221 protein-coding genes, 3 tRNA genes and 1 pseudogene (2 of these 225 running past the window's edge) are annotated in these 230,686 nt (G+C 41.2%); 134 read left to right on the top strand and 91 right to left on the bottom strand.

Annotated features, from left to right (window positions below; all coding sequences use genetic code 11):
* The 18 genes from VS868_RS05095 to tsaB all read left to right on the top strand — a co-directional run.
* A protein-coding gene (locus VS868_RS05095) for an energy transducer TonB (protein ID WP_266068407.1) crosses the window boundary here: on the top strand, positions 1–387 show its 3' portion. It extends 339 nt beyond the left edge of the window; 387 of the gene's 726 nt are visible here — the last part of the coding sequence; its start codon lies beyond the left edge, outside the window; the stop codon is at positions 385–387.
* A 207-nt stretch (positions 388–594) separates the two neighbouring features.
* On the top strand, positions 595–1,311 hold the full coding sequence (locus VS868_RS05090) for an energy transducer TonB (RefSeq protein WP_345599405.1): 717 nt from the start codon (positions 595–597) through the stop codon (positions 1,309–1,311).
* A gap of 128 nt (positions 1,312–1,439) precedes the next feature.
* The gene (locus VS868_RS05085; RefSeq protein ID WP_345599404.1) at positions 1,440–3,551 is read left to right on the top strand and encodes a gliding motility protein RemB; all 2,112 of its coding nucleotides are present in this window, start codon (positions 1,440–1,442) and stop codon (positions 3,549–3,551) included.
* Between the two features lie 115 nt (positions 3,552–3,666).
* Complete coding sequence (gene cyoE, locus VS868_RS05080; protein ID WP_345599403.1) at positions 3,667–4,569, top strand: heme o synthase; 903 nt, start codon at positions 3,667–3,669, stop codon at positions 4,567–4,569.
* Positions 4,560–5,141 (top strand): cytochrome c oxidase subunit 3, encoded by a 582-nt coding sequence (locus VS868_RS05075; RefSeq protein ID WP_266068414.1) that lies wholly within the window; start codon positions 4,560–4,562, stop codon positions 5,139–5,141. The genes cyoE and VS868_RS05075 overlap by 10 nt, the downstream gene beginning before the upstream one ends.
* 46 nt (positions 5,142–5,187) lie before the next feature.
* A complete protein-coding gene (locus VS868_RS05070) occupies positions 5,188–6,168 on the top strand; it encodes a cytochrome c oxidase subunit 3 (RefSeq protein ID WP_345599402.1) in 981 nt (326 codons plus the stop codon).
* Between the two features lie 18 nt (positions 6,169–6,186).
* Positions 6,187–6,549 (top strand): cytochrome C oxidase subunit IV family protein, encoded by a 363-nt coding sequence (locus VS868_RS05065; RefSeq protein WP_345599401.1) that lies wholly within the window; start codon positions 6,187–6,189, stop codon positions 6,547–6,549.
* Between the two features lie 75 nt (positions 6,550–6,624).
* The gene (locus VS868_RS05060; protein ID WP_266068417.1) at positions 6,625–7,278 is read left to right on the top strand and encodes a hypothetical protein; all 654 of its coding nucleotides are present in this window, start codon (positions 6,625–6,627) and stop codon (positions 7,276–7,278) included.
* Positions 7,278–8,015, top strand: a complete 738-nt coding sequence (locus tag VS868_RS05055; RefSeq protein WP_345599400.1) for an SCO family protein — start codon at positions 7,278–7,280, stop codon at positions 8,013–8,015. Before VS868_RS05060 ends, VS868_RS05055 begins: the two co-directional genes overlap by 1 nt.
* The gene (locus VS868_RS05050) at positions 8,005–8,538 is read left to right on the top strand and encodes a DUF420 domain-containing protein (protein ID WP_345599398.1); all 534 of its coding nucleotides are present in this window, start codon (positions 8,005–8,007) and stop codon (positions 8,536–8,538) included. The genes VS868_RS05055 and VS868_RS05050 overlap by 11 nt, the downstream gene beginning before the upstream one ends.
* Positions 8,539–8,542: 4 nt before the next feature.
* Positions 8,543–8,770, top strand: a complete 228-nt coding sequence (locus VS868_RS05045) for a hypothetical protein (RefSeq protein WP_266068420.1) — start codon at positions 8,543–8,545, stop codon at positions 8,768–8,770.
* Positions 8,771–8,884: 114 nt separating this feature from the next.
* Positions 8,885–9,586 carry an ABC transporter ATP-binding protein gene (locus VS868_RS05040; RefSeq protein WP_266068421.1) on the top strand — a complete coding sequence of 234 codons (702 nt, stop codon included), beginning with the start codon at positions 8,885–8,887 and terminating at the stop codon, positions 9,584–9,586.
* The gene (locus VS868_RS05035) at positions 9,579–10,823 is read left to right on the top strand and encodes an ABC transporter permease (protein WP_345599397.1); all 1,245 of its coding nucleotides are present in this window, start codon (positions 9,579–9,581) and stop codon (positions 10,821–10,823) included. Before VS868_RS05040 ends, VS868_RS05035 begins: the two co-directional genes overlap by 8 nt.
* Positions 10,824–10,825: 2 nt before the next feature.
* The gene (locus VS868_RS05030; RefSeq protein WP_345599396.1) at positions 10,826–12,088 is read left to right on the top strand and encodes an ABC transporter permease; all 1,263 of its coding nucleotides are present in this window, start codon (positions 10,826–10,828) and stop codon (positions 12,086–12,088) included.
* A gap of 22 nt (positions 12,089–12,110) precedes the next feature.
* Positions 12,111–13,232, top strand: coding sequence for an efflux RND transporter periplasmic adaptor subunit (locus VS868_RS05025; RefSeq protein ID WP_345599395.1), 1,122 nt, complete (start codon positions 12,111–12,113; stop codon positions 13,230–13,232).
* Between the two features lie 59 nt (positions 13,233–13,291).
* Complete coding sequence (locus tag VS868_RS05020) at positions 13,292–14,728, top strand: TolC family protein (protein ID WP_266068427.1); 1,437 nt, start codon at positions 13,292–13,294, stop codon at positions 14,726–14,728.
* A 3-nt stretch (positions 14,729–14,731) separates the two neighbouring features.
* The gene (locus VS868_RS05015) at positions 14,732–15,991 is read left to right on the top strand and encodes an efflux RND transporter periplasmic adaptor subunit (protein WP_345599393.1); all 1,260 of its coding nucleotides are present in this window, start codon (positions 14,732–14,734) and stop codon (positions 15,989–15,991) included.
* 17 nt (positions 15,992–16,008) lie between these two features.
* Positions 16,009–16,665 (top strand): tRNA (adenosine(37)-N6)-threonylcarbamoyltransferase complex dimerization subunit type 1 TsaB, encoded by a 657-nt coding sequence (tsaB, locus tag VS868_RS05010; protein WP_345599392.1) that lies wholly within the window; start codon positions 16,009–16,011, stop codon positions 16,663–16,665.
* A 93-nt stretch (positions 16,666–16,758) separates the two neighbouring features.
* Here the strand turns inward: tsaB and VS868_RS05005 are convergent, their stop codons facing one another.
* Complete coding sequence (locus VS868_RS05005; RefSeq protein ID WP_345599391.1) at positions 16,759–17,607, bottom strand: mechanosensitive ion channel domain-containing protein; 849 nt, start codon at positions 17,605–17,607, stop codon at positions 16,759–16,761.
* Positions 17,608–17,862: 255 nt separating this feature from the next.
* A complete protein-coding gene (locus VS868_RS05000) occupies positions 17,863–18,066 on the bottom strand; it encodes a dodecin family protein (protein WP_266068431.1) in 204 nt (67 codons plus the stop codon).
* Positions 18,067–18,246: 180 nt separating this feature from the next.
* Here VS868_RS05000 and VS868_RS04995 point away from each other — a divergent pair, with 180 nt between their 5' ends.
* Positions 18,247–20,541, top strand: a complete 2,295-nt coding sequence (locus VS868_RS04995; protein WP_345599390.1) for an inorganic phosphate transporter — start codon at positions 18,247–18,249, stop codon at positions 20,539–20,541.
* Between the two features lie 75 nt (positions 20,542–20,616).
* Here the strand turns inward: VS868_RS04995 and VS868_RS04990 are convergent, their stop codons facing one another.
* The 9 genes from VS868_RS04990 to VS868_RS04950 all read right to left on the bottom strand — a co-directional run bounded on the left by VS868_RS04990 (position 20,617) and on the right by VS868_RS04950 (position 29,581).
* Positions 20,617–21,525, bottom strand: a complete 909-nt coding sequence (locus VS868_RS04990) for a NifU family protein (protein WP_345599389.1) — start codon at positions 21,523–21,525, stop codon at positions 20,617–20,619.
* A gap of 71 nt (positions 21,526–21,596) precedes the next feature.
* A complete protein-coding gene (murI, locus tag VS868_RS04985; protein WP_345599388.1) occupies positions 21,597–22,385 on the bottom strand; it encodes a glutamate racemase in 789 nt (262 codons plus the stop codon).
* 63 nt (positions 22,386–22,448) lie between these two features.
* Complete coding sequence (locus tag VS868_RS04980) at positions 22,449–22,958, bottom strand: OmpH family outer membrane protein (RefSeq protein WP_265164746.1); 510 nt, start codon at positions 22,956–22,958, stop codon at positions 22,449–22,451.
* A gap of 54 nt (positions 22,959–23,012) precedes the next feature.
* Positions 23,013–23,816, bottom strand: coding sequence for an OmpH family outer membrane protein (locus VS868_RS04975; protein ID WP_345599387.1), 804 nt, complete (start codon positions 23,814–23,816; stop codon positions 23,013–23,015).
* Positions 23,817–23,849: 33 nt separating this feature from the next.
* Positions 23,850–26,552, bottom strand: a complete 2,703-nt coding sequence (bamA, locus tag VS868_RS04970) for an outer membrane protein assembly factor BamA (protein ID WP_345599819.1) — start codon at positions 26,550–26,552, stop codon at positions 23,850–23,852.
* Positions 26,476–27,216 (bottom strand): isoprenyl transferase, encoded by a 741-nt coding sequence (locus tag VS868_RS04965; protein WP_266068436.1) that lies wholly within the window; start codon positions 27,214–27,216, stop codon positions 26,476–26,478. Before VS868_RS04965 ends, bamA begins: the two co-directional genes overlap by 77 nt.
* 1 nt (position 27,217) lies before the next feature.
* On the bottom strand, positions 27,218–27,934 hold the full coding sequence (locus VS868_RS04960; RefSeq protein WP_345599386.1) for a DUF6089 family protein: 717 nt from the start codon (positions 27,932–27,934) through the stop codon (positions 27,218–27,220).
* Between the two features lie 103 nt (positions 27,935–28,037).
* A complete protein-coding gene (locus VS868_RS04955) occupies positions 28,038–28,922 on the bottom strand; it encodes an NAD kinase (RefSeq protein WP_266068438.1) in 885 nt (294 codons plus the stop codon).
* 2 nt (positions 28,923–28,924) lie between these two features.
* Positions 28,925–29,581, bottom strand: coding sequence for a CBS domain-containing protein (locus VS868_RS04950; RefSeq protein WP_266068439.1), 657 nt, complete (start codon positions 29,579–29,581; stop codon positions 28,925–28,927).
* A gap of 88 nt (positions 29,582–29,669) precedes the next feature.
* On the opposite strand from VS868_RS04950, the gene VS868_RS04945 reads away from it, so the two are divergent.
* From VS868_RS04945 to VS868_RS04900, 10 genes are all read left to right on the top strand, one after another.
* Positions 29,670–30,386 (top strand): pyridoxine 5'-phosphate synthase, encoded by a 717-nt coding sequence (locus tag VS868_RS04945; protein WP_345599385.1) that lies wholly within the window; start codon positions 29,670–29,672, stop codon positions 30,384–30,386.
* Positions 30,386–31,153: an alpha/beta fold hydrolase gene (locus VS868_RS04940; RefSeq protein WP_266068441.1), complete on the top strand. Its 768-nt coding sequence runs from the start codon at positions 30,386–30,388 to the stop codon at positions 31,151–31,153. The genes VS868_RS04945 and VS868_RS04940 overlap by 1 nt, the downstream gene beginning before the upstream one ends.
* Before the next feature lie 105 nt (positions 31,154–31,258).
* Positions 31,259–32,518, top strand: coding sequence for an outer membrane protein transport protein (locus VS868_RS04935; protein WP_345599384.1), 1,260 nt, complete (start codon positions 31,259–31,261; stop codon positions 32,516–32,518).
* A gap of 15 nt (positions 32,519–32,533) precedes the next feature.
* Complete coding sequence (locus VS868_RS04930) at positions 32,534–34,087, top strand: SGNH/GDSL hydrolase family protein (RefSeq protein WP_266068444.1); 1,554 nt, start codon at positions 32,534–32,536, stop codon at positions 34,085–34,087.
* 90 nt (positions 34,088–34,177) lie between these two features.
* On the top strand, positions 34,178–34,519 hold the full coding sequence (locus tag VS868_RS04925; protein WP_266068445.1) for a phage holin family protein: 342 nt from the start codon (positions 34,178–34,180) through the stop codon (positions 34,517–34,519).
* A gap of 85 nt (positions 34,520–34,604) precedes the next feature.
* On the top strand, positions 34,605–35,918 hold the full coding sequence (gene tig / locus VS868_RS04920; RefSeq protein WP_345599383.1) for a trigger factor: 1,314 nt from the start codon (positions 34,605–34,607) through the stop codon (positions 35,916–35,918).
* Between the two features lie 126 nt (positions 35,919–36,044).
* Complete coding sequence (gene clpP, locus VS868_RS04915) at positions 36,045–36,722, top strand: ATP-dependent Clp endopeptidase proteolytic subunit ClpP (RefSeq protein WP_345599382.1); 678 nt, start codon at positions 36,045–36,047, stop codon at positions 36,720–36,722.
* Positions 36,723–36,770: 48 nt separating this feature from the next.
* Positions 36,771–38,003: an ATP-dependent Clp protease ATP-binding subunit ClpX gene (gene clpX, locus VS868_RS04910; RefSeq protein WP_266068448.1), complete on the top strand. Its 1,233-nt coding sequence runs from the start codon at positions 36,771–36,773 to the stop codon at positions 38,001–38,003.
* A gap of 161 nt (positions 38,004–38,164) precedes the next feature.
* Positions 38,165–38,605, top strand: a complete 441-nt coding sequence (locus tag VS868_RS04905) for a VOC family protein (RefSeq protein ID WP_345599381.1) — start codon at positions 38,165–38,167, stop codon at positions 38,603–38,605.
* A gap of 143 nt (positions 38,606–38,748) precedes the next feature.
* The gene (locus VS868_RS04900; RefSeq protein WP_345599380.1) at positions 38,749–38,958 is read left to right on the top strand and encodes a hypothetical protein; all 210 of its coding nucleotides are present in this window, start codon (positions 38,749–38,751) and stop codon (positions 38,956–38,958) included.
* Between the two features lie 172 nt (positions 38,959–39,130).
* On the opposite strand, the gene groL is transcribed toward VS868_RS04900, so the two are convergent.
* The 7 genes from groL to miaB all read right to left on the bottom strand — a co-directional run bounded on the left by groL (position 39,131) and on the right by miaB (position 45,853).
* A complete protein-coding gene (gene groL, locus VS868_RS04895; protein WP_345599379.1) occupies positions 39,131–40,768 on the bottom strand; it encodes a chaperonin GroEL in 1,638 nt (545 codons plus the stop codon).
* A gap of 106 nt (positions 40,769–40,874) precedes the next feature.
* Positions 40,875–41,150, bottom strand: a complete 276-nt coding sequence (locus VS868_RS04890) for a co-chaperone GroES (RefSeq protein ID WP_029038864.1) — start codon at positions 41,148–41,150, stop codon at positions 40,875–40,877.
* A gap of 143 nt (positions 41,151–41,293) precedes the next feature.
* Positions 41,294–41,632 carry a preprotein translocase subunit SecG gene (gene secG, locus VS868_RS04885; protein ID WP_266068454.1) on the bottom strand — a complete coding sequence of 113 codons (339 nt, stop codon included), beginning with the start codon at positions 41,630–41,632 and terminating at the stop codon, positions 41,294–41,296.
* A gap of 5 nt (positions 41,633–41,637) precedes the next feature.
* Entirely contained in the window at positions 41,638–42,486 is an 849-nt protein-coding gene (locus tag VS868_RS04880; protein WP_345599378.1) for a hypothetical protein, read from the bottom strand.
* Positions 42,486–42,992: an LptE family protein gene (locus VS868_RS04875; RefSeq protein WP_345599377.1), complete on the bottom strand. Its 507-nt coding sequence runs from the start codon at positions 42,990–42,992 to the stop codon at positions 42,486–42,488. Before VS868_RS04875 ends, VS868_RS04880 begins: the two co-directional genes overlap by 1 nt.
* Before the next feature lie 29 nt (positions 42,993–43,021).
* On the bottom strand, positions 43,022–44,278 hold the full coding sequence (locus tag VS868_RS04870; protein ID WP_345599376.1) for a sigma-54 dependent transcriptional regulator: 1,257 nt from the start codon (positions 44,276–44,278) through the stop codon (positions 43,022–43,024).
* 129 nt (positions 44,279–44,407) lie between these two features.
* Entirely contained in the window at positions 44,408–45,853 is a 1,446-nt protein-coding gene (gene miaB, locus VS868_RS04865) for a tRNA (N6-isopentenyl adenosine(37)-C2)-methylthiotransferase MiaB (RefSeq protein ID WP_345599375.1), read from the bottom strand.
* Between the two features lie 176 nt (positions 45,854–46,029).
* On the opposite strand from miaB, the gene topA reads away from it, so the two are divergent.
* From topA to VS868_RS04830, 7 genes are all read left to right on the top strand, one after another.
* Positions 46,030–48,573, top strand: coding sequence for a type I DNA topoisomerase (gene topA, locus VS868_RS04860; RefSeq protein ID WP_345599374.1), 2,544 nt, complete (start codon positions 46,030–46,032; stop codon positions 48,571–48,573).
* A gap of 3 nt (positions 48,574–48,576) precedes the next feature.
* Complete coding sequence (locus VS868_RS04855) at positions 48,577–49,728, top strand: formimidoylglutamase (protein ID WP_345599373.1); 1,152 nt, start codon at positions 48,577–48,579, stop codon at positions 49,726–49,728.
* Between the two features lie 112 nt (positions 49,729–49,840).
* Entirely contained in the window at positions 49,841–51,196 is a 1,356-nt protein-coding gene (gene gldK / locus VS868_RS04850; RefSeq protein ID WP_266068461.1) for a gliding motility lipoprotein GldK, read from the top strand.
* Between the two features lie 53 nt (positions 51,197–51,249).
* Positions 51,250–51,894 carry a gliding motility protein GldL gene (gene gldL / locus VS868_RS04845; protein ID WP_345599372.1) on the top strand — a complete coding sequence of 215 codons (645 nt, stop codon included), beginning with the start codon at positions 51,250–51,252 and terminating at the stop codon, positions 51,892–51,894.
* A 52-nt stretch (positions 51,895–51,946) separates the two neighbouring features.
* Complete coding sequence (gene gldM, locus VS868_RS04840; protein WP_345599371.1) at positions 51,947–53,491, top strand: gliding motility protein GldM; 1,545 nt, start codon at positions 51,947–51,949, stop codon at positions 53,489–53,491.
* An 11-nt stretch (positions 53,492–53,502) separates the two neighbouring features.
* A complete protein-coding gene (gldN, locus tag VS868_RS04835) occupies positions 53,503–54,396 on the top strand; it encodes a gliding motility protein GldN (RefSeq protein WP_266068465.1) in 894 nt (297 codons plus the stop codon).
* A gap of 73 nt (positions 54,397–54,469) precedes the next feature.
* A complete protein-coding gene (locus VS868_RS04830; RefSeq protein ID WP_345599370.1) occupies positions 54,470–55,528 on the top strand; it encodes an FAD-binding oxidoreductase in 1,059 nt (352 codons plus the stop codon).
* Here the strand turns inward: VS868_RS04830 and VS868_RS04825 are convergent.
* Positions 55,525–55,911, bottom strand: a complete 387-nt coding sequence (locus VS868_RS04825; protein ID WP_345599369.1) for a DUF983 domain-containing protein — start codon at positions 55,909–55,911, stop codon at positions 55,525–55,527. The genes VS868_RS04830 and VS868_RS04825 overlap by 4 nt on opposite strands.
* A 219-nt stretch (positions 55,912–56,130) precedes the next feature.
* Between VS868_RS04825 and VS868_RS04820 the strand changes: the two genes are divergently transcribed.
* The 9 genes and pseudogenes from VS868_RS04820 to VS868_RS04780 all read left to right on the top strand — a co-directional run.
* Positions 56,131–58,041 (top strand): ATP-binding cassette domain-containing protein, encoded by a 1,911-nt coding sequence (locus VS868_RS04820; protein WP_266068468.1) that lies wholly within the window; start codon positions 56,131–56,133, stop codon positions 58,039–58,041.
* A gap of 2 nt (positions 58,042–58,043) precedes the next feature.
* Positions 58,044–58,226 carry a CPXCG motif-containing cysteine-rich protein gene (locus VS868_RS04815; protein ID WP_266068469.1) on the top strand — a complete coding sequence of 61 codons (183 nt, stop codon included), beginning with the start codon at positions 58,044–58,046 and terminating at the stop codon, positions 58,224–58,226.
* Positions 58,227–58,307: 81 nt separating this feature from the next.
* On the top strand, positions 58,308–58,661 hold the full coding sequence (locus tag VS868_RS04810) for an STAS/SEC14 domain-containing protein (RefSeq protein ID WP_345599368.1): 354 nt from the start codon (positions 58,308–58,310) through the stop codon (positions 58,659–58,661).
* A 57-nt stretch (positions 58,662–58,718) separates the two neighbouring features.
* Positions 58,719–58,791, top strand: a tRNA-Met gene (locus VS868_RS04805).
* A 1,085-nt stretch (positions 58,792–59,876) separates the two neighbouring features.
* Positions 59,877–60,233: a single-stranded DNA-binding protein gene (gene ssb / locus VS868_RS04800; RefSeq protein ID WP_189602817.1), complete on the top strand. Its 357-nt coding sequence runs from the start codon at positions 59,877–59,879 to the stop codon at positions 60,231–60,233.
* A 73-nt stretch (positions 60,234–60,306) separates the two neighbouring features.
* A complete protein-coding gene (locus tag VS868_RS04795; protein WP_168025956.1) occupies positions 60,307–60,756 on the top strand; it encodes a JAB domain-containing protein in 450 nt (149 codons plus the stop codon).
* Between the two features lie 11 nt (positions 60,757–60,767).
* Complete coding sequence (locus tag VS868_RS04790; protein ID WP_189602825.1) at positions 60,768–60,965, top strand: hypothetical protein; 198 nt, start codon at positions 60,768–60,770, stop codon at positions 60,963–60,965.
* A 430-nt stretch (positions 60,966–61,395) separates the two neighbouring features.
* The gene (locus VS868_RS04785; RefSeq protein WP_345599367.1) at positions 61,396–61,776 is read left to right on the top strand and encodes a BfmA/BtgA family mobilization protein; all 381 of its coding nucleotides are present in this window, start codon (positions 61,396–61,398) and stop codon (positions 61,774–61,776) included.
* Between the two features lie 11 nt (positions 61,777–61,787).
* A pseudogene (locus tag VS868_RS04780) lies at positions 61,788–62,183 on the top strand (DUF5712 family protein); the annotation flags it as partial.
* 574 nt (positions 62,184–62,757) lie between these two features.
* Here the strand turns inward: VS868_RS04780 and VS868_RS04775 are convergent.
* From VS868_RS04775 to VS868_RS04750, 6 genes are all read right to left on the bottom strand, one after another.
* A complete protein-coding gene (locus tag VS868_RS04775) occupies positions 62,758–63,246 on the bottom strand; it encodes an asparaginase domain-containing protein (protein WP_189602848.1) in 489 nt (162 codons plus the stop codon).
* Between the two features lie 411 nt (positions 63,247–63,657).
* On the bottom strand, positions 63,658–64,290 hold the full coding sequence (locus VS868_RS04770; protein WP_189602849.1) for a cation transporter: 633 nt from the start codon (positions 64,288–64,290) through the stop codon (positions 63,658–63,660).
* 10 nt (positions 64,291–64,300) lie between these two features.
* Positions 64,301–66,304: a heavy metal translocating P-type ATPase gene (locus VS868_RS04765; RefSeq protein ID WP_189602850.1), complete on the bottom strand. Its 2,004-nt coding sequence runs from the start codon at positions 66,302–66,304 to the stop codon at positions 64,301–64,303.
* Positions 66,305–66,468: 164 nt separating this feature from the next.
* Positions 66,469–66,885: a transcriptional repressor gene (locus tag VS868_RS04760; protein ID WP_189602851.1), complete on the bottom strand. Its 417-nt coding sequence runs from the start codon at positions 66,883–66,885 to the stop codon at positions 66,469–66,471.
* Positions 66,886–66,888: 3 nt separating this feature from the next.
* Positions 66,889–68,091 carry an efflux RND transporter periplasmic adaptor subunit gene (locus tag VS868_RS04755; RefSeq protein ID WP_345599366.1) on the bottom strand — a complete coding sequence of 401 codons (1,203 nt, stop codon included), beginning with the start codon at positions 68,089–68,091 and terminating at the stop codon, positions 66,889–66,891.
* 29 nt (positions 68,092–68,120) lie between these two features.
* Complete coding sequence (locus tag VS868_RS04750; RefSeq protein ID WP_345599365.1) at positions 68,121–72,599, bottom strand: CusA/CzcA family heavy metal efflux RND transporter; 4,479 nt, start codon at positions 72,597–72,599, stop codon at positions 68,121–68,123.
* A gap of 980 nt (positions 72,600–73,579) precedes the next feature.
* Between VS868_RS04750 and VS868_RS04745 the strand changes: the two genes are divergently transcribed.
* The 45 genes from VS868_RS04745 to VS868_RS04525 all read left to right on the top strand — a co-directional run bounded on the left by VS868_RS04745 (position 73,580) and on the right by VS868_RS04525 (position 114,393).
* On the top strand, positions 73,580–73,948 hold the full coding sequence (locus VS868_RS04745; protein WP_189602855.1) for a metalloregulator ArsR/SmtB family transcription factor: 369 nt from the start codon (positions 73,580–73,582) through the stop codon (positions 73,946–73,948).
* The gene (gene merTP / locus VS868_RS04740; protein WP_189602856.1) at positions 73,945–74,544 is read left to right on the top strand and encodes a mercuric transport protein MerTP; all 600 of its coding nucleotides are present in this window, start codon (positions 73,945–73,947) and stop codon (positions 74,542–74,544) included. Before VS868_RS04745 ends, merTP begins: the two co-directional genes overlap by 4 nt.
* On the top strand, positions 74,541–75,887 hold the full coding sequence (locus VS868_RS04735; RefSeq protein ID WP_345599364.1) for an NAD(P)/FAD-dependent oxidoreductase: 1,347 nt from the start codon (positions 74,541–74,543) through the stop codon (positions 75,885–75,887). Before merTP ends, VS868_RS04735 begins: the two co-directional genes overlap by 4 nt.
* Positions 75,888–75,895: 8 nt before the next feature.
* On the top strand, positions 75,896–76,102 hold the full coding sequence (locus VS868_RS04730; protein ID WP_345599363.1) for a GDCCVxC domain-containing (seleno)protein: 207 nt from the start codon (positions 75,896–75,898) through the stop codon (positions 76,100–76,102).
* 63 nt (positions 76,103–76,165) lie between these two features.
* Positions 76,166–76,534 carry a metal-sensitive transcriptional regulator gene (locus VS868_RS04725; RefSeq protein ID WP_345599362.1) on the top strand — a complete coding sequence of 123 codons (369 nt, stop codon included), beginning with the start codon at positions 76,166–76,168 and terminating at the stop codon, positions 76,532–76,534.
* A 279-nt stretch (positions 76,535–76,813) separates the two neighbouring features.
* Positions 76,814–77,083 carry a thioredoxin family protein gene (locus VS868_RS04720; RefSeq protein WP_345599361.1) on the top strand — a complete coding sequence of 90 codons (270 nt, stop codon included), beginning with the start codon at positions 76,814–76,816 and terminating at the stop codon, positions 77,081–77,083.
* Positions 77,084–77,854: 771 nt separating this feature from the next.
* A complete protein-coding gene (locus tag VS868_RS04715; RefSeq protein WP_345599359.1) occupies positions 77,855–78,103 on the top strand; it encodes a heavy metal-associated domain-containing protein in 249 nt (82 codons plus the stop codon).
* Between the two features lie 22 nt (positions 78,104–78,125).
* Positions 78,126–78,530, top strand: a complete 405-nt coding sequence (locus VS868_RS04710) for a hypothetical protein (protein WP_345599358.1) — start codon at positions 78,126–78,128, stop codon at positions 78,528–78,530.
* A gap of 11 nt (positions 78,531–78,541) precedes the next feature.
* Complete coding sequence (locus tag VS868_RS04705) at positions 78,542–79,279, top strand: hypothetical protein (RefSeq protein ID WP_345599357.1); 738 nt, start codon at positions 78,542–78,544, stop codon at positions 79,277–79,279.
* A gap of 142 nt (positions 79,280–79,421) precedes the next feature.
* Complete coding sequence (locus VS868_RS04700; RefSeq protein WP_345599356.1) at positions 79,422–79,907, top strand: heavy metal-associated domain-containing protein; 486 nt, start codon at positions 79,422–79,424, stop codon at positions 79,905–79,907.
* Positions 79,908–80,178: 271 nt separating this feature from the next.
* Positions 80,179–80,592 carry a hypothetical protein gene (locus VS868_RS04695; protein WP_345599355.1) on the top strand — a complete coding sequence of 138 codons (414 nt, stop codon included), beginning with the start codon at positions 80,179–80,181 and terminating at the stop codon, positions 80,590–80,592.
* A 166-nt stretch (positions 80,593–80,758) separates the two neighbouring features.
* Positions 80,759–83,131, top strand: coding sequence for a multicopper oxidase domain-containing protein (locus tag VS868_RS04690; protein ID WP_345599354.1), 2,373 nt, complete (start codon positions 80,759–80,761; stop codon positions 83,129–83,131).
* A 44-nt stretch (positions 83,132–83,175) separates the two neighbouring features.
* Positions 83,176–83,796 (top strand): DUF3347 domain-containing protein, encoded by a 621-nt coding sequence (locus VS868_RS04685; protein WP_345599353.1) that lies wholly within the window; start codon positions 83,176–83,178, stop codon positions 83,794–83,796.
* A 3-nt stretch (positions 83,797–83,799) separates the two neighbouring features.
* Positions 83,800–84,255, top strand: a complete 456-nt coding sequence (locus VS868_RS04680; RefSeq protein WP_345599352.1) for a heme-binding domain-containing protein — start codon at positions 83,800–83,802, stop codon at positions 84,253–84,255.
* 198 nt (positions 84,256–84,453) lie between these two features.
* Complete coding sequence (locus VS868_RS04675; RefSeq protein WP_345599351.1) at positions 84,454–85,239, top strand: DUF6503 family protein; 786 nt, start codon at positions 84,454–84,456, stop codon at positions 85,237–85,239.
* Positions 85,240–85,257: 18 nt separating this feature from the next.
* Complete coding sequence (locus VS868_RS04670) at positions 85,258–85,848, top strand: DUF2911 domain-containing protein (RefSeq protein WP_189602862.1); 591 nt, start codon at positions 85,258–85,260, stop codon at positions 85,846–85,848.
* Positions 85,849–85,882: 34 nt separating this feature from the next.
* The gene (locus VS868_RS04665; RefSeq protein ID WP_229793615.1) at positions 85,883–86,494 is read left to right on the top strand and encodes an AraC family transcriptional regulator; all 612 of its coding nucleotides are present in this window, start codon (positions 85,883–85,885) and stop codon (positions 86,492–86,494) included.
* 477 nt (positions 86,495–86,971) lie between these two features.
* Complete coding sequence (locus VS868_RS04660; RefSeq protein ID WP_189602863.1) at positions 86,972–87,367, top strand: hypothetical protein; 396 nt, start codon at positions 86,972–86,974, stop codon at positions 87,365–87,367.
* Between the two features lie 105 nt (positions 87,368–87,472).
* Positions 87,473–91,309 carry an efflux RND transporter permease subunit gene (locus tag VS868_RS04655; RefSeq protein ID WP_345599350.1) on the top strand — a complete coding sequence of 1,279 codons (3,837 nt, stop codon included), beginning with the start codon at positions 87,473–87,475 and terminating at the stop codon, positions 91,307–91,309.
* Positions 91,309–92,601 carry a TolC family protein gene (locus VS868_RS04650; RefSeq protein ID WP_345599349.1) on the top strand — a complete coding sequence of 431 codons (1,293 nt, stop codon included), beginning with the start codon at positions 91,309–91,311 and terminating at the stop codon, positions 92,599–92,601. Before VS868_RS04655 ends, VS868_RS04650 begins: the two co-directional genes overlap by 1 nt.
* Positions 92,594–94,417, top strand: coding sequence for an efflux RND transporter periplasmic adaptor subunit (locus tag VS868_RS04645; protein ID WP_345599348.1), 1,824 nt, complete (start codon positions 92,594–92,596; stop codon positions 94,415–94,417). Before VS868_RS04650 ends, VS868_RS04645 begins: the two co-directional genes overlap by 8 nt.
* A gap of 50 nt (positions 94,418–94,467) precedes the next feature.
* Positions 94,468–95,007 (top strand): DUF3347 domain-containing protein, encoded by a 540-nt coding sequence (locus tag VS868_RS04640; protein WP_265164196.1) that lies wholly within the window; start codon positions 94,468–94,470, stop codon positions 95,005–95,007.
* 83 nt (positions 95,008–95,090) lie between these two features.
* Positions 95,091–95,537 carry a hypothetical protein gene (locus VS868_RS04635; RefSeq protein WP_345599347.1) on the top strand — a complete coding sequence of 149 codons (447 nt, stop codon included), beginning with the start codon at positions 95,091–95,093 and terminating at the stop codon, positions 95,535–95,537.
* Positions 95,538–95,973: 436 nt separating this feature from the next.
* Positions 95,974–96,294 carry a YHS domain-containing protein gene (locus tag VS868_RS04630; protein ID WP_265164194.1) on the top strand — a complete coding sequence of 107 codons (321 nt, stop codon included), beginning with the start codon at positions 95,974–95,976 and terminating at the stop codon, positions 96,292–96,294.
* A gap of 146 nt (positions 96,295–96,440) precedes the next feature.
* Complete coding sequence (locus tag VS868_RS04625; protein ID WP_345599346.1) at positions 96,441–96,782, top strand: hypothetical protein; 342 nt, start codon at positions 96,441–96,443, stop codon at positions 96,780–96,782.
* A gap of 326 nt (positions 96,783–97,108) precedes the next feature.
* The gene (locus VS868_RS04620; RefSeq protein WP_189602871.1) at positions 97,109–97,345 is read left to right on the top strand and encodes a hypothetical protein; all 237 of its coding nucleotides are present in this window, start codon (positions 97,109–97,111) and stop codon (positions 97,343–97,345) included.
* A 4-nt stretch (positions 97,346–97,349) separates the two neighbouring features.
* Positions 97,350–97,562 carry an SHOCT domain-containing protein gene (locus tag VS868_RS04615; RefSeq protein ID WP_189602872.1) on the top strand — a complete coding sequence of 71 codons (213 nt, stop codon included), beginning with the start codon at positions 97,350–97,352 and terminating at the stop codon, positions 97,560–97,562.
* A 17-nt stretch (positions 97,563–97,579) separates the two neighbouring features.
* Positions 97,580–97,852, top strand: a complete 273-nt coding sequence (locus VS868_RS04610) for a DUF5676 family membrane protein (protein ID WP_345599345.1) — start codon at positions 97,580–97,582, stop codon at positions 97,850–97,852.
* Between the two features lie 165 nt (positions 97,853–98,017).
* Positions 98,018–99,028 carry a type II glyceraldehyde-3-phosphate dehydrogenase gene (locus tag VS868_RS04605; protein WP_189602874.1) on the top strand — a complete coding sequence of 337 codons (1,011 nt, stop codon included), beginning with the start codon at positions 98,018–98,020 and terminating at the stop codon, positions 99,026–99,028.
* Between the two features lie 27 nt (positions 99,029–99,055).
* Positions 99,056–99,391 (top strand): P-II family nitrogen regulator, encoded by a 336-nt coding sequence (locus VS868_RS04600; protein WP_189602875.1) that lies wholly within the window; start codon positions 99,056–99,058, stop codon positions 99,389–99,391.
* A 16-nt stretch (positions 99,392–99,407) separates the two neighbouring features.
* Entirely contained in the window at positions 99,408–100,238 is an 831-nt protein-coding gene (locus VS868_RS04595) for a universal stress protein (protein ID WP_189602876.1), read from the top strand.
* A 2-nt stretch (positions 100,239–100,240) separates the two neighbouring features.
* Positions 100,241–101,080 carry an ATP cone domain-containing protein gene (locus VS868_RS04590; protein WP_189602877.1) on the top strand — a complete coding sequence of 280 codons (840 nt, stop codon included), beginning with the start codon at positions 100,241–100,243 and terminating at the stop codon, positions 101,078–101,080.
* Between the two features lie 14 nt (positions 101,081–101,094).
* Positions 101,095–102,471 (top strand): MBL fold metallo-hydrolase, encoded by a 1,377-nt coding sequence (locus VS868_RS04585; protein WP_189602878.1) that lies wholly within the window; start codon positions 101,095–101,097, stop codon positions 102,469–102,471.
* Between the two features lie 21 nt (positions 102,472–102,492).
* Entirely contained in the window at positions 102,493–103,995 is a 1,503-nt protein-coding gene (locus VS868_RS04580) for a thymidine phosphorylase family protein (protein WP_345599344.1), read from the top strand.
* Positions 103,996–104,002: 7 nt separating this feature from the next.
* Entirely contained in the window at positions 104,003–104,896 is an 894-nt protein-coding gene (locus tag VS868_RS04575) for a ribose-phosphate pyrophosphokinase (protein ID WP_189602880.1), read from the top strand.
* Positions 104,893–105,537: a hypothetical protein gene (locus VS868_RS04570; protein ID WP_189602881.1), complete on the top strand. Its 645-nt coding sequence runs from the start codon at positions 104,893–104,895 to the stop codon at positions 105,535–105,537. Before VS868_RS04575 ends, VS868_RS04570 begins: the two co-directional genes overlap by 4 nt.
* A gap of 6 nt (positions 105,538–105,543) precedes the next feature.
* On the top strand, positions 105,544–105,849 hold the full coding sequence (locus VS868_RS04565; protein ID WP_345599343.1) for a phosphoribosylpyrophosphate synthetase: 306 nt from the start codon (positions 105,544–105,546) through the stop codon (positions 105,847–105,849).
* Between the two features lie 146 nt (positions 105,850–105,995).
* Positions 105,996–108,005, top strand: a complete 2,010-nt coding sequence (locus VS868_RS04560) for a copper-translocating P-type ATPase (protein WP_229793646.1) — start codon at positions 105,996–105,998, stop codon at positions 108,003–108,005.
* A 197-nt stretch (positions 108,006–108,202) separates the two neighbouring features.
* The gene (locus VS868_RS04555) at positions 108,203–108,754 is read left to right on the top strand and encodes a PRC-barrel domain-containing protein (protein WP_189602884.1); all 552 of its coding nucleotides are present in this window, start codon (positions 108,203–108,205) and stop codon (positions 108,752–108,754) included.
* Positions 108,755–108,866: 112 nt separating this feature from the next.
* The gene (locus tag VS868_RS04550) at positions 108,867–110,189 is read left to right on the top strand and encodes an APC family permease (RefSeq protein WP_189602885.1); all 1,323 of its coding nucleotides are present in this window, start codon (positions 108,867–108,869) and stop codon (positions 110,187–110,189) included.
* 60 nt (positions 110,190–110,249) lie between these two features.
* Positions 110,250–110,492, top strand: a complete 243-nt coding sequence (locus tag VS868_RS04545) for a heavy metal-associated domain-containing protein (RefSeq protein ID WP_189602886.1) — start codon at positions 110,250–110,252, stop codon at positions 110,490–110,492.
* Complete coding sequence (locus VS868_RS04540; protein WP_189602887.1) at positions 110,489–110,737, top strand: heavy metal-associated domain-containing protein; 249 nt, start codon at positions 110,489–110,491, stop codon at positions 110,735–110,737. The genes VS868_RS04545 and VS868_RS04540 overlap by 4 nt, the downstream gene beginning before the upstream one ends.
* Before the next feature lie 150 nt (positions 110,738–110,887).
* Positions 110,888–110,989 (top strand): heavy metal-binding domain-containing protein, encoded by a 102-nt coding sequence (locus tag VS868_RS04535; protein ID WP_265164187.1) that lies wholly within the window; start codon positions 110,888–110,890, stop codon positions 110,987–110,989.
* Positions 110,990–111,734: 745 nt separating this feature from the next.
* Positions 111,735–112,712, top strand: a complete 978-nt coding sequence (locus VS868_RS04530; protein ID WP_345599342.1) for an ion channel — start codon at positions 111,735–111,737, stop codon at positions 112,710–112,712.
* Positions 112,713–113,079: 367 nt separating this feature from the next.
* On the top strand, positions 113,080–114,393 hold the full coding sequence (locus VS868_RS04525; protein ID WP_265164186.1) for a PQQ-dependent sugar dehydrogenase: 1,314 nt from the start codon (positions 113,080–113,082) through the stop codon (positions 114,391–114,393).
* Between the two features lie 29 nt (positions 114,394–114,422).
* On the opposite strand, the gene VS868_RS04520 is transcribed toward VS868_RS04525, so the two are convergent.
* The 10 genes from VS868_RS04520 to VS868_RS04475 all read right to left on the bottom strand — a co-directional run bounded on the left by VS868_RS04520 (position 114,423) and on the right by VS868_RS04475 (position 123,630).
* Positions 114,423–115,793: a nucleotide pyrophosphatase/phosphodiesterase family protein gene (locus tag VS868_RS04520; protein WP_345599341.1), complete on the bottom strand. Its 1,371-nt coding sequence runs from the start codon at positions 115,791–115,793 to the stop codon at positions 114,423–114,425.
* A gap of 3 nt (positions 115,794–115,796) precedes the next feature.
* A complete protein-coding gene (gene eboE / locus VS868_RS04515; protein WP_311499737.1) occupies positions 115,797–117,002 on the bottom strand; it encodes a metabolite traffic protein EboE in 1,206 nt (401 codons plus the stop codon).
* Complete coding sequence (locus VS868_RS04510) at positions 116,999–118,186, bottom strand: 3-dehydroquinate synthase (protein ID WP_311499736.1); 1,188 nt, start codon at positions 118,184–118,186, stop codon at positions 116,999–117,001. The genes eboE and VS868_RS04510 overlap by 4 nt, the downstream gene beginning before the upstream one ends.
* Before the next feature lie 9 nt (positions 118,187–118,195).
* On the bottom strand, positions 118,196–119,071 hold the full coding sequence (eboC, locus tag VS868_RS04505) for a UbiA-like protein EboC (RefSeq protein WP_311499735.1): 876 nt from the start codon (positions 119,069–119,071) through the stop codon (positions 118,196–118,198).
* A gap of 5 nt (positions 119,072–119,076) precedes the next feature.
* Positions 119,077–119,988: a TatD family hydrolase gene (locus VS868_RS04500; protein WP_265164181.1), complete on the bottom strand. Its 912-nt coding sequence runs from the start codon at positions 119,986–119,988 to the stop codon at positions 119,077–119,079.
* Between the two features lie 10 nt (positions 119,989–119,998).
* A complete protein-coding gene (locus tag VS868_RS04495; RefSeq protein WP_265164180.1) occupies positions 119,999–120,838 on the bottom strand; it encodes an EboA domain-containing protein in 840 nt (279 codons plus the stop codon).
* Between the two features lie 91 nt (positions 120,839–120,929).
* Positions 120,930–121,322: a transmembrane 220 family protein gene (locus tag VS868_RS04490; protein ID WP_265164179.1), complete on the bottom strand. Its 393-nt coding sequence runs from the start codon at positions 121,320–121,322 to the stop codon at positions 120,930–120,932.
* A gap of 110 nt (positions 121,323–121,432) precedes the next feature.
* Positions 121,433–121,948: a DUF305 domain-containing protein gene (locus VS868_RS04485; RefSeq protein WP_345599340.1), complete on the bottom strand. Its 516-nt coding sequence runs from the start codon at positions 121,946–121,948 to the stop codon at positions 121,433–121,435.
* Between the two features lie 464 nt (positions 121,949–122,412).
* Positions 122,413–122,544, bottom strand: a complete 132-nt coding sequence (locus tag VS868_RS04480) for a hypothetical protein (protein ID WP_311499732.1) — start codon at positions 122,542–122,544, stop codon at positions 122,413–122,415.
* Positions 122,545–123,453: 909 nt separating this feature from the next.
* Positions 123,454–123,630, bottom strand: coding sequence for a single-stranded DNA-binding protein (locus VS868_RS04475; protein WP_345599339.1), 177 nt, complete (start codon positions 123,628–123,630; stop codon positions 123,454–123,456).
* A 752-nt stretch (positions 123,631–124,382) separates the two neighbouring features.
* Here VS868_RS04475 and VS868_RS04470 point away from each other — a divergent pair.
* The 5 genes from VS868_RS04470 to VS868_RS04450 all read left to right on the top strand — a co-directional run bounded on the left by VS868_RS04470 (position 124,383) and on the right by VS868_RS04450 (position 128,383).
* Complete coding sequence (locus VS868_RS04470; RefSeq protein ID WP_345599338.1) at positions 124,383–124,733, top strand: nuclear transport factor 2 family protein; 351 nt, start codon at positions 124,383–124,385, stop codon at positions 124,731–124,733.
* 208 nt (positions 124,734–124,941) lie between these two features.
* On the top strand, positions 124,942–125,775 hold the full coding sequence (locus VS868_RS04465) for an SDR family NAD(P)-dependent oxidoreductase (RefSeq protein ID WP_345599337.1): 834 nt from the start codon (positions 124,942–124,944) through the stop codon (positions 125,773–125,775).
* Between the two features lie 8 nt (positions 125,776–125,783).
* A complete protein-coding gene (locus VS868_RS04460) occupies positions 125,784–126,695 on the top strand; it encodes a helix-turn-helix transcriptional regulator (protein ID WP_345599336.1) in 912 nt (303 codons plus the stop codon).
* Positions 126,696–126,952: 257 nt separating this feature from the next.
* Entirely contained in the window at positions 126,953–127,534 is a 582-nt protein-coding gene (locus VS868_RS04455) for a TetR/AcrR family transcriptional regulator (RefSeq protein WP_345599335.1), read from the top strand.
* A 54-nt stretch (positions 127,535–127,588) separates the two neighbouring features.
* The gene (locus VS868_RS04450) at positions 127,589–128,383 is read left to right on the top strand and encodes an SDR family oxidoreductase (RefSeq protein WP_345599334.1); all 795 of its coding nucleotides are present in this window, start codon (positions 127,589–127,591) and stop codon (positions 128,381–128,383) included.
* A gap of 333 nt (positions 128,384–128,716) precedes the next feature.
* On the opposite strand, the gene VS868_RS04445 is transcribed toward VS868_RS04450, so the two are convergent.
* Together VS868_RS04445 and VS868_RS04440 are read right to left on the bottom strand one after the other, a co-directional pair.
* A complete protein-coding gene (locus VS868_RS04445; protein WP_345599333.1) occupies positions 128,717–129,814 on the bottom strand; it encodes a hypothetical protein in 1,098 nt (365 codons plus the stop codon).
* Position 129,815: 1 nt separating this feature from the next.
* Entirely contained in the window at positions 129,816–130,601 is a 786-nt protein-coding gene (locus VS868_RS04440) for a sigma-70 family RNA polymerase sigma factor (RefSeq protein ID WP_345599332.1), read from the bottom strand.
* 374 nt (positions 130,602–130,975) lie between these two features.
* Here VS868_RS04440 and VS868_RS04435 point away from each other — a divergent pair, with 374 nt between their 5' ends.
* Together VS868_RS04435 and VS868_RS04430 are read left to right on the top strand one after the other, a co-directional pair.
* Positions 130,976–131,266 carry a hypothetical protein gene (locus tag VS868_RS04435; protein ID WP_345599331.1) on the top strand — a complete coding sequence of 97 codons (291 nt, stop codon included), beginning with the start codon at positions 130,976–130,978 and terminating at the stop codon, positions 131,264–131,266.
* A 438-nt stretch (positions 131,267–131,704) separates the two neighbouring features.
* Positions 131,705–134,113 (top strand): ATP-binding protein, encoded by a 2,409-nt coding sequence (locus tag VS868_RS04430; protein WP_345599330.1) that lies wholly within the window; start codon positions 131,705–131,707, stop codon positions 134,111–134,113.
* A 56-nt stretch (positions 134,114–134,169) separates the two neighbouring features.
* Here the strand turns inward: VS868_RS04430 and istB are convergent, their stop codons facing one another.
* The 6 genes from istB to VS868_RS04400 form a co-directional block, all read right to left on the bottom strand.
* Positions 134,170–134,907, bottom strand: coding sequence for an IS21-like element helper ATPase IstB (gene istB, locus VS868_RS04425; protein ID WP_345597689.1), 738 nt, complete (start codon positions 134,905–134,907; stop codon positions 134,170–134,172).
* A 19-nt stretch (positions 134,908–134,926) separates the two neighbouring features.
* Positions 134,927–135,829, bottom strand: coding sequence for a hypothetical protein (locus tag VS868_RS04420; RefSeq protein ID WP_345598544.1), 903 nt, complete (start codon positions 135,827–135,829; stop codon positions 134,927–134,929).
* 123 nt (positions 135,830–135,952) lie between these two features.
* Positions 135,953–136,480 carry a sigma factor-like helix-turn-helix DNA-binding protein gene (locus tag VS868_RS04415; protein WP_345598545.1) on the bottom strand — a complete coding sequence of 176 codons (528 nt, stop codon included), beginning with the start codon at positions 136,478–136,480 and terminating at the stop codon, positions 135,953–135,955.
* Positions 136,481–137,249: 769 nt separating this feature from the next.
* Positions 137,250–138,581 carry a tyrosine-type recombinase/integrase gene (locus VS868_RS04410; protein ID WP_345599329.1) on the bottom strand — a complete coding sequence of 444 codons (1,332 nt, stop codon included), beginning with the start codon at positions 138,579–138,581 and terminating at the stop codon, positions 137,250–137,252.
* A 336-nt stretch (positions 138,582–138,917) separates the two neighbouring features.
* Positions 138,918–139,991, bottom strand: coding sequence for a hypothetical protein (locus VS868_RS04405; protein ID WP_345599328.1), 1,074 nt, complete (start codon positions 139,989–139,991; stop codon positions 138,918–138,920).
* Between the two features lie 39 nt (positions 139,992–140,030).
* Positions 140,031–140,555, bottom strand: a complete 525-nt coding sequence (locus tag VS868_RS04400; RefSeq protein WP_345599327.1) for a hypothetical protein — start codon at positions 140,553–140,555, stop codon at positions 140,031–140,033.
* Between the two features lie 166 nt (positions 140,556–140,721).
* On the opposite strand from VS868_RS04400, the gene VS868_RS04395 reads away from it, so the two are divergent.
* A protein-coding gene (locus tag VS868_RS04395) for an IS3 family transposase (RefSeq protein ID WP_345598845.1) occupies positions 140,722–141,854 on the top strand; the annotation gives its coding sequence in 2 pieces (ribosomal slippage) (positions 140,722–140,983 and positions 140,983–141,854; 1,134 coding nt in all).
* Positions 141,855–141,861: 7 nt separating this feature from the next.
* Here the strand turns inward: VS868_RS04395 and VS868_RS04390 are convergent.
* The 3 genes from VS868_RS04390 to VS868_RS04380 form a co-directional block, all read right to left on the bottom strand.
* A complete protein-coding gene (locus VS868_RS04390) occupies positions 141,862–142,350 on the bottom strand; it encodes a hypothetical protein (protein ID WP_345599326.1) in 489 nt (162 codons plus the stop codon).
* A gap of 331 nt (positions 142,351–142,681) precedes the next feature.
* Positions 142,682–143,602 carry a transposase gene (locus VS868_RS04385; protein ID WP_345599806.1) on the bottom strand — a complete coding sequence of 307 codons (921 nt, stop codon included), beginning with the start codon at positions 143,600–143,602 and terminating at the stop codon, positions 142,682–142,684.
* 52 nt (positions 143,603–143,654) lie between these two features.
* Positions 143,655–144,011: a transposase gene (locus VS868_RS04380; protein ID WP_345599107.1), complete on the bottom strand. Its 357-nt coding sequence runs from the start codon at positions 144,009–144,011 to the stop codon at positions 143,655–143,657.
* A 59-nt stretch (positions 144,012–144,070) separates the two neighbouring features.
* Between VS868_RS04380 and VS868_RS04375 the strand changes: the two genes are divergently transcribed.
* Complete coding sequence (locus tag VS868_RS04375) at positions 144,071–144,346, top strand: hypothetical protein (protein ID WP_345599325.1); 276 nt, start codon at positions 144,071–144,073, stop codon at positions 144,344–144,346.
* Positions 144,347–144,531: 185 nt separating this feature from the next.
* On the opposite strand, the gene VS868_RS04370 is transcribed toward VS868_RS04375, so the two are convergent.
* A complete protein-coding gene (locus tag VS868_RS04370; protein ID WP_266068484.1) occupies positions 144,532–145,197 on the bottom strand; it encodes a hypothetical protein in 666 nt (221 codons plus the stop codon).
* Positions 145,198–145,462: 265 nt separating this feature from the next.
* On the opposite strand from VS868_RS04370, the gene VS868_RS04365 reads away from it, so the two are divergent.
* On the top strand, positions 145,463–145,588 hold the full coding sequence (locus VS868_RS04365) for a hypothetical protein (protein ID WP_266068485.1): 126 nt from the start codon (positions 145,463–145,465) through the stop codon (positions 145,586–145,588).
* Between the two features lie 6 nt (positions 145,589–145,594).
* Here VS868_RS04365 and VS868_RS04360 read toward each other — a convergent pair whose 3' ends face one another.
* Positions 145,595–146,119: a gamma carbonic anhydrase family protein gene (locus tag VS868_RS04360; protein ID WP_345599324.1), complete on the bottom strand. Its 525-nt coding sequence runs from the start codon at positions 146,117–146,119 to the stop codon at positions 145,595–145,597.
* A 136-nt stretch (positions 146,120–146,255) separates the two neighbouring features.
* Here VS868_RS04360 and VS868_RS04355 point away from each other — a divergent pair, with 136 nt between their 5' ends.
* Positions 146,256–146,882, top strand: coding sequence for a DUF4403 family protein (locus VS868_RS04355; RefSeq protein ID WP_345599323.1), 627 nt, complete (start codon positions 146,256–146,258; stop codon positions 146,880–146,882).
* Between the two features lie 88 nt (positions 146,883–146,970).
* On the opposite strand, the gene VS868_RS04350 is transcribed toward VS868_RS04355, so the two are convergent.
* Positions 146,971–147,465 (bottom strand): hypothetical protein, encoded by a 495-nt coding sequence (locus VS868_RS04350; RefSeq protein ID WP_266068488.1) that lies wholly within the window; start codon positions 147,463–147,465, stop codon positions 146,971–146,973.
* Positions 147,466–147,660: 195 nt separating this feature from the next.
* Between VS868_RS04350 and era the strand changes: the two genes are divergently transcribed.
* The 3 genes from era (at position 147,661) to VS868_RS04335 (ending at position 152,872) form a co-directional block, all read left to right on the top strand.
* Positions 147,661–148,551 (top strand): GTPase Era, encoded by an 891-nt coding sequence (gene era / locus VS868_RS04345; protein ID WP_266068489.1) that lies wholly within the window; start codon positions 147,661–147,663, stop codon positions 148,549–148,551.
* Positions 148,552–148,710: 159 nt separating this feature from the next.
* Positions 148,711–150,015 carry a ribosome biogenesis GTPase Der gene (gene der / locus VS868_RS04340; RefSeq protein WP_345599322.1) on the top strand — a complete coding sequence of 435 codons (1,305 nt, stop codon included), beginning with the start codon at positions 148,711–148,713 and terminating at the stop codon, positions 150,013–150,015.
* 88 nt (positions 150,016–150,103) lie between these two features.
* Positions 150,104–152,872 (top strand): outer membrane beta-barrel protein, encoded by a 2,769-nt coding sequence (locus VS868_RS04335; protein WP_345599321.1) that lies wholly within the window; start codon positions 150,104–150,106, stop codon positions 152,870–152,872.
* 520 nt (positions 152,873–153,392) lie between these two features.
* On the opposite strand, the gene VS868_RS04330 is transcribed toward VS868_RS04335, so the two are convergent.
* The 5 genes from VS868_RS04330 to VS868_RS04310 are packed head-to-tail and all read right to left on the bottom strand — an operon-like array spanning position 153,393 to position 156,540.
* Positions 153,393–154,187, bottom strand: a complete 795-nt coding sequence (locus VS868_RS04330) for a TPM domain-containing protein (protein ID WP_345599320.1) — start codon at positions 154,185–154,187, stop codon at positions 153,393–153,395.
* Positions 154,187–154,621, bottom strand: a complete 435-nt coding sequence (locus tag VS868_RS04325; RefSeq protein WP_266070442.1) for a TPM domain-containing protein — start codon at positions 154,619–154,621, stop codon at positions 154,187–154,189. Before VS868_RS04325 ends, VS868_RS04330 begins: the two co-directional genes overlap by 1 nt.
* Positions 154,622–154,632: 11 nt before the next feature.
* Positions 154,633–155,229, bottom strand: a complete 597-nt coding sequence (locus VS868_RS04320; RefSeq protein ID WP_266070443.1) for a LemA family protein — start codon at positions 155,227–155,229, stop codon at positions 154,633–154,635.
* 1 nt (position 155,230) lies between these two features.
* Complete coding sequence (locus VS868_RS04315; protein WP_345599319.1) at positions 155,231–155,563, bottom strand: MerR family transcriptional regulator; 333 nt, start codon at positions 155,561–155,563, stop codon at positions 155,231–155,233.
* Positions 155,563–156,540: a M23 family metallopeptidase gene (locus tag VS868_RS04310; protein ID WP_345599318.1), complete on the bottom strand. Its 978-nt coding sequence runs from the start codon at positions 156,538–156,540 to the stop codon at positions 155,563–155,565. Before VS868_RS04310 ends, VS868_RS04315 begins: the two co-directional genes overlap by 1 nt.
* Before the next feature lie 125 nt (positions 156,541–156,665).
* Here VS868_RS04310 and alaS point away from each other — a divergent pair, with 125 nt between their 5' ends.
* The 3 genes from alaS (at position 156,666) to VS868_RS04295 (ending at position 161,057) form a co-directional block, all read left to right on the top strand.
* On the top strand, positions 156,666–159,278 hold the full coding sequence (gene alaS, locus VS868_RS04305; protein ID WP_345599317.1) for an alanine--tRNA ligase: 2,613 nt from the start codon (positions 156,666–156,668) through the stop codon (positions 159,276–159,278).
* A gap of 168 nt (positions 159,279–159,446) precedes the next feature.
* Positions 159,447–160,385, top strand: coding sequence for a GSCFA domain-containing protein (locus VS868_RS04300; RefSeq protein WP_345599316.1), 939 nt, complete (start codon positions 159,447–159,449; stop codon positions 160,383–160,385).
* A 57-nt stretch (positions 160,386–160,442) separates the two neighbouring features.
* Positions 160,443–161,057: a DUF4230 domain-containing protein gene (locus VS868_RS04295; RefSeq protein ID WP_266070449.1), complete on the top strand. Its 615-nt coding sequence runs from the start codon at positions 160,443–160,445 to the stop codon at positions 161,055–161,057.
* Here VS868_RS04295 and VS868_RS04290 read toward each other — a convergent pair whose 3' ends face one another.
* The 4 genes from VS868_RS04290 to VS868_RS04275 form a co-directional block, all read right to left on the bottom strand.
* The gene (locus VS868_RS04290; protein ID WP_266070450.1) at positions 161,058–162,815 is read right to left on the bottom strand and encodes an aromatic amino acid hydroxylase; all 1,758 of its coding nucleotides are present in this window, start codon (positions 162,813–162,815) and stop codon (positions 161,058–161,060) included. It lies immediately after the preceding gene.
* 149 nt (positions 162,816–162,964) lie between these two features.
* Positions 162,965–163,501 carry a DUF4136 domain-containing protein gene (locus VS868_RS04285; RefSeq protein ID WP_345599315.1) on the bottom strand — a complete coding sequence of 179 codons (537 nt, stop codon included), beginning with the start codon at positions 163,499–163,501 and terminating at the stop codon, positions 162,965–162,967.
* An 18-nt stretch (positions 163,502–163,519) separates the two neighbouring features.
* Positions 163,520–165,580, bottom strand: a complete 2,061-nt coding sequence (locus VS868_RS04280) for a urocanate hydratase (protein ID WP_345599314.1) — start codon at positions 165,578–165,580, stop codon at positions 163,520–163,522.
* Positions 165,581–165,586: 6 nt separating this feature from the next.
* Positions 165,587–165,760: a DUF5522 domain-containing protein gene (locus VS868_RS04275; RefSeq protein ID WP_265164674.1), complete on the bottom strand. Its 174-nt coding sequence runs from the start codon at positions 165,758–165,760 to the stop codon at positions 165,587–165,589.
* Between the two features lie 33 nt (positions 165,761–165,793).
* Here VS868_RS04275 and VS868_RS04270 point away from each other — a divergent pair, with 33 nt between their 5' ends.
* Positions 165,794–166,120 (top strand): hypothetical protein, encoded by a 327-nt coding sequence (locus VS868_RS04270; protein ID WP_266070454.1) that lies wholly within the window; start codon positions 165,794–165,796, stop codon positions 166,118–166,120.
* A gap of 15 nt (positions 166,121–166,135) precedes the next feature.
* Here VS868_RS04270 and VS868_RS04265 read toward each other — a convergent pair whose 3' ends face one another.
* A complete protein-coding gene (locus VS868_RS04265) occupies positions 166,136–167,503 on the bottom strand; it encodes an FAD-containing oxidoreductase (RefSeq protein ID WP_345599313.1) in 1,368 nt (455 codons plus the stop codon).
* A 120-nt stretch (positions 167,504–167,623) separates the two neighbouring features.
* On the opposite strand from VS868_RS04265, the gene VS868_RS04260 reads away from it, so the two are divergent.
* From VS868_RS04260 to hemL, 3 genes are read left to right on the top strand one after another with little or no spacing between them, the layout of a single operon-like run.
* Positions 167,624–168,580: a pyridoxal-phosphate dependent enzyme gene (locus VS868_RS04260; RefSeq protein WP_345599312.1), complete on the top strand. Its 957-nt coding sequence runs from the start codon at positions 167,624–167,626 to the stop codon at positions 168,578–168,580.
* Positions 168,561–169,370, top strand: coding sequence for a glucosaminidase domain-containing protein (locus VS868_RS04255; RefSeq protein WP_345599311.1), 810 nt, complete (start codon positions 168,561–168,563; stop codon positions 169,368–169,370). The genes VS868_RS04260 and VS868_RS04255 overlap by 20 nt, the downstream gene beginning before the upstream one ends.
* 9 nt (positions 169,371–169,379) lie before the next feature.
* The gene (hemL, locus tag VS868_RS04250; RefSeq protein WP_266070458.1) at positions 169,380–170,669 is read left to right on the top strand and encodes a glutamate-1-semialdehyde 2,1-aminomutase; all 1,290 of its coding nucleotides are present in this window, start codon (positions 169,380–169,382) and stop codon (positions 170,667–170,669) included.
* Positions 170,670–170,785: 116 nt separating this feature from the next.
* On the opposite strand, the gene VS868_RS04245 is transcribed toward hemL, so the two are convergent.
* Positions 170,786–172,303 (bottom strand): GH3 auxin-responsive promoter family protein, encoded by a 1,518-nt coding sequence (locus VS868_RS04245; protein WP_345599310.1) that lies wholly within the window; start codon positions 172,301–172,303, stop codon positions 170,786–170,788.
* Between the two features lie 107 nt (positions 172,304–172,410).
* On the opposite strand from VS868_RS04245, the gene VS868_RS04240 reads away from it, so the two are divergent.
* Positions 172,411–173,205, top strand: a complete 795-nt coding sequence (locus tag VS868_RS04240) for a DUF2797 domain-containing protein (RefSeq protein ID WP_345599309.1) — start codon at positions 172,411–172,413, stop codon at positions 173,203–173,205.
* Between the two features lie 130 nt (positions 173,206–173,335).
* Here the strand turns inward: VS868_RS04240 and VS868_RS04235 are convergent, their stop codons facing one another.
* Complete coding sequence (locus VS868_RS04235; protein ID WP_345599308.1) at positions 173,336–175,993, bottom strand: AsmA-like C-terminal region-containing protein; 2,658 nt, start codon at positions 175,991–175,993, stop codon at positions 173,336–173,338.
* 173 nt (positions 175,994–176,166) lie between these two features.
* On the opposite strand from VS868_RS04235, the gene folK reads away from it, so the two are divergent.
* Positions 176,167–177,288 carry a 2-amino-4-hydroxy-6-hydroxymethyldihydropteridine diphosphokinase gene (gene folK / locus VS868_RS04230; RefSeq protein WP_266070462.1) on the top strand — a complete coding sequence of 374 codons (1,122 nt, stop codon included), beginning with the start codon at positions 176,167–176,169 and terminating at the stop codon, positions 177,286–177,288.
* Positions 177,289–177,792: 504 nt separating this feature from the next.
* Here the strand turns inward: folK and VS868_RS04225 are convergent.
* Positions 177,793–178,335, bottom strand: a complete 543-nt coding sequence (locus VS868_RS04225) for an RNA methyltransferase (protein ID WP_266070463.1) — start codon at positions 178,333–178,335, stop codon at positions 177,793–177,795.
* A gap of 183 nt (positions 178,336–178,518) precedes the next feature.
* Between VS868_RS04225 and mutS the strand changes: the two genes are divergently transcribed.
* The 4 genes from mutS (at position 178,519) to VS868_RS04205 (ending at position 183,159) form a co-directional block, all read left to right on the top strand.
* On the top strand, positions 178,519–181,140 hold the full coding sequence (mutS, locus tag VS868_RS04220; RefSeq protein ID WP_345599307.1) for a DNA mismatch repair protein MutS: 2,622 nt from the start codon (positions 178,519–178,521) through the stop codon (positions 181,138–181,140).
* Between the two features lie 106 nt (positions 181,141–181,246).
* Positions 181,247–181,319 (top strand) — tRNA-Gly (locus VS868_RS04215).
* 308 nt (positions 181,320–181,627) lie between these two features.
* Positions 181,628–181,713, top strand: a tRNA-Leu gene (locus tag VS868_RS04210).
* 222 nt (positions 181,714–181,935) lie between these two features.
* Positions 181,936–183,159: a hypothetical protein gene (locus VS868_RS04205; RefSeq protein ID WP_345599306.1), complete on the top strand. Its 1,224-nt coding sequence runs from the start codon at positions 181,936–181,938 to the stop codon at positions 183,157–183,159.
* A 226-nt stretch (positions 183,160–183,385) separates the two neighbouring features.
* Here VS868_RS04205 and VS868_RS04200 read toward each other — a convergent pair whose 3' ends face one another.
* On the bottom strand, positions 183,386–184,612 hold the full coding sequence (locus VS868_RS04200; RefSeq protein ID WP_345599305.1) for a multidrug effflux MFS transporter: 1,227 nt from the start codon (positions 184,610–184,612) through the stop codon (positions 183,386–183,388).
* A gap of 193 nt (positions 184,613–184,805) precedes the next feature.
* Between VS868_RS04200 and VS868_RS04195 the strand changes: the two genes are divergently transcribed.
* Positions 184,806–185,471, top strand: coding sequence for a class I SAM-dependent methyltransferase (locus VS868_RS04195; RefSeq protein ID WP_345599304.1), 666 nt, complete (start codon positions 184,806–184,808; stop codon positions 185,469–185,471).
* 65 nt (positions 185,472–185,536) lie between these two features.
* Here VS868_RS04195 and VS868_RS04190 read toward each other — a convergent pair whose 3' ends face one another.
* Positions 185,537–185,872: a metalloregulator ArsR/SmtB family transcription factor gene (locus VS868_RS04190; RefSeq protein WP_345599303.1), complete on the bottom strand. Its 336-nt coding sequence runs from the start codon at positions 185,870–185,872 to the stop codon at positions 185,537–185,539.
* A gap of 310 nt (positions 185,873–186,182) precedes the next feature.
* Here VS868_RS04190 and VS868_RS04185 point away from each other — a divergent pair, with 310 nt between their 5' ends.
* Together VS868_RS04185 and VS868_RS04180 are read left to right on the top strand one after the other, a co-directional pair.
* A complete protein-coding gene (locus tag VS868_RS04185; RefSeq protein WP_345599302.1) occupies positions 186,183–188,819 on the top strand; it encodes a PAS domain S-box protein in 2,637 nt (878 codons plus the stop codon).
* On the top strand, positions 188,812–189,189 hold the full coding sequence (locus VS868_RS04180) for a response regulator transcription factor (RefSeq protein ID WP_345599301.1): 378 nt from the start codon (positions 188,812–188,814) through the stop codon (positions 189,187–189,189). The genes VS868_RS04185 and VS868_RS04180 overlap by 8 nt, the downstream gene beginning before the upstream one ends.
* 450 nt (positions 189,190–189,639) lie before the next feature.
* On the opposite strand, the gene VS868_RS04175 is transcribed toward VS868_RS04180, so the two are convergent.
* The 3 genes from VS868_RS04175 to VS868_RS04165 all read right to left on the bottom strand — a co-directional run bounded on the left by VS868_RS04175 (position 189,640) and on the right by VS868_RS04165 (position 191,661).
* Positions 189,640–189,894 (bottom strand): hypothetical protein, encoded by a 255-nt coding sequence (locus VS868_RS04175; protein ID WP_266070471.1) that lies wholly within the window; start codon positions 189,892–189,894, stop codon positions 189,640–189,642.
* A 186-nt stretch (positions 189,895–190,080) separates the two neighbouring features.
* The gene (locus VS868_RS04170; RefSeq protein ID WP_266070472.1) at positions 190,081–190,320 is read right to left on the bottom strand and encodes a hypothetical protein; all 240 of its coding nucleotides are present in this window, start codon (positions 190,318–190,320) and stop codon (positions 190,081–190,083) included.
* A gap of 96 nt (positions 190,321–190,416) precedes the next feature.
* The gene (locus tag VS868_RS04165; RefSeq protein ID WP_345599300.1) at positions 190,417–191,661 is read right to left on the bottom strand and encodes a glycosyltransferase N-terminal domain-containing protein; all 1,245 of its coding nucleotides are present in this window, start codon (positions 191,659–191,661) and stop codon (positions 190,417–190,419) included.
* An 84-nt stretch (positions 191,662–191,745) separates the two neighbouring features.
* Between VS868_RS04165 and VS868_RS04160 the strand changes: the two genes are divergently transcribed.
* Complete coding sequence (locus tag VS868_RS04160; protein ID WP_266070474.1) at positions 191,746–192,879, top strand: DegT/DnrJ/EryC1/StrS family aminotransferase; 1,134 nt, start codon at positions 191,746–191,748, stop codon at positions 192,877–192,879.
* 175 nt (positions 192,880–193,054) lie between these two features.
* On the opposite strand, the gene fabD is transcribed toward VS868_RS04160, so the two are convergent.
* The 5 genes from fabD to VS868_RS04135 all read right to left on the bottom strand — a co-directional run bounded on the left by fabD (position 193,055) and on the right by VS868_RS04135 (position 196,401).
* Positions 193,055–193,936, bottom strand: coding sequence for an ACP S-malonyltransferase (gene fabD, locus VS868_RS04155; protein ID WP_266070475.1), 882 nt, complete (start codon positions 193,934–193,936; stop codon positions 193,055–193,057).
* Positions 193,937–194,021: 85 nt separating this feature from the next.
* Positions 194,022–194,522: a pyridoxamine 5'-phosphate oxidase family protein gene (locus tag VS868_RS04150; protein WP_266070476.1), complete on the bottom strand. Its 501-nt coding sequence runs from the start codon at positions 194,520–194,522 to the stop codon at positions 194,022–194,024.
* 91 nt (positions 194,523–194,613) lie between these two features.
* The gene (locus tag VS868_RS04145; RefSeq protein ID WP_345599299.1) at positions 194,614–195,510 is read right to left on the bottom strand and encodes a fructosamine kinase family protein; all 897 of its coding nucleotides are present in this window, start codon (positions 195,508–195,510) and stop codon (positions 194,614–194,616) included.
* Positions 195,458–195,949 (bottom strand): dihydrofolate reductase, encoded by a 492-nt coding sequence (locus VS868_RS04140; protein WP_266070478.1) that lies wholly within the window; start codon positions 195,947–195,949, stop codon positions 195,458–195,460. Before VS868_RS04140 ends, VS868_RS04145 begins: the two co-directional genes overlap by 53 nt.
* 2 nt (positions 195,950–195,951) lie before the next feature.
* Entirely contained in the window at positions 195,952–196,401 is a 450-nt protein-coding gene (locus VS868_RS04135; protein ID WP_266070479.1) for a 2TM domain-containing protein, read from the bottom strand.
* 64 nt (positions 196,402–196,465) lie between these two features.
* Here VS868_RS04135 and VS868_RS04130 point away from each other — a divergent pair, with 64 nt between their 5' ends.
* Positions 196,466–197,536: an aminotransferase class V-fold PLP-dependent enzyme gene (locus tag VS868_RS04130; protein ID WP_266070480.1), complete on the top strand. Its 1,071-nt coding sequence runs from the start codon at positions 196,466–196,468 to the stop codon at positions 197,534–197,536.
* Positions 197,537–197,661: 125 nt separating this feature from the next.
* On the opposite strand, the gene asnA is transcribed toward VS868_RS04130, so the two are convergent.
* From asnA to VS868_RS04080, 10 genes are all read right to left on the bottom strand, one after another.
* Positions 197,662–198,681, bottom strand: coding sequence for an aspartate--ammonia ligase (gene asnA, locus VS868_RS04125; protein ID WP_345599298.1), 1,020 nt, complete (start codon positions 198,679–198,681; stop codon positions 197,662–197,664).
* 330 nt (positions 198,682–199,011) lie between these two features.
* Positions 199,012–199,293 (bottom strand): DUF427 domain-containing protein, encoded by a 282-nt coding sequence (locus tag VS868_RS04120; protein WP_266070483.1) that lies wholly within the window; start codon positions 199,291–199,293, stop codon positions 199,012–199,014.
* On the bottom strand, positions 199,293–200,264 hold the full coding sequence (egtD, locus tag VS868_RS04115) for an L-histidine N(alpha)-methyltransferase (RefSeq protein WP_345599297.1): 972 nt from the start codon (positions 200,262–200,264) through the stop codon (positions 199,293–199,295). Before egtD ends, VS868_RS04120 begins: the two co-directional genes overlap by 1 nt.
* 121 nt (positions 200,265–200,385) lie before the next feature.
* Positions 200,386–200,799 (bottom strand): energy transducer TonB, encoded by a 414-nt coding sequence (locus VS868_RS04110; protein ID WP_266070485.1) that lies wholly within the window; start codon positions 200,797–200,799, stop codon positions 200,386–200,388.
* Between the two features lie 16 nt (positions 200,800–200,815).
* A complete protein-coding gene (locus VS868_RS04105; protein WP_345599296.1) occupies positions 200,816–201,190 on the bottom strand; it encodes an energy transducer TonB in 375 nt (124 codons plus the stop codon).
* 31 nt (positions 201,191–201,221) lie between these two features.
* The gene (locus tag VS868_RS04100; RefSeq protein WP_266070487.1) at positions 201,222–202,046 is read right to left on the bottom strand and encodes a thymidylate synthase; all 825 of its coding nucleotides are present in this window, start codon (positions 202,044–202,046) and stop codon (positions 201,222–201,224) included.
* A 234-nt stretch (positions 202,047–202,280) separates the two neighbouring features.
* Entirely contained in the window at positions 202,281–203,993 is a 1,713-nt protein-coding gene (locus tag VS868_RS04095; RefSeq protein WP_345599295.1) for a nucleoside transporter C-terminal domain-containing protein, read from the bottom strand.
* Positions 203,994–204,005: 12 nt separating this feature from the next.
* Entirely contained in the window at positions 204,006–204,626 is a 621-nt protein-coding gene (locus tag VS868_RS04090) for a bifunctional nuclease family protein (RefSeq protein WP_266070489.1), read from the bottom strand.
* Positions 204,627–204,710: 84 nt separating this feature from the next.
* Positions 204,711–205,679 (bottom strand): electron transfer flavoprotein subunit alpha/FixB family protein, encoded by a 969-nt coding sequence (locus tag VS868_RS04085; RefSeq protein WP_266070490.1) that lies wholly within the window; start codon positions 205,677–205,679, stop codon positions 204,711–204,713.
* A gap of 87 nt (positions 205,680–205,766) precedes the next feature.
* On the bottom strand, positions 205,767–206,513 hold the full coding sequence (locus VS868_RS04080) for an electron transfer flavoprotein subunit beta/FixA family protein (RefSeq protein ID WP_266070491.1): 747 nt from the start codon (positions 206,511–206,513) through the stop codon (positions 205,767–205,769).
* 165 nt (positions 206,514–206,678) lie between these two features.
* Here VS868_RS04080 and VS868_RS04075 point away from each other — a divergent pair, with 165 nt between their 5' ends.
* The 4 genes from VS868_RS04075 to VS868_RS04060 all read left to right on the top strand — a co-directional run bounded on the left by VS868_RS04075 (position 206,679) and on the right by VS868_RS04060 (position 212,402).
* Positions 206,679–207,659: a pyruvate dehydrogenase complex E1 component subunit beta gene (locus tag VS868_RS04075; RefSeq protein ID WP_266070492.1), complete on the top strand. Its 981-nt coding sequence runs from the start codon at positions 206,679–206,681 to the stop codon at positions 207,657–207,659.
* Between the two features lie 342 nt (positions 207,660–208,001).
* A complete protein-coding gene (locus tag VS868_RS04070) occupies positions 208,002–208,517 on the top strand; it encodes an inorganic diphosphatase (RefSeq protein WP_266070493.1) in 516 nt (171 codons plus the stop codon).
* A 370-nt stretch (positions 208,518–208,887) separates the two neighbouring features.
* Positions 208,888–211,257: a sodium-translocating pyrophosphatase gene (locus tag VS868_RS04065; protein WP_266070495.1), complete on the top strand. Its 2,370-nt coding sequence runs from the start codon at positions 208,888–208,890 to the stop codon at positions 211,255–211,257.
* Between the two features lie 113 nt (positions 211,258–211,370).
* Positions 211,371–212,402 (top strand): phosphatase domain-containing protein, encoded by a 1,032-nt coding sequence (locus VS868_RS04060; RefSeq protein ID WP_345599294.1) that lies wholly within the window; start codon positions 211,371–211,373, stop codon positions 212,400–212,402.
* A gap of 152 nt (positions 212,403–212,554) precedes the next feature.
* Here VS868_RS04060 and VS868_RS04055 read toward each other — a convergent pair whose 3' ends face one another.
* The 5 genes from VS868_RS04055 to VS868_RS04035 form a co-directional block, all read right to left on the bottom strand.
* Complete coding sequence (locus VS868_RS04055; RefSeq protein ID WP_266070497.1) at positions 212,555–213,172, bottom strand: deoxynucleoside kinase; 618 nt, start codon at positions 213,170–213,172, stop codon at positions 212,555–212,557.
* 215 nt (positions 213,173–213,387) lie between these two features.
* Positions 213,388–213,753 carry a DUF6122 family protein gene (locus VS868_RS04050; protein ID WP_345599292.1) on the bottom strand — a complete coding sequence of 122 codons (366 nt, stop codon included), beginning with the start codon at positions 213,751–213,753 and terminating at the stop codon, positions 213,388–213,390.
* A 947-nt stretch (positions 213,754–214,700) separates the two neighbouring features.
* Entirely contained in the window at positions 214,701–215,015 is a 315-nt protein-coding gene (locus tag VS868_RS04045) for a hypothetical protein (protein ID WP_266070499.1), read from the bottom strand.
* Between the two features lie 58 nt (positions 215,016–215,073).
* Positions 215,074–215,427: a hypothetical protein gene (locus tag VS868_RS04040; protein ID WP_345599290.1), complete on the bottom strand. Its 354-nt coding sequence runs from the start codon at positions 215,425–215,427 to the stop codon at positions 215,074–215,076.
* A 98-nt stretch (positions 215,428–215,525) separates the two neighbouring features.
* Complete coding sequence (locus tag VS868_RS04035) at positions 215,526–216,035, bottom strand: outer membrane beta-barrel protein (RefSeq protein WP_266070501.1); 510 nt, start codon at positions 216,033–216,035, stop codon at positions 215,526–215,528.
* Positions 216,036–216,345: 310 nt separating this feature from the next.
* On the opposite strand from VS868_RS04035, the gene VS868_RS04030 reads away from it, so the two are divergent.
* Both VS868_RS04030 and VS868_RS04025 read left to right on the top strand, forming a co-directional pair.
* Positions 216,346–217,110, top strand: coding sequence for a LytTR family DNA-binding domain-containing protein (locus tag VS868_RS04030; protein ID WP_345599289.1), 765 nt, complete (start codon positions 216,346–216,348; stop codon positions 217,108–217,110).
* Positions 217,088–219,211 carry a tetratricopeptide repeat protein gene (locus VS868_RS04025; RefSeq protein WP_345599288.1) on the top strand — a complete coding sequence of 708 codons (2,124 nt, stop codon included), beginning with the start codon at positions 217,088–217,090 and terminating at the stop codon, positions 219,209–219,211. The genes VS868_RS04030 and VS868_RS04025 overlap by 23 nt, the downstream gene beginning before the upstream one ends.
* Before the next feature lie 758 nt (positions 219,212–219,969).
* Here VS868_RS04025 and VS868_RS04020 read toward each other — a convergent pair.
* A complete protein-coding gene (locus tag VS868_RS04020) occupies positions 219,970–223,251 on the bottom strand; it encodes an amidohydrolase family protein (protein WP_345599287.1) in 3,282 nt (1,093 codons plus the stop codon).
* 404 nt (positions 223,252–223,655) lie between these two features.
* Here VS868_RS04020 and VS868_RS04015 point away from each other — a divergent pair, with 404 nt between their 5' ends.
* The 4 genes from VS868_RS04015 (at position 223,656) to VS868_RS04000 (ending at position 226,982) form a co-directional block, all read left to right on the top strand.
* The gene (locus tag VS868_RS04015) at positions 223,656–223,934 is read left to right on the top strand and encodes a hypothetical protein (RefSeq protein WP_345599286.1); all 279 of its coding nucleotides are present in this window, start codon (positions 223,656–223,658) and stop codon (positions 223,932–223,934) included.
* Positions 223,891–224,193 (top strand): hypothetical protein, encoded by a 303-nt coding sequence (locus tag VS868_RS04010; RefSeq protein ID WP_345599285.1) that lies wholly within the window; start codon positions 223,891–223,893, stop codon positions 224,191–224,193. Before VS868_RS04015 ends, VS868_RS04010 begins: the two co-directional genes overlap by 44 nt.
* A gap of 154 nt (positions 224,194–224,347) precedes the next feature.
* Positions 224,348–226,795, top strand: coding sequence for a zinc-dependent metalloprotease (locus tag VS868_RS04005; RefSeq protein ID WP_345599284.1), 2,448 nt, complete (start codon positions 224,348–224,350; stop codon positions 226,793–226,795).
* Complete coding sequence (locus VS868_RS04000) at positions 226,788–226,982, top strand: hypothetical protein (protein WP_266070507.1); 195 nt, start codon at positions 226,788–226,790, stop codon at positions 226,980–226,982. Before VS868_RS04005 ends, VS868_RS04000 begins: the two co-directional genes overlap by 8 nt.
* A 134-nt stretch (positions 226,983–227,116) precedes the next feature.
* On the opposite strand, the gene VS868_RS03995 is transcribed toward VS868_RS04000, so the two are convergent.
* The 3 genes from VS868_RS03995 to VS868_RS03985 all read right to left on the bottom strand — a co-directional run bounded on the left by VS868_RS03995 (position 227,117) and on the right by VS868_RS03985 (position 230,051).
* A complete protein-coding gene (locus VS868_RS03995) occupies positions 227,117–227,563 on the bottom strand; it encodes a universal stress protein (protein ID WP_266070508.1) in 447 nt (148 codons plus the stop codon).
* A 126-nt stretch (positions 227,564–227,689) separates the two neighbouring features.
* On the bottom strand, positions 227,690–228,610 hold the full coding sequence (locus VS868_RS03990; protein WP_345599283.1) for a glyoxylate/hydroxypyruvate reductase A: 921 nt from the start codon (positions 228,608–228,610) through the stop codon (positions 227,690–227,692).
* A gap of 76 nt (positions 228,611–228,686) precedes the next feature.
* A complete protein-coding gene (locus VS868_RS03985) occupies positions 228,687–230,051 on the bottom strand; it encodes an acyl-CoA dehydrogenase family protein (protein WP_345599282.1) in 1,365 nt (454 codons plus the stop codon).
* A 130-nt stretch (positions 230,052–230,181) separates the two neighbouring features.
* On the opposite strand from VS868_RS03985, the gene VS868_RS03980 reads away from it, so the two are divergent.
* Positions 230,182–230,562 carry a PH domain-containing protein gene (locus VS868_RS03980; RefSeq protein WP_266070511.1) on the top strand — a complete coding sequence of 127 codons (381 nt, stop codon included), beginning with the start codon at positions 230,182–230,184 and terminating at the stop codon, positions 230,560–230,562.
* Between the two features lie 120 nt (positions 230,563–230,682).
* Positions 230,683–230,686: the beginning of an SDR family oxidoreductase gene (locus VS868_RS03975; RefSeq protein WP_345599281.1), read on the top strand. The gene runs 893 nt beyond the window's last position; the window shows 4 of its 897 coding nt (coding positions 1–4); the start codon lies at positions 230,683–230,685; its stop codon lies off the right edge, out of view.

Genomic DNA, 230,686 nt, shown 5'->3' with positions numbered 1-230,686 from the left:
GTTGTTGAAGAAGAGGAAGAAATTGGGGACGTTCCGTTTGCAGTTATTGAAGATGTACCGGTTTTTCCTGGATGTGAGAATGAAAAGAACAACGAGGCTCGTAAAAACTGTATGAGTGAAAAGATCAATGATTTCGTAAACCGTAGATTTGATACAGGTTTGGGAAGTGATCTTGGTCTTTCAGGAATTAACAGGATTTACGTTCAGTTCAGGATTGAGAAGAACGGTGCTGTAACTGTGTTAGGGGCACGTGCTCCACACCCACGCCTACAGCAGGAAGCTGAAAGAGTAGTGAATATGCTACCTAAGATGCAACCTGGTAAACAACGTGGTCAACCGGTTGGGGTACTATACTCTCTGCCTATTACCTTTAGAGTACAGGACTAATTTAGTCTCACAATATTTAAAAATCCCGCAGCTACTGCGGGATTTTTTTTGCTTAAGACTTTTGTTGTATGGATGAAAGAAGCCTGATTTTCAACAGGCTGCTGCTCTTCGGTCTAATTATTGAGGTAGCGTTATAGATGTAGTTAAAAAAATGTTTTTAATGACTGCTTTTGATCTAAGAATTCACTAATCTATAAATATATCATTATGAAAAACAAGAAAAGTGCAAAAGCAGATCTTTCAAAAAGAAGCATCTTATTTTTTCAGCTCGGGCTGGTTCTGGCCCTGTTCCTGGCGTGGCAACTCATAGAATGGCAGGTTTCTTCGGCACCGGTATCGCAGCAAGATCTCGTTGTGGCCTATGCGTTTGAAGAAGAGCCTGTGCCGGTGACGCAGGTAGAAGACGTAAAACCACCCGAACTTCCGAAGGAAATAACCGAAGAGGTGGAGATCATCAAAGATGATGTTGAAAAGGAGGAAACCCTGATAGCACCTACAGAAACTCCCGAAAAGATCCTGAAAGTGGCCGAAGTGGAGTATGTTGATGAAGAAGAAAAAATAGAAGAATATAATATTCACGCAGTAGAGGAGGTGCCTGTATTCCCCGGATGTGAAAACCTCAAAAATAACGATGCCCGCAAACAATGCTTTGGTGAGCAGGTGAACCGGCTGGTGGGTCGCACCTTTGATAAGGCTTTGGGGGAGAAACTGGGGCTTAGTGGGCTGCACCGCATCTATGTGAGCTTTAAAGTGCAAAAAGACGGCACGGTGAAAGCTATTGGGGCACGAGGGCCTCACCCAAAACTCGAAGAAGAAGCTATACGGGTCATTAATGCTTTTCCTGAGTTAATTCCGGGGAAGCAGGGTGGTCAACCGGTGGGTGTAATTTATTCATTGCCCATTGTGTTTAGGATTCAGGAATAAAAGAGTGTCAAAAATGGCATTTTTGATCCCGCAGTTAGCTGCGGGATTTTTTTTGCGTGCAGGAAAAACCATCAGATACTTAAAAAAATGTATCTTTCCCCTGTAATCCATTCAGCTTTGTGCAGGATATGACTAGATTTTACCCGCTCCTCATCTTTTTCCTTCCGCTTTTTGTTTTTCCCCAGACCTTTAAAGGGGATCCGGAGAGATTTCCGCAGTTTTCGGAATGCAGGGAGGTAGCTTTTGATAAACAGGAACTGTGTTTTAATACTGCCCTAAAAAGGAAGATTAAAGAGGAATTTTTATTGCCCGCTGTTGTTGCTGAAGACAACTATCAGGGTGAAATGGTGGTACTTTTTGAAGTTACCAGTGACGGAAATTTTCAGGTTAACTACATCAATGCCGCCTACCCCGAACTAAAGGCGGAGTTAAACCGCATTTTTGAGACCCTTCCGAAGATCTCTCCTGCCACATATAACAGCCGGCCCATTGATATGCAGTTTCGCATGCCAATAAATATTCCTTTAGAAGCCGGAGCACCTTCCGCAGTTATTGGGGAAGAGAATGTGAGCGTTGTAAAAGCAGAGGTGCCGGAACCGCAGGAAGAAATTGATATTACCACAGAGTACGAGCAGATAAAGCCACTGGATTTTACTCATCCAAGATTAGATAGTGATATTAATATCCCACTCTCGCACGAGTTTTACAGTCGGTTTGAAGATGAGGTGAACATGGTGGGAACTAATTTCCATTCGGCTTCCAAACCTTTTTTGTTTTCCGAAGTAAAAGATTACTACGATTTTGAAGAAGAACTGCTGGGGCTTCAAAAACCTGTCACCTCCTGGGTGGGAAGAAAGGTGTGGAATGAGCATCTATTTAAATTTCAGGGAGAAGGGTATTGGTTTACGGTAGATTTTGGGCTTGATGTGCAGGTGGGGAAAGACCTTGATAGTGAGTTTGACGTAACCTACAACAACACACGGGCAGCCATCTTCCAGGGTGGTTTGGGTAAGAATTTAAATTTTTACTCAGTGGTTTACGAGAACCAGGGAAGGTTTGCCGATTATTTTAACCGTTACGCCGAATCAATAAGACCCGGGAACGAAGGTGCTGCTATTATTCCCGGCCGTGGTATTGCCAAACCTTTTATGGGGCAGGGATATGACTATCCTGTCGCCGAAGGCTATCTTTCTTTTAGCCCCGGGAAATTTTTCAATTTACAATTTGGTCATGGGAAGAATTTTATTGGTGACGGGTACAGATCTTTGCTGTTGAGCGATAATGCTTCTCCATATCCATTTTTTAAGTTGAATACCACTTTCTGGAAAATAAAATACACCAACACCTGGATGTCTTTGCGAGATGTTCGCCCAGAAGTGACGGGTGAAGATTCCTACCGTACCAAGTTTATGGCTAACCACTATTTGAGCTACAATGTCACAAAACGGCTTAATATTGGCTTTTTTGAATCGGTAATGTGGGAGAATGACAATAACCGCGGTTTTGATCTTAATTATCTCAATCCTATAATTTTTTACAGGGCGATCGAATTTTCTACCGGGGCGCAGGCGGGTAATGCTATAATTGGCCTAACCGGAAAATATAAGTGGAACAACAATTTTCTTACTTATGGGCAGTGGCTTATTGATGAATTTTCTTCTACTGATGTTTTTGGAGGCGAGGGCAGTTGGAAAAATAAACACGGCTTCCAGGTAGGAGCAAAATATTTTAATGCATTCAATATTCAGGATCTTCACTTGCAGCTTGAATACAATCAGGTGCGGCCTTATACCTATTCGCACAATACCATCACGCTTAATTATGGCCATGCAAATCAATCTATGGCGCATTTGTGGGGGGCGAATTTCAGGGAATTGGTTGCTATAGCCCGCTACAAAACCGGCAGGTACTATGGTCATGTAAAAGCCATCTATGGAGAACGCGGTTTTGATTTTCTTGAGAATGGTGCTTATTACGGCGGAAATATCTATCGAACCGAAGAAGACCGGCCTTTTGAAACAGGTGTGGAAATTGGGCAGGGCAATACCACCCAGTCATTTTTTTCGCAAGCTGAAGTAGGATATATTGTTAATCCGGTGACTAACCTGAAGTTCTTCGGAAGTTTTATTTACCGGAATTTTGATCCTGAAATAAACACCGTAAATCATTTTAAGAATACCACCTACTGGTTCAATATTGGGTTGCGCACCGATATTTTCAACTGGTATTACGATATGTAGCCCCTATAAGATATTGATTATCAATCTTTGATTTTTTCTTCAGTTTTAAATTTAACGCTGTCGTGTTCTTGGTAAAAACCAATTAAGAAGTATCTTTGCGCCAAAATTGCCATTTTTGGAAAACACCCAAGTACATAGTCCGTCTGTCTCCCTGGTAAGCGATCTTAAGGAAATTACCAAAATGAGGCTGGCTATAAGCGTAGTATTTTCTTCGGTTGCCGGATATTTCTTAGGAGCAGAATCTATTGATTTTCTTACAGTGATCATGCTTGCAATTGGGGGATATTGCCTGGTTGGAGCGTCAAACGCTTATAACCAGATCCTTGAAAAAGATCTTGATCTTTTAATGAAGAGAACGCGCAACAGGCCTGTACCTTCGGGGAGGATGTCAATAAACACTGCGTTTGTTATTGCCAGTACTCTTACGGTGCTGGGGCTCATCATACTTTACCTCATTAATCCGCGTACGGCCATGTTTGGGGCAATAAGTATACTTCTGTATGTTAGTGTTTATACGCCTTTAAAAACCAAGACCCCACTTTCTGTCTTTATAGGAGCTTTTCCTGGTGCTATCCCTTTTATGTTGGGATGGGTGGCAGCTACGGGAGATTTTGGTATTGAGCCGGGAACCTTGTTCATGATTCAGTTCTTCTGGCAATTTCCGCATTTTTGGGCCCTGGGCTGGTGGTTGTATGACGATTATGCAAAAGGCGGGTTCTTTATGTTGCCTACCGGAAAAAGAGATAAAGGAACTGCAGTGCAAATTGTGCTTTATACGCTGTGGACTTTGATCGTTTCCCTGATTCCGGCCACAGGAATGACAGGGGCCCTCTATATCACGCCGCTTTCTGCTGCTCTTGTGTTTCTTCTTGGTTTGGGGATGTTATATTATGCAGTGCAGCTCTACAGGAAAAGAGATGAAAAATCGGCAAAGAAACTTATGCTTGCAAGTGTGTCTTACATTACCTTGCTGCAAATAATATATGTATTAGATAAATTAATTCGAGTATGGATTTAACACAGGGAACCAGTCAGCACAAGCAGGGCAGGGCAAAAAAGATGATGCTTTGGTTCGGGATTATAAGTATGGCCATGATGTTTGCAGGCCTTACCAGTGCCTATGTTGTAAGTAAAAACCGGCCCGACTGGCTTGCTGATCTTCAGTTGCCGGCTACTTTTATCTGGAGCACGCTGGTTATATTTTTGAGCAGCGTCACTTTTCACATTGCTGAAAAAGCGGTAAAACAGAACAAACACAGTCTTGCAACCATGGGGCTTCTTGGTACACTGGTACTTAGCTTAATTTTTATCGGCCTTCAATTCCAGAGCTTTAACGAGTTGCTGGAATCTGGATATTTCTTTACAGGAAGTGCCAGTAGTGTTACCACTTCTTTCCTTTATTTGATCGTTGGGTCTCATTTAGTGCACCTTTTTGGAGGAATAATTGTACTTTTAGTAATAATTTATAACCATTTTAAACAGAAGTACCATGCAGGGCAAACACTTGGCTTAGAACTTGGTGCTACCTTTTGGCACTTTGTTGATGCCCTTTGGATTTACCTGTTTTTATTTTTATATTTCTTTAGATAAATAAAAAACCTATTTTTGCCCATACTTTAAAAATCAAACTCTTTCTATGGAAGCGACTGTTACCAGAACAGGTACCGAAGGAAAAACATGGGGCGGTGGGAATCAACCTTTGAAAGTGAGCTATGGTAAAATGATGATGTGGTTCTTCATCTTATCAGATGCGCTTACTTTTTCCGGTTTTCTTGCCTCTTACGGTTTTGCGAGATACAAATTTTCTAACAGCTGGCCGATTGCCGATGAGGTTTTTAACCACTTTCCGTTTTTGCATGGCGTAGATGCGCCCATGTATTACGTGGCCTTAATGACCTTTATCCTTATTTTTTCTTCTGTAACTATGGTTTTGGCGGTAGATGCCGGCCATAACATGAAAAGAGGTAAGGTGACTATATACATGTTGTTGACCATTATTGGAGGTATCATCTTCCTTGGGTCACAGGCATGGGAGTGGAAGAACTTTATTCAGGGTACCTATGGTGCTATTGAAACCAGGGGTGGTAATGTGCTGCAGGTTATAAATAATGCTGGGCATCGCGTTGCACTGGATGAGTTTGTGGTTGCTGCACCAAAAGAAAGGATTCAGCATGAGCGAACAAATGGCCTTTGGTTTACAGATGAGCCAACTTTGGCACGTTTCACAATGGATGATGTGCTTGCAGGATTTGAAGCTAATCCAAACCTTCTTATAAGAACACAGGAGTTGACCGAGACAGGAGAGAAAGTGATCTTGACAAGACAGGCATCACTGGCAAAACTTGAGAGCGAAGGGATAGGAGTTATTGAGGGGGCAAACCTTCAAAAAAATGAATATGGAAATCCCCTTTTTGGAGACTTCTTCTTTTTCATCACCGGGTTCCACGGGTTTCACGTATTGACCGGGGTTTTGATTAATATCATCATCTTCTTCAATGTGCTTATTGGTACTTATGAGCGAAGAGGACATTATGAAATGGTAGAAAAAGTCGGACTGTACTGGCACTTTGTAGACCTTGTATGGGTATTTGTATTTACTTTCTTCTATTTGGTATAATCTGGAATAAGAATTAAAATGGCACACGATACTACACACGCACACGAATCGAACTCTAAAAGGATCTGGACGGTATTTATAATCCTTTCGATCATTACTCTTGTAGAAGTTATTTTGGGGATCATCAAACCAGATTTTCTGATGCATACCTATTTTGTTAGCTTAAAGCTAATCAACTGGATATTCATTGTTCTTACAATATGGAAGGCTTATTATATTACCTGGGCCTTTATGCATATGGAAGGCGAGACCAAAGGCCTAAGACGTTCTGTGGTATGGACTGCAGGTTTTCTTATTGTTTACCTTGTTTTTATTCTTCTTACTGAAGGAGATTATGTTCACGAGGTACTGCAGCGGGGGCAGGTGGCCTGGGATTTCTAAAAGTTAAAACATAAAGGAAAGGCGGTTTTAAAACCGCCTTTTTTTATTTTTGTGCACATCTTCCGGAAAGATAATATGAAAAAATTCTTTGTCATTTTTGTGCTTTTTGCACTTCCCCTTGGGGCTTACCTGTTCTTCGCTTCAGGAGTCAATAACTTTGCCCGTTTGCCCGTCCTTACCCAGGAAATTTATCAGCTCGAATCCTTTAGAAGCCTTGAAGGTGATGAAGAGGAAGTGAGCTTTGATAACAAGATCACTATTCTTGGTTTTCCCGGGGTTGAGCCCATAGATTATATGAACAACGCCTATCACCTGGCCGAAAAGATCTATGATCCTTATGCCGAATTTAATGACTTTCAGTTTGTTTCGGTAGTTCCTGAAGGAAGTGAGGCGCAGGTAGAAGAGCTCAAACAAAAAATCTCAAAAGTTATAGATCTCAAAAAGTGGAAATTTGTGACTGCTTCTTCCGAAGAGATCAACGCCCTGTTTGATAGTTTAAATACCAACCTTGAACTAAATGGCGACCTCTCTACACCAAATGTCTTTATTATTGATAAAGAAGGAAAATTACGTGGCAGGGATAAAGATGATGATGGTAGTGAGCTTTTTGGCTACGATACCGGCTCCATCTATGTTCTCAACAATAAAATGACCGACGATGTAAAGGTTATTTTGGCTGAATATCGCCTAGAGCTTAAAAAGTACAATAAAGAGAATACTGAAGATTAATGAAAAATTACTCATACATAGGGCTATTCCTGGTAATCGTTATTTTTGGGATCATTGTGGTTCCCGAAATAATTGACAGGGTGAACGAAGAGGAAACAGTTTCTTCAAACAGGTCTGACGGTCGGGAAGAACGGGCTGCTGCCAACGTTGATCTTGATTATATTATGGTGAATGAAGAAAGGAAGAGAGTCCCACCTTTCGAATTCATAGATCAACATGGAGATACCATTACCAATAAAGATTATGAAGGTAAGGTTTATATCGCTGAATTTTTCTTTTCTACCTGCCCCACTATTTGTCCTATTATGAAAGACAATCTGGTAGAGGTACAGGATGTGTTTGCTTCTAATGAAGATTTTGGGATTGCTTCTTTTAGTATAGACACCCGCCATGATACGCCCCAGGTTCTCAAAGAATATGCGGCAAATAACAATATCACCCATCCAAACTGGCATTTAATGACAGGAGAGCAGGAAGATATTTATGGTCTTGCTAATTCCGGATTTAATATTTATGCCGGTGAAGATGAAAATGCAGCAGGTGGTTTTGCGCATTCAGGTTATTTTGCCCTGGTAGATCGTGAGGGTTATATAAGGTCCCGAAAAGACTCTTTTGGAAACCCAATTATTTATTACAGGGGTTCTGTGCCCCGCAATGCAGTTGTGGAGCCGGGAGAAGAAGAGCCTCAAATTGATATACTTATTGCCGACGCTAAAAGACTTATTGATGATAAATAGAAGTACAGATAAAGTAATGGTGCCTACCATAGTGGTGGTTTCCATCTTAGTGCCGGTTGCGGTACTCATCTTGATGTATTTGCCAGAGCGGTATGATGTTTTGGGCGGAAGCTTTAAGAACTTCCCACTCTTTCACGCCGTGCTTAATTTCTTCACTGCTTTGTTTCTTATAACAGGTTATTACGCCATGAAAAAGAAGGAACTGATATGGCACAGAAATCTTATGATCTCTGCCTTTTTTCTTTCGGCTGTGTTTTTAGTGAGTTACGTGATTTCGAAAATAAGTAATGAACCCGTGCCTTATGGAGGGGAAGGAATACTTAAATATATTTATTTCTTTATTCTTATCACGCACATCCTGCTTTCGGCAATTATTGTCCCTCTTGTTCTGTTCACAATGTACCGCGGCCTTACAGGAGAGGTAGAAAAACATCGTAAGATTGCCCGTTACACCTATCCAATATGGCTTTATGTTGCGGTGACAGGGGTACTGGTGTATTTATTCATGGCTCCTTATTACTAAAGTTATGAAAGTTAGAATTTTTATTACTGCTGTTTTTATTCTTTTCCTTTCGGTTGACGTTGAGGCGCAGTGTGCTATGTGCCGTGCAGTACTTGAAACCGAACAGGGCCAATCTACTGCTGAAGGGATTAACGACGGGATTGTATATCTCATGATCTTTCCTTATTTGTTAATGGCTGGAGTGGCCTACTTCATTTGGAAGTCCAGGAGAAAAAAGCATGTAGAAGAATAATTTCTTCCCTCTTAAAAATGGCATTTTCTTAAATCTTTTTTCAGAAAATGTAACATTTACTGTTTTTACCAGTCTAATGGGTGCGCCTTCATAGTAATTTGAATTACACCCGGTATGATTGAAATCAAAGATTTGCACAAATCCTATAAAACAGGAAGCAATTCCCTGCACGTACTTAAGGGGATAAATTTTAATGTTGCTGAAGGAGAGCTGGTGTCTATTATGGGCTCTTCTGGCTCGGGCAAATCTACCCTGCTCAACATTCTTGGAATGCTTGATGAGGCCGATAGCGGTACTTACAAGCTTGATGGGGTTCCAATTAAAAATCTTAATGAAAAAATTGCAGCCCGGTACCGTAATAAATTTCTCGGCTTTATTTTTCAGTCTTTTAACCTTATCAATTATAAAACTGCATTAGATAATGTGGCCCTGCCTCTATATTACCAGGGCATGAAACGCAAAGAGCGAATAGAGAAGGCAATGGCTTATCTCGATAAAGTAGGGCTTACCCCCTGGGCACAACATCTTCCGAATGAATTATCGGGAGGACAAAAACAACGAGTCGCAATAGCCAGGGCACTGGCAAGTGATCCAAAAGTGTTACTGGCCGATGAGCCTACCGGTGCGCTTGATACCAAAACCTCTTATGAGGTGATGGATCTTATTCAGAAGATCAATGAAGAGGGGCGTACTATTCTCATTGTTACCCACGAACATGATATCGCCGAAATGACAAAACGAATCGTCAACCTTAAAGACGGTTTGATCATAGATGATAAAAAAATAGATCAGGTAAAAGCACTGCAGCATGTTTGATCTTGAACGTTGGGAAGAAATATTTGATACAATTCGCAAGAACAAACTGCGAACTTTTCTCACAGGCCTCTCGGTAGCCTCGGGTATTTTTATCCTCGTTATATTATTAGGTTTGGGAGAGGGAATGAAAAATGGTATTTCTTCTGAATTTGAACGGGATGCCTCCAATATCCTGTATATATGGACGGGTACTACTTCTGTGGAGTATAAAGGGCTTAATCCCGGGCGCAATATTCGGCTGAAGAATACAGATTTTCAAACCACGGCCCAGAAGTATGAGAATGAACTGGAATTCAAATCTTCTGTGTACAGGATTTGGAATGGGGTGGTGACCTACAAGAAAGAATCGGGTTCTTATAGAGTTGAAGGAGTGCTGCCCGACTACCAGTTTCTTGAGAAGAGCAGTATGACCAAAGGGCGTTACATCAATTATTCAGATCACGACAATTATGAAAAGGTGGTGGTGATTGGAAACAGGGTGAGTAATGACCTTTTTAAAGAGGTAGATCCTATTGGCAGATACCTCGAGATTTCAGGCATAAATTTTAAAGTAATAGGAGTGTTCACAGATCCAGGGGGAGAGCGTGAAGAGAGTCGGGTATATGTGCCTTTGTCTACGGGCCAACGTGTCTTCAACGGGCAAAATTACATTAACAACATGGCCTTTACCCTCGAACAAGAGGATAATTTTGAAGCAGCTCTTGCTGCCTCCAACAAATTTACTTCAGAATTAGAACAATTTCTTAAAGAGCAGCACAGTATAGCTCCCGAAGATAACCGGGCCGTGATTATTAATAATTCACTTGAAAACATGAAACGGTTCTATGACCTTATTAACATGATCAAGTTTTTCTTCTGGGGTGTGGGTATTTGTACCATTATCGCAGGTATTGTGGGGGTAAGTAATATCATGCTCATTATTGTAAAAGAACGCACCCGTGAAATAGGTGTAAGAAAGGCTTTGGGAGCAGAACCACTTTCTATAGTCGGAATGATCTTGCATGAATCTATTTTTGTAACTGCCATTGCAGGGCTGGTAGGGCTTATTGGAAGTTTAGCATTGCTCGAACTGGTTGGGCCGCTTATAGAGACAAACTTTATATCGAACCCGTCGGTAGATTTTGGAATTGCACTTACTACAGTGGTTATTCTTATAGTTGCCGGAGCATTGGCCGGCTTTTTCCCTGCTTACAGGGCAGCGAAAATTAAACCTATTGTAGCATTAAGAGATGAGTAAGCATGTTTAGTAGAGATAATTGGGATGAGATACTGGAAGCTTTAAGTGCTAACTGGTTTAGAACCGTACTTACCGCTTTTGGGGTATTGTGGGGAATTTTTATTCTCGTTATACTGCTTGCTGCCGGTAAAGGTTTGGAGAATGGCGTGAAGCAGGGGTTTGGAGGGATGGCAACCAATTCTATGTTCATGTGGACTCAGGTAACTTCAAAGCCTTATAAAGGCCTGCCTAAAGGAAGAAGATATAACTTCAAGATAGATGATGTAGCTGCCATTAAACGGGAAGTGCCAAATATGAGATTTGTTTCTCCCCGTAACCAGCTCGGTGGCTTTGGTGGGGGAAACAACGTGACCAGGGGATTAAACACCGGAGCATTTAATGTTTACGGAGATTATCCTGAAATTATTCAGCAGGAACCTATGGATATTACTTCAGGCAGGTTCATTAATTATTCCGATATCAATGATAAGCGGAAAGTGGCGGTGATAGGAGAGGGAGTGCGCACTACCCTGTATGAACCGGGAGAAGAGGTACTCGGATCATACATCAAGGTTAGTGGGGTGAACTTTATGGTGATTGGCACCTATAAGAAGAAAGGCAATAATGGTAATGCCGAAGAGAATCAAAAACAGATCTACGTTCCTTTTACTGCTTTTTCTCAGGCCTTCAACATGGGGAACAATGTAGGTTGGATGGCCATTACCGCGCAAGACGGGTCATCTATTACCAATCTTAAAGGTGATGTGATAGAGGTGATCAAGACCAGGCACTCTATACATCCCGAAGATGACAGGGCAGTAGGGAATTTTGACCTTTTTGAAGAGTTTAATAAGATCAACGGATTGTTTGTCGCTTTAAAAGGGGTTGCGTATTTCGTCGGAATCCTGGTGCTGCTTTCGGGGATTATCGGGATAAGTAATATCATGCTTATTGTAGTTAAAGAACGAACAAACGAAATTGGTGTAAGGCGGGCACTGGGTGCAACCCCCTGGGCAATAAGAGGGCAAATTCTCATGGAATCCATTTTTCTAACCATTATCTCAGGTATGGCAGGAATTGTATTGGCAACAGGGGTAATAGCACTGGTAAACAAAGCTTTAAGTGGTGTGGATACTTCAGAAATGATGTTCCTCAATCCCAGTGTAAACCTTGGCGTAGTGATAACAGCTCTCGCTATATTAATAATTTCAGGTCTACTGGCCGGTTTGATCCCTGCGCAAAACGCTATCAAGATCAAACCCGTAGATGCTTTAAGAACAGAATAGATTAAAAATAAATAGAAACAGAATGAAAAGAATTGTAACGATCCTGGTCCTGGTGGTAATCGCAGTAGCATTTACCGGAGCGCTATATTACCTGTATGCCAAAAATCAGGAAGACCCAACTGTTTATGAGACCGAACAGGCTTCAGAAAAAACTATTGTGAAAAAGACAGTGGCTACAGGGAATATTGTACCAAAAGAAGAGGTTTTGATTAAACCCAATATTTCAGGGATTATTGAAGAAATCTTTATTGAAGCCGGTGATCGTATCCAGGCCGGTGATCAAATTGCGAAAATACGTGTGATCCCTAATGTTTCATCTCTGCAGAATGCTAAAGATGCAGTGCAAACGGCAAAGATCAACTTTGATAATGAAAAAAGGAATTTTGAACGTCAGGAATCACTTTTTGAAAAGGGAGTAATTTCGGCTAATGAATTTGATGATGCCCAGGTAGCGTTTAGAAGGGCAGAGCAGAATTATAAATCTGCACAACAAAACTATGAGATTGTGCGTACGGGAACAACAAGCGGTTTGGGAACTGCTGCAAATACTTTGATTCGTTCTACAGTAGAAGGAATGGTGTTAGACGTTCCTGTGAAAGTGGGGAACCAGGTGATTGAAAGTAATAATTTCAATGACGGTACTACTATAGCTGTACTTGCCGATGTGAATAAAATGATCTTTGAAGGAAAGGTTGATGAGAGTGAAGTTGGGAAAATAAAAGAAGATCTGCCGCTTGAAGTAACTGTTGGTGCTATTGAAGATAAAACCTTCAAAGCAGTTCTCGACTATATTGCACCAAAAGGAGTGGAAGAAAACGGGGCTATCCAGTTTGATATCGAAGGAACCCTTGATAAAGCCGATACTACTTTTATTAGAGCTGGCTTAAGTGCAAATGCTTCCATTATCCTGGCGAAAGCCGAAAACGTGCTGGCTTTAAGGGAGGCGTTGATACAATTTGATCCTAAAACACAAGAGCCCTTTGTTGAAGTAGCTACCGGAGACCAGCAATTTGAACGCAGGGATGTGGAGTTGGGAGTGAGTGACGGCATCTTTGTAGAAATTAAAGACGGCATTACCGCAAAGGACAAAATTAAAGTTTGGAACCAGCTAAAACCGGTTAATCCTACTGCACAAGTGCAATAGATTGTTTGCTGCTGTAACAAAAACGGTTCTTACAAGACTTACATTTTACAACTACAATTATGAAAAGATTTTTATTGACTGCAGTTTTCCTTTCTTCTTCCTTTTTTGGTTTTTCACAACAAAAGGAATGGACACTTCAGGAATGTATAGAGTACGCACTTGAGAATAATATAAGCGTTAAACAGTCTCAGCTTGATGTCGATCTGGCCGATATTCAGATTTCTGATGCCTTCGGAAATTTTCTGCCTTCAGTTAATGGGTCGGCTTCCAATTCCTGGAATACAGGTCTTACCCAAAACGTAACAACCGGAATTCTTCAGACGCAAACTACCCGAAACTTTTCCGCAGGAGTAACAGCGGGATTGACCTTGTTTGACGGTCTTAGGAATTTTAAGCAGTACCAGTACGCTAAAATGGCAAAACTGGCCAGTGAATATTCCCTGGAGCAAATGAAAGATGATATTGCTTTGTTTGTGGCCAATGCTTACTTACAGGTGCTTTTCAACAAAGAAAATCTAAAAGTGATCCAGTCTCAGCACCAAATTACCCTTGAGCAGCTTGAGAGAGCTGAAGCACTGGTAGAGGCAGGTTCTTTACCACGGGGGGACTTACTTGAGATTAAAGCAACTTCTGCCAGTGAGGTACAGCGAATGATTGTTGCAGAAAACCAAATAGAAATCTCCTTGATCGCTCTCGCCCAAACCCTGCTTATAAAAGATTACGAGAACTTTGATATCGCCGAAAGGGATTATGATGTCTTTGGAAATGAGATACTGGATGTTCCGGTGTCTGAAGTCATTGAAGCTGCCGAAGAAGAGCGTTATGAAGTAAAAGTGGCCGAGATGAACACCGAACTCGCAAAAAAAGAGGTTGAAATAGCTCGTGGGGCCTACTGGCCTACGCTAAATGCTTTTTTTAACTATAATACCCGTGAGTCGGGTGCCGGGAGGTTTGTTTCTGCAGGTCTCGATCCCGATGAGCCCTATCGTCAAATAGGTTTTGTAGAGAGTACTGAAGAAATTGTTGTGGCGCCAAACATGGTGAGTGAATTAGGAAACCCGCTCCCATTTTTTGAACAGCTACAGTTGAATGATGGAATCTCTTATGGGGTACAGCTCAATGTGCCGTTATTTAACGGGTTTTCTACCCGTAACCAGGTCAAAAGAAGTGAAGTGAACGTGCTGAGGGCTGAATACCAGATGGAGCAGACTAAACTCGACCTGGAAGCAAACGTTTACCAGGCCTATACCGATGCCCGTGGTGCTTTAAAAGCTTACGAAGCTGCACTGGTGGCCCGGGAGGCACAGCAGCTGGCTTACGAGTATGCTACAGAACGCTACAATGTTGGGATGACCAACGCTTTTGACTTTAGTCAGGCAAAATTCAATCTTGAAAATGCCGAAAGCGAAGTAGTAAGGACCAAATACGATTATATTTTTAAATTAAAAGTGCTGGAACTATATTTTGGAGTGCCCATCACAGACCTTAAATTCTAAATAATGAAGAAGAAGACTATTTATATTATTGTTGGAATTGCCGTAGTTGTAATTGTTCTGCTCGTAGTAGGTAAAAAAGCAGGTTGGTTTGGCAAGTCGGGAAATTTCAAAGAAGTTGAGGTTACCGAGGTGCAGAGGTTTGATGTTATTGAAAAAGTTTCGGCCACAGGTAAGATCCAGCCCGAGGTTGAGGTCAAACTTTCTTCGGAAGTTTCAGGAGAGATCATTGAACTTCCGGTAGTAGAAGGGCAGCAGGTAGAAAAAGGAGATTTGCTGGTGCGGGTAAATCCTGAAATATACCAGTCTAACCTTGAACGAGTGCGCGCCGGACTTCAAAATGTAAGATCAAGCCTGTCACAGGCAGAAGCTTCTTTAAAAGAAGCGGAATCTAATTACCAGCGAAATCAAAGTCTGTTTGAGAAAGGAATAATCTCCAAAGCAGAATGGGACAGGATTGTTTCGGCTTATGAAGGTGCGCAGGCCAACAGGCAGGCTGCTTTTTACAGTGTGCGTAGTGCTGAAGCCAGCGTGAACGAGGCTGTTGAAAACCTGGGGCGAACCAATATTTATGCCCCTATGAGCGGAACTATTTCTTCTCTTGATGCTGAGTTGGGGGAAAGAGTTGTAGGTACTCAGCAAATGGCTGGGACCGAAATATTGAGAGTGGCCGATCTTAGCGACATGGAAGTGGAAGTAGATGTGAATGAGAACGACATTGTAAAAGTCTCTATTGGTGACTCTACTATAGTTGAGGTAGATGCATATCTCAAACAGGAATTTAAAGGCGTGGTGACTGAAATTTCAAATTCGGCCAATGCTACAGCAACTGCCGACCAGGTAACGAACTTTAAGGTAAAGGTGCGGATTGTAAAAGAATCCTATGACCACCTGCTTGAAGGAAAACCCGGGAATTTCTCCCCTTTTAGACCCGGAATGACCGCCACGGTAGATATTATAACCAATAGACGTGATGATGTTATTGCAGTGCCAATAAGTGCAGTAGTTGTAAAAGCCGATACCAGTGCAGGCAGCCGCAACAACAGTGAAGAAAAGGCTTTAGAAGAGCTTTTTGAAACAGTGTATGTTAAAGAAGGTGATGAGGCAAAGGTGCGTGTTGTAGAAACAGGGATACAGGATGATTCCAGGATCGAGATCAAAGAAGGTCTTGAAACCGGGGAAATGGTTATTACAGGACCTTATAACACCGTGACCAAAATTCTTAAACCTGGAGATAAGGTAGAAGTGAAGGGAGAAAAAGAATAATTTCTTACCTTTCGGCCGTGATTCTGTGTATTGAAACAGCTACCACAAATTGTTCGGTAGCGCTGGAAAATAAAGGGAAGTTGCTGGCTTTGAAAGAAGATTACAGCAATAATTATTCGCATGCCGAAAGGTTACACCTTTTTATCGAAGAGATTCTTCGGGAAAATGAGGTAGACGCGCGCGATCTGGATGCCATTGCCGTAAGTAAAGGTCCGGGTTCCTATACGGGCCTTAGAATTGGAGTTTCGGCCGCTAAAGGGCTCTGCTTTGCCCTGGAGCTGCCGTTGATCTCTATTCCTACCCTAAGGTCCTTGGCTTTGCAGGTAAAACAGGAAAAAGACGGCTTCATTATTCCCCTTTTAGACGCCCGAAGAATGGAAGTCTATACCGCCGGGTTTACCGCCGATTACCGAAAAGTTTTTGACACCCGCGCACAGATCCTTGCTCCCGATTCTTTTTCGAAGTACCTGGAGAATGCTGCTGTTACTTTTATAGGAAGTGGAGTCGAAAAATTCAGCAAGATTTGTGAACATCCCAATGCTACTTTTATTAAAGGTAAATTACCATCAGCTTCAAAGATGGTATCACTTGCTTCAGAAAAATTTCAGAAACAAAAGTTTGAAGATGTAGCTTACTTTGAGCCGTACTATCTCAAAGACTTCATGGCAGGATAGGTTCAAAATTTACTGTTGAAGGTTTATGGTTTGTAGTTTAAAGAAAAAAAATTCTAAACTACAAACCATAAACTTAAGGACCGCAAGTCTCTCCTATAAACTACTCTGCTCTTCCTTACTGTGGTTGAAAAAATGCACATCGCGCTGTGGGAATGGTATGGAGATTCCTGCCGCTTCAAGTCGTGTTTTTGCCTCTTCAATAGTATACCAGTGACGGTCCCAAAAAACGTCATTTTTGGCCCAGAACCTCACCGAAAGATTTACAGCACTGTCGGCTAGCTCGGTCACTACTACTGCCGGGGCAGGATCTTCAAGAATGTCTTCCTGTTCTTTAAGTAAGTCCATGAGAACATCTTTGGCCAGTTTTATGTTGCTGTCGTAGGAGATGCCTATAGTAATAGCGTCCCTTCTTTTATCTTCGGCCGAATAATTGATAATGTTCTCATTGGAAAGTTCCCCATTGGGAATAATAGCCAGTTGATTGCCAAAGGTGTTGAGCTTTGTGTAGAACATGGAAATATCCTTCACACTTCCAGAAATGCCGTTGACTTCAATCCAGTCGCCCAATCTGAAGGGTTTTAACAACAGTATCAAAACTCCGCCTGCGAAATTGGAAAGTGATCCCTGCAGTGCAAGACCTATAGCCAAACCTGCGGCCCCTAAAATGGCAATAAATGAGGTGGTTTCTATGCCCAGCATACCTACCACACTTATTAATAAAAGAACCAGCAGTATACCATTGGCAAGGTTGAGCAGGAATTTTACAAGTGCAGGATCGTGATTGCTTTTCTGAAAAATTCTTTTTAGGTAGCGAATAACTATTTTTATAAGCCACCATCCAATAACGAGCCAGAGTAAGGCACCGAGTAAATCGGGTAAAAAAGCAATAAATTTTTCAAGGTATTCTTTTGATATGCTCTTAAGATTGGTAATTTCTTCCATTTAAAAAACTATTTGCTGCAAAGGTGAAAGAATCAGCCATTTTATTGCGTATAGGGAATGTTAAAATACTGCAAAGAAAATCGCTCCAGGTCATCTTAAACAAAGAAGCTGCCTTAAAAGCCTTTTTTGTCTACCTATTCATTTAGGTTCTATGACTTCTGAAAAAAATCAGAGGTATAAGATTCTGAAATAACTTCAGAATGACATTTTTAGCTTTTAAGACAGCTTCAGTTAACTAATTAAACCAGACCTTTCTTAGGCCTCTACTTCAAAAGTGATCTTCACGATCACCCGGTAGTCTGTAATACTATCACCTTTAACATTGGCGTTTTGTTCTTTTACGTAAACAGATTTTATATTCTTTACAGATTTTGATGCAGTTTTAACTGCATTTTTTACAGCTTCTTCCCAACTCTTTTCAGAGTTTGCCATAATTTCAATTACTTTCATTACCGCCATAATTTTTTCTTTTTTGGTTAATAATTTATTTTAAACTGCTGATTATTAATATACAAAAACTTCATGGAGCTTTTAGTAAGGAATTGTTAAACCTTGTGACGTTTGGTATTAAGCAGAAGCGAATAAGGCCTTTATTTAAATTATCCCTATTTTGCAGTAGCTAAACCTGCTTTTTTTAGAATGGAAGATATTTATATCGTAATGCTGGTCGCCTTATTTGCCCTTGCAGTGACCGATCTGGTTGTTGGAGTGAGTAACGATGCAATTAACTTCTTAAGTTCGGCTATTGGGTCACGGGCATTTCCCATGAAAACCATTCTTATCGTGGCAAGTGTGGGCGTTGGAGTGGGGGCTATTTTTTCAAGCGGAATAATGGAGGTAGCGCGTAAGGGTATCTTCATGCCCGGGCAGTTCTACTTCGAAGAGATCATGATCATTTTTATGGCAGTAATGATCACCGATGTGCTACTGCTCGATTTTTTCAATTCCCTTGGGTTACCTACCTCCACTACTGTATCTATAGTATTTGAACTTTTGGGTGCTGCAGTAAGTGTGGCAGTGATCAAGATCTATAACAGTTCCGGAAATTACGGCGAGATTTTCAGCTACATAAATACCTCTAAAGCGACCGAGATTATCATGGGCATACTTATGGCGGTGGTCATTGCTTTTCTCATAGGGGCTATAGTGCAATATTTTTCGCGCTTAATTTTTTCTTTTCAATTCGAAAGAAAAATCAAGTACGCAGGTGCCATTTTTGGAGGGGTATCGCTTACTGCTATCCTCTACTTCATTTTACTGAAGGGTTTAAAATCTGTGACGTTTATTTCACAGGATTTACTGAACTATCTTGACAATAACACGCTGGTTATTCTGGGAGCAGGGCTGGTGATCTTCACTTTGATATCACAGCTTTTAATGAGTTTGTTCAAAACTCATATTTTAAAGTTTATCATCCTTATTGGAACCTTTTCTCTTGCCCTGGCTTTTGCCGGGAATGATCTGGTGAATTTTATAGGTGTGCCCATTGCAGCCTGGCAGTCTTTTGAATTGTGGCAGGCCGCGTATGCTGCCTCAGGCACTTTGCCGTCGCAGTTTTTAATGAGTGATTTACAGGGGGAGGTCTCAACCCCTGCTTTTCTCTTGCTCGGGGCAGGAGGTGTGATGGTTATTACTCTATGGTTTTCCCGCAAAGCCCGTAATGTTGTTGAAACAGGAGTTAACCTCTCCCGGCAGGGCGAAGTGACCGAAAGATTTGATCCTAATTTTCTTTCCCGCGCAATTGTTCGGTATTCAGTATTACTCGGCAATGCGATTGGAGCTATAACCCCAAAAGCCGTAAGTCAAAAAATTGATGAAAAATTTCAGAAACCCGGTGCCTTTACACGTGATTCTGAAGAAACACCGGCATTTGACCTGGTACGTGCCTCGGTAAATCTTGTGGTTGCGAGTATTTTGATCTCCATAGGAACGAGTCTTAAACTGCCACTTTCCACTACCTATGTGACCTTCATGGTAGCTATGGGGACTTCGCTGGCCGACCGGGCCTGGGATAGGGAAAGTGCTGTATATCGCGTAGCCGGCGTAGTGAATGTTGTTGGTGGCTGGTTTGTAACCGCATTAGTGGCTTTCTCGGCTGCCGCTATTTTTGCCGCTATTATTTACTTTGGAGGGATTATAGCCATTACCATTCTTATTATTCTGGCCATCTTCAGTATTGCCCGCAGCTTTGTGCTTCACTCCCGAAAGGAGAAGGAGAAAAAGCGGAAAAAACCTTTCAGAAGAAATGATATCAGCACCATTAATGATATTGTGGTAGAGAGCTCTAAAAACATTTCCAGTATTGTGTGTGGTGTAAATCAAATGTTCTCAAAGACGGTCAAGAACCTTGGTTACTACGATAAGAGCAAGCTTAAAAAGAATAAAAAGTCTATTAAGAAACTGGAATCCGAAATTGACGAACTCAAACGGAATGTTTTCTATTTTATCAAAAGTATTGAGGAAACTTCTCTTGATTCAAACCGCTTTTATATCCTTATTCTAGATTATCTGCAGGATATCGTGCAGTCTATTGGCTACATCACCAGGAACAGTTACAACCATGTAAATAATAACCACAAGAATCTCAAGTTTAATCAAATTCGCGATCTCAAAAGGGTAGACGACAAGATGCAGGCTTTATTTGACGAGATTGAAGACATTTTTGCACATCGTGATTTTGCGCGTATTGATGTGGTGCTGGCAGGTAAACAGGCTTTGCTTAGCGATGTTGGAGAACTTATCGAGAAACAGATCAAAAGGATAAGGACTACCGAAAGCAGCCCGAGAAATTCTGAACTTTACTTCGGATTATTGCTTGAAACACGTGACCTCATTACTTCAACAATGAACTTGCTGGAGCTTTACCGCGAATTCAATATTGCTGTGGAAGCGACCATGTTCTCCACCGGTCTGCCACAAAAAGAACAGGACTAAAAAACACCATTTTTGAGTGTCCTTTAGTCCTGTTGATATATAATGTAGGAAGTTGTGCTTCCTGATATTTTCTAATTATCCATTAATGGCTTCCACACGATCTACCCTGCCCTGTAGCATGTCTTTGAGCATTGTCTCAATACCGTTCTTAAGTGTCATTGTAGAAGAGGGGCAACCGCTACAGGCTCCCTGAAGGATCACTTTTACAAGTTTCTGCTGTTCGTCGTAACTATCAAATAAAATATTGCCGCCGTCACTGGCTACCGCCGGCTTGATGTACTCATCCAGAATAGCAACAATTTCTTTTGAAGTATCATCGAGTTCAACCTTTCTTATAGGGGCTTTTCCTTCAGATTTAACTGCAGAAGGTTGTTCGCTGTCTTCGATCAATACTTCCTTGCCCTGTTCCAGGTACTCTCTCATGTATTCCCTGAGTTCCTGTGTGATCTCTTCCCATTCAGCAATATCATATTTCATGATGGAGAGGTAGTTCTCATCAATAAAAACTTCTTTAACGAAAGGAAAGTGGAATAAAGCCTTTGCTAAAGGAGCATTTTTGGCCTCGTCTATGTTTTTGAACTCCACACTCTGAAGCACCAGTTTCTTATTTGAAACAAACTTCATAACCGTAGGGTTAGGAGTGCTTTCGGCGTATATAGTGACGGGTACTTTTTTAATTTCCTCTTGTGGAGGGGTTACTGCAGTCCCGCCATTGTTGAGGTAGGTTTCAATTTGTTCAGAGATTTCCTGTTGCACATCTTTCCAGTGTACAATGTTGTACTTTTCAATAGCTACAAAATTTTGAGCTATGTATACCTTTTTTACGAAAGGAAGATGGAATAGCTGCTGGGCTAAAGGAGAGCGCCCGGCCTCTTCAATATTATTGAATTCAAAGCTCTCATGTTTGGTCAAAAATACATTTGCCTCAAACTTGACTATTGTTGGCCTGGTGGTAGGCTGAATATCTATGGTGATGTTTTTCATGTCGAAATTTTTGCAAAATTACAATTTTCTGCCCGTTTTACATCGCTTATTTAGAACGATTCAATGTGCTTTTAAAAATCAAGGTAATTGACTTTGAAAGAATTTAAAGGCGCGGGAATAATTTCAGCTAGAATTTTAGGGTCTCCATTGGTGAAAAATTCCGGAATTTGCTGTTGTTCGCTAGTGAGCAGATCAAGGCTTTGAAGAACAACCCGGGTTTGTTTGGCAACGGCCATCCCCGAATCTATGATCTGCACGTGCGGAGGGAGTATTTTTTTGAGGGTGGGAATTAAATAAGGGTAATGGCTACAGCCCAGCACCAAATAATCTATGCCGGCTTGTATCATGGGTTCGAGGAGCTCTGTAAGCATATCATGAACCACACGGGCATCTTTTTGTCCCTGTTCTATTTTTTCTACCAGGCCTTTTCCCACCACTTCAACAATCTTGTTGTCTTTTGAATAAAGATCTGATGCCCTGGCAAAAAGGTTGCTGGAGAGGGTGCCTTTTGTGGCGAGGATACCAATGCACTTGGCGCGGGTTTGCAAGGCAGCTGGCTTTATTGCGGGTTCAATCCCAATGAACGGAATGTTATATGATGTTCTTAAATGGGTGATGGCATTTGTGGTAGCCGTGTTACAGGCCACTACAATTATTTTCGCTCCCATTTCGAGCAGCTTTTCGGTATTCTTAATGCTTAGCCTTACAATTTCTTCAGAAGATTTTTCTCCGTAAGGAGCATTAAAACTGTCGGCTAAATAAATGGTGTGTTCCAGGGGGAGCAGGTGATGGATCTCTTTCCAGATGGAGGTGCCGCCCACACCCGAATCAAATATACCTATTGGTTTGTCTTTGCTCATTCCTGTAAAAATAAAAACTGCGCATCAATGATGCGCAGTTTTTAGAAAATATTTTGGCGGAAATTAAATCCCAAGTTCTTTCTTAACATCAGGCATTAGATCATAACCATCAGCCATAAGAAGACCTGTTCCGGTAGTAGAGTCTAATACATAATCATATCCTTTAGCGCGGGCTACTTTTTGAATTGTAGTACGTGCTTTTTCAAATACAGGCTTAAGAAGCTCTACTTCTTTTTGACGAAGATCCTGCTCGGCAGTTTGACGGTACTCACCAATAGATCTTTGTGTTTGTTGAAGTTCTAAAGCTCTTTTTTGGTTTTCTTCATCTGTCTTTGTTTGAGCTTCAGATTCATATCTTTTCATTGTGCCTTGGGCTTCAGTAACCATCTCTTTAATTTGAGTATCGTAAGTTTTCTGAAGTTTTTCCAATTGGTTCATTGCAGCTTTATAACCTGGCATCTGTTCAATCAATTCTTGTGAAGCGATATGCGCCACTTTTGATTGTGCGTTTGCAAAAGAAGTTGCTCCAAAGATTAAAGCTACAGCTATTAGAAGGGTCTTGAATTGTTTCATGTTTAAAATTGATTATTTAATTGTTGAATTATTTGTTGTACTATTATTGGCTTACTAGTTGTTCCTGATTTCTTCTCTCGCTTTTGCTATAGAATCTTTTTTCCTTTGACGTTCTTTGAGAATGGTCTCCCTGCGTCTTTCGGCTTCTTCCTTTTTGGCATTGCGAATAGAATCTCTTTCTTGTCGTCTCTTTTCAAGAAGGGCTTCTCTTTCCTGCTTTCTCTCCTGTTGCAATTGCTCTCTTTCTGAAAGTACTGCGTCTTCTTCAACAGTCTTTGCCTCCTGTCTTATCAGTTCTCTTTTCTCCTGTCGTGTTTCCAGTTCTTTCCTGTTAGAGGCCCTGGTAATACTTCTTAATACCTGGTCACTCACATCAAGCCGGTCTGCAGCAAAAAGAGTAACTACATCTGCCGATTTATCAAAGATAAGATCATAATTCCGGTTCTTGGCAATTTCCTGTACTGCTACAAAAACCTGGTCCTGTACCGGCTTTACCAGTTGGAGTTTTTGAGTAATAAAATCTCCATTGGGGCCAAATCTCTTTTGTTGATAATCCAGAATTTTTTTCTCTTCAAACTTTATCTCGTCTTCACGGTCTTTGATCAACTCATTGGTCAAAAGTGGCCTTTCATTAGCGAGATCCTGTTTCATCTTGTCAACCCTTTGCAACTCGGTCTCGATCTCGGTCTTCCACTGCTGTACTTTCTTTTCAAGTTGGGCAGAGGCTTCCTGGTATTCGGGAACGTTTTGAAGGATGTATTCCATATCTACATAACCAATTCTCACTGTTTGCTGTGCCTGCACAACAAAACCCGAAACGAGTAAAAAAGTTAGTGTTATAAGAATGGATTTTTTCATAATCAAGGGGTATATAGAAAATACCGTGCCAAATTAAAACTGCTGTCCAATTATAAAGTGGGTCTCCCAACCGTTAGCCTGGGTCTCTCCCGGAAGTGGGTCAAAGCCATATCCAAAGTCTATTCCTAACAATCCGAAGGCCGGCATGAATATCCTGATCCCTGCACCTGCCGAACGATTGATCTGGAAAGGGTTGTAATCTTTGAAATCATCAAAAGATGCTCCGGCTTCCAGGAAGGTAAGCCCATAAATGGACGCTGTTGGTTTTAATGTAATTGGGTATCTTAATTCAAGGGAATATTTGTTGTAAATAGTTGCCCCGTCATTATCTGTAGCGCTGCTCATTACGCCGCGGTCAACCGGGATGAGAGACTGGTTAGGATATCCTCTAAGTGCAATGGCTTCACGGCCATCCATACTATAGGTGCCCATTCCATCTCCACCAAGGTAGAACCTTTCAAAAGGTGGAATACCACGGTCATTATTGTAAGCTCCAAGGAAACCGTATTCGGCGTGGGTTCTTAAAACTAATTTTTCATAGATGTTGGTATACCATGTACCGTTGAATTTGATCTTGTAAAATTCTAACCATTTATATTTCTCCTGGTCAATTTTTCCCTGATCTGGTACAGGATCTTCCCCGTCTCTTAGTGGTCTTCCCTGTCTGTTTATAAGGACTCCGTTTTCATTTTGAAGCTGATATTCTTTTTGATCTCCAAGATTTGCATAATCAATGTCGTTAAACAAAGAATAAGGAGGAGTAAGCTTGGCTATAATTTCAAATTTTGAGCCTCCCATAGGGAAAATAGGGTTGCTGAAGGTGTTGTCTCTTGTAAGGCCAAGGGTGAGGGAGAAGTTATTGGAATAACCATCTCCAAAAGTAAAGAGCCCTGTGTTGTAGTTGCTCAGGTTGTAGTGTTGAAAAGCAACTGCAGTAGAAAGAACAAAAAAGTCATCGGGTACAGTTAGCCTTCTTGCAAGACCTAAAGTGATCCCTGAAATAGAGAACTTTCTGTCTTTATCGGCTTCACGGTTTCTGTAGTCGTAAAAATACTGTTCAGTGTGCTGCAGGGAAGTAGAAAGCCTTACGGGTTTCTTTCCGCCCCACCATGGTTCAGAGAAAGAAAGGCTGTAGGTTTGATAATATGTACTGGCCTGTGCACGTAGAGAAAGTGTTTGTCCATCTCCCATAGGTAATGGTTTGTAGGCATCTTTATCAAAAAGTCCGCTTAGGGAAAAGTTGTTGAAAGAGAGCCCAAGGGTTCCTACAAAGCCTCCGCCACCATATCCTCCCTGTAGTTCTATCTGGCTGGCTCCTGCTTCCACAACAGAATACTCAAGGTCTACAGTTCCGCTGTTCTGGTCTACCTCTTTAAAATCGGGGGTAAGATTTTCAGCATCAAAGAATCCTAGCTGTCCAAGTTCCCGCACTGTTCTTACAACAGCTTCTTTGCTGTACTTGTAGCCGGGTTTGGTTCGCATCTCTCTATAGATTACGTGATCTTTTGTCTTATCATTTCCAATTACGGTAATTTCATCAAAGTAGGCGACTTTACTTTCTCTAATTCTTATCTCAAAATCTATAGTGTCGTTGTAAACTCTAACTTCTACCGGGTTAATATTTGAGAACAGGTACCCGTTATTTTGATACAGGTTGGTAAGGTCGTTTGCGTCAGGTTTTGTGTTATCGGCAATCTGCTTTTCAAGAAGAACACCGTTGTATACATCTCCCTTGCTTATTCCAAGCCTTCTTCGCAATTCCTGATCACTGTAAACTGAATTCCCAACAAATTCAATATCACCAAAGTAGTAACGGTTTCCTTCTTCAAGGTTAATGTTTAGTGTAACGTCGTTCTCATCTACGTGAATTAAACTATCAGAAACAATTCGCGCATCGCGGTAACCTCTTTCTTTATAGATGCTCAATATTTTCTGCTTGTCGGCTTCATATTCTTCCGGAATAAATTTTGAGCGTTTCCAGAACCTAAGGAATTTTTGCTCCTTGGTTTTCTTCATAGCGCGTTTAAGGCGGGCATCAGAAAAAGCTTCATTTCCGGAAATTTCTATGTCTTCAATTTTTACTCTTTCTCCCTTGTCAACATTAACAACCAGGTTTACGGTATTGCGGTTAAGTGTGTCTTCTACGGGAACTGTGTTCATAACTACTTTTGTATTGAGGAATCCTTCCTCTTTAAAAGTGTTTTGAATGTAGTTCTTGGTGGTGGTCAAAAGGTTTTCTGTAACCTTGGTGCCTTTATTAAGCTTATTTTCTTTTATAAACTCTTCCTGTTTCTTTTTCTTAATACCCTGAATCCTCACATTGGCAAGGGCAGGTACTTCCTGGATTTCCAGTTCAAGGTCGGCAACGTTGCCGTCAATATTGGTCACATAGATATTAACATCGCTGAAGGATCCAACATCCCATAATTTTTTAAGGACTTTACTAATACGGTCTCCGGGAATAAATATCTTTTCACCTTTTTTGAGTCCGGTATATGCAATAATGGTCTGTTCGTTAAAGGATACATTCCCTGTAACTTCTATCTCACCTATTGTGTACTCCTGGCCGTTTGCAAGTGGCAGATCCTGTGCTGCTGAAGTAAAATTAAATAAGAGGCCAAGGGCCAAAAGTGCTAATGTAGATTTTGTTTTTAAGGCACTAACTAAGTTGCTCACTTGTTTTTCCAAATCTTCGTTCTCTATTTTGATAATTATAAATGGCTTCAAACAGGTCATCTCTCCTGTAATCTGGCCAAAGTATTTCTGAAAAATATAATTCGGCATAAGCGATTTGCCACAAAAGGAAATTGCTTATGCGTTGTTCTCCGCTTGTTCTTATTACCAGATCAACATCTGGAAGGTTGCGGGTGTAAAGATGCTTATTTATAACCGATTCATCAATATCTTTAGAGAAAATCTCGCCTGCAGATACTTTTTCGGAAATTTCTTTCACCATAGAGGTAAGCTCTTCCCGCGAACCATAACTAAGGGCCAGCGTGAGGATCATTTTCTTGTTACCTGATGTTTTTTCAATGACCTCCTGTAGCTCTCTATGGGCTTTAGTGGGTAAATTGTCAAGGCAGCCTATGGCGTTGAGGGAGATGTCGTTGTCCTGAAGTGTCTTAATCTCTTTCTTAAGAGAGGAGACCAGCAGCTTCATAAGCGTATCTACTTCAATTTTTGGCCTGTTCCAGTTTTCAGTAGAAAAAGCATACAGGGTGAGGTTTTTTACGCCAATTTCGGCACAGCCTTCCACTACTTCCCTAACGGCCTTGGTACCTTTTTCATGACCCTTAACACGCATTAACCCCTGCTTTTTTGCCCACCTGCCGTTGCCATCCATAATAATGGCAATGTGTTGGGGTAATTTTGAAGGATCAATATTTTCTTTAAAGTTCATATTAATATTTGTTGAAGCAACCCGACCCTCTTCCGAAATTAAATGTGAAGTAGATGCCCGTAAACACATACCAGTCGGTGGTGTTTCGGTTTCCAAAATCGTACAGCCGATAATCGCTTTCTACTTCAGATGGTTGGCTGCCGTCCAGGTTATCGGTGAATGTGTAGCGGGCGCCTATTTCTATTCCCGCAGAAAGAAAATTGGTAAGCGTTTGTTTGTACCCCATCACAATAGGCAGGGAGAACTCCCAGTTATTTCCTGCTTCCTGCAGCTCATTTAGTGCCGGGTTTGTATATGCTTCGTTCTTTAGCATAAAATGTTTGGCAAAATAGTAGCTAATGCCGGTGTAAAGATAAGGAGTTGATTGGTATGTATTAGAATGCAGGTCCCAATTCCAGAAAGTAAATTCAATTCCCAACGAGGCTTCGGCAATATTATTGAAAAAAGAATAGCCTCTGTCATTTCGGCGGCCTTCATTAGACAGGGCGTCATCGGCTTCGAGCTGGGCATAAAGTAAAGAAAACCTAAAAGAGTGCCGGTCGCTGCGGTTCCATTTTACAAGCCCTCCAAAAACCGGGGCATTAGGATTGATATAGGTAGTATTACCCACGTCCCCAATATAATTTGCGCCTCCTATAAAAGGGCCCACTTCAAAATTTTGGGAATATGTTTGGATGCCGAAAAGCCCAATCAAAACCATTACAATAAGATACCTCATAGGTCTTCAAAAGTCTGCAAATATAACAATATTGTTTGCCCCACAAATAACAGGTATGGGTTTGTGCCTTAGCAATAACAGTTTAAAGTAGGTTTTATTGTTTTTAATTACGCTTATCTTCTCCCCAAAGTAGTTTTTTTCGAAGGGTTTTTAAGAAGGTGTCACTGGTAAATTCGACTATCTTGATCTTAAAGGGGGCTTTTTTTATGGTAACTGTAGTGTTGTTTTTTAAGGTGGCTAATCTTGAATCCATTGAGACCAGGTAATCATCGGCCCGTCCCGAAACTCTCAGGGTTATCCTGGTATTGTCTTTTATCACCAGGGGGCGGGCATTTAGGTTATGTGGGGCAATAGGGGTGATCACCAGCGCTTTTGTGGCTGGGGTAATCACCGGGCCGCCACAACTCAGGGAGTAGCCGGTAGAGCCGGTAGGAGTAGAAACTATCAATCCGTCGGCCCAGTAGGCAGTAAGGGGTTCATCATCAAGCCAGGTATCTATCGTGATCATAGATGTACTGTTCTTCCGGCTAACGGCTATTTCGTTGAGCGCAAAATTATTCCCCCGCAGTTCTTCCACTTCAGGATCGGTGATGATGCAAAGCAGGGAGCGTTGCGAAATTTTATATTCCTCTTTAATTAGTCTGGAGATGGTTGTACGAATTTCTTCTTTGTGAACAGTAGCCAGGAATCCAAGCCTTCCGGTGTTAATGCCCATAATGGGAATATCAAGATCCCGTACAAAATTGATAGATTGAAGTATCGTGCCGTCTCCACCCACACTTATAAAAATATCGTACGAATTATCCAGCGCTTTAAAGGTTTTAAAATGCTGAAAATTCTTCTTTATCTCATTGTTTTCATCAATAAGCCTCAGGAAGTTTTCTTCTATTGCAACTTCAATATTTTCAGAATCAAGTACATTGAGAAGTTCTTCAATGTAAATGCCCGAATTAGCGTGATAAAATTGTCCATATATTGCAGCCTTCATCTCTAGATATTTAGATATTTATCCAGATAACGCGAACGGTCCTGCAGGTTAGAAGAAAAAGAATCTTCGGGATGTTGAGAAATTACCTCATAGCCATATCTTCTAAAGGTTTGAAAAATGGCATTTAAAGGAACGCTTCCGGTTTTAAGCGTAATTTGAGTACGGTCATTTTCTGTGCCCGAAACAAATGCTCCTAACACATGGGTACCATTTGATTCTACAATTTGACATATTTCACTAAAGGAGTAGTCTTTAATACCTTTTTCAACCACTATAATGCTGCCGGGATTGTTCAGAAAAGGAGATTCTGTGAATAAATTCATGATGTCCTGAAGTTCGAGATATCCTAAAAACTGGTTGTTCTCATCTAAAACAGGCATTAAGTTGGCGTCATTTTTTGAAAAATTGTGCAACACATCTATCCAGTTGTCTGTATCTCTAACAAAAAATCCTTCCAGGGCATATTGAACTTCTTCAACTGGTTGCTGTGGTTCAAAGATCCTGGCGTCGGCTACGGGAATGCTGCCCATATAGATATCTCCCTGCAATACGGGTAAATGAGAGTAGGCGGATACATCAAAAATTTTCAGCACCTCAGATATTGGGGTGTGAAACTGCGGAATTTTAATTTCATTAAGAATATATGGCTGAATGTTCATTACCCGGGGCTTTTTCTGCAAATTAATCAAAATAAAGTATTTCTTTGCTTATTCAACTTTGTATTTTTGTTGAAAACAGGTGCCAAAAATGACAAAATTAAGCGTTAATATAAATAAGATTGCAACTCTTCGAAACAGTCGGGGAGGAGATGTTCCTAACCTTGTACAGGTGGCAAAAGATGTCCAGCGGTTTGGAGGACAGGGAATCACCGTACATCCACGGCCCGATGAGCGCCATATAAGATACCAGGACGTGTTTGATCTTAAGCCGGTGGTTTCTACGGAATTTAATATCGAAGGAAATCCCGTTCAGAAGTTTATGGATCTTGTGCTAAAAGTGAAGCCCGAGCAGGTTACCCTTGTTCCAGATGCCGAAGAAGCCATAACTTCAAATGCCGGCTGGGATACCATAAAACATCGCGAATATTTAAAGGAGATCATTTCAGAACTTAAAAGTAACGGCATTCGCACGTCCATTTTTGTAGACCCCGACCCAGAGATGGTGAAAGGCGCTGTAGAAACCGGTACCGATCGCATTGAACTTTACACTGAAGAATATGCAAGGCAGTTCGCTAAAGGCAATAAAGACGGGGTAAAGCCTTATAAATTGTGTGCCGAAACGGCCATAGATCTCGGCCTGGGGATAAATGCAGGGCATGATCTTTCTCTGAGTAATGTTGAATACTTTCAGAAGAATGTTCCGGGGCTGCTGGAGGTGTCTATAGGTCACGCTTTGATAGCCGAATCTCTGTACCAGGGAATGGAGTATGTTATTAATCAATATTTAAGTTTGTTAAGAAGCTAATGAAACTACATTCTACAATTCTGGGAGAGGGGCAACCCATATTGATCCTTCACGGATTTTTGGGCATGAGCGATAACTGGAAGACCCTTGGGAATGAATTTTCGGAGGCAGGTTTCCAGGTTCATCTCATTGATCAAAGAAACCACGGTCGTAGCCCCCACAGTGAGGTTTTTAATTATACCGAACTGGCTAAAGACGTCAAAGAATACATTGAAAACTACAGCCTCAAAAATGTCATTTTAATAGGACATTCTATGGGGGGGAAATCGGCCATGACAGCTGCGGCGCTTTTTCCGCACCTCATTGATAAGTTGGTGGTGGTAGACATAGCGCCAAAATATTATGCGCCTCACCATCAGCAAATCCTGGAGGGGTTAAAAGCTGTAGACGATGCCACACTCAACTCACGGGGAGATGCAGATGAGGTGCTTGCCAAACACGTGCCTGAAAAGGCCGTAAGAATGTTTTTGCTGAAAAACCTGTACTGGAAGCAAAAAGAAAGACTTGGCTTAAGGCTTAATCTGGAGGTGCTTACAAAAGAAATTGAAGAGCTGGGGCAAAGCCTGCCCAACGATTATACTTTTACAAAACCCACCCTGTTTATTAAAGGGGAGAGATCAAATTATATTACTTCAGAAGACGAGGGGCTCATAAAAAAGCATTTTCCCAATGCTACGCTCTCGGTAATTTCACGCGCAGGACACTGGGTGCACGCTGAGAATAAGAAAGAATTTTATGAGCAGGTCATGAAATTTCTCTCAATTTAGAAGCTAATTTATTATGCACGCGTAATAAATTGAGGTTTTTCTTGCCTTATATGCAATTTATGCTATTTTTGAGCATTGATCCTTTATTAATCTACACACATTATTATGAGAAAAGTATTATTGTCAATGGTATTTGCGCTTGCAGGTGCTATAACTTATGCCGGAGGTTACCGTGTTGGGGTGCAGGGGCAGCGAGCGCTGGCCATGGGACACACGGGAGTTGCCGTTGTTAACAGTGCCGAGTTGGGATTCTTTAACCCTGCGGGACTGGTTTATCTTGAAAACCGACTAACTGTTTCTGCAGGGGTGAGTGCGGTTTTTTCTGAAGTTGCATGGCAAAACGAAGACACAGGAGAGAGTGCGCGTACCGATAACCCTGCCGGAACACCGTTTTACTTCAATGCTTCTTATAAACTGAATGAAAATCTTGCGGTGGGCCTAAGTGTATACACTCCTTATGGAAGTACCGTGAAATGGGAAGATGACTGGGCAGGTTCTCACCTGGTGAACAATATTGAGCTGCAGGCAATTTACATCCAGCCGCTTATTTCTTATAAAGTTGCCGATTTCTTAAGTGTTGGGGGAGGTCCAATCTTTGTTACCGGTTCAGTGAACTTTAACCGAAACCTGAGTAGAACTCTTACCGATATTGATGGTAACAGGTCAAATGTAACCATTGATGCTTCAGGAGTTAACGAATGGGGATGGTCTGCCAGTGCTCTTTTCACAGCAACCGAAGATTTCAGAATAGGAATCAATTACCGTTCAGAAATCATTATGAATGCTGAAGACGGGGATGCCGATTTTGAAAATATTCCCAATACTCCTTTAGCACCTTTTAGCGATACTACTTTTGATGCGCAGTTGCCATTGCCAGCAGAGCTTACAGTAGGGCTGTCTTATCAACTTAACGAAAAATGGTTACTTGCTTTCGATTATAACAGGACTTTCTGGAGTGTTTATGAAGCTCTGGATATCGAATTTGCAAATCCTGCCCTTGGGGTATCAGAGAATCCACGTGCTTATGAAGATTCAAACACATGGAGATTTGGAGCGCAGTACGAAGCTACAGATAAGTTGACCCTGCGTGCAGGTTATTACTTTGATGAATCTCCAGTTCAGGAAGGTTATTTTGCTCCCGAAACTCCCCGTAATGATTCCATGGGTTTTACAGCAGGTCTTTCACTTGATGTTACTTCAAGACTGGCTATAGATGCATCTTTCGCTTATATAAGATTTGATGAAGTTGATGCGGTCTATAATCCAAACCCACAAGATTTCCCCGATTATGAGGGTGTCCCATTTGGAGGTACTTATAAATCTGTAGCCTTTATTCCAGGGATTGGAGTAACTTATAAAATGTAATAAAAGAATTAGAATATGAGAAATTATATAAAATACATCGGAATCCTGGCGCTGGGAATGGTTGCATGTGAACCTGAATTTGATAATCCCGTAGACGAGCAGGATGCGTATAGTAATGGAGAAGCCGATTTCTCCAACTACGTGGCTTTAGGAAACTCGCTAACTGCCGGATATGCAGATAACGCACTCTATATCACCGGGCAGCAGAATTCTTATCCAAACATCCTGGCACAGCAGTTCGCTAAAGTGCAGGAAACCCAGGAATTCAGAATTCCTTACATGGCCGATAATGCAGGTGGTTTACTGGCAGGAGACCAGCAAATTACCAGTAACAGGCTTGTGCTTGAGACTCTTTTTAATGAAGAGGGGGAGCCTGTACAAACCCCTAAAGTTTATACCGGAATGGCGCCTACCACGAATGTTTTAAACAAATTAACAGGGCCTTTCAATAATATGGGAGTTCCCGGAGCCAGAAGTTACCATTTATTGGCACCTGGGTATGGGAATCCTGCCGGGCTAATGGCCGATCCTGCAACTGCAAATCCATACTTTGTGCGTTTTGCTTCTTCTCCTGAAGCTTCTGTTCTTGAAGATGCTGTGGCTCAACAGCCTACTTTCTTCAGCTTATGGATTGGGAATAATGATGTGTTAGGATACGCAACCACAGGGGGTTTAAATGAAGCGAGTATAACAGACCCGGCGATGTTCACCGGGGCATATACGCAACTTGTAAATGGATTAGTTCAATCTGGAGCAGAAGAAGGGGTTTTAATCAATATCCCCGATGTAACCGATGTGCCGTTTTTTACCACTATTCCTAATAATGCTTTAGTGCTTAGTGCTGAACAGGCTGCCAATCTTACCGGGTTTTTCCAGGCTGTGGCCGGGATTTTCACCCAGGTTCTAATGCAACAGCAAGTGCCGCAGGAGCAGGCAGCGCAAATCGCTTCTCAATATGCACTTACTTTTAGTGAGGGGCCAAATAGATTCGTTATTGATGTTCCCGAAACTCAGACTAATCCTCTTGGGTTTAGACAAATGACTGAAGAAGAATTGTTGCTTTTCACTATAGATCGTACTGCCATTCCAACTCAGGGATATGGTTCTGCAGCGGTAGGTCCAGAAGTGATGCAGGTTTTAGGTATACTTCAGCAGGGAGGTCAGCCAACACCAGAGCAGGCTCAGTTGGTTTTGGAGGCTGTAAATGGTATTGATGATAAAGATGCTCTTGATATTCAGGAAATCCAGAACATTAGAAATGCCACAGCTAAGTATAACGAAACTATTCTAGCTCTTGCCCAGGCAAATGGGTTGGCTCATGTAGATGCTGCCGCTTTGCTTAACAAGGTAGCAACTACGGGAATTTCTTTTGATGAAGGCACTGTGACATCAACCTTTGGTAGTGGTGGTGCTTTCTCTCTTGATGGGATCCACCTTACGCCCCGTGGATACGCTTTAGTAGCCAACAAAATTATTGAAGAGATCAACAAAACCTATAATTCTGAAGTTCCCACCGTGAATATTGGAAACTACGGAACCGTAACTCCGAGTAATGATGTGGGTAATTAATTCCCACCTTCTTTAAAAATGTATTAAAACGTCGGGCTGGTCCCGGCGTTTTTCGTTCAAAGTAGTATCTTAGTGTTAAATTCAAAACCTATGACCTTTCTTTTAAGAATCCTCCTCACCGCTGTAGTAGTGGTGTTTCTTGCAAATTTTCTTCCGGGTGTAACAGTTACAGGATACGTGACGGCTATAGTTGTGGCCCTGGTCCTGGCGCTGCTTAATTTTATAGTGAAACCCGTCCTGGTGCTTCTCACACTTCCTGTTACCCTGCTTACCTTTGGCCTTTTTCTTATAGTGATCAATGCCATTATCATCCTTTTGGTAGATGCTTTTGTAAGCGGATTCCAGGTGAGCGGATTTTGGATTGCAGTGCTCTTTAGTATCTTGCTGTCAATTATTCAATCAATCTTTTTCTCAATTGCCGAAAGGAAATAAAGCCTTCTGAATTTCAGCTTTTTGAAACTTTGCTTGCTCTTAAAAAAGTTGTACTTTTGCAAACCAATTTTTATAAGCGCTTATAATGAATATAACGAGAGAGAACATTGACGAACTTAATGCAGTCCTCAAGGTTGATATAGCCAAAGAAGACTATAGCGGCAAAGTTGAAAAAGTCCTGAAAGACTACCGTAAAAATGCAAATATTCCTGGCTTCCGTAAAGGGCATGTGCCTATGGGGATGGTGAAGAAGCAATACGGGAAGGCAGTTTTGGTAGATGAGGTAAACAAGCTGCTTCAGGATGCCCTTAACAAATATCTTACTGAAGAAAAACTGGATGTTCTTGGAAATCCGCTTCCAAAGGAGCAGGAAAACTTTGACTGGGATAGCGACAATTATACCTTCGAGTTTGAACTGGGCCTTTCTCCACAGTTTGAGGTGAGCCTTGACAACGAGAAGCCAATTACTCATTATAACATTGTTGCCGGTGATGAGATGATCGACAACCAGGTGAAAACCCTTCAGAAGCAATATGGAAAACTTGTTTCTAAAGAATCTGCCGAAGAAGGAGATCAGCTTTCCGGTACCTTTAAAAATGAGGCTGAAGGAATAGAGAACAAAACTACTTTACCTCTTGAAAAGGTCAAAAATAAGGAGCCTTTCCTTGGTGCAAAAGCAGGTGATACTGTAAAAGTGAGCACTAAAGGCCTTTTTGAAGATGACCATCAATTGATGGATTTCCTTGAGGTTGAGCATGACAAAGCGCATGGGCTTGATGTTGAGGTAGAATTCCACGTAGAGGAAGTAAACACTCAGGAGCTTGCAGATTTAGATCAGGAGTTGTTTGATAAGCTCTTTGGTGAAGGGGAAGTAACTTCGGTAACCGGGCTTAAAGAAAAGATCAAAGAAGATGCAGCCAAGCAATTTGAGCAGCAGGGCGATCAACAATTGCTGAATGATGTTACTGAAATGCTGATTGAAAACACTCAGTTTGAACTTCCAAAGGAATTTCTTCAGAAGTGGATCCAGACTGCAGGAGAAAAAGAACTTTCAGCTGAAGAGGCTCGTGAAGAGTACGAAAAAAGCGAAAAAGGATTAAGATTCCAGTTGATTGAAGGTAAATTGATCCAGGATAATAATCTTGAAGTGAAGTTTGAAGACCTTAAAGCTTTCGCTAAAGAAAGGATCAAAGAACAAATGGCGCAGTTTGGCCAGATGAACCCTGAAGAAAAGGAACTTGACGATATCGCCGCCCGTATCCTTTCCCGTCAGGATGAAGTAAAACGTCTTTCTGAGCAGTTAATGAACCAAAAACTACTTGCCCTTTACAAGGAAAAAGTGAACCTTGAGGAGAAAGAAGTGACATACGAAGAATTTGTTAAAGAAGTTTACGAATAGAACTTTTCTTAATTAATACTTATATCTTTAAGGGCGTTAGACCAAGTGCGGGATAACGCCTTTTTTGGCAACTAAGAGAGAGGTGTTAACCTCTTTATTTAACCCCAACAAAACGACATAAATTCAATGGATTACGCAAAAGAATTTGAGAAATACGCCACCCAGCATCACGGGATTAACAGTAACTATTACAACAAAATAATAAGCAGCATGTACCCGCAGGGTATGACGCCAAACATTATTGAAGAGAGGCAAATGAACATTGCTATTTTTGATGTTTTCTCCCGTTTAATGATGGATCGTATTATTTTTCTTGGTACGGGTATTAGCGACCAGGTAGCCAATATTATTCAGGCGCAATTGCTGTTTTTGGAGAGTACAGACTCTTCAAAAGACATTCAGATCTACATCAATTCCCCGGGAGGTAGTGTTTATGCCGGCCTTGGTATTTATGATACCATGCAGTTCATAAAGCCCGATGTAGCTACAATTTGTACAGGTATGGCTGCCTCTATGGGAGCGGTGCTTTTATGTGCAGGTGAAAAAGGAAAAAGAAGTGGTTTACCGCATTCTCGCGTTATGATTCACCAGCCTCTTGGTGGAGCGCAGGGGCAGGCCAGTGATATCGAGATCACGGCACGTGAGATTTTAATCCTTAAAAAGGAGCTTTATGATATCATTGCCAAGCATTCCGGTCAAACCTATGAGAAGATCCATGAAGACAGTGATCGCGATTACTGGATGAAAGCAGATAAGGCTTTAGAATATGGAATGATTGATGAGATTCTAACAAGGGATAAATAATCTCTTTAAAGAATACTGAAGACCTTTAATGGTTAGAAGAAAAAATTTATGGCAAAAGAAGAACTAGAATGTTCCTTCTGCGGAAGGAAAAAACCTGAAACCAACCTGCTTATCGCCGGACTTGACGCTCATATTTGCGACCGGTGTATTGAGCAGGCCCATGGGATCGTTATAGAAGAATCAAAGCAAGACAGCTCGGGTGAGCTTTCATCTGAACTTAAACTAAGAAAACCCAAGGCGATTAAAGGCTTTTTGGATCAATATGTAATTGGGCAGGAGCACACTAAAAAAGTGCTTTCTGTAGCTGTTTACAACCACTACAAAAGGTTGTTGCAGCCAGCTAATAATGACGATATCGAAATCCAGAAGAGTAATATCATCATGGTAGGGGAAACCGGTACCGGTAAGACCCTAATGGCAAAGACCATCGCCAAGATGCTTAACGTGCCACTGGCCATTGTAGATGCAACCGTATTGACCGAGGCCGGTTACGTGGGCGAGGATGTTGAAAGTATTCTTACCCGCTTATTGCAGGCAGCCGATTATAATCTTGAAAAAGCACAGCACGGTATTGTGTTCATTGATGAGATAGACAAGATTGCCCGTAAAAGCGACAATCCTTCAATTACCCGCGATGTTTCGGGAGAAGGGGTGCAGCAGGCTTTGCTGAAGTTGCTTGAAGGAACTACCGTGAACGTACCGCCAAAAGGAGGCCGTAAACACCCCGATCAAAAGTTTATCGAGGTAGATACCGAAAATATCCTCTTTGTTACCGGAGGGGCTTTTGATGGTATTGAGAAGAACATCAGTAAGCGCCTTAATATGCAGGCGGTTGGGTTTAGCGCATCTAAGAATGATGAGGCTATAGAGCGTGAGAACCTGTTGAAGTACATTATCCCTAAAGACCTTAAAGATTTTGGGTTGATTCCCGAGATCATTGGGCGTCTTCCGGTACTTACACACATGAACCCGCTAGACCGCAAAACGCTTAGATCTATACTTACGCAGCCTAAAAATGCCATTATCAAGCAGTATCAAAAACTGTTTGAGATGGATGATATCGAATTTAGTATTACCGATGAAGCCCTCGATTTTATTGTGGAAAAAGCCATCGAATACAAACTTGGTGCCCGTGGGTTAAGGTCGCTTTGTGAAGCCATTCTTACCGATGCCATGTTTGAAATGCCCGAAGGTACCTCAAACCAGCTGGTGGTAGATAAAGAATATGCCGAAGAGAAACTCGACAAATCGGGTATAAAAAGGCTTAAGGCGGTTTCATAGCATAAAAAAAAATAGAACATAAAGTTAGAAGCCACGCGTACTGCGTGGCTTTTTTTGTTTAGATGATTTCTTGGTGCTCCTAATTTTGGAAAATTTTAATATAACAATTGAAATATTCCAGTAAATTAGTTAAGATGTAATGTTTTGTAAATCAGTTTAAAATGGAAACATTAAACCCCTACTTAACTTTTCCGGGTAATTGCGAAGAGGCCTTCAACTTCTATAAATCAGTGTTTGGAGGTGAATTCTCTTACATAGGAAGGTTTCGCGACATCCCTTCAGAAGAAGGTTTGTCTATCCCCGAAGATAGAATGAACAAGATTATGCACATCGTCCTGCCCCTGGGCGAAAAATGCCTGCTTATGGGCAGCGACTGCGATGATGGCTGGTGCCCCGATGTAGTGGTGGGCAACAACGTCTCGCTCTCTATTAATACCGAAACCAAAGAACAGGCCGATCAGCTTTTTGAAAGCCTTTGCAGTGAAGGTAAAATTACCATGCAAATTGGCGATGTTTTCTGGGGAAGCTACTACGGAATGTGTACAGATAAATTCGGTGTAACCTGGATCATTAATTATTCCAAGCCCGAAGGCAATACGTAAAATGGAAGCTCTCGAAATAAAGGCGAACATACAAATCGCGAGATCACAACGCTGGTTTTTTGATGCGATCACAGAACCCGAAAAAATAGGTATCCCAGAATGCCATTTTTGACACCTCTCTTTCAGAAGTTATGGTCTCAAAAATGTATATTATCAGGAAAAATTCTTCTTCAGAAGAGTTTGCTTCAGCAGAAATGAATGGAGATGTTCGTTGGAGGTTATTTCAGAAAAAACTTCAAAAAGATGTTCTGAAAATGCCATTTTTGACACCTGGTCTTCAGAAGTTTTGTGCTCAAAGAAGAGTTAACGGCGTTTATTCTTCTTCAGAAGAAAACTATTTCCGAAGTAAGTAACCTTTCCGAAGTAAAAAGAAGAAGCCTTAAAAATGCCATTTTTGAAAGTCTATGTCACCTAAGGGTGAAAATAAAAAACCCGCTTCAGCAATGAAGCGGGGTTTTCTGTAAAATCAAAATTAAAATTTCAGAAGAAGATCTAACTTCTCACTTCTAAAATCTAATATCTATCTTACATCATTCCTGGCATACCGCCGCCCATTCCTTGTGGCATTCCGCCTCCGGCGTTGTCTTCTTTGATATCAACCAAAGAACACTCGGTAGTAAGGATCATTCCGGCAACCGAAGCAGCGTTTTCAAGAGCTACTCTTGTTACTTTCTTAGGATCGATAATTCCGGCTTTCATCATGTCTACATAAGAGTCAGATTTTGCATCGTAACCGTAGTTGTCTTTTCCTTCAAGCACCTTGTTGATCACTACAGAGCCTTCGCCACCTGCGTTTTCAACTATTGTTCTAAGAGGAGCTTCGATAGCACGACTTACAATTTGGATTCCTGTAGCTTCATCGGCGTTGTATGACTCAAGGTTTGCAAGCACAGCTTTGGCGCGTACAAGGGCAACACCACCACCGGCAACAATACCTTCTTCTACAGCCGCACGGGTTGCGTGAAGGGCATCGTCTACACGATCTTTCTTCTCTTTCATTTCAACTTCTGAAGCTGCACCTACGTAAAGTACGGCAACACCTCCGGCTAGTTTAGCCAAACGCTCCTGAAGTTTTTCTTTGTCATAATCGGAAGTAGTGGTTTCCATCTGAGCCTTGATCTGGTTCACACGGTCTTTGATCACCTGGTTGTCACCGGCACCGTTCACTACAGTTGTGTTGTCTTTATCGATAGCTACTTTTTCAGCAGTACCAAGCATATCAAGTGTTGCGTTCTCAAGAGTGAATCCTCTTTCTTCAGAGATCACAGTACCACCTGTAAGGATGGCGATATCTTCAAGCATTGCTTTTCTTCTGTCTCCAAATCCCGGAGCTTTAACAGCAGCAATTTTCAAAGAACCTCTTAGTTTGTTCACTACTAGAGTGGCAAGGGCTTCGCCGTCTACGTCTTCAGCAATGATCAAAAGGGGCTTTCCAGACTGAGCAACTGGCTCAAGTACAGGAAGCAGGTCTTTCATTGAAGAGATCTTCTTGTCATAGATAAGGATGTATGGATCTTCAAGATCGGCAGTCATTTTCTCGCTGTTGGTAACGAAGTAAGGAGAAAGGTATCCGCGGTCAAACTGCATTCCTTCAACAACGTCAACGTAAGTTTCGGTTCCTTTAGCTTCTTCAACAGTGATCACTCCTTCTTTTCCAACTTTTCCGAAAGCCTGGGCGATAAGTTCACCAATCTGGTCATCGTTGTTGGCAGAGATTGAAGCTACCTGCTTGATCTTTTCTGAAGAATCACCTACCTGCTGGGTTTGCTCTTTAAGGTTGGCAGTCAAAGCTTCAACAGCCTTGTCAATTCCGCGTTTAAGATCCATTGGGTTTGCACCGGCAGCAACGTTCTTAAGACCTTCTTTTACGATAGCCTGGGCAAGTACAGTTGCAGTGGTAGTACCGTCACCAGCGATATCATTGGTTTTGGAAGCTACTTCCTTAACCATTTGAGCTCCCATGTTCTCAAGAGCATCTTCAAGTTCAATTTCTTTTGCCACGGTCACCCCGTCTTTTGTCACTACAGGAGCTCCAAAAGATTTGTTGATGATCACGTTACGGCCTTTAGGTCCTAAAGTTACTTTTACAGCATTTGCCAATGCATCCACTCCGCGTTTAATACCGTCGCGGGCTTCAATATCAAATTTTATTTCTTTTGCCATTTTATTTAATTTTTTTCTTCCCCAGAGCGGGAATTAGTTAGTTGATTCTAAAAATTAGTTGAGGTGAAGAACCGCCAGAAAATAATGCGGTTATTACTTCAGGGTTTTATACTATAGCAAGAATATCATCCTCTCTCATGATAAGGTAATCTTTACCTTCCAGTTTGAGCTCGGTACCTGCGTATTTTCCATAAAGTACACTGTCACCAACCTTAACGGTCATGTCGTGGTCTTTTTTACCGCCACCTACGGCTACTACGGTACCTTTTTGTGGTTTCTCCTTTGCGGTTTCGGGAATGTAAATACCTGATGCAGTCTGAGTTTCGGCTGCGGCAGGCTCAACAAGTACTCTGTCTGAAAGAGGTTTAATGTTTAGTGCCATTTTTCAAATGTATTTTAGTTAATGAATTCTTTGTTTGAATAGCCTAAGAGACGAAAATTGTGCCACTTGAAAAATGCTGACAAAATCCAAAAAAAAATGCCAGCTTGTCATAAGCTGGCATTTGTATATATGTCTTAAGTTTTCTAGTTCTGCTCTGCAGGGGTAGTCACAGGAGCTTCAACAGGTGCAGGAACGTTAGTTTCTACTTCAGGTTCTCCCCCCATGATCTTAGATTCTCCTACTCCGTTGCCATCCATGATAGTTACATTAGAAAGGAGGATAAGCACAAGAAGAAGGGTTGCAAGCGTCCAGGTACTTTTATCCAAAAAATCTGATGTTTTTTGAACTCCACCAATCTGGTTTGCGCCACCGCCAAAAGCCGAAGATAACCCGCCGCCTTTAGGGTTTTGAACCATGATTACTACTACCAGTAGGAACGCTACTATAATGATTAGCGTTAAAAAGATTGTAAATGTGCTCATTATGCTTAACTATTATTTTCCTGTAATTTTTCGATTGCCCGAATTTGGTCTGCAAAGAAACCACTTTTTTCCGGATTTTTCAAAATTAAAATTTTATATGCCTGGATGGCTTTTTTGTAGTTTTTCTGTTCGAGGTAAACCCGTGCTAAAGTCTCTGTCATAAGGGCTTCGGGCGCTGCAAGATTGTCTTCGGCAAGGTTGACTTTTTTTGCCGTTTTTGAAGGGGTAATCCTCGGGTTTTTAGAAATGAATTCCTCAATAAGTTCAAACTTCCGGCTCTTTTCTTCCTGTACTTCCGAAGATAATTCTTCCCGTTCTACATGTTTTGCTGAAGCCAGTTTTAACCATTCTGAAAATGAGTGATTTTCATTGCGGTTAAAGGAAAGGGGTTTGCCGGTTTCCAGAATATCTTCTTCTTCTGAAGGCTGAGTTGTTTCTTCTCTTTTCTGGAACAAACCCGGATCAAATACGCGGGCAGATTCCTGAGATTTCATTTTCAGTGCCTTGTCAAGAGTCAGGTTTTCATCCTCTTTTTCAACTTTTGTCGCGGCCTTATCTTCAAGTTGCTTTTGTTGCTGCTCCTGCTTCTTGATAGATTCGGCAATTTCATTTTGATTAAATTCCCTTGAAGTAATGAAGTCAAACAGCACCCCTCTGTCTGTAGTGTGAGCGGCTGTCACCTTAAGTTCCTTGTTGTAGTGTAGGCTGTTCGTGTTTTTTAATCCTTTAAGGCGCACGGCACGGGCCGCCTGGAAGTAAGGATATTTTCTCAAAATCTCGTGCAGCGCTTTTGTCTGCTCAAAGGAAATGGCAGCAGGGTCTTTAAGAATCGATATTACTTCATCCTGTTTCATTACCAGTTTGCCAAAGTAGCATTAAAAATATCCTGAGTGATGCGGGTAAAGATCTCTTCAAGGGCTGTTGCCAGCACCGGCCCAATAAGTTGTGCACTGGCAGGATAATCATAGTAGAACGAGAAACGCCTGTCTAAAATGTCCTTTTCGGGATCTAGGGTGTTGTAAAACCTTAGATTGACCACAATGGTGAGGCGGTTTTGTGCGGCAGTACTTTGGGCTGTGGCACTCATGGGGGCAACATAGTAATCTATGATCTCCCCTTCATAAACCAGGTCTCCATTTTCATTGGTAAGGCTCAAATTCGTCTGACTCTGAATAAGATCCTGAAGCTGAAGCGTGAATGTACGGTCAATACCCGGCTCCACAATTGGTGCGGCGTTCTGAAAATAATTAACCTGAAAGGTTTGCGCATTCCCCACATCGGCTCCCGAAAAGGAATAAATGCCACAGGATGACAGGCTGAAGGAAAGCATTAAAAGAAGCAACAACTGTATTTTTTTCATAAAATATGGGGTGTCAAAAGTGGCATTTTTTAAAGGTCGTATTGTTTGATCTTTCTGTACAGGGTGCGTTCACTTATTCCCAGTTCTTCGGCGGCTGCCTTTCGTTTTCCGTTGTGGCGCTCCAGGGATTTCTTGATGAGTTCCAGCTCTTTATCCTGAAGGGACAGCGTCTCTTCTTCCTCAATTTCTTCGGCAAAGTAATATTTATCCTGTTTATCTGAAGGATTTTGCTGCGGAATTTGAAGTACTTCGAGTTCCTCGTCGGTTATTTCTTCGGGAATAACATCTTCTTCGTCATTATTTCCGTAGATCTTATTGATCAGGCTTTCGTTTTCCTCTTTCACATTCTTATGACCGTCATTTTCCATAAGCTCTAACGTGAGCTTTTTGAGGTCATTAAGATCGCTTTTCATGTCAAAAAGCACTTTGTAGAGAATTTCCCGCTCATTACTAAAGTCGCTTTCTTTCTTCTTTTCCTCGATCACGGCCGGTAGGTTGCTGCCGTAACCGGGAAGATATTCTTTTAATTTTTGGGCGTCTATACTTCTTTCCTGTTCTAAAACTGAAATTTGCTCGGCGAGGTTTCTTAGCTGCCTCACGTTTCCATTCCACGAATACTTTTGCAACAGGCTGATGGCATCGTCTTCAAGCCGAATAGTGGGCATTTTGTACTTCAAAGCAAAATCGGCTGCAAATTTCCTGAAGAGCAGGTGGATGTCTTCCTTGCGTTCGCGCAATGGTGGTAGGTAGATCTCTACGGTACTTAACCTGTAGTAAAGGTCTTCCCTGAATTTTTCCTTTTTGATGGCATCGGCCATATTGAGGTTGGTGGCAGCGACAATACGTACATTGGTCTTTTGCACCTTTGAGGATCCTACCTTGATGAATTCGCCATTTTCGAGCACACGCAGAAGCCGTACCTGCGTGGTTAGTGGCAATTCGCCAACTTCATCCAGAAAAATAGTTCCGCCGTCGGCCACTTCAAAATATCCACTTCGCGTTTGAGTGGCACCTGTAAAAGCACCTTTTTCATGCCCAAAGAGTTCACTGTCAATAGTACCTTCAGGGATGGCACCGCAGTTTACAGCAATATATTTACCGTGTTTGCGGTGGGAGAGTGCATGGATGATCTTGGGAATACTTTCTTTTCCCACTCCGCTTTCCCCGGTGACCAGTACAGAAATATCTGTTGGCGCCACCTGTATGGCTTTTTCTACTGCCCTGTTTAATTTCTGGTCGTTTCCTAAAATGCCGAAACGCTGTTTTATTGCCTGAATACTTTCCATGCCCCCTAGCCCCCAATGGGGGTATTTATTTGTTTAATTGAACCTGATTCTGGTATGCTCTTCATTTCAATTAGTTTAAAAAAAGAAATCTTTAAGACCTCTCCTACACCCCCTTCGGGGGCAGGGGGCTTAATTATTCTCGCTATACCCAACCGCTTCTCCTATTAAGGTGGCGCTGGTACAGTCGTTTATCTTCACGTTTACAAAATCCCCAATCTTATACTGCTCTTTTGGGAAAACTGCCACAGTGTTTTGGGTAGTTCTGCCACTCCAGTGAGCATCAGATTTCTTGGATTCTTTTTCGATCAACACCTCTACCGTCTTGCCAACAAACTGTCGGGTTCTAAAGTGGCTGTGTTGTTGTTGCAGGTTTACAATTTCTGTAAGTCTTCTTTTCTTAACTTCTTCAGGAACATCGTCTTCTAACTTTCGGGCGGCCATTGTTCCGGGTCTTTCAGAATAGGCGAACATGAATCCGAAGTCATATTTCACATATTCCATAAGGGATAGTGTATCCTGGTGATCTTCTTCAGTTTCTGTTGGGAAGCCGGTGATCATATCCTGGGAGATAGCACAATCGGGCATTAGTTTCCTAATGTTGTCAATTAACTCAAAGTATTCTTCGCGGGTGTGCAGACGGTTCATGGCTTTAAGGATCCTGTCGCTACCGCTTTGAACCGGCAGGTGAATATATTTACAAATATTCGGGTATTTCGCCATGGCTTCAATCACATCAAGCGTCATGTCCTGCGGATTTGAAGTAGAGAACCTTACTCTCATTTTTGGATGTGCTTCGGCTACCATTCTCAAAAGGGCAGCGAAATTGGTAGCGGTAGCCTTTTGCATTTCCGAAGCATTTTTAAAGTCCTTTTTGAGTCCGCCGCCATACCATAAATAGCTGTCAACGTTCTGTCCCAAAAGTGTGATTTCTTTAAAGCCTTTTTGTGCCAGTTCATTCACCTCTTCCATTATACTTTGTGGGTCACGGCTACGCTCTCTTCCGCGGGTAAACGGTACTACACAAAACGTACACATATTGTCGCAGCCCCGTGTGATAGAAACAAAGGCCGAAACGCCGTTGCTTTGCAAACGCACGGGAGAAATATCTCCATAAGTTTCATCTTTGGAGAGGATCACATTTACGGCATTGCGACCTTCTTCCACTTCGTTAATGAGGTTTGGCAGGTCTTTGTAGGCATCGGGCCCCACCACAAGGTCAACAATCTTTTCTTCTTCCAGGAACTGGGCTTTTAAGCGTTCGGCCATACAGCCAAGCACGCCCACCTTCATCCCCGGGTTGATTTTTTTTACAGCATTATATTTTTCCAGTCGCTTTCGTACTGTTTGTTCTGCTTTATCTCTAATTGAGCAGGTGTTGATAAGAACCAGGTCTGCCTCTTCCAGGTTTTGAGTAGTATCAAAACCTTCTTTAGATAGGATGGATGCTACAATCTCACTGTCGCTAAAGTTCATTTGGCAACCATAGCTCTCTATCATCAGCTTTTTTCCATTGCCTGTCTTAGGCTCCATCACCAATGCGTTTCCCTGCTGTTTTTCGTCTATTATCTTCTCCATATTTCAAAAAAGTACCTTTGGGTAATTGAACGGGCAAAGATACTGTTTTAGTTGAAATATGACAAAGTGACAGGAGGAAATATAGAGCAGTTTGAAATGTAGTAAAACTGCATTTTTGAAAATAAAAAAGCCATATTTAAAAATTCCTATACTTTTGCAAAACAAAAAATGATACTATGGCAAAGAATTTAGTGATCGTAGAGTCCCCTGCAAAAGCGAAGACCATTGAGAAATTCCTGGGCAAGGATTATACTGTTGCCTCGAGCTTTGGTCACATCGCCGATCTTCCTACCAAAGAGCTGGGTGTGGATACCGAGGGTGATTTTACTCCTAAATATATAGTGTCAAAAGATAAGAAGGAGGTCGTCAAAAAACTTAAGGCATTAGCAAAGAGTGCCGATATGGTTTGGCTGGCGAGTGATGAAGACCGGGAGGGAGAAGCGATTGCATGGCACCTGGCCGAAGAGCTGGATCTCGATAAAGATAAAACTAAAAGAATTGTTTTTCACGAGATTACAAAGTCTGCTATCCTTAGAGCTATTGAAAATCCTCGTGGAATAAATTATAACCTGGTAAACGCACAACAGGCCCGCAGGGTGCTGGATCGTTTGGTAGGTTATGAACTTTCACCGGTTCTTTGGAGGAAAGTGAAAGGTGGACTTTCCGCCGGGAGGGTGCAATCTGTGTCAGTTAGGCTTATTGTGGAGCGGGAACGGGAAATTCAGGGGTTTAAACCTGAAGCTTCCTTTAGAATAGATGCTGAATTTACCACGGAAGAAGGAAAATCCTTCAAAGCAAAACTTCCGAAGAATTTTGACACCAAAGCCGAAGCGGAGCAATTCCTTTCAGAAAATTTAGGGGCTAATTTTAAGGTGGCCGATCTTACGACCAAACCTGCTAAAAAATCACCTGCACCACCATTTACAACGTCAACACTTCAGCAGGAAGCTGCCCGTAAATTATATTTTTCAGTAAGTAAGACCATGACCATGGCGCAGCGTCTCTATGAGGCGGGGCATATTACTTATATGAGAACCGATAGCGTAAATCTTTCTGATGATGCAAGAAAAGGTGCTAAAAAAGAGATTTTAGACGCCTATGGTGAAAAGTACAGTAAGACACGCCAGTTTAAAGGAAAGACCAAAGGGGCGCAGGAAGCTCACGAGGCAATACGACCAACAAATTTTGCAGCACACAGCGTACAGGCCGATCGCGATGAACAGCGCCTGTATGAATTGATCTGGAAACGTGCCATAGCTTCCCAAATGAGTGAAGCCGAACTGGAGAGAACTAATGTAAAGATTGAAGCCGATAAACACGATAAGCAGTTCACTGCCAATGGAGAAGTTCTAAAATTTGACGGGTTCCTGAAAGTTTATCTGGAAGGTCGCGACGAAGAGGATGAAGAATTGCAAGAACAGGAAGGAATGCTACCTGCATTAAGGGTAAACGAAAATCTGAAAAATAACTATATCACGGCCACCGAAAGGTTTACGCGGCCACCTTACCGCTATACTGAAGCTTCATTGGTAAAGAAACTGGAAGAGCTGGGAATTGGACGCCCGTCTACCTACGCACCTACAATTTCTACCATTCAAAACCGGAATTATATCGAGAAAGGATCGGTTGACGGAGTAGAGCGTGATTATGTGCAGTTTACTCTAAAGGCTGAAAAAATAAACGAAAAGAAGCTTACAGAAACTGTAGGTAGTGATAAAGGAAAACTGGTGCCAACCGATGTTGGGATGGTAGTGAACGATTTTCTTGTCACTCATTTTTCAAGCATTCTGGATTACAATTTCACCGCCAAGGTAGAGCAGGATTTTGATGATATAGCTGAAGGGAATGAGGAGTGGACCAAGATGATGAAAGACTTCTACAGCGATTTTCATCCTAATGTGCTTGACGTTGCCCAAAATGCCGAAAGGGAAGTGGGCGAAAGAATTTTGGGGGAAGATCCTGTTACAGGAAAGCCGGTAAGCGTTCGACTCGGTAAATTTGGACCTATGGTGCAAATGGGTTCTGTTGAAGATGAGGAGAAACCGAAATTTGCCAGTCTTTCACCAGATCAAACCCTTGATTCTGTCACTTTTGAAGAGGCGATGGAATTGTTTAAGCTTCCGAAGGAACTTGGGGAATATGAAGGAGAAAAAGTGGAGGTAAATAACGGTCGCTTTGGACCTTATGTGCGATATGGGAAAAAATTCGTCTCTCTTGAGAAAGGGGAAGATCCTATTGAGGTAACCATGGAGCGGGCGCTGGAATTGATCAAAGAAAAAGAAAAGGCCGATGCGCCTATCTATGAATATAAAGACCTGCCCGTGCAAAAAGGAGTGGGGCGTTTTGGACCTTTCCTTAAGTGGAACGATATGTTCATCAACGTGAATAAAAAATACGATTTTGATAATCTTTCCGCAGAAGATATAGAGGAACTTATTGAAGATAAGATCAGGAAAGAGCGGGAGAAGGTGATTCACAATTGGGAAGATGAAGGAATAAAGGTAGAAAAGGCAAGATGGGGGCGTTCTAATATTGTGAAAGGAAAGACTAAAATTGAGCTGCCCAAGACTGTAGATGCAACAAAATTAACGCTTGAAGAGGTAAAGGGTATACTGGAGAAAAAAGCTCCTAAAAAGAAAACTGCTAAAAAGTCTACCGGCACTAAAAAGACTGCAGCTAAGAAAACCACCAGTAAAAAAACTGTCTCCAAAAAGAAGTAATTTATGGAATTCGATTTTCTTACGCCGGTGAAGGAGGAGCTCGTAACTGCGGGTAACAGTTTGGGGGCATCCATTCGGATTCATCTTGAAAATAAAGCTTTTCCTGACCTTGAGGGCATTAAAATTGCCTTTTTTGGAGTCCTGGAAGATCGTTTGGATGAAGACCCTACCGGTGAGCCGTTTGATTTTGATAATGTTAGAAGAGAGTTTTACAATTTATACGCGGGTAACTGGAATCTGCCAGTGGCCGATTTAGGGGATATCCAAAAAGGGGATTCTGAAGAAGATACTTTTTTTGCAGTTCAATCTGTGGTGAACTACTGTCTTAAAAATGGCATTATTCCGGTGCTTCTTGGAGGAAGCCAAGATCTGCTTTATGCGCAGTACCGGGCTTATGACGGGGTGGAGCAGATGGTGAACCTGGTGAACATCGATTCCAGGTTTGACCTTGGAGATGCCGATAAACCAATAAGTAACCATTCTTATGTAGGGAAGATGGTAGTGACTAAACCCTACAATCTCTTCAATTATTCTAACCTGGGTTATCAAACTTACTTCAATTCGCAGGATGAGATTGAGTTGATGGAGAGGTTATTCTTTGATGCAATAAGACTGGGGGAAGTGTCGGCTGATATTACTGCAATTGAGCCGGTGATGCGAGACGCCAACCTGGTGGGGCTTGATTTGGGTGCGATTAGTGCAGGTGCGCTTGGTAACTACAGGCTTCGATCTTCTAACGGTTTTGATGGGAAAGAAATTTGTGCTTTGGCGCGGTATGCAGGCATTAGTGATAAAGTGTCTTCATTTGGTATATTTGAATATACTTCCCAGCTTAATTTTCCTGCTTCAAACATGTTGGTGGCTCAAATACTGTGGTATTTTATTGAGGGGGTGAATTTTAGGAAAAATGAAAATACTATTTCCTCTAAAAAGGAGTTTATAAGATACCAGGTTCCAATTGACGATGAAATCCTGGTTTTTTATAAGAGTCCGGTAAGCGGTCGCTGGTGGATAGAAATTCCATTTCTTTCACCTGCAAATAATAAACTTAAGAGGCATACGTTATTACCTTGCACGCAAGGAGATTACCTCGACGCCTGTAATCAAATCATCCCCGAGAGGTGGTATAAAACAAAAAGGAAAAACGAAATTTAAATGATATAAACATTTGTAGCTTCTGCATTTTAACTAAATAAATTGTTTATTAGAAAATAAATAAATAGGTTTACTGCCTTGGAGCTATTATGTCCTAACTTTGAGAGATATTATGAGGAAATTTTTTTCGCTTATTGCTGTAATTTCTGTTTTGGCCTCGTGTGGTCGCAGTGATCAAGGGCAATTGGTTGGTGCGCAGGGAAAGAAATGGCATCCCGAAAAACCGTTGGGGATGACGTTAATTCCTGGTGGTGCATTCATCATGGGTAAAAGTGATGATGATATTGCCGGATTGAACAATGCTCCGCCAAAAACTGTTACTGTTCGTTCTTTTTATATGGATGAAACCGAAATTACCAATGCGGAATACCGCCAGTTTGTGAATTGGGTAAAAGATTCGGTTACCAGAATGAAACTTGCCATTTTTGCCGAAGAGATTGGTGAAACCCCCGGTACAGGAGGGATTGGTGAATTTGCTTTTGCCGATAGCGAGGAGGCCGATATGACTCCCTATGAACAGTACATGTATAATAACTACTACAGTCTTGGAGATTATGAAGGCAGAAAGATCAATAAGGATGTAGATCTTATTTGGGATACCAGAGACTACCCCGATGAATATTATGCTGAGGTGATGGACACCCTGTATATTCCTATCGAAGAAGCATACAATGGCCAGCGTTCTTTTGATGTGAATCATCTTAAATTTCGCTACACCTGGATGGACGTAAGTTCGGCAGCAAGAGCAGAACCGGGTAAGCGTGCCGATTTTATTGAAACTGAAGAAATTCAAATCTATCCAGATACTACTGTTTGGATCAAAGATTTTAACTATTCCTATAATGAGCCCATGCACAACGATTATTTTTGGCATGATGCTTATAGCGATTATCCTGTGGTGGGGGTTTCCTGGAAACAGGCACGTGCTTTTGCACAATGGAGAACCCTGTATCACAACTCTTACAGGAAATCAAAAGGAGAGCACAATGTGAACTCTTATCGTTTACCTACAGAGGCCGAATGGGAATATGCAGCCCGGGGTGGCCTTGAGTCTGCTACTTATCCGTGGGGTGGGCCTTATACCAAGAACGACCGCGGTTGTTTTATGGCTAACTTTAAACCATTAAGAGGAGATTATGCAGCCGATCAGGCTTTGTACACCGTTGAGGCTAAATCTTATGAGCCTAATGATTACGGATTGTATAATATGGCTGGTAATGTTGCCGAGTGGGTTTTCTCATCGTATGATCCTGCATCTTATGAGTATTCTTCATCTATGAACCCGTCGGTTAATGATGAGTCTAACATGAAGAAAGTAGTTCGTGGAGGATCATGGAAAGATGTAGCTTATTTTCTTCAGGTGAGTTCCCGTGACTATGAATACGCAGATTCTGCCCGTAGTTACATCGGCTTTAGAACGGTACAGGATTATTTGGGTACAGATCTTACCCTGAATCAAACAAGATAAAAATCCCTATTTCACAAATAACCTATTAAAAAAGAACTAAATTTTTATTTATCATGGCACAATCAAAGTCGAGTAAGAAATTAATGAATATGGTGTATGGTCTGGGTGCTTCTGTAGTTATTCTCGGGGCACTATTTAAAATCATGCACTGGCCTTTAGGTAATGAAATGTTAATTATTGGTCTAATCGTAGAAGCACTTGTTTTTGCTGTTTCTGCATTTGAACCGGTAGATGACGAATTAGACTGGTCTCTGGTTTATCCCGAACTGGCTGGTGGTACACCGGCAACCCGAAATAACCAGGCATTGGTGAGCAACGAAGAGACTGAAGGTATGTTATCTAAAAAACTTGACAATATTTTACGTGAGGCTAAGATCGATGCCAATTTGATGAGCAGCCTTGGGGATAGTATTAGAAACTTTGAAGGTGCCGCAAAAAATATTACTCCTACAGTAGATGCCATGGCTTCTCAAAAGAAGTACAGCGAAGAAATGAGCCTGGCTGCAAATCAACTGGAGTCATTGAACAATATTTATAAAGTACAGGTAGAGTCTGCTTCACGCCAGGCAGAAGTGAATGATGCAGTAGCCGAAAACGCTGACAGGTTAAATAAGCAAATGGAGTCTTTGGCTACCAACCTTTCTTCTCTAAACAATGTTTACGGAGGAATGCTTTCTGCTATGCACGTCAAGGCTTAACAGGAAGCTTTTTGCCCTAAAAAAAATTAAAAGAACAAACTAAAATTAGAGAATGGCGTCTGGAAAACAAACCCCAAGACAGAAGATGATTAACCTGATGTATCTGGTTTTCATCGCAATGATGGCTCTAAATATGTCCAAAGAAGTACTTACTGCCTTTGGAATGATTAACGAAAGTTTAGCCGAATCAAATGCCTCTGTTACTGAAAGAAATGCCGCTGCAATTGCAGGATTGGCAACAAAAGCTCAAGAACAACCGGCCAAGTATGTTCCGTTGCAGGAAAAGGCGGAACAAATTCATACCTTAACTGGTAACTTTACCACATACATTGATAACCTCAAGGAAAAAGCGCTTGAAGATATTGAAGGAGATGAGCGTGAAGACTATGAGGCAATGGATCAGTCTGCAAAACTTGATGAATATCTTTTCTCAAGCGGGCAGCCAAGTGAAGCAGGAAAGGAATTTCTTGCCGAAATAGAGAAATACCGTGAAGGTGTTGCAAATGTATTAGGAGAAGATTTTTCTCAAATAGCTGCTGAAGTTAGAAGAGAATTTAGCACAGAGCCTGTTGTAGATGGTGAAGGTGTGAAACGCCCATGGTTATCTTATAACTTTGAAGGATTTCCGCTAATTGCATCTATTACAAAGCTTACTCAAATGCAAGGCGATGCAAAGTCGGCAGAGAATGATGCGCTTTCAGCTATGCTTTCGGGCCAGCTTCAAAGCGATGTTTCTTTGACCAACTATGAAGCTATTGTTATTCCCGACAAAACTGCATTCTTTAGTGGAGAGCAATTCTCCGGAAAAGTAGTTTTAGGAAGAGTAGATCCCTCTTTGCGTTTTGAGAATGTTGTGATCAACGGTAACAAAGTGGCTTCTACACAGGCTGGTCAGGTGCAACTTAAATTCCCGGCCGGGAATGTGGGTGAGCAAAAAATTACCGGACAACTTCAGTTTAAAGAAGGAGATTCTATTGTAGAAATTCCCGTGACCAGCTCATATAGCGTTATTCCAAAACCTAATTCCGCAGTAATTTCTGCCGATAAGATGAACGTGGTTTACCGTGGTGTCGCAAACCCAATGACTATCTCTATACCAGGAGTGGGTAACGTATCGGCAAATGCACCGGGACTAAGATCTGCAGGTGGAGCCGGAAATTATATTATGGATGTTACTACGCTCCAGGCTCGTGAAGTGACCATCAATGTAAGTGGTGAACTTCCGGGAGGAGAAAAAGTAAGCGACAGCAAAACATTTAGAGTACGCGATATACCAAGACCTGTTGGAACTGTAAGAGGGGAAGACGGAACGGTAAGAATGCAGCGTCAAAACCTTGAAATTTCAACCATTGGAGCAGCTCTGCCCGATTTTGAATTTGATGTTGATCTAAGAGTAACCGGATTCAAATTCCGTGTACCGGGTCAGCCAACTATTCAGGTGAGAGGACAAAAGCTTGACCAGAGTGCTATTGGAGCGCTAAGAAGAGCAGGCAGAGGCGAGACTATCCAGATCTTTGATGTGGAAGCTCAACTTGCCGGAAGCTCAGGGTATAAGCTAAAACAAGTATCTCCGGTACTGGTTGAATTAACAAATTAAATCATTAGAACATGAACTGGAACCAATTATTGTTAGGATTATGTGGATTGCTCGTTTCGGTGACCTCTTTTGGCCAAAGTAATCTTCTTAATGCCAAAAGTCCCGATGAAATAGGAGGCCCTACCAAGGCAGAGCTTACCTATGGAAAGAACGATCCTTTGGAGTATGGATATGTTGATGACAGGGATGTACTTTGGGCAAAGACCACCTGGGAGATCATAGATCTCGATGAAAGAGTGAATTTTCCTTTGTACTATCCTATAGACACTAACCAGATTGGGGGTTCAAGACGCTCTCTTTACGATGTGTTGGTAGCCGGTATTAAAAGCGGAAAGATTAAAAATATCTATGCCGACTCTTACTTTAATGATAAGCGTACCCTGAATGACATACAGGCGGCGTTGTCTAAAGTTGATACGACCGATCTTGGTATCGAGCAATACAATGCCGGGGAAGAGATTGATCCACAATTTATAAGCCGAAGAGATATTTCTTCAGCCGACATTGCTGAATATCACATTCGCGGGTACTGGTATTTTGACAAGCGCCAGGCAGAGCTTAAGTACAGGCTTTTGGCCATTGCACCGGTTGCACCCGATGTAAACTTTATTGATGAGGGTGGTGCATCTGCATTAGTAGAGCTTTTTTGGGTATGGTTTCCCGGGGCAAGAGAAGTGTTGAACGATGCTTATGCTTATAACCCAGATAATACCTCAAATCCGGTATCCTTTGATCATTTGCTCAACGCTCGAAGGTTCAATGCGGTGATTTATGCTGAAGATAATGTACAGGGCAACCGCCAGGTAGATGATTATATAAGTAACAATGCCTTTATGCAGCTACTGGAGTCTGAAAGGATCAAGGAGCAAATAAGGAATTTTGAACAGGATATGTGGAATTACTAAACTGTTCGCATGAATGAATTTATAACGCCTTTTCTTCCCCGAAAAGGCGTTTTTTTATATCTAATTTTGTAACATGAAAGACTATATTATTGTTGGGGCGGGCCTTAGTGGAACCTGCCTTGCATACAGGCTCGAAAAAGCCGGAAAATCCTTTGTTGTTTTTGATGATGACAGCCAGGAAGCTTCAAAAGTTGCCGGCGGATTCATGAATCCTGTTATCCTGAAGCGCTTCACCCTGGCCTGGAAGGCCGATGAGCAACTGGAAAAAGCATACGCCTTCTATAAGGATATGGAAGCGCACCTCGAAAAGACCTTTTTAGGCCCTCTGGAGGTGTACAGAAGGTTTTCGTCAATAGAAGAGCAGAACAATTGGTTTGCAGCCGCCGATAAGCCTAAAATCGCCCCTTTTCTCGATACAAAGCTTGTTGCTTCGGTCAATAAACATATTCCGGGGAAGTTTTCCTTCGGAAAAGTATTGAAAACATCCCGAATTGATCCGCGTTACCTTTTGGAGTCCTATTCTGAACACCTTCAGGAGAAGGGCTGGCTTGTAAAGGAAACTTTTGATCATGATGCACTACAATTAACCGATTCGGGGGTTCACTACAAAAACATAGGTGCCAAAAATGTCATTTTTTGCGAAGGTTTTGGGATTCAGAAGAATTCCTATTTCAGCTATCTTCCGTTAAGAGGAAATAAAGGGGAGTATATCATCATTAAAGCACAGGGACTCGACCTGGAAGTAGGCGTAAAATCTTCGATCTTTATTTTTCCGGCAGGTGGAGATCATTATGCCGTAGGGGCAACCTACAGCAATACCGATAAAACTCCCGAACCCACCCAGGCAGCCAGGGAAGAGCTGGTTGAAAAACTGAAGGATCTTATTAAAACCGATTTTGAAGTGGTAGATCAGGTTGCGGGCTTGCGACCTTCTACGATAGACCGTAGACCAATGGTGGGGCAGCACCCGTACCACAAAAATCTCTATACATGCAATGGTTTTGGAAGCCGCGGAATCTTAATAGCTCCATCAATTTCTGAAGAACTTTTAGATTTTATTGATGAAGGTAAAGAACTGGATCCAGAGATTGACATCTCCAGGTTTACCCGAAAGTGGTATAAAAGAGCCTAGCTTTTTGCCTTTTTTGGATCGTAACTAAAAAAGAAATTGACCCATATATTTCTACTCCATCGCACTATGACCGGCAAGAACACAACCAAGGTTGCTACTATGATGATAAAGGTTGGTAATAAAGTCAGGTTTAACAGGAAGTGAGAAATTACAAATGCAGCGGTGGCGAAGGCAATTCCCACCGCATAGCTCACGTACATGGCTCCAAAGAAAAAAGAAGGTTCCATTTTATACTTGGTGCCACAGTTTGAACAGCGATCGTGCATGGCAAATAGCTTCGAGATCTTGTAAGGGTTATCTTCCTTATACATACTCTCTTCCTGGCAAACGGGGCAGGTACCTGTGAAAATGCTGTACAGTTTATTTCCTTTTAATGAGTTCATAAGCTTCGGTAAGAGTTACAAATTTACGGATCTTTCAGCTAAAGAATAAGCCTTCTGAAAGGTTTTCCGCAGAATGAAAATAGAGTGCTTGAAAGCCTTCTTCCGAAGTAATAATGGCAACACTTTTGAGTCTAACTGGTTTTTAATTAGCTATATCAATCTGCAGCCTATTTTTTTACCCTGAAAAAATGAGCATCTTTGCAGAAATTTTGAAGAGGAATGTTGAATATACATAATTTATCGGTCTCCTTTGGCGGAGAATATTTGTTTGAAGAGATCACCTTTAGGCTTGGTGGCGGTGACAGAGTGGGGCTAATAGGTAAAAACGGGGCCGGAAAATCTACCATGCTCAAGATCCTCTCGGGCGAAATGGAACCCGATACGGGCCAGATTGCATCTGACAAGGATTTGAAAATCGGTTTTCTTAAGCAGGATATAGACTTTGTAGAAGGGCGTACGGTTCTTGAAGAGTCTTATGAAGCTTTTGAAGAGATCAAGAAGCAGGAGAAACAGCTCGAAGAAATCAACACCCAGCTTGCTGAGCGTACCGATTATGAAAGTGAGGAGTACCATCAACTAATGGTAGACCTCAATGATGTGCAGCATCAATATGAGATTCACGGGGGTTACAACTACCAGGGAGAGACAGAACGTATTCTCCAGGGGCTCGGTTTTAAACGTGATGATTTTAACAAGCTTACCGATACCTTCTCGGGAGGATGGAGAATGCGGATTGAGCTGGCAAAACTGCTGCTTCAGCAAAACGATATTCTTCTATTGGATGAGCCTACCAACCACCTGGATATTGAATCTATTATCTGGCTGGAAGGGTTTCTTAACAACTATCCCGGAGCTGTGGTGATCGTGTCTCACGATAAGATGTTTCTCGACAATGTGACCAACAGGACCATTGAGATCTCCCTTGGAAGGATTTACGACTTTAATAAACCATATTCAAAATATCTTGTTCTTCGGAAGGAATTGAGGGAGCAGCAGCTGGCTTCTCAAAAGAACCAGGAGAAACAAATTCAGCAGACCGAAAAGCTGATTGAGAAATTCAGGGCCAAAGCTTCAAAAGCAAGTATGGCACAATCTCTCATTAAAAAGCTGGACAAAGTAGACCGTATTGAAGTAGATGAGGACGATAATTCGGTGATGAATTTGAAGTTTCCGGTTTCTGTGGTGCCGGGTAAGGTGGTTATTGAAGCTGATCATATCACTAAGAGTTACGGGCATAAAAATGTGCTGAAGGATATTGACCTCTTGATTGAACGTGATTCAAAAACTGCATTTGTAGGACAAAACGGGCAGGGTAAATCTACGCTGGCAAAGATCATTGTGGGCGAGCTGGACTATAAAGGCGAGCTTAAACTGGGGCATAACGTACAAATAGGATATTTTGCTCAAAATCAGGCAGAATATTTAGACGGTTCAAAGACTGTTCTGGATACTATGATAGATGCGGCCAACGAGAAGAACAGGTCAAAGGTGCGAGATATACTTGGATCTTTTCTTTTTCGGGGCGATGAAGTCGATAAATATGTAAGAGTGCTTTCGGGAGGCGAGAGAAACCGTTTGGCCCTGGCGAAAATGTTGCTACAGCCTTTTAATGTGCTGGTAATGGATGAGCCTACCAACCACCTTGATATTAAGTCCAAAAACGTTTTAAAAGACGCTCTAAAAAGCTTTGAAGGTACATTGATCCTGGTATCTCACGACAGGGATTTTCTTCAGGGGCTCACCAATAAAGTTTATGAATTTAAAGATCATAAAATAAAACAGTACCTGGGAGATATAGATTACTACCTGGAGCAGCGAAAGTTGGTAGATATGCGTGAGGTGGAGAAACGCGATGTACAAAAACAGGCACCAAAAGAAAGCAGCAATAAAGACTCTTACCAGAATCAAAAAAAGCTAAAATCCCTTAATAACAAACTGAGCAATATAGAAGCTAAGATCACCAAACTTGAAAGGGAAATAAAGGAGAAGGACCTTGAACTGGCTAACAACTATGAGAAGGCTATGGCGCGTCCTGACTTTTTCAAGAATTACCAGTTTAAAAAGAAGGAGCTTGAAAAAGCCATGAAGGAGTGGGAGCAGGTACAGGAAGAGCTTGAAAAGGTAAGTTAGCCATGTATGAACATTTCTTTCAATGTCCCTACTGTTGGGAAGAGATCTCTATGTTGCTGGATACTTCTGTAAAGAGGCAGCGGTATATTGAAGATTGTGAGATTTGTTGCAATCCTATAGAGATATCTGTGAGATTCCAGTCAGGCGAGCTGCAGGAATTTGAAGTCAGTAGTATAGAGCAATAGATAATCAGGTTGTTATATATGATTTCCCTTTTTTCTTAGGAGATTTTCACTAAATTAGAGAATAAAATCCTTTTGAATTGTATGGTATCAACTTTTGAATTAGCTGAAAATGTAGTGGGAATAATAATAGATACAGATCTGGATGAGGAGCTTATTGAAAATGTGCAGGCTAAAATTCTGGATAAAATAGAAGTTCATGAGGAGATTAGTATCTTTTTTGAGATCAAGAGAGGTAGCAAATTAGGTTTTAAAGCTTTTTTAGAACAAATGACTTTTAACCTGAACCACACGAGAAGTTTCAGGAAGATTGCAGTGGTTTCAGATCTTTATTGGCTGAGGAACAGCATGTTTATCAAAGACCTTATTATGCCTACTGATATCAAAAGTTTTACAAATGAGGAGCGGTTGACAGCCCTTGCCTGGATCTCTGAATAATTTTTTATTTTTTTCTTTGGTAAAGTAGAAATCGGTTGTATATTTGCAGTCCAATATCGCGGGATAGAGCAGTAGGTAGCTCGTCGGGCTCATAACCCGAAGGTCACAGGTTCGAGTCCTGTTCCCGCTACTAGCAAAGACAAGGCTTCACAGAAATGTGAAGCCTTTTTTTATTTCATCTAGTACAGAATAAGTACAGAATTTGGCTTTTTTAAAAACTTTATATCTTTTACTATCAACTGAATTCATTTGATGCTATATTCTATTGATTTGCTAGAGGACCAAACAATTGCCCTACATGTTTTCTTCTGAAATATAATCGTTAGGATGGTATTCCGTTCTCATTTCTCAATTCTTCTGAGTCAAATCTGACATAAATCTTACTACAAGAGGATAATTCATTTTCATAAACCACTCAGCCCATTCCCCTAAATTCCGCAGAAAAAGCTCCATTACGGGAAATACGGGATCATTCAAGAAATCTTGGACACAACTTCAAAGCTTCCGATTTCCATTTCGCTACCCCTGCCGAAAAGGCAGGAACGCTACATTCCCAATCTCCATCTTTAAAATTAAGTCCGCTTTAAACCCTGCTAAGAATAGAATTTCGGTTTTTCATAGCCCGTTCAGCACATTCCCACTTCATTCCGCAGAAAAAGCTCCATTGCGAGGAAAGAGCTTCACTATAAAAGTCTTGGACACCATCCCCAATTTCTCCTTTCCATTTCGTTAGCGCTTCCCGCTATGCTGGGAAGCGCACTTCATTCCAATTCCAAATCGGGAATGGAGTCCGCTTAATCGGATTTCCATCCTTGCTTTTGGCCCCGCTTCCAATGTTTTTGTACTTCACATAAAGACTTTAGACGCACTTCCGCGCCGTCACTGTCCCTTCCCTTTTTTTGTAAGCAAAATACCAACATTTGGAAGTTGAACAGACTGCATAACCGGTCGTGCCTCCCTTTTATAAGTCTTTATCAATTCCAAATATTGAAAATGTATAAGCAACAAAAAAAGGTAACAGCGACGGCACTACGGGAAGTAAATCTAAAATGAACATTATGAAATCGTACAAGAACATCAGAAAGGAAGCGGGGCCAAAAAAACAAAAAAAGGAAAACGCTCAGGATACAATAAGTAAATCGCTTCAAAAAAATATAAACGGAAACTGCCTGAAAGGTTCAGGTAGTCTATTAAGTAATCTTTAATTCTTTTATTATGAGTACTATCAAAAATCACGTACAGCTAATTGGAAACGTTGGTCAGGAACCAACCATTACCAACCTCGAAAACGGTAAAAAAGTAGCCCGTTTTTCACTTGCCACCAATGAGTATTACAAAAACGACAAGGGCGAAAAAGTGCAAAATACGGAATGGCATACCGTAGTCGCCTGGGGAAAAACTGCAGAAATCATTGAGAAGTATGCAGGAAAGGGTAAGGAAATTGGAGTTAGCGGAAAATTGAAATCCCGTAGTTACGAGGATAACGATGGCATTAAGCGCTATGTTACCGAAGTGGAAGCCAACGAAATCCTTTTGTTAGGCGTAAAGAACGGCAATAATTCAATTGAGTAAATTAAAAACAAAGAGGGCGGTACGGTCGAAAGTCTCGCCCTCTTTCATTATTCACCTTTTAAATCAGATCATAATGGAAACCAAAGTTAATGAAATCGCGATAAGTTATAGTGGAAGTTTAAAAGCAAATTTGCTTCCCAAGATAACCTGTTCCCAAAGTGCTGCAGATTTAGCCTACAGCCAATGGAACAAAGATACTATTGAACTGCACGAGACTTTTAAAATAATGCTGCTCAACAATGCCAATAAGGTAAAAGGAATATATGAAACCTCTAACGGAGGAATAACAGGAACTTTAGTGGATGTCCGCATCTTATTTGCCGTACTGTTAAAGAGCTTGACAACGGCAGTTATTTTGGTCCACAATCACCCGAGCGGAACCTTGACACCGAGTGAACCCGATAAACGGCTGACCCAAAAAATTAAAAAGGCAGGGGAATTATTTGATATTAAGGTATTGGACCATTTGATCCTGATACCTGATGGAAATTATTTCAGTTTTGCAGATGAAGGAATCCTTTAAATGGAAAGCTTATGATTTATCTTAATTTTTCAGACCTGACCGAAGAAGCCCAAAACCGACTTTTGGAGAATTCCAAAAAGGATGTGGAACGAAAATTTGGGAATGATATCCGCACGTACGTAAGAGAAAATTATACCTGCTTTGAGACGATGGTAGAGGAAGAAGCATTGCGAAATTTATATTCCTATACTTTCATATTCAACATCTGATTATCTAAACTTTATAGTCCAGCACCTCCAAATTTTTGGAGGTGTTTTTCTGTTCAATTGTCTTCAGTTCAATAAAAATCATTATCTTTATTATGCTGAATTCCAGCATTTAATTTTACGTAGGGTTATCCATTTTTTGACTTTCGCTGATAACCGTACCCATCAAAAAAATACATAACAGGAAATTATTTCCCTGAAACTGGCAATTGGCTTTTGACCAAATTGTACGGAATTTTTGTTCGCCTGTGGCGAACGAAAAGGAGTAGCAAGAGGGTAACACGCGATGCGATGTTAAGCACTCCTTTTCATTTTCAAAATGCTTATATTCAGCAACTTGAAAAAATAAAAAATTCCCGACCTTTCACAATTTGCGACAAATGCCCTGTGAACGCCCATTTTTAGGGGAGGATTTGCGACAAATCGGCCAATTATGGACTCATTTATCGGCATCAGGTTCAAAAAGGAAACGGCAAAACGTTTTCAGGAATTTTCAAGGACACACTTCAAATCGCACACCGAGGCAATGGCAACAATGCTCGATTTTTTCTTCTACAACGAAATTTCCCCAAAGGAAAAATTGGGGCCTACGGGAAGGACAATCGAAGCTTCTTTAAAGAAACGTATAAATGCGGTGATTGCCATTATGAGGGATATGGAAAAGAGCCAGACCAAACCCACCGTCGCAATGTTGGAATCCCTTTTTCAAACCGAAGAACCTAAAAAGAAACCGTTGATTTTGGAAAAGAAAATTATTGAAGAGAAGAAGGAGGTACGTTTTCAGGAAAAGCAAAATAAGAAGAATGAACTGTAAATTTTTGAGCTATGTACATTACCATCACACCTCAAAAATTAGGGAACAATTACTCGCAAAGTTCAGCGGATTTTGTGGGCTACCTGGAGAAGGAAAACCAGGATCTGGAACAGGGAGCCCTGCCTGCCGGCAAGGCAGGTATGGAACATTTTTTCAATCAATATGATGTTGAAATATCAGCGGATGAAGTTGTAAAGGAAATTGATGGAAATGGTGCCAAACTCAAAAAGACAGAACCGAAATTCTATTCGATTACGGTCAGCCCTTCCAAATACGAACTGAACCGGTTACAGAACAACAGCGAGGATCTAAAAAGATACACCCGAGAACTGATGAAGGACTACGTGGCTTCCTTCAATCGGGAAATCAACGGAAGACCGATTAGCATCGATGATATTAAATATTATTTCGAGAGGATCCCAGAATAAAGGAACCGGTGAGAACTATCATTTTATTTATTTTACGGTCTGCAGTTTCTTTCATAGTGAAAGTACCGTGGAATATAAAAATTTTTGAAGCTTTTGAGGTTTGGATTTTTTCTACCAAATACTTCGGTCTTCAAATGTGATAGATCTGCTGTCTTTATTTTAAAAGTGTCTTCGATGATATAGGTAAAAAGACGCATTTACTGATTCTAGGGCACTCTTTAATAAAAGCTGTTGCTTCTTTTTTTTAATTCGTTATCCAGGCCTTCTATCTTTTCCACCTGATTATCTAATCTTGAAATTAAGCATTATCAAGTCAGTTACCTTCTATTATTATGGAAAATATCTTAACTATTATTTAGTAGTAGTTATTCGGAGTAATGAATTGACAAGATAAGCCTTGGATTTTCACTAAAAGCTAAACCTTTACTATAGCAGACTGAAAGCAATATATCTGGATTTCAGCTTTGGATTTTGAATGACAGCAAGTAATTCAATAATGGTGTCAATCAATAAATAAAAAATGGTCGTCCCCAATGGATTGAAGTGCCAAACATCATTGTGTTTCATCTTTAGACTCAAACTTATTTGTCTTTAAATTTTTAGCAACATTGCTCCAATGAAAAATTCTGCCGTTCATAGCCACATAGACATCTGGTTTTAAAAACTGTAAGGCACATATTGCATAGCCTAAATTGAATGGAGCATCTGTATTTCGAGAGGACCCCAGGATAAAGGAACCGGTGAGAACTATCGTTTTATTTATTTTTCGATCTGCTATATGTTTTGCAGTTTCTTCCATAGTGAAAGTGCCGTGAGATATCAAAATTTTTGAAGATTCTGAGGTTTGGACTTTTTCTGCCAAATACTCCCGGTCATCAAATGTAATAAATCTGCTATCTTTCTGGAAAACTTCTTCTATGGAAAAAGAAAAAGAAACATTCGCCGCTTCCAGAAAATTACTTAGTGAAGTTTTCCCGGCGCTTTGTTTTTGGTCACAATCCAGCCCTTCGATGGTGCCACCTGTTGTAAGTATATGTATCAAAATTGTAAGATTTGAGATTATACGTACTAAAGATAAGATACTTGCTCTTTAGTAAATACTGAATATGGAATTTTTTGACTAGGAGAACGATAATTGCCTGTAGCAAACAACTAAAAGCTAAGATAGATTGTTGCTACTGTTCCTTATTCTCAGTAACACTTGAGATGGAAGGGCCAATATGGGCAGTTGCAATATCCGCTCTATAACCAGTGCCAGAGAAATCAAAGAATCCTCAGAAAAGGCGGTCAAGGCAATGCAAGCGAGCATATCTCTAGTAAACAAGAAGTCAATAGGAACAATTGATTCAAAGGTTTTAATACTAACAGCAAGTAATATTAAGACCCATAACCAACAACTCATAACTTCATTTTAAAAAATATCAAGCCTCTAAATAAACTAATAACAACCTATTCATGTGTCCGAACTAATATTTCTTCCATTTTTAAACGCCCCCCAACCTTCTTTTAAGGCATATGGTACAATAAGAAGAGCCGCCACAGGGTCAGCCCACCACCAACCTAAATATCGAACAGCTAATAAACCACCTAATACTGCCACTGTTTGGTAAAGGCATATGAAGGTGTCTTTTGAATCGGCAAGCAATTCTTTGCTGTCCAATTTTTTACCGTACTTTCGTTTGTAGTATATTAAAATAGGATTAACCACTAAAGAGACCAACAAAATAATTATTCCAAGGGTGCTCCAGTTGGGGGTATTTTCATTTATCAACTTGGTGATTGAATCGTAAGTAATATAACCACTTACAAGGAGAAAAGATCCTGCGATTACAAACAAAGTGATTTTTTCCCTTTTCCTGACTTTATTGTCCTCAATTCCCTCTATTTCACCATTTAGACGCCACCATAAAGTACTGGCAGAAACAACTTCAATTACACTATCCAGACCCCAACCAATAAGGGCTGCACTTCCAGAGGTAAATCCTGCAATTAAAGAAACTACGACTTCTATAATATCATAAATAATATTATAAACCTGAATTTTCCTGGCTATTTTTAAATCCTTTTTCCGGTGCTGATTTTTCATTTCGCTGGTTTTAGAATTTTATCCTTTGTAGTCTCACAGCATTCAAAATGGCTAAGAATGCCACTCCCACGTCAGCAAAAACTGCTTCCCATAAAGATGCTACCCCAAATGCGCCAAAAATTAGCACCAGTGCCTTTACTCCAAAGGCAAGGCCAATATTCTGCCATACAATCTGTCGCGTTTTTTTGCCGATCTTAATGGCCGTGCCGATTTTGCCCGGCTGATCTGTTTGTATCACCACATCTGCGGTCTCTATTGCTGCGTCAGAGCCTAAGGCTCCCATGGCCATTCCTACATCGGCTAAGGTGATCACCGGGGCATCATTTATACCGTCTCCTACGAATGCCACCTTTTTCCCCTGTTTCTTTAGTTCCTCGACCTTAGCCACCTTGTCCTGAGGCAGTAGTCCACCGTATGCTTTGTCGATCTTTAACTGTCGCGCTACTTTTTGAACAATAGAATCTTTATCGCCAGAGAGCATTACAATATTATCAATACCATACTCCCGAAGTTGCTTTATGGCTAACGCCGCATCTTCTTTAATTTGATCGGCAATAGTTATGTAACCTTCATATTTACCATCCATTGCTACCACAACAATCGTTTCCACTATTTCCTCTATCTCCGGGGCATAGGAGATGTTGAACTTTCGCAACAATTTCGCGTTCCCGACCAAAAGTTCTTTCCCGTCTACCGTTCCTTTTAATCCGTGTCCGGCAATTTCTTCTACGTTCTGCACTTTCAGCTGTTTGAAAGCGTTCCCGGAGTGTTCTACAACTGCCGAAGCAATAGGATGGGTGGACTTGCTCTCCAATGCCGCTGTCAGAGCCAAAAACCGGTCCTTTTCCAGACTTTGGACTTTTACCTCCTGTACTTTAAACACTCCTTCAGTGAGTGTTCCGGTTTTGTCCATTACCACGGTATCTACCTTTGTAATGAGGTCGAGAAAATTGGAGCCTTTAAAAAGAAGACCGTTGCGGGAAGCGGCGCCTATACCTCCAAAATATCCCAGGGGAATGGAGATTACCAGGGCACAGGGACAGGAGATCACCAAAAATACCAGGGCCCGGTATAGCCAATCCTCAAAAATATAAGCGTCGACAAAGAAATAGGGCAGCAACGCCAGACCTATGGCGAAGAAAACCACGATCGGAGTATAAATTTTTGCAAAGCGGGTGATGAATTTTTGGGTTTTTGCTTTCCTCCCACCTGCTTCTTCAACGAGTTTGAGAATTTTTGATAAAGCACTGTCTTCATAACCGGAAGTTACTTTTAGCTCAACCAGCTTATCTAGGTTTATCATCCCTGCAAGCACTGTCTCTCCTTTTTTCTTGGTATCAGGTTTTGATTCTCCTGTAAGGGCGGCAGTATTAAAGGAGGAGCTTTCACTAAGCATTTCTCCGTCAAGCGCTACTTTCTCCCCGGGTTTGATCTGGATGATTTCCCCAATGTTCACATTCTTCGGATTAACAATTGAAACTTGTCCATTCTTGATCAATGTAACCTCCTCGGGACGATTATCAATAAGAGCTTTTATTGAGCGACGGGATCGTGCAACCGCTGCTTCCTGAAAATGTTCTCCAATCACGTAAAACAACATTACGGCAACTCCTTCTGCATATTCTCCAATATAAAATGCCCCGAGAGTGGCAATGGTCATAAGAAAAAATTCATTGAAGATATTTCCTTTTGCGATGTTGGTCACAGCATGTTGTACAACTTTCCCGCCAACGAGAACATAAGCAACACCAAAAACAATTAAGCGCAGATATCCTTGAAACCATTCCACATCAAAAAAGTCCAGCCCAATACCAAACAGTAAAAGTATCAAGCTTACTATAGTCGGAATAAAGGAAGATCTTTCTTCCTCATTTTTACCTGCTCCATTATGCTGAGGTGGACAACAGCTATCTTCACCTTTTTCAGGTTTTGGTCCGGGTTCTTCAGCCGTTCTGGGAGAAGTAATTGTTGGATCTTGTAATTCTGCGTCTTTATAGTCCTTGTCTTTCGCCATAACTTCTTATTAAAGGTCTTTCAATAGAAAAAGCCAATCCATTAAAACTGGCATTTTCCTATCTAATAATTAATTACAGGAACGAAATTAATCTATATAGTCCTGCAACGGAAGTGCATTTTTTCCTGATGGATGTGCTTTAGAATCGCAAAGTTTAAAAATGCTTATTCCTTATTGCATTTGTCACAGGTTCCTTTGACTACCAAACTGGCGTCAGTTGCTGTAAAACCCGGCGGAAGGTTAATATGCGGAATCTTAGTTTCAGTTAAACATTGGGTTTCTTTACAAATTTCACAGTGAAAGTGAAGATGAAGATCGCTGTCGAGCTCACAATTACAGCCCGCCTCACAAAGTGCATACTTAGATACTCCACTTCCATCTTCTATGACGTGAACAATTCCGCTATTTTCAAAAGTTTTAATGGTACGGTAAATAGTTGTTCTTTCACTTTTTTCAAAAGCTATCTCTATATCAGCTAATGTTACAGCCACTTGTTTCTGTGCCAAAAACTTGAATATAAGCATTCGCATAGCAGTGGGTCTCACATGCTTCTCTTCTAAAAATTTTTCTATAGCTTTCATAGTTTAATCGTCATGACCTGTTTCCCCTTTCTTCATTTCTGCAATAAGGTAATAAGCATTGTTCCACGCCACCTTTGCATCTTCAGGTAAAGGCTGCAGTAACTTAATTTCTACCCAGCCTTCATTTTCTTCTCCTGTGATCACTTCCACCGGTTTAAACGACCATTCGGTTTCCCCGTTCTCCTCGTGCTTTTCAGCGGTGAAGATGTAGAATTTTCCTTCTTCCTCAATAATGGCCTCCTCCGGCAAAGCCGTCACCTCCGTACCGGTGCCTGTAATAATCCTGCCGTTGATATACATACCGGGAACAAGGTTTTCTGTTTCCTCCTGTATCTCTGCATGGACGTGAATAGCTTTGGGATTTTGCTCGAACTTTTTACCGACGGAATATATCTCAGCAGTATAAGATCTTCCTGGTATGGATTCCATTTGAAGTAAAACTTTTTGCCCTTCTTTAATCTTGTATACATCTTTTGCAAATACCATTAAATCGGCATGTACATGTTCGGTATTAATCACTTCGAATAGCTCGGTTTGAGGATCAACATATTGTCCTATCTTCACACTAACATCTTCAATGTTCCCCTGGATTGGACTTACCACAGGTATATTCTCATTAATATTTCCTTCTCGTATCGACGTAACATTTAGGTTTAACCGTCTTAGCTGTGACTCCAACCCCTTGACCTCTGCCTGTACCACCTGATAATCGGCCTGTGCCTGTTGAAATAATTTACCCGAACCAACTTCCTGTTCGTACAGCCTTTGCTGGCGATTAAATTCTTGTTCCAGGTTCTGCATACGACTGTAAGTTGTCATATAATCAGTCTGTAAACTTGTGAGGTTAGGGTGGGAAAGATACGCCAGGGTTTGGCCTTTTCTAACTTCATCGCCCTCAATAACTTCAATAGAAGTAACGTTGGCACCTAAAATTGCAGTTACTGTCGCCTCATATTGTGGCGGTACTTTCAGTTGCCCGGTCGCTTCCACTATCTCGGAAAGCGGACGGGTGGGCAGAGTGTCCACTTTTATGCCCAGACTATTAAACTTGAGTTCGGAGAGATGCACTTCTCCCATACCGCCTTCTTCTAGAGCCTGCTCTTCCTGAGCTGCAGTTTCCCCTTCTTCGCCTCCTCCATTATTACAAGCAACAAAAAAGCTTGTTGCAATAAATAGGGTGAACAATTTTATAAAATGTTTTTTCATTTTTTTATTCTTTAGCTATTAGTACCGATTTATTCTGAAGTGTTCATAAAATACTCAAGTTGGGAGCGGCTGTTGAGATAATTTGCTAATGCCTCCCAGGCATCAATCTCTATTCGTACAGCATCCCTTATATTTTGTAGAAAAGTGACATAATCAATTGCTCCTTCCCTATAGGCAATGATTGCTCCTTCCCGCTGTTCGACGGCTAATGGAAGCGCCTCCTCCTGATAATATCTCCAGGAGTTAAGCCATTTAAGGTATTCCTCGCGCGCTCTGGTGTAAGCTGTTTTAAGCTCCAGTTGGGTTTGTTGTAAATTTGCATCAGCTATCTCACGATTTAATCTGGCAGATTGTGTTCTCCCTAGCTCAGGTCCAAAGAACAAGGGAATACTGATGCCCACCTGATATTGATAAAAGCCCGTTTGGCCGTCAATTTTCTGCCTACCGTACTGCGCCTGAAATTTTGGAAGAAACTGCGCCCGCCTTTCCTTAAAAGTTGCATCAGCCACTTCTACTCGTTGCTCAAATACATCCAGGAGGGGATGATTGCCGAGAGGTTGTAATAATTCGGAAATGGGCTCATCAATCTCTTCGGCAGGAACGTTAGGTACCGTATAAAGAGTGTCACTGGCAAACCACAGGTTGAATCGCTGTAAGGCTTTAAGATAATCCCTGTATGCCTGCTCTTTTTGAATTTCAACCTCATTGCCCTGGTTTACGGTGGCCAAATATTCCAACCTTGAGATTGTTTCTGTTTCCAGCCTTATTTGTGCAGCCCTTTCGATATCGGTAAATGAGGAATCCAGGCTCCGCAGTGTTTCATATGCATTTTTAGCAGCATATACCGAAGCCCAGGCCCGACTTACCTCCAGTTCTACTTCAAGAATGGAAAGATCAAGGGCTTCTTCTGCCAGGGCCACTCTTTCTTTCTGCAACTTCAGGCGCGGGGCAATTCCGAAGATGTCAATATTCTGTTGCTGAACTCCAATTTGTGTATAAACCCCGAGGTCAGCATTATCCGAACCACTACTAATTTCTTCCGCACCGGTAAATAACTGGGTATTACCAAAGTCCCATGCCGTTTTCTTTAAGCCCTGCTGACTTTCTATCTCCAGGGCAGCGGCTCTTATTCTCGGAAAAACTTCAATTGCCCGCTTCTGGGCCTCTTCTAAGGTTAAGGTTTGTAGTGAATCCTGCTGCTGAACTGTCTCAGACTGCACCGGAATATTTTTCTGTAAAAAATTATTTTCCTGTGCCCCTGCACGGGTGCTAAAACCTAAAAGGCTTCCGACAGAAAGCAATGCCACCAATATTGCCGGAGCTGGTGCAAAGCCATTACTATTATTACTACTTCTTCTTCTGTTTTTCATATTTTCTATTAAAGTATAAAGCACAGGTAACACCACCAGGGTAAGGAGGGTAGCTGTGAGCATACCACCTATAACCACCGTTGCTAATGGCTGCTGCACCTCTGCTCCTGCTGATGTGGAAAATGCCATAGGCATGAACCCTAAAATATCGGTTGTAGCCGTGAGCATGATCGGCCTGATTCGTTCTTTGGTACCTATTAATATCCGATCCTTAATACTTGTTACTCCTTCTTCTTTTAATGAATTGAAGCGATTCACCAGCACAAGTCCGTTTAATACTGCAACTCCAAAGAGCACGATAAATCCTACACCTGCCGAAATACTAAAAGGCATGTCCCGAAGCCAGAGGGCAAAAATACCCCCAATGGCAGCTAATGGGATGGCCATATAGATCATGATAGATTGCGAAAAAGATTTAAGTGCAAAATAAAGTAGTACAAAAATCAGGAAGAGGGCGATAGGAACAACAATGGAGAGTCGGCTTTTTGCACTTTGAAGATTTTCAAATTCTCCACCATATTCAATGTAGTATCCCGGAGGTAAATCCAGTTCGGCATCCAGTTTTGCCTGAATGTCATTGACAACAGACTCGACATCGCGCCCCCGGGTGTTCACCCCAACATAAGTTCTTCGATAGGTGTCGTCACGTGATATCTGCATCGGTCCGGGCACATAACGTATATCGGCTATTTCATTGATAGGAATTTGAGTACCATCGTCAAGATCAATGTATAAAGTTCTTAAATCTTCAATACTTTGTCGGTGTGCTTCATCAAAGCGAACCACCAGGTCGAAACGCCTTTCTCCTTCAAAAACAACCCCGGCTACTCCGCCTGCAAATGCAGTGCTTATGTACTCATTGATTTTTTGAATATCCAGATCGTATTGAGCGAGTTTATCCCGGTTATAACGCACCGTCATTTGTGGGAGACCAGACGTTCTTTCCGCATTCACATCTCCGGCTCCGGGAACGGTTTGAATAATCTCTGCCATTTCCTGGACCTTTGTAGAAAGTACCTCTAAATCCTCCCCATAGAGCTTTACTGCAATATCTTCTCTTACCCCTTCCAGAAGTTCATTAAACCTCAGCTCTACCGGCTGAGTGAAAACAAAGTTGACACCGGTAAGGTTTTTATTGAGTAGTTCTTCGATTTGTTCAATGAGTTCCTCTTTGGTTTCAGCAGATACCCATTTGTCCCTGTCCTTATCGAGAATTAGATACATGTCTGCTATATCCATCGGCATGGGATCTGTAGGAATATCGGCCACCCCGATACGGGCTGTTACCGTTTCAATTTCAGGGAAGTTTTCCAGTAGCAAAGTTTCTATTTTTTTGGAGACTTCTATGGATTCAGTCAGCGAACTACCGGGTCTGATCAAAGCCTGCATGGCAATGTCCCCTTCATCTAACTGAGGAATAAATTCTCCCCCCATCGTGGAAAAAACATAACCTGCAGCCCCTAATAAAACAATAGATCCTATGATTACCGCTGCTCTAAGGCGAAGGGAAACTTTTAAAATCGGAAGGTAGGCACGATGGATACCACCAATGATTTTATCACTAACTTTTTCCAGCCAGCGCTCCAACTTGCCATACCAGTTTTTCTTGTTTTGAATCGGCTTCATAAATAATGCAGTCATCATAGGAACGTAGGTAAGGCACAAGATGATGGCACCTATCATTGCAAAACCAAAAGTGTAAGCCATTGGTTTGAACATTTTGCCTTCCACCCCGGTAAGGAATAAAATAGGTGCAAACACAATCAGGATAATAATTTGACCAAAAAATGCCGACCTCATCATAGTGCTTCCGGAGTCGTAAGCTACCTCGTCCATTACAATCTGATTAAACTTGGCTTTTCCGGCTTTAATCCTTTTATGGATTTCATAAACGGCACCTTCTATGATAATAACCGCACCATCAATGATTATCCCGAAGTCGATGGCACCCAGGCTCATCAGGTTTGCCCAAACGCCAAACTGCTTCATAAGAATAAAAGCAAAAAGCAGAGAAAGAGGAATGGTGGTAGCAGTAATTAAACCTCCGCGCAAGCTACCAAGAAGAAAAACCAAAGCAAAAATTACAATTAAGGCTCCTTCCAACAGGTTTTTAGTCATAGTATCGGTTGTTCTGCCAATTAGCATACTTCTGTCAATGATGGGCCTGATTTCAAGTCCTTCCGGCAAGGATTCTTCCACCTCTGCCATCCTGTCTTTTACATTCTGTATCACTGCATTAGGATTGGAACCTTTCAGCATCATAATAATACCCCCCACAGCTTCCTCTCCATCCTGGGTAAAAGCACCATAACGCACCTGACTTCCAAAATTCACTTCTTCGGCTATATCTCCAATCGTAACAGGAGTATTATTTTCATGGGTAACCACTATTTTCCTGATGTCATCTAAGGACTGGATCAGGCCTTCTCCCCGAATGAAGTTGGACATTCTGTTCCTCTCAATGTAGGCTCCACCGGTATTTACATTATTCCGGGCCAGGGCCTCATACACCTGAGAGATACTTACATCCAGCGCGTTTAATTTTTCAGGGTTGATGGCTACTTCGTACTGCTTGATTGATCCACCAAACGAATTGACTTCCACAACCCCTTCCAGCAGGGTTAACTGCCTTTTTACAATCCAGTCCTGAATACTGCGAAGCTCAACAGGAGTATATTGCGTCTCAAAACCGGGTTGCGGCTGAATGGTATATTCATAAATCTGTCCTAGCCCGGTAGAAATTGGACCCATCGATGGGCTACCAAAGTTTTCCGGAATGGTTTCCTGCAGTTCGGTCAATTTTTCCTGAACCAGCTGTCGGGGTAAATAAGTGCCCATGTCATCTTCAAAAACGATAGTTACCACCGAGAGTCCGAAGCGGGAAATAGACCGTAATTCAGTCACCCCAGGAAGATTACCCATTGCCAGTTCGACCGGATAAGTGACAAACTGTTCAATATCTTCAGTACCTAAGCTGGGAGATTGGGTAATAACCTGCACCTGATTATTTGTAATATCAGGAACCGAACCCAGGTTTACGGTCATCATAGACCATACTCCGGCTCCAATAAGTGCCAATGTTAGCAAACCTATTATAAACTTATTGTTTATAGAGAATGCTATAATTTTGTTAATCATTAATAATAGAATTTAATTCAACATAAATAGATGAGATGGCCATTAATGAAGTCAATGGCGTAAGGATATAATTATCCTATCACAAAAGTTGAATTAAACGCGGGGTGGTTGAAAGTGAGAAAAGGCAATTTCTTTGCCGACACGCTCTCCAAACAAAGGTGTCAAAAAAGGTATTTTTGGTTCAAAAATTTCGAAGGCACTGGGAGTGCTTCTCACCAAATGGATATGACAGCAGTGACACTGGCAAAAAGGAGGACAGTCATCAGAAGTCCCCTGCTGGTCTCCCGGCTGATCCTGGTATATTTCCATACTAACGGAGACAGTATCCTGATTTTCAGACACGGCTGTATCATCACAGGGTATAAAGTTTAGCCCCAGGAAATAAACGGATAATATGACTGCGAAAAATTTCACATTGCAAAGGTATTAAAATATGAATGCACAGGAAGTGCAATTAATAGATAGATGAGCTAATGAAAGGTTACTTAACCTAAGTTTAGAAACGGTGGCAGGCTTGTACATATTAATGTTGTGTTTAAAATGGCAATTACGGGAGGGAGAAGCCTAATTTTGAAATTCCTTCAGTAATAAAGATTGCCCCATCTAAGTTTTCCATCTAACCACTTTAGCGATGGTTTTACGGAAATTTCATTATTGAGTACTTTCTTTTACATCACAGTAACGGCATTGAGAATGGAAAACAAAGGGATTTATATACCAGCCATCCAGAAAGATATTTTCTATCTCAATGGGAATTTATTCTACATCCTATCCTACTTTTTTATCCTTAATTATCAGCGACAAAAATGATTCAGCGATTTTCTTTATTTTTTCCTCCAGATAACTGATTAGTTGAATTAAAATGATGCCATTTGTAAAATAAAAAATAGTCCTACACCCTCGGATGTCAAAAATAATTAGCCGAACAAAATATTTCATGTATTTAAGTACTTGCTTAAATAATTTTTTACCTTTGTTTTATGGAAGAAAATAGTTGCATACGGAAAGAGGCCGATTTGAACCAAATCAAACGGTGTAAAGAACAAATATCAGAAGTTGAAGAGGCAGTAGGTGCCTTAACCAATAAGCTCTCTTTAGTAAGTAATAGCGTAAGATTAAAGATTCTTTATGTCCTTCAGGCAGAGGAAAGGTTATGTGTTTGTGATTTAAGTGATATTCTGAACATGACCATACCAGCAGTTTCGCAACACTTGCGAAAGTTGAAGGACAGGGATTTTGTAAAATCGGAAAAGGAAGGTCAAACAATCTTTTACTCGCTACGGGATGACCATCGGGAACTTCTTGCTCCTTTTTTTAATTTGTTGAATCGGCAACCTGAAGCCATATGAATGCTAAAAACAGTTTACTTGGAGTGGGAATTTTAACTGGTATCTCCAGTTCCCTTTGTTGCATAACTCCCTTACTTACTATAGTAGCAGGAACGGGAACCATGGCAGGTGCATTTGAATGGTTGGAGCCTTTTAGATGGCCTCTTGTCGTGATTTCCCTTTTTGCTTTGGCTGTTGCCTGGTATCTTAAGATTAAACCTGTCAAGGTTGAGGATTGCGGTTGCGACACAGAATCTCGAACATCATTCTTCCAATCCAGAACATTTTTGGGTGGAGTGACTGTTTTTGTTGCCTTGAGTTTAGCATTTCCTTACTACGCAGAAGCTTTTTATCCTTCCAATGAAAGAGAAGTTGTGTTCGTGCAGGAGAAAAACATTCAAACCATGGAATTCTTAGTGAGCGGTATGACCTGCGCAGGATGTGAGGGTCATGTAAAATCCGAAGTTAACAAGCTGAATGGTATTGTTTCCTGCAAAGTATCTTACGAAGATGGTAACACGGTTGTCGAATTCGATAATACACGTACTAATGTTCAAGAGGTAAAAACGGCTATTGCACGAACAGGATATAAAGTAACAGAAATTAGAAAACAATGAAACAATATGATGTTATAGTAATAGGTTCAGGTATGTCGGGTATGACCGTTGCGAACAAGTGTGCTTCCAAAGGATTAAAAGTAGCTGTGACAGATGAGCTACCCTATGGTGGAACTTGTGCTCTTCGTGGTTGTGACCCAAAAAAGATAATTATTGGTGCTACCGAAGTGAGAGACTTCGCTCAACGTCTGGTAGGAAAGGGTATTAATACGGTTCCTCAAGTAGAATGGAAGGACATTATGGCCTTTAAACAGGAATTTGTAGATGCAATGCCTGAAAAAATTGAAAAAGGATACAAACACAACGGTATCGACACCTATCATGGTGCCGCTCGCTTCATCGGTAATGATTCAGTCCAAATTGAATCGGAAGTTTTAAAGGGAAGCAAGATTGTTATTGCAACTGGAGCGCGGCCACGCCAGCTAAAGTTTGAAGGTGGTGCCCATGCATTGACAAGTACGGATTTTTTAAACCTGAAGGAATTTCCAAAATCTATAATTTTTATAGGTGGTGGATACATTGCCTTTGAGTTTGCACATATAGCTAAGCGATGTGGAGCAGAAGTTACCAACATACATCGGGGACCTCGGCCATTGGAGAATTTTGATAAGGATATAGTTCACCATTTGTCGGAGGCCACCAGAAAACTTGGAGTAAAATTGGTGCTCGAAACGAACGTCACGAGAATCAAAAAGGACACAATAGGTTATACGGTAATTGGTGAAACAAATGGTTCCGAAACAGAGTTTACAGCTGAAGCTGTTTTCAACAGTGCGGGAAGAGTACCACATATTGATGGCTTGAACTTAAAGGCGGCATCTGTTAATTATAACAAGAAGGGAGTTGAGGTTAACGAGTACTTACAAAGTACCTCAAACCCATCTATTTATGCTGCTGGTGACGCTGCCGATACCGCTGGGCTTCCATTAACCCCAGTAGCTGTTTATGAAGGTCATGTCATTGCTTCTAACATATTAAAGGGTAATAATAAAAAACCAGAATATCCACCGATGCCGTCAGTTGTCTTTACCTTACCATCTATGGCTTCGGTAGGTCTGACTGAAGTGGAAGCGGAAAAAGCTGGGTTAAATATCAAAGTGAACACCAAGGCAGTTCCAGAGTGGTTCAATGCTAAACGTCTTAACGTTCAGGAATATGCTTATAAAACCATAATAGACACTGATAAAGGGACTTTAGTGGGAGCTCATCTCATTGGTCCAGGGGTAGAAGAAACAATTAACTTCTTCTCACTTGCCATGTACAAAGCGATATCAGTACGAGACTTAAAGAAAATGATTTATGCATATCCGACAATGGGTTCGGATATCACATCAATGTTATAAAACCAGATATGGAGCCTATTCTAAAATCTATCCTTACATGTCCTAATTGCAAGAATGCCAGGGAAGAAATAATGCCCACAGATGCTTGTCAATTCTTTTATAAATGCTCCAGCTGTGATGCTGTTATAAAACCATTAGAGGGCGACTGCTGTGTATTTTGCAGTTACGGCTCTGTTGCTTGTCCGTCAATTCAGGAGAAAATAAACTGTTGTTAAATTCTCTTTTAAAATTTGGTTGCCACCCCGGGACATATCTTAAATTGAAAAAAATAAAACAAAATGATACCACGAGATTTAAGTAAAGACATCAAAACCCGGCTACAGAGCATCAATGGACAAATTAATGGTCTCATAAAAATGCTTGATGAAGATACCAACCCCGAGAAGATCCTCCTTCAGTTTAAAGCAGCACAAAAGGGCCTGGATAAGGCCCACTTTTTATTGTTGGATGAAACCTACCGGAAAGCTTTGGCCATAAAAATTTCTGAAACAGTGGAGGCCTGCCCGGGAAATTGTGGAAATGAAGATCGGATTGAATTAATACGAAAACAGTTCCCCGACTTGGAATTGGATACCCTTACTTCCAAAATGAGTGAAATAACCGACTTACGGAAGCGAATAGACGGGAATAATCAAAAGAATGAGTAAGGAAAATTAGTTTTCTTTTACCTGTCCTGGCAGAAAAACTGCCTTAATATTGGAGCCATGGGAATAGAGAGAAGCGATGCCTATAATACCCTACTTAAAAATAGGATTATCTCTTTTTTTAGGCATTAGCTTGTTGCCCCTTATTTCATTTTACCTTACCAAAAAAAATATTCTGTTTTTTTAGAATTTCAGTTGGAGACCACCCCGGGGTCGCTCCTACCTTTGAATTGTTCTATTAAAAGAACATAAAAATTGTTTAATAATTAAAATTTAATAAAGATGAAACGTCAAGTAGAAATATTTACGGCCAACTGCCCGGTATGTGATCCGGTTGTTGAAATGGTTAAGGACCTCGCTTGTAATAGTTGCGAGCTCACCACTTATGATCTGGTGAAACAGTGCAATGATAAGTCCTGTATTTCCAAAATAAGCGAATATGGGATCAAGAAATTACCGGCAGTTGTGGTAGATGGAATATTATTGGATTGCTGCAAAGGCAATGCCATCACAAAAGAAAAATTGATGGAAGTCGGGATAGGAAAAGCTTAATTAATAGAAGGCACGGCTTTTTTTTAAATCAACTTCCCCGCTTTCGTGTAAGGGGGGAAATCATTTAAAACCAACATAATTATGAAACCATTAAATTCAGAATTACAGAAATGTATTGATGATTGTAACAAGTGTATTACAGCATGTCGGATTTGCCTAGACCAGCACGTTGGAGAGCAGGAAATGAAACGTTGCCTTCAGCTTTGTCTCGATTGTATTGCTTTGTGTGCGGCCTGTGTACAACTAATGGCCAGCCAGTCTGACTATTCAAGCCGAGTTTGTGGCATTTGTGCAGATCTTTGCAATGCTTGTGCCGATGAATGCGAAAAGTTTGACAGCGAATACTGCAAACAATGTGCAGAAGCCTGCAGGACTTGTGCGGAAAGCTGTGAAAAAATGGCAGCTTAAATATTCATTTGAAATGAGACAATTTAAAATTTAGGGCAATATCACAAAAGATATTGCCCTTGTTTTTATTTACATTAATCCAATCTGCTATGGAATCAACCTTTTTAGGATCGCCGTCAATTAAATGGAAATGTAGAATGAGTGATTACTGGTAGAATAAAAAAATAAAATTAATCTTGGAGACCACCCCGTAGCCTCAGTTAACTTCACCCAAAATTAATTTTCAACAACAAAAATGATGTAACAATTAAATACAACAGTATTCGCTGTGATGTTGACAGGTGCTGCAATTTTATTTTCCTACAGCACAGGGCATTCACAATAGTGACACAGCAAATTCAAACTAAATTAGAAAATAAGGAAATGTTGATTAATGTAGTACATCTAAAAATAGAAGGCATGCATTGCCAGTCTGGCTGCGCCAATGGAATAGATTCCATGTTAAAGGAACAGCAAGGAATCATTAAAAGTGAAACGAGTTTTGACAGAAGTTCGGCTGTAATTGAATATGATCCCTTTCTGATTTCTGAGGAAGAAATTATTAACTTGATCACCAACCGGGGATTTAAGGTAGAAGTTTTAACCGAAAAGGGAGATATCCCACAGCATTAGTTTCACTTTCATTTTAAACAGTATGCAAATCCTCACGAAAATAAAAGAAGACTTTGTAAGTATAGGATCCCTTTTTACCTCGGTTTCCACCTTACTGTGTTGCGCCATGCCTTCGCTCCTGGTAGCTCTGGGAATGGGAACGGTAGTAGCAGGCTTAGCTTCTGACCTGCCGTGGCTGATTACCATGAGCAAATATAAAGAATGGACCTTCCTGATTGCCGGGATGATGATAGGATTTAATTTTTGGTTGTTCTACGGAAGAAAAAGAAACCAATCCTGCGAAATCGATGAAAACGGAAATGAAACTGCCTGCGATACAGCAGCAAGATGGAGCAAAGGCATTCTTTGGTTTTCCTTTGGCCTATATCTCCTTGGATTGTTTTCCGCTTATTTACTATTACCCATTCAAAGATTTTTAGGAATTTAAATTCACAAAACATGAAAAATTATTTTTTGATCTTATTTATAGGGTTATCGACACTGTATAAAGTAGAAGCACAGGGGCATGGCCCAATTTATGGATTACAAACCCCAACCCTGGCAAAAGGTGGTATAAACATGAACGCTGCCGGAATGAGCATAGCGACCGAAGACGAGGCCTCTTATATGCTTCGGTATACATTTTTCTATGGCATTACGGAAGATTTACAGGTTACCCTTACCACTCCTACTGTGATTGAGCGTCTGGAAAATGCTCCACGAACCCGTGGAAATATTATGATGCCTGCCAATGGAGATATCGAGGCTGCTTTGTGGTATCGTTTTTTTTCAAATGCTTTTGGGGTAGGAAAGAGGTTTGAATCCACAGCAATTTTAGGTGTTTCGGCGCCTACTGAGGATGTTCGTGGACAGGTGAATTTAGGGAATTCCGTCCATGGAGCAATTTCCACCGGCTATGCCTCTAGGATTTGGTATGCGTGGATAGGTGGCGGTTACCAATATTATTTTGGAAAAGACAACGAGCAATTAGGCGATTTGCCCTATACAAGCTTGGTTATAGGTTACCGTCCTAAAATTTTTATGGGAGATTATCCTAAACCGGACTGGAGGATATTTGTAGAATCACTGGCAGAATTTCCGGGAGATAGTAAAGTTAACGGACAATTTTTTTCTACGGATGAAAGGAGTAAAAAAGTATTGGTTGGTCCTTCCATTTTAGGACTTAGCGGTCCCTAGGGAATTTCCTTCGGAGCATTGTTTCCGATAATTCAGGATTTAATACCGAACAAGCCCCGTGAAAAATACAGGGTCGCACTGAACATCAGTTATTGGTTATAACAGATATCAAAGAAAAATTCAAATAAAAAAAATAGTAAAAATGAAAATAATAGCACTAATTATTGTAATAGCAGTATTCGGGACTTTAAGTTCAAATGCCCAAATCACAAAGGTAAATCAGGAAGTTTTTGGAATGGATTGCGCACCTTGTGCCTACGGCTTGGAACGCGGACTAAAAAAAATGGATGGTATAGAAAAGGTACGGGTAAGCCTGAATGATGGCAAAGCTTATTTAGACCTGACTGCAAATAATAATTTAAGCCTAAAACAAATTCAGGAAGAAGTGAAAGTGAATGGATTTTCCGCCAAAAATGCCGAAATTGTTCTCGAAGGACAACTCGTAAAAGAAAATAATACCTTAAAAATTAGAGTGAACAATGAGGAGTATTATCTCACTTCAAATACAGAGCAGAGTCTTATAAATTCACTTCAGCCCGCAAAGGTGAAAGTGCGGGGAATTGTTCAGGATGAGGGAGATGGGAAATTAAACGGTAAATGGAAAATAAAGATTATGGAAGTACTTTAAAAACTTATTTATGAAGTACCATAAAAAGCATCAATAGAAAGCTTACAAGAATGAAATATTATGGTAGTTTTTTATGCATGTAGAGGTTCGCCGGGATGCCGCTCAAAAAATTCTAGTGTAATGGAATCAAAAATACTCCTTTTGGTTATCCAAAAAGTACAACATTTTTCCATAATAGTACAACTCTAACTGCTATTTTATAGTTAATTTCGCTTTTTAAGCGAAAAAATCAGGAGATCATTTCTATGACGGAATGTTTTCTCCATTGACGATGAAAAGTACATTAGGTAATATTGTCTCTGTATTAATGGCACTTGTGGTGTTGTTGTCTACTTTATCTTTTACTGTAGACAAACATTTCTGTGGAGGTCTTTTAATGGATCTGGCTGTCTTTTCTGAAGCTAAAAGTTGCGTAATGGGAACTCATGATCATTCTGAAATGGGCAGTTCCGTAGAGAAGGATCATTGTTGTAGTAACGAAAAAGTTCTGGTTGAAGGTCAGGACGAGTTGAAAAATTCTATTTTATTCCTGGATCTTGAACAACAGGTGTTTATAGGTACTTTTGCGTTTTCCTATGTATCTTTATTTAATTACATGCCTCGGCAGGTGCCGGCTTATACATTCTATTCTCCCCCTTTGCTGATCCACAGTATTTATCTTCGGGATCAGGTTTTTCTTATTTGATTTAATCTTTTTTGTTAGTACCAGTTATTTATTGCTGGTAAGGTGTATCTGTTACAGGAGTGAATAAAAATATTCATTCAGGTCATACCTTATAGTGAACCAGTCGCTAGAACTGCGTTCACCTTCAACTGGTAATTAATTAATTAATTAGTTAAATTAAAAAGAAATGAAAAAATATCTTTTTCCGCTATTACTGATAGTTGTAACTGTAAATCTCGCGTATGCCCAACAATCTCCCTCATTAGAGGGGAATGTGGATAATTTACCTGTACGGGAGTACCATTTAACCATAGACGAAGAAATGGTTCATATTGCAGGAGAGGAAAGCATGGGCATGACAGTTAACGGCAGCATCCCGGGTCCTATCCTACGGTTTAATGAGGGGGAATATGCCATTATATACGTTAAGAATGAAATGGAAGAGGAAACTTCAATTCATTGGCACGGCCTCCTGCTACCCAATTTTTACGACGGAGTGCCTTACCTCACTACACCACCCATAGAGCCCGGTAAGATACAGAAGTATGAATTTCCCCTCATTCAGGCTGGGACTTACTGGTATCACTCTCACACCATGCTGCAGGAACAAAGTGGCGTATACGGTTCAATTGTCATAGAACCACAAATACCATCGGCCGCTTATAATTATGATCACGACGAAGTACTGGTTCTATCGGATTGGACTTTTGAGAAACCGCGGAATGTCCTGCGGAACCTAAAGCGCGGCAACGAATGGTACAGCATTAAAAAAGGAACTGCGACTCCCTTGAACCGTGTAATTGCCAGGGGCGCTTTGGGTGCCCAGCTGGATTTCTGGCGTCAGCGTATGGAAGGTGCAGATATCGCGGACATATATTATCCTGCTTTCTTGACTAACGGCGATACAGTACAACATTTCTCCAAATATGAAGCCGGGGATAAGGTAAGGCTACGTATTATAAATGCAGCCGCATCGACACAATTTTGGCTCACCTTCGGAGGCACGCCGCCTCTTTTGGTTTCGGCCGATGGCCTGGATGTGGTCCCGGTGAACAAAGAAAAACTTTTTATTTCCATCGCAGAAACCTATGACCTAATCATTACCATTCCTGAAAACGGACAGATTGAAATGCGGGCCGTAGCCCAGGATGGTTCAGGGGCTACACATGCCTATTTCGGAAGTGGAGACATACTACCGGCAGAGGTGCTGCCAAGGCCGGATAAAATAGGTATGATGATGCAGATGGCAGAAATGGACATGCGTATGGGAGCTCCCGCCATGAAATTCAATCCGGGCAAAGTCGAGCCCTACGAGTTTATGAAAGAATGGGGAATGGACATGGAACATGGTGAAAAAATGGAGGGGGATATGGGTATGGACCACGATAAAAAAATGGGGAATATGGACAGGCAGAGAATGCCCGAGATGGATCATGACGCACATGAACCGATGACTGACAGCCTTCGGGCAGAGCGTTCCTCTTCAGAGAAGACCCAAACTTCAGAAAAAGGACAGCAGAGGGGGGGATCCAATATGTCAAAAATGGGAATGTTTGCAGATTATAATTATGATTTTCTACAGGCTCCTGTCCCTACTACTATTGATGAGACGAAATCCGAAAGAGAGATTTTGCTGAACCTTACCGGCAATATGTGGCGCTACATCTGGAGTATGAATGGAGTACCCCTGGCCGAAGCCGATATGATTAAAATTGAAAAAGGTGAAAAAGTGCGAATAATATTCAACAACCTCACCATGATGCACCACCCCATGCATTTTCACGGCCATTTCTTTCGTGTTCTTAATAAGCATGGAGCCTATTCTCCGCTCAAGCACACAGTGAATGTAGCACCTATGCAAAAGACCATCATTGAATTTGAGGCCAATGAGGACAGTGATTGGTTTTTACACTGCCATGTGCTGTATCACATGGTTGGGGGCATGGCCAGGGCAGTAACCTACCAGACCGAGCGCAATCCACTAATGAAAGAACATCCCAGAGAAATTCTCTTTCAGGAAGGGAATCACTTTTTTACCTGGGGCTTAGCAGATGTAGCCTCTCACATGACCGAAGTGAATGTGGTTTCCAGCAATATCAGGAACCAGTTCAATTTAATTGCAGAATACGGCTGGAACGAAAATTTAGAAGCTGAGTTTTCTTACGAATATTACCTGAACGACTGGTTTCGGGTATTTGGTGGGGTGAACGTGGAAAATGAAATGAAAGATAACCTGGATGAACTAAGTACTACTGCCGTTGCCGGGGTACGCTATTTTACGCCATATATGTTCAACCTGGATGTACGGTTGGACCATAAGCTAAGACCGCAAATAAGTTTAAGCCGGGAAATTATGTTATTTCCAAGATTCGTCATATTCGGGGAATATGAGTTCCAGGCCGATTTTGGCTGGGTAAATGAACTGCCCGAAGGCACTGACTTTGAAAAAGAACAGGTGTACACTGTGGGTGCCGAATACTTCCTTTCCAGGAATTTTTCTTTAATGGGAAGTTATGACAACCGGTTTGGTGCGGGGGGCGGGCTTAGCATAAGATTTTAGTGATGTATCAATATCAATTAATATCAGTTTAAAACAATTCAAAAATGAAAAATCTAAAAGTTAACTTAGGAATTGCAATGCTAGTAATTGCGAGCTTAACAGCAGTATCCTGTAAAAACAACAATGAAGAAGGAAACGTTGACCATTCAGGAATGGACCATGAAAATATGAGCGAAGGTTCAGAAATGATGGAAGATGGGGAACAAACTTCCGAAGATATGCCTGGCAGTGAAAACCAGGATTCACAAACCGGAATTATTATTAATGATTATCTTGAATTAAAAGATGCCCTGGTAGCCGATAATTCGGAGGGGGCTGCGCAAGCCGGTGAAAGCCTCGTAACAGCTTTTGAAAATTTTGATAGGAGCGGTTATGAAGCTGCCGAACAGCAGGAGCTAACCGAAATTATTGAAAGCGCCAAGGAACACGCCGATCATATTTCCTATAGCGATATGGCACACCAAAGGGAGCATTTTGAACTAATGAGCATTGACATGGTCGATATGCTGGCCATTACCGGTTCCCCCGAAACGCTCTATCAGCAGTTTTGCCCTATGTACAACGACAATAAAGGTGGGATTTGGTTAAGCACCAGTGAGGAAATAAGGAATCCTTATTTTGGGCAAAGTATGCTTAGCTGTGGAGAGGTCCAGAAGGAAATTTAACGAATGAAGTTCCTAAAGATCATCGGTCTGGTTTTATTGGTTGCCTTTGTGGGGATACAGTTTATCCCCACAAACCGCAATCAGGCTGATTATATTTCTAAATCAGATTTTACGGAGGTTTATGAGGTGCCGGAAAACATCAATACCATCCTGCAAACCTCTTGTTATGACTGCCATAGCAATAATACCAATTATCCATGGTATAATAAGATCCAGCCGTTTACCTGGTATTTGAACGACCATATTGAAAAAGGCAAGGCAGATTTGAATTTTAGTGAATTTGGGGAATATTCCTCCCGGCGGCAAAGAAGTAAGTTGCGCTCTATAAGCAGCCAGGTGAAAGATGGGGAAATGCCTTTGCAATCATATACCCTGGTGCATTGGGATGCGAAACTTTCTGACAAGGAGAAGGAAAAATTCACAGTTTGGATGGATTCTTTGGCCATGGAAGTAAGGTAAAAGAAAATAATCCCCCGGCCCTGTGCCTGGAAATTGTCTGTTTAATTAGTTAACACTTCAGGTGCAGGGTCTTTATAAAAAGTTTTCAGCAACAAATAAAAATTATAATTATTGGTCAAAAGAAAAACAGGGGTAAAATTGAGGAAAGCCCATCGTTATCTGGGACTTTTCATAGGGATCGAATTTAAGTACTTTAAAATGGGAGAAATCAAAATGAACACCTTTCACAAAAATACAGTTCTAACTGCTATACTGGTTTCAGTATTATCGCTGTCTTGTGGCACTTCCGAAAAAAAATCAGAAGGTGAGAAAATTATAGAGAAAAGTATTGAGGCCTCCGGTGGAGAAAACTATGTAAATGCTGAAATCGATTTCACTTTTAGGAACAGGAGATATAAGAGTAAACGCAATGGGGACATCTTCCGGTTGGAGCGTATTGTAAAGGATTCCGCCGGTAACACCACACATGATGTTCTAAGCAATGAGGGTCTGAAACGTTTTGTAAACAGCAAAGCTGCTACTGTTCCAGATTCGATGGTCACCCGGATAAGTGATGGGGTAAATTCTGTTCATTATTTTGTCCAGGTGCCTTTTGTGCTCAATTCGCCTGCGGCCAACAAAGAACTGTTGGGGGAAGGTGAGGTGGAAGGGGAGACCTATTACGAAGTTAAAGTTACCTTTCGTGAGGAAGGTGGAGGGACAGATTTTGAGGATGAGTTCTTATACTGGATCCACAAGGAAAATTTCACGGTAGATTATTTAGCTTATAGGTTTTTTACCAATGACGGGGGAATAAGGTTCAGGAAAGCGTTGAATCCCAGGGTGGTAGAAGGAATCAGGTTCGTAGATTACCAAAACTATAAAGCCAAAGAGTTTTCCACACCGTTACGTGATTTGGACTCCCTATATGAAGCAGGAAAACTGGAATTTTTCTCTGATATCCAAACTGAAAATATTAGCGTAAGCATTAATAAAAACAATTAATTAAACACAACATTTTCCATGAAAACCACAAAATATATTATTTACGTGCTGCTTGTATTATTTTCCACAAGTGGGATGCAGGCGCAACATGAAAACCACCAGGCCGAAAAGGTGACAACACAAAACAAAGAGGTGTTAAGTCCGCATACCAGTACCATGGCCATAATTGATGGGGCTCATATTCATATAGATTATTCTTCACCACGCGTGCGTGACAGGATAATTTTTGGCGGACTGGTAGGCTACAACACAGTTTGGCAGGCCGGAGCTCATAAAGCGACCTGGATAGAAACCAATAAGGATTTGGTAATTGGTGATGAAATATTGCCTGCCGGGAAGTATGCTTTTTTTACAGTTCCCGGTAAAGAAAATTGGAAAGTCATGTTCAATTCCCGTTGGGATCAGCATGGAAAGGATGAATATGATGAAAAAGAAAATGTAGTTGTTTTGGAAGTTCATTCTGAGACGCTGGAGAATGTCCAGGAGGCACTGACTTATGAAGTTCAAAAAATAGAAAATGATGAAGGAGTAATTTCTCTCACTTGGGAAAGAAAGAAAATTAGTATTCCTTTTCAAGTCAGTGCAGATGAACAAAGGATGAATGACTAAGTATAAAACCTAAAGAACTAACCAACCATCAACCATGAAAAAGGAAATTTTAATTGACAGGAATTCTATGAATATTGAAAATCATAGAGTTATTCAGATTAAAAATGTAGTTTGCCAGCGATGCAAAAGGAGCGTAAGAGAAATACTGACTACATTAAAAATTCCTTTCAAAAGAGTGTCTTTGGGAGAGGCAGAGTTGGAAAGGAGTCTCTCAGATTTTGAGTTCACATTGTTTCAGGAAGAGTTACGTAAAGTGGGATTTGAGCTCATTTTCGAAAAAAATGAACGCCTGGTGAACCAGATAAAATCAATAATCATTGCGCGGGTTTACAAGGAGGAAGATTTTGGGAAACAGAAGATTTCAGATCTATTGACCAGCCGTCTACACTACGACTATAGCCATCTTACCCATATTTTCACAAAACTTGAAGGGAAAAATATTCAGAAGTTTTATAGTGAAATAAAGATAGAAAGAATAAAGGAGTTATTGGAGTATAACGAGCTAACTGTTTTAGAGATTGCTCATGAAATGGGGTATAGCAGTGCTACCTACCTATCAACCCACTTTAAAAAAGCTACTGGTGTAACTCCTTCGGATTATAAAAATAAAGAAGAAAAACGTAAAACAGATCTCAATAGGTTCTGAGATAGTAAGGAATTGATCTTTTGTGAAAAGAAACATTACAATAAGTTTTTTGTTGAAAGCCATGGGAAAATAGAAGGTTTGGCCGCCTATATTGTCTCAATTTTTAGATACTGGTAATTTAGGTAAAGTAAATATTCTCTTTTCTAAACGTCATATGATTCTTCTATATTTTATAATCTTTTCATGACCATTTTTCGTAGTCTTTACTGTTAAATAATTACAAACCCTTAATAGTGAATGTTTTTTCTGTTATATTAAAAGTGCTTTTTGAACCTTTTGAGCTATCTTTATTCTGGATAAGGAAAATGCGTCCTATGTTTAGAATTCTGAGAGAAAAGGGAAAATATGACTTTGATCATATTTGAAAAAAGAGCAATTAATTATTTTTGTTATTGAATTATTAAAATGCTCCAAATATAATTTCAACCTTATTTCAGTGGTAATTAGCTAATGAATAGAGGAAATTAGAAGAGTGTTATGAAAGCCTTCCTATTAAAAATATCATCTTTGGTCCTGGCATTTTTAATGTTCCTATCGACAATGTCCTTTACTGTGAATAAACACTTTTGCGGTGATTTTCTTGTGGACCAATCAGTCTTTTTTGAAGCTGATACCTGCGGAATGGAACATGATTCCGGAGTAGCTGATGAGAAAGGTTGTTCTGACGATTCTATAGCTATTGATGGTCAGAAAGATTTGAAGATATCCTTTTATGATCTCAACTTTGATCAGCAAGTATTTCTTGTAAGTTTTGCTTATTCATTTAACGGGCTTTTTGAAGAACTGCCTGCGAAAGATATTCCTTTTGTCAAGTATATACCTCCCTTAATCGTTCAGGAAATCCACATATTGAACGAGACCTTCTTAATTTGATTCTGAATTAATATTTAGGCTCTGGTGCTTTACCGCCGGAGCAGAGTTTTTTTGATGTTGCAAACGTGCAGCTTCAAAAGAGTATTAATTCAGAATTAAAACCAAATGCTTAATAAAACTATAAAGTTCTTTTTAGAGAACAAATTGGTGACCGCTTTACTTACGGTTGCCTTAATGGCCTGGGGAGTAGCTACAGCACCGTTTAACTGGGACTTAGACTGGATGCCAAGGGATCCGGTGCCAGTGGATGCCATACCAGACATTGGTGAAAACCAACAAATCGTCTATACCGAATGGATGGGGAAATCTCCTCAGGACATCGAGGACCAAATAACCTATCCCCTTACTACTTCACTCTTGGGAGTGCCAGGCGTAAAAACTATTCGAAGTAGTTCCCTTTTTGGTCTTTCAAGCATCTATATAATTTTTGAAGAGGATGTGGAATTTTACTGGAGCCGCTCGAGAATTCTTGAGAAGTTAAATTCTCTGCCCGCCGGAACACTCCCAGCAGACGTCCAGCCCGCCCTGGGTCCTGATGCTACAGCATTGGGACAGGTGTTTTGGTACACTCTGGAGGGAAGAGACCCAAAAACCGGTGAGCCAACCGGGGGGTGGGATCCTCAGGAGCTTCGTACTATTCAGGATTTTTATGTCAAGTACTCTTTATCTGCTGCCGAAGGTGTATCTGAAGTAGCTTCAATAGGAGGATTTGTCAAGGAGTATCAGGTGGAAATTGATCCTACCGCGATGAAAAGCTACGGCGTAAATGTCAAACAAATAATGGAGGCTGTGCGTGAAAGTAACCTGGATGTAGGAGCACGCACCATTGAGTTTAACCGGGCAGAATATCTGGTTCGTGGATTGGGCTATATAGAAAGCCTGGAGGATCTCGAAGAAGCTGTTGTTGCTGTCAATGAGAATACTCCTATTCGCCTCAAAGATGTGGCCAGGATACAGATGGGGCCAGCTACCAGGCGCGGCGGGCTGGACAAAGGGGGCGCGGAGGCAACAGGAGCGGTGGTTGTCGCAAGATATGGCTCGAACCCTCTCGCAGTTATTGATAATGTAAAAAAGGAAATAGAGAATATTGCTCCCGGATTGCCAAGTAAGACGCTGGCAGACGGAACTGTCTCCAAAGTTACAATCGTGCCTTTTTACGATCGCTCCGGATTAATTTATGAGACTTTAGGAACTCTGGAGGAAGCACTTATCCTGGAGATCTTGATTAGCATTATAGTGGTCATAGTACTCGTTCTAAATTTAAGGGCAGCTATTATGATTTCAGGTCTACTTCCTATTGGGGTACTCATGACATTTATAGTCATGCAGTATGCAGGAGTAGATGCCAATATCGTGGCCCTTTCCGGGATTGCCATTGCTATTGGAGTCATGCTTGACGTTGGAGTGATCTTCACAGAGAACATACTGCGACATCTTGAATTACCTGATAATAAAGGTCGTCCTATATTGCCCGTCATCTACGAAGGAACGGTTGAAATTGCCTCAGCCGTGTTAACTGCACTGGCAACAACGGTCATTAGTTTTATTCCCGTTTTTGCTATGACAGGACAGGAAGGAAAGTTATTTGGACCACTTGCCTTCACAAAAACCTTTGCCCTTATTGCTGCGATGTTTGTGGGACTCGTTGTGATCCCCGCCTTGGCGCATGGACTCTTTTCCATGAACTTTGGGAAAAAGAGAACCCGGAGAATTTGGAATTTTGCCCTTATTGCTTTAGGAGTTTTACTGTTGTTTAAGGTAGCCTGGGTAGGAATCATGTTTATAGCTCTGGGACTGAACAATCTTCTCGAGCCGCGATGGCCCGAGAAAAAGCGAAAATACCCAACCTATATCAACATTGGAATTGTACTAGTTGGGGTCCTGTATTTCTTAAACAGAGAGTGGTTGCCACTTGGTGCAGATCAATCTGAATTTACAAATTTAATTTTTGTAGGAGGGATTATATCGATAGTGCTGGGATTATTAATGGCGATGGTAAAATATTACCAACCCATCCTAAGATGGGCTTTGGAAAATAAATGGAAATTTCTATCGCTGCCAATTATGATAATTCTCTTTGGGCTTTTTTCCTGGCAGGGTTTTGATAAGATATTCAGTCCTGTTGCTACAGGTTTCGATAAACTTGGATATAACGTAAGGCAAACTGAGGTTTGGCTGGGAATAAGTGAGACCTTCCCGGGTGCGGGGGAAGAATTTATGCCCCCATTAGAAGAAGGATCTTTCTTATTGATGCCCACAACTATGCCTCACTCCGGTGTAGAGGAAAATGTTGAAACCATTCGGATTCTTGACAGGAGAGTAACTGCAATTCCCGAGGTCGATATGACGGTGGGAAAATGGGGTCGGGCTTCGACAGCATTGGATCCTGCGCCAATTTCAATGTTCGAGAATGTTATAAATTATAAATCTGAATATGTACTGGATCAGAATGGACGTCGTAAACGATTTGAAGTGAACGATGAGGATCAATACGTTTTAAAGAACGGGGAAGTTTTTGATCCTGAAACCATGGAAAGAGAGGATTTGGATGTTTCTCAATTGATAGGTGATCCCGGGGGTGAATACTTCCGACAATGGCGTGACCATATTAAATCACCTGACGATATTTGGGATGAGATAGTAGGAACCACCAGCTTGCCGGGAGTGACTTCTGCACCTAAACTGCAACCAATTGCAACTCGGTTAATCATGCTATCTACCGGAATGAGGGCCCCCATGGGGATGAAAATTTTTGGACCAGATCTCGAGACTATTGAAGAAGTTGGGTTACAAATGGAGAATATTCTTCGGGAGGTACCTGGAGTAAAAGCCCCATCTGTTTTTGCCGACAGAGTTGTGGGAAAACCATACATGGAGCTGGAAATCGACAGGCGCGCCATTGCACGATACGGACTTTCAATAGGTGATGTTCAGCGAATCATTAGTGCTGCTGTGGGTGGAATGTCTATGACTACTACAGTAGAAGGTCGGGAAAGGTATGGGGTCAGGCTAAGATATGCCCGGGAATTCAGGGATAACCCTGAAGATGTTAAGAGCATCCTGGTACCAACCCCAACCGGAGTTCAAATCCCCTTAGGAGATTTAGTAGAAGTACAATATGTACAGGGCCCTCAGGTCATAAAGAGTGAGGATACCTTCCTGCTCTCTTATGTGATTTTTGATAAAGAGGCTGATGTTGCAGAGGTAGATGTAGTAGAAAATGCACAAGCTCTGATCAATGAGAAAATTGAATCAGGAGAATTTGTAGTACCTCCCGGAGTGAGCTACAAGTTTGCAGGGAACTACGAAAATCAATTAAGGGCTGCAAAAACTTTGTCTATTGTTATTCCTATTAGCTTGTTAGCTATTTTTCTGCTGCTTTACTTCCAGTTTGGCAACTTTCAGACCACATTAATGGCCTTTTCAGGTGTCTTCGTGGCATTGTCGGGAGGGTTTATCCTGCTCTGGTTGTATAACCAGACGTGGTTCCTAAATTTCAATCTTCTTGGAGAAAATATGCGGGAGGTCTTTCAAATAGGGCCTATAAACTTAAGTGTTGCTGTCTGGGTAGGTTTTATTGCCCTTTTTGGGGTGGCAACAGACGACGGCGTACTTATGGGAACCTATCTAAAGCAGGTTTTTGCTGAAGAAAAGACGACGGACAAAAATTCCATTCGAAGAGCTGTTGTAATGGCAGGGAGCAAAAGGGTAAGACCTGCTGTAATGACCACTGCAACTACTCTCATTGCTTTAATGCCAATTTTAACATCCACAGGGAAGGGGTCTGATATTATGATCCCTATGGCCATCCCGACATTTGGAGGAATGTTGTTCCAGACAATAACTATGTTCGTAGTTCCCGTCCTATACAGTATGTGGCAAGAGAAGAAATGGTCAAATCCTAAATTACAGGAGCAACAAATAAATGAATTAGACAAGTAATGAAAAAAAATATCATAAATATAGGCGCTTTAATCATGTTTTTTCTCGCTTTGTGGACGAATAACTCCCACGCCCAGGAAGAAGAAATAGGAATCGGGTATTTAGATAAATATCTGGTACTGGCTGCTGAAAACAATCCGCAGATAAGATCCCTCTACAAGGAATATCTCGCTGCGCTGGAAAAAGTAGTTCAGGAAGGAACATTACCAGATCCACAGATAAGTTTTGGCTATTTCATCCAACCAGTAGAAACCCGTGTTGGAGCTCAACAGGCTACAGCTTCCTTTAGCCAAATGTTCCCCTGGTTTGGGACCCTTGATGCCCAGGAGCGGGTCGCGGCTGAAAGAGCGCAGGCACGGCTACAGCTTTTTGAAGATGCGAAACTGGAACTTTTTAGGGATGTGAAAATTACCTATACAGAGTTGTATTACCTTGAAATGGCGATACAAGTAACAGAAGAGAACCTGGCGCTGCTTAGTTCCTTTAAGAGCATCGCTGAGGTGCAGTTCGAAAGCGGGAAAACGGGTTTTTCTTCTGTTCTACAAGTTGAACTGGAAGAGGAAGAGTTGGAAAGCAGACTAGCATATTTAAAGGACAGCAGGATTCCCCTGCTTACAGAGTTCGAGGAGTTACTAAATGAAGAACTACAAGAGCCTCTTGGGTTCCCTGACAGTCTTTGGGAGGAACAGCTTCTAAATGAAAAGAGTATACTTCTGGAAATGATCTTAGCTGAGAACCCTCGCCTGGAACAACTCGAACATCAGGCGAGGAGTTTCGAAGAGCAGCTCACTGTAGCCAAAAAAATGGGTTTACCATCTTTTACTCTTGGGGGGACCTATACCAATATTGCTTCAAGAACAGATTTAGACCCGGCTATGGCACTGCCAGACAATGGTCAGGACGCATTTATTTTTCCACAAGTAGGAATACGGGTGCCGCTTTACAGAAATAAGTATAAAGCCATGCGCCAGGAAGCTATTCTGCAGCAAGAGGCAGTGCAGTTGAAAAAGGAAAACCTGGAGAATGAATTGGAGACAAAGCTTGAGCAGTTGTATCGCGATTACGTGGACGCAGTACGAAACGTTGAACTCTACAATCGGTTGACAACAATTGCCAAACAATCACTGGAGCTTTACCAGACAGAACTATCTACAGGTAGAAACAATGTTTTGGAAATAATTCGAATGGAACGCCAACTTTTAAACTACGGTTTGGAACTGGCAAGGGCCAAAACAGAACGAAATAACAATGTGTATAGAATAAACTACTTAATAGGAGAAGGTTATGAATAAAATAAATAAAAAAATGATATACGTTGGGCTGGGCTTTTTAGCAGCAGGCCTACTCTTGGGGTGGCTTTTTTTTGGTGGAACATCAGAAAGTTCAGCCACCACCGAAAATCAGCTGGAGGAAGCACATGCTCATGAGGAAGGAGAATCAGAAATCTGGACTTGTTCAATGCATCCACAGATTAGACAGGAGGAACCGGGAAATTGTCCTATATGCGGTATGGAATTAATACCCGTGAAAGCGTCTGCAGCTGTCAATGACTCTGAGATACAAATGAGTGAAGCCGCAGCCAGAATTGCCGATATTCAAACCGTGACTGTAAAGGCAGGCTCACCTACTAAAGAGGTATATCTTACGGGGAGGGTGACCGCAGATGAGCGCAATGTTTCGGCTGTGACTGCACGTTTTCCGGGACGTATTGAGAAGTTATTTGTGAACTTCACGGGACAAGAAGTAAGAAGAGGAGAAAGGTTAGCCTCTATCTATTCCCCGGAGTTAGTACAGGCACAAAAGGAACTCCTGGAGGCTTTACGGTTTAAAGAGACTAATCCTTCTTTTTTAGAAGCTGCGGTAAGGAAATTAAAACAGTGGGATTTAACAGATACGCAAATCCAGAATATTAAGGAGAATGGAAAGGTGCAATATAATTTTGATATTTATTCTACACAGTCTGGAACCGTTACCAGTAGAAATGTAAGTGAAGGAGATTATGTGGGCGAAGGTCAGCCGCTTTTTGATATCGCTAATTTAAATAAAGTATGGGTCCTTTATGATGCCTATGAAAGCGATCTTGCATGGATCAAAGAAGGAGATAAAGTTACTTTTTCTGTACCCTCGATGCCTGGACAATCCTTTTCCAGTACTGTTACTTTTATTGATCCTGTTATTAACCCCCAAACGAGGGTAGCTTTGGTGCGAACTGAAGTAGATAATCCTAAAGGAAAACTCAAACCGGATATGTTTGCTCAGGGAGTAATTAACAGTGAGTTGGATAATTTAGAAAACGCTCTCGTTATACCAAAATCTTCCATCCTGTGGACCGGTAAAAGAGCCATTGTCTACTTAAGGAGGCCCGAGTTTGAAGAGCCCACCTTCGAGTTTAGGGAAGTAGTTCTAGGACCCGAGGCAGGGGACTTGTATGTGGTCACTAAAGGCTTGGAAGCAGGTGATGAAGTTGTGGCCAATGGCGTATTTAAGGTAGATGCTGCCGCGCAACTGCAAGGGAAACGGAGCATGATGAGCCCGGAAGGTGGTCCTGCCATGACAGGACACAATCATGGTGGAATGGAAATGGAAGAGGGTAACGACATGCCGGAGCAAACAAAAACTTCAAAATTTGTTCAGGAAGATGTGATGGACATGAGCAAAGATGTCCCCAAAGCTTTCAAAAACCAACTTAATGAAGTAATCGAAGCCTATCTGGAACTTAAAGAAGGGCTGGTAAGGGCTAATATAGATGAGACACAGGAATCGAGTACTGAGCTATTGGCTGCTCTTGATAAACTTGATGGCAATTCCCTTTCTGGTCATGCCAAGAATTTCTGGGAAGAAAAAAAGGCTTTCTTATTCAAACACACGAGGTTGTGTAAGGAGGCTACTACAATAGAAGGGAAACGTGAAAACTTTATTTTCCTTTCACAGCCACTAATAAAGATTGTCGAGGCTTTTGGAGCTAACCAGAAGTTGTATGTGAACTTTTGCCCTATGGCCAATAACAACAAAGGTGCCTACTGGCTAAGTAACAGCGAAGAAATTAGGAACCCGTTTTTTGGAGAAGCTATGCTTACCTGCGGTGAAGTGAAATCCGTAATAAACTAAGAATTAAGTAATAAATGAAAATCAAATATGAATATCTAAAATTAAAAACTATGAAAACTTTAAAAGTAAAAACTGCAGTAGTACTGCTATTAGCCGTTAGTCTGGGTTATAGCCAGGAGAAGAAAATGATGCACCACGATCACGAAAATATGGAGTCGGGTGAGATGAAAATGATGGACAGTAAAATCCCAAAATTTAATAACGAAAAAATAACTACAGCTTATGAAGACTATTTAACCCTTAAAGCCGCAATACTCAAGTCTGATCAAGAACTGGCAAAGAAGGAAGCAGAGCAACTTCTCAACTCTATTGCAAAGTTAGAAGGGACCGATGGATTACAGAAAGTCGCAACAAAGTTGGCTGCTAATCGTAATCTGGAATCGCAAAAGGCTGCATTTTCGGATTTTTCCAGTGAATTTGCTGATTTTCTAAAGGGCAAAGTTGCGGAAAACCAATTGTATTTTGCGCGCTGTCCAATGGCTAATAATAACTCAGGAGGTTTTTGGCTAAGCCACGAAGAGGCAATTCAAAATCCATTTTTTGGAGGAAAAATGCTGAAGTGTGGTAGTATACAAGAAACAATAAAATAAAAAAGACCTGCGTAAGTGGACTGGTGGTTGTGCCCTACTCCCCCCTCATGACTTATCCGGTCCATAAAGCAGGCACAACAAATATGAAAGCTAAAATAAAATTTTTCGCAATTGCGGTAATAGGTATAGGGTTTCTTTCCGGTTGTAATACGGGAGAGAAAGAAAAAGTGCAAACAACGCAAACAGAGGTTAATTCAGTAGCAGAAAGTGCTGTGAAAGCAGAGCATAATTATAGAATTGGAGATCAGGTACCCAATGACCTGGTATGTATGGTCAACGATGCTTACATGGCCAAAGCTCAAATTCCAATAGGTGTAAATGGTAAGATCTACTATGGCTGTTGTAATATGTGCGTTGAAACCCTTAACGAAAAAAAAACCGCCCGTATGGCTGTTGATCCTATAACCGGCGAGGCAGTTGACAAATCTGAAGCTTTTATCGTCTTGCTAAACAAAAATGGCACAGTAGCCTATTACAAATCGGAAGCTACGTACAAAAGAGCTTTGGAAGCAGGAAAAGTTAAAAGTTAGATAAGAGATTAAGCCCTGCATATATGGGCCGGTAAATTAACCGTACCCCTCCCCCACATTATTTACCGGCCCATTGGCAGGCACGATGCGTGAATTACCGGAGTTTTATTATAGTTCAATTCCGGTGGAATATTTAAAACTAGAAACTGTCTAGAATCATAAGTACCGTAAAAATCTTTCATGAGATCTTACAGGGAACAAAGGAGAAAATCAAGTAAGAAAACGAAAAAGAAAGAGCGGCATCGTTCCAAGGCCAAAAAGAGTGATAAATTTCTGGCAATATGTGCTTTTGTAATACTCTTTCTTCTAGCTCTATCCATGGCATTTTTGAGAGACTGGTACTTGTAGTGGTTGAATAAAAAAATTAAAAAAAATCAAAAAAATGAAATCGATTTTTGCGAGCACCCTCAGAAAAAGAAATTTTCTAATCATACTCTTGATTTGGATTACCGCCCTGCTCACCTTCACCTCTTGTAGCAGCAGCCGTATAGATTTAGCTCAAGGTCAACACGTGGATCCTGTATGTGGGATAGTCGTTAGCGAGCAAAGTGCTATAAACTACAATTATATGGAAAACACGTATTATTTTGATTCCGAACAATGCCTGACAGTATTCAGAAAAAATCCGGAAAAGTTCCAGAACACTCAACAGAAAAGAAGGTCTACAAACGGTATGCACATGGGCTGGGCACCCATAAGCGGGATTGTAATGGTGCTGGGAATGACTGCAGCTATGATTGTCGGAATAAGTCATTAACATACAAAGGTTACACAGTAAATATTTTAAAGACATAATTGGAATTTCAACTTTAGAAAGAATATAAACATGACCTAAAATGGTAGTAGTAACCAGATGGTCATTTTGTAAAATAGAAGTTGACAGCTAAGAAAAAATAAAAAGATGTGTCCTACATTTTCATGAAGATCATCAAAAAAATAGTAGCCATGCAAAACTCGAAACTGGAATATCACGGTTTAAGAAAAGAAGAAGAGGGACTCCGGGAAGCCCTTTGTACCCTTGGCAATGGCTATTTCGCCACCAGGGGAGCAGCAGAAGAATCAGAAGCTGATGGCACTCATTACCCGGGCACCTACCTGGCAGGTGGTTACAACAGGCTTAAATCACAAATAGCAGGAAAGACCATTGAAAATGAAGATCTGGTTAATTGGCCTAACTGGCTGCACTTAAGCTTCAGGCTGGAAGGAGATAAGGACTGGTTCCAGTTAGAAAAAAACAGGTCTTGAATTATGTTCAGGAACTTGATATCTCTGCAGGAATCCTGAGGAGGGAGATGCATTTCATCGATGAACAATAGCCTCTGGATGAAGTTGAATCCGACATCAAGATTCAATTTAAGAAACAATCTATTACAGTTTCCGATAAATCAACTAAAGTAATTGAGTATCAGTAAAACTAAAGGTAAACAGATGAAAACACAAAAACTTCACAGGTAGAAAAAAATATTGAATTTTCAACATGAGTGAGCATTATCATATTTAAAAAATAACCTTTAAGTTAACTTATTGATATACTATCTAAAAAAATTGTTTAATCATTAAAATAAATTAAAATGAAAAATCACTGGTTATGGATGATCATCGGATGTGTTTTACCTCTTTTGCTCATCTTTTTGGCCCCATCAATTGGATTGGGTGGTGATGTCTGGCTTTTCACATTTATCATCATAATGTTTGCCATACATCTAATGATGCCTATGCGGCATGGAGATCATACTCACGGGTTAACCGATGAGAATTTAAAGAAAAAAAGCAAAGATCAAGTAACAAACCAACATCAAAAAAAATAAAGACATGCACAATTATGATGGATTTTTTGGAATGCACCTCATCTGGTGGTTCATCTGGATAGTTTTTCTTATCTGGGTTTTCATGATACCAACACAATGGGGAAAAAAAACAAGAAGAGAAGAACCACTGGACATCCTAAGAAAGCGATTTGCACGTGGCGAAATTTCGAAGGAACAGTTCGAAGAACAAAAGAAGCTATTAGAATCGGATAAATAATTTTAAAATCTGAAAATATGTATCGATTAAACATAAAAAAATTTGGTTTGGCACTCGGTCTTACCGGAGCTCTCCTTTATGTGGGGTGTGTACTGGTGATGGCCACAGTGGGGCGGGAAGGAACAGTAAAGTTCTTTAACAGTCTTTTACACGGACTGGACACAAGTAGTATAATAAGAATGGATGTGCCTGTACTGGAGGTGTTCTTTGGAATTATCCAGGTTTTCATCTTAAGCTGGCTAATCGGTGCTTGTGTAGCGGTATTTTATAATGCTCAAGTAAAAGGTTAAAGGATACTGCTGCATTTAATGCTTTTGTAATTAAGGATCTACTTGAAATACACTTTTAATCGAGATAAGCCACTCGCCTGGTACATCCAAAGCATAATCAGGTTACTTTAAACACGAAAGTAATGTGAAACAAAGGAACAAGATCAAATTAAAAAATTGGAAGTCATGAAAAAAATAGCAGTAGTAGGTTATGGAGTCATCGGCAAAAGAGTTGCCGATGCCATTGACAAACAACATGATATGGAGTTAACCGGCATTTGTGATATCATAAGTGACTGGCGCATAGAAAATGCGGTAAGAAAAAACTACAATATTTACAGCGCGACACAAGAAGCAGAAAAGGAAATGAAAAACGCCGGATTCTCCGTTAAAGGCGGAATGACAGAGCTTTTAGATCAGGTGGACCTGGTTGTGGATTGCACCCCTAAAAAAGTTGCCGCAAAAAACGTAGAACGATACAAAAGTCAAGGTAAAAAATTTATTGTACAAGGAGGTGAAAAGCATGAAACTGCGGGCCATTCCTTCAGTGCCGAAAACAATTACCAAACCGCTCTAAACATAGATGCTACGCGGGTGGTTTCGTGCAACACCACCTCCATTTTAAGAACTCTTACGGCTCTAAAAAGGGCAAATCTGTTACAAAGTGCCCGCGGTACTCTTTTACGAAGAGCAACAGATCCCTGGGAAAGCCATATGGGGGGAATCATGAATACAATGGTTCCTGAAAAAGATATTCCCAGTCATCAGGGTCCCGATGCTCAAAGTGTAGATCCCGAACTGGATGTTATTACTGCTGCAGTAAAAGTACCTGAAACCCTGAGCCATATGCACTACTGGAATGTGCGACTGACAAAAAAGGCCTCAAAAGATGAAGTTTTAAATGCTTTTAAAACGTCGACAAGAATTAAGATGATTCGGTACGAGCAGGGTTTGGTTTCAAACAATACTATAAAAGAAATGTTCCTGGATATGGGAAGACCCTGGGGGGACATGTACGAAGTTGCACTTTGGGAGGATATGTTGAAAGTACAGGGAGACGAACTCTTCTATGCCTATGTGGTAGACAACCAGGCTATTGTAATCCCCGAAACTATTGATGCGATAAGAGCACTCACAGGTATCATAGAAGATGGGCACGTATCCATACTTAAAACCAACCGCACGTTAGGAATATGATTTATCAATAACAATAAATAAGAGGTTATGAAAGAAATAAAAGCATTCATACGGCCAAATAAAATTAAGGAGGTGATTTCTTCCTTGAGGAGAGAGGGCCATTGCTGTTTAACAGTCTTTGAGGGAGAAGGAACCGGCGATTACACAGATCCTGGAGAAGATTGGCCTTCCCTCAAACTACCATTCCTCCACAGCAAGATCTATAAACTGGAAATCGTCTGTGAGGACAGTAAAGTGGCGGCTATTTGTGACATCGTTCGTCAAAATGGCAAAACAGGAAAAAGTGGTGATGGTCTCATATATGTTTCTGATGTCCAGGATATATTTAAGATAAAAAATACCAAAAACGATAATGTGAAATAACTAATAATTTTAAATTATGAACAATATACTTGTACCTACCAATTTTTCTGAAAATTGTCAAAAAGCAGAGGAGCTGGGGCTCAAAATGGCTAAATTTTACAATTCGGAAATCCATTTCTTCCATTACGTAAAAACCCCGGTTGACTGGGTTCGACTGGACAAACAGAAGGAAGATCTATACCCCGAAACAAAATTAAAGATTGGCAGCGCGAAGGCAGATTTGAGAGAATTAGAAAAAAAAGCAGAGGGCCTTGGACTTAAATGCAGAACCTTTTTGGAATATAATGGTGAAATAAGCAACATCCTAAGCCACTGCGGTCATTTTGAACATGATTTTATAGTTACCGGTAGTAGTGGCACAAAAGGAGGAATTCGTGAATTACTGGGAAGCAATGTAGAAGAAATAGTGAGAAAAGCCGAGGTGCCTGTCATCGTAGTTAAAGATAAGGATGTTTCTTTTCCTTTTAAAGACATTTTGTTTGTCTCAGATTTTAAAGAAGATGTGACAGAAGAATTTCAACACGTAAAATCACTTGCTGAAAAATGTGATGCACGTATCCATTTATTAAAGGTGAATACTACAACAGATTATAATAGTATTGAAAAGAGTCTGCAACCTATAAAAGATTTCCTTGAAAATTTCCCAGGGCTCACAACTTACTCAATGAATGTCTATAACGAATCGGGTGTAGAGGAAGGAATAAATGATTTTTTGATCTACAAAAATGTGGATCTTATTGCCATGTGTACGCACGGGCGCACGGGATTTTTAAGTCTCTTCTCCAGTAGCACCGTTGAAAAGGTAACCAACCATTCTGAATTGCCCGTTATGACAATTAAAATGTGACTATGAAAAGATCAGTCCTGGTTAAAAAGTCTTCGGGTGAGTATGAGGATTTCCAAATTGAAAAACTCATCAATTCCCTTAGGCGGGCGGGAGCAAATGAGGTTATTGTTAAGGATATAGCTCATAAGGTGTATGAACAGCTTGAAGAAGGGATGACCACTAAAAGGATCTATGAGGCAGCGTTTAAAATGCTTAAGGCAAAATCGAGAGTAAGTGCCTTTAAATACAAGCTTAAAAAGGCATTGATGGAATTAGGCCCTTCTGGCTTCCCATTTGAAAAGTTGGTAGGCAAATTATTGGCACACGAAGGATTTGAAACAAAGGTTGGTGTGATTGTACAAGGCAATTGCGTTCAGCATGAAGTGGATGTGATAGCGCAAAAAGGTGAAAAACATTATATGATTGAATGTAAATACCATAGTGATCAAGGCAGGTTTTGCAATGTAAAAATTCCTTTGTACATCCATTCCCGTTTTTTAGATGTGGAAAAACAGTGGAGACGTAAAAAGGGTCACCAGAACAAAATCCACAAAGGAGGTTTATATACCAATACACGTTTTACATCTGATGCCATAAACTATGGCAATTGTGTTGGCCTGCTAATGACCAGTTGGGATTATCCAAAGGAGAGTGGACTCAAAGATAGAATTGACCAGGCGGGATTGCACCCCTTAACAGCCTTAACAAGTTTAACGAAAGCTGAGAAAACAAAATTATTGGATGAAGGCATTGTTCTCTGTAAAGAACTCCACGAAAGTCCGAACTTGTTGGATAAAGTAGGGATTCCCAACTCCCGACACAAAAGAATTCTGGAAGATTCACTTGAACTATGCAAAATCTAATCCTAGAACAACCGATGAAAACTAATCAAATAAACATTCACTTTTTGGGGGCAGCAGGTACAGTAACCGGCTCAAAATATTTAGTGGATACAGGAGATAAAAAGATACTCATAGACTGCGGACTTTTTCAAGGGCTAAAGGAATTACGCCTTAAAAACTGGGAGTACCCACCTGTTAATGTTGCAAATATTGATGCTGTTTTGCTCACCCACGGCCATATGGACCATACAGGTTATCTGCCGAGGTTGGTGAAACAAGGCTTCAATGGTTCCATCTATGGTACGAATCCTACTTTGGACATTGCAAAAATCATATTGAACGATAGTGCAAAAATTCAGGAACAGGAAGCAGAACGTGCCAATAAAGAAGGCTATTCCAAACACAGTCTCGCAGAACCGCTTTACGATTTAAAGGATGTAGAAAAAACCATTCCGCATTTTAAGGGCATTCCACAAGCACAATGGATTCCGTTATTTGATGGTATCAGGGCTCGGTTCCAGTACAGCGGGCATATTCTGGGTGCAACTTATATTGAGTTGGATATTTATGGAAAACGCTTTGTCTTCTCTGGAGACATTGGTAGAACCAATGATTTATTGCTCTATCCACCCCTTAAACCAAAAAAAGCGGATATACTTTTCGTTGAATCCACTTACGGAGGAAGGTTTCATCCTGATGAAGTAGAAGCGCTTCCAAAAATCGAAAAATTAATCAACGATACCATCAATAGAGGTGGCAGCTTATTTATTCCCAGTTTTTCGGTAGAGCGTGCCCAACTAATGATGCTTATCTTTTGGAAATTACTCAAGGAGAACAAAATCCCTAAAGTTCAAATGATTATGGATAGCCCAATGGGTGCCAACGTATTGGAACTGTTTCATAGAACTCGGGATTGGCACAGATTGGAAGACAACGAATGTGACGAAATGTGTTCACATTTTACACTTGTTAGCAGTTATCGCGAAACAATGGAATTAAGAACTGATAACAGACCAAAAATTGTAATTGCAGGGAGTGGAATGCTCACAGGCGGAAGAATGCTCAACTATCTTGAAACACAGGCACAAAATCCAAATAACACCTTGCTTTTTGTAGGCTATCAAGCTGAAGGCACACGTGGTAGAAAGCTGTTGGAAGGTGAGAAAGAACTAAAAGTCTATGGAATATGGGTGCCTTTCAATATGCAGGTCGCTGAAATTGAAGGTCTCTCGGCACACGCAGACCACGCAGAACTTATAGAATGGATGGGCGACATTAAAAATAAGCCCGAACGTATATTCATTGTCCACGGTGAAAAAGAAAGTGCAGAAGCATTACAAAAAGGTATCAAGGAAACCTATGGATGGAATACAGAAATTCCGCAATTATACACCATCGAAGAAATAGAATAAATCCCAGCAATCAATAAAATAATGGACCCACACTCAAACATACTAAAATATAAACATCTCGGGATTTACACCCAAAACGAATATGTAGTGTATATGCGTGAGGATTGCCACGTCTGTAGTTCTGAAGGGTTTGTAGCACTAACAAGGGTCAGGATATCAAATGCAACCACCTCAATCGTCGCAAGCTTGAACGTTTTGAGTTCCGGCCTTCTTTTACCAAATGAAATAGGCCTTTCGGATGCTGCAGCAAAAAAACTGAATGTTTCCCAAAATGAAATGCTGTATGTTTCCCATTTGGAGCCTATTGAATCGTTAAGCCACGTAAGAGCTAAAATCTATAATCAAAAACTGGATTTTAAAGCCTATAACAACATCATCAACGATATCGTAGAAGGCAATTATTCTAACATTCACCTATCGGCATTTATTACAGCCTGTGCGGGCGACCGAATGGATATTGATGAGATATGCGACCTTACTAAAGCAATGATAGCTTCAGGAAGACAGTTGGACTGGAGTAAAGATATTGTGGTCGATAAACATTGTATTGGTGGTTTACCAGGCAATAGAACAACCCCATTGGTAGTAGCTATTGTTGCCGCTTATGGACTTACAATGCCTAAAACTTCGTCACGTGCCATCACTTCACCAGCTGGTACAGCAGATACGATGGAAGTATTGACCAATGTAACGCTCTCTTCCGAAGAAATAAAAGCTGTAGTCGAAAAAGAAGGAGGATGTTTTGTCTGGGGAGGTACAGCGCAATTAAGTCCTGCCGACGATGTGCTCATTAAAGTTGAAAAAGCTTTGGATATCGATAGTGAAGGTCAGCTCATCGCTTCTGTACTTTCTAAAAAAGCGGCGGCAGGTTCTACTCACGTTGTCATTGATATTCCAATTGGTGAAACCGCCAAGGTTCGCAGTACTGAAATGGCTCTAAAATTAAAAAATCATATGGAAACCGTTGGCACTGCTGTTGGGTTGAAGGCAAAAGCTGTGGTTACTGATGGAACGCAGCCTGTTGGAAGGGGTATCGGTCCCACTTTAGAAGCTATTGATATATTAAAAGTTTTGAAAAATGAAGCTGATGCACCTAAAGACCTAACAGAAAGAGCATTGCTTTTAGCCGCTGAACTATTTGAGCTTTCTGGAAAAGAAGAAAAAGGAAAGGGACTGGAAACAGCACGTCAAATTCTCAAATCTGGAAAAGCTTATGAAAAATTTGTGGCCATTTGCAAAGCACAAGGACGCTTTTCAAAACCTGTTTTAGCACCTCATAAGATGGAAATTACAGCCGAAAGATCCGGAATTTTAAAAAGAATTGATAACCGAAAAATAGCGAAGCTCGCAAAGCTTTCAGGAGCACCTCAATCTATTTCGGCAGGAATTCTATTAAATATCCATTTGGGAGAACAAATAGAAAAGAATCAATTGCTATATACTTTATATGCTGAATCCAAAGGCGAACTTAACTATGCATTGGAATATAAAAATAACCATAACGACATCATAACCATAATTTAAACGTGCTATGAAAACAATATTATTTAGCCTTCCCGGAAATGAAAAACTTACAGAGCTTTTAGCAAAAAAAATGGATGCTGAAATAGGGAAAGCCAACGTGCGTAAATTCCCTGACGGGGAGTCATACACGCGTATATTATCTGATGTTAAAGATAAATGTGTGGTACTAGTATGCACCTTGCACGAACCGGACGAGAAACTGCTGCCTCTATATTTTTTAAGCCACACAGCCAAATCCTTGGGAGCAATGTGCACCTGCTTGGTAGCACCCTATTTGGCGTATATGCGTCAGGACAAAGTATTTAATGAAGGTGAAGGAGTGAATTCCGGTTTTTTTGGAAAATTGATTTCAGGTTTTGCCGATAGCATTATCACAGTTGACCCTCATTTGCATAGAATTAGTTCTTTGGGAGAAGTGTATCAAATTCCAAATAAAGTAATTCACGCTGCTGATGCCATTTCAGAATGGATCAAGAAATACATCAAAAACCCGGTACTTATCGGGCCCGATTTGGAAAGTGAACAATGGGTTTCCGAAGTCGCTAAAAATGCTGGCGCACCTTTTACGGTATTACAGAAAGTACGTCACGGCGACCGTGACGTGGAAGTCTCTGTTCCTGATATGGATAAGTACAAGAATGCCACACCCATTTTGGTAGATGATATTATTTCCACCGCGCGAACAATGATTGAAACCGTACAACATCTGAAAAAAGCAGGAATGAAACCCCCTATCTGCGTAGGCATTCACGCCGTTTTTTCAGGAAATGCCTATCAAGATTTATTGGATTCCGGAGTAGAAAAGATAGTTACCTGCAATACCATTCCGCATCCATCCAATGGCATAGATTTAAGCAATATTATTGCAAAAGAGGTAAAGAAATTAATGCACCATATATGAGAAAACAAGGATTTATAGTACTATTTATCTTATTCAGCATCACAATGACTGGACAAACGGAAATGCTTATAGGGCAGATTTCAGGCAGAGTGGTCATTCGTGAGAATTTTGATGAAAAAGGTGCTTTTCTCAATAAACAAATATTTGAAGCGGGTGAAACAATAAAGAAAAATGGATATTATGAAATTGAGGTAGTTACAGAATTGTTGGATAAAGACAAAAAATTGACCGATAAATACACCACGACCTATCTCTGTAAGCCTGATGAAGCCAGTATTATAATAATGGCTTTGCCGTTTTCCAACCCAAAATCAAGGCAGACCAAGGTTAATACCACCTCTGAAAAATTTAAAAGGCTTTACGATTTGGACAACCTTGAAAATATAGAATTGGAAATGACTTTTGATTCGGGACTGCTCGATTTTTTTGGTTCCAAAAGTATTATAAAGATATATGACCGAAAGTTCAATGACAACAAAAAAACTATTAATTCAAAGATCAATATTAAGACCTATGCGTGGGGGATTCGCATTAAGCAACTAAATTATACTGTTAACGAGAAATTAAATGGACAAGGTCTATTGAACTTTCAAGAATTTATCGAAGAAGACAACAGTTATTTTACAATGACTTATAAATAAAAGAAAATGAATAATTATGACACCCTTTCAGAAGCTGTGAATGGCCTCCAGGCCAGAGGTTACAAATATGATTTTAATTTAAAGCCTCACTGTCTTGAGTGCCCCTCTTTAAAGCTGGAGATACACCCACAGGATTTTTTGGTCAATGAAGTATATAGATTTGAAGGAATGAGCAGTACAGATGACAACAGTATATTATTTGCTATCTCTTCCCGTTATGGGGTCAGGGGGATTTTGGTAGATGCATACGGTATCTATTCAGAAAATATTTCGGAAACAATGCGAACCAAACTAAGAAAAATTAACCAGTAAATTCAGGAATTATGGAACATCACGACGAACACAAGGAGGAGTCAAAGAATTCAGCGAAGCGGGAAGCAAGAAAAGAAGAAGCTAACTTAAAGGATGACCTTGCTGAAAAAACAAAACATGGGCACAATAAGGCGATGGACCGGGACATGATGGATCATGACAGGGGGAAACATGACGATGATGAACCCGCTCATGGCCATGCAGGTCATGATCACCATAAAATGATGATTGAAGATTTTAAGAAGCGTTTTTGGGTAACTCTTGTTTTAACTATCCCAATCCTCTTTCTGTCGCCAATGATCCAGGATTTCTTTGGGTACAAATATCTTCTACCAGGAAATAAGTACATCCTTTTTGCCCTCTCGACTGTTGTTTACTTCTATGGAGGCTGGCCATTTTTGAAAGGCTTTTGGTCTGAAGTGAAAAAAGCTGCCCCAGGGATGATGACCCTCATTTCTATGGCAATTACAGTGGCTTATCTCTACAGTTCTGCCACGGTCTTTGGTCTCGAGGGTGTTGACTTTTTCTGGGAACTCGCTACGCTTATTGCTATTATGCTGGTAGGGCATTGGATTGAAATGAAATCTGTTTTGGGTGCTTCCAAAGCTTTACAGCTTTTGGTGAGTATGATGCCTGCGGAAGCGCATCGGGTAAACGGAGATCAGATTGAAGATGTAAAGCTGGATACGCTAAAAAAAGGAGATATAATTCTTGTTAAACCTGGTGAAAAAGTGCCTGCAGATGCTATAATCGTGGAGGGTGAAAGCTACCTGAATGAGTCGATGCTTACCGGGGAATCAAAACCGGTAAAGAAAAGTACAGATCAAAAAATAATTGGTGGATCTATTAACGGCAATGGATCCTTAAAGGCTAAAGTCGAACATACCGGGAAGGATAGCTATCTCAATAAGGTGATCACTATGGTGGAGGAAGCGCAAAAATCCAAATCCAAAATGCAAAACCTTTCCGACAGGGCCGCAAAATGGTTGACCTACATAGCATTGGGTATTGGTTTTGGCACTCTTGCGGTTTGGTTGATCTTAGGCTTTCCTTTTGTGTACGCACTTGAGAGAATGGTGACGGTTATGGTCATTGCCTGCCCCCATGCGCTAGGACTGGCAATTCCACTTGTAGTCGCAATTTCTACAGCAGTATCTGCCCAAAATGGATTGTTAATTCGTAACCGAACGGCTTTTGAAGAATCCCGAAAAATTACCGCCTTACTTTTTGATAAAACCGGAACCCTTACTAAAGGGGACTTCGGCGTCACCCGTATCGAATCTGTGAATGATAAATTCTCCAAGGAAGAGATTCTAAGGCTTTCCAGCGCGTTAGAACAGAGTTCTGAACACCCTATTGCTGTTGGGATCATCAAAAAAGTAAAAGATGATAAAGTCCCTATTCCAAAACCAGAAAACTTTAATGCCATTACCGGCAAAGGAGTCGAGGCCACTGTAGAGGGAAAAGAGGTGAAAGTAGTAAGTCCTGGATACTTGCGGGATGAAAATATCAACATCCCCGAAGATGCCTATAGCGATGCAGCCGAAACTGTGGTTTTTGTATTGATCAACGGTGAATTAGCCGGGTATATCGCGCTTGCCGATGAGATTAGACCCGAGTCTGCAGACGCCATCAGGATATTTAAAGAGAACAATATTAAAGTTTTTATGGCAACAGGGGATAATGAGAGGACCGCTAAAGCAGTTAGTGACAAACTCGGTCTGGATGGATATTATGCAGAAGTCTTACCCCATCAAAAAGTGGAAATAGTTAAAGAATTGGAAAGTAAGGGAGAATTTGTGGCCATGACCGGTGACGGGGTTAATGATGCGCCGGCTTTGGCTCAGGCGAACGTTGGTATTGCAGTAGGTTCGGGAACAGATGTGGCTGCAGAAACTGCCGATATCATCCTGGTCAACAGTAATCCTCAGGATATTGCCAATCTAATCCTTTTTGGAAAAGCTACTTATGATAAGATGATTCAGAACCTGGTATGGGCAACGGGTTATAACGTTGTAGCCATTCCATTAGCTGCCGGAGTACTTTATTCCACAGGTTTTGTGTTAGGACCTGCCGTTGGGGCCGTGTTTATGAGTTTGAGTACAGTTATTGTTGCAATTAATGCGCAGTTACTGAAGAAAAAGATTGGAAAATAGGAGAAAAAGTTCTTGGAAAATTTCATTTAATTTTCATGAAAAATTGTGCAATGGAGACTTGCAAAGGCTAAAATATTTCTTTCTCACTGATTAGAATTATAAAGGGAAATCAAGGGTCCAATTTTTACTTTGAAAAATAATATGTTTAGTTTTTAATGATATGTTTTGAAATAATTAAACCCGATTAAAATTAGGATATGACGAGACACAGAATAATGATACAGAAGTGGAAATATGATGAGGTTGGTCAGGATATAAAAAGAAGTACCTCAAGAGATCCTAATGAGATTTCTGCACCACTTGAACATTTGGAAGAGCTTAAGAACAGCGACTACAAAATTGATGATCATTTTTCCAGGATTTATGGAAGGCAGATAGTTGATGCTACTGGAACAAGAGTGGGAAAGCTGAAGGATTTTTTGTTCGACAAAACCCAGAAAAGAATAAGATACCTCGTTGTGGGATTAGAGATAAATGTAAAAGAGGATAAGGATGTTTTAATTCCCATAGGAAGAGCAGAACTAAATCAAGAGAAACAAAAAATTGTTGTTCAGGAACAAGTAAGTGCTGAGAAACTAAAAACATTGCCCACCTATAAAAACTTAAAAAGTCTCGCTATTGAAGATGAAAAGAAGACTCTGCTAATTTTTTCCGCAAAACAAAAGGAGGAAATCAGTTATACGCAAGGGAATTTTTACAACCAGGAGGATTTCAATGAAAGGACTTTTTTCGGTTCTGATGAAGAATGAGGAAATGCAGGTCTACTTATAGTCAAAGGAATTCAGCTTATTAAATGAAAGCCCGGAATTTCCTTTTTTTGAAGTTATATTGAAGGTTGATTGATTTTTTTTAAAGAATTATATGTCTGAATATAAAAAGAACAGCCTTTCCCTTACCGGTGCGGTGGCAATGGGAACAGGTGTAATGATTGGTGCAGGGATTTTTGCGCTCCTTGGGCAGGTGGCCGAACTCTCCGGGGAATACTTTGCATATGCTTTTATCCTGGGAGGAATTATTTCCGGTTTTAGTGCCTACTCTTATATTAAAATGTCCAATGCTTATCCTTCAGCAGGAGGGATAGCTATGTACCTGCAAAAAGCGTATGGCAAAGGAACTATTACAGCTGCCGCATCTTTGCTCATGGCCTTTTCTATGATTATTAATGAAAGCCTGGTCGCCAGGACATTTGGGAGTTACACCTTGCAGCTATTTGATGCTGGGGAAAGAAGCTTCTGGGTTCCAGCCTTAGGGGTAGGATTGCTTATAACAGCCTTTGTTGTAAATATTCTTGGAAATAAAGCAATTGGAAAAATCTCCCTTTATATGGCAGCTTTAAAAATTGGAGGTTTAATTATTTTTGCAGCTGGAGCCCTTTGGGCTTCCGGGGTGGATCTGGATGCGGCTGTTCCTTCTGAAGAACGCAAAAACAGCATTGTTGATTATGTTGCTGCACTTGCCTTATCTATTTTGGCATATAAAGGTTTTACTACTATAACCAATAGCGGGAGTGAAATTGAAAAGCCTCACAAAAATGTTAGTAGGGCCATAGTAATTTCTTTATCAACTTGTGTGGTAATCTATTTTTTAGTAGCTCTGGCTGTAGGATCGAATCTTTCTATTACTCAAATAATAGAAGCAAAAGATTACTCGCTTGCGGAAGCTGCTCGGCCCCTGTTCGGGGATTTTGGATTAATCTTTACCGTTGGAATTGCTATTATAGCAACGGTTTCCGGGGTGATCGCCAGTATTTTTGCAGTTTCCCGGATGACAGGAATGCTCACAGATATGCATTTAATCCCCCATAGCCATCTTGGAATGTCTGGAACTATCCAAAGGCATATGCTGATATATATAGTAGTAATTGCAATTATCTTGACCATATTCTTTGACCTAAGCCGAATTGCTTCTTTGGGTGCTATTTTCTACCTGGTCATGGATATAATCGTTCATGTGGGGGTTTTGAGATATCTGAGAAAGGAAGTAAAAGCAAAATCAGCTATTTTGATTACAGCAATTATTCTTGATGTTGTTGTTCTTCTTGCCTTCTTGATTGTAAAATCTCAAACTGACATATTTATAATTTATGTCGCGGTTCCTTCTATTATTCTAATTTTTATTGCTGAATTTTTCTTTCTGAAAAACAGGTTTGACGAAGGGGAAGCTGATATGCATTCCCATGAGTAAATACAAATTCTACTTTTACAGAATAGTAGCGTAAATTATTTTAACTAAAAACGTAATTAAATGACCCATAAATATAAAATATCAGGAATGACCTGCAACGGCTGCCGAAGTACGGTGGAGAAAGCTTTGCAGGGAGTTGAAGGAGTATCTAATGTTGAAGTAAACCTTCAGAATGAACAGGCAGTTATTGAGATGAAGCAGCATGTGCCCGTGGCAAAGCTACAGCAGGCACTGGAAGAAACGAAAGGAAGCTATTCTATTGCTCTACCACTTGAGGATGAAGGTAGTTCTCAAACAATATGACGCATACCTATGCTGTTCACGGGATGACCTGCAACGGCTGCCGTAGCCGTGTCGAAAAAACCTTAAATGAAGTAGAAGGAGTCACAAAGGCTTCGGTAGACCTAGAAAAGGAAGAGGCGATGATAGAGATGGATAAACATATTCCACTTAAAACCTTTCAGAAAAAGCTGGAGGAAGATGGAGGAACTTATTCTATCACTGTGCCGGGAGAGAAACCCAAAAAACCGTCTAAAGAAAATACATAAAAAGCGACGGGAGGATCTGGAACCTTTTATTATCCAATGTACTGCGAGGAGGAAAAAACCTACAACAAACCCGGGGATTGCACGGTGTGTAGGGTGAATCTTGTGGAAGTACCGTTTTCGCAAAAGATGCCTCAGTGATTTACCTCCCTCATGCATCCTAAAACAGTAGAGGATGAAATGGGTTCCTGCCCAATTTGCGGGATGGATCTTGTGCCTATGGAAGGAGGTGTGGATGGAGATGATAAGACTTAAGAAACTGCTGAAGAAGTTCTTGACTGCTACTGTCTTCACCGTTCCTAATTTAATAGCAGCGATGTCTGAGGAAATGTTTTCAGATAATCCACTGTTAGAGCTAATGGATTGAAAGTACCGGAAATGGGTTCATTTAGGGCTATCTGTTCCTGTTGTTTTTTATGCCACCTGGATGTTTTTTGAACGAGCTTATTGAAAACAAGACCCTGGGTATTCCAGTTGCAGCAGGATTGCCGTAGTCATTTTTAGTAATACTTCTTTCACCTATAATTGCTGCCTTGGCTATTGCAGCCCTGTTGCGGTAATAGCAAATGCTTGGCGTCTTAGAGCTGCAAAGGTTTAGCATATAATGAAAATCTATGGTTCCTTGACAAAGACATTACAATCTAAATTACCATTATCCTGGGATAGTGAATGTATTTTCTAAAATAATAGAACAGGGCGAAATCCATAATAACTAATTTGTTCAAAATTGATACAAATTACGTTATGGATTTCAAAAGAGAGAGAGATGCGAATAAGCGGCTATGGTGTCTGATTTTCGCTTCAATAGTAATTGTAGAGTTGGGATGGTGGATAGCAGAAGAAGTTTTCTGTGAGCCTGTAATAGAGGTTGATTCTAAAGGAGAGAAAGAAATTTCACCTAATGATTCTTTTTTTTGTAGGATTTCAGGATGAATTTCAGGGTCTATTTATATTGGCTTCTCAAAAATTATAACATAGATAAAAACAAATAAATAATAAAATGTCAGAAACATTGCTAATCCTTGGATTCATTATACTATTAATAGCTATACATGATTTCTTTTACACTACTCTTTCCGCCAGTGGGGCGGGTTCTATTTCTGAAAATGTGGCAATTTTATCAGATAGGATACTACAGTTCTGTGTGGGGATTTTTGGGAGAAAGCTTTATAACTATCACGGGCTATTCATAAATCTCATGATCCTCGCAGTATGGCTTTCTATGATTTGGTTTGGACTTTTCCTGGTTTATTCTTTCAACCCCGAGGATATTACTAACAGTAGCGGCAGAGTAGCAAATTTCTGGGAACGGCTCTATTTTACTGGATATATACTTTCTACTCTGGGGATGGGAAATTTTAAACCTATATCGCCTTTTTTTGAACTGGTTACGAGCTGCTTTTCCTTCTTTGGATTCATTTTTTTCACCAGCTCGATGACTTATTTTCTTTCAGTTTCATCTGCTGTGGTAAAGAAAAGAACCCTGGCGAAAAGCATCCATAATTTGGGTAATAGCCCCCAGGCCATAGCAAATAAGTTACTTAGACTAGATTCCCCCTATAGTTACCTACAGATCCTTGACCTTCAGGAGAAGGTAGACGAACATTCCGTAAGTCATCAGGCTTATCCTGTTGTTCATTACTACAGTCGGTCCCAAGTGAAAGACTCGTTCAGTATTAATATCACAAGATTAGATGAGGCTTTATCAATTCTTCTTAAATCTAACAAGGGAGAAAATTTTCGGGAGGAATTGAAAATTTTGCGTTCTTCTCTGTCAGATTTTCTTCGAAATCTAGATAAAAATTTCTCCCGCAGCTTGCCTAAAGCTGAAGTTTCCCCAGGCAATGAAGATTTACCGCGCAGTTTGACTCAAAGAAACTCACAAGAGTTGGTTGAGCGTAGGCGTATTTTGGGGAGCTTGCTTAGAAGCGAGGGCCTTAGCTGGCACCAGGTCGTGGAACAGGATCAAGAAAGCTAAAAAATATGTCATAATTAACAATTATATCCTCTATTCTGAATAAAAAACTTAAAAATAAAATGTCTCTCCTAGCGGAATCGATTTTTACTATAGATAGCCATGGATAAAATTACATTCAAATATTCTTCTTTTTTTTAAAATAAAATGATAGAAATACTATTGAAGAACTAATACTTTACTCTCTTTAAAGTTATTAAGAGGATAAGTTTAAATCATAGTTAAATAGAGCGGTTAAATGTCGATTTAGTATTTATAGACTTAACAGTCATATGTCAGTCTTTAACAGCCTGTTAACCACTGCTGTATATGGTTTTGTGTACCTTGCTAACAGATTGATAACAAGGAATTCCACTAAAAATAGACCATTATGAAAATCAAATCCTTTTTCTCTTTAATCTGCTTATTAACTATATCCTTCGCAACTTTTTCGCAGGAATCGGTAGGACTGGAGGTTGTAGCAGATAATCTAGTTTCCCCTGTGGCATTTGTTGAATCTCCTGATGAATCTGGAAGGTATTTCATCGTTGACCAGGTAGGGGTGATCCGAATTCATACTCCCCAAAAAGGACTTTTGGAAGAACCATTCTTAAATCTGAAAAATAAGATAGTTGAACTAAAAGATGCCCATGAAGAACGAGGTTTGTTAGGACTTGCTTTTCACCCCAATTATAGTGAAAACGGCAGGTTCTTCGTCTATTATAGTGCACCCCTGAGTGGGGATGGTCCCGAGAACTGGGATCATACCAGCCACATTTCAGAATTCAGGGTCTCTCCGGATAACCCCGATATGGCTGACAAAGCTTCAGAAAAGATCATTCTGAAGGTCGATCAGCCACAGGATAATCACAATGCTGGGACTTTGGCCTTTGGGCCAGACAATTACCTCTACATTGCCCTTGGCGATGGTGGTGGGGCAAATGATATCGACATGGGACATGTACCTGATTGGTATGGGGAAAATGCCGGTGGTAATGGGCAGGATGTAGAGCAAAACCTGCTGGGCAGTATCCTGAGAATTGACGTAAATGGAGATGCTCCTTATAATATTCCTGATGACAATCCTTTTGTAGATAAGGAGGGAATGGACGAGATCTACGCCTACGGGCTCAGAAATCCGTACAGGTTCTCGTTTGACATGAAAGGAACCAATGATCTCATTGCGGGAGATGCAGGACAGGTACTTTGGGAAGAAGTAAGTGTGATCACAAAAGGTGGCAATTATGGATGGAACGTGATGGAAGGAACACACTGCTTCAATGCCTATAATAACGATAAAGAGAAGGAGAAATGTCCCGAAAAAGATAAGATGGGCAACCCTTTAATAAGTCCTGTGATTGAATTTAAACAAGGCGGGACCGACCATGGAGGCAAAGGCCTGGTCGTCATAGGAGGTTATGTTTACAGGGGTGAAGACCTTAGAAATATGGACGGAAAGTACATTTTTGGCACCTGGACGCAGCATCATGGAAAACCTGCGGGAGCCGTGTTCGTTTCAACTCCAAAAGAGACCGGCATGTGGGATTTTCAAGAGCTGAAAATTGCTCAGACCAACTCTACTTCAATCGGCCATTATTTATTGTCTTTCGGTCAGAACAAGGAAGGAGAAATGTTTATTCTTACAACCGATGAAGAAGGCCCTATAGGTACTACCGGCAAGGTTTTTAAAATGGTTGCTCCTTAAATAAAGTTAGCTTTATGTGATGAGCTAGTTCATTCTGAAAGTACCGCGGATCTAATCTCGTCAAAGACAGCCACAGGTTTTAAGGTTGCTTCTTTTCCCTTAGAAGAAGAAATGAAGATCGGCCAATCCCCGGTTGATTCAGGACGGCGGCCGTGGGAACCTTTTACCAGCTCAGGCTTTAACGGAACTACATCCATGAGTGTCCGGAAGCCCAGCTTTTTCCGTAGTAATTTCAGACCTATTTTCAGCTTGGGGAATTTTATGTCAGGATCGATAAAAAGCTCGGCAGGGTCATATCCCGGCTTCCGGTGAATGTCGACTGTTCGGGCGTAGTCAGGAGCTTTTTTGTCATCCAGCCAGTAATAGTAACAAAACCAGGAATCCTTGTCGGCAATAGCAATAATATCTCCGGCACGTTCATGATCCAGGTGATACTCCTTTTTCTCTTCTCCTGTAATTAACTTTTCAATTCCGGGTAGCTCCCCTAGCAGTTTTCCTATTAGAGAAATCCTGCTTTTGTCCCTGACGTAAATGTGGGCGAGCTGGTGATCACAAACAGCAAAAGCTTCACTGGCGCCAGCATCAAAAACATCATAACCCAGTTCCTCCCTGACAGCGATACAGTTTTTTTCCCTTAGCAGTTTGTTGATATAAACAGGACGTTCTACTTCAGTTATTCCATATTCAGAAAGTAAAATTACTTCAGCACCTTTAGATTCATAGTAGTTGATAAGGTCCTGACAAATTTCGTCCACCTGTTTCAGGTCTTTGTCAATATTGGGATGATGTGAATCCAGGCGCTGAAAATTATAATCCAGGTGTGGAATATAAATGAGAGTCAAAGTGGGATCATTTTGTGCATCGACCATCTTCGAGGCCCGAGCAATCCATGTTGAAGCCTCAATTGAAGTGGCAGGGCCCCAGAATTTGAACAGAGGAAATTGTCCTAATTCCCTCTGCAGATCATCTCTTAAATGGGAGGGGAAGGTATAGATATCAGGAATTTTCCTGCCGTCTGCCGGATACATTGGGCGAGGGGTGATCGAATAGTCCACAGAGGAATACATATTGTACCACCAGAAAAAATTTGCACAGGTGAAATCCGGATTACTTTTCTTCAGCGTTTCCCAGATCTTTTCGCTTTGTACAAGCTGGTTGGGTTGCCTCCAGAATTTCACTTCACTTTCCTCTTTAAAAAACCAGCCATTGCCTACAATCCCTGTCTTTTCAGGATATTTCCCTGTAAGGTAAGTAGCCTGGGCGCTACACGTAACAGCGGGAAGTACCGGATCTATAGCTCTTACCTGTTTTTTTCCTGCCCACCCTTTTAAGAAAGGTGTTTTGTCTCCCACTAAATTCTTTGAAAGTCCAACTACATTAATAACGACTGTTTTTTTCATTTTTTAAAGGTTACTTAGCACCCACCGATATTCATGGGCAATAGATTCGGTTAAAGAGCTTTGATTCTTTTCGGGCAATACATCCCAGGTGTAGGTCTCTATCTCAAGATGAGAAGTGATCTCCTTCAGGTTTGGTAGGGAAAAAACCTTTTCTATTTGTTGCCGGGTAGAGCAGATCTCATCATATTCCGCAGCAAAAATGGGAACGTGGAAATGAATTCGCCATTCGGTGGAATGGGTCACGGGCAAACTTTCTAAGGCAGCCGGAAGATCTTTATAGCGTTCAAAAGAACCGTCGGGTAGTAAACCCACTACCTGATGTAAATAAACAGAATCTGCAAAAGCTGTCAAACGGTCCTGAATTCTTTTCCGCTCAGGTTGCTCCAGGGGAATAGCGATCTTCAAGGCTGAACTTATTTGGATTTTTCCAATCTTTATTCCTGCTTTCTCAAAATTTGCCATGACTTCAGATGGTTCCTCATAAAGAAGGGCAGAATGGCAAACATCATAGCAGATCCTAAGATGATCCAAAATGATGGCATGTGCTTTTTCCGCCGGGACCCTGAGCTTTTTTTGTAGAAGTACCCCAACATCCTGTACTAAATATTCAAAGAATGCTACCGCCTCGGCTGAACTTTCTACCATTCCATCCGGTTCGGGTTCTATATCCAGATGAATCTCTGTACCTGTACTTTCCTTCAGCTGAAAAAGCAGCTCCACAACAGCAGCGAAATTTTCAGTGATCTTCTGTTCAGTCTCCTTATCATTTTTAATATTTTTCTGAGTAAACCTATAAGATACGGGAGATGTTGAAATGCTGCCTGAACTAATTTCCGCCGGTATAAGCTTGCCCAAAATTTCAATAAGGTCCCCGGTGTATTTTAGTCTTTCCTTAGTGCTCCAGTCGGGGTCATGTACCTTTTCTTTAACATGCGTGGCGTGAAAAGTGCCGTAAGGGAAGCCATTCATGGTGAATACGTACAGGTCGTTTTGTTCAAGCCATTTTTGAAATTTGTCCAGCCCGTTATTTTCCAGGAGACCGGCTGCAGCTTTTGCCGACAATCTCAAGCCGATGCCAAAGGGTGTCTCAGGTGCCAATTTTTCCTTTAAAGGCAGGATATACTTCTTAAGCTGAGTGAAAGTGGTTGCCCAGTCTTCCCCGGGATGCACATTGGTACAGTAGGTAAGATGATAGTTTTTGTATTTCAAGATGCACCAATTTTTTGATCTTCCTTCTCAAGAAAAAGGATGGATTCCTTCATTTTATCCTGATCTATTTGATGTACCTCTTTCCCCTTGCCAATTTCTTCAAGTAGCATAATAGTGAGGTCCCCGCCTAAATGTTCCCGAAATTCCTGAAGGCCTTCGAGCACCTCAAATTCTTTTTCTTCCAATCGAAGTAATTCCGGCGTATATAATCTGAAACCCAGATTCCAAAGTAGTTGAAGCACCTTGTCACAAGTAGATTTTTTTATCAAGCCGGTCTTCCATGAATAGACGCAATCCAGAGAGATTCCTATAGCAACAGCTTCGCCGTGTCTTAAGGAGTAATTGGTGAACTGTTCCAGTTTATGAGCTGCCCAGTGGCCAAAATCAAGAGGCCGGGAGGAGCCTGTTTCAAATGCATCTCCCGAAGAGATATGTTCTAAATGAAGCTCTGCACATCTGTAAATGAGGTACTGCATACTTTCATTATCCCGGTTGACCAGTCTTTCGGTGTCATTCTTAATCCAGTCAAAAAAATTCCTGTCTTTAATAAGGGCCACTTTCACGGCTTCAGAAATGCCGCCTCGCCAGTCTCTTTCTTCTAAAGTTCGTAAAAACTGCTGATCATTGATGACAGCGAAGGGAGGGGTGAAGGTTCCCAGGAAATTCTTTTTGTTGTACCAGTTTATTCCATTTTTGACGCCCACGCCCGAATCATTCTGGGATAAAACAGTGGTGGGAACTCTTATCAGTCTTACTCCGCGATGCGCAATGCCTGCTGCAAATCCTGCGGCATCGAGCACGGCGCCTCCTCCAATAGCTACTACGAACGAATGCCTGGAAATGCCATATTTATTAATTTGATCCAGAACAGAAGTAACGTGATCTAAATAGTTCTTGCTCTCTTCGCCACCCGGTAGAATGATGGGATCGGGAAAATCCTCGAGTTGTAAAATATCTTCGCAGTAAGTCCTGATTTTTTCCTGAAGGCCCGGTGTTTTTTCAAGTAAACCACTGTCAACCACAAATAAAAGCTTTAATTTTTTTTCTGTCTTTCGACTGAATACCTGCTTAAAAGTGGGATTTGCAGGGGCAAAAAGATCTTCGGTAAAATACACGTCATACGCTACAGGTAGAGTGAAGCTTTGCCGGATGTTTGTTTTTTGAGCACTTATTTTGGAATTCATAACAAGGTTTTAAGTGACCGGGAACAATTTTCCGGTCAGGAAAGAAAAGGGTAAAAGAGTCAACACCACAAGCCCAAAAACAAGACCTGCTGAGGAAGCCGCAATGGCTGCGTTCATAACAATCAGGGAGATGATCCCCACTTTTACAGCCAGGCGTATTTTCTTAGCTGAAGGTTCTTTAATAGCCCGAACAAGGGGAGGCAGGATAAGAGCTGCAAACAGGATTACAAACAGAACAGTGGAAAAGAAGTCGCTGGCTTCTGATTCATATCCCAAATATGCAATAGCTGTAATGACCAAAAGATAAAAAAAAGCTGCCACATATAAGGGTTTCCGGGTAGAACCTGTTACCTCACCTTTGCTAATGGAGGTTATGGCTGCAATGTAAATTACCGGAATGAATAGCAGGTACCAGTTTTCCCCAGTGATAGCAGGAAGTATTGACATTCCCAGGAGGAGATTTAAACCCCTGCAAAGCCCCATATTTATGGGGCCTATCCAGTCAATATGTTTCCCTTTGGCGTCATAAGCGGTGGCTAAAACTGCAATAGCCACTGCCAAAAACCCTGAAACTACATTAACCACAAAAGAAGCTGCTATTCCAATCAGAAAAAGCACCACTCCCAGGCTCAAAGCCTCCTTTTTGGTCACCTGTCCACTTGGAATAGGCCGTTCCGGTCGTTCCTGTTGATCTATTTCGGCATCAAAATAATCGTTCAGGACTACCCCGCCACCATACAAGCCTGCTGTCGCCAACAATAACAGGTAGAGATCTGCACTATAAAATACGACTAAACCCCCGGCAACAATTGATGATCCCGCAAGTATATCTGCAAAGGCGGTTATGATATTTGCAGGCCTCATTAGCTTCAGGTATGGCAACATTTATTCTACTTTATTAGGATGTCCTCTTCGTTTGATTGAGAAGTCGGAATTTGTTCCCCACGTAGAACCGAATTCCCCGAGAATTTGGCATTGAGATCAATTTCTTTTTCCGTTTCCCAGTCCTCTTCTTTCATTTGTCCGCTGCGTCCAAATGCAACCAGTGCATTGCCGTAGGTTACCTTTTCAATATCCTTTTGATCAATACCTCTTCTTTGCATTAGGGCAGCTGTTTTTGGGACTGCGAGAGGATCACTAATCCCCCAGTCGGCGGCACTGTTTATGAATATATTCTTTGAACCGTATTGCTTCACAACCTCCACCATACGTTCATTTCCCATTTTGGTGTTGGGATATATAGTAAACCCTGCCCAAAAACCTCTGTCCAGAACTTCTTTGACTGTCTCTTCGTTGTTGTGGTCTATTACTACCCATTCCGGGTCAAGTCCATGCTCCAGGCATATATCCATGCTTAAAGAAGTACCTTTTTTCTTGTCCCTGTGCGGTGTATGGATCTGCACCGGTAGTTCCAGCTCTTTTGCCAGGTCCAGCTGTTTTCTGAAGTATTTTTCTTCTGCTTTTGTTTGTTCGTCAAATCCTATTTCCCCTATTCCCACAACACCTTCCTTGAGAGCAAACCGGGGCAGCAGATCCATCACTTGTTCTGCCAGTTCTTCATTATTGGCTTCCTTTGAATTAAGGCCGATGGTGCAATAGTGTTTGATCCCGAACTGACTCGCCCTGAACCTTTCCCAGCCTATAAGGCTACTGTAATAGTCTTTAAATGTGCCAACATTTGTTCGTAACTGGCCAAGCCAAAAAGAAGGTTCAATTATAGCTACAATTCCTGCCTCGCGCATACGGCTGTAGTCATCTGTAGTTCGGGATGTCATGTGAATGTGTGGATCTATAAATTTCATATGTCAATATTTAGGTGTGTATTTGAGTTTCCCATTTTTCAAGTAATTCTTCCCACTTTCGGGAATCCGGAGTTGAAGAATTTTTATGTTGCTCATAAGCAAGAACAACAGCTTCTTCATTTATGGGATCCATTTGTTTTGCCCTTGTTTTAAATTCCCGAAAGCGATTTTCAGTTAAGGCAGGAGTAATTAATCGCCAGACGAGTGGATTAAACTCCCTGCCGGCAGACCATCTTTCTGAGACCAAATCCAGCAGTAACTCAGCAAGTACCGGATTGGCACGTTCGGGGATGCCGACAATTTTCCAAAAAGGCCTCTCCATAAAAGCGGCTTTAAGTACCAGCCGATTATAAGCTTCTTCTGAAAAATGTTCATAAGGATAAGGATTTTCCAATGTAATGGTGTCAAAGACAGAGGTAGCATTAGAACGGGTACCGCTGTAAGCTATTTGGAGAAATCTTTCAGGATTAGGAAACAATGGTAGAGCTGAATAAATAGTGATTTGTTCATTTAGATCTGCAGTTTCCAACAATTTTTCAACTGTACCTGAAAATTCTTCCGGCTTCTCTGACGCAAAAGAAAGCAGAAGCAGAATTCTTGCCGCCTGCTCTGAATCAAGATTCTCCGGATGCCAATTCTTTTTCAGCGTTTGCGCCTTAAAGGTTTCTTCAGGCCCAATATTCAGATCTTTTCGGGTAATTTTTCGAGGAACCTTAGAAAAAGCTAATACCAGATCCCTCTCATTTCCTTGAGATCTGAACTTTTTTTCTTCCTCCTCAAGCCATTTTACTTCTTCTGAAGAACAAACCTCAGCGATCCAATCTAGCAGTAGTTTTTGTGGCTGTTTCATTGTGATTAAATTTTTGGTTGCAGTTCGATGTGCCAATGCCTTTTTAATATAAGAAATCTAATCTTCATCCTCTGTTGTATTTATCTTAATTTCAGCTATAGGAAGAGGTAGAGCCTTTTCTCTGTTTTCGAAAGATCAGGTTTAATAAAAGGGCAAAACTGAGAATAAGAAGCCCGAAAAATTCCCGGGTGGCTTCAATCCATGGTTTTTCATCTGACATTGATCCGGTGATATTTTCTGCAGAATGCAAGCTGAACCAGGTGTAGACGCCGTTATGAATAAAAAACAAATACACAGCGTAAGAAACGAAAACGGCCAGGCCTGCATAATGTAAAATCCTACTATCCTTCCGGAAAATCGCCAGGGTACAGATCAGTGCACCGTAGCCATATATTGACATCCATAAAAGTGGATCCGGGTCGTTGTGTTGTATAGCGGCAGAAACAAGAAAAATTACTGCAAAAAATCCATTGGCTATTTTCACGAAAAGTTGGTTTTGAACATTAGTCAGCTTCGCCCCACAAGGTGCTGGAGGTTCTCATTTAAAGTTATAAACGTGATTTAAGAAGATTAGCCGATTTAGCAAGAATTTAGTTATTCATATAGATCTATGGTCTCTTTCTCGACCGTACCTTCAAAATCTGGAACCGGACGTTCCTTTTTTTCTTCCTCTGTTTCTACTATGCCGTTTTCTCTTATGTCATTTATTAGCCATTGCATTTCCATGATCTCCCTACGCTGCGCCTTAATGATTTTATCTGCAAGCTCTCTTACCCTAACATCTTCTATTTGAGAACGTTCGCTGGTTAAAATTGCGATTGAATGGTGAGGTATCATGCCTTCCATGTAATCTGTATCTGAAACAGTTACCTGGCTTCGTACCAGCCATATCGAACCACCTATTAGTAAAACTCCGAAAGCAAGAGTGAGCATATTAGCTTTTTTGTTTTTGTACATGTTGAGCATATACAATAACATAATAATGATCATTGCCCCTCCCATGATCATTGTCATAAACAATCTGGTTTCACTATACCAAAAATGATCTATAATTTGGTAAGAATGTACATACATCAGAAAGAACATGGCAATCATTGAAGTTGCTATCATTAAAAAAAACTTTATGTAAGGCTTTTTGTTGTTTTGATTATTTTCCATTTTTAGATTATTTGGTTAGAAGTTATTTCTGATTTAAGCTTAATTTGATTGAGTATTAAACGCTTTTACAAATTAAATAGCTTGAAAATTTAATTACATAAAAATTGTGTTAAATGTAATTTTTGTCTTTGGGAGTGATTTTCAGGATGATTTCTTTACGGTAAACTTTAAAGAGCTGTAGCCCTTGAATTAATAGTTTTCCAAGAGTGAAATAGGCCTGACCTCCCGGCTCAATAAGCTTTTTCAAAATAGGGCAAACTTCATTTTATATGAGTACGCCGCGTTCTTTTTTGCTTTTCTTTTTAGGACAAGTATAATAAGCTGAATAATCAAGCGGACCCGTGTCTGTAAGCCAATAGAGTGCTTTTGTGTTAATGCGGAAGAGATAGAAATAAAACAGGTCTTTGAGATGGTAATTAATTTACTACATTTCGCTTTTCAGGAACATCATCCAGCTGGCCGCCGCCTTTGGAAGGCATTATACGATAACAACTTTGGAATCCCATCAGAATAGCAAAAAGAATTATAATTCTATATTTTACCTTCATCTTTTTAATTTTAACTATTGGGGAGCAGTTTCCCATACAATTGTTGTAGTGGGTCCTGGTAAATCATTTATGTACTGTAGGCCGGTTTTGTTCCTGTGACAATCATAATCTAAATAATCTGTTCCAGGTCTACAGCCCCTGAGTCATAAAATTGTATTGCAGCTTAGGTAGCTTCTGCCCACCACCACCAGATTAGTAGAAGGACTATAATTGTCCCTATGATCCAATACCACATATTCTTTCTTTTTTTTTCTCTTTCTGTTTCCATGTTTTCTGGTTTTTAGTTATTGATAATAAGGTTCTTCCTTTTGAAGGCTGCCTAGGTCTATAGAGTTTATCTTTACTTTTGTATTCTAATTTTTTTTGCGTTTTTCCGCAGAGTAGAACGTATACCTAGACGACTACCAAACAATCCTCCAATCCCACTTCCTACAACAAAGTTCCTACAACCAAGCCAAAAAAAGCTCCCGGACCTCGGTTTTCCTGCCGACATTTGTCCCAAACCTACCACAGACCATACACCGACCGCCAACATTCATGCAATGAATTTATGTAAAACACCACCATCAACGCGGCCTAATCAGGTCACTTTAGGCACCTGCATATTCATACTTAAACGAGTAAAAGCCATAAAGCCAAAACCGCTCCTAGAAAGAGTAAAACTGTAGCTGTAATTTCCATTCCCGGTATTTTTTTATTGTTTGCTTATTTTCCAGATTACACCTGTAAAAGGGTGGGCGTTCATACCCGTATCATCAAATTCGACTACTCCAAAATCTACGATATATAAATTTCCCTGGGAGTCCCACTCTAATTGAATAGGGCGCTCCAAACCAGCCCCTTGGCCCGCCGAGGCTGGAAGTCCGGATTTGTTATAAATGAAATCTTTGGCTTCTCCGGTAGATAGATTTACCTGTTGAACCTTAAAGCCGGGCCAATTATATTGTACACCTTCGGGAGCTTTACGTAGTAGTCATTGGTGGCCAGCGAGAACCGGACTACCAAATTTCCATTTTCGAAGCTGTGGGATTTAGGATTTTCTCCCACGTTTCCCATTAACTGTACTTTGTTTCTAAGCGTTTTCATAATGATAAGATTTAAAAGGTTTATAGTTGATTTTTAAAGATTTACTTATTGCATCCTGAACGTTTTCCTTTTTTTTTGATGCTTTAATTCCGCTTCCGTTTTGTGGATGATGTATGATTTCATTTTTTTCAGTTATTAGATTTACTTCCCGCAGAGCCTTCACTGTTACCTTTTTTTTGATGCAATACAGTTTTAAAATTTAGAATTAGGGAGGACTTATAAATAGGGAATGAAAAGACCGGCTTTATGCAGTGCGGACTAACTTCTAAATTTTGGTATTTCGCATCACAAAAAAAGGTAGTGGGAGTGAAGGCCGGGCAGGAGTTCTAATGGAAAAGGAAGAATATAAACAGAAGCAGGAAGCGGAATTAAAATAAAACATGGAAATCCACTTTGGAGGACTTAAGTGGAAAAGCATAGCCCTGAGTAAAAGGGGGAGTCACTTGTATTCTGGATGAACAGAGCAGGTCATTTATAAATGATCTGCAGTTGCTTTTGCACTTGTGTCCGGGACTTTTATAGAGAAGCGCTTTTCCCGGAATGAAGCTTTTGCGAAATGTAGCGGGAATGTGCTGAACGGTATTTAAAAATATGGTCTAAGTATTCTAATCCTACAAACCATTTTCAAATTCTCATTTTAATGCAATTTATAATTTAACTTTATGAAAACCGAGATCTGTAAGAGACGTTGAAGAAACTTTTAGAGATGCAAATTTCACACGAGTTGTTAAACGCCAAAAAAAAGTATTCAAATGAGCGAGAAGAATAAAGTAATTTTAGAACAAGCAAACGCCGCGATCACGAAAGGTGACAATGATAGTTTTCTTTCTTATTGCACTGAGGACACTAAATGGGTGTTTATAGGCGATAAGACGCTACAGGGTAAGGAAGCCGTTCGAAAGTACCTGGCATCGGCTTATGTGGAGCCGCCGAAATTTATGGTCGAAAATTTAATTGCCGAAGGCGAGTTTCTTACTGCAGTCGGCAAAATCATGATGAAGAACGAACAGGGACAAATGGTAAACTATTCCTACTGTGATGTATGGCGATTTCGTGACGGCAAGATGGCTGAACTCAAAGCTTTTGTCATTGAATCTAATTAAAGTGAGGATCACAAGTCGAGGTAAATAATTTACATCTCATAATGCGACTTATTGTTAGTTGAAGCGCTTAGTTGTATCATCGATTAGAAGTTTCAGCAGTAAAGAAAATTATTAATTACTCAGTTTAATTTAAATACTTAAATCCTCGATACAAATACTTTTGATCCTTAGTAACTATCCAAATTTGTGTAAATAAAAACTTACTATTATGAGCACACAAAAAGTTTGGTTTATTACAGGAGCTTCCAAAGGAATGGGGCTTGAAGTGACAAAAGCCGTTTTAAACCATGGTGATAAAGTAATCGCTACTTCGAGAAGTACAGACAGCTTTTTGGAAAGTTTAGGAGAGGATAACAGGAATCTGTTGCATTTGAAAATGGATGTTACCAATGAACAAGAGGTAAAGGATATCATATCAAAGAGTGTCAAAGTATTTGGTCAGATAGGTGTGGTTGTCAATAATGCAGGTTATAATTTGCTTGGCAATATTGAAGAGTTGAGCGATTCTGAACTCCGTGAAACAATGGATGTAAATGTATTTGGGATGACCAACGTAATCAGGCATATATTGCCTCATCTTCGCAGACAAAAATCCGGGCACATCATTAATATCTCCTCAATGATGGGTTATATGAGTTATCCGGGTAATGGCAGCTATAGTGCATCCAAGTTTGCCGTCATCGGATTATCTGAAGCCCTTGCACAGGAGGTGGAGCCTTTCGGTATAGACGTCACTATTCTTGCCCCTGGAACATTCCGCACAAGCTTTATGAGTGAGAGCAGTCTGGCAGTGGCAAAGAACAAAATTGATGCTTATAACCTAAAAGAACAGGTAGAAACTTTCAGGAGCTTTGATGGTAAACAATTGGGAGATCCGAAAAAATTGGCCCAGGTGCTGATTCAAATCTCTCGAATGGAAAATCCACCTTTACATCTTCCGTTAGGTTCCGACAGTTTCAATGCTATATTGGGCAGCCGTGACAGGGAGCAGGAAGAATTAAAAGAATGGAAAGAATTATCTTTATCTACTGATTTTAAATAAATTGTAGAATGCAAAAAGCTGCTCCATATAAGATTAAGTCTGTTTCTGAACTGCATCGTTTATTCGGCTTGAAAAATCCCGATCACCCACTAATAAGTGTTATTGATTTTGAATTGCTCAAGTTTGGAGATAGCGAAATTTGGAAAAGTTTTTATTATGATTTCTATTGCGTTGCCTGTAAAAAAGGTTCCTCCGGGAAGTTCAAATACGGGCAGCGTGATTATGATTTTGATGAAGGAATAATGAGTTTCACGAAACCGGGACAGATATTTTCAGTTACAAACGTTACGGATGATCCTGTATCGGGTTTTATGTTAGTCTTTAAATCAGAGCTGATTCGCAATTATGGATTGGGTAAGGTAATCGGTAATTACAATTTTTTTGCTTATTCCACTGCTGAAGCCTTGCATCTTTCAGGAAAGGAGGATAAAATAATTACATCCCTTTTTCAGCAAATGCAGAGTGAATTAAAAAATAATATTGATTATTACAGCCAGGATCTCGCTATTTCACATATAGAGCTGCTTCTGAACTATGCTAAACGGTTCCATTACAGGCAATTTCTCACACGGAATTCCGAAAATAATGAGTTGCTGACGAAACTTGAGCAATTACTAACTGATTACCTGAATAATAAATCAGCCATTGAGGGACTGCCAACTGTTCACCACATATCCAATGAACTTAATATGTCACCCAGTTACTTAAGTGAAATGCTGCGAAACCTGACGGGGCAGAATGCTCAAACATATATACAGGGGTTTATCATTGACAAGGCAAAAGAATTGCTTTCCACCACAAATTTGAGCATCAAAGAAATAGCTTATGACCTAGGATTTGGTCATCCACAGTCATTTAGTACAATGTTCAAAAATAAAACCAAAAAAACTCCATTACAATATAGGGTGTCATTTAATTGAGTTCTGACTACAGTTCATAGCTCAACCAGTAGATGGGCAAGGAAAGACAAAGATGTAAAATCTAACATTCACCATATCAATATAGCTGCAAGAAGAGGTTGTTTTAACTTTAGTTGGTTATCCTAGCTTTATTTTTCTCAGTTTTGCCGTTTAATGCAGCTTTTTTCCTATCAACTGTCATTTATTTCCTGAAACCACTTTGCAATAGCTTAATAGTTAAATTTATACTATTTTTGTATCATTCATTACAAAAATACATGAGAGGCAGACCAACACTTTACGATAACGAGAGCTTAATAAAGAAGGCTCAGGAATTATTCTGGAAGAAAGGCTATACTGCAACTTCCCTCAGTGATTTGCTGAAAATTACCGGAGCCGGAAGTGGCAGCTTTTATAACACCTTCAAAGGTGGTAAAAAAGAAGTGTTCAGGAAAGCCATCCAACAAAGAAGAGAGGCCTTCAATCAGTTTCGGAACGAACTTGAAGAGAGTGAATCGCCCCTGGATGCTATTAAAGACTTTTTTCGAAGTATTACTCGTGAGGATAAAGCATCACACCAGAGAGGTTGTATTATAGCTAACACGGTTGTAGAAATGTCATGCGTCGACAAAGATCTTGAGAAGGAAGCAGTACTGATACTCAAAGATGTGGAGCAGATGTTCACAGAAACAATTGAAAAAGCCCAGATCGAGGGTAAAATTAAAAATCAGACCGATCCTGCTATTCTAGGAAAGTACCTTATTACTTTTTGGTGTGGTTTAAATACTTTGAGAAGACTCTATCCCGACAAAAAAGTACTTGCGGAACAAATTGAAATCCAGCTGGCTTTACTAAATTAATTTTTTTTGTCCATTTATGGAACAATCATTACAAAAATTGAAAAAATAGAAAAAATGGATTTACAGTTAAACTCAAAAAAGGCATTTATTAGTGGTTCTACACAAGGCATTGGATTTGCCATTGCACAGCAATTACTAGCCGAAGGAGCTGAAGTGATTATCAATGGTAGACAACCAGATAAAACTAATCAGGCGGTTTCTAAATTAAAGAAATTAGTTCCCAACTCCGTTGTTTCTGGTATTGCAGCAGATTTTGGAAATAAGAACGAGGTGGAAAGTTTACTCAGCCAGCTTAAAGAAGTAGACATTTTAATAAACAATGTAGGCATTTTCGAACTCAAAAATTTTGAAGATATTACTGACAAGGACTGGGACAGAATTTTTGAAATTAATGTGATGAGTAGTATCAGGCTTTCCAGGAGGCTGTTACCACAAATGCTCGAAAAAGGATGGGGCCGAATACTTTTTATAAGTAGTGAATCTGGCGTTAATGTTCCAGGAAATATGATCCACTACGGAATGACCAAAGCAGCTATGATGGCTGTAGGCAATGGATTATCCAAATTAACTAAGGGAACAGAGGTAACGGTAAATACCATTTTGGGAGGGCCAACTTATTCAGACGGGGTAGCAGCAACAGTATCGCAAATTGCAGATGCAAATAATTTGACCATAGAACAGGTTAAAGATTCTATTGTTCAGCAAACGACACCTCATTCCCTATTACAGAGATTTATAGAACCCAATGAAATCGCCCATCTTGCTACATATCTTTCAAGCCCCCTCTCCATTGCTACAAACGGAGCTTGCTTGAGGGCCGATGGAGGTGCTTTAAAAGCAGTATTGTAGAATAAAAACCTTGAGCAGGAAAGGCGTTTAAAGTATAAGAATTCGACCTGATCAAAAATAAGAGAACCCACGCCGTTGTATATGCTCTTCGCATTCAGTGAGTGTCTGTGACCTCACCTTACGGGTGTACAAGCACCCTCGATATTTATTGGATTAATATTCATCAATCTAATTACACGTAATTATTTTTTACTGTAATAAGATTCACATCTTTGGCCCCTCATCGGCACTTTTAATTATAAGTTCACTCACGCGTTGTATATGCTATTCGCATTCAGTGAGTGTGATTGTCACCTCACCTTGCGGGTGTACAAGCACCCTCACTTTAAATATTTAGTCCACTATAAGCTCAATACCGGCTTTCTCGGCTTTGTACTTTATTTTTGTCATTAGATCATAGTAACTCCAGTTTCGCAATACAAATTCTTCCTCTTTGGCTATCTCTATTCTCTTCTCCTGATCTAAGAGAACCAATGTTCCTGCCTGGTGCTTTATACAGAAGTCGATGAGTTTTCTACTATAGACATGTAGGCGATGGTGAACATAATTACGCTCTTTCTCTCGAAAGCTAGTCAAAGCTTTTGTTTTTCTTTTGCGGCCTTTTCCTGATTTGCAGTACTTGACACCTTCAGTTGTTCTTTTCATGGCGGCTTGTATCGCCAGCCTTCGGTATAAAAACTCTTCCCTGGTGCCAATGGTCAGTTTCGCCTTATCAATCTTCACCGCTATGGGATGTTCCAGGGATAACCTGGCTTCCGCGATCACTTCGGGTTTAAGAACATGCTTTTCTTTTTCATATTCAAACACGGCCAGCAAAAAGATCTTGCCCTCTTTTAACTGGATATGAGAGGTACGCATTCTTATTTCCCCATTCACCAGCTGATGCATCAGTTCCCACTTGTCGTTAAAATCCTTGCCCCGGTATGTTCTTACAGGAATGGAAAAAAATTGAAAGCAAAAGGCTTTCTTTTCTTCATTGTACTTCAACCCGCAAACACCCTCCATGTCAAAGGGGAAAGCCATATTTCTTCTGAAGTTATTAATAGAACGTTCTCCGCTCCAGTACTCTTTTCTGTTCTTCTTAAAAGAACTTAGGATGATACTGTTCAGGTTCGTCAATATGTTGGTGGGCATTTTCCCTTTAAAACGATCGGAAACCATTCTATAAGTGCAATTGATCCGGGAACGGTTGAGCATTCCGTTCTCATCTTTCTTTTCATCTACTAGTTTGTACTTTATTCCTTCTGATAAGTAAAAGAACTCTTCGATCATCTCCTGTACATAAAGATGAGAGACAATGAGGTTTGCCGCCTGATAGCATCTATTGCGCCACAGGTAAAGCTTATCCATGGCCTCCTTTCGTTCTTCTTTGGTAGGTAGATCGATTAGTAACTGGATCTTACGAGTGAGTCGGAGAGTATCTGTGCCCATATCAGGAAGCTCTTAATTGTTGCTCATGTTTCTCCTGCATCAGTTTATAGGCCGCAATAAATTCTTTGTGCACCTCCTTTTTGGATAGGTTGAGCTCCCTGGCTATAGAAGCGAAAGAATACTGCTTTTCCGTACGCAGTTGTAAGACCTTTTCCTGTTCCTCGGTCATTTCTCCTTGAATCTTTACCGCCAGCACCGGTTTTGGTTTTGTTTCCAAATTGCTGCCCTGGTGGATAATGTTTTTAATATCCTCGATAGCCCCTTTTACCTCGTTGCTGGTATGGGTAATACTGGTTCCCATAAGCTGGGCAATGGCTTTATACTGAAAACCATATTTTAAACAGAGTTCTATCAGACGTCGTCTCTCAGGACTGAGTAAAGGAAAAACACGGCTGATCCGGTCGAAGGCTTTCTGCTGGGTCTCGCTATCCACTAGATGTTGATCCTCTTTCCTCGGATCATAGCCGTGTAAATATTCCTGGTAGTTCTCATAACTTTCCAGGGAATTAACGGTCCTGAAAAACTTATTTTTAGGTCGGACATAATAGGTATAGCATTCCCTTTTCATTACCATCCGCAGGAAATAGTAAATATGTTCCGGTCGTTCTATCCGATCCCTTTTTTCCCATAATATTAAAAAGGTATCCTGGACTAGGGTTTCCACGGCAAAATCATCATCCAGAATTTGCCGCCCCACCCAGAAGAGAGTTCGTTTATACTTATTATATATAAACTCTAAAGCATCGGGATGCCCTTGTTTTAGTAAATCAAAAATACGCTGTAACATAAGCAGTCGCTTTTAAGCCGGAGAAATTTCTCCAGAATTAAACTGAATTTAGCTTGAGCGAATTCTTAAGATTATGAGAAGATAGCTTTGAAAGTAATTGAGAAGAATGCCTGTTTTCTACAAACAAAAAAGGCGTGGAGACTCAACTTACCGAATCAGGGTACTGGTATACCTTACGACAATAAGCAAGCCCACGCCCGGGTCGTGAGCATTATGCTTATCCTCTCGTCGTTAAAAATTACCAGTTTTTGATTCGAGATTCAAAGCGAAATGCTTCTAATATTTTACTTTAAGAAGTTTCGCAAATATATTAATGTTATTCAAATATAATAATTAATTTGTTTATTACCGAATTCGGTAATAAAATTTTTATCGTGATCCTTCAAATTGCAGAAAAGCAAGATATGAAGGACAATAAGGCGGAAGAAATTAAAGCGATGATAGCAGCTAGATTGAAGCAAATTAAAGGAGATATTCCTTACAATGAGATATCAGGAAAGTGTAATACTACAGCAGCAAGAATTAGTGATGTAGCCAATAATAATATTGATTGTCAGCTTACCACTTTGATCGACATTGCAATTGGATTAAGGGTGCATCCGAAAGATTTTCTGAATATAGACTTTGATTTTAAAAAATATTATCGCGATCTGGACGGAAAATAAATCACTTTCCGGTTTTCCGTAATTACTCTTAAATGAATCATTGTAGTTTTATAAAATACAATTAATTGTTTCTTAGAGCTCCCAGAAAAGATTGACGTCAAAGCAGAAATTGGTGTATTATTAAATTTAATGCCGGACTTTTAGAGATTATTTTGTTGGCTTAGAACCGATTAGTAAGTCAAATTGTTTTTTAAGGCTTTCGCTATTAAATTGAGCAAGTTTGATTGAATTCTCTCGAATTCGTCCTAGTGTGATTAGGATTCTTAATTAAAACGCAAGAAGCCATTGCAAGGGATTTGTAAGGGCTTATTTAGTTCAAGGCAGTCGACTGTTGTATCAATAAATTTTCAAATTCATATTTATAATATTTTTAACAGTTAATATAAATTTTTACTGTATCCCACACAGATATGCTTTTTAACTTTCACAAAACAAAAAATGAATACAGCTCCTTTGTTTCAGAAGTCCTTTGATCCTAAAATCTGGAAATATGCAGATAAAATCGAAGCTTTAAAAACCGAAATTTATAATATAGAAAATGTTGTAGAAGGTTATCTAGAGAATATTTCAAGTGATTTCCCTGATTTGACAGATCACTCGATAACACATTCCAAAATGTTATGGAGATATGCCGAAATTATAATTGGAAAAAAAGAAAAATATCTAAATCCATTGGAGGCGTTCGTTCTTCACACGGTTTTTCTTATTCATGATGCCGGAATGTGCTATTCTATTCTTAATAATAAAGAAGAAATAAAACAAGATCCAATATATAATGATTACGTAAGCCAAAATTCTACGGTAAAGGAGATTGAAAAAGAGGCTCTTTTCTTTACAGTTCGACAAAGACATGGGAATTATGCTTTAAGAATTGCTACTGAAAAATTGAGAAAAGGAGATTATCTCATAAGTAACACGCAAATAAGGGAAGAATTAGGTCTTTTTATAGGTAAAATAGCGAAAAGCCATACGCAAAATGTTGATTATATTGAGCGTGAATTTATTGTGGATTACTCTACACCTAACTTTCCTGCAGAATGGAAAATTGATTGCCAGAAATTAGCCTTTGTTTTACGAACATCCGACGCTGCACATATTGATAATCTTCGTACACCGAAAAGCATCAAAATGATATCCGAAATGAAAGGCATATCAGCAATCCACTGGACCTTTCAGAAAAAGCTAGGTTTTCCAATAATATCCAAGGAAGAATTACTAACCTACACCACTAATTCACCTTTTACTGCAAAGGAACAGAAAGCTTGGTGGTTCTGCTATAATGCCTTGGAAGTTCTGGATCAAGAATTGAAAAATGCTAATGCTTATTTTAGTATGAATGGTAAAGATGGATTTTCTGCTAAAGGAGTCAAATCCATTAATGATACTCTTGAATTAGGAAAAAAATATATACGTACAGAGAATTGGAATTCTTTAGATACACAGGTGAAAGTTTCTAATCCTATAAATATAGCATCAGAATTAGGCGGAATAAGATTATATAACGATCAGAGTATAGCTTTGAGGGAGTTAATACAAAACAGCTTAGATGCAATCAACTTACATAGAATATATACTGGCCAGGATAACTTAGATGTGGGTGAAATTAAGATCCGTATTCTAAAAAAGGACTCCAAATTTTTTTTGGCAGTAACGGATAACGGTATTGGTATGAGTCAAACTATTATGGTAAATGATCTTCTAGATTTTGGGGGATCCTACTGGAAAAGCAATAGATTTAATTATGATTATGAAGGAATGAGGTCAAAGGGCTTCAATTCCATAGGCAAATTTGGAATAGGATTTTTTTCTCTTTTTATGTTGGGAAGTAAAGTTACCGTTACTTCTTGGAAATTTAGTGAAGACATTAATAAAATGAAGACCTTAGACTTTTACGATGGTCTTTTTTCAAATCCCATTTTAAGAAATCCAATAGAAACAGAAAAAAAAATGGTGATTAATCAGGGCACATCTGTTATGGTAGAATTACAGCAAAATCCTTACTGTAAAACAGGCTTTATAGGGAAAAATGAATTTACAGAAAATACCTTATACACCTTGTGTAAGTATTTTATTCCTTTTCCAAATGTGAAGATCACGACTCAAGAAGTGGACGGAGAAAAAAAGGTTATCTCTCCTTATAATCATAATTTCTCTTTTAAAGAGATTATTAATTATTTATACTTTCCAAAGAAGGGTTTTAGAGGATCAACAGTAGAAACCTTAGGAAAACTTAAATTAAAACTTATCGAAATTGAAGATGATAAAAAGAAATATGGAAAACTTTCACTGCTCCCATATTCGGAGGCTTCTTTACCTTTTGGTGTTATAATATCCAACGGAATTCGAATACAAGAAATTAATAACTTATGCGGGTACGTAATAACAGAAGATGTAGTAACCATAAAGAGAGATAAAGTTGCCCAATTAGTCCCCTTTTCTGCAATGAAAAAATGGGCTGGAAAACAAAAGAAGTTGATAGAAGAATTAAAACTTGAGTCCTTTTTCGGTAAATCTTATTACAGTTTGTTGCTAGCTTTTGATTTTTACCAAGATAATATGCCCATCTTACTAAAAAAGATAGAAAATCAATATTTTTACGTATCAGTTACCGAATTAAAAATTTATCTACAACAAAATTCCACTCTGTCCATATATCATGAACCTCTTTCCCGCAAAATTAGTACAGATTCATGTCCTGGTTTTCTTAATTTCCCCCTAAACTTTCCTGCTACTATGGTGGTTAATGAAGAAGATAGAAATAGATTATTTTCAGATCATACTTATATCGAGAGAGTAATTCAAACCTTCTGGACTAATTTGGCTATTTCGGAAGGACCGTGCCACTGATTTCGGTTCAAACAGTGCCACTTTAAAAGATCATGCAATTATATAAAAAATTAATGTTACTCGTTTTTCAGAACTCCTTTTCTTAATGATTCTCCTTTGAGATCTATCCTATGTGAGGAGTTTACTATCCTGTCCAGGATTGCATCAGCAATAGTTCCTTCCCCTATAATATCGTACCATGCAGATACCGGTATTTGAGAGGATAATATGGTAGATGTTTTATTGTATCGGTCATCGATTATATCCATTAAGGTCTCTCTTGCATGATTGTCGAAGGCTTGAAGTCCAAAATCATCAAGGATGAGCAGATCTGCTTTAAGTAGTTTATTTAATTCTTTGAGATAGGTTCCATCAATTTTACTGAGTTTTAACTTCTTAAATAGACGGGCAGTGTTTGAGTAGATGGTTTTATATTCCATCATGCAGGCCTGATGACCTAAGGCCTGTGCTAAATAACTTTTGCCTACTCCGGAGGCACCGGTCAGTATAAGGTTTTCCTTTTTAGCTATAAAATCCAGGGATCCCAGACGAACAAACATGTTCTTGTCGAGGTTACGATTGGAAGAATAGTTCACTTCAGCAAGACTTGCTTTCTGCCTAAAGTTTGCCTGTTTAAAAAGACGATCTATCTTCCGGTTCTGGCGATCCTCCCACTCATGGTCTGTGAGTAGTGCCAGATATTCATCGGCAGTGATATCGTTTAATTGGTTGTTCTTTACATGCTGAAGGTGTAGCTGAGCCATAGCCCCCAGTCGCATTTGTTTTAATTTTTCAATAGTCTGATTGTTATTCATATTTCTGGATTAAAATGATTTATTGATAAGCAGCGGCACCTCTGATGTTTTGATGGGATGGGATATGAGTTTTATCTTCTTCAAGATCCTGATAAAAAAGAGAGCTTTGGTCAAGGTTGTTCTTTAGGATATTCTTGATACGCATATAAGAAGTCGCATCTGCCTGTAAAGCTCTTTTACAAGCATTATCAAGTCTTTTAGAACCGTAAGACTTATGGAGCTGGATAAGGCCCATCACCCGCTTATAGCCTGTTTCAGGATACTCACTGTCAGCAAGTATCTTTTCTACACAATTCACTACGTGAGCTCCGTGAGGAGCGGCTTTGTTTTTAAAGTATTCAGGACTCCAGGAGGTATAACCTTTATGGGTGCTACTTAAATGATCTGTATTTGTATTGTAGCTTCCTTTACTTGGATTTCGATGATGCAGGGCTATTCGAACGTGATTGTAATAAACCTCGACCACAGTTTTGGTATAATGGATCAGGGTCTTTTTACCGATGTAGCGGTAGGGAACACTGTAGTAGCTTTTATCTGGAGAGAAGTATACATATCCCATCTTTTGCACCTTTGCCCGTTTATAGTCTTTGATTTCATAGGCAGATGTTGGCAGGGGTTTTAAGTACTCACGTTCTACTGATTGAAACAGTTCTCTACGGCTGGCTTCCTTTCGCTGGAACAGTAGATTATTATAGCCAACAAGTAAGCGCTTTATCTCCCGGTTTAGATCCTGTAAAGAGAAGAAGGTCATCTCCCGCAGGGGATAGTAAATACGCTGATAAACAAGATGCACTGCATTCTCCACCAGAGCTTTATCCTGCGGTGCATAACTGCGGGTGGGATTGATCACACAGTTATAATGGCGAGCAAAATCTTTAAAGCTCCGATTGATCTCCGGCTCATATTTGCTGGCTCTGGTCACTGCAGATTTTAAGTTGTCTGAGACTATGGCTTTTGGAACACCTCCATAAAACTGTAATGCATTACCACAAGAAGTAATAAGATCCTCCCGTTTTTGGCTTAAGCTAGCCTCTACGTAAGTATACTAGCTGTTGGGAAGAATTGCTATAAATACCTCTACAGGAATGACTTCTCCGGTTTCTTTATTAACGACATGTAATTTTTTACCCGCATAGTCAATGTACATTTCATTACCGGCTTCATGTTCGAGTTTCATGGAACCTTTGACCTTGGCATATTTACGCCGATAATGCTCCATAAACTGCGTATAGCTGTACGGCTGGGAAGCCTGCTGCGCATATTCCTGATAATGGTACAGAAAAGTAAACCCAGGATGATTCCGGGCCTTATTGACCCCCTCAAAATATAGCATCAGTTCATCATGCCGCTCATTATCAATAGTAGTATGTGAAGGAAAAAGCGCACTCAGATGTGCATTGTCAAAGGAAAGTAGTTCTTTAAATGAATAGTCACTGGCCGTGAAAAATTTCATATAGCTGTTGACCGTGTTGCGGGAGATGCCTAGAGTGGTAGCTATCTTACGATTGCTAAAACCATCCAGGCTCAAGGTAATAATTTGTTTTAAGTCCATCGGATCAAGGGTGTTGGCCATATCTTATTACAGTTTTGCAACAAGATATTACTTGATCTTTCAAAGTGGCACAAAACGAACCGATACGACTGGCACAATTTGAGCCGTTATGACTTTCAGTATTGCCAAAAAGTGGCACAATTCAAACCGAAATACCTGGCACTAACCGACCGAAATCACTGGCACAATTCGAACCGAAATAGCCATAATTTTCATTACCAACGTCAAGAACTTTATCAGGAGTCTTTTGATCTTCAATCTCCTTATCAATTAATTGAAACCTACATAAAAAAATAATTTACAAATCAACTCCTTGAAAATAGGTCCAAAAGAGTTGATTATTTTATATTGTTTATAGCCTTCGGAACTGCCCAGCTCTTCAAAGAGTCTGTGAACTTCTTTAGAGGTCAGTACAGGTAATCTCCTGATTTCTTCCGTTCTGTTCGCATTCTGCTTGTTTCCAGTGAATTGTGCGCTTTACTCCTTTATGGTAAATGTCTGAATATTTCAGAAACCTTACCTTCTGAAATAACCCTTGGAATTTATTTTTCATATATCTTTCCAGAGCAAACTGTTTTTACCTCTAAGTGATTATATCATTTGAAAACTGGAGAATAACTGAGAATGATTACAATGAACTTTATCACGCTGTAAAATATAGTTAGAATCTAAATAGGCTGAAGGGTTTTGGTAGGAAATAGTTAAGCTGTATTAATGTTCTTCTGTTTGCTGAATAAAAGATTATTTTAATAAAGTAGGCACCATAAGCGATACTTGGTTGAAAAACCGATTAAAAATTAATTACACTATCCAATGCATCATCTGCATCTCTATGAATAAAGTTGGCTTGGTAATTTAATGTGGTTTTTAAATCACTATGCCGGTAAAGCTTTTGTAACATTAAGGGGTGTATTTTATCTCCGGCTATGTTTCCAAAAGTATGACGGGCTATGTGGTTTGAGAGGTTTTTGTCTATTTTACACTCGTCAGCTATTCGTTTCAGGAATTTATTTAAAACCTTAGTAGCGTTCCTCATTTTAAGAAATACACTTTTTGGATCCTGTTGATCAGCATCTTTTAAAAATGGAAATATATAGCCATTGTTTTCCGTCTTATCCATCAGGTAGAGATTAAAGATGGTTTTGGCTTTGTCCGGGACTTTAAAACTCAACGGTTTTTCATTCTTATTCATCACATAGTACAGGCGGCCATCTTTTATATCAGTCCACTTCAAGGCTACAACATCTGAAATTCTTATACCTGCAAAGTAGAAGGAAACAAGCCAGACATTCCTGGTATGCCATATCGAAGAATGACTTTCCGCTGCAAGATTTTCTATTTTGGTAACTTCCTCAGCAGTCAGTCCTATTTTGTTCCCTGAGCCAATTCTGATTTTTTCTTTGTCGCCCGCAAAAGGGTAGTATTTAGAAGAAACAATTCCGTCTTTCATGGCCACATTAAATAAAGTTCTAATGAAGATGAGTTGATTAGTAATTGTCCTGGTTTTATGGTCCATGTATGTGGAGCAAAAGACCTTGTACTTATTGAGAAAAGAAGCATTAATCTCCCGGAACTCCAGCCGCGTATTCTTTTTAAAATAGGAAATGGCATCTTCGAAGGAATATTGACCTTTTCTAGTTTTACTCACTCTTACGCGTCTACGTTCTTTAATTGCTTTAATTACTTCATCTTTCTTCTGAGTGGTTTTAAGATTAAGAAACTCTTCCAGGTTATAGAGAATGGACAGCTCAGATTTTGCGACAGAAAAAGTTCCTTTGTCATGCTTTTGCTTTACACGCTCGGCGGCGACAGCAAAGAAAGATTGAGAGCCACCCGGTCCTTTGAGTTTATTCTTGATTTGTCTGGGTGTTAAATCATCTTCTGAATGAAAGTACAGATCCTGAGCCTGCGTAATTTTCTTCATCAGGAGATAATTAAGTTTCTTATGGTTTGGGTGACTCTTCTTAACTTTTTGAAACTTTTTATCCCAGTCCTTCTCCAAAACATAATATCCCAGCCAATGATAATTTGTCTTGTAATTTTCGCTGATTCTTAGGGCAAGAGGAATAGTTCCATCTTTCTTGATCATGTTTTTGCGAAGGACAATTTTTATGCTGGCCATAATCAACTTATTTTTAGGTATTTAAATATAGGTAAAAGTTTTAAAAACTAGTACAGAATAAGTACAGAATAATTTGATTTTAACCCCTGTTTTTTGATATCAATGAAAATGTAAAATTCTGAAAACTATGGGTTTTGTGAGGGTTTGGTGAATTTTAGTCTGCGACTAATTGCAGCTCATAACCCGAAGGTCACTGGTTCGAGTCCAGTTCCCGCTACTAAATTCAAAGCCATTTAGCTGTAAATCAACTAAGTGGCTTTTTTCTTTCCCGAATGTTTCCCGAAAAAAAAGAATTTTAGAAGTTGGACCTATAATTTTAAATCTGAAATTTTATCTTTATATGTTACTTTGAATTAAAATAGATTCTATTATTCCTGAATCTATATAGAAAGAAACATCCAATGATGGTGAAGTATAACAGCTGATTCCCATTTCAAATTTTTCTGAAAGCTCTAAATCTTCAATCCCAAGATTTAGTTTGTTCTTTTTTATATATTCCTCAGTCTTACCTATAAAATCAAAACCAAAAAGTTTATATTGTGAATTCTTAACCATAATAGAAAATAATCCACTTCTATCTTTCATATAAAAAGAAAATTCCAAGCCAAACCGCTTATAATTTAAATTTAGAAAATCGAACTCTTCCTCTTGTGAATCGGGCTTACCAAAAATTTTTATTATTTCATCTGGATGCATCCCAAAAGTTACACCGTCAATTCCTTGGTGGGGTCTAATATGACGTATTGATATATCATTACAATCTTTTATTCCTTCTTTAACGTAATAATTCGCATTAAATGGTTTAACGGGAATCTCCCATACATCTAAGGAAACTATGTTTGCCAAAGGAAGAGTAATTAATTTTCTTTTAATGGTAGGAGATTCAATAATACCATAAAATAAATCTTCATTGGGATTCTTTGCGATTAAATAAACGTTCACATTATCTTTCTCATTTCTTAATTGAGAGAAAATAAAAGGGTCCACACGTTTATCTTGATAATTATAGTAAAGGTGCCCAAGAGCTTTTTCTAATCCAAATGAAATAGGAGATTTAAATAATTGGAATCTCTTTAGAATAACTGACTTATGATAATAAATAATTTTTCCATTATTTAATTCCTCTCGATTAGGATAATCAGCCCAATCGATAGATATTAAATTTTCGCTTGGACCAGATTTCTCATATACTGTAGCCAGTTCTATATTTTCGTCAAGTACTATAGTATGAGTAGCAGAACGATTAAACTGGTATTCTCCAGAGTCTTCAACAGCAGCATCAATAGCAGTAGCAGTAGAAGAAGAACCGTACTTAATTTCACTACAACCAAATTCTAGAACCCTCTGGTTTGTTGTAGAAATTACACCTTCAGATGTACTTAAAACTCTAAACTTATTTGACCTTTTCATTTGTGATTACTGGTTTTATTTAATACGAAATCTAATAATCTACTGGAAGATTTCGTTAGGATTCTCTATCTCTAGGAAACTCTCCAGCTTTCTTCCTTTTAAAGAACCTAAGATTATTTCCTGGGTTATAAAATAATCATCAATAGTGATTTTTCCATCATTATCGATATCTACGCTTCCATTAGCCATAAAGTCCAGGATTGAATTTAGGATAAAGGAGAGGTAGTATTTGAGGTGAGCTATGTTTGTGTATATGCCACTTTTAATTGCGGCATTGTGAACTATTTCATTCCTAATACGATATAGACGAGTAATATTCCATTCAATATTTTCTTGGTGTTTCTTCAGGACCTCTTGTATTTTACCAGGGTCCTCATAAAACTTTTGATAATATACACTTCGGAATTTTAATAGCTCACTATCGGAATTATCTACAATTTCTTTATAGGTTGAGTGAGTTAATAGATACTTAAGGTTTATATTGAAATTTGTAATGCTTCTGCTGACATTAAGTCTCTTAAGGGTCTTATGAAAGTCGAAGAAATTTCGTTTAAAATATATCAAACTGTGACATTTCGGGAAGTAGTTTCGAATTCTGTCTATAGTACGTTCCTCTGAGTTAAAGGAGGTAAAAATAAATTCTAAGCCAATCCAATAATTAAGAAGCTTGTGTAAGCTTCCCTTAAAACCGAACTGTTTAAAAGTAGAATAATTCTTAATTTTAAACAGTATGAAAAAAAGTAAATTTTCTCCACAGCAAATCTCTAAGATCCTCAAAGAATTCGATAATGGTAAAACAGCTGCCGAGATCAGTCGTGAATATGGTGTAAGCACCGCTGCTTTTTATAAATGGCGAGAGCGTTTTAGTGGTATGAATGGTAAAGAGCTTAAGCGACTTAAAGAACTTGAAGAAGAGAACCGTCGACTCAAGCAAATGTATGCCACCCTTTCTCTGGATCATGAGATGGCTAAGGAGATCATCGAAAAAAAGCTCTAAAGCCTTGCCGTAAGAGAACTATAGCTAAAGAACTTGCTCATTACGGTATAAGCAGGGCGTGCCGTGTCTTAAAAATGAGCAAGAGTGTGTTTTATTACACTCCTCTCCCTAAAGATGATAAACCCATAGAAGAAGCCTTACAGCAAAAGGCAGAGAAGTATAGTGAGGAAGGTTTTTGGATGGCTTATGAGCGACTGCGTAAGGAAGGAAAGCCGTGGAACCATAAAAGAGTTTATCGTGTATATAAAAACCTTGGCTTAAGCCTAAGGCGCAAAGTGAAGAAAAGATTACCAGCGAGAGTAAAAGAACCCTTAGAAGTGCCAGAGACCCTTAATCATACCTGGAGTATGGATTTTGTAACAGATGTTCTGGATAACAAAAGAAGATTTAGAGCATTTACTATTATTGATGATTACAACCGGGAAGCACTTCATATAGAAGTTGATTTTTCCTTGCCCAGCAATAGGGTAATTTGGGTGCTAAACCATTTAATTAACCGAAGAACCAAACCTCAAAAGATAAGAATGGACAATGGTCCTGAGTTTATTGCTAAAATAGCTTCAGAATGGAGTCAAATGCATGGGATCAACTTCCAATATATCCAACCAGGAAAACCTACACAGAATGCTTTTATTGAACGATTTAATGGGACGTACAGAAGAGGAGTCTTGAACAAATACATATTTGAAGATTTGGATCAGGTAAGAGAGCAAACTCAGGTATGGATGGATGATTACAATAACCAAAGACCACACGATGCATTAGGAAAAATGGCTCCAATAGAATATGCAGAATATAATTCTCTATTAGCGACTTCAGATAAAACCAAAAACAATAATTTTATATCATCAAGCAGTTCTAATTAGGGGAAGCTTACAATCTGGTATTAGTAAACTTTTCAAAATCTGCTACTCTTATCAGTGTAGTCTGATATTTCGAAATGGTTTTTGAATCAATCTTCTTATTGGTCTTTGGATTGATTTTATTTTTTGATTCTTCAATAAAGTTCTCAAAGTAGGGGACAAAGTAATATTTAGGGTTATCTTCTTCCCTTAGCGGCTGTTTATTGAAATGCGACACGACTGTTTGAAGCCATGTTTTATCAATCTTTTTTCCTGAATTGTATGTAATGTTATACTGAGTAACAATAGTTTCTTTTAAATCATTCAGTTTCGGATTTATAATTTGGTCAAAGGCATTGGCTGAGGTAGTTTTTACTCTTTGTTGTTTATTACTCCAGGATTTAGGATTAATTAAAAACCCTGTTTTACAATTTAAATCGAAATCTCGGCTGTGGTAAAATCTAACATAGATATTCGCTGGATTACTCGTTGTTTTAACTGAAAATTTTACTCTGGCCATGACATGATTTTTCTGTGTTAAAGATAGAGTATTTTCCCGAATATTTCCCGATAAAGTTAGAATGAATATGAAGCTAATTGGAATTTGGTCTTATTAATATTTCTTTAATCCCGCTAAAACAGCGAGATTTTTGAATATCACGATTCAACCAGATTCTATATGATTTTAATATTCTAGTACAGTTCCCGCTACTAGCAAAGACAAGGCTTCACAGAAATGTGAAGCCTTTCTTTTTTGCCATGGGTACAAAATAGGTACAGAATGAATTATTTGAAGAGAGTCAGCTTCAAATAACTAATAGTGATGGGGGATCAAGAACAAAAGTTGTGGACTAGCTAAATAATGTAGTTAATCTGTACAGGAAAAATTCTACATTTTTCACCCCTCTAAATTGACTTCTAAAAGCTTTAATTTTTGCATTGAATGATTCTGCTGAAGCATTTGTGCTTCTATTTCTAAAGTAGTTTAAGATCGATCTGTAGTTGAGACTTATTGTTGTGGCAACGGTGTTAAATGATTTAAATCCGGATTCTTCTACTTCTTTATACCAATGGGCTAATCTTGTATATCCTGCTTCAATAGATTTTGTCTGGTTAAATACATTTCTAAGGCTATTGACAAGTGCATAGGCTTTATCAATGTCTGTATATTCATGGAACAAGATTTTAGCTCTTTTAGATTGACTTTCTGTCCATTTCGATGGAGCTTTGTATAGCAGATATCTACTCCTGGCCAATAACTGTTTCCTGGTATCTCCATTGGTAAAGGTCTCTGGAGTATAACTTTGGCCTTTTAATTTTCTCTTCTGTATCTGCTCGTTTTCATAATCAATTGCTTCCCATCGATGCTTGATCCGGAGGTTCTGAAGGGCTTCAATAGCCAGCTTCTGGACGTGGAATCGATCTGTGACTTTTATTGCTTTTGGAAAACATTTCTGCACGATAAGCTTCATGGAATGAGCCATATCTAAGCTTATCTCCTTCACTTTATTGCGTTGATAAGAAGGGATCTTTAGTAATTGCTCAATGATAGCTTCAGCTTTAGTACCGGCAATAATAGCTACAAGTGCTCCTTTTTTACCTTTAGCCTTCTTATTGGTGATGATCGTGTAGAGCTCTCCTTTGGATAGAGCAGTCTCATCAATGGAGAGGTAAGGTCCCATATTCTCTGGAAAGATAAGCCACTTTCTGGCGTGCTTCTTTTCTTTCCACTGCTTAAAATCACTCAGAAAGTCTTTGTACTGGCGCTGCAGTTTCTTTCCATTGACACTGTAGAAACTTCCAATAGTATGGCAGTCAGAAGCCTTAGTATCGACTAATTTCTTTTAAAAAAGCAGCGAACTCGTTGGTCATACGTGTTCCCTGTGCTACTAAGTTCCAGTCTCTTTGCACTACCTGTCCGGTATCTTTATCCAACCATCGACGGCGTTTCACATGAAGATAAACGGTGTTTCCCCGGAGCGGAAAGTCTTGAATAGTAATTTCTTTGTGGAAACCTTTAGATACTAAAATCTTGGAAGAATGTTCGTGAGGAGGGATATTGCGTTCTTCAAAATAAAGATGAAGTACTTCTTTTTCTTTTCTACTCTTTTCTAAGTCAAAATTCTCCACCAAGAATTGTGGAAGTACAAGCTTAATCAGGTCCAGGTAATTATTATCCACCTACAGTAATTTTTCTGCAAAGATCGAGATTTACTCCAATTCCTCCACAACATTTAGGAATGATCCGTGATGGGGAAGCTGTTGTGTTCGATTATGAAACAGATCGAAATGTAGTGAATGTACTATTGGGCTGGGTGTCAAAATCTGATGTGTATATAGTCACAATTGGAGATGAAATAACTTTTAATTTTGCCTTTACTCTGAAGAAATCGAGTAGTGGAGGTTGCACTTCAACAAAACTTACTGAATTGGAAATGAGCGGTGCCACTTATGAAACCAGTGAGACGAGTGACGTTACCACTATATTTGTTAGTGCTGGAGGTAGTCAATACTAGTAGTGTAAGAGGTTTTAATGGGAACCAGGACTTCTATGAAATCAATTGTTTTTTCTGCTTTTTTAGCCCTTAAATAAGCCACTCAAAAGAATGATTTGTTTGTTTAGTGAACGTGAACCTTTTTTACGTCTTGTTTGTTCTCAAAAAAGATTTTACCCGATGGAATTTCTTGGGGAAGTTGAGGTTTAGTTGTTAGGCGGAAAAATGGAATTCATTTTTAGATCTGAATAATGAATCCTTTCTCCCTTCCAGAGCAGCACTTTTTCTTCCTCATCTGTGGGAAATTCGGGGTCAATGTGTTTGTCTATGACCGCAGAGTTTTCGTTTGTGATTACCCAAAAGGTAGCAATGTCACCATTGGTCCCGGTTTTAATCCATATGTATTGGTGCCACTGGTTCTTTTTTGAATCGAATTCCAGGTGGAGTGCAATTTCTTTTTCTTCCAGGGGAATATCAAATGCCGAAGGGTTGTGTGGCTTTAAAGTGCCAAGGTCGCTAAACTTCCCTTTTTGATCCAGCTGTAAATTTTCCTTCCCCGAATAGTTGAAAATGACATTTCTCCTGAGTTTTAAATTGGGGATTGGATCCTGGCCATTGAGAGAAATAAGAACTGTAGCTACAGCCGCTTTTAACTTAGAGACCACAGTAGCCTGCGGATAGCTGTAGATGCCTCGGGAAGTCAATTCTTCCGAAAGTTGCTGATTCTTCTTCTCAAGGATTTCTATTTCTGCAAGGCGTTCTTCCAGCAGTTCTTCGTTTTTAAGTTTTTCCTTATTCATTCCTAAAAAGAAGGATGCTGCTGCCACTGCAAGTAAAGCAAGTGCCCAAATAAGATCTGAATTTATCTTCATTAACTATCAAGGGATTTTGATGCAATATAAGATTATCCCTTAAACTACCCTTAATCTAAGGCTTTTAGAAAACAGGAAAATAAATATTGCTGCTTCAGTACCACTTCAGCAGCAATACAAAGCCCGGTAAATATTAGGAAGTTCCTTCAGAAGAAAGATGTAGATGCTCCTCCTTTTTTTCCGAAGAAAAGGGCAATAGAGAAATTTTATATAAGAGGTGTCCGTCTCTGGCACTCAATTTGCTTTCAAATAGGAAAACCTGTATATGTCAAAAAGGGATCTCATAAAGCTTTTCAATAACTCTAATGTGAGGTTTATCGCTTTATTCCTTTTTGCGGCAGTGGCGGGTATTTTTCTTATTCTTTCCCTCAACCAGTTGTGGTCTTTATAAGGGACTCTATTTTACCGGGTCATTTTCAAACCAGCTACTGTACATGATGTAATTAGCAGCGGTTTTTTTTAGGTTAGCTATTTGAGCTTCAGATAATTTTTTCACCTTTTTTGCAGGGATTCCGGCGTAGATGTGTCCGGCTTCACATACTGTTTTTTCGAGCACAACTGCTCCTGCCGCAATTATGCAGCCTTCCTCAACTACGGCATCGTCCATCACAATAGCTCCCATTCCAACCAATGCCCTGTTTTTGATGTGGCAGCCGTGAACTATTGCCCTGTGCCCAATCGAGACATCGTTCCCTATAGTTGTTGCTGCTTTTTTATAGGTGCAGTGAATAACAGCCCCATCCTGGATATTGGTTCTGTCTCCAATGTGAATTGAGTTGACGTCCCCTCTTATTACGGCAGTGAACCAAACTGAACAATCCCTGCCTAAAATGACATCTCCAACTATGGTCGCATTTTCAGCAATAAAACAGTTTTCGCCTATTTTGGGTCTTTTTTCTTCTACGGGTAAGATAAGTGGCATAACAAATATTTAGTACGATAAAGTTACAAAACACGCGGGGTTTATCTGCTGACTGGCCATAATTTTAAGGTACTTTCATTAGAGTTGATTTGAAAAATAAATTTTACTATCTTCTGTTTTCCTGAACCAGAGAATTATGGAAGAGAACATTCCTGATAATAAGTACAATGTGGTTTTGCGCCTGCCGGTGAGAATTGATTACCAGGTGCTGGAAAACTATCTGCAAAAGAAACTACAGGGAAAAATCCTTAGTAAGGGAAAAGCCGATGGTGAAACCTCCGATCATGCCAGAATTCGCAACATTAACCTGCGAAAGAGTCATTTAGAAGATTTTGATTTGGCTGTGCATTTACAGCTAAGCCTTCTCACCACATTATTCAAAAATAAAGAGATCACCGCCGTTGCCCATCTTTCTATTCAGTTTCGGGAAGCAGAGCAGGAGGTGCTTATCAGTCATTTTAAGGTAGAAGGAGAAAATGATGGGTGGTTTGTGAACAGGCTGGTAGAGGCACTTATCAATAATTTTCTGTATTCTAAGCTCAAATCGAAGATGAAGTTTGATATTCGGCCTGTTGTTAAAGTGCAACTTGAAAAAATAAATAACAAGTTGGCCGATGCGCTAGAACTTACCGATGGGATTAATGTCACCGGAAAAATAAATGAATTCCGGATTCAGGAAATTATTGCTGGCCAGAGAAAATTATTGGTTTCTGTAAGTATCCTGGGGAGCAACGTGCTTAACGTTGAAAATATTGACTTTTAAAATAAAAAAGAGGTTCCCAAAATACCTTTTTTGGATACTATGGGAACCTTTGTTTTTGCTAAAGCTTCAGTGTAACCCTCTACTGTGGTTACATCTCCTGGCTGTTGCTGTCAATAAGATTCTTCCGAATTTCATCGTGCTTGTTCATCATTTCTTCATGCTCACTCCTCATGCTGCTGTGCTCATCCATCATAGTCTGGTGCACTTCTTTCATTTTAGAGATCTGCGCTTTCATTTCTGAACTGCTCAAATTTCCGAAGTTATCCTTTAATTCGCGGTGTCCTTCCATATATTCTTTATGCCCGGCTAAAAGTCCTTCGTGTTTCTTGATGATCACCTCATTTTGGGCCATTTGATCGTAATAGGTAGAATCGGATACCTGCATGGTGTCCAGCTGTTGCATAAGGTCCTGGTGATTTTGCTTCATCCTTTCGTGGGTAGATTGAAATTCTGAATGTACCTGCGCAATGCTGTCATTCTGGGCCATTAACTCATCAAATTCTTTTGAAAGGTTCTCTTTTTCATTATCTCCACAAGAAGCCATAAGCGCCATGCTAAAGATTAAAATCACAAATTTTTTCATTATTTTCTAATTTTGTGGGTTAGTACCTTTAAAAATACAAAAGATAGGATTTACTTCTTGTAATTATCTGTTAAAAGGGAAGTTGGGTGAAGATGGTGAGAAAAAATTATCTTCTAAATTATAAGAGCAGGTTCAAATTTTTGCCACTGGTTGCCTGCTTTATAATTGAGTATCTTTGCAAAGAAAAATTGAATTATGGCACATAAAGCAGGATTTGTAAATATTATAGGAAACCCAAATGTGGGTAAGTCTACTCTAATGAACGCCTTTGTGGGTGAAAAACTGAGTATTATTACCTCCAAGGCACAAACTACACGACACCGTATTTTGGGAATAGTGAATGGAGAAGATTTCCAGGTGATTCTTAGTGATACGCCGGGGATCATTAAACCGGCTTACCAGTTACAGGAGTCGATGATGGATTTTGTGAAGTCGGCTTTTGAAGATGCCGATGTCCTGGTGTACATGGTTGAAATAGGCGAAAAGGAATTAAAAGATGAAGCCTTTTTCAACAAGATCATCAATTCTGAAATTCCTGTTTTATTACTTCTGAATAAGATCGACAAATCCAATCAGGCTGAACTGGAAGAACAGGTGCAGCTTTGGAAGGAAAAAGTTCCTAATGCCGAAATTTACCCTGTATCTGCACTTCAGGGATTCAATGTTGCCGAAGTATTTAATCGCATAGTAGAATTCCTTCCCGAATCTCCTGCCTTTTACCCTAAAGACACCCTTACCGATAAGCCCGAGCGTTTCTTTGTAAACGAGATCATCCGCGAAAAGATTCTGATGCACTACAAAAAGGAAATTCCTTATAGTGTAGAGATCGATACCGAAGAATTCTTTGAAGAAGAAGAGATCATTCGCATGCGTAGCATTATCATGGTAGAGCGGGAAACTCAAAAAGGGATCATTATTGGCCATAAAGGCGCAGCTTTAAAAAGAGTGGGCGTAGAGGCCCGTAAAGACCTTGAAAAATTCTTTGGAAAGCAGGTGCACCTTGAGCTGTATGTGAAAGTGAATAAAAACTGGCGAAGCGATATAAAACAGTTGCGACGCTTTGGCTACTCTGGAGACAAGAAGTAAATCTGCCTTTTTTGACAGGTTAATAATTTTTCAGGTGGAAGGGCAATCCTTTATCAAAGGATTTTCCTCTCTGTAATTCCTGAAAATTAGGCAGCTGTAAGTACAGAGCATTTGTTTTAAATCCCCTAATTTTGCACTCTTATTTAAGAGAATATATTTATGAGCAGTATTGTAGCTATTGTAGGACGACCTAACGTTGGGAAATCTACCTTTTTTAACCGGTTGATCCAGCGCCGTGAAGCCATTGTAGATTCGGTAAGTGGAGTGACCAGAGACCGGCATTATGGAAAGACCGACTGGAATGGCCGCAATTTCTCTGTAATTGATACCGGCGGATATGTGCTGGGAAGCGATGACGTTTTTGAAGCCGAGATTGATAAGCAGGTAGAACTTGCTATTGGTGAAGCCGATGCCATTATTTTTATGGTAGATGTTGAGACCGGCGTCACACCTATGGATGAAGACGTCGCACAATTGCTTCGGAAGGTGAACAAACCTGTATTTCTTGCTGTAAATAAAGTAGATAATTCCAAACGGCTTGAAAATGCTGTAGAATTTTACGCTCTTGGACTTGGGGAGTATTTTCCAATTGCCAGCACCAATGGTAGTGGTACAGGAGAATTACTCGATGCCCTTGTTGATGCCCTGCCCGAAGATACCCGCCCCGAAGAAGCCGAGTTACCCCGCTTTGCAGTGGTGGGAAGGCCCAATGCAGGGAAATCTTCGTTTATAAATGCCCTTATTGGAGAAGATCGTTATATAGTAACCGATATCGCCGGAACTACGCGCGACTCTATTGATACAAAATACAACCGCTTCGGATTTGAATTTAACCTGGTTGATACCGCCGGGATACGCCGCAAATCTAAAGTAAAGGAAGATCTTGAATTTTATTCGGTAATGCGCTCGGTTCGGGCTATTGAACACTGTGATGTGTGCTTAATAGTCATGGATGCTACCCGTGGTTTTGATGGGCAGGTGCAAAATATTTTCTGGCTTGCGCAGCGCAACCGTAAAGGTATCGTGATCCTGGTAAACAAATGGGATCTTCTGGAAAAGGAGACCAATACCATGAAAGAATACGAGGCCAATATTCGCCGCGAAATGGAACCTTTTACCGATGTGCCAATCGTCTTTATGTCGGTACTCACTAAACAGCGAATCTTTAAGGCCATAGAAACTGCAGTTGAGGTCTATAATAACCGAAGCAAAAAAATCAAGACCAGTGAGCTTAACGAGATAATGTTGCCTATAATAGAATCAAATCCGCCGCCAGCCTATAAAGGCAAGTACGTGAAAATAAAATTCTGTATGCAGCTGCCTACGCCACAGCCCCAGTTTGCTTTTTTCTGCAATCTTCCGCAGTATGTGAAAGATCCGTACAAAAGGTTTTTGGAAAATAAATTGCGGGAGAAATTTGATTTCAACGGTGTGCCGGTATCGGTGTACTTCAGGAAAAAATAGTACGTGATGTAACTTTTGCCCTTTTTGGGAGTCCAATAAATGCTGTTACCTAAAGTAGCAGCATTTAATATTTAAGACCTCCCTTATAATGAAGCATTTTTTCTTCCTATGCCTGCTCCTAATCTCTTCAGGAGCAATGGCTCAACAATTCTCTATCTCGGGTAAAATTGTAGATGCAGAAACTCAACTCCCTTTAGAATCGGCTACACTATTTGTTGAAAAGGTGCAGGACAGTAGCCTTGTTTCCTACACTATTTCTAATAAAGCAGGAGAATTTGTAATTGAAGGTTCCGGGAAAATGGTTAGTTTAAGGTTAGTGGGCACGTACAACGGCTACGATCCGCTTACCCGATTAATAATCCTGGAGCAGCCAAATATAGATTTGGGACAGCTAAAAATGCAGGTGGCCAACAACATGCTGGGAGAGGTTACCGTAGTTTCTCAAAGAGCTCCTGTCACTATAAAGTCAGACACCCTTGAGTTTAATGCAGGTTCCTTTAATACCAGGCAGGATGCTAACCTTGAGGAAGTAATGAAAAAGCTTCCGGGGGTCGAAGTAGATGCCCAGGGAAATATTACCGTCAATGGGAAACCTGTTTCCCGTATCCTCGTAAACGGAAAAGAATTCTTCGGAAATGATCCCAAGATTGCCACTAAAAACCTTCCGAAGGAGATTATAGATAAAATACAGGTTGTCGATACCAAGACCAAATCTGAAGAATTCACGGGCAAAGCAGGAAACCCCGATGATAAGACCATCAACGTAACCATTAAAGAAGATAAGAACAAAGGATATTTCGCACGTGCAACTGTAGGTGGGGGAACAGATGACAGATACGAGTTAAGTGGCATTGGGAATTATTTTAAGGACGATATGAGGTTAAGTGTGCTTGCCAGCTCCAATAATATTAACTCTTCGGGTTTTTCTTTTGATGAGGTCTTTGACATGATGGGGGGCAGGGCGCGCAGCGTCTCCTTTAATCGTAACGGTAGCTTCAGCATTAACGGGAATAGTTTTGGCGGCAGCGGTGGTATCACCAAAAGTGAGACTGCCGGCTTCAATTTCACTAACGACTGGGATAAAAAATATGAACTGACTGCCGATTATTTCTTCGGAAAAAATGACACCGAAACCTATTCAGTGGTAGAGCGGGAGACTTTTCTTCCCAATAGTACTTTTTTCACTAATTCTGAATCTTCAGGAAACATGGTGAACGAAAGTCACCGGGCAAACCTGGCTTTTGAGGTAGAACTCGATACGCTAACCAGGATCTCGGTAAGGCCATCGGTAAATATCAATAATGGATTTTCAGATCGCAACAGCGTTTCAGAAAGAATGGAAGGGGCCTCTCAACTCCTTTCCATCACCTTTGATAATGAAGAATTGTACAGCAGCAACTTCCGTAATAGAATAGATTTTATCAGGAAGTTTGGCAGCCGCGGGGCCTATTTGCAAATTGATTTTAACAACCGGAACGAAAAACAGGAAAGCGAGAATTTCTTTTATTCCGAAAGGTTTACCGTAGAAGATGGCACCACCACAGGCACTGCAATACAGGATCAGTTCATTGATGAAGATAACAGCTCAGATGAATATGAAGCGGGAATTACCCAGCGCTCTGTTCTTGCCGATAAGCTTTTTCTTGATCTTTCTTATGATTTCTCTGTGCTCAACCTTTCCAATACCCGTTCTGTTTACCAGTTTGACGAAGACAGCGGTGATTATGACCTTTTAGAAGGGGAACTCAGCAACGACTTTGAAGTGACGAGTTACAAGCATATCCCAAATGCCGGAATTAATTACGAAGGCAAAAAATTAAGGGGAGGGTTTAACCTGGGACTTCTAAATACTTCTCTTGAAAATGAGGATTTCCTGGTAGAGAGCTCCTTTAAGAAAAATTACAACGAGCTTTTTATGGAAGCCGACATTAGGTATGAGATCACCCGTGGTAAATCATTTTACTTTAGGTATCGTACAGATAATAACATCCCATCAATTTCACAGTTGCAGCCGGTGCCCAACCTTACCAACCCACTGAACATTATTGTGGGAAATCCCGAACTCGATCCAACCTACTCCCAAAACCTGAATTTTGGATACCATAACTTCGACTTCGCCACCCGCAGCGGAATGAATATCTATGCTTCGGCAACATTTTACGACAACCAGGTGGTGCCTTATTCAATTACTGAAGACCTTATCACAACAACCACTTACAGGAACCTGGATGGAGGTTTGACTTCCTATGCCGGAGTTTTCTATTCAAAGCGATATAAAAAGGAAAAGCAGGAGTATAACTATCGCGTGGGTCTTAATGGAAATTATAACCGACAGTTAGGATTTTCAAACGGTACCCGCTATAAGGCAGATCGTTTTGGAGCTAACCCTTCATTGAGGCTGGGCTATAATTATGAAGAGGTTATCGAGATCAATCCACGGTATGAGCTGAGTTATGTCAACACGCAGTACGGTATTAACAATAACAGGGAAGAAGAGTATGTGAATCATACGGTGGCCCTGGAAGCGACAACATACTGGCCCAAAAATGTGGTTTTTGGCAATGATTTTTCCTTTAATTCCTACGGGAATGTTGCACCTGGGTTTGATGATACCTCACTTTTATGGAACATGAGTCTTGGCTACAAATTCCTGAAAGACGATGCCACATTAAAGCTGAAGGTTTACGATTTGCTAAATGAAAATGTGAGCACCTCCCGTACCACGGGCGAAGATTTTGTGCAGGACACCCGCGAACTCATCCTTGAACAGTATTTTATGCTTAGCTTCACTTACAAACTAAGTAAGTTTGGAGGAAAGGACCCAAACCGAAGAGGCGGAGGGATCATAAGAATGTAGGGGAAGGTAGAAGGCAGATCTTAGAAGTACGAATAAAAAGGAGGGGTTTCAAAAATGGCATTTTTGGAACCCCTCCTTTTTAGTTTGCAGTTGTTAGTAAGCAGTAGATAGGAAGGTAAAAACCTCAGCTGGCGCGGATTTATAATCCGTGCCGTGCACTAAATTATTTTTCAATTTTCAATATGCCGTCCCTCCGGGACTCTTTATGATTCGGGAATAAAGTGCTATAAATATGCCGTCCCGCTGGGGCTTTCAATTGGAATATGTTTTTTGGTATTTGGTGCTTGGAAATTGGTGCTTGAAAATGGGAATTTGACAATTGCTGGCGCGGATTTGTAATCCGTGCCGTGTACAAATCTAAATTTTTTGAATTAGTACTTGTAATATCATATTTTAATTCTCCTGACAACTGATAAACTGACCAGTGATCACTGATCACTGATCACTGATCACTGAGTACTGATCACTGAGTACTGAACCCTACTGCCTACTAAAACACTGCCCACAGCACACTAAAAAATTACCATCCCCCGCCGGCACCGCCACCGCCAAAGCCACCGCCGCCGAAGCCTCCACCAAAGCCACCGCCGCCGCCAAAACCGCCTCCTCCGCCACCAAAGCTGCCACCGCCAAAGCCACCACGGCCAAGGCTGCTAAGCACCAGGATGTCGAGGAGTCCGCCGCCACGACGGAATCCGCCACGGCCACCTCCTCTTTTGTTGCGGGAACTAAGGATGATAAGGAAAACGATAAAAATGAGGGCCAGAACAATGAATCTTGGAGAAGCTCCATCGCCCGAAGCGGGTCGGGAACCTTCAAAAGTGCCGTTAAGCACCTGGAAAATTGCAGTTGTACCCGCATCTAATCCGCGGTAATAACTTCCGGAGCGAAATTCGGGAAGGATCACGCTTTCAATAATTTGTTTTGAGAGGGCATCGGTAAGTGTACTTTCAATACCGTAGCCTGTAGAGATCCAGATCTTGCGTTCGCTTTCAGCCAGTAAGATCAATATTCCGTTGTCTTCTTCGGCCTGCCCCACGCCCCATTCATGAGCCCATTCGGCAGCATAGGTGCCAATATATTCCCCCTGCAGGGATTCTATTGTAGCAATTACTATTTGGGTGGAGGTAGTATCGGCGTAGCTAATAAGCTTGCGTTCTAAAGCCTGCTCTTCCTGTGGCGAGAGTACTTCGGCTTCATCATAAATACTGGTCTCTAAAGAAGGTCTTGCGGGAATGTCCCTTTGAGCATAGGTAGTAAAGCCGAGGCTGAAAAAGATGATTGTAAAAAGGAAATTCCGAAGTAAATTGTTCATTATTTGGATATTTTATCCGAAAGTTCATTGGTGTCATCTTCGCTCCAGGGAAAATGTTCCTGTAATTCCTTTCCGGCCATAAGTATTCCGTCAATGAGGCCTTGTTTAAATTCCCCATTTTTGAACCTTGAAGAAATAGCATCTTTGGTGGTTTTCCAAAAACCTTCGGGCACCACTTTATTGATCCCTTTATCGCCGTAGATCACAAACTGCCGGTCTTCAATGGCAACATAGATGAGCACCCCATTGTCTTCTTTGGTGTTATCCATCTTTAACAAATGAAAAACTTCCATAGCACGGTCCCAGATTTTGCCCTTGCTGGTCTTCTCAATATGTACCCGAATTTCTCCTGAAGTTTTATTCTCGGCCTCTCTAATGGCTGCTACCACTTCGGCTTCGTCTGCTTCGGAAAGAAACTCTTCTATTTTTGACATTTTTGGAACTTTTAGAAATCAAAATCTACTTCGGGTGCGTTTTCTGAACCTGGATCGGCTTCAAAAAGAGGCATTCTTTCAAAACCATACATGCCTACAATAAGGTTGTTAGGAAACTTCCTGATGTAGGTGTTGTAATCCCTTACCTGTTCGTTGTAACGGTTTCTCTCTACGTTAATTCGGTTCTCTGTGCCTTCAAGCTGTGACTGTAGCTGCTGAAAATTTTGTGTAGCCCGAAGCTCCGGATATCTTTCAACGGTTACCAGTAAACGCGACAAAGCTGAAGAAACTTCTCCCTGTGCCTGCTGAAACTGCTGAAGGTTCTCCTGGGTGATATTGCTGGCATCTACATTTACAGAAGTTGCTTTTGCCCGGGCTTCAATAACATCGGTAAGTGTTCCCCTTTCAAAGTCTGCCGCACCTTTCACGGTATTTACCAGGTTTGGGATGAGATCGCTTCGGCGTTGGTATGCACTCTCCACCTGTGACCAGGCTGTTTGTGCAGTTTCCTGCTTTACTACAGCATTGTTATATTTTCCAACAGTTAACAGGTAAAGACCTAAGACAATAGCCCCAATGATCAATACGGGGACGAGCCACTTTTTCATATTACAATTCCTTTTTTAAATTTATTAGTGTAGATTTTATATTTTCTAACTTACGAATGACTTCAAAGTTAGACAATGTTTTCCGGCTTTTCTCTTCCTTAAGATGGATTTTTGCCCCTTCCAGGGTAAAGCCTCTTTCTTTGACCAGATGATAGATCAATTCGAGGTTTTTAATATCTTCTTTAGTGAATTTACGATTGCCTTTGGCGTTCTTCCGCGGTTTTATGGCATCAAATTCTTTCTCCCAAAACCTGATGAGAGAGGTGTTCACGCTAAAAGCTTCAGCCACTTCGCCAATAGAATAATACAACTTATCGGGCAGGTTTACGTGCATTAATCCAGAGATTGGTTTTCAAGTTGTGCCTGCTCCAGGATTTCGTCATATTCAGCTGGAGATAAATGTCCGTAGTAAAAGTTGATAGGATTGATCTTTTCATCATCCTTAAAGATCTCGTAGTGCAGGTGAGGCGCCTGTGAACGGCCGGTGCTGCCAACAAAGCCAATAAGATCACCTCTTTGCACCTTTTGTCCTCTCTTTACATTGTACTTGTACAAATGTCCGTAAAGGCTCACATAGCCATAGCCGTGATTAATTCTAATGTGGTTACCATAACCGCTTGAACGGTTGTCTGCGCGTTCTACAACCCCGTCACCAGTGGCATAAACAGGTGTGCCACGTGGCGCTGTAAAGTCCATTCCATAATGGAATTTTCGCACTTTGGTAAAAGGATCTGTGCGCCAGCCATAACCTGAAGCCATCCTCTTTAGGTTTTCATTCTTCACCGGAATAATTGCAGGAATTGAAGCCAGTAAATTCTCTTTGTCATTGGCCAACTCTACGATCTCGTCAAGGGAGCGGGACTGTACTACCAGGCGCTTGGTAAGCATATCCAGCTTTTTGTGGCTTTCTATAATAAGTTTTGAATTATCGAAGCCTTCCAGGTCTTTATAGCGGTTTATCCCTCCAAATCCCGCAAGGCGCTGTTCTTCGGGGATGGGGTTTGCTTCAAAGTAAAGACGGTAAATGTTGTTATCGCGATCTTCTACATTGGCCAGTACATTCTCAATTTGCTCCATTTTACGGTTAAGCATGCTGTACTGTAACTTCATATTTTCCAGCTCGCGGGAAAGTGCTTTTTCTTTGGGAGTTTCCAGCTGCGGGATGTTGAGGTAGATTACCAGGAGAACAAAGCCTGCCAGGATGGTCCCCAGCACACTAAGAGCAGCAATTCCAAGGCGGCGGCCTTTTTTGCGCTCAATCTTTTTGTAAGATAGCGTCTCGCTGTCGTAATAATATTTAACCTTAGACATATAAGTTAAATTATTCTATTTTTGCGTTACTTAATATGTTGCAAAAACAGTGCAACAATCAGCTTGAGAAACGAACAAATATAAAAATTGTTTTCCCGACAGCATAATATTAAATTCTAGCCTTCATGAAATCCCAGGAGATACGTTCTAAATTCCTCGAATTCTTTCAAAATAAATCCCATAGCATAGTGCCATCGGCACCCATGGTAGTAAAAGATGACCCTACGCTCATGTTCACCAATGCCGGGATGAACCAGTTCAAGGAATTCTTTCTTGGAAACGGAACCCCAACCAGCCGCCGCATCGCCGATACCCAAAAATGTCTTCGCGTGAGCGGGAAGCACAACGATCTTGAAGAGGTGGGTAAAGACACCTATCATCATACCATGTTCGAGATGCTGGGCAACTGGAGTTTTGGAGATTATTTTAAGAAGGAAGCGATACATTGGGCATGGGAACTGCTCACGGAAGTTTATAAATTGAACAAGGAAGACCTTTATGTATCGGTTTTTGAAGGCAGTGAAGAAGAAGATCTGCCAGTAGACCAGGAAGCATTAGATCTTTGGAAGGCAATAGTGCCCGAAGACCGCATTATCTACGGAAATAAAAAAGATAATTTCTGGGAAATGGGTGACCAGGGGCCGTGCGGACCTTCTTCTGAAATCCATATTGACCTTAGATCGGCTGAAGAGAAGGCGAAAACACCCGGAAGGGACCTGGTAAACAATGATCATCCGCTTGTAGTGGAGATCTGGAACCTGGTTTTCATTCAGTTTAACCGAAAAGCCGATGGTTCCCTGGAAAAACTTCCGGAGAAACACGTTGATACCGGGATGGGCTTTGAGCGTCTCTGTATGGCGCTGCAGGGCGTAAAATCCAATTACGATACAGATGTTTTCACCCCGCTCATCAAGAAGATTAGCGAGGTGACAACTTCAGAATACGGGAAGAGCGAAGAGACCGACATCGCAATTCGCGTAATTGCCGATCATGTGCGGGCGGTATCTTTTGCCATTGCCGACGGGCAGTTGCCGGGTAGTACCGGCGCCGGTTATGTGATTCGTCGTATCCTTAGAAGGGCCATTCGCTATGGCTTCACTTTCCTCAACCAAAAAGAAGCCTTTGTTTATAAACTGGTTGAAACGCTGACAAGCCAGATGGGAGAAGCATTTCCCGAACTTCGTTCTCAGCAAAACCTCATCACAAACGTGATAAGGGAAGAAGAAAATTCCTTTTTACGCACGCTTGATCAGGGGTTGGTGCTGCTGGATCAGATCATGCAAGAGAGCAAAGACAAAAAAGTTTCCGGCCAAAAAGCCTTTGAATTATATGACACTTTTGGATTCCCTATTGACCTTACCGCACTAATTCTGAGTGAAAAAGGCTACAGCCTTGACCAAAAGGAATTTGAAGCCGAGCTTCAGAAGCAAAAAGATCGTTCGCGAAACGCATCCAAGGTGACTTCGGGAGACTGGCAGGTGGTGAAGGAAGCAGAGACCGAAGGTTTTGTGGGCTATGACAGCCTTGAAGCCGAAGTGGAGATCTTGCGCTACCGCAAAGTGGAATCTAAAAAAGAAGGGGAGCTATACCAGCTGGTCTTCAGTAAGACGCCTTTTTATCCTGAAGGCGGAGGTCAGGTAGGTGACAAAGGAACTCTGGAGTCAAAAAATGGCGCTGTAAATTACATTTTAGACACCCGTAAAGAGAACAACCTTATTATTCACCTCACCAAAGAACTTCCCGAAGATCTTTCGGGTACTTTTTCGGCCAAAGTAAATGCGGCTCAACGCGCACGTACTGCGGCCAATCACAGTGCCACGCACTTATTGCACCAGGCGCTCAGGGAAATTCTCGGGCCGCATGTAGAGCAAAAAGGTTCTATGGTGCAAAGCGATTATTTAAGATTTGACTTCTCTCACTTCAGCAAAGTTTCTTCGGAAGAATTGCAGCAGATAGAAGATTTTGTGAACACGCGGATTGCCGATAAACTACCGCTTGTTGAGAACAGGGAAATGCCTTATCAGGATGCTATAAACGAGGGTGTAATTGCTCTTTTTGGAGAGAAATACGGAGATAAAGTCCGCGCTATTCGCTTCGGAAAATCTATGGAACTCTGCGGCGGAACGCATGTAGGAAATACAGCCGATATATGGCATTTTAAGATCATTTCTGAAGGAGCCGTGGCTTCGGGGATTCGCCGGATTGAAGCTATTACCAACGAGGCTGCCAAAGAATATTTTACTGCCCAAACCCAAACCTTCAGCGAGATCAAAGCTGTGCTTAAGAACGCCAAAGATCCCGTGAAAGCAGTGGTGAACCTGCAGGAAGAAAATGCCGAATTAAAGAAGCAGATCGAATCTCTGCTTCGCGATAAGGCAAAAAACCTGAAGGGAGATCTTAAAAACCAGATCAAAGAAATTAACGGCATCAACTTCCTGGCTCAAAAAGTGGATTTAGACATAGGCGGCATCAAAGACCTTTCTTTCCAGTTGGGAGATGAAATGGATAATCTATTCCTTCTTTTTGGTACCCGGCAGGATGAAAAAGCAATGCTGTCCTGTTACATTTCAAAGAACCTGGTACAGGAAAAAGGTCTTAATGCCGGAAAGGTAGTAAAGGAACTCGGTCGCTACATCCAGGGCGGCGGCGGCGGACAACCATTTTACGCCACCGCAGGAGGTAAAAATCCTGCCGGATTGGACGAGGCCCTGCAAAAGGCTGAGGAGTTTGTAAAATAAGATTTTTAAATCGTCTAAACCTAACAGGTCTCCAAGACCTGTTAGGTTTTATATCTCAAATTAACCTGCAAGGTCTTTTTTTGACCTTGTAGGTTTTTGCTAGAATATTTCTCATTTAAAAAGACCTACAAGGTTTTTAAAACCTTGTAGGTCTGCAAATAGAAACAAATGGAATTCCGTACTCAAGTTCCCGTCATTTCGAAAGAACCAAAAATCGGTTACTCTTCAAAAGTGCTGCTTTTGGGTTCCTGTTTTGTGGAAAATATCGGAAAGAAACTGGAGTACTTTAAATTCCCGAGCCTGCTCAATCCCTTCGGAATTCTTTTTCATCCTGCGGCCATTCACAACTTCTTAAAAAGGGTAAAAGAGCAGCATGTTTTTACTGAAGCAGATATTTTTTACCACAATGAAACCTGGAAATGCTATGAAGCCCATTCCGATCTTAATTCCGTAGAAAAAGAGGAGATCCTGAGCAAATTGAACGCTGCAGTCAAGGAAACCCGCGAGTTTTTGAAGACAGCCACTCATGTGATCATCACGCCGGGAACAGCCTGGGGCTATAGGCTAAATGAAACTGGCCGGCTGGTGGCTAATTGCCATAAAGTGCCACAGGCGAATTTTAGCAAGGAAATAACAGATGTCAAAAATGCCATTTTTGACCTCTCAGAAATTGTGAGGTCGCTCAATCCTTCAGCCGAAATTATCTTCACTGTTTCCCCTGTGCGACATTTAAAGGATGGTTTTGTTGAAAATCAGTTAAGCAAGGCAAAACTCATCACTGCGATTCAGGAAGTAGTGGCTTCAGAAGAAAATTCTGGCTATTTTCCGTCGTATGAGATCATGATGGACGAGCTTCGGGATTACAGGTTCTATACTGAAGATATGGTGCACCCTAATAGTGTGGCGGTAGATTATATTTGGGAAAAATTCAGGCAGACCTGGATAGCTTCAGCAGCTTCCGAAGTAATGAAACAGGTAGATACCATCCAAAAAGGGCTTTTACACCGGCCTTTTAATGAAACTTCTGAAGCACATCAGAAATTCCGAAGAAATCTTCAACAAAAAATAGAAAAACTCGAAAAAGAAGTGCCTCAGATTAATTTTTAAGGGAAATCTTCACATTTTCTTCAAAAAAAGCAGGTTCCTAATTTGTATTTTTAGAACATGAAGAAATACATTCTTGGTGCCCTTGCAGTACTGCTTATTTTCATGGTTTATCGCTATTTTGAGAACCGAAATGCCGAAAGAGATCGCCTGGAGGAAAGCACTGCGCTTATTCAGCAGCAAATTAAGAACGTTGGGAAACTTGTGGTGACCGAGGGAACTTTTTCGCAGGTTTATACTTATAAAGACACAAAAAACAGGTTTCTGGATGTGCTCCCGGCCCGAAAAAGGGCACTAATTATTGTGAATACGAAAGCGACGGTGGCGTACGACCTGAGTAAACTGGTCACTGAGGTTGATGTTGAAAATAAAACGGTTCACATAAAACATATTCCGGAAGAGGAGATAAATATCTACCCCGATATAAAATATTACGACATCACCCAGGATTACCTTAACCAGTTTACGGCCGATGATTATAACAAGATCAAAACGCGCATCAATAAATCAATGCGGGAAAAAGTGGAGAATTCCACTTTAAAATCCAACGCCAAAAACCGGCTGATAAGTGAGCTGCAAAAGATCTATATCCTCACCAACACCCTTGGCTGGACGCTTACCTATAACGATCAGGAATTTAGCGCCGAACAGGAAATGCAGGAGTTGAAGCTGTAATTAGTGCGTTACTAACCCGGGTTTTACCAAACCGATCCCGTTATCGATAAGGTGTGAAACTTCTGGTCTTCTTTGTTTGATATCTTCCAGATGTTCCAGTACTGCCGAAGCCAGTTTCTCATCCTTCCCGCTGGCAAGTTCAAAGATCTCTACGGAAAGCAGCCAGTCTTTAGGATGATATTTTTTCACAAGATCAAAAGCTGCTTCCAGCGAGAATTTGGTGTTTTTTCCCTGCCTTATATTTCTAATAGATTCATAGAGGGATTCCAATTCCTCCCGCTCCGGTGTTTTTTTACTTTTAATGGTGGTCGAGGAAGGAGTGTGAGTGATAAGATTAAAGGATTTTGCATCTGCAGGTCCTGCAAAGGCCGAGATCACTTCTTTTCCAATGGCCATGTCATAATTACCCCACTCTGTCTTAAACAGCACCTCATCTTTCCAGGTGACGGTGCAATTCTTTAAGCTTATAAGTATGATCTTTCCCTGTAAATTCCTGGTGCCGGTGATGATCTCCCCCTTAACAGTTATCCCGCCTTCAAATTCAAAATTCACCTGTTCGCCTTCATAAATATCGTAAGCTCGCAGGTCACGCGGACTCATATCTTCAATGGCAAGGTTGATGCCTTTTAACCTTCCAACGGGAGAACCAAAGCCATCGGGATGGTTTTTCTTGCCGTGGCCCACCAGTTCTTTCTCTCTGGCAGCCAGGGCAGTTTCTCCGGTTGTTTGGAAATAAACCGGTTTTCCATGATCTTCAATCACGCGGGTGAAATTACCCGAGATTTGTATCCCGGTGCTGAGTTCTATCGTACCAATATTTTTGGAATTTATAAGTTTTTGAAGGCCTTCCAGGCCGCCAACGCGCAGTGCCATTTTATTGGCGAACTGTTCCAGGACAAGACTCAGGTGAGCAAAGTCGGGTGTTACGTACAGCTGTGGCTGAGGTTTTGTAATGTCGAATTCCTGCTGTGCAGCTTCAATGGTATAAGGTATTTTCTTAACCTTATCGGTCATGCACCAGGCGCTTTCCCCAATCGAGGAAAGGAGTCCGGCGCCATAGATTTTAGGATCTTCGGGCGTACCTATGAGTCCATATTCCACGGTCCACCAGTGCAGGTTTCTAATCTGGGCCATCTCGCTTTGCTCCCGCTGGTCATTCTGCAGTTCGTCAACTTTTTTCTCGGCAGCTTCGATCTCTTCCTGCGGTGTATCTTCGGCTTCTTTGATGATGGAAAGGTGGCGAATGGCTTCGTAGATCTCGTAATCTTTTGCGCTGGAAATGGCTTTGCAACCAATCTCCCCAAAGCGCCGGAGGTATTCGGCGTATTCGGGATTTGCAATAATAGGAGCGTGGCCTGCACCTTCATGGATAATATCAGGTGCCGGGGTGTATTCTATGTGCTCGAGTTGCCTGATGTCACTGGCTATCACCAGTACATTAAAAGCCTGAAACTCCATAAAAGCTGCCGGCGGAATAAATCCGTCAACCGCTACGGCGGCCCAGCCAATTTCCTTGAGGATCCTGTTCATCCCGTACATATTGGGAATATGATCTATGGAAATTCCTGTTTTTTTGAGTCCGTCGAGATAAGAGGAGTGGGCAACCTTGCTAAGGTAATCTACATTTTTGCGCATCACATACCGCCACACCGCCTGATTGATTGGCGTGTAGTCTTCGTAATTCTGAGGCTTTATGAATTGCTTAAGGTGTGCCGGAAGCCGGTCAATGATCTCATTCGATTCAAATTCTTTTTCCATAGCTATAGGTAATGAACAGGTTTTAAAGATACAAAAATATAAAGTTTGTAATCTATTGAATACCATTTGTATAGGCTTCAGTATAAATCAAAAAAGCCGCTAATTTTTTAAGTTTTTAGCGGCTTTAGATGGGGGACTTAAAATGTAAATTAGTTCAAAGAAGGCGGATATTTCTCCAGGATCTCTTCAACTATTTCGTTTATTCTCTCTTGTTTTTGTTCCACTTTTCTTGATAGTGCAGCAGTGCCCATTCCCTGCCAAACCAGTTCTTTTTTTCCTGCATCAATAAGGTCTATATACAAAGTACCTTCGGTAGTAGAGCTTACGGTGTTATATCCAGATCCCCAATACCAAGGGTGCCAGCCCCATCCGTAACCATAGCCGTAGGCGTTGTTATAGATGTTCACGTTCTCCTTGGTCTTGGTGAAAATGCTTACAAGCATGTCCGGATTATCTGACTTTGTAAAGCCTTTTTCCTGCATTTCCTGGTCTATGGCTCTTAAAATCCTTTTTTTGTCAAGATCAGAAATTTCTGCTTTGTCAATACCGGGTTTGAAGAAGGCATAGGTCTGGTACTGTGAGAAGTTGACTTCCCTGTCGTAATCTGTCGCTACTTTCACGGTACTACAGGAAGTCATTACCAGCACGAACAGAACGAGTACCGAAGTAATTTTAATCGCTCTCATATAAATATTGTTTTTAGGTTAATTGTCCAACAGGCGATCATCTACAATGTTGGGCATAGTGACTTTTAAACGAGGTTCTACTTCCATCGCGCGTTTTATGGCTAACACAGCACCTTCGTTTCGGGCCCATGATCTACGGGCAATCCCGTTGTTTACATCCCAGAATAACATTGAGTTAAGTCGTCTCTCCGACTCTTTATTTCCTTCAAGAACCATACCGAACCCTCCATTGATCACTTCACCCCAGCCTACACCGCCGCCGTTGTGAATGCTCACCCAGGTGGCGCCTCTAAAGCTGTCGCCAATCACATTTTGTATGGCCATATCGGCTGTGTAGCGGGAGCCGTCGTAAATATTGGAAGTTTCGCGGTAAGGAGAATCGGTGCCCGAAACATCGTGATGGTCACGCCCCAAAATTACAGTTCCAATTTGCCCTTTTTCGATGGCTTTATTGAAGGCACGTGCGATTTCAATCCTGCCTTCAGCATCGGCATAAAGAATTCGGGCCTGTGAACCTACCACCAGCTTATTCGCCCTGGCACCTTCGATCCACTTGATGTTGTCCTGCATTTGCTGCTGAATTTCTTCGGGAACCTCTTGTTTTAACTTCTGAAGTACTTCCCGTGCAATCTGGTCGGTTTTCTCCAGATCTTCTTTCTTTCCTGAAGCGCATACCCAGCGAAAGGGACCAAAACCGTAATCAAAACACATGGGCCCCATAATGTCCTGCACGTAACTCGGGTATGCGAAATCTTTGTCTTCTCCTGCTGCAGCTCCGCTAACAAAATCACCTGCCTCGTCTTTATAGATTTTGGCACCTGCTCTCGAAGCCTCCAGTAAAAAGGCATTTCCATAATCGAAAAAGTAGGTGCCTTTTTTGGTGTGGCGGTTAATGGCTTCGGTTTGTCGCCGCAGACTTTCCCGTACTTTTTCTTTGAACCTTTCGGGATCGCGGCTCATCATGGTGTTTGCTTCTTCCATCGTGAGGCCTGCCGGATAATAACCTCCTGCCCACGGGTTGTGCAGGGAAGTCTGGTCGCTTCCTAAATCAATATGAATATTCTCTTCATCAAATTTCTCCCATACTTCTACCACATTTCCGAGGTATGCAAAAGAGATGGTTTTTCCTACTTTTTTTGCTTCAGAAACTTTTTGGACCAGCACATTGAGGTCTTTAACAACTTCATCTACCCAGCCCTGAGAGTGACGTGTTTCTACTGCTTTTGGATTCACTTCGGCACAAACCGTAATGCAACCGGCGATATTTCCGGCTTTGGGTTGTGCGCCGCTCATGCCACCAAGTCCTGAAGTAACAAACAAAGAACCCTCTCCTAAAATGCCCTTTTTGACACCCTTGCCCTGGGGAGAGGTGGACGTTTGAGCAATTTTCCGAAGCGCATTCAGTACCGTAATCGTGGTGCCGTGAACGATTCCCTGAGGGCCTATATACATATAGCTGCCCGCAGTCATTTGTCCGTATTGAGTTACGCCAAGCGCATTGAATTTTTCCCAGTCGTCCTGTTTGGAGTAGTTGGGGATCATCATGCCATTGGTTACCACCACGCGCGGTGCATCTTTATGTGAAGGAAAGAGTCCCAGCGGGTGACCTGAGTTCATCACCAAAGTTTGTTCTTCGGTCATTTCGGCCAGATATTTCATCACCAGGCGGTATTGTGCCCAATTCTGGAAAACAGCGCCGTTGCCGCCATAGGTGATCAACTCATGCGGATGTTGGGCCACCTGAGGATCCAGGTTGTTCTGGATCATGAGCATGATCCCTTTTGCCTGCTCACATTTTCCGGGATATTCAGAAATTGGCCGGGCATACATCTCATAATCGGGACGCAGGCGGTACATATAGATCCTTCCGTAGGTATCAAGTTCCTCGCGGAATTCGGGCAGCAGCTTTTCGTGATGTTTGCTGTCAAAATACCTAAGTGCATTGCGCAGGGCGAGTTTTTTTTCTTCAGCAGAGAGGATGTCCTTGCGTTTTGGAGCATGATTTACATTGAGATCATAATCTTTTGCGGGAGGCAGGATGTTGGGAATACCTTCTAAAATGGCATTTTTGAAGTCCATATAGAATTATTTTTTCTGTTGATTCGTTTTTTTATTGAAGCCGTAAGGGCAGTGACGGCAGCCACTTTCACAGCAATAACCTCTTTTGAGGTGGTATTGTTCGGTAAAGCAGCGGTAGCCTTCGGGGGTGAGATAATAATCGCCTTCTTCAAGCGGAATTTTTTTTCTTGAAAAACTCATATCACAAAAATAGCATTTTCTTATCTTGCCCTAATGTTTGTGGTGGTTAATAAATTTATTCTTGCCAAACACTTTGATGGCGTAGTCCTTTGGCCATTTATTATAATAAAGCGAAAAGATCTTAAAAGTAACCCGGTCTTCATGAACCATGAGCGCATTCACCTCAAGCAACAGGTGGAGCTACTGGTGATCTTCTTCTTTGTGTGGTACTTTTTCGAATATTTCATCAGGCTCATAAAGTACAGGGACTCCTATAAAGCTTATAGTAGAATTTGTTTTGAGCGCGAAGCTTATGCCAACGAAAGAAACCTGAATTACATTCCCCGACGTTCATTCTGGGGTTTCAGAAAATATCTCTAAAAGGCCTTTTCAAGGCTATAGCTCCCGAAGATTTTCTAGCATGGTGGGAATAAGTTCGCTTACCGTGGGGTGAATATGTACGGCATCCCGCATTACTTGGTAGGTTGCGCCTGCATACATCTGGTCTATTACGGTGTGGATGTATTCATCTGCCCCGGTTCCTAAAAATGTTGCTCCCAGGATCCTGTCTGTTTTGGCATCAATGAAGATCTTCATTTTTCCGGCGGTCTCTCCTTTTTCTTTAGCACGTGCAACCTTCTTCATGGGCATTTCAGCAACTTTAGCTTTTATTCCCTGAGCTTTGATCTGTTTTTCATCAAGACCTACCCGGGCAAGCGGCGGATCGATATATGCGGCATAACAGGGAAAACGGTCAGTCAATTTTCTCTTCCGGTCTTCATACAAAGTGGAATTTACAATTTGGAAGTCATTGTAGGCGGTGTGGGTAAAGGCACCTTCTCCATTACAATCTCCCAAAGCCCAAATGTGCGACACCGATGTCTGCAGTTCATCATTCACTTTGATGAATCCACGGTCGTCCAATTCTACGCCAGTTTTTCCCAGCCCTAGATCATCTGTATTTGGAACTCTTCCCACTCCCAGTAAAAGGTGAGAGGTGGTTATTTTTTTACTTCCTGTTTCACAGTTATAGGTTACTTCAATTTCGCCATCTTTTTCAGCAGCTTTGATACAATCAGAATTCAGCAGCACATTGATGCCGCTTTCTTTGATGATCTCGGTAATGGCTTCAGCAATATCGTCGTCCTCTTTTTTCATGAGGGCCGAACCCCGCTCCAAAATAGTCACTTCACTTCCAAACCGGCTAAACATCTGTGCAAATTCCAGCCCCACATAACCACCACCCACGATAACAAGATTTTTGGGCACTTCTTCCAGATCGAGCATACTGCGGTTGGTGAGATAGTTTACAGCTTCAAAATCTTTTGGCACCCTTGGCCTGCCTCCCACATTGATAAAGATCTTTTCTGCCGTTAATTCTTCCCCGTTAACCAAAATAGTATGGTTGTCCAGAAACTCAGCTTTTCCTTGAAAAAGAGTAATATGCTCTTCTTTTTCAAAAGCTTTTTTGAGGCCTTCATGAGAATCGGCTATTAGTTGATCTTTCCGGGTCTTGATTGTTTTGAGATCTACCTGCACCTCTCCTTCAATATTCACCCCCATTTCCCGGCTATTTCGGGCAATAAAGGCTCTCCTGGCCGAGGCCACATAAGCTTTGGTTGGCGTACAACCTGTGTTGACGCAAGTACCGCCAAGTTCACTCTTCTCAATAATGGCAGTTTTTAATCCGTTTTTGGCGAGGCTGGAAGCCAGGGGAGGGCCTGCCTGTCCCGTTCCAATTATAATGGCATCAAATTTTTTCATCGGGTCTAAATTAATTTCAGAAATTAAATATACTTTTTGACAAACCACCCTTTGTTTCTTATAATTAGTTCTTAATATTTGCAGCCTCGTGGTTAGTCCGCAATAGTTTATATTCTGAAAATGCCTCAACCCACAAACCTTTTTACCAGTTTTACAAAAGTGCCCAATCAGTTTATTGCTGAAGTGAATGGTGTTTCAATTCACCTGAAGCGGGAAGACCTTTTGCATCCTGAAGTGTCGGGCAACAAATTCCGGAAGCTGAAGTATAACATCGCTGAAGCTACCTCTCAAAAAAGGCAAATTTTGCTCACCTTTGGCGGGGCTTATTCCAATCATATTGCGGCCACTGCAGCTGCCGGTAAGATCTCGGGTTTTAAAACTATTGGCGTCATAAGAGGTGAGGAGCTGGCAGAAGATCTTGAGAAGACGCTTCAGGAGAACCCGACCTTAAAGTTTGCCCATGGCTGCGGAATGGAATTCCATTTTATAAGCCGAAGCCATTATAGGGAGAAAACTTCCGAAGTATTTATTGAAGACCTGCGGAAGCAATTCGGAGATTTTTACCTGGTGCCCGAAGGCGGTACTAATGAATTTGCTGTACAGGGCTGTGAGGAAATTTTGCTTCCGGGAGATGCCGAATTTGATGTGATTTGTTGCGCGGTGGGCACAGGGGGAACCATCAGCGGACTCATAAATGTTTCTGAAGAGCATCAGCAGGTATTCGGATTTCCTGCGTTGAAAGGGGATTTTTTGAAGCCGGAGATTGCCCGCTTCAGCAAAAATAATAACTGGGACCTTATAACAAATTACCATTTTGGAGGTTATGCTAAGGTGGATGAAAAGCTTATAAACTTTATCAATGACTTCCGAAGTCGTTATGATATTCAGTTAGATCCCGTGTACACAGGGAAACTCCTGTACGGCATTTTTGATCTCGCCCGCACCGGATATTTTTTGGAAAATACTCGTATTTTAGCCATTCATACGGGAGGCCTCCAGGGCATTGCCGGAATGAACAAGGTGTTAAAGATGAAAAATCTACCTACAATTTTGACTTATGATGAAAGCAGCATTTAAATTTCTAACACTTTTTCTCCTCGTTTTTACGGTTTCCTGTGGGACAGGTAAAAAAGTCTCAAAGCGATCTTCTAAGAAGGAAGTTCCTGCTGTTGTAGATAGAAATGCTCCCCGGGAAGAGAAGACCCAGGTACCATCTACGCCACGTACCTACAGCGACAAGATTGAGGCTTATATTCACGAATATGCTCCTATTGCCCAGGAAGAAATGCAGCTTTATAAAATTCCGGCCAGTATAACTCTGGCGCAGGGAATCCTTGAAAGTGGGGCGGGAGAAGGACAATTGACCCGCAGAGCAAACAATCACTTCGGAATTAAATGTCATGGCTGGAGCGGCCAAAAAGTATATCACGATGATGATGAAAGGCAGGAATGTTTTAGGAAATACAAGGATCCTAAATATTCTTACAGGGATCACTCGCTCTTTTTGGCTGAAAGAAAACGCTACGCAGCTTTATTTGATCTCGATATCCAGGATTATAAAGGATGGGCCAGGGGCTTAAGAGCTGCCGGATATGCTACCGACCGGAAGTACCCCGATAAACTCATTAGCCTTATAGAAAGATATCAATTATATCTTTATGATGGCGATGCCCCTGCACGCGAGATAGCCTATTCAGCGTCGCAAAGTGCCGGGAATTCTTCAACGAGAGAATATACCGTGCAGCAGGGAGATACTTTGTACTCCATCGCGAAAAGGCATAATTTAACGGTAGAGCAGTTACAAAAAATGAACAACCTTAGAGGTACTAACATTGGCATTGGCCAAACACTTTACGTGCCTCAATAAATCAAAATTATGATCTATAAAAGAAGCAGTGAATTGTTTGCTGCAGCTAAAAAAGTAATTCCCGGCGGGGTAAATTCTCCTGTACGGGCTTTTTCCGCAGTTGGAGGAGAACCTATTTTTATAAAAGAAGCTAAAGGAGCTTACCTGTACGATGAAGATGGGAATAAATATATTGATTACATCAATTCATGGGGGCCGCTCATTCTTGGCCATGCTTATGAACCGGTAGTGGATGCAGTGGTTGAAAAGGCCAAAAAAGGAACTTCTTTTGGAACTCCCACACAGCTGGAAACCACTATTGCCGAACTTGCAGTTTCTATGGTGCCGAATATCGATAAGATTCGCATGGTGAATTCGGGTACCGAGGCCACTATGAGTGCCGTGAGGCTTGCACGGGGCTTTAAAGGCCGTGATAAGATCATCAAATTTGCCGGTTGTTATCACGGGCACAGTGATTCATTTCTTATTCAGGCTGGCAGTGGGGCAGTGACTTTTGGAACGCCAAATAGTCCCGGCGTCACGAATGGTACGGCAAAAGATACTTTGTTGGCAACTTACAATGATCTTGAGAATGTAAAGGAGGTACTTGAAGCGAACAAGGGCGAGGTGGCCTGTATCATTTTAGAACCTGTGGCAGGAAACATGGGATGTATCCCTCCAAAAAAGGGATTTTTGGAAGGTCTTCGCCAGCTGTGTGACCAGCATGATGTCTTGCTGATCTTTGATGAGGTAATGACCGGCTTCAGGCTTGCTAAAGGCGGGGCACAGGAAGTATATGGCGTGAATGCCGATATTGTGTGCTTCGGAAAAGTGATTGGTGGCGGACTCCCTGTAGGAGCCTTCGCCGCACGCAATGAAATTATGGATTACCTGGCCCCAACAGGACCTGTGTACCAGGCTGGAACTTTAAGCGGGAATCCGCTGGCAATGGCAGCAGGATTGGCCATGCTCCAGGAACTAAATAAAGATGCTGAAATTTATAACAGGCTTGAAGAGAAAACAGCTTACCTGCATAAGGGACTTGTAAATGTGCTTAACCGAAATAAGGTTGCTCATTCGATTAACCGTCAGGGTTCAATGATCTCGGTGCATTTTGGAGAAGAACCGGTAACAAATTTTGCATCTGCAGCACGATCTGCGGGTAATGGGAAATTCAAGAAATTTTTCCATGGGCTGCTGGAACACGGCGTCTACATTGCACCCAGTGCTTTTGAAACCTGGTTTATTACAGATGCGCTCTCTTATGAAGATCTTGATGCGACTATTGAGGCCGTGCATCAGGTGTCTAAGGAGTTGTAAGGCTAGAATATATATGAAGCTAAACCTCACAGGTTTCAAAAACCTGTGAGGTTTTCTTGTTTGAAACAGGAGCTCGTAGCTTAAAACACTCACTACTCAATTCTAACTACTCAAATCTATTTCCCATTCATCTCCAGCAGTTCTTCCAAATAAACACGTTGGTTGGAAAGTCGTGGGATCTTATGCTGGCCTCCCAGTTTATTCTTTTTCTTGAGCCAGTCGTAGAATAACTTTTCTCTGGCTACATGCACCCTTGGGGCGTTCAGGGTCATGTTGTTGAAGCGTTTGGCCTCATAATCGCTGTTAATGTTTTGCAGGTGATTGTCAAGACATTCAACAAAGAAGCTAAAATCCTGCGGCGGTGTCTTAAATTCGATCATCCATTCATGCGCGCCTTTTTCCTTGTTGTGCATAAAGATTGGGGCAGCCGTATAATCTACAATCTCACAATCGGTTTGCTGGGAAGCTCTTTTTAAAGCTTCTTCGGCGTTTTCAATGATGAGTTCCTCACCAAAAACGTTGATGTGGTGTTTTGTTCTGCCCGTAATTTTTATGCGGTAAGGATCCAGCGAAGTAAACCGCACGGTATCCCCAATTTTATAGCGCCATAATCCGGCGTTGGTGGTAATGAGCACCGCATAATTTTTTCCCAGCTCAACTTCAGAAAGAGGTATTACTTTTTCTTCGGAAGTGCTGAAGCTTTCCATAGGAATGAATTCATAAAACACTCCGTAGTCGAGCATTAGTAGCAATTCTTTAGATTCATTGGTATCCTGAATGGCGAAGAATCCTTCCGAAGCATTATAGATCTCAAAATACCTGAAGCTGTTTGAAGGCAGTATCTTTTGATATTGATCTACATAGGGTGCAAAGTTTACGCCGCCGTGAAAATACACTTCCAGGTTGGGCCATATCTCAAAAAGATTGTTCCTGCCCGAAGCTTCAAGGGCATTGTTGAGCAATACCAGCATCCATGACGGCACTCCGGCAAGGCTGGTAACATTTTCGTTGATGGTTTCGTTTACTATAGCCGGCATTTTCACTTCCCAATCGCTCATAAGCGAGATTTCATTGCTCGGGGTGCTGCTGTATTCTGCCCAAAAAGGCATATTGTCTATAAGAATAGCCGAAAGATCGCCAAACTGAGTGCCGTTTTGCCTGTACAATTCTTTGCTGCCACCCAGCCTTAAGCTCTTACCACTAAATAACTGCGAGTTGGGGTTATTGTTGAGGTACATGCACAACATATCCTTGCCCGCGGCATAGTGACAGTTCTCCAGCGATTCATCACTAACCGGGATAAATTTGCTCTTGGCGTTAGTGGTACCGCTGGATTTTGCAAACCATTTGATGGGCGTAGGCCAGAATATATTGTTCTCACCCCGGCGGCTACGTTCTATTTGAGGTTCAAAATCCTCGTACTGTTGTAGCGGTACCCGTTCTGCAAATTCCCGATAGGTTTTTATAGAGGTAAAATCGTATTGTAGGCCTACTTCGGTATTTTTTGCTTTCTGAAGGAGTTTTTTCAAAAGTTCCAGCTGAACGTCATGCGGGTATTTAATGAACAATTCCATTTGATGGATACGCTTCTTGAGAAACCAGGAAGCTACAGAATGTACTAACGGAATTGGCATTTTTTCTTTTTATCTTTGACCCCTTCAAACCGGGATGTAATCGGTTAAAATTAAAACTATTCTTACAGCTGGCAAAAAATTAAGCGGCGATAAAAATACTCTTTTCTATGACTTATGAAGGCGTGCTCAGAAAAATGAAAACTGAATTGGCAGAAACAGTGCAGTATTATCTCATTTTTGAGCAGGATTTCCTCAATGTGAACCAGGTGCTTGATAAACGCCTTGCTATCAATTTCCTCAATTATGAGTGTACGGGTTGTGGTAAGAAAAAGAAGGTCTTTGCTAATGGCGTTTGCTACAATTGCTTTATGGAACGGCCCGAAATGGGGGAGTGGGTAATACGCCCCGAACTGAGTAAAGCGCATCTTGACCAGGAGCATCGTGATCTTGAGTTCGAAAAAAGGGTACAGCTACAGCCGCATGTGGTCTACCTGGCCAATTCAAGTAACGTAAAAGTCGGAGTGACCCGAAAAAGCGAGATCCCAACCCGCTGGATCGATCAGGGTGCACACGAAGCCATAGAAGTAGTGGAAGTTCCCAATCGCTACCTTGCCGGGATCACAGAAGTTGCCCTAAAAGAACATCTTTCAGATAAAACCAACTGGCGCAGTATGCTCACAAATGACCTGAAAGATCTCGATCTGGCAGCGATTCGGGATGATATGAAACAGTATTTGCCGGCCGAGGTGCAGGACTATTATCTTCCAAATTCCACCGAACTTGAAATAAAGTTTCCGGTCCTTAATTATCCGGCAAAATGCAAATCCTTAAACCTCGCAAAAACGCCATTTTACGAGGGTGTTCTAAAAGGGATCAAGGGGCAGTATCTCATATTTGAAGACGGCGTTGTCTTCAATGTAAGAAAGCACGAAGGCTTCAACGTTAATCTTTCCCTGCAATAAGTGGTCAGTTAACAGTGATCAGTGGTCGGTGATTAGAAAAATTTGCTCATGCCTTCCGGAGAGTTTCAGAACCTGTACTCTCCGGTTTTACAGCATAAGTAAAATTATTTGCGACAACTACCCTAAATCATTACTCATTTTGAGTCGTATCTTTTTTCTTTCTGGAACCTCCCAGAATTCCACCCAGAATGTCTCTTGCAGTTTCTTTCACAGCGTCGCTGGTGTTCTTGCGAACAATAGAATCTTTTTGCGCGGGTGTCCGTGTGGTTGTGGTATCTGCGGTGTCCTTGTTTTTTCCGCCGCTAATAATGTCGCTCAAAACATCCCGTCCTTTTTCTTTTAGCGTCTCTTTTTGATTATCAATAATTTGTTGGGTAAGGCTACTCACCGCCTGCTGCATATTGAGGTTGATGTTAGGGTTGCTAAAGCTACCTGAAATATTTATAGGCAAGCCAACAGTCATATTTTCCTGCTCCTGTGCGCTTAGGCGAGAGAGGGTAGTGCCTATCTGGCTTCCCAAATATTTTGCAGGTATCTCCAGGGCCACCTTGTAATTCATGTCCATATCAAACCCGTGGGTACCCGAGGCCCTCGCTTTAATTCCCTTAATATTAAAATCGAACGGCTGCACCTCTACCTGCCCGTCATTAAAGGTAAGCCTGGTCTCCAGGTCTTTTAAATTTAGATTGTTAAGATCAATAAAGTTGAGGTTTTGATCCAGCTTTGTAAGCAGCGGAGTTTGTGCAGGGTTTACCTTTGCTCCCAGTATTTTTGCAAGCGCATTTCCGGTTAGCGTTTGTAGCTGCGGGGTGAGGTCATCGTTCAGGTTCCCTCTCAGGTCAATGTTGGTGGTAAGTTCACCCTGTAACGCCTGTGCAATTGGGGCGAGGTTTCTTAATAACTCCATATCCTTAAACGCCTGGACAATATCAATAGATTGTAAACCGAGTTGCATCGAGAAATTCGGAATTGCATCTCGTGTTGAAACAAGTCCGTTTAACAAGATCTTTCCGGCAAAGATACTTGAGGAAACATTAGACAAAGTAGCCGTTTCGTCTACTATTCTTAAACTTCCGCTGGTGTTTTCAAGCACCAGATTATCATAACGGACTTTCTTTGCCGAAAAGTCTATGTTGGCATCCAAAAATGACGGAATTTTAATGGCTTCATCTCCCGGTACTTCAGCTGTGGTAGCGGGTGTAGCTTCAGCTTCTTCGGTTGCAGTTTCTTTAACCATAAAATCATTGACCGAAAATGTATTGGAAGTTGCGGTAAAGTTTCCTTTAAGCTTTTGGTCTGTGAACAAAAATCCCATGAAGTTTTGTATGGTACCGTTAACGGCAAGGTCGGTTTTTCCCGTGGTCAATACGGTATTGTCAAGGCTCACTGTTGTGGGATTGAATTTTAGATTGGCAGTAGAGAGTTTTATCTCATTGGGAATTTCGGGAGAAGTGTAACTAAAATCCCTGATCACTGCAGTACCGCTGCTCTTCACATTTTGATACTGTTCCTTCTCTAAAGAATTCATGTCAAAACTGGTGGTGAGATCTGCCGTGACAATTCCGTTGAGGTCCTGCTCCAGGTCAAGCGGGTAGGCCCGGGTGATGTTTTCAAGGTTGATGGTGCCCTGCAAAGCCAGGTTCACGAGTATATTTTCGGTAAGGTTTTTAATGCTTCCGCTGGCTTTAAAAGCGTCCTCATCTATCCTGAAGTTAAGCTTGTCGATATTTACATAAGTATCTTCAACCAGCCCTGTATCATTTTTAAGCACAGCTGCTATGTCTATATCTTTTACAGCCTTCGGAAGGTCTGGATATTTAAAAGCAGCATTATTTGAAACAATGTTGATCTCCATTTTAGGAATGTAAGTCTCATCTACAATTCCGCGGATGAAGCCATCTACCACAAAATCTCCTGTGGTTTCCACGTTCTCAATATTCTTTGCGTACTCCTCAGGCATTACAGCCAGGAAATTTTTAAAGGAGGAAGTAGGGGTTTTAAAGCTGATATCTACTTCATTATTATCTTCATTGACCTGCACGTAACCGTCAAAAGTGAGCGGCAACTGATTGATAAGGGCCTCATTTTCGAGAAAGGTGTATTTCTGTTTTTCAAGATCCATCTCAAAATCGGCTTCGAGTAGTAGTTTGTTGCGGTCAAGATAATTAACACTGTCCATTTCAAAGCTCACAAGGGCAGTAGAGTAGGTGCTGAGCGTTGAGGTGCTGGCCGAAAAATCGCCTGTTCCGCGGTGATTCAAATCTTCCACGAGAAATGCCATTTTTGACCCCTTATCTACGTATTTCACTCGTGAATTGTTGATCTCATAGTGGTCTACATCAAAGCTAAAGCCGCCGCCCTGCGAAGTTTTGGTAGAAATCGTGTCCTGTATGGCAATGTCATAATTGCTGTTTCCCAGGGTATCTATTGCGATGTTAAGAAAGGTGTTGTCAATTTTTAAAGCATCTACTTTTTTGGGTTCATCTCCACCTTTAAAAAGTTCTGCAAGTGACATTTGAAGGGTCACCTCCTCGCTTAAAGCCAGCGTGTCACCCTCAAAAGGAGCATTGTTGATGATCTTTAGATTTTGAATGGCAAGCGTAGCATCGGGAAAATTCCTGAAGATGCTAAGGTCAATATCTTCAAAAGTGACTGTGGCGTTAACGTTTTTGTTGATGGTTTCCTGCACCAGGTCCTTCAGTTGCTTTTCGAATAAAAAGGGCGTTAAGAACAAAATAAGTAGTATTACTCCTAAAACAATTCCCAGTATTTTTAAAAACTTTTTCATTTTTTACCTTTTTTAAGTTCCATTTTCCTCAAAGTCTGCTTTTAACTGCAAGTAGCAGGAAGCGTTAATTTTGTTGAAACTCTTTAAAACAAAGTTAAGGGTATGTGCATTTGTTTTGTTTAATTTGCTGTGAAATACTTGATCCCGTCTTACTAAAATTTTCTTAAGATCTCTTGAACCCTTTAAAAACCGTATTTATAGCTTTAGGAAGCAATGAAGGTGCCAGACTTGTTTTTTTACAACGCGCTATTGAAGAAATTCAGCAAAAAACAGGAGATGTAAGGGCAGTTTCGGGGGTTTATGAAACCCCTGCGATGGGATTTGAAGGCAGTTTTTTCCTCAATGCCTGTATTTTGGTAGAAACCAGGTTTAAGCCACATAAAATCTTAAAGCAACTGCTCGCGATAGAGAAAAAGCTGGGCCGCGAGAGAAAAATTGGTAGTGGATATCAAAACCGGCCTATAGATCTTGATATTTTACTTTTTGAAGATGAAATAATCACTTCGGAAGATCTTACAGTGCCACATCCCGAAATGCATCACCGCAATTTTGTACTGGCGCCGCTTGCCGATATTGCTTCGGAAATAAAACATCCCGTAAAAAAGCTATCTGTAAATGCCCTTTTTGACACCTTAGAAAAATCAGGTTTAAAACGTATTTCTGAAGAACTTCAGCTTCCGAAGAAATTTTCCTTTTCCAACTTCAATTACATCGCGGTTGAAGGAAATATTGGTGCCGGGAAGACCAGCTTTGCGACCATGGTGTCGCAGGATTTCAATGCCAAACTCATTTTGGAGCGGTTTAAGGATAACCCTTTCCTTCCGAAGTTTTATGAAGATAAATCGCGATATGCTTTTCCGCTGGAAATGTCTTTTTTGGCCGACAGGTATCAGCAGCTTTCAGATGATCTTGCGCAATACGACCTCTTTAAAGATTTCGTGGTTTCAGATTATGATGTTTTCAAATCTCTCATTTTTGCCAAGATCACGCTGCACGAAGATGAATACTCACTTTACCAGAAGCTGTTCAACCTCATGTATAAGGAGCTGGTAAAGCCCGATCTTTATGTGTATTTCTATCAAAATACCGAAAGATTACTGGCAAACATCAAAAAGCGTGGCAGGGAATACGAGCAGAATATTGAAGCCGATTACCTGGCAAACATCAACCGCAGCTACCTCTCCTTTATCAAGTCGCAACCCGGACTAAACGTCAAGATCATCGATATATCTGAACTTGATTTTGTGCAAAAGAGGGAAGATTATTTGCTCCTTCTCAAGGATATCACTGGCTAAACTGGTTCAATGTTTAAGGTTCAGGGAGATTTTATGAGTTCACGCAGAGACCGCTAAGGAGGCGCAAAGCTCGCAAAAGAAATCTCCTATTTTTTTTCTTCGTACTTCTAACTTCTTCAGGTTTCCCGCTGATTCCGCAGATCTTCGCAGAAATTCTCTTTTGCAGTTTTGAATTCCGTAGGATCGATTTAAACGTAAGCTTTATTTTTAAAAATTGATAAAAAGGATTAAAAATTCGAGGTTGAACCTGACCTCTACACGCTAGTTCGATAATGTGTTCAACGGCCTAAGAACATTTGACGTAAAATTTGAAGTGCAGCTGCCGTAAAATTTTAGGCTGCCTGCCGGTAGGCAGGTTTGAGCGTGAAGATTGTTTCTTTTTTGCACCTTAATTCCCGCGAGTTCCTAAAATTTAGGAAGCAAATGAAAAATTTAGGCAAAGGTTCTTAAGCCTAGATTTTTTGGTTCTTTTTCATCAATGGGAAAAGAACAGGGTAAAATTATTTAGGAAGAATATTTCATTTTCGAAAAAATATCCCATAGCACCACTCCGGCGCTTACGGCAATATTTAAAGAATGCTTGCTGCCCAGTTGCGGAATTTCCAGGACGCCGTTGCTGGCCGATACTACTTTTTGCTGTACGCCTTTTACTTCGTTACCAAAGACGAGGGCGTATTTTTGCCCTTTTTGAGGAGTAAAGGCATCGAGGAATTCGGCGCCTTCGGCTTGTTCTACCGAGTATACTTTTACTTCTTGCTGCTGCAGTTCTTTTACCAGTTCCAGAACATCTTCGCGATGCTCCCAGGCAACAGTTTCGGTAGCCCCAAGGGCTGTTTTATGAATATCTTTATGTGGCGGAGTGGCTGTGATTCCGCAGAGATAGATTCTTTCGATTAAAAAAGCATCGGCAGTACGAAAAACGGAACCTATATTGTTCAGGCTCCTCACGTTGTCTAAAATGACAATTACCGGGGTCTTTCTGGCCGACTTGAATTCTTCAGTAGATTTTCTATCGAGTTCGCTGTTCTTCAGCTTTCGGTTTTCCATGTGCCAAAAATAGAGAATTCAGCAGTACTTTCAGAAAATAGCAGGGCGATGAATTTCACTTCAGCATAAATTAAGAGCTTTGGTTGACAGCTTGTGGATAAAAGTTTGAAAATGAGAAAAGGGAAGATTATCTTTAAAGGGAGAGAATGCATATTTTAGCCCTCAGCAAAAAAATTGAGCCCAGTGTCAGGAAAATCAGAGAAGAAAGTCACGCCGTTAATGCAGCAGTACAACAAGATCAAGAAGAAATATCCTGATGCCATGTTGCTGTTTAGGGTGGGCGATTTTTACGAGACTTTTGGAGAAGATGCTGTGAAAGCTTCGCGTATTCTCAATATTGTGCTTACCAATCGCAATAATGGGAGTGAGCGCAGTGAACTGGCCGGTTTTCCGCATCATTCCCTTAATACTTACCTGCCAAAGCTGGTAAAAGCGGGGGAGCGGGTGGCCATTTGCGACCAGCTTGAAGATCCTAAACTTACCAAAACGATCGTAAAGCGTGGGGTGACCGAACTGGTAACGCCCGGCGTGGCTATGAATGATGAGGTGCTGCAAAGCAAGACCAATAATTTTTTATGTGCGGTTCACTTCGGAAAAAAGTCGCTGGGAATATCATTCCTGGATGTTTCTACCGGAGAATTTTTGGTTGCAGAAGGTACGGCAGATTATATTGACAAGCTACTTCAAAATTTTAGTCCCAGTGAAGTGCTGGTGCCAAAGCAGAAGAAAAAGGAATTTTACAGCAGTTTTGGGCAGGATCATCATGTATTCTTTCTTGAAGACTGGGTGTTTAAGCACGATTACGCTTATGAAAACCTCAATACCCACTTTAGCACAAAATCTTTGAAGGGATTTGGAGTGGAGCACCTGCTGGAGGGAATTGTCGCGGCAGGGGCAGTACTTTATTATCTGGGTGAGACCCAGCACCATCGCCTGCAGCACATTACCGGGATTACGCGCATTGCCGAAGAGGAATATGTATGGATGGACAGGTTTACCATTCGAAATCTTGAACTATACACTTCGAACGCCCAAAATGCGGTTACGCTGCTAGATGTTATTGATCACACTATTTCGCCTATGGGCGGGAGAATGTTGAAGCGCTGGCTGGCGTTACCTCTTAAGAATTCTGAAAAAATTAAAAGACGGCACCGGGTGGTGGCCCACCTGGTAGAGAAGACCGAAATTCTCGAAAAAACGAGAAACCATATCAAGAAGATCAGTGACCTGGAGCGGCTTATTTCTAAAGTAGCCACGGGTAAGGTTTGTCCGCGGGAGGTAATTCAGTTAAAGAATTCCCTGGAGGCTGTGATCCCTGTGAAAGCCCTGGCAACAGAGTCGGGGGAAGAGGCGCTAAAAGTGCTGGGGGAGAATTTGCAGAGCTGTGATTTGCTTCGGAATAAAATAAAAGAGACGCTCTACGAGGATGCGCCGGTGAATATTCATAAGGGGAATACTGTTGCCGAAGGATTTTCAGGCGAGCTGGATGAACTTCGGGAAATAGCATTTTCGGGCCGCGATTATTTAGATAAGCTGCTGGAGCGGGAGAGTGCCGCCACCGGGATCACGTCGCTCAAGATTGGGAGCAACAATGTCTTTGGCTATTATATTGAGGTGCGTAATGCCCATAAAAATAAGGTGCCCGAGAACTGGGTGCGAAAACAAACCCTTGTAAACGCCGAACGTTATATTACCCAGGAGCTAAAAGAATATGAAGCGAAAATCCTGGGGGCTGAAGAGAAAATACTGCACCTGGAGCAGGAGATTTTTACAAAGTTGGTCACGTGGATTGGAGATTATATTCAGCCGGTACAGCAGAACGCTACTATAATAGGTCAGCTGGACTGTTTGTGTTCTTTTGCACAGCACGCGATCCTCGCAAACTACAGCAAACCCGAAATTGATCACTCTTTTGAACTGGAGATCACTAATGGAAGGCACCCGGTAATAGAGAAGCAGTTGCCGCTTTCGGAAGCTTATATTGCCAATGATGTCTACCTGGACAGGGAGAATCAGCAAATCATCATGATCACCGGGCCAAATATGAGTGGTAAGTCGGCCATTCTACGGCAAACAGCACTTATCGTACTCATGGCACAAATGGGCAGTTTTGTGCCTGCCGAGACGGCAAGAATTGGTCTTATTGATAAGATCTTTACCAGGGTGGGTGCCAGTGACAACATTTCTATGGGAGAATCTACTTTTATGGTAGAAATGAATGAAACGGCGAGTATCCTGAATAACCTTTCAGATAGGAGCCTCATTTTGCTCGACGAGATTGGCCGGGGTACAAGTACCTACGACGGAATTTCCATCGCCTGGGCGATCACCGAATATTTGCATGAACATCCTGCCAAAGCAAAAACGCTCTTTGCTACCCATTATCACGAGCTGAATGATATGGGAGAAACCTTTAACCGTATTAAGAATTTCAATGTTTCAGTAAAAGAGTTGAAAGACAATGTGCTGTTCTTAAGGAAGCTGGTGCCGGGAGGTAGTGAGCACAGTTTCGGAATTCATGTGGCCCGAATGGCCGGGATGCCGCAACAGGTGTTGAGAAGAGCCAATAAGATCTTGAAAAAGCTGGAAGACTCCCACGGGATGAAAGAAAAATCGGGAGCCTTAAAGAAATCGGCAGAAGAAGATATGCAGCTTAGTTTCTTTAATCTTGATGATCCTATTCTTGAAGAGCTCAGGGAAGAGATTCATCATCTTGATATTAATACACTTACGCCTGTAGAGGCTTTGATGAAGCTCAATGAGATCAAGCGGATGCTTACCAGCAGACAGAAGGCGGGGGTTTAAGGCTAGAAAAAACCCTGTTGTTTTTTCAAAAAAATCTTTGCCAGTTTCAGAAATGTATTAAATTTGCACCGCAATACTCTCTAATAGGAGAGAAGTTCTTTAAAACGCGAAAATAGCTCAGTTGGTAGAGCGCCACCTTGCCAAGGTGGAGGTCGCGGGTTCGAATCCCGTTTTTCGCTCTGCATGGAGAGACCCGGGTTGCCCGGGTTTGTTTTTTAAACACGTTGGACTTAAGATCCAATGAGCTCCATATAAAGTTCCACGCTCGGATGGTGGTCCCGATAGCTATCGGGAAGTAGACACGTTGGACTCTCTTTATTTGGGATTTTAAGTGTTGTATCTGAGTAGTTCTTATATTATTGAAATGATTTCCACGCTCGGATGGTGGTCCCGATAGCTATCGGGAGGTAGACACGTTGGACTCTCTTTATTTGGGATTTTGAGTGTTGGATCTGAGTAGTTCTTATATTATTGAAATGATTTCCACGCTCGGATGGTGGAATTGGTAGACACGTTGGACTTAAAATCCAATGAACAGCAATGTTCGTGCGGGTTCAAGTCCCGCTCCGAGTACAGAAACCCTCTTTATCTTATTGATTTAGAGGGTTTTTTGTTTTTAATGAATTTATTTTGTACGCTGGTTTGTACGTAAGGAAGAGGTTTGATCTTTTTAAGATTTAATAAAATACTATTTTCGGCAGCAAAGGTTATTCAGGACTATTGGGTAAATGTTTATATTCACAAAATATTTCTCAATCCAATGCCTTTTTTTATTGAACCACTACTTATCTATCTATGCTCACTTATATAAATGACAATTCCTCAACTGAAGACATCATGTGCAATAAATGCCATGAAATAAATTCTTTTACACATAACCATTGCTTCAACTGCGGTAAAGAGTTACATGAAAAAGAACCAGAAGAAAAATCAGGGGTTTTAAACTTCATAAGGACAATTTCGGGAAATATAAAAGATTCTGCAATCCGAAATTTATACTTAATACTGCTTTTTCTCAGTGGATCATACTTTTTTATTTATTTGATTTTACGGTATGCTATTGGAATAGGTGGATTAGAAAGTGATTTTTTCGACATTATTAATGATTTGGCATTGTTAGTTTTTTCAGCGGGAATTTTCACCTCATCATTAAAATATTTGCAGTACTTGAAGGTTTTTGAAAAAGAGTTTCAGAGGATATTATTGTCTGATAAATATAATGATCGAATAAAAAAGAATATTGAATCTATTACTCTTTCAGAAGAGTTTTTCATGAAACAAAATAATATTGAGTCCATTTGGCAAACGGTCACTTTGAGTAAGTATAAAAAAGAGTTTCCTGAAATTTATCACGATATAAAAAATAAGCTGAAAAATGACCTTTTTGACAAAAGTAATATTGAGTACTACTATAAAAATGTCCATAAAACTTACACAGTTACCTTAGAAGAAGATAATAAGGTTAAAATTATTGAAGAAACTACTTATACCATTGTAAGAAAATCCAAGGATCGATTTCAGTGGGATTGTAGTTTAAAGATATATAAAGAAGACAGTCACGATAAAGAATATCCCAAAATTGATTTTAAAGTAGTTAACGATGAAGATATTAGATTTAATAAAAAGAATGATATTACAGAGTACTTTGATGGTGATTTTTTTATAAGAAAATTAGATAGACAATTAAGTGGTAGTAAGGAATATACCATTACTAGAACTGTGACTCTAAAACAGGATTTAGACCGAGATAGAGAATATTCTTTTGGCTCGAGTAGAATAATTGATGATTTAACTGTAAGTTTGCGGTATTCTAACGACTTAAAAATTATCTTTAGTGAAATTAGGGGAGTTAGATTTCACAAAGAAAAAAGTGTAGATTTAGGTAATTTTACAGAAGATTTGTATATTAATAGAGGAATACTTTTACCTGGAGAAAAGTTTAAGCTTTTCTTCATTAAATGTGAAAACAAAAATTATACTTTAGCAGAACATAATTTAGAATATACCGAATCAAAATAAACCTTAAAACCGTAACTATGAAAGACGCAGGACAATTAATTAAAATGGGAGGGACCTGGGAAGGTTAATCTAGAATTTTATTCGAAAGTATTTAAAGCGCCTTTTTGGCGCTTTTTTTTGTTTTATACATTTCAGAAGTTTAGGATGAAAGTAAACAGAGGAATTTAAGTCTACCCTAAATGTAACTTCTCCAGATTCTACATTTCATAAAAAGCTATTTCCCTCCTTACCTGGTGATCAACACCATTGATCTTTTCTCTTTGGCCTGAAACCGGAAGAGCAGGAGAGAACTAAGGCTGAGACAAACCATAATTGTAAGTGCCAGCGGGAGCATGCTAATGCCGGTGAACTTACTAATGATAAAAGAAGCCACAGCACCCAAAATCATTTTTAGGCTGCCTACCAAAGCTGATGCCCTTCCTGCTTTCTTTTCAAACGGGTACAGGGATAGGGCTGTAGTATTCGGGTTTTGAAAGCCCAGCAAAAACAGGATCAGGAATAACAACAGGATTGTTGTATAGAAATTTCCGCCAAAAAAGCTGTTTAGCACGAAGAGCATAGAAAGGCCTACCAGGATTACGCTTATCACCATAGTCACTCTAAAGGTGGTATAGCGTTTTAGTACCAGGCGGTTTAACTGGCTTCCGGCAATTAATCCGGCGGCATTGAGCCCAAATAACCAGCCAAAATGTGTTTCACTCATATTAAACCTGTCCATAAACAAAACCGGGGCGTTTGAAATGTAGGCGAACATCGCACCTATGGTCAAACTCCCGGCCAGGGAAAAAGTCAGGAAAATTTTGTTTCTAAAGATTCCCCAGTACTTAGAAGTCATGTTTTTCAATTCCAGCTTGACCGACTCATCGGGAGCTACACTTTCAGGAAGAAATTTGAGGACACTAAAAAACATTAGTCCGGCTAAAACTGCCAGCACGAGGAAAATACTATGCCAGGAAAAGTAAGCGATTACCATACCTCCCACTGTAGGAGCAATAATTGGCGCACCTCCCATGATCAACATGAGGAAGGAAATAGCCCTGGCCACTTCTTCAGAAGGAAAGATATCCCGCACTACCGCTTTAGAAGCCACCATTCCTGCAGATGCTCCTACCGCAAGGAAGAAACGGGAAATGATGAGCCACGTAAGGTTTGGTGAATAAAAGCAGCTCATTGCTGCAATTGCATAGATCACCAGCCCAATGAGCAGGGGGCGCTTGCGGCCATACCTGTCCATAATAGGTCCATAAGCTAACTGCCCCAGGGCAATTCCTATAAAATAGCTGGTAAGTGAAAAGCCTACCTGGGCTTTGGTAATACTGAATTCTTCTGCGATACTCTCAAAGCCGGGAAGGTACATGTCTATGGAAAATGGCCCGAGGGCGATTAAAGTTCCCAGTACCAGGAGTATTATCTTTTCCCGCTTTTTGTCTCTTACACCATAATCTTCTTGCATCGTGCAAATTTCTGCTACAGCTGGCTTAAAACCAATTAGAATTGGAAACTTAACAAATAATTATCCTAAAAGGTTATAGCGTTGAGAATGTGTATTGAATTGTGGTTTCCAATCTTTAGTGCTTCCGGGTTTTATATTTTTGTCTTAGTTTGATTACTCGCGCTTCTAAAGAAAAAACCTTTTTCAGCTGATAATGTCCAAAAATAGTAAAACGAAGAAGCCTTGGCCTACCAAAGATGCCATGGTACAGATCTATGAAAACAACTTGTGGGGTGGTAATAAATCTGAATTCTACTCGGGTTCAGGCTCTCACCAACCCGAGACAGTGAATCCATATTTAGCTGTGGTATCTCCTTTTTTATCAAAATTTGAAACTCCTCCGATAGTCTGTGACCTTGGTTGTGGGGATTTTAATGTGGGTAAAGACCTGGTGAAATATTCGGGGAAGTACATTGCAGTAGATATAGTGCCAGAGCTTATAGCGCATAACAGGAAAAAGTTTAAAGCAGAAAATTTAGAATTCTGTACGCGGGATCTTGCAAAAGATGAATTGCCTTCGGGAGAAGTTGCGATTTTAAGACAGGTCCTGCAACATTTATCAAATGAGGAAATAAAAAGCCTGGTACAAAAATTATACGATTTTAAATATGTCATTCTCACCGAACATCTCCCGGAAGGAGATTTTGAACCTAATAAGAACATTATCTCCGGGCAGGGTACCCGATTAAAAAAACAAAGTGGCGTGGTCCTTTCCGTATCCCCGTTTAATTTTCAGGCCAGGGAAGAAAAACAATTGTTGTCTGTTCAATCTCCCGGATTTAAAGGAGTTTTAGTAACTACTTTGTATAAGCTTAAGTAAAGCCGGGGGAGATTTTAATCAGAAACTGCCACTAATCTCGTAAACAGTTGTTCCTGTCAGCTAGTTTAGCAACAGTCATTTGTAGAAGGATCCTCAAACTTATTGAAAAGGCCGTTAAACTTCTCCTGAATTTCCTTCCATCGCTGCGGGTTGATGCAATAGCACACCTTCGTGCCTGCAATAGTCCCCTGTATGATGCCAACATCTTTTAATTCGCGTAAGTGCTGACTTATAGTGGCCTGCGCCAGGCCCAGTTCATTTACCAGGTCTCCGTTAAAGCAGGTGTTTGACTTTAGCAGGAATTCAATAATGGCGATCCGTGCAGGATGAGCCAGTGCCTTGGCGGCCAGTGCCACCTCGTTTTGAGCTTCTGTGAAGAGGTCGCTTTTCGTTACTCCCATTTTTTAAATTTTACATTGAGCATAGGGACATCAAAATCATATTTAAGTGCACCTGGAGCCTCAATAATTTTCCGGCTTTTTTTTAAATGATGCCGGGCAGCCAATTTACCTAATCTATTGTAATATTACGATATAAATTATGTTTGCAAATAAAAATATCAGGGAAGTTTCTTTACTTAAGGAGAAGTCTTTAGGGAAATTCTATAAATGTTTCTGTGCTTTAGCTCTAATTTAAAATTTTGAGATTTCTTTTGTAAAATAGCATCCCGAAAAGTTTATTTTAGCTTTTTTCCTAACAAATATCTTTTTTATGAAGAGTAGCCAGGTTCCTTTTAAGGAAGATCCTGAACAGATAGAATTTGCTAAAAATATCCTCATTTCCCTGCGCGATCCTGTCGTGGTGATCAATGAAGAGGGAATGATACTGGCTGCAACTCGCAAAATGTACGAGATTTTTGAAACGCCTCCTGCTACTCTTCAAGGAATGAACCTTCTGTCTTTACTTGAAGATAAGAAGGAGAGTTCGCGAATTCCTGAACTTCTGGAGACCTTAAGAACTTCAGAAGAGGCGGTTAAAGATTTCCCGGTTCTGTTATCTTCAGCCAATCTTAAAAGGCATCGTTTTTCAATTAATGCTAATCGGCTGCCCCTTTATAATCAAAAAACTTATTTTCTTCTGTGTTTTACCGAAGTGCATGTTCTTCCCGATGGGAATATTGACTACCGTAAATTGTTGCATGAAGTACTTTCTGAAGCACCTGCTTTAATTTGTACTTTGAGAGGGAAAGACCATATTTTTGAACTCGCTAATCACAAATACCAGGACCTTTTAGAATTTCGTGAAATTATAGGGAAATCTGTCAAAGAAGTTCTTCCTGAAGTAGAGAATCAGGGCTTTATAAAAATGCTTGATGGGGTATACAATACCGGCAAACCCTTTATTGGTAAAGAAATAAGCCTTGATCTTAAGGGAGAGAATGGGGGAAAAACTGTGATGCTCGATTTTGTGTATCAGCCCATAAAAGATGCAGCCGGAAATGTGGAGGGAATTTTTGTTCATGCCGTAGACGTCACCGAAAAAGTGCTTAACCGTCAAAGCCTGGAGAACAGTGAAAAAGAACTGCGAAATGTCATTGATACTGTACCCGTAATTATTTGGATTACCAATCCATTGGGAGAAGGAAATTATCTCAATAAAGAATGGTATCAATATACCGGGCAAACCAGGAAAGAGTCGTTGGGTGCCGGGTGGGTGGAGGCATTACACCCTGAAGATCGCGATAAGATCTATCAAAATTTCATGGAAGCTCACCGGGAACGAAAAGAATATCACGCAAAATTCAGGCTTCGGAATAAGAATGGTTCCTACAGGTGGGTGGTAGATCGTGGCCGACCCAAATGGACTTCTGAAGGAGAATTTGAAGGCCTCATAGGTACGGTGACCGATGTGCACGACGACTATCTCAAAGAACAGGTGATCAAAGAGAATGAGCACCGCATTCGCTCTATAGTAGAACAGGCAACTGTAGCCACGGCTGTCTATACGGGGAGGGAAATGACCATAGAGCTTGCTAACGATGCTATGATCGATCTTTGGGGGAAAACACGCGAGGTAGTAGGCAAATCGCTGCGGGAGGCGCTTCCCGAACTTGAAGGGCAGCCTTTTCACGACCTGCTGGACAAAGTTTTTACTACAGGGGAGACTTACTGGGGTAAAGAAGACAGGGTAGACCTTATGCGAAATGGCAGCTTGGAAACCGGGTACTATAATTTCACTTATAAGCCTCTGCGGAATGAGGAAGGTGAGATTATAGGCATACTCAATATGGGGCTTAATGTCACCGAAATGGTTGAGTCAAAAACACTTCTGAAGGAGAGGGAACGCCATTTTAAACTGATGGCCGATCTTATGCCGGGGAAGGTTATTAATACAGATGCCAGTGGTAAACCTATCTTCTTCAATCAAAATTGGTATGACTTTGTAGGTCTTGATTTTGAACAATTAAAAGAGTATAGCTGGGAGAACTTCATTCACCCTTCCGAAGAGAACGAGGTAAGAAAAAAATGGAGCCATTCCCTTAAAACCGGGAAAACCTTTGAAATGCAGTTAAGGCTTAGGGATAAAGATGGAAATTACTTGTGGCACCTAAGCCGGAATGAAGCAGTTAAAGGGGAGAACGGAGAAATTACCATGTGGATTGGTATAAGCACCGAAATACAAAGGCTTAAGGAAGAAGAAAAAAGAAAAGAAGATTTTCTCAAGATGGTGAGCCATGAACTAAAAACTCCCGTAACTTCTATTAAGGGCTACGTGCAGCTCTTACTAAACCTGCTTGAAAAGTATAAACTGGAGATCCCCGGTAATGTTCCGCTTAAGCCGTCCCTGGAGCGCATAGATAACCAGATTGTGCGGCTCACAAGGCTCATTGCCGAAATTCTTGATCTATCAAGGCTCGAAGAAAACAAGCTGGAGCTAAAAGAAGAGGAATTTGATCTCAACGAGATGGTAGAGCAAACCATTCAGGATATAAAGCTTACCAACACACAGCACCAAATGGAGATTTTCCACTCCCATAGGGCCCATGTATTTGCCGATAAAGACAGGATAGGGCAGGTGCTTATTAATTTTATCACCAATGCTATCAAATATTCGCCCGACAGCCAGTACATTCAAATTCACGTTATAAAAGTAGGTTCAGATAAGGTGGCGGTGAGTGTAAGGGATAAAGGAATAGGCATTGATGCAAAATTCCACAAGAATATCTTTAAAAGGTTCTATAGAATAGGAATAGAAAGTAAAGAGACCTACTCAGGCTTTGGAATAGGTTTGTATCTTGCCAATGAAATTATTGAGCGCCACAACGGCTATATAGAAGTAAAAAGTAAAATAGGGGAAGGTTCAGACTTTAGTTTTGTGCTTTTTGAAAATAAACAGGAAAATGAATAAAAAGAAGATACTGGTTGTCGATGATGACTCCGGAATAGGGGAAATGCTCAAGACGCTTCTCGAGTTTTACGATTTTGACGTGATCGTTACGGCAAGACCAGAAGAGACTGAAAGGCTTATTCTTGAAGAAAACATCGATTTGGTGATGCTGGACATGCTCATATCTGGTATAAATGGTACCGATGTTTGTGCCCGTCTGCGAAATAACCCCGAATTAAAAGATACTCCGGTGCTCATGATGTCTGCCCTGCATGATGCCGGTGCAAAATGTAAAGAAGCGGGGGCAAATGATTTTATAGCCAAACCTTTCGAAATGGATGACCTTGTGGAAAAGATACAATTAATCCTGGGGCAAAAAATGGCAAAGTAAGGAGGTGATTTTCTGCGGAAAACCTAACGGAACGAATAATCTAATTTCGATTCTGGCTGAAGTAGTCTGCTTCAATATTTAGGCGTAAAAAGGTGCTGATTATATGCCTTTTCCTTATGAGCAGGCCCAAAAATGCCATTTTTCAGATGCAATTTCCATGCATCTGAGAAATTCGGATAAACAGGATCATACAGCTGCTGCTTTTTAGGGACTTTCAGTGTAAAAAGTGTGTTTTTTGTCTCATTTTTCGCTTCGGAAGCTCTTTTTTTAATGCTTCAGCGATAAATAGATCTTCAGAAATAAATAGTAGGAAAGGGGATGTATTTCATCTGATTTTAAATGCCTTATTTTTATTTAATGGAGAAAGCCTTCCTCAAAAATGCCATTTTTGACACTTTATATTCTTTGCTTTATATAAAAAAAGCTGCTCAGGGGCAGCTTTTTAGGTAGTTATTCGGATCGTTCTACTGCTCCCGGTTCTTCCTGCTGAATGTGATCATCGGTTTCGTGAATCTCTTCATCGATCTCCTTTTTTACCTTTTCAGCACCTTTTTCTACTTCTTCGGCAGCACGCCTGGTTCCGTCTTCAATATCTTCACCAATGGCCTCTACAGCATCTTTGGTTTTGTCTTGTGTAGATTCCCTGCAGGAGTAGGTCGTTAAGATTATCCCTGCCACTGCAAAGCTTAGAATTATTTTTTTCATACTCACTTATTCAAATTAAAAGAGGCTGTCTAAAAAGCTAGAGTAAGGTCTTCCTGATTTTACTTCAGAATCTAATAAAATCTCATTCAAGATTTCAACAGAACCTGAAAATATGCTCAGGTTGACACAAACACGGCTTTTTAGGCAGCCCCTTAAAGTTTTAGAGAAAATCTCTAAAGAAAAAGTCTACTGAATATCGTCAGTTTCGTTAATTTCTTCTTCAATTTCCTGCTCAGTCTGTTCTCCAGCCTGCTCTATTTCATCTCCTGCTTCTTCAAGACCAGACTCGATGTCTTCTCCTGTTTCTTCAAGATCAGTTTCTACTTCTTCCAAGTTATTTTCTACATTTTCTTCTGTAGTCTCTCTACAAGAGTAGATAGAAAGCGTAAATGCAGCTACAAGCAATCCTAAAAATAATTTTTTCATGTTAGTATGTTTAATTAGTTGGAACAAATTTAAACTATTTTTTATATATGCAAAACACACTTTCAATAAACTCCCGCTCATGGTGTTAAAGCGAGGTTATTTTTCTTTATTTTTTAAGAAATAATTATAAATTTTATTTGTGGCACCTTTGTTTTTTTCAATAAAAGCAACTGAATTTTCGCCGGATTTCTCCCTGAAGTCCCTGTCATTAATGAGCTTATCAAGAATTTCATTCGCTTCGGCGCTGTTTTTTACTGAGAAGAGTCCCCCGGCTTCTTTAAGCTTTCCGGCTTCAGGAAATTTTTCAAAGTTTTGCCCAATGATCACCGGAACACCAAAAGCTGCGGGTTCGAGTATATTATGCAAACCGGTGTTGCCGGCCGCACCTCCTACATAGGCAATGTGGGCATAACTGTAGATCTTCGTCAACAGGCCAACAGTATCAATGATCAATACATTGGCATCTTTTAAAGTTTTGCCTTCTTTTTCTGAAAACAGTATGGTGTCTGCCTCCAATTTTGACTGTAAACTCTTTATTTTTTCTGGTTTTATGGCGTGCGGGGCAATAATAACCTTCACCTTCTGATGTTCCTTATTTACAAAATCTATAATCAGGTCTTCGTCTTCGGGCCATGTACTTCCCGCGACTATGCAGAGGTGATCGTCTACAAACTCTTCCACAAAATCCAGGTGATTGTCCTGCTGTAGTTGGGCGTACACTCTGTCAAAACGGGTGTCGCCGCTCACGCTGCAGTTCTCAAAGCCTATTTGCTGTAAGAGCTGTTTTGATCTTTCATTTTGAACAAAAAAGAATTCAAAAGCTTTAAGGTACTTCCGCATCCATTTTCCGTAGGGCTTAAAAAACACCTGATTTTCCCTGAAAGCACCTGAAATTAATACACTTCTTAGATTTCGTTTTTTTAGCTCTTTTAAGAAGTTGGGCCAGAATTCATATTTGATGAACAGCGCCCAGTCGGGATGAACAATATTCAGGAATTTTTCAGCATTTGCAGGGGTGTCAAGCGGGAGGTAGGTTACCACATGGGCCAGCGAATTTTTCTTCTTTACTTCAAAACCTGAAGGGGAGAAGAAGCTTAAAACGATCTTATGAGTCGGGAATAATTCTTTTAATTTGATAATAACCGGTACTGCCTGTTCATATTCTCCCAGAGAAGCGGCGTGAATCCATATAGTTTTATCGGTGGGGGCAATTTGAGCAACCAGACTCTCAAAAAGGCCTTTTCTGCCCTGGCTAAACTTCCCAAGCTTTTCATTGTACCTGCCGGCCAGGGGAAGTAAGAAATCTGTAGCTTTAATTGCTATGTTATAGAGATAGTGCAAATGGGGTATTTTGAGTGCTAAATTAAGAAATTACCATTGGGAATACTGGCATTCTTCGTATTTTCGTAAGCCTAACTTTTTAAGATGAAAAAATTACAAATGGTTGACCTTAAGGGTCAATACGAGAAAATAAAAGACACAGTTACTCAGTCAATGTTAGAAGTTATTGATACCACTGCATTTATCAATGGCCCCGAAGTTCATGCTTTTCAGAAAGAACTGGAAGAGTACCTGGATGTGAAACATGTGATTCCCTGTGCCAATGGTACAGATGCTTTGCAAATTGCCATGATGGGCCTTGGTTTAAAACCAGGTGATGAGGTGATTACTGCCGACTTTACTTTTGCGGCAACGGTAGAGGTCATTGCCTTGCTACAGCTTACGCCTGTACTTGTAGATGTGGAGCCAGATACCTTCAATATAAATCCCGAAGCCATCAAAAAAGCTATCACACCAAATACCAAAGCCATAGTGCCGGTGCACCTTTTTGGGCAGGCAGCAAATATGGATGAAATTATGGAAATTGCACAGGAACACGATCTTTACGTGATTGAAGACAATGCCCAGGCTATAGGTGCAAATTATCACTTTAAAGACGGTGCAACAAAAAAGGCTGGTGCAATAGGTCATGTGGCATCCACGTCTTTTTTCCCTTCTAAGAATTTAGGATGTTACGGTGACGGAGGTGCTATTTTTACAAATGATGATAAGCTGGCCCACACTATTAGAGGGATTGTGAATCACGGGATGTATGAACGTTACCATCACGATGTAGTAGGGGTGAACTCCAGGCTTGACAGTTTACAGGCTGCAGTATTGCGGGTGAAACTTCCTCAACTAGATCAATATAACAAGGCACGGCAGGAGGCTGCGCAAAAATATACCGCGGCTTTACAAAATGTAGAAGGGGTGACAGTCCCTTACACCGAAGGTGCTGCTGATACACATGTTTACCACCAGTACACCATAAAGATTGCGGACGGAAAAAGAGATGCTTTGGCTAAACACCTTTCAGAAAAGGGTATTCCCTTCGGGATTTATTATCCTATCCCACTCCACAGCCAAAAGGCGTATAAAGATGACCGGTACAGGGAAGAAGATTTCACGGTGACCAATCAACTGGTAGAAGAGGTGATCTCACTGCCCATGCATACCGAATTGGATGATGAGCAAATTTCTTTTATTACAGAAACTATTGCTGATTTTCTAAAGAAGTAGTTCTTTTTGATATCCAGCCTTAGGGCAACAAAAAACCCGGAGCTAAAAACTCCGGGTTTTTTGTATCTATCTATAATATAAATTAGAAGTTTCTTTGGTTAGCATTTCCAACCCGCAACCCGCACCTTGCAACGTTTTATAACCCGCAACCTGCAACATTTCCAACCCGCAACTCCTATACTTCTGCAGATCTTACTTCCGCACTTCGGTCTATCTTCTTTACCAGTCCCTGTAATACTTTTCCCGGACCTACTTCAATGAATTCTGAAGCCCCGTCTTTGATCATATTCTGCACACTCTGTGTCCATTTTACAGGAGCCGTTAACTGGAAGATCAGGTTTTTCTTGATTTCGGCACTATCGGTTACCGCAAAAGTCGAGACGTTTTGGTAGATAGGACAAACTGGTTTATGGAATTCAGTTTCTTCTATAGCTGCCGCCAGCTCCTCTCTTGCCGGTTCCATAAGGGGCGAATGAAAAGCTCCTCCCACAGGAAGGATCATGGCCCTTTTAGCACCTCTTTCCTTTAATTCTTCACAGGCTTTTTCTACCGCCAGCAGGTCTCCCGAGATTACCAGTTGCCCGGGGCAGTTGTAATTTGCAGCAACCACTGTACCTTTAATATCGGCACAAATCGCTTCTACCAGGTGGTCTTCAAGGCCCAAAACAGCAGCCATTGTAGATTCCTCCAGTTCACAGGCCTTTTGCATAGCCAGTGCTCTTTTGGAAACCAGTTTTAAGGCATCTTCAAACTTTAATGTTCCATTTGCAACCAGGGCCGAAAATTCTCCCAAAGAGTGCCCGGCAACCATATCTGGTTTAAAGGTATCGCCTAAAACCTTAGACAGGATTACCGAATGAAGAAATATTGCAGGCTGGGTCACTTTTGTCTTTTTAAGGTCTTCAGCGGTTCCTTCAAACATGGTTTGAGTTATAGAGAACCCCAGAATATCATTGGCTTTTTCAAAAAGTTCTTTCGCTAGAGGGGACTTCTCGTAGAGATCCTGTCCCATTCCTGTGAATTGGGCTCCCTGTCCCGGAAATACGTATGCTTTCATAACTTTAGTGATTAGGCTGCAAAATTAAGAAAATAAAAAAATCCCTACAGCAAAGCCGTAAGGGATTCCTAATATGTTAATAGGTTTAGAGGTCTAATTTGCCTTTTTCACCCACATCCTGTTTCTCACCGGTTAAAGCTCCTATACCCATTTTAAAGAGGGTGACATATTTATTGGTTTTACTATCCCAAAAATATGCCTCTACAGGCTTTACCTTTATTGCCGTGAGGTTGGGGTCATCTACGCCGTCAAACCAATTGTCGGAAGTTGAACTGTAAAGATCTTCCAGTATTTTTTTGTCTTTGGTGATCTCTGCTTCTCCATAGAGGGTAACAAATTCGTTATCATCGGGGTCGCTGTATAAGAGATGTACCTGTTCGTTGATTTGCAGGTTTTTATTGTGTTCACTATTACCTGCACTCACAAACCAGATATTTCCATTATCATCAATTTTTTTTGTCCTCATGGGAATGGCGTTGATTGGCCTTTTTTCGAGCCCAGTAACCATCATTGCTACCTTGATGTCGTCTACCAGTTCCCTTAGTTTTTTCCACGATTCTTCTTTATTTAGATTTTCTGTGCTCATATCTTATTTTAATTTAACTATTTAAATATAAAATAATTAGCGCCCTATGTGCACTAAAGAACTCCTAAAAGAAGAGCGCGGGCTGTTAAGATTATGAAAAGCGACGGATTATTTCCTCAACCTGCGGAAGGTAACTGCGGCCAAAAATGTTGAGGTGCACCAGGAGATAATAAAATTGCCAAAGAGGGATTCTTTCTTCCCATCCCTGCTGAAGCGGAAAATGCTCATTATAAATATCAAATACTTCTGAAGGAAAACCACCAAACAGCTGCATCATGGCGAGATCCATTTCTCTTGGCCCGTAGCAAACAGCAGGATCTATAAGGCAGGGCAGGCCTTCTTCATTAGTAATGTAATTTCCACTCCATAGATCTCCGTGGAGCAGGGCAGGAGCTTCCTGCGGAATTTCTTCTGAAATATTCCTGTAAAATCCTGAAAGATCGCCCAGCGAAAAGCCTCTTTCTGAAGCCATCTTCACCTGCGGTTCCAACCGCTGATTTACATAAAAACCGGCTGCCGATTCTCGCGGCTCATTGTACTGCGGAAGACTTCCAATATAATTGGATGCCGCAAAGCCGAAGCTTTCAGCAGAAGTTTTATGAAGTTGGGAAAGCTGTTTCCCAAATACCTTCCAAAAATGCCCTTTTTGAGGCTCTTCTTTTTTGTATTCCAGTAGGAGGTAAGCCTTATCACCAACTTCCCCGAGACCAAAAACAGCCGGTACATCAAAAGCATTTTCCTGCTTCAGGGTTTCCAGTCCCTGTTTTTCGGCTGCGAACATTCCGGGGAATTTGTGGGCAGAGTTGACCTTCACCACTTTTTTTCCTTCCGAAGTATTTATAAGGTACACCTGGTTGATGCTGCCGCCGGCAAGGGAATCGATACCTTTTACGGTAAAGCCATGGCTGCTTGCCAGTTCGTATATGACCTGTTGATTATTTGACACGCTCATAGGTGAGGTAGGTGAAAGCGTATTTGTGGCGCTCATCGGCAGGGTGTTCTTCTTTTGCTACCAGTTTCCAGTTCTTCTCATCAAAATCGGGAAAGTGGGTGTCGGCGTCAAAACTCCCGTGCACACGCGTGAGCTCAATGGCATCAGCTTTATCCAGAGAAAGCTTATAGATCTCGCCCCCGCCAATCACAAAAGGTTGCGGATCATCTTTCGCTGCTTCGAGTGCTTTTTCGAGGGAATTTACCACAATGGTGCCTTCGGGATTGTAATCGTCCTTGCGGGTGATGATCACGTGGGTGCGATTGGGAAGCAATTGAGGAAATGTCTCAAACGTCTTGCGTCCCATTATAATGTAGTGACCGGTAGTCAACTTTTTAAACCTCTTAAAATCGTCGGGCAGGTGCCACACCAGGTCTTTGTCTTTACCCAGTTCATTGTTCTCACCTGCAGCTGCAATCAAAGTAACTTTTCCCATTGTTAAGAATTTATTGGAGCATCAGGATCAATTGGTTTTTGGGTCGTGGGAGGAATGTATGGTTCTCCTTTTGTAGGGAGGGGATAGTCTTTTTCCACTTTCTTCTGAAGTTCGGCAATTTTCTTTTGCTGCTTCGCCACCAGTCGGTCAATCTGCTCGTTTTCCCAGTCTTTTCCAAAAAATTTATTGGTGATAAACACGTTGAAAACATGAATAAGCAGTAGCAAAGCCCAGAAGATGATGGCCCACACAAACCAGTCTATCCCAAAAGGATTAATGTTGCGGCCTATGTCAAAGATCACATTGAGCAGGATCAAAACTACCGATCCCAGTAGAAAGACTATAAAATGTTGGTACAATCTTCTTTTTTGCCGAGCCCGCATTTGTGCCCTTTCAATAAGTCTGCGTTGCTCCGGATCTATTTTTGAAGCACTATTTTTTTCCAGCCCCATATTTAAACGTAATTTTAGAGATATTCTCAAATTTATTGATTTTACTACGGAATCTTCCTTGTTTATGAAGAATTTTAAAAAACAGTTTCCTCTTTTAGAACAGTATACTTATCTCAATACTGCGGCTTCCGGTTTGTTGTCTGAAAATCTGCTGGAATTCAGGCAGGACCATGATCTCGACTTTCTCATTGGCGGCAGTTTATTTCGTGATAAACGTGACGCTCTCTTTCTAAAAGTAAGAAAAGCGGTGGGAGATCTGTTTGGCTGTGCACCCAATCTGGTAGCGCTTACGCCAAACTTTTCCTTCGGATTTAATACGTTACTGGAAGGAATTGACCACAGCAAAAAGGTGCTTTTGCTCAAAAACGATTATCCGTCGGTAAATTGGGCTGTAGAATCGCGCGGGTTTGAGGTGTGTTATGCTGAAATTGATGAAAACCTTGAAGATAATATTGCTGAAGTAGTTTCCCGCGAAAAGCCTGATATTTTTGCTTTCAGCCTTGTGCAGTACATCAACGGAATTAAAATAGATCCCGATTTTCTTCTGAAGCTTAAGGAAGATAATCCCGGGCTTCTCCTTTTCGCCGATGGCACCCAATTTTGTGGTACCGAAAAATTCGATTTTGAAGCCTCGGCACTTGATGTACTTGGGGCCAGTGCTTATAAATGGCTTAATGCCGGGTACGGGAATGGATTTTTTCTCTTCAAAGAACATATGCAGGAAAAAGTACAGTCGGGAGAATTTGAGATCAAAGACCTGCAGGGAAAGAACAAGCCTCACAAAGGTAGTTTTATAGGGACTTTTGAACCAGGGCACCTTGATACTTTAAACTTCGGAAGCCTTAAAACCGCCATAGATCTTATAAAACAGGTGGGAATAGCAGAAATTGAAAACGGCATCAAAGAACTTGCTTCCGTTGCCAAAGCTAAACTCAGTGAAAAAGGAGTGCTGGAATCTGCAGTGGTTAACCGGGAACTGCATTCTTCGATCTTTAACATCAGGGGAGATGATAAATTGTTTCAGAAGCTACGTACCAACAGGATTATCTGCTCCCAACGAGGTGAGGGGATAAGGCTTAGTTTCCACTACTTCAATTCCGAAGAAGACCTGGAAAACCTGCTGAAGCAGTTATAAAAAGGGTATCCAAAAATGCCATTTTTGAAAGGTTTTATTTTGTCTTTTCCTTTAAAATGATTGACGATAATTTAGACCTCACAGGTTTCAAAAACCTGTGAGGTCTTTGTGAAGTCTCTGTGTTTTTAAAGCAAAAACACACCTTCGGTTTTTAATTCCTGTCTCATTTCATCGGGCCAGATGCTCGCCTGTACTTCCCCAATATGTCTTTTTTGAAGCAGGAACATACACAGCCTTGACTGTCCTATCCCGCCACCAATGGTTTGAGGGAGTTTTTCTGAAAGTAGTTGGTCATGGTAGTATAAACTTTTACGGTCTTCGGCTTTTCTCTCCTGTAGTTGTAGCTCCAGGGTCTTTTTGTCTACCCGAATTCCCATTGAAGACAATTCAAAAGCCTGTTCCAGTACAGCGTTCCAGACTAAAATATCGCCGTTGAGACCTTTGGTAGAAGCCGAGGTAGGAGTACTCCAGTCATCATAATCGGGAGCCCGGCCGTCGTGTGCTTCGCCACTGTCCATTAAACCACCTATCCCAATAAGGAATACTGCTTCATATTCTTGTGCCGCACGATCTTCTCTTTGTTTCGGAGTGAGGTGAGGGTACTGCTTAAGCAGGTCTTCAGTGTGTAAAAAGGTGATTTCAGCTGGTAGGTCCTGTGAGAGCAGGGGATGTTTTTGGGTAATAGCAGCTTGTGTATCGAGTATAGCGCTATATATTTTTTTAACCTGTGCCTTCAAAAAATCGAGGTGTCTTTCTGCCGGGGTCATCACTTTTTCCCAGTCCCACTGGTCTACCGAAATGGAATGTATTGGCCCCAGTTCTTCATCGGGCCGCAGGGCTTTCATATCGGTCACTATTCCCATTCCGGGTTCAATTTCATACTCCCGCAGTCTTAATCTTTTCCATTTAGCGAGAGATTGCACCACTTCGGCGCGGCGCTCCTGCATAGCTTTTATAGGGAAACCAACCGGTCTTTCAATTCCGTTTAGATCGTCGTTGATGCCGGTGCCGTGAAGTACAACGGTGGGAGCCGATATTTTTACCAGTGAAAGCTGTGCTTTAAGGTGTTTTTCAAATTCAGATTTTACGAAGTCAACAGCTTCTTCAGTTTCAAGTTTTTGTGATAGTTGTAATGTAGTTTTCATAATGTTTGTTTTAAATGTTTAAGAAATAAAAAAGCCTGCCCCGGGAAGGAGGCAGGCTTTAAAGCACAGAGATCCTCTCCCCCGGGTGGCGGACTATTATTATTGATATTATTATTTTGAAGTCGTTTCATTATTCTGCAAAAAAAAAAGCCTTTCCGGGTGGCGGAAAGGCTTTGAATATTGTTTAAGGGATTTTTATACAATAATAGCTCTCCGCAATCTGATTTGATTCAGATTGTTATTGAAATTATTATTGTTATTATTTAAAATCACCTGGATTGTTCTTTTTTGATTTTGGTAAACTTAGGTCATTTTTTTTAAATGGCAAATTTATTTTTCTATTTTCACTCCGTTCCAGAAAGCCACGTGGTTCTTAATTTGTGCTGCCTCGGGTTTTGGATGCGGATAAAACCAGGCCGCATCGGTATTTTTTTCATCTCCCACTTTTAGGTGAAAATAAGAGGCTCTGCCTTTCCAGGGGCACACTGTATGGGTATCGCTCAGGTTGAAGAATTCAGAATTTATAGATTCCGGGGGGAAATACTGGTTGTTTTCTACTTCAACAGTTTGATCACTTTCGGCTATTACGGTGTTATTCCAAATTGCTTTCATTATTTTATTCTTTTGAAAAGATGGTTTTTAAAGCAGCTGTCTTTGTCGGCCCAACAGCCTGAAATCTCCAGTCCGGCTTCTTTGGCCAGCCAGGCTATGGAGGTGTCGTCATATTTTTGGGATACTTCGGTGTGTATGGTCTCCCATTTTTGAAAATGCACTTTAATGTCAAGAGCATTTATTGCTACAGTTTGTTCTTTTTTGCTCACCAGGAAGCTTTTGGCTACTCCTGATTCGGGATCATAAAGGGGCCAGTGCATAAAATCTTCAGGATCAAATTCGGCATCCAGTTCCCTGTTCATTCGCGTGAGCAGGTTTTTATTGAATGCTTCGGTAACTCCGGCGCCATCATTATAAGCATCCAAAATCACCTTTGGATCCTTCTTTTGATCCACTCCCATAAAGAAAAGATCTTTTTCATGCATTGCAGAAGATATCTTCTTTAAAAAGTTCACAGCTTCTTCGGGAGTGAGATTCCCAATATTCGAGCCCAGGAAAAGGATCACTTTTTTACGCTCCCGGTAATCGGCCAGGCGGCTGAGTACTTCGGCATATGTGCCCTGCTGTGGTTCTACCTCTACAGAAGGGAATTCCTGTTGCAGGCTGCCTTTTAACTGCTCGAGCACATTCTTACTGATATCTACGGGCAGGTATTTATAGTCATAGTTCTTTTCTTCAAAGTGACTTAACAGCACCTTTGTTTTTTTCCCGTCCCCGGCACCAAGTTCTATAAGGTCAAAACCTTCTAAAGAGGCAAATTCATCTCCTAATTCTTCCCTGTGGCGCTTAAGAATTTGATATTCCTTGCCCGTAAGATAGTACTCGGGCAGATCCATGATCTGCTGAAAGAGCTCGTCTCCCTTTTCATCATAAAGGAATTTTGAGCTAATTTTTTTAGGATATGAAGTAAGGCCTTTAAAGACGTCTTCGGCAAACTGAGTCTTGAATTCCGGAGGTTTGGTGTTGTTCATAAGGAAAAAAATTTCCGGCGTAATTACCTTTTTTGGGGAATAAAAAAAGGAAACCCGCAGGTTTCCTTCAAATTTAAACTTTTATGTATCCCTTTTAGTTAAAGGAATAATAAGAATAGGCTTAGAATGTAAAAGGAACTTTATAGCTCACCTCCACAGGTTTCCCGGCCATCTGCCCCGGCGTCATCGGCGGAATGGCAAGAATGATCCTCTTTGCTTCTTCATTGAGTTCCTTTTTGGCGCCTTCAACTTTAGAAATTACCGGCTTCCCTTCTTTATTGATCACAAAAGAAACTATAGCTTTCCCCCTAATGTAGTTGCCAGCTTTATCTTTTGGGAACTTGTAATTCTCCTTGAGATGCTGGGTGAGCTTCTCCTTAAAACAGGTTTTTGAATTCCCCGAAAAATCTTCACAACCCGGCCAAACCGGAGGGGTTTCTTTGGTAGTGAGCGTATTTTTGGATACACTTACACCTTCCTGGGCAAATGTTGCTCCTGCGCTAAACAGGAAAAGGACAAAAAATAATTTTTTCATGATCTGGGGCTTGTTCTTAGAAGCGGTAGGTAGTGGTAAAATTCCGGGAATCGGGCTCTCCGTTTAAAGTCCCGGGCTTCATATCTGGAATCTTTTTGAGCACTTCCCTGGCGGCTTCATTCACCAGTGGCTCCGATCCTTCAACCGAATTCACAACAACTTTCCCTTCTTCATTAATATTGAAAGATACTTTTACTTCTCCCCGAACGTAAGCATTCTGCTTCATTGGGTATTCGTAATTTTCCCTTACATGGGCATTTAGTTTTTCGTTAAAACATTCCGATTTATCTTCAGCGTCTTCACAGCCCGGCCAAACTGGTGAGGTTTGTTGCGCCTGGGCACCTGCTATTCCTCCAAAGAAAAAACATGCAATAACTAATAACTTCTTCATAATGCTTAAAAAATTTAAAATTGGACAAAAATTAAACCGCTACCTGCCCTTTTATAGCCGGATGCGGATCATAATTTTCCAATTTAAAATCTTCAAACTTAAAATCAAAAATATTTTTCACCTCAGGATTCAGTTTCATGACAGGCAAAGGCCTCGCATCCCGCGACAGCTGTAGGTTTACCTGCTCCAGGTGGTTGTTGTAAATATGAGCATCACCAAAAGTGTGAATAAAATCTCCTGCTTCATAACCACATACCTGCGCAATCATCATAGTGAGCAGGGCATAGGAAGCGATGTTGAACGGTACCCCCAGAAAAATATCTGCACTTCGCTGGTAGAGTTGGCAGGATAATTTGCCGTTAGCAACGTAGAACTGAAAAAATGCATGACATGGAGGAAGCGCGGCTTTTCCATTCGCTACATTTTCTGAAAAGGATTTTGAGGTATCGGGCAGTACCGAAGGGTTCCAGGCGGTAACCAGCATGCGGCGGCTGTTGGGGCTGGTCTTCAATGTTTCTACTACCTCTTTTATTTGATCTATATCTTCACTGTTCCAGTTGCGCCATTGATGACCGTACACCGGACCCAAATCGCCGTTCCCGTCGGCCCATTCGTTCCAGATACGCACTCCGTTTTCCTGTAAATATTTAATGTTGGTATCGCCGTTGAGGAACCAAAGCAGCTCGTAAATAATAGATTTTAGATGGAGCTTTTTTGTGGTAACCATGGGAAAACCTTCACTTAAATCAAACCGCATCTGGTAACCAAACACGCTTTTTGTGCCGGTGCCGGTGCGGTCTCCTTTTTCATTTCCGTTTTCCAGGACATGTTTTATCAAGTCGTGATACTGCTTCATTATGAATTGATTCTGAAGGGTTTATATTTTAAAGATAGTGCTGATACTTACCTGCCAAAAATGGCAAATTCCGGATCAATTTCAGCTAAAATAGAAAACTGTCCTGATTAAAGAAGTTAATTCTAAAAAGGAATTATTAGAGACTTATTAACTATCGCGTTCAGGGTTAGGTATGCCTGAGTAATAGTAATCTTGATCCCTTACTCCTGGTTCCTGATTCTCTTGAAATGAAAATTATCCAATGATCATCCCGGCAATTGTAGCCGAAAGCAAAGAAGCGAGGGTACCGCCAATAAGCGCTTTCATACCAAATTCCGACAGGGTTTTTCTCTGTCCGGGTGCCAGGGAACCAATTCCGCCTATTTGTATTCCAATAGAAGCGAAGTTGGCAAAACCACAAAGCATGTAAGTGGCCATGATGATAGATTTTTCATAGGTAAGGCTTAGCGCATTTACCGGATTCTTTAGTTCAGCCAGCTGTATATATCCTACAAATTCACTGGCTGCAAGTTTTATTCCCAGCAGCTGCCCCATGAGCATCATATCGGCTTTTGCTACTCCAATAAGCCACATGAGCGGAGCAAAAATAATTCCGAGGAGAGATTCAAGAGACAACCTGGCGTAGGGAGTGTTTGCTGCCATGATACCATTAAGGCTTGTCCAGTCTCCAATTTTTCCGAGGCCGTAGTTTATCATAGCGATAAAAGCTATAAAAACCAGGAGCATTGCAGCGACATTGGCTGCCAGTTTTAAACCTTCGGTGGTACCGTTGGCAATGGCATCTAAAATATTAGATCCAATTTTGTCCGAAGAAACTTCTACATCGGTAGTGATCTTGTCCTGCTGCGGATAAAGGATCTTTGAAATAACGATGGCTCCCGGTGCTGCCATAACCGATGCAGCCAGGAGGTGCTTTGCAAATTCTACTCTAAGCGCAGGGTCATCACCCCCCAAAAAGCCAATATAAGCAGCCAGTACGCCACCTGCCACAGTAGCCATACCGCCAATCATGACCAAAAGGATCTCCGATCGGCTCATTCTTTCAAGGTATGCCTTGATCATTAATGGGGCTTCAGTTTGTCCTAAAAAGATATTTCCGGCAACACTTAAACTTTCGGGCCCCGAGATGCCCATGAGCTTGGTTAGTACCCATGCCATTCCTTTTACCACGATCTGTATCACCCCAAGGTAGAACAGTACAGAAGTTAAGGCAGAGAAGAAAACGATGGTGGGTAATACCTGGAACAGGAAGATAAAACCATAGCTTTCTACACTCATTAGTCCGCCGAGCAAAAATTCGCTTCCTGCCGCGGTGAAATCAAGAATAAGTACAAAAAAGTAACCTACGGTCTCAAATACGTTTTGAACCACAGTGATCTTTAAAACCCCTATTGCCAAAAGAAGCTGGGCGCCTAATCCTACAAGAATAGTCTTCCAGTTTATAGCCCTGCGGTTGCTGCTAAAGATAAAAGCGAGTAAGATGAGAGAGACCATTCCCAGTGCACCTCTCCAGAAACTTGTGAAGGTAAAACCCTGGTTGGGTATTACGGTCTTTGCGGTATCTACGGGCAGTACTTCCTGTACAGTTTGTGGCACTTCCCTAAGGGAGTAGGTCACATCTCTTGTGCTAAGCACCAGCGTAGAATCGGTTAAGGTTTTTACTCTAAAGTTTTGGATACTGTCGCCCGGGCTGTCAAAGAATAGTACCAGTACATCATTTTGAAAAACATAATTCCCGGTTGATCTGGGAGCGTCTTCATTGGTAAGGGCGAGTTCAAAACCTCCATTGTCCAGTTTTAAATAGTCATTTCCGGGGGAGATGTCAAAAATGGTGTTTTGGGGGCTGCCTTCTACGGCTTCAAAATCCCAGGTTTTAGAAATTGATTGTGCAAATAATGGGGAAATTCCGAAGAAGATCAGGAACAGGAAGCACCAGATTTTATTCATTATGAATGGGGGTTATTTTCGCTTGGAGATCTCATCTCGTATACGGGCCGCTTTCTCATAATCTTCGTTTTTTACGGCCTGGTCTAGCATGTTATTGAGTTCGTTGAGTGACAGTTTCCTGTAATCGGGTTGGTCAGATTTTATCTCGACTTCCTTAGAAAAGAGTTCATCTACTATAATATCTTCTTTCTCCTGCTCTTCTTTCTCTTTTGCAGCATCTCCCTTGAGGTAGATACCGGCCTTGTCAAGAATATTTTTATAGGTGAAAATGGGCGCCTGGAACCTCAAAGCAAGTGCAATGGCATCGCTGGTCCTGGCATCAATGATCTCTTCGATTTTATCGCGCTCACAAATGAGGCTGGAATAGAAAACCCCGTCTACCAGTTTGTGAATGATCACCTGTTTTACAACGATCTCAAACCTGTCGGCAAAATTCTTGAAAAGGTCGTGGGTGAGTGGGCGTGGAGGCTTGATCTCTTTCTCAAGAGCGATAGCGATAGATTGAGCTTCAAAAGCTCCAATTACAATAGGGAGTTTACGCTCTCCTTCCACCTCACTCAAAATTAAGGCATAGGCCCCATTTTGGGTTTGGCTGTAAGAAATTCCTTTAATGTTAAGGCGCACTAAACTCATACTTCAAAAATACAAAAAAAGCTGTCTAAACGGGCAAAATACCTATCTGAGACAGCCCTTTTAACGGCTTGCAAGTTAAAAAAATTATGAGTTACCAGCCTTAAATTCCTTTAATTTTTCGGTGAGCTTTGGTACTATCTCAAAGGCATCTCCTACCACCCCGTAATCGGCAGCCTTAAAGAAAGGTGCTTCGGGGTCATTATTGATCACCACTTTTGTTTTTGAGGCACTTACCCCTGCAAGATGTTGTATTGCTCCAGAAATTCCAATAGCGATGTACAGGTTTGCTGCAACGGGTTTACCTGTCTGGCCTACGTGTTCACTATGAGGTCTCCAGCCCATGTCACTTACAGGTTTTGAGCAGGCTGTCGCTGCTCCCAGGGTTTCGGCAAGATCTTCAACCATACCCCAGTTTTCAGGACCTTTAAGACCTCTTCCGCCAGATACCACAATTTCGGCATCGGCAATAGTCACCTTATCGGCTGCTTTGTCTACGGAAACCACATTGATTGCAAAATCTCCTTCAGAAAGAGAAGGGGAAAAATCTTCTTCCGTAGCGTCGGTTTGATTTTCTTTTAATCCGAAGGCATTTTTAGAAAGCCCAATGATCTTCACATCGGTAGATAATTTGGTAAAGTTAAAAGCCTTGTTGGTGAATGCAGTCCTTTTTACCTGTAATGGATCTGTACCTTCTGGTAAAGCCACCACGTTTGAAGCGTATCCCGCCTCCAGTTGTACAGCCAATAGTGGTGCTAAATATTTTGCGTTTGCACTCTGGCTTACAACAATCACTTTTGATCCTTCCTTTTCGGCTGCCTGCTTAATGGCATCGGCGTAGGCTTTAGCATTGAATTTTTGAAGCTTTTCGTCATTTACCTTTAATACTTTGCTCACTCCATACTTCCCAAGGTCACCTGCACTTTGCGCATTAAAGGAAATAGCTGTAACTTCTGTTCCCAGCATGTCGGCAACACCTTTTGCATAAGAAGCCACCTCAAAGGCAGTCTTTTTAAATTGTCCTTCTTCCGATTCTGTATATACTAATACTGACATATTTTTTTCTTTAAATTCCAATTAACAAATTCCAAATTCCAAAGCCTTCAGTTCAAACCTTGAACCTTAAACTTTAAACCCTGGACTTTAAATTACTTTAGCCTCGTTGTGAAGCAGGTTGATCAATTCATCAAGATTATCGGCATCAACAAGCTTGATATCGCCTTTTGGTTTGGGTTTTTCGAATTTAACTGCTTCAGAATGTGTCGCTGTATCTACAGGCTCAACCACGTTAAGCGGCTTTTTTCGCGCCTGCATAATTCCGCGCATGTTAGGAATGCGAAGGTCGCTTTCCTGTACAATTCCTTTTTGAGTACCTATTACTAACGGAAGATTTGTCTTTAGTGTTTCTTTTCCTCCATCGATTTCGCGAATGGCCGTAGCTTCATTTCCTTCTACCTCCAACCCTATACAGGTGTTCACGAAATTTGCACCAATAAGACCGGCTACCATACCAGGAACCATTCCGCCGTTGTAGTCAATAGATTCGCGGCCTGCAATTATAAGGTCATAACCACCATCCTGTGCTACTTTTGCTATTTGTTTGGCAACATAGATCCCGTCTGTAGCGGGTGTGTTTACACGTATGGCGCTATCGGCACCAATAGCCAAAGCTTTTCTTAAAGTAGGTTCGGTCTCTGTGCCGCCTACGTTCACCACATCTACTGTTGCACCTTGTTTCTCTTTGAACCACATGGCCCTTGTAAGACCAAATTCATCATTTGGATTGATCACGAACTGTACCCCCGCGGTGTCGAATTTTGTATCACCTTCAGAAAAATTAATCTTTGAGGTGGTATCAGGAACGTGACTAATACACACTAATATTTTCATATATCTCAGAATTTTGTAAATAAAAATTATAAATGGATTACGAAGATACATAAAAACTGAGGAAAAATACTGTGCGTGCATAAGAAATTTTTGTTCTGAAGTTGGCCATAATCCTTATTTGAATTACTATTTTTGTGATTCGAAAATTTTAATCAAATACGTGTAATGAAGACAATCCAGTTCAGGGAAGCAATTGCCCAGGCCATGACAGAAGAAATGCGCAGGGATGAATCTGTGTACCTTATGGGAGAAGAGGTTGCTGAATATAATGGTGCTTATAAAGCATCAAAAGGGATGTTGGATGAATTTGGTCCAGATCGCGTGATCGATACACCCATCTCAGAATTAGGTTTTTCAGGAATAGGTGTTGGTAGCGCCATGAATGGAAACCGTCCCATCATAGAATTCATGACCTTTAACTTTTCCCTGGTGGGAATTGACCAGATTATAAATAACGCTGCCAAGATGCGCCAAATGAGTGGTGGGCAATTTAATGTTCCCATTGTATTTCGTGGCCCAACAGCTTCGGCAGGCCAATTGGGAGCTACCCACTCACAGGCATTTGAAAGCTGGTATGCCAATACTCCGGGATTAAAAGTAATTGTACCTTCTAACCCTTACGATGCAAAAGGACTTTTAAAAGCCGCCATTCGCGATGACGATCCTGTGATCTTCATGGAATCTGAGCAAATGTATGGTGACAAAGGAGAAGTGCCCGAAGAAGAATATGTATTGCCAATTGGTAAGGCAGACATTAAAAGAGAAGGTAGCGATGTAACTATTGTTTCCTTCGGAAAGATCATCAAGATCTGTTACAAGGCTGCTGAAGAACTTGAAAAAGAAGGAATTTCATGTGAGATCATCGACTTGCGTACCATTCGCCCGATGGATCATGAAACTATCCTGGAATCTGTAAAGAAAACCAACCGCCTTGTTATTGTTGAAGAAGCATGGCCATTTGGAAACGTAGCTACAGAGATCACTTACCAGGTGCAGTCACAGGCATTCGATTTCCTTGATGCGCCAATTGTAAAGATCAATACTGCCGATACTCCTGCTCCTTATTCTCCGGTACTACTCGAAGAGTGGTTGCCAAATCACAACGATGTGATCAAAGCAGTGAAAAAGGTGATGTATAAGGACTAAATAAAGCCCTTCCAAAAATGACATTTTTGAGCCTCCTTTTTGGGAGGCTTCTTTTTTTAAGTACCAAATTCCAAAAGCCAAATTCTAAAACAGTTTACCTTGGGGTTCTTGTGGCTTCTCTTCCCCCTAAATCCCCCAAGGGGAACTTAGATTCGAATTTGAATTTGGTGCCTCGAATTTGGGATTTGTTGTTTTGAATTTGCCCCTGGCATTTGTGAAGAAAAACTTAAACTTTGAGGCAGGGAGCAACTTCTAAATATTTTATATCTGCTTAAAACCGAATGAAGTATTATATTTGCCGCCCCCTAAAGACAAAAACAGACTAAATTATACTATAGAGTAATGAGTAAAACATTTGATGTTCTTATCGAGATCCCCAAGGGAAGTCGAAATAAATACGAGTATGACTTTAAGCTAAAGAAAGTACGTTACGACAGGATGATCTTTTCTTCGATGATGTATCCTGCAGATTACGGGTTCATTCCTGAAACTTTGGCCCTTGACGGCGATCCGCTTGATGTGCTGGTGCTGGTAACAGAGCCAACCTTCCCCGGTTGTGTTATGGAGGTAAAGCCAATTGGAGTATTCCATATGGCCGATGAAAAAGGACCCGATGAAAAAGTGATCTGCGTACCGGTTTCCGATCCTATCTGGAACAGGCTTAATGATCTTGGCGATGTGAATGGCCACCTTATAAAAGAAATTGAACACTTCTTCCAGGTCTACAAAGATCTTGAGCAAAAGAAAGTGGATGTTGAAGGTTGGGGCGATGTTAATGAAGCAAACTCCATCATCAAAGATTGTATTCAACGATATAAAGACAGTAACGGGGAGAAGGGTAATTTTTCTATCCTTTAACTTCTTCGGAATATAAGACAGGAGGCTGTCTGGTAAGGCTATTACCGCGTTATCTTAATTTTTCAGGATCCTATTAAGAACTGAAAGATTTCAGGAGCGACAGGGAGAAAGCTTTACCGGGCAGCCTCTTTTTTTGTACACGCCTCATTTTTACCTCTATTTCTAAAACCCGGATTTTAGCCAGTCTGCAATTAAAAATAAAACTTCCTTACATTTTCTTTCAAAAATGTATTTTTTCAGGCTCATCTCCCGTTATGGCTGAGGATAAACAAAGATTTCCTCTCAGATTATGAGAAAGATCATTTTTATTAATCCATATTTATCCCTCTTTTGCTAACTTTAACAGCGAAAATAAATTTAACAAAAAATTATGGAATCATTGATGATTTGGTTGCCGGCTATCCTGGCAATCATAGGGCTCATTTTCATGTGGGCAAAACGCACCTGGGTTTTAAAACAGGATGCGGGAGATGGAAAGATGAAGGATATTTCGTCTCACATTTATGAAGGAGCTCTTGCTTTTCTTAATGCCGAATACAAGATCCTTACTATTTTTGTTATTGTGGCCAGTATACTGCTGGCAGGAATATCTTTTATTGTTCCCACTACTCATATTCTAATTGTTGTAGCTTTTATATTTGGAGCTATTTTTTCGGCTTTCGCCGGAAATATCGGGATGCGCATCGCAACTCAATCTAACGTTCGTACCACACAAGCCGCAAGAACAAGCCTGCCGCAGGCACTAAAAGTGTCTTTTGGTGGCGGTACCGTTATGGGACTTGGGGTTGCCGGTCTTGCCGTTCTGGGATTAACAACTTTCTTCATTATCTTCTTCCACGTCTTTATGGGCGGGGAGTGGACCGATGTTCACCAAATGACCATCGTGCTTGAAACCCTTGCCGGTTTCTCTCTTGGAGCCGAGTCTATTGCACTATTTGCCCGTGTAGGTGGTGGTATTTATACCAAAGCTGCCGATGTGGGTGCCGACCTTGTTGGAAAAGTGGAAGCAGGTATTCCTGAAGATGATCCGCGTAACCCGGCAACCATTGCCGATAACGTGGGTGATAACGTGGGTGACGTGGCCGGAATGGGTGCCGACCTCTTTGGAAGTTATGTGGCTACCGTACTTGCCGCCATGGTACTTGGAAACTATGTGATCAAAGACATGGGCGGTAATATTGTTGCTGAAGGTTTCGGCGGAATTGGGCCTATCCTTCTTCCCATGGCCATTGCAGGTTTCGGAATTATATTCTCTATAGTAGGAACGCTATTGGTAAAGATCAACAGCAATTCTGCCAAGGAAGCTGAAGTTCAGTCGGCACTAAACAAAGGGAACTGGTTCTCTATCGTGCTGGTAGCGATCTCTTCTTTCTTTTTGGTGACCTGGATGTTGCCAGAAACCATGCAAATGGAATTCTTTGGAGAAGGGCCACAACAAATCTCATCAATGCGGGTATTCTACGCTACTTTGGTTGGGCTTGTAGTTGGAGGCGTGATCTCTGCCGTGACCGAATACTACACAGGTCTTGGTAAAAAACCTGTGCTTTCTATCGTACAAAATTCCAGCACTGGTGCCGGAACAAACATTATTGCAGGTCTTTCTACCGGAATGATCTCTACTTTCTATTCTGTACTTCTTTTTGCACTCGCTATCTGGGCGTCTTATGCCTTTGCTGGTTTCTATGGAGTTGCGCTTGCAGCTTCAGCAATGATGGCTACCACAGCAATGCAGCTGGCTATTGATGCCTTTGGACCAATTGCCGATAACGCCGGAGGTATCGCCGAAATGAGCGAACTGCCTTCCGAAGTTAGAGAAAGAACCGACATTCTTGATTCTGTAGGAAACACTACTGCAGCAACCGGAAAAGGTTTTGCAATTGCTTCGGCAGCGCTTACCTCTCTTGCACTTTTTGCAGCTTATGTAACCTTCACAGGAATTGACGGGATCAACATTTTCAAAGCTCCTGTTTTGGCCATGTTGTTTATTGGAGGAATGATTCCCGTTGTTTTCTCTGCCCTTGCAATGCAATCGGTAGGAAAAGCAGCTATGGATATGGTGAACGAGGTGCGTCGCCAGTTCCGTGAAATTCCAGGGATTATGGAAGGAACAGGAAAACCACAATATGACAAATGTGTGGAGATCTCTACCAAAGCTGCCCTTCGTGAAATGCTTTTACCTGGTCTTCTTACCATTGGGTTCCCTATTATTATAGTAATTATCCCTATGGTGCTTGGGTATGAAAACCGTCTTATCGCCGAAATGCTTGGAGGTTATATGGCCGGGGTGACCGTGAGTGGTGTGCTTTGGGCAATTTTCCAAAACAATGCCGGTGGTGCGTGGGATAATGCCAAAAAATCTTTTGAAGCCGGGGTAATGATCAACGGCGAGATGACCTACAAAGGGTCTGAAGCTCATAAAGCTGCTGTAACCGGTGATACCGTGGGTGATCCTTTTAAAGATACTTCAGGGCCTTCAATGAACATCCTTATCAAGCTTACCTGTTTGATTGGACTTGTGATCGCCCCTATTTTGGGTCAGGATATGGAAATTGCCACCACGCCCGAAGTTGATGAAGTAACCATACTTCAGGAGGAAACAGAAGTTGAGCCTGTAGCCCAATTTTCAACCGATAAACAAGAAGTTCTTGTTACTGCGGAAAAAATAGCTGCAGCCGTGAAAACTTCCGAAGCAAATACTTCTGAAGCAAAAACTTCCGAAGTAACCTCTCAAAAAGAGTAATTTCCGAAGAGATTTGCTAAAATATTTTTAAAATCCCCTGCAACTGCGGGGGATTTTTCATTTTAAATGTACCTTGAATGAGGTGTTAAAAATGCCATTTTAAAACCCTTTTTATGAAGCTCTTTTCCAGGCTCAAAAATTACCTTACTGCAAAACCTGAAGTGAAACTGGCTACCTACCGCAGTTACGGCACCGCCAGCCACCTTTACCTGCTGGGGCGCGCCATTGATGATGATAACCTGAAGATGCACGAAGACCAGAGTTTCTTTAGAACCCTTGGCAACACCTATAAACAGTTTGATAGTTATGAGATTGCAAATGCCGAAGTGACACTAAGCCTGCCCGACGGTACCGAACTTACTACAAAAACCAATGCCGAAGGATATTTTCTCTTTGACAAAACCATTTCTCTTAACCTGAAAGAATTTGCCGATGACGGCGGGTGGCTAAAGCTGAAATGTTCCTTTTCAAATGAGGTGCCCAACAGCATCATCACCAATGAAAATAATTTTGAAGCCGAACTGCTAATTCCGCCGCAAAAGGCCACTTTTGGGGTGATAAGTGATATAGATGATACCATTCTGCACACAGGGGTGACTTCTTTCTTAAAATGGAGGCTCATTAAAAATTCCCTTTTAAAGAACGCGCATAACAGGATCTCTCTGGAAGGAGCGCCAAAATTTTATCGCGACCTGCATGCAGGGAAAAAAGCAAATGAGCAAAACCCTATAATCTACCTGAGTAACAGTCCGTGGAATTTATATGAGTACCTGAAGCTTTTCCTGGAGATCAATGATTTTCCAAAAGGGCCAATTTTGCTTCGGGATTTTCGTACCCCTTTTGACAGAACACTTAAGCCCGAAAAACCGCATAAACAAAAGGAGATCATCAATATTTTAAAGACCTATCCGCATCTCAATTTTATTCTCATTGGCGACAGTGGGGAGCACGATCCTGCTATCTACACCGAAATCGCTGCCCAGTACCCCGACCGTATCCTGGCTATTTACCTGAGAAGCGTAAAGCACCGCCGACAAATGCGCAGGGTGAGAAGTATTGTAGATAATTTTGAGACAGTCCCTCTTCTTATGGTCGAAACCTCAGAGCAGGCCCGCGAGCACGCCCGGGAACACGGCTTTATTTAAGGTAGAAGGGATAATGTTTAAGGAATAAGGCTCTAAAGCACCAGGTCCAAAATTCTAAAAGTTCATTTAAACTTCATCGAAAATGTCCCCTCCACCGGAGGGAAGCCCGAAGTAAAACCAGTAACTAACGTCTACCGTCTAAAGTCTACCGTCTACTTAAAAAGTCCGTTAAGCTCCCCATCTACCCTGGTGATGATGTTACCAAGATCTTCAGGGTTATCTACAAAGTTGATATTGTCAACATCTATAATGAGCAGGTTACCTTTGTTGTAGTTGTGCACCCAGGCTTCGTAACGTTCGTTGAGGCGGCTTAGGTAATCTATAGAAATTGAATTTTCATAATCTCTCCCACGTTTGTGGATCTGGGAAACCAGGTTGGGAATACTGCTGCGAAGGTAGATCAAAAGGTCTGGGCCCTGCACTACACTCTCCATAAGATCGAAAAGCGACCGGTAGTTTTCGTAATCGCGGTTGGTCATCAGCCCCATAGCATGCAGGTTAGGTGCAAAAATATGGGCATCTTCATAGATGGTGCGGTCCTGGATTATCGCCCTTCCGCTTTCCCGAATTTCTAAAATCTGCCTAAAGCGGCTGTTCAAAAAGTAGATTTGCAGGTTAAAAGACCAGCGTTCCATTTTGTTGTAGAAGTCCTCGAGGTAAGGGTTTTCCAGTACATCTTCATACTGGGCTTCCCAGTTAAAATGTTTAGCTAGTGATTTGGTAAGGGTGGTTTTTCCCGCCCCAATATTTCCCGCAATGGCTACGTGCATGTTGAGTGAATTTGGCTGTTGATAGATGAGTGGTGAAAACTTCAGGTGGTAAATATAAGAGAATTAACAGATGTTTTAAAAACTGAATTCAGATTAATTGCTTCGGAAAAAAGCTGTTTTAAAGCAGCAATCTGTAACTGAAGTTTTTAGTTGTTGCCATTAAAATTCTGAATAATTGCTTCGGAAAAATACCTGTCAAAAATGGCATTTTTGGATCATAACCCCTGAAATATTTCCGCAGCTGAACAGGTTTCGCATTTTGAAAGCATCCAGAGGCAGTCAATAAAATCGGTGATCATGTGAAATGCCAGGCCAATCATCACCAACCGAATGATCTTGTGCCTGATGAAAATTGCACCCAGGAAGTAAAGTGGAATCACATATTCCGAATGCAGTACATGGAACCCGATGCTGCAGCGGCCGGGTTGGAAGATTGGAGTAGCCAATAGATGATCTACATCAACCACCATAGTGGCCAGCAGGATGAGCCAGTATTTTTTCCAGTTCGTTTTGTCGTACCAGTAAGCAATAGCGCCAATAAAGATAAAGTGGAGGAAGTAATGAGTGAGGGTTTGGAGCAAGGGGATTTAAGTTTAAGATTCAATTTTCAGTCTCTGATAATTTTCAGTTGAATACTCATATCAAGATTGATAACCAATGCAAGATAATCAGAAATTGGAATAGGGAATAGGGTTGGGCTAAAGCCTCTTCAAAAATGGCATTTTTGGGACCTATGCTAAAAACCCATTCCTTTTCCCCAACCCTAAAGGGAGGGAATGGGTTTTACATATTGATATTTTTGAAAAAGTTGGGCTAAAGCCCTTTCTCTCTGTTCTTTTTAATTCTCCGGCTAAAGCCGGAGGTAATTCATGTTTTATGTGGAAGAGATTTAATTGTGGGATTATGCTGTCACCGGAATTTATGTTCTGCTGCTAAGGTTCCTGCTTTGTCCCCTCCTTCGGAGGGGTGCCCGCGGGGTGGGGGACGGCTACACTATATTGTCATCAGGAGCTGTGATTCTTCCATGTTGTCCCTACAGGACATTTTATTGTATTATTCATACCCGGGGCTTTTGCCCCTCTGGGGCTATGATTTTACTGCTGATATTTTTTGTGTAAAGCCTCTTCAAAAATGGCATTTTTGGGACCTATGCTAAAAACCCATTCCTTTTCCCCAACCCTAAAGGGAGGGAATGGGTTTTACATATTGATATTTTTGAAAAAGTTGGGCTAAAGCCCTTTCTCTCTGTTCTTTTTAATTCTCCGGCTAAAGCCGGAGGTAATTCATGTTGGCATGGAGGGGATTTAATTTTGGGATTATGCTGTCATCGGAATTAATGTTGTGCTGCTAAGGCCTCTGCTTTGTCCCCTCCTTCGGAGGGGTGCCCGCAGGGTGGGGTGGGAAATGTACTTCCCGGGCTTTAGCCCTATAACGAGAAATGGATGAACAGTTTGCACTGTCCATCCATCTGCAGACCCAAAATCACTCCCCCAAATGACTTCAGGTCTATATTTAAAATGGTTAATTCTTAGTTGGTTTCAAGGCCACTACAATCCATAGCCTGTATTTGTTCATATGCCTCCTGGTAATAATCTCCCCAATAAGGGCAGTCATTGAAATCTGCATAAAAGTCAAGGAGTGCATTTTTGTATGCTTCACAATTTGCAGTAGTCTGGTTTTCAGAAAAAGCTGTCAGCGCTGTTGTTACATCTTCGTATTCTGCTTCAAAATTTGCACATCCGGCAGTATCATCATCGCTTCCGGAGTCATCATCTGAACAGGACTGAAAGCCTGTAAAGACTGCGAAAAAGATCATTAAAAGAAATATAGATTTGATTTTCATAATTTTAAATTTTGGTTGTTTTTGACAATTTGATGCAGGGCTTCGAATTAAAAGGTCCCTATACATTCCTGAACCACTCCTCAAACTTGTCTCCCAATACAGGTACTGGTTTCATCTTTCCGTTAATGGAGTTTATAAGCCCCATGATCCATAAATACAACAGGAAGATAGACCCGAAAAAACTCACCAGCCAACCCAGGACAGGGATCATTCCCACAGCAAAAACAGCGATGCCACAAACAGTTAATCCTAAAGACTGCTTGATATGGTAGGCAGCAAATGCATCTTTTTTCTCATTGTTCATCACAAAGGCTATGATTAAACCTATGAAGGTCAAATAAGCGATGACTGCCACTGTAGTATCTTTGGTATTATTGTTTTGGGTTTCAGTTTGTGTGTTTCCGGTTTCCATAGAAGTAATTTTTAGGATTAGAATTAAGGCTCTGGTCTCTGGTAAGAAGTAGCTTAAAAATTGGTTGGTTAGAAAGCTATTTTCAGAATTATAATGACTTAGATGCTGAATTTCACACCCGCTCCAATCACCAGCTGACTTCCATCTATGATGACATATTTAACTTCGGCAAAAGGAGTGATGCCGCTTCCAATCTCGAAATTCGCGCCCGCCCCCAGGTTTACACCAAATCTTCCGTCACTGGTTTCCATGGAAGAGTCCCCAAAAGGTGATTCGTCAAAATCGAATTTTACATGGGTGTAATTGAGTCCCGCAATGCCATAAAAATTCAGGCTTTGGTTTTCTACAAAGTAATAATTGGCATTTCCGTTTATTTCCCACCAGTTTAAACTCACCCCATATTCATCTTTTGGAAAGTAATAAATGAAGCCGGGAGAGATGTTGAGTTTTTCCATAACAGGTATCTCAGCATTAACGCCAATTCCCACGTTTTCTATTTCAGTACCATAAGCGACCATGGCCCCAAGCCGGGTATCATTTTGTGCGTTGGTCACAAAGCAGGTTCCCAGGAAAATTAAAGCGGCAGTAAAAAGTAATTTCGTTCTCATTCTGTAATAGTTCAAGGTTAGTTTAGAATTTTTCAGAAGTCATTTTTTTCTGATTGTTTGGTGTAAAAGTCATAAAATTAGAGGTTTACGGGGGTGGTAAATGAGTGTAAGGCAGTTGTCAATTAGGGAAATACGGGTAAAAATTATTCAAAGGCTGTTTAAAGAGCTGGCGGTAAGTTATTGTGCTGCCTAACTCATACGGGGTTTTTCCTCAGGCATATCAGTATTTAAGTGGCTGGTTTTTTAAAAGGTCATTTATTAAACCTATATTTATTAGTATAATCTGTTGATTTTTTGAAGTTTATCCAATATGAGAGTAGCGATTGTAGACGATGAGGTGCATTGTGTGGAGGGGTTGGTCCTGCATATTAAGAGCAAATTTCCCGAGGCGGAGATCGTTTTCAAAGGGACCAAACCTGAAGATGCCCTTGTAGCTATTCCCAATGTAAAGCCCGATTTGCTATTCCTGGATGTGGAAATGCCGGGAATGAATGGCTTTGAATTGCTCGACCAGCTTTCCGAAGAAGATTTTGATGTCATCTTTACCACCGCCTACAGCCAGTATGCCGCGCAGGCTTTTAAGGCCAGGGCGGTAAATTACTTACTCAAGCCCATTGATGAAGCTGAATTTATTTCGGCAGTGCAGCAATGGAAGAAAGAAAGGGAATTGAAGAAAGATATTTCTTCAGACAGAATGAATGAGCTGTTGAACTATATGAAAAGGGAAGGCATCCTGAAGAATAAAATAGCGGTGCCGGTGACCGAAGGATTCGAGTTTATCGAGACAAACGATATTTTATATTGCCAAAGCCAGAATAACTACACATTACTGTTTACTACCAACAACCGAAAACTGGTTTTGAGCAAAACCCTAAAGGAATTTGAGAAACTGCTCGATAAATATTTCTTTATCCGAATTCATAAATCCTATCTCATTAATCCGAATTACATGAAGAAATACTACCGGAATGATGGCGGCTATCTTGTAATGCAGGATGGAAAATCCATCCCGGTGAGCAAAAGTAAAAAGGACCTTATCACAAACTTATTTGATGCAATTACCAAAACGGCTTAATAAAATTTGTGTCATCTTTCTTCTGCGGAAGCTTCTGTTGAATATTTCAAAGAAATTCTACAGTACATCAGCTGTGTTGGGCTTCCTGTTGATCCTGTTGTGCGCCACCACCGGCTTTTCCCAATCCCGGCTCGATAGCCTTAAAACATCTTTTGAAGCGGAAACCAATGATTCCCTAAAGGTGGTCTATGGTATACAAATGCTAAGGGAGTTTCACCGGGAAAACCACACGGAAGAAGAGGAATATGACCTTGCGAGGGGCATTATTCAGGAGTCATTAAATACAGGCGATTCCCTGCTATACGCCAGGACGCTTGATAACCTGGGGCTGCTTTACAGGTATCATCAGCGTTACGATGAGTCGCTTTCTTTGCATACCAAAGCTTTTGACCTGGTAAAAGACATGGAGGTCGATCCTGTTTTTAAAATGATCTTTGCCAACAATGCAGGAGTGGCAGGGCGTTACAACCAAAAATATGATACGGCCGTTTCCTTTTACATGAAGGCCCTGAAGATTGCCGAAAAGGAGAACGATCTTAAAAATATCGCTATAGCCGGGAATGGAATAGGTAACACTTTGGGGAATATTCCCGGAAGACAGGATGAGGCATTGAGTTACTTTGAACGATCTCTCAAAGCCGAAAAGGAACGGGGCAACAGCCTTGGGGTGGCCATGAATTATCTTTCTATAAGCGATTATTATATTGATAAGGAAGAGTATAAAACCGCGCGAAAGTACCTGGATGAACTGCTTGGGATAAACCGGGAGAGAAACGACGATTACGGTCTTGCGATCACTTACGAATTCTACGGAAAATCTTACCTGGAAGAGGGGAAGGAGCTGGACAGGGCTGCTTCTTATTTTGAAGATGCCTTAAGCAGGTTTGAGAAATTGGGAGATGCGCATCAACAGGCGCAGATCCTTGGGAGTTTGGGCGACGTACGCTTCAGGCAGGATAGGTTTGTTGCGGCAAAAGATTATTATGAGAGGTCCCTCGAGCTCGCCAAAGATCTCAATCAGCACGGATTGATCATGCAGAATTCCTACCAGCTGTCGAATATACTCGAAAGGCAGCGGGATCCTTCCGCAGCTTTACAGTACCTCAAACAGGGTAAAGCTTATGAAGACAGCATAAAACTCACGGAACAGAATGTGGAAATAGCGGCCCTCATTCGCAAATATGACATAGAGAAAAAGGAAGATCATATTCAGCTGCTTGAAAAGGATAAAGCGCTGCAGCAAACCCTGCTGGACAATCAGCAGCAAAAGCTGGAGCGGCGCAGGATCCTTATGTTACTCCTGGCAACGGGTCTTTTGTTTATCCTGTTCATTTTCCTGTTACAGTACCGGAATATCAAAACAAAGAAGAAGATCAACGCCCGTATTCTGAAAGAGGAAAAGGAAAAGATGAAGGCGATCTATGAGCGCAACCTTGCACGGGCAGAGATCCTGGTGACCCGCCTGCGTGTTAATCCTCATTTTATATTTAATAGCCTCAATGCGATCACTTATTTGATACAAAGCAATCAAAACGCCAAAGCCATGAAATACCTGGTGGTTTTTAGCCGGTATACCAGGATGGTGCTGGAAACCTCACAAAAGCATGTGGTTCCTTTACCTGAAGAACTTAAGCTGACTCAATATTATCTTACCCTTGAAAAGAACCGTTTTGAAAAAGACTTCACTTTTGAAATAAAAGGGGAAGATGCGCCCGAAGTTGAAAAGATCCTGATCCCGCCATTGCTGCTACAGCCGCTCATCGAAAATGCCATTTGGCACGGCCTGCTTCCCAGCAAACGCGAAACCAAGACCCTGCGCCTGGAAGTTATTCCTGAAGGAGAGATCGTCAAGATCATTATCGATGATAATGGCGTGGGCAGAAGCGGCACAGAAAAAAGATCTTCGGAAAAAGACCATAAAAGCATGGGCATGCAGATCATAAAAGAAAGGATTGAGCTTTTCAACAAAAGTTATCCCGGCCATATTAATTGTGAGCTTATTGACAAAAAAGATGAGCAGGGACAGCCTGAGGGTACCAGGATCATCTTCAGTCTTGAGCAAAACACCCTCGCCCAGACCCCTGTGGAATTCTTGAGCTGATCGATTTAAAGAGGTAGTTCTGGATCAACTGGAGAAATTCCTCTCAAAAATGCCATTTTTGGGACCCCGATCTAAAAACCCATTCCTTTTCCCCAGCCCTTAAGGGGGAATGGGTTTTGGAAAGAGATATTTAGAATTGGGCTAAATCCCTTTCTCTTTGTCCTTTTTGGTCCTCCGGCTAAAGCCGGAGGCAATGCATTTCTGTTTTATCCCCTCCTTTGGCGAGGTGCCCGCAGGATGGGTAGGAGAGGTCTAAAATCCATCAATTGCCCCCACCTTCAGGTGGAGGATTAATATAAAATTAGTTACAGGACTATAGCCCAATCCGAGCTCCGGAGGGGCGATATATTTCTAGCCCCAGATTTTCATAATAAGAATGAGAGTCCCAGAGGGACGGCATATATTAAAGAGGCAGTTCTGGACCAACTTGGCAAAACCCTCTCAAAAATGCTATTTTGAGACCCCATTCTAAAAACTCATTCCTTTTCCCTAACCCGAAAGGGAGGGGCTGGGTTTTAGACAGATATATTTACAATTAGGCTTATATGATTCAAAAAGCTCCTTGTTCTGAAGGAAAAAGAAAAGCCGAAATCCAAAGGATCCCGGCTTTTCTTTTTTTTAGACCTGGTTCTTGTCTCTTACTTTTTTTCCGGTAAGAGTAAGTCTAAAATCTAAAATCTAAAATCTAACGTCTAACAGCTCAGCGGTCTAATCACCCATTATACAATATACATTATACATTATACATTATACAATCCCTAATCCGCCATACATCCATGTGCATGCCCTTCCTCGTGCCATCCAAAAGAAGGATTGTAATTGTTGTTTTCCCAGTAAAAATTAAGTCTTTCTTTCGGCTCGTTGCCAATCTGGTTCATTGTATTGGCATCATAAAGTCTTCCGTTTACCATGGTGTAGATGATGCTGTTGGAGTTTCGGATGTCTTCCAACGGATTCTCCTCCAATACCAGCAAATCGGCAAGCTTACCGACTTCCAGGCTTCCGATCTCGTCACCCAATCCGAGATATTCGGCGGAGTTGATAGTGGCAGTTTTTAAGGCTTCCATATTGCTCATGCCGCCCATTTGTATCAGCCATAGCTCCCAGTGTGCTCCAAGGCCCTGTAACTGTCCGTGGGCGCCCATGTTCACTTTTACGCCAATGTCCGAAAGTTCTTTTGCAGTTTCTGAAACTAAAATAGGTCCGTTTTCGTATTCTTCATCAGGTATTTTGGTGCGATGTCTTGAACGGGAATCGATCACAGAACGCGGCGTGAATTCCAGAAGTTTCTCATTCTCCCACACGTTGTGCTTGTCGTAGAAATAATATTCCCCGTTGATTCCACCGTAATTTACGATGAGCGTAGGCGTGTAACCGGTGTTACTGTTGCCCCAAAGCGTCTTGATATCTTTATAGACCGGCGCGATTGGAATGTTGTGTTCAATCCCGGTGTGCCCGTCCACGATCATGTTCATGTTGTGGAAGAACGTACTTCCGCCCTCTGGCACCACGTTCATGTCGAGTTCTTTGGCGGCCTGCATCACCTGCTGGCGTTGCTCCCGGCGCGGCTGATTGTAACTTTTTACCGAAGTCGCCCCAAAAGCTTTGGTTCTTCTTAGAGCAGATCTCGCGTCTTCAAGGCTGTTAATTTCAGCCTTAAAATCACCCTCCGCTCCGTAAAGGATGATCCCGGTAGAGTAGAGGCGTGGACCTACCATTTCGCCGCTCTTGATCAATTCGGCCATCCCAAAGACAGTTTCACTCAGAGCAGAAGGGTCGTGCGCAGTGGTCACCCCATAAGCGAGGTTCGCAAAGGCAGGCCAGTGCTGCTGCGGCGTTAATCCATATCTAAAGGCGCCAATATGGGCATGCGCATCTACCATTCCGGGCATGATGGTCTTGCCTTTCACATCGTAAACCTTCGCATTTTTAGGCACATTTACTTCGGAAGCATTTCCGAGCTGCACGATCTTGTTCCCTTCAATCACGATACTTCCTTTCTCGATCACTTTGTCGCCATTCATGGTGATGATGCGCGCATTCGTGAAAGCGATCTGTCCGGAAGGTATATCGGTCTTTACTTTTAAACCGATCTTTGTTCCCTGTTCGGTGATTGGCGGAATGGAATCTACCGAGTTCTCTAAAAAGGTAAAACGCTCGGTAATTTTATTGGTGAAATATTCATCTCCCAAAGTCCAGTGCACATTCTTGCTGTCGTTAGACCAGTGGATGTTGATCCCCGCATCTTTCGCCAGCTGACTCACAGGAACGGTTTTGGAATCTGGACCAATTTCTACAGCTTTACCTGTCATTAACAGCGGAGCCACATAAGCTTTGTGCAGGTTGCTAAAGGCCACCCATTTATTGTCGGGGCTTGGTACGAGTCGGCCGCCGTACTTTGATTCCATGTGCGTGCGCTCGTCTTTTCCGTTGAGGTCGACACTTTTTAGTTTCTTGGTAAGACTTCCGAATAAATATCCGCCCGTTTGGAATAGGATGCGGTCATCATTGGTGTTGAACATCGCGAATTCCCCCTCATCATTGATCTTTCTTAGGTTTTCTCCGGAAGCATTCATCAAATAAATTCCGGGATTCTTGGTAAAAGTTCTTCCGAGGTCAGAATTTCCGCCTTCTTTGTTAAAGACGATCATGCGGCCGTCACTTGAATAAGATGGGTTCCTGAAAATACCTTTTTCGGCAGTCAGTTTTTTGGCATTCCTTCCGTTAAGGCCAACAGTTCTTACAGCGCCCATATTGTCATCGCTCCAGGTAACGTACACGATGCTCTTCCCGTCGGGGGAGAAAGCCGGTTCAAATTCGAATTCTTCAGCTTTGGTGATCCTTTCCGGAGTTCCGTTCGGAAGGCTTTTCTTCCACAGGTAACCCACGGCATTGAAAACAAGCGTCTTTCCATCGGGAGAGGTGACCGCGTGGCGAACTACCTTCGGATTAAATTCTTCGGAAAAGACTTTGTGCTTCACCTGGTGCGCTTCTGCAATTTTGATGGTGTTGTTCACCTCAAACGGGATTTCAGAAACATTGGCATTCTCAATATTAGCTTTTTTGATCTTTCCCTGGCTCCAGAAAACGATCTCCTGGCTGTTTGGCATCCAGCCAAAGCCGGGATACACGCCAAAGATGGCCCATGCTTCCTGCTGATCCTTGCTCAACTGGTCATTAACCGGCCACTCTTCGCCTGTTTCGAGGTCGTGGATGTAAAGCACCGAGTTGGTACGCACGCGCTTTACAAAAGCCAGCTTCTTCCCGTCGGGGGACACCTGTGGTCTCGCAGCACCACCAGGTCCGCCGCTAACACGGTCGATCTCACCTGTTTCGAAGTCATAACGGTTGATCACGTAGATCTGGTTGTTTGGGTCTTTGTTATACTGAAAATACCCTCCCGGATACACATCCTGGCTGTAGTACAGGTAGCGGCCATCGGGCGAAATGCTGGGCTCATTGATGTCCTGTTGCTCGTTGGCTTTTTCTACCAGCTGAATCCCCGCAGCGCCTGCACCTATGTGGTACATCCACATCTCACCTGCTCCCAGGGAGCGGCCCGAAGTGAAGTGCTTACGGGCAACAATGGCATTGCCATCGGGCATCCACACCGCATTGTTGAGCAACCTGAAATTCTCTTTGGTTAGTTGCTTTGCATCGCTGCCATCGGCATTCATGATCCAGATGTTGTCGCCACCGCCGGCGTCGCTGGTAAAGGAGATGCTTTTCCCGTCGGGACTAAAGCGCGGCTGCACATCATAGGCCATACCGCTGGTAAGAGCCGTGGCTTTCCCGCCAGTAGCGGGCATAAGATAAATATCCCCTAAAAGGTCAAAAACGATCTGCTTCCCATCGGGGCTCACATCGAGGTTCATCCAGGTGCCTTCATTAGTGTTGAGGGCAACTTCCTTGATGTTCCAGTCTGAAGTATAGGGATCGTTGACATCCCATTTTTTGTCATCTTTTTTCTCTTCTTCCTGCGCAAAAATGGCGGAGGTGGTCATTAGCAGAAGTAATGCCAGTAGGGATTTGTGAATCATAAGTGAATTTTGAAAATTTTAAGAGGGCTAAATATAGGGATTTTTTGAAGGTTTTACTGCTGAAGGTGCAGACAGGGAGAAGACGTTCAAAATATCTGAAGGAATGGATTTCTAGTAGAAACATTATCCGTTTGCTGGTAACAATGGTGGCCGATGGCATGCCATCGGCCTTCGATTCGAAACAATACCTTCCAAAAATCCCATTTTTTACACCTTTGTTTTAATCCATGAATTTTCACACTGGATTCTTTCGGAGGTTATGGAAATTCCGTTTAAATGGATAATATTATTTGGTAATGATGGGGCCGATGGCATGCCATCGGCCTTTGATTCGAAAAATACCTTTCAAAAATGGCATTTTTGACTATCTTTAAAATGCCTCCCCCTAACAAATCCCAATATTTATGTCTGCAAAATCGGGGAATAAATTTCGGAATGGATCCATCCGGTTGCAACATTGGGATTATGGATGGGATGCAGCATATTTTATTACCATTTGTACCAAAGACCGGAAACATTTTTTTGGAGAGGTTGATGATGGGGAGATAAAATTGTCATCTGCCGGGGTGATCGCCAATGTGCTGTGGTATGAAATATTACACCATGCGAAAAATGTGGAATTGGGGGGAATTCGTGATAATGCCCAATCATATTCATGGAATTATTATTTTGAATGGGAATAAATCCCCGTGGCAACAACCCCCAGAACCCGAAAAAACAATCGGACAAAAAAGGTTTCAGAATCCGGGGAAAAACACCATTTCATCCATTGTTGGTTCCTATAAATCGGCAGTGACCAAATATGCCAACAGGATGAATTTGCCATTCGCCTGGCAACCGCTGTTTCACGATCGTATCATCAGGGATTCCAGATCTTTTCAGAATATTTCGGCATATATTCAGAATAACACGCAAAACTTGAAAGAAGATAATTTGAATTGAACAACAATTCCAGGCACCAAAATTCAGGCACCAAATTCCAAAAATTCGTACTTCTAAAATCGTATTTCTACCATCGTATTTCTACCATCGTATTTCCAATTTCGTAATGATAACTTCATTGTTTATCTTGAGATCCTTAAAATCCTATTTTCACATGATAAAAAAGTTACCCATGTACGGGCTGCTCTTAGCTGTTGGTGTAAGTTGCCAAACGCAAAAAGGAGTACCGGCAAAGACAGATGAGGCCACGGCTAAGAAAAAGGAGCAGGGCGATACCAAAGCTTACGCTGAGGTGATCACTGCTGCAGCTAAAAGTGACAAAGGTCTTTTTACCACCCATTTTGTAGGGGAAAAGCTCTATTTTGAAATTCCGCTTAACATGCTGGAGAAAGATATGCTGCTGGTGAGCCGTATTGCCGGCGTGCCCGCAGGTTTCGGCGGTGGCTATGTCAATGCAGGTTCCAAGGCCAATGAGCAGGTGGTGCGCTGGTCAAAACGAGGTGACTATATAGACATGAAGGTGATTAGCTTTGAGAACGAGAGTGACGAAGGTTCTCCTATTTATCAGTCGGTTGCTGCGAATAATTTCTTTCCTATACTTTTCAGCTCGAAGATCGCAGCTTATAACGACGATAAAACTTCCGCAGTAATAGAAGTGAGTGATCTTTTTAAGGAAGAAGTAGCCGCCATTAACGGTGTTTCGCCATCTCTAAAAAAGCGATACAAGGTAAAGAAGCTGGATAAATCGCGTTCTTATATTACCGCAGCCAATGCTTTTCCTGAAAATATTGAGGTGAAGCACGTGATGACCTATGAAGCCGAGGAACCGCCCGAAAGAGACCAGGCAGGAACCATTACTATGTTGATGAACCAGTCTATGATCCTGCTTCCGGAAGAAAAAGTGCAGCCGCGCCTGGCCGATCATCGTGTGGGTTGGTTTACCACCCGAAAATATAATTATAATTCTGAAGAGCTTAAGAGTGATGATTACAGGATAATCAACCGCTGGCAGCTGGTTCCAAAAGATATTGAAGCTTATAAAAAGGGAGAGCTGGTAGAGCCGGTGAAGCCTATTGTGTGGTATCTCGATCCTGCAACGCCCGAAAAATGGAGGCCTTATTTTAAACAGGGAATTGAAGACTGGAATGTGGCTTTTGAAGCTGCAGGTTTCAAAAATGCTGTGATCGCCAAAGATCCGCCGACAAAAGAGGAAGATCCCGATTTTAGTCCCGAAGATGTGCGGTATTCGGTGGTGCGGTATGTTGCCAGTACCACGAGAAATGCGATGGGGCCAAGTGTGACCGATCCGCGTACCGGGGAGATCATCGAGAGCGATATTATTTGGTATCACAACCACCTGCGTTCTTACCGCAACCGTTACATGATCGAAGCCGGAGCCCAGCTGGAATCTGCCCGTACGCTCAATACTCCCGAAGAGGAAATTGGGGAAATGATGCGCATGGTGATTGCGCACGAGGTAGGTCATGCGCTCGGTTTACCGCATAATATGAAGGCGAGTTCGGCTTATGCTACAGATTCCTTGCGTTCTCCTGAATTCACCCAGAAGTATGGTTTGACTCCTTCTATTATGGATTATGCCCGTGTGAATTATGTGGCACAGCCCGAAGATAAAGGAGTTCGTTACATCAGGATGATGGGGCCTTATGATCTTTATGCCATCAACTGGGGCTACAGGTATATTCCTGAAGCCAATTCTCCCGAAGATGAGAAACCTGTTCTAAGCGAGTGGATCCTTGAAAAAGCCGGGGATCCTGTTTATGAATTCGGAAATGGTTACGGCGGAATTGATCCGCAGTCGCAAAGAGAAAGCCTGGGTGACGATCAGGTGAAGGCCAGCGAGTACGGACTCGCAAACCTTAAGAAGGTGGTTCCGAATTTAGTTGCGTGGACTTCAAAAGATAATGCTGATTATTCCGAATTAACTGAAGTATACCGCGAACTTACCAATATGTGGAGAGGCTACGTTTCTCACGTGGTAGCCAATGTGGGAGGAGTTTACGAAACCCGAAAAACAGCCGACCAGGAAGGAACTGTCTATACTCATGTCCCTGAAGAAAAACAGGAAGCGGCCATTGAATTTTTAAATACGCATGCTTTTTCTACACCCGACTGGTTGCTGGATAAGGAGCTATTGGCACGCATTGAACCTACGGGTGCCATTGAGCGGGTACAGAACCTGCAGAGCAGAGCACTGAATGATCTTTTAGATGAAGACCGCCTGCAACGCATGATCACCAATGAGCAGGTGAACGGCCGGGAGGCATATACCGCAGTAGAGATGATGAACGACCTTAGAAAAGGCATTTTTGAAGAGTTGTACAGATCTCAGGAGGTCAACGCTTATCGAAGGAACATTCAGCGTGCCTATGTTGATGCCGCTGCAGGATATGTTCAGAATCTAAAAAAGGAGGAGAGTGATGAGGTTGCTTCTACCGATGTTATTGCATTGATGCGTGGAGATCTCGAGCAGTTAAGAAGAGACCTTAGGGCCCGCAGAAACAGGACGAATGATCAATTAAGTGTTTATCACTGGAATGATTTGATCGCGAGGATAGATGCAGCCCTTGATGTAGATGCATAAACATACAGCTGATTTTATAGATCTTATCAAACAGGTTTATTTCACAAAAATCCTCGCTACAAGGCGGGGATTTTTTGTTGAATGCCATTATGAGACAGGAGAAGTGATACAGGAAAAAGGAAACAGGATTAAGAATTTCAGAATGGCACTGCCCACAGATGATTTTTCAGTGAAGACTGATGACTGACCACTGATGATTGTTTTTTTTACTCCCTTAAAAAGTTTCCCGCAGATCTCACAGATTTACGCAGATAATAAAATGAATATTTTTAAATTTTTTTTACTGATGACTGAGCACTGAATACTGATTACTTTAAAAAATCATTCTTCAATAGGAATTGTCAACATAGGTATACTCGCTTTTTTCAACAGCTCCAGGGAAACACTTTCCTGTAGCAAATTATGCAGGAAACTATGTTTATGGGTGCCAACAATAAGCAGGTCTGATTGTAGTTTTTTTGCTTCTTCCAGAACAGCTTCTACGGTAGAACCCTGGATCAAGAGAGCCTCTTTTTCTATCTCCTCACTGAGGAAGTTATCGCAGTACATTTGCAGGTTGCGGTGTTCCTCCCGGAATTCTTCTGCTTTAAAGTCTCTTATATACTGCGGTCCAGGTTCGTAACCTACAAAATCGGGATGGGGTGCTGCGACATGCAAAACCCAAACCTTGCTACCAAATTTCTGGGCCAGGCCTTCGGCATATCCCAAAAGGTCTCCTACGGCATCATTAAAATCTACAGCTACCAGAATGTTTTTTAGTTCTTTCATGGAGTTGTTTATTGTTTATTGTTGTGGGTAAATGGGTCTCCGTTTCCAGATTCTGATTTAATATTTTTCAAATTATGTTTGATACTTTTTACTGATCAGTGACCACTGACCACTGACCACTGAATACTAATATTCCTTCTCCCTGTCAACCACGTTCTTCAAATCCTTTCCCTCTTTCATGCGCTCGTAATTTTCGAGGATTTGCGGCACTACACTTTTGGGATGGGTAATACTGGCAATATGTGGCGAAACTTTGATCTTTTTGTTCTTCCAAAAAGGATGTGCTGCGGGTAAAGGCTCTTTCCGGAACACGTCGAGAGCTGCCCCGGTGAGATGTCCGGTATTGATCATTTCAATAAGGTCATCTTCGATAAGGTGTTCTCCCCGCGCCACATTTATGACATAAGCACCTTCAGGTAACTTCTCAAAAAGGTGTTTATTCAGGATGTTTTTTGTTTCTGAAGTCAGGGGTAGCAAATTCACCAGGATTTTGCTGTCTTCCAGAAAATCCTGCAGTTGCTCATCACCGTGATAGGTAGTGACTCCCAGGATTTCCTTTTTGGTGCGGGACCAGCCGGTGACATTGAATTTATTCCGGATCAGTTTTTCGGCTACTCCCACGCCCAGTACGCCCATGCCCATTATTCCCACCTGTGTGTTTTCCGGTCGCCCATATGTTTTGGGCTTCCATTCGCTGCTGCAATGATGTTCATTCAGGTTGCGCAGGTGTTCAAGAATGAGGGAGAGTACAAATACGCTCATATCTTTGGTTAGTTGTGCATCGACCACACGGGTGATTTGGATGTGCTTCGGAATTTCCTTGTCGCTAATGATATGGTCTATGCCTGCCCCCATGGAAGCAATTACTTTCAGGTTTTTAAAGTCCCTGTATATACCGTGAGGATGTCTCCAGGAAAGCACATATTCAACCTTAGAAGGATCTTTTATCTGCGGATATACTTCCAGATCTAAATCTGGCGCTTCGGCTTTCAAGGCCTCCACCCAGGCTTTGGGATCTTTCTTCGGACTTATGATTAGAAATGACATGGTTTAGTCTTTAGTCTTTAGTCAATTGACGGTAGATTAACACTACCATCTACAGTCTACCGTCTACGGTCTGATTTTAGTTAACAAACGCACTATATCCCGTGATCGCCCTTCCTACAATAAGGGAGTTGATCTCTTTGGTGCCTTCATAGCTGTAAATAGCTTCGGCATCGGCAACAAAACGGGCAACGTCATATTCCAGGAGAATTCCGTTGCCGCCCATCACTTCCCGGGCCCTGCTAACCACATCGCGCATTCGCATACTGGTATAGACTTTTGCCAGTGAAGCATGTTCATCCTTTAACAGACCCTGGTCCTGAAGTTCGGACAACCTGAAACAAAGGGTTTGCATAGAGGTGAGGTTGGCGATCATCTCTACCAGGTGATTTTGTATAAGCTGATAAGAGGCTATAGGTCTTCCAAACTGCTCTCTTTTTTTAGTGTATTTCAAAGCACTTTCATAAGCTCCCCTGGCACAACCCACAGCCTGCCAGGCTACCCCGGCGCGGGTCATTTTAAGCACTTTTGCTGTATCTCTAAAGGACTCTGCTTTTTGCAGTCGGTCGCTTTCCGGCACTTTACAATCGGTGAGCGTGATAAGTGCATTCTGCACAATACGCAGCGCCATCTTATCTTCCATTTTTTCGGCCTTAAAGCCGGGATTGTCCTTTCTTACCAGGAATCCTTTTACCTGGTTGGAGTCTTCATCGCGGGCCCAGATCACAATTACATCGGCAAAAGTGGCATTTCCAATCCATTTTTTCTGCCCGTTAAGCGCCCAGTTTTCTCCATCCCACTTACAGGTGGTTTCGAGTCCGCCGGCTGCGCCGCTGCCCACATTAGGTTCGGTAAGTCCAAAGGCGCCAATGGTTTCCAGGCGTTGCATCTTTGGGAGCCACTCCTCTTTTTGCTCATCGCTTCCGCAGAGATAGATAGAACCCATAGCCAGGCCGCTGTGAACGCCGAAAAAAGTGGAGATAGAAACATCTACCCGTGCAATTTCCTGTGCAATAACGCCCTCCATCAAAAATGGCAAATTGGGGCAGCCGTAGCCTTCATAAGGTACTCCGGCAATGTTGAGTTTTTTGAATTTCTCAATAATCTCGAATGGAAACTTCGCACGGTTCCAGTGGTCATTTACCAGCGGCCGCACTTCATCTTCCATGAAATTGCGCACCTTCAGCTGTAGTTCCCGCTGCTCTTCGGAAAGTTTCAGGTCGAGATTATAAAAATCGCCGTCAATAGGTGGCAGGTCGTGCTGACCTTTCCGGCGCTTGGTCTTCAGCATTTTCATGAGCCCCTTGAGCTGATTCTCATCCAGCTGCCCCAGGGTTTGCATAGCTTCTTGAAGATCTATTTGTTTATTGATCTTCGCCAGTTGGTCAAGATCAATGTTCTTTAACAGGTTAATGGTGTTTCTAACTTTTCCGAAGAAGGCCATAGTTTAAGGTTTTTCTAAAAATAGACATTAAACCAAAGGCAGCTTGTTAAAGCTTTCTCAAAGACTGGCATGCAGATGCCTTCGGGATTCGAATATTTGTTTTAAATTTCCTGTCAAAACAGAGATCATCATGGGAATTTTTTCATCACTAATGGGCAATGCCGGTGCAGTTGACAATCAGGAACTACAATCCGATTTCGCGCAGCTGCTCTGTGATTCCGAAGTAATAGAAGCGGGTTTTAAAATATTTAGGGACACCTTTATCTTCACCAACAAACGGCTCATTTTGGTAGATAAACAGGGCCTCACCGGAAGCAAGACCCAATATCTTTCAATAAGCTACAAAAGTATTTCCCGCTTTAGTGTGGAAACAGCAGGGACTTTTGACCTTGATGCCGAGCTGAAGATATGGATCTCTTCTGAACAGCACCCAAGTGTTTCCAGGAAGTTCAATAAATCTGTAAATGTTTATGAGGTGCAGAAGCTTTTGGCGCAACATGTACTAAAATAGACTTTTAGCAAAACTTTAGTTCCCTTCATTCCTTCGTCGCGAGCTACTTTTCTTAAATTCAGGCTGAAACATGAGGTGTCAAAAATGCCATTTTTGGGACCTCTTCAAAAAGTTTAAGCTATGA

This window comes from Salinimicrobium sp. 3283s, assembly GCF_039602225.1.
Lineage (GTDB): Bacteria > Bacteroidota > Bacteroidia > Flavobacteriales > Flavobacteriaceae > Salinimicrobium > Salinimicrobium profundisediminis.
The sequence above is the reverse complement of the archived record's forward strand: the minus strand, read 5'-3'. Positions and strand labels throughout refer to the sequence as shown.

What these genes read in the sequence shown, in the direction of transcription:
- der (WP_345599322.1), top strand. Translation starts at nt 148,711, where the DNA reads ATGAGCAGTATTGTAGCTATTGTAGGACGACCTAACGTTGGGAAATCT.
- secG (WP_266068454.1), bottom strand. Translation starts at nt 41,632, where the DNA reads ATGAGCACATTTACAATCTTTTTAACGCTAATCATTATAGTAGCGTTC.
- fabD (WP_266070475.1), bottom strand. Translation starts at nt 193,936, where the DNA reads ATGAAAGCATACGTATTTCCGGGACAGGGAGCCCAATTCACAGGAATG.
- asnA (WP_345599298.1), bottom strand. Translation starts at nt 198,681, where the DNA reads ATGAAAACTACATTACAACTATCACAAAAACTTGAAACTGAAGAAGCT.
- VS868_RS04760 (WP_189602851.1), bottom strand. Translation starts at nt 66,885, where the DNA reads ATGAAAGCTATAGAAAAATTTTTAGAAGAGAAGCATGTGAGACCCACT.
- VS868_RS03995 (WP_266070508.1), bottom strand. Translation starts at nt 227,563, where the DNA reads ATGAAAGAACTAAAAAACATTCTGGTAGCTGTAGATTTTAATGATGCC.
- VS868_RS04225 (WP_266070463.1), bottom strand. Translation starts at nt 178,335, where the DNA reads ATGGAAAACCGAAAGCTGAAGAACAGCGAACTCGATAGAAAATCTACT.
- gldM (WP_345599371.1), top strand. Translation starts at nt 51,947, where the DNA reads ATGGCGTCTGGAAAACAAACCCCAAGACAGAAGATGATTAACCTGATG.
- VS868_RS04590 (WP_189602877.1), top strand. Translation starts at nt 100,241, where the DNA reads ATGAAAAGATCAGTCCTGGTTAAAAAGTCTTCGGGTGAGTATGAGGAT.
- VS868_RS04015 (WP_345599286.1), top strand. Translation starts at nt 223,656, where the DNA reads ATGTCTGCAAAATCGGGGAATAAATTTCGGAATGGATCCATCCGGTTG.
- VS868_RS04415 (WP_345598545.1), bottom strand. Translation starts at nt 136,480, where the DNA reads ATGGCCAACACCCTTGATCCGATGGACTTAAAACAAATTATTACCTTG.
- VS868_RS04830 (WP_345599370.1), top strand. Translation starts at nt 54,470, where the DNA reads ATGAAAGACTATATTATTGTTGGGGCGGGCCTTAGTGGAACCTGCCTT.
- VS868_RS04585 (WP_189602878.1), top strand. Translation starts at nt 101,095, where the DNA reads ATGAAAACTAATCAAATAAACATTCACTTTTTGGGGGCAGCAGGTACA.
- VS868_RS04980 (WP_265164746.1), bottom strand. Translation starts at nt 22,958, where the DNA reads ATGAAACAATTCAAGACCCTTCTAATAGCTGTAGCTTTAATCTTTGGA.
- VS868_RS04610 (WP_345599345.1), top strand. Translation starts at nt 97,580, where the DNA reads ATGTATCGATTAAACATAAAAAAATTTGGTTTGGCACTCGGTCTTACC.
- VS868_RS04290 (WP_266070450.1), bottom strand. Translation starts at nt 162,815, where the DNA reads ATGGAAAAAGAATTTGAATCGAATGAGATCATTGACCGGCTTCCGGCA.
- VS868_RS04905 (WP_345599381.1), top strand. Translation starts at nt 38,165, where the DNA reads ATGGAAACATTAAACCCCTACTTAACTTTTCCGGGTAATTGCGAAGAG.
- VS868_RS05060 (WP_266068417.1), top strand. Translation starts at nt 6,625, where the DNA reads ATGAAAAAATTCTTTGTCATTTTTGTGCTTTTTGCACTTCCCCTTGGG.
- VS868_RS04695 (WP_345599355.1), top strand. Translation starts at nt 80,179, where the DNA reads ATGAAAAGTACATTAGGTAATATTGTCTCTGTATTAATGGCACTTGTG.
- VS868_RS04955 (WP_266068438.1), bottom strand. Translation starts at nt 28,922, where the DNA reads ATGAAGGCTGCAATATATGGACAATTTTATCACGCTAATTCGGGCATT.
- VS868_RS05035 (WP_345599397.1), top strand. Translation starts at nt 9,579, where the DNA reads ATGTTTGATCTTGAACGTTGGGAAGAAATATTTGATACAATTCGCAAG.
- VS868_RS04890 (WP_029038864.1), bottom strand. Translation starts at nt 41,150, where the DNA reads ATGGCACTAAACATTAAACCTCTTTCAGACAGAGTACTTGTTGAGCCT.
- VS868_RS05070 (WP_345599402.1), top strand. Translation starts at nt 5,188, where the DNA reads ATGGAAGCGACTGTTACCAGAACAGGTACCGAAGGAAAAACATGGGGC.
- VS868_RS04325 (WP_266070442.1), bottom strand. Translation starts at nt 154,621, where the DNA reads ATGTCAAAAATAGAAGAGTTTCTTTCCGAAGCAGACGAAGCCGAAGTG.
- VS868_RS04555 (WP_189602884.1), top strand. Translation starts at nt 108,203, where the DNA reads ATGACGAGACACAGAATAATGATACAGAAGTGGAAATATGATGAGGTT.
- hemL (WP_266070458.1), top strand. Translation starts at nt 169,380, where the DNA reads ATGATCTATAAAAGAAGCAGTGAATTGTTTGCTGCAGCTAAAAAAGTA.
- VS868_RS04500 (WP_265164181.1), bottom strand. Translation starts at nt 119,988, where the DNA reads ATGAAATTTATAGATCCACACATTCACATGACATCCCGAACTACAGAT.
- VS868_RS04520 (WP_345599341.1), bottom strand. Translation starts at nt 115,793, where the DNA reads ATGAAAAAAACAGTCGTTATTAATGTAGTTGGACTTTCAAAGAATTTA.
- murI (WP_345599388.1), bottom strand. Translation starts at nt 22,385, where the DNA reads ATGAGCAAAGACAAACCAATAGGTATATTTGATTCGGGTGTGGGCGGC.
- VS868_RS04475 (WP_345599339.1), bottom strand. Translation starts at nt 123,630, where the DNA reads ATGAAAACGCTTAGAAACAAAGTACAGTTAATGGGAAACGTGGGAGAA.
- VS868_RS04545 (WP_189602886.1), top strand. Translation starts at nt 110,250, where the DNA reads ATGACCCATAAATATAAAATATCAGGAATGACCTGCAACGGCTGCCGA.
- VS868_RS05045 (WP_266068420.1), top strand. Translation starts at nt 8,543, where the DNA reads ATGAAAGTTAGAATTTTTATTACTGCTGTTTTTATTCTTTTCCTTTCG.
- era (WP_266068489.1), top strand. Translation starts at nt 147,661, where the DNA reads ATGGCACATAAAGCAGGATTTGTAAATATTATAGGAAACCCAAATGTG.
- VS868_RS04085 (WP_266070490.1), bottom strand. Translation starts at nt 205,679, where the DNA reads ATGTCAGTATTAGTATATACAGAATCGGAAGAAGGACAATTTAAAAAG.
- VS868_RS04730 (WP_345599363.1), top strand. Translation starts at nt 75,896, where the DNA reads ATGGAGCCTATTCTAAAATCTATCCTTACATGTCCTAATTGCAAGAAT.
- VS868_RS04465 (WP_345599337.1), top strand. Translation starts at nt 124,942, where the DNA reads ATGAGCACACAAAAAGTTTGGTTTATTACAGGAGCTTCCAAAGGAATG.
- VS868_RS04715 (WP_345599359.1), top strand. Translation starts at nt 77,855, where the DNA reads ATGTTGATTAATGTAGTACATCTAAAAATAGAAGGCATGCATTGCCAG.
- VS868_RS04010 (WP_345599285.1), top strand. Translation starts at nt 223,891, where the DNA reads ATGCCCAATCATATTCATGGAATTATTATTTTGAATGGGAATAAATCC.
- VS868_RS04000 (WP_266070507.1), top strand. Translation starts at nt 226,788, where the DNA reads ATGCATAAACATACAGCTGATTTTATAGATCTTATCAAACAGGTTTAT.
- VS868_RS04320 (WP_266070443.1), bottom strand. Translation starts at nt 155,229, where the DNA reads ATGAAAAAGTGGCTCGTCCCCGTATTGATCATTGGGGCTATTGTCTTA.
- VS868_RS04280 (WP_345599314.1), bottom strand. Translation starts at nt 165,580, where the DNA reads ATGGACTTCAAAAATGCCATTTTAGAAGGTATTCCCAACATCCTGCCT.
- VS868_RS04440 (WP_345599332.1), bottom strand. Translation starts at nt 130,601, where the DNA reads ATGTTACAGCGTATTTTTGATTTACTAAAACAAGGGCATCCCGATGCT.
- VS868_RS04795 (WP_168025956.1), top strand. Translation starts at nt 60,307, where the DNA reads ATGGAAACCAAAGTTAATGAAATCGCGATAAGTTATAGTGGAAGTTTA.
- VS868_RS04605 (WP_189602874.1), top strand. Translation starts at nt 98,018, where the DNA reads ATGAAAAAAATAGCAGTAGTAGGTTATGGAGTCATCGGCAAAAGAGTT.
- VS868_RS04255 (WP_345599311.1), top strand. Translation starts at nt 168,561, where the DNA reads ATGATGAAAGCAGCATTTAAATTTCTAACACTTTTTCTCCTCGTTTTT.
- VS868_RS05020 (WP_266068427.1), top strand. Translation starts at nt 13,292, where the DNA reads ATGAAAAGATTTTTATTGACTGCAGTTTTCCTTTCTTCTTCCTTTTTT.
- VS868_RS04870 (WP_345599376.1), bottom strand. Translation starts at nt 44,278, where the DNA reads ATGGAAAGTATTCAGGCAATAAAACAGCGTTTCGGCATTTTAGGAAAC.
- VS868_RS04335 (WP_345599321.1), top strand. Translation starts at nt 150,104, where the DNA reads ATGAAGCATTTTTTCTTCCTATGCCTGCTCCTAATCTCTTCAGGAGCA.
- VS868_RS05050 (WP_345599398.1), top strand. Translation starts at nt 8,005, where the DNA reads ATGATAAATAGAAGTACAGATAAAGTAATGGTGCCTACCATAGTGGTG.
- VS868_RS04765 (WP_189602850.1), bottom strand. Translation starts at nt 66,304, where the DNA reads ATGGCGAAAGACAAGGACTATAAAGACGCAGAATTACAAGATCCAACA.
- VS868_RS04510 (WP_311499736.1), bottom strand. Translation starts at nt 118,186, where the DNA reads ATGAATTCCAAAATAAGTGCTCAAAAAACAAACATCCGGCAAAGCTTC.
- VS868_RS05075 (WP_266068414.1), top strand. Translation starts at nt 4,560, where the DNA reads ATGGATTTAACACAGGGAACCAGTCAGCACAAGCAGGGCAGGGCAAAA.
- ssb (WP_189602817.1), top strand. Translation starts at nt 59,877, where the DNA reads ATGAGTACTATCAAAAATCACGTACAGCTAATTGGAAACGTTGGTCAG.
- VS868_RS04135 (WP_266070479.1), bottom strand. Translation starts at nt 196,401, where the DNA reads ATGGGGCTGGAAAAAAATAGTGCTTCAAAAATAGATCCGGAGCAACGC.
- VS868_RS04110 (WP_266070485.1), bottom strand. Translation starts at nt 200,799, where the DNA reads ATGAAAAAATTATTTTTTGTCCTTTTCCTGTTTAGCGCAGGAGCAACA.
- VS868_RS04090 (WP_266070489.1), bottom strand. Translation starts at nt 204,626, where the DNA reads ATGAGTTTAGTGCGCCTTAACATTAAAGGAATTTCTTACAGCCAAACC.
- VS868_RS04580 (WP_345599344.1), top strand. Translation starts at nt 102,493, where the DNA reads ATGGACCCACACTCAAACATACTAAAATATAAACATCTCGGGATTTAC.
- clpP (WP_345599382.1), top strand. Translation starts at nt 36,045, where the DNA reads ATGGATTACGCAAAAGAATTTGAGAAATACGCCACCCAGCATCACGGG.
- VS868_RS04180 (WP_345599301.1), top strand. Translation starts at nt 188,812, where the DNA reads ATGAATAAAAAGAAGATACTGGTTGTCGATGATGACTCCGGAATAGGG.
- VS868_RS04455 (WP_345599335.1), top strand. Translation starts at nt 126,953, where the DNA reads ATGAGAGGCAGACCAACACTTTACGATAACGAGAGCTTAATAAAGAAG.
- VS868_RS05085 (WP_345599404.1), top strand. Translation starts at nt 1,440, where the DNA reads ATGACTAGATTTTACCCGCTCCTCATCTTTTTCCTTCCGCTTTTTGTT.
- VS868_RS04430 (WP_345599330.1), top strand. Translation starts at nt 131,705, where the DNA reads ATGAATACAGCTCCTTTGTTTCAGAAGTCCTTTGATCCTAAAATCTGG.
- VS868_RS04810 (WP_345599368.1), top strand. Translation starts at nt 58,308, where the DNA reads ATGGTATCAACTTTTGAATTAGCTGAAAATGTAGTGGGAATAATAATA.
- VS868_RS04975 (WP_345599387.1), bottom strand. Translation starts at nt 23,816, where the DNA reads ATGAAAAAATCCATTCTTATAACACTAACTTTTTTACTCGTTTCGGGT.
- VS868_RS04620 (WP_189602871.1), top strand. Translation starts at nt 97,109, where the DNA reads ATGAAAAATCACTGGTTATGGATGATCATCGGATGTGTTTTACCTCTT.
- VS868_RS04995 (WP_345599390.1), top strand. Translation starts at nt 18,247, where the DNA reads ATGGAAGATATTTATATCGTAATGCTGGTCGCCTTATTTGCCCTTGCA.
- VS868_RS04020 (WP_345599287.1), bottom strand. Translation starts at nt 223,251, where the DNA reads ATGATTCACAAATCCCTACTGGCATTACTTCTGCTAATGACCACCTCC.
- VS868_RS04300 (WP_345599316.1), top strand. Translation starts at nt 159,447, where the DNA reads ATGGAATTCCGTACTCAAGTTCCCGTCATTTCGAAAGAACCAAAAATC.
- VS868_RS05055 (WP_345599400.1), top strand. Translation starts at nt 7,278, where the DNA reads ATGAAAAATTACTCATACATAGGGCTATTCCTGGTAATCGTTATTTTT.
- VS868_RS04100 (WP_266070487.1), bottom strand. Translation starts at nt 202,046, where the DNA reads ATGAAGCAGTATCACGACTTGATAAAACATGTCCTGGAAAACGGAAAT.
- VS868_RS04460 (WP_345599336.1), top strand. Translation starts at nt 125,784, where the DNA reads ATGCAAAAAGCTGCTCCATATAAGATTAAGTCTGTTTCTGAACTGCAT.
- VS868_RS04405 (WP_345599328.1), bottom strand. Translation starts at nt 139,991, where the DNA reads ATGAAAAGGTCAAATAAGTTTAGAGTTTTAAGTACATCTGAAGGTGTA.
- VS868_RS04565 (WP_345599343.1), top strand. Translation starts at nt 105,544, where the DNA reads ATGAATAATTATGACACCCTTTCAGAAGCTGTGAATGGCCTCCAGGCC.
- VS868_RS04560 (WP_229793646.1), top strand. Translation starts at nt 105,996, where the DNA reads ATGATGGATCATGACAGGGGGAAACATGACGATGATGAACCCGCTCAT.
- groL (WP_345599379.1), bottom strand. Translation starts at nt 40,768, where the DNA reads ATGGCAAAAGAAATAAAATTTGATATTGAAGCCCGCGACGGTATTAAA.
- VS868_RS04550 (WP_189602885.1), top strand. Translation starts at nt 108,867, where the DNA reads ATGTCTGAATATAAAAAGAACAGCCTTTCCCTTACCGGTGCGGTGGCA.
- VS868_RS04295 (WP_266070449.1), top strand. Translation starts at nt 160,443, where the DNA reads ATGAAGAAATACATTCTTGGTGCCCTTGCAGTACTGCTTATTTTCATG.
- VS868_RS04005 (WP_345599284.1), top strand. Translation starts at nt 224,348, where the DNA reads ATGATAAAAAAGTTACCCATGTACGGGCTGCTCTTAGCTGTTGGTGTA.
- VS868_RS03985 (WP_345599282.1), bottom strand. Translation starts at nt 230,051, where the DNA reads ATGGCCTTCTTCGGAAAAGTTAGAAACACCATTAACCTGTTAAAGAAC.
- VS868_RS04480 (WP_311499732.1), bottom strand. Translation starts at nt 122,544, where the DNA reads ATGAAGGTAAAATATAGAATTATAATTCTTTTTGCTATTCTGATGGGA.
- VS868_RS04570 (WP_189602881.1), top strand. Translation starts at nt 104,893, where the DNA reads ATGAGAAAACAAGGATTTATAGTACTATTTATCTTATTCAGCATCACA.
- VS868_RS04355 (WP_345599323.1), top strand. Translation starts at nt 146,256, where the DNA reads ATGGAAGAGAACATTCCTGATAATAAGTACAATGTGGTTTTGCGCCTG.
- VS868_RS04095 (WP_345599295.1), bottom strand. Translation starts at nt 203,993, where the DNA reads ATGAATAAAATCTGGTGCTTCCTGTTCCTGATCTTCTTCGGAATTTCC.
- VS868_RS04600 (WP_189602875.1), top strand. Translation starts at nt 99,056, where the DNA reads ATGAAAGAAATAAAAGCATTCATACGGCCAAATAAAATTAAGGAGGTG.
- VS868_RS04120 (WP_266070483.1), bottom strand. Translation starts at nt 199,293, where the DNA reads ATGAAAGCAATTTGGAATAACACCGTAATAGCCGAAAGTGATCAAACT.
- VS868_RS04950 (WP_266068439.1), bottom strand. Translation starts at nt 29,581, where the DNA reads ATGAACATTCAGCCATATATTCTTAATGAAATTAAAATTCCGCAGTTT.
- VS868_RS04285 (WP_345599315.1), bottom strand. Translation starts at nt 163,501, where the DNA reads ATGAGAGCGATTAAAATTACTTCGGTACTCGTTCTGTTCGTGCTGGTA.
- istB (WP_345597689.1), bottom strand. Translation starts at nt 134,907, where the DNA reads ATGAATAACAATCAGACTATTGAAAAATTAAAACAAATGCGACTGGGG.
- merTP (WP_189602856.1), top strand. Translation starts at nt 73,945, where the DNA reads ATGAATGCTAAAAACAGTTTACTTGGAGTGGGAATTTTAACTGGTATC.
- VS868_RS04150 (WP_266070476.1), bottom strand. Translation starts at nt 194,522, where the DNA reads ATGAGCACAGAAAATCTAAATAAAGAAGAATCGTGGAAAAAACTAAGG.
- VS868_RS04825 (WP_345599369.1), bottom strand. Translation starts at nt 55,911, where the DNA reads ATGAACTCATTAAAAGGAAATAAACTGTACAGCATTTTCACAGGTACC.
- VS868_RS05065 (WP_345599401.1), top strand. Translation starts at nt 6,187, where the DNA reads ATGGCACACGATACTACACACGCACACGAATCGAACTCTAAAAGGATC.
- VS868_RS04640 (WP_265164196.1), top strand. Translation starts at nt 94,468, where the DNA reads ATGAAAACTTTAAAAGTAAAAACTGCAGTAGTACTGCTATTAGCCGTT.
- VS868_RS04350 (WP_266068488.1), bottom strand. Translation starts at nt 147,465, where the DNA reads ATGAAAAAATTTGTGATTTTAATCTTTAGCATGGCGCTTATGGCTTCT.
- VS868_RS04710 (WP_345599358.1), top strand. Translation starts at nt 78,126, where the DNA reads ATGCAAATCCTCACGAAAATAAAAGAAGACTTTGTAAGTATAGGATCC.
- VS868_RS04690 (WP_345599354.1), top strand. Translation starts at nt 80,759, where the DNA reads ATGAAAAAATATCTTTTTCCGCTATTACTGATAGTTGTAACTGTAAAT.
- VS868_RS04650 (WP_345599349.1), top strand. Translation starts at nt 91,309, where the DNA reads ATGAAAAAAAATATCATAAATATAGGCGCTTTAATCATGTTTTTTCTC.
- alaS (WP_345599317.1), top strand. Translation starts at nt 156,666, where the DNA reads ATGAAATCCCAGGAGATACGTTCTAAATTCCTCGAATTCTTTCAAAAT.
- VS868_RS04055 (WP_266070497.1), bottom strand. Translation starts at nt 213,172, where the DNA reads ATGCACGTAGCCATTGCGGGAAATATTGGGGCGGGAAAAACCACCCTT.
- VS868_RS04410 (WP_345599329.1), bottom strand. Translation starts at nt 138,581, where the DNA reads ATGGCCAGCATAAAAATTGTCCTTCGCAAAAACATGATCAAGAAAGAT.
- VS868_RS04925 (WP_266068445.1), top strand. Translation starts at nt 34,178, where the DNA reads ATGACCTTTCTTTTAAGAATCCTCCTCACCGCTGTAGTAGTGGTGTTT.
- VS868_RS04200 (WP_345599305.1), bottom strand. Translation starts at nt 184,612, where the DNA reads ATGCAAGAAGATTATGGTGTAAGAGACAAAAAGCGGGAAAAGATAATA.
- VS868_RS04315 (WP_345599319.1), bottom strand. Translation starts at nt 155,563, where the DNA reads ATGCACGTAAACCTGCCCGATAAGTTGTATTATTCTATTGGCGAAGTG.
- VS868_RS04235 (WP_345599308.1), bottom strand. Translation starts at nt 175,993, where the DNA reads ATGAAAAAGTTTTTAAAAATACTGGGAATTGTTTTAGGAGTAATACTA.
- VS868_RS04820 (WP_266068468.1), top strand. Translation starts at nt 56,131, where the DNA reads ATGTTGAATATACATAATTTATCGGTCTCCTTTGGCGGAGAATATTTG.
- VS868_RS04770 (WP_189602849.1), bottom strand. Translation starts at nt 64,290, where the DNA reads ATGAAAAATCAGCACCGGAAAAAGGATTTAAAAATAGCCAGGAAAATT.
- VS868_RS04040 (WP_345599290.1), bottom strand. Translation starts at nt 215,427, where the DNA reads ATGGAAACCGGAAACACACAAACTGAAACCCAAAACAATAATACCAAA.
- VS868_RS04535 (WP_265164187.1), top strand. Translation starts at nt 110,888, where the DNA reads ATGCATCCTAAAACAGTAGAGGATGAAATGGGTTCCTGCCCAATTTGC.
- VS868_RS04495 (WP_265164180.1), bottom strand. Translation starts at nt 120,838, where the DNA reads ATGAAACAGCCACAAAAACTACTGCTAGATTGGATCGCTGAGGTTTGT.
- VS868_RS04270 (WP_266070454.1), top strand. Translation starts at nt 165,794, where the DNA reads ATGTTTGTGGTGGTTAATAAATTTATTCTTGCCAAACACTTTGATGGC.
- VS868_RS04065 (WP_266070495.1), top strand. Translation starts at nt 208,888, where the DNA reads ATGGAATCATTGATGATTTGGTTGCCGGCTATCCTGGCAATCATAGGG.
- VS868_RS04655 (WP_345599350.1), top strand. Translation starts at nt 87,473, where the DNA reads ATGCTTAATAAAACTATAAAGTTCTTTTTAGAGAACAAATTGGTGACC.
- VS868_RS04875 (WP_345599377.1), bottom strand. Translation starts at nt 42,992, where the DNA reads ATGAAAAAAATACAGTTGTTGCTTCTTTTAATGCTTTCCTTCAGCCTG.
- VS868_RS04330 (WP_345599320.1), bottom strand. Translation starts at nt 154,187, where the DNA reads ATGAACAATTTACTTCGGAATTTCCTTTTTACAATCATCTTTTTCAGC.
- VS868_RS04450 (WP_345599334.1), top strand. Translation starts at nt 127,589, where the DNA reads ATGGATTTACAGTTAAACTCAAAAAAGGCATTTATTAGTGGTTCTACA.
- VS868_RS04070 (WP_266070493.1), top strand. Translation starts at nt 208,002, where the DNA reads ATGAGTAAAACATTTGATGTTCTTATCGAGATCCCCAAGGGAAGTCGA.
- VS868_RS05030 (WP_345599396.1), top strand. Translation starts at nt 10,826, where the DNA reads ATGTTTAGTAGAGATAATTGGGATGAGATACTGGAAGCTTTAAGTGCT.
- VS868_RS04990 (WP_345599389.1), bottom strand. Translation starts at nt 21,525, where the DNA reads ATGAAAAACATCACCATAGATATTCAGCCTACCACCAGGCCAACAATA.
- VS868_RS04720 (WP_345599361.1), top strand. Translation starts at nt 76,814, where the DNA reads ATGAAACGTCAAGTAGAAATATTTACGGCCAACTGCCCGGTATGTGAT.
- VS868_RS04485 (WP_345599340.1), bottom strand. Translation starts at nt 121,948, where the DNA reads ATGATAGCAACTTCAATGATTGCCATGTTCTTTCTGATGTATGTACAT.
- VS868_RS04755 (WP_345599366.1), bottom strand. Translation starts at nt 68,091, where the DNA reads ATGAAAAAACATTTTATAAAATTGTTCACCCTATTTATTGCAACAAGC.
- VS868_RS04635 (WP_345599347.1), top strand. Translation starts at nt 95,091, where the DNA reads ATGAAAGCTAAAATAAAATTTTTCGCAATTGCGGTAATAGGTATAGGG.
- VS868_RS04575 (WP_189602880.1), top strand. Translation starts at nt 104,003, where the DNA reads ATGAAAACAATATTATTTAGCCTTCCCGGAAATGAAAAACTTACAGAG.
- VS868_RS04265 (WP_345599313.1), bottom strand. Translation starts at nt 167,503, where the DNA reads ATGAAAAAATTTGATGCCATTATAATTGGAACGGGACAGGCAGGCCCT.
- VS868_RS04060 (WP_345599294.1), top strand. Translation starts at nt 211,371, where the DNA reads ATGAAGCTCTTTTCCAGGCTCAAAAATTACCTTACTGCAAAACCTGAA.
- VS868_RS03990 (WP_345599283.1), bottom strand. Translation starts at nt 228,610, where the DNA reads ATGTCATTTCTAATCATAAGTCCGAAGAAAGATCCCAAAGCCTGGGTG.
- VS868_RS05025 (WP_345599395.1), top strand. Translation starts at nt 12,111, where the DNA reads ATGAAAAGAATTGTAACGATCCTGGTCCTGGTGGTAATCGCAGTAGCA.
- VS868_RS05090 (WP_345599405.1), top strand. Translation starts at nt 595, where the DNA reads ATGAAAAACAAGAAAAGTGCAAAAGCAGATCTTTCAAAAAGAAGCATC.
- gldN (WP_266068465.1), top strand. Translation starts at nt 53,503, where the DNA reads ATGAACTGGAACCAATTATTGTTAGGATTATGTGGATTGCTCGTTTCG.
- VS868_RS04365 (WP_266068485.1), top strand. Translation starts at nt 145,463, where the DNA reads ATGTCAAAAAGGGATCTCATAAAGCTTTTCAATAACTCTAATGTGAGG.
- VS868_RS04660 (WP_189602863.1), top strand. Translation starts at nt 86,972, where the DNA reads ATGAAAGCCTTCCTATTAAAAATATCATCTTTGGTCCTGGCATTTTTA.
- egtD (WP_345599297.1), bottom strand. Translation starts at nt 200,264, where the DNA reads ATGAACAACACCAAACCTCCGGAATTCAAGACTCAGTTTGCCGAAGAC.
- VS868_RS04670 (WP_189602862.1), top strand. Translation starts at nt 85,258, where the DNA reads ATGAAAACCACAAAATATATTATTTACGTGCTGCTTGTATTATTTTCC.
- VS868_RS04685 (WP_345599353.1), top strand. Translation starts at nt 83,176, where the DNA reads ATGAAAAATCTAAAAGTTAACTTAGGAATTGCAATGCTAGTAATTGCG.
- miaB (WP_345599375.1), bottom strand. Translation starts at nt 45,853, where the DNA reads ATGGAGAAGATAATAGACGAAAAACAGCAGGGAAACGCATTGGTGATG.
- VS868_RS04595 (WP_189602876.1), top strand. Translation starts at nt 99,408, where the DNA reads ATGAACAATATACTTGTACCTACCAATTTTTCTGAAAATTGTCAAAAA.
- VS868_RS04205 (WP_345599306.1), top strand. Translation starts at nt 181,936, where the DNA reads ATGCTCACTTATATAAATGACAATTCCTCAACTGAAGACATCATGTGC.
- VS868_RS04750 (WP_345599365.1), bottom strand. Translation starts at nt 72,599, where the DNA reads ATGATTAACAAAATTATAGCATTCTCTATAAACAATAAGTTTATAATA.
- VS868_RS04960 (WP_345599386.1), bottom strand. Translation starts at nt 27,934, where the DNA reads ATGAGGTATCTTATTGTAATGGTTTTGATTGGGCTTTTCGGCATCCAA.
- VS868_RS04735 (WP_345599364.1), top strand. Translation starts at nt 74,541, where the DNA reads ATGAAACAATATGATGTTATAGTAATAGGTTCAGGTATGTCGGGTATG.
- VS868_RS04130 (WP_266070480.1), top strand. Translation starts at nt 196,466, where the DNA reads ATGAAGAATTTTAAAAAACAGTTTCCTCTTTTAGAACAGTATACTTAT.
- VS868_RS04045 (WP_266070499.1), bottom strand. Translation starts at nt 215,015, where the DNA reads ATGAAAATCAAATCTATATTTCTTTTAATGATCTTTTTCGCAGTCTTT.
- VS868_RS04260 (WP_345599312.1), top strand. Translation starts at nt 167,624, where the DNA reads ATGCCTCAACCCACAAACCTTTTTACCAGTTTTACAAAAGTGCCCAAT.
- VS868_RS04815 (WP_266068469.1), top strand. Translation starts at nt 58,044, where the DNA reads ATGTATGAACATTTCTTTCAATGTCCCTACTGTTGGGAAGAGATCTCT.
- VS868_RS04075 (WP_266070492.1), top strand. Translation starts at nt 206,679, where the DNA reads ATGAAGACAATCCAGTTCAGGGAAGCAATTGCCCAGGCCATGACAGAA.
- VS868_RS04530 (WP_345599342.1), top strand. Translation starts at nt 111,735, where the DNA reads ATGTCAGAAACATTGCTAATCCTTGGATTCATTATACTATTAATAGCT.
- VS868_RS04240 (WP_345599309.1), top strand. Translation starts at nt 172,411, where the DNA reads ATGACTTATGAAGGCGTGCTCAGAAAAATGAAAACTGAATTGGCAGAA.
- VS868_RS05040 (WP_266068421.1), top strand. Translation starts at nt 8,885, where the DNA reads ATGATTGAAATCAAAGATTTGCACAAATCCTATAAAACAGGAAGCAAT.
- VS868_RS04185 (WP_345599302.1), top strand. Translation starts at nt 186,183, where the DNA reads ATGAAGAGTAGCCAGGTTCCTTTTAAGGAAGATCCTGAACAGATAGAA.
- eboC (WP_311499735.1), bottom strand. Translation starts at nt 119,071, where the DNA reads ATGTTGCCATACCTGAAGCTAATGAGGCCTGCAAATATCATAACCGCC.
- VS868_RS04675 (WP_345599351.1), top strand. Translation starts at nt 84,454, where the DNA reads ATGGGAGAAATCAAAATGAACACCTTTCACAAAAATACAGTTCTAACT.
- VS868_RS05015 (WP_345599393.1), top strand. Translation starts at nt 14,732, where the DNA reads ATGAAGAAGAAGACTATTTATATTATTGTTGGAATTGCCGTAGTTGTA.
- topA (WP_345599374.1), top strand. Translation starts at nt 46,030, where the DNA reads ATGGCAAAGAATTTAGTGATCGTAGAGTCCCCTGCAAAAGCGAAGACC.
- VS868_RS04470 (WP_345599338.1), top strand. Translation starts at nt 124,383, where the DNA reads ATGAGCGAGAAGAATAAAGTAATTTTAGAACAAGCAAACGCCGCGATC.
- VS868_RS05005 (WP_345599391.1), bottom strand. Translation starts at nt 17,607, where the DNA reads ATGGAAGAAATTACCAATCTTAAGAGCATATCAAAAGAATACCTTGAA.
- VS868_RS04030 (WP_345599289.1), top strand. Translation starts at nt 216,346, where the DNA reads ATGAGAGTAGCGATTGTAGACGATGAGGTGCATTGTGTGGAGGGGTTG.
- VS868_RS04275 (WP_265164674.1), bottom strand. Translation starts at nt 165,760, where the DNA reads ATGAGTTTTTCAAGAAAAAAAATTCCGCTTGAAGAAGGCGATTATTAT.
- VS868_RS04175 (WP_266070471.1), bottom strand. Translation starts at nt 189,894, where the DNA reads ATGAAAAAAATAATTCTAAGCTTTGCAGTGGCAGGGATAATCTTAACG.
- VS868_RS04705 (WP_345599357.1), top strand. Translation starts at nt 78,542, where the DNA reads ATGAAAAATTATTTTTTGATCTTATTTATAGGGTTATCGACACTGTAT.
- VS868_RS04080 (WP_266070491.1), bottom strand. Translation starts at nt 206,513, where the DNA reads ATGAAAATATTAGTGTGTATTAGTCACGTTCCTGATACCACCTCAAAG.
- VS868_RS04880 (WP_345599378.1), bottom strand. Translation starts at nt 42,486, where the DNA reads ATGAAACAGGATGAAGTAATATCGATTCTTAAAGACCCTGCTGCCATT.
- VS868_RS04025 (WP_345599288.1), top strand. Translation starts at nt 217,088, where the DNA reads ATGCAATTACCAAAACGGCTTAATAAAATTTGTGTCATCTTTCTTCTG.
- VS868_RS04145 (WP_345599299.1), bottom strand. Translation starts at nt 195,510, where the DNA reads ATGAGCGCCACAAATACGCTTTCACCTACCTCACCTATGAGCGTGTCA.
- VS868_RS04360 (WP_345599324.1), bottom strand. Translation starts at nt 146,119, where the DNA reads ATGCCACTTATCTTACCCGTAGAAGAAAAAAGACCCAAAATAGGCGAA.
- VS868_RS04540 (WP_189602887.1), top strand. Translation starts at nt 110,489, where the DNA reads ATGACGCATACCTATGCTGTTCACGGGATGACCTGCAACGGCTGCCGT.
- VS868_RS04445 (WP_345599333.1), bottom strand. Translation starts at nt 129,814, where the DNA reads ATGGGCACAGATACTCTCCGACTCACTCGTAAGATCCAGTTACTAATC.
- VS868_RS04790 (WP_189602825.1), top strand. Translation starts at nt 60,768, where the DNA reads ATGATTTATCTTAATTTTTCAGACCTGACCGAAGAAGCCCAAAACCGA.
- VS868_RS04615 (WP_189602872.1), top strand. Translation starts at nt 97,350, where the DNA reads ATGCACAATTATGATGGATTTTTTGGAATGCACCTCATCTGGTGGTTC.
- VS868_RS04745 (WP_189602855.1), top strand. Translation starts at nt 73,580, where the DNA reads ATGGAAGAAAATAGTTGCATACGGAAAGAGGCCGATTTGAACCAAATC.
- VS868_RS04245 (WP_345599310.1), bottom strand. Translation starts at nt 172,303, where the DNA reads ATGCCAATTCCGTTAGTACATTCTGTAGCTTCCTGGTTTCTCAAGAAG.
- VS868_RS04680 (WP_345599352.1), top strand. Translation starts at nt 83,800, where the DNA reads ATGAAGTTCCTAAAGATCATCGGTCTGGTTTTATTGGTTGCCTTTGTG.
- VS868_RS04900 (WP_345599380.1), top strand. Translation starts at nt 38,749, where the DNA reads ATGTATATTATCAGGAAAAATTCTTCTTCAGAAGAGTTTGCTTCAGCA.
- VS868_RS05000 (WP_266068431.1), bottom strand. Translation starts at nt 18,066, where the DNA reads ATGGCGGTAATGAAAGTAATTGAAATTATGGCAAACTCTGAAAAGAGT.
- VS868_RS04785 (WP_345599367.1), top strand. Translation starts at nt 61,396, where the DNA reads ATGGACTCATTTATCGGCATCAGGTTCAAAAAGGAAACGGCAAAACGT.
- VS868_RS04370 (WP_266068484.1), bottom strand. Translation starts at nt 145,197, where the DNA reads ATGAAGATAAATTCAGATCTTATTTGGGCACTTGCTTTACTTGCAGTG.
- bamA (WP_345599819.1), bottom strand. Translation starts at nt 26,552, where the DNA reads ATGACCTGTTTGAAGCCATTTATAATTATCAAAATAGAGAACGAAGAT.
- VS868_RS04190 (WP_345599303.1), bottom strand. Translation starts at nt 185,872, where the DNA reads ATGGGAGTAACGAAAAGCGACCTCTTCACAGAAGCTCAAAACGAGGTG.
- VS868_RS04940 (WP_266068441.1), top strand. Translation starts at nt 30,386, where the DNA reads ATGAAACTACATTCTACAATTCTGGGAGAGGGGCAACCCATATTGATC.
- VS868_RS04310 (WP_345599318.1), bottom strand. Translation starts at nt 156,540, where the DNA reads ATGTCTAAGGTTAAATATTATTACGACAGCGAGACGCTATCTTACAAA.
- VS868_RS04700 (WP_345599356.1), top strand. Translation starts at nt 79,422, where the DNA reads ATGAAAATAATAGCACTAATTATTGTAATAGCAGTATTCGGGACTTTA.
- VS868_RS04105 (WP_345599296.1), bottom strand. Translation starts at nt 201,190, where the DNA reads ATGAAGAAGTTATTAGTTATTGCATGTTTTTTCTTTGGAGGAATAGCA.
- VS868_RS03980 (WP_266070511.1), top strand. Translation starts at nt 230,182, where the DNA reads ATGGGAATTTTTTCATCACTAATGGGCAATGCCGGTGCAGTTGACAAT.
- VS868_RS04160 (WP_266070474.1), top strand. Translation starts at nt 191,746, where the DNA reads ATGAAAAAATTACAAATGGTTGACCTTAAGGGTCAATACGAGAAAATA.
- VS868_RS04945 (WP_345599385.1), top strand. Translation starts at nt 29,670, where the DNA reads ATGACAAAATTAAGCGTTAATATAAATAAGATTGCAACTCTTCGAAAC.
- VS868_RS04390 (WP_345599326.1), bottom strand. Translation starts at nt 142,350, where the DNA reads ATGGCCAGAGTAAAATTTTCAGTTAAAACAACGAGTAATCCAGCGAAT.
- VS868_RS04645 (WP_345599348.1), top strand. Translation starts at nt 92,594, where the DNA reads ATGAATAAAATAAATAAAAAAATGATATACGTTGGGCTGGGCTTTTTA.
- VS868_RS04195 (WP_345599304.1), top strand. Translation starts at nt 184,806, where the DNA reads ATGTCCAAAAATAGTAAAACGAAGAAGCCTTGGCCTACCAAAGATGCC.
- gldL (WP_345599372.1), top strand. Translation starts at nt 51,250, where the DNA reads ATGGCACAATCAAAGTCGAGTAAGAAATTAATGAATATGGTGTATGGT.
- VS868_RS04035 (WP_266070501.1), bottom strand. Translation starts at nt 216,035, where the DNA reads ATGAGAACGAAATTACTTTTTACTGCCGCTTTAATTTTCCTGGGAACC.
- tig (WP_345599383.1), top strand. Translation starts at nt 34,605, where the DNA reads ATGAATATAACGAGAGAGAACATTGACGAACTTAATGCAGTCCTCAAG.
- VS868_RS04665 (WP_229793615.1), top strand. Translation starts at nt 85,883, where the DNA reads ATGAAAAAGGAAATTTTAATTGACAGGAATTCTATGAATATTGAAAAT.
- VS868_RS04375 (WP_345599325.1), top strand. Translation starts at nt 144,071, where the DNA reads ATGATCCGTGATGGGGAAGCTGTTGTGTTCGATTATGAAACAGATCGA.
- VS868_RS04170 (WP_266070472.1), bottom strand. Translation starts at nt 190,320, where the DNA reads ATGAAAAAATTATTTTTAGGATTGCTTGTAGCTGCATTTACGCTTTCT.
- VS868_RS04725 (WP_345599362.1), top strand. Translation starts at nt 76,166, where the DNA reads ATGATACCACGAGATTTAAGTAAAGACATCAAAACCCGGCTACAGAGC.
- VS868_RS04935 (WP_345599384.1), top strand. Translation starts at nt 31,259, where the DNA reads ATGAGAAAAGTATTATTGTCAATGGTATTTGCGCTTGCAGGTGCTATA.
- VS868_RS04525 (WP_265164186.1), top strand. Translation starts at nt 113,080, where the DNA reads ATGAAAATCAAATCCTTTTTCTCTTTAATCTGCTTATTAACTATATCC.
- VS868_RS04855 (WP_345599373.1), top strand. Translation starts at nt 48,577, where the DNA reads ATGGAATTCGATTTTCTTACGCCGGTGAAGGAGGAGCTCGTAACTGCG.
- clpX (WP_266068448.1), top strand. Translation starts at nt 36,771, where the DNA reads ATGGCAAAAGAAGAACTAGAATGTTCCTTCTGCGGAAGGAAAAAACCT.
- VS868_RS04140 (WP_266070478.1), bottom strand. Translation starts at nt 195,949, where the DNA reads ATGGGAAAAGTTACTTTGATTGCAGCTGCAGGTGAGAACAATGAACTG.
- VS868_RS04930 (WP_266068444.1), top strand. Translation starts at nt 32,534, where the DNA reads ATGAGAAATTATATAAAATACATCGGAATCCTGGCGCTGGGAATGGTT.
- VS868_RS04965 (WP_266068436.1), bottom strand. Translation starts at nt 27,216, where the DNA reads ATGAACTTTAAAGAAAATATTGATCCTTCAAAATTACCCCAACACATT.
- gldK (WP_266068461.1), top strand. Translation starts at nt 49,841, where the DNA reads ATGAGGAAATTTTTTTCGCTTATTGCTGTAATTTCTGTTTTGGCCTCG.